At 69.4% G+C, this 230,686-nt stretch carries 220 protein-coding genes and 1 riboswitch (2 of these 221 running past the window's edge); of the genes, 158 read left to right on the forward strand and 62 right to left on the reverse strand.

All coding sequences use genetic code 11. The features are described from left to right. Nucleotides 1-154, forward strand: partial view of a TrmH family RNA methyltransferase gene (locus tag WBG06_RS13970; protein ID WP_336737419.1) — the 3' end only. It extends 650 nt beyond the left edge of the window; the window shows 154 of its 804 coding nt (coding positions 651-804); its start codon lies off the left edge, out of view; it ends in the stop codon at nt 152-154. Between the two features lie 102 nt (nt 155-256). On the opposite strand, the gene WBG06_RS13975 is transcribed toward WBG06_RS13970, so the two are convergent. Genes WBG06_RS13975 through WBG06_RS13990 form a run of 4 tightly spaced genes read right to left on the reverse strand, consistent with a single transcriptional unit; the run spans nt 257 to nt 5,073 of the window. Beyond that, nucleotides 257-1,879, reverse strand: coding sequence for a glycoside hydrolase family 13 protein (locus WBG06_RS13975; RefSeq protein ID WP_336737421.1), 1,623 nt, complete (start codon nt 1,877-1,879; stop codon nt 257-259). Between the two features lie 12 nt (nt 1,880-1,891). Then, the gene (locus WBG06_RS13980; RefSeq protein ID WP_336737422.1) at nt 1,892-2,782 is read right to left on the reverse strand and encodes a sugar ABC transporter permease; all 891 of its coding nucleotides are present in this window, start codon (nt 2,780-2,782) and stop codon (nt 1,892-1,894) included. Further along, nucleotides 2,766-3,764, reverse strand: a complete 999-nt coding sequence (locus WBG06_RS13985; RefSeq protein WP_336737423.1) for a carbohydrate ABC transporter permease — start codon at nt 3,762-3,764, stop codon at nt 2,766-2,768. The genes WBG06_RS13980 and WBG06_RS13985 overlap by 17 nt, the downstream gene beginning before the upstream one ends. Before the next feature lie 40 nt (nt 3,765-3,804). Further along, entirely contained in the window at nt 3,805-5,073 is a 1,269-nt protein-coding gene (locus tag WBG06_RS13990) for an extracellular solute-binding protein (protein ID WP_336737425.1), read from the reverse strand. Between the two features lie 205 nt (nt 5,074-5,278). Between WBG06_RS13990 and WBG06_RS13995 the strand changes: the two genes are divergently transcribed. Next, on the forward strand, nt 5,279-6,268 hold the full coding sequence (locus tag WBG06_RS13995; RefSeq protein ID WP_442945462.1) for a LacI family DNA-binding transcriptional regulator: 990 nt from the start codon (nt 5,279-5,281) through the stop codon (nt 6,266-6,268). A 41-nt stretch (nt 6,269-6,309) separates the two neighbouring features. Beyond that, complete coding sequence (locus WBG06_RS14000) at nt 6,310-7,287, forward strand: GNAT family N-acetyltransferase (protein ID WP_336737429.1); 978 nt, start codon at nt 6,310-6,312, stop codon at nt 7,285-7,287. Here WBG06_RS14000 and WBG06_RS14005 read toward each other — a convergent pair. The 3 genes from WBG06_RS14005 to WBG06_RS14015 form a co-directional block, all read right to left on the reverse strand. Continuing rightward, nucleotides 7,274-7,969 (reverse strand): Pr6Pr family membrane protein, encoded by a 696-nt coding sequence (locus tag WBG06_RS14005; protein ID WP_336737430.1) that lies wholly within the window; start codon nt 7,967-7,969, stop codon nt 7,274-7,276. The genes WBG06_RS14000 and WBG06_RS14005 overlap by 14 nt on opposite strands. A gap of 4 nt (nt 7,970-7,973) precedes the next feature. Beyond that, on the reverse strand, nt 7,974-9,578 hold the full coding sequence (locus tag WBG06_RS14010) for an ABC-F family ATP-binding cassette domain-containing protein (protein ID WP_336737431.1): 1,605 nt from the start codon (nt 9,576-9,578) through the stop codon (nt 7,974-7,976). Nucleotides 9,579-9,776: 198 nt separating this feature from the next. Continuing rightward, nucleotides 9,777-10,679 (reverse strand): patatin-like phospholipase family protein, encoded by a 903-nt coding sequence (locus WBG06_RS14015; protein WP_336737432.1) that lies wholly within the window; start codon nt 10,677-10,679, stop codon nt 9,777-9,779. A 264-nt stretch (nt 10,680-10,943) separates the two neighbouring features. Between WBG06_RS14015 and lhgO the strand changes: the two genes are divergently transcribed. After that, complete coding sequence (gene lhgO, locus WBG06_RS14020; protein ID WP_336737433.1) at nt 10,944-12,134, forward strand: L-2-hydroxyglutarate oxidase; 1,191 nt, start codon at nt 10,944-10,946, stop codon at nt 12,132-12,134. A 42-nt stretch (nt 12,135-12,176) separates the two neighbouring features. Here lhgO and def (WBG06_RS14025) read toward each other — a convergent pair whose 3' ends face one another. Then, complete coding sequence (gene def, locus WBG06_RS14025; RefSeq protein ID WP_336737434.1) at nt 12,177-12,788, reverse strand: peptide deformylase; 612 nt, start codon at nt 12,786-12,788, stop codon at nt 12,177-12,179. Between the two features lie 95 nt (nt 12,789-12,883). Between def (WBG06_RS14025) and WBG06_RS14030 the strand changes: the two genes are divergently transcribed. From WBG06_RS14030 to WBG06_RS14045, 4 genes are all read left to right on the forward strand, one after another. After that, on the forward strand, nt 12,884-14,248 hold the full coding sequence (locus WBG06_RS14030) for an acyl-CoA dehydrogenase family protein (RefSeq protein ID WP_336737436.1): 1,365 nt from the start codon (nt 12,884-12,886) through the stop codon (nt 14,246-14,248). Next, complete coding sequence (locus tag WBG06_RS14035) at nt 14,248-15,462, forward strand: acyl-CoA dehydrogenase family protein (protein ID WP_336737438.1); 1,215 nt, start codon at nt 14,248-14,250, stop codon at nt 15,460-15,462. The genes WBG06_RS14030 and WBG06_RS14035 overlap by 1 nt, the downstream gene beginning before the upstream one ends. A 123-nt stretch (nt 15,463-15,585) precedes the next feature. After that, entirely contained in the window at nt 15,586-16,107 is a 522-nt protein-coding gene (locus WBG06_RS14040) for a nucleosidase (RefSeq protein ID WP_336737439.1), read from the forward strand. A gap of 74 nt (nt 16,108-16,181) precedes the next feature. Further along, complete coding sequence (locus tag WBG06_RS14045; protein ID WP_336737440.1) at nt 16,182-17,111, forward strand: patatin-like phospholipase family protein; 930 nt, start codon at nt 16,182-16,184, stop codon at nt 17,109-17,111. Nucleotides 17,112-17,451: 340 nt separating this feature from the next. Here WBG06_RS14045 and galK read toward each other — a convergent pair whose 3' ends face one another. Then, nucleotides 17,452-18,612: a galactokinase gene (gene galK, locus WBG06_RS14050; protein WP_336737441.1), complete on the reverse strand. Its 1,161-nt coding sequence runs from the start codon at nt 18,610-18,612 to the stop codon at nt 17,452-17,454. 146 nt (nt 18,613-18,758) lie between these two features. Then, nucleotides 18,759-19,334 carry a LysR family substrate-binding domain-containing protein gene (locus WBG06_RS14055; protein WP_336737443.1) on the reverse strand — a complete coding sequence of 192 codons (576 nt, stop codon included), beginning with the start codon at nt 19,332-19,334 and terminating at the stop codon, nt 18,759-18,761. 104 nt (nt 19,335-19,438) lie between these two features. After that, a riboswitch (guanidine-III (ykkC-III) riboswitch) is annotated at nt 19,439-19,502 on the forward strand. A 10-nt stretch (nt 19,503-19,512) separates the two neighbouring features. Between WBG06_RS14055 and WBG06_RS14060 the strand changes: the two genes are divergently transcribed. Continuing rightward, nucleotides 19,513-19,827 carry a DMT family transporter gene (locus WBG06_RS14060; RefSeq protein ID WP_336737444.1) on the forward strand — a complete coding sequence of 105 codons (315 nt, stop codon included), beginning with the start codon at nt 19,513-19,515 and terminating at the stop codon, nt 19,825-19,827. 119 nt (nt 19,828-19,946) lie between these two features. Continuing rightward, the gene (locus WBG06_RS14065; RefSeq protein WP_336737445.1) at nt 19,947-20,630 is read left to right on the forward strand and encodes a TetR/AcrR family transcriptional regulator; all 684 of its coding nucleotides are present in this window, start codon (nt 19,947-19,949) and stop codon (nt 20,628-20,630) included. Nucleotides 20,631-20,681: 51 nt separating this feature from the next. Here the strand turns inward: WBG06_RS14065 and WBG06_RS14070 are convergent, their stop codons facing one another. Beyond that, on the reverse strand, nt 20,682-21,587 hold the full coding sequence (locus WBG06_RS14070) for a cation diffusion facilitator family transporter (protein WP_336737446.1): 906 nt from the start codon (nt 21,585-21,587) through the stop codon (nt 20,682-20,684). 64 nt (nt 21,588-21,651) lie between these two features. Here WBG06_RS14070 and WBG06_RS14075 point away from each other — a divergent pair, with 64 nt between their 5' ends. The 3 genes from WBG06_RS14075 to WBG06_RS14085 all read left to right on the forward strand — a co-directional run bounded on the left by WBG06_RS14075 (nt 21,652) and on the right by WBG06_RS14085 (nt 24,260). Further along, nucleotides 21,652-22,443: an isocitrate lyase/PEP mutase family protein gene (locus WBG06_RS14075; RefSeq protein ID WP_336737447.1), complete on the forward strand. Its 792-nt coding sequence runs from the start codon at nt 21,652-21,654 to the stop codon at nt 22,441-22,443. Between the two features lie 8 nt (nt 22,444-22,451). Continuing rightward, nucleotides 22,452-23,210: an MOSC domain-containing protein gene (locus WBG06_RS14080; protein ID WP_336737449.1), complete on the forward strand. Its 759-nt coding sequence runs from the start codon at nt 22,452-22,454 to the stop codon at nt 23,208-23,210. 75 nt (nt 23,211-23,285) lie between these two features. Next, nucleotides 23,286-24,260, forward strand: a complete 975-nt coding sequence (locus tag WBG06_RS14085) for a lipid kinase (protein WP_336738065.1) — start codon at nt 23,286-23,288, stop codon at nt 24,258-24,260. Between the two features lie 8 nt (nt 24,261-24,268). Here the strand turns inward: WBG06_RS14085 and WBG06_RS14090 are convergent, their stop codons facing one another. The 10 genes from WBG06_RS14090 to WBG06_RS14135 form a co-directional block, all read right to left on the reverse strand. Further along, on the reverse strand, nt 24,269-25,162 hold the full coding sequence (locus tag WBG06_RS14090; RefSeq protein WP_336737451.1) for an SMP-30/gluconolactonase/LRE family protein: 894 nt from the start codon (nt 25,160-25,162) through the stop codon (nt 24,269-24,271). Nucleotides 25,163-25,267: 105 nt separating this feature from the next. Continuing rightward, nucleotides 25,268-26,455 carry an ABC transporter permease gene (locus WBG06_RS14095; RefSeq protein WP_336737453.1) on the reverse strand — a complete coding sequence of 396 codons (1,188 nt, stop codon included), beginning with the start codon at nt 26,453-26,455 and terminating at the stop codon, nt 25,268-25,270. Further along, nucleotides 26,452-27,333 (reverse strand): ABC transporter ATP-binding protein, encoded by an 882-nt coding sequence (locus WBG06_RS14100; RefSeq protein WP_336737455.1) that lies wholly within the window; start codon nt 27,331-27,333, stop codon nt 26,452-26,454. Before WBG06_RS14100 ends, WBG06_RS14095 begins: the two co-directional genes overlap by 4 nt. An 86-nt stretch (nt 27,334-27,419) precedes the next feature. Beyond that, on the reverse strand, nt 27,420-28,091 hold the full coding sequence (locus WBG06_RS14105) for a response regulator transcription factor (RefSeq protein WP_336737457.1): 672 nt from the start codon (nt 28,089-28,091) through the stop codon (nt 27,420-27,422). Beyond that, nucleotides 28,088-29,461 carry a sensor histidine kinase gene (locus tag WBG06_RS14110; protein ID WP_336737458.1) on the reverse strand — a complete coding sequence of 458 codons (1,374 nt, stop codon included), beginning with the start codon at nt 29,459-29,461 and terminating at the stop codon, nt 28,088-28,090. The genes WBG06_RS14105 and WBG06_RS14110 overlap by 4 nt, the downstream gene beginning before the upstream one ends. 140 nt (nt 29,462-29,601) lie before the next feature. Continuing rightward, complete coding sequence (locus WBG06_RS14115; protein WP_336737459.1) at nt 29,602-30,900, reverse strand: DEAD/DEAH box helicase; 1,299 nt, start codon at nt 30,898-30,900, stop codon at nt 29,602-29,604. Between the two features lie 159 nt (nt 30,901-31,059). Continuing rightward, nucleotides 31,060-32,214, reverse strand: a complete 1,155-nt coding sequence (locus tag WBG06_RS14120) for a zinc-binding dehydrogenase (protein ID WP_336737460.1) — start codon at nt 32,212-32,214, stop codon at nt 31,060-31,062. A gap of 16 nt (nt 32,215-32,230) precedes the next feature. After that, nucleotides 32,231-33,226 (reverse strand): hypothetical protein, encoded by a 996-nt coding sequence (locus tag WBG06_RS14125; protein WP_336737461.1) that lies wholly within the window; start codon nt 33,224-33,226, stop codon nt 32,231-32,233. Nucleotides 33,227-33,288: 62 nt separating this feature from the next. Further along, nucleotides 33,289-34,950, reverse strand: a complete 1,662-nt coding sequence (locus WBG06_RS14130) for a penicillin-binding transpeptidase domain-containing protein (RefSeq protein ID WP_336737462.1) — start codon at nt 34,948-34,950, stop codon at nt 33,289-33,291. 52 nt (nt 34,951-35,002) lie between these two features. Then, the gene (locus WBG06_RS14135) at nt 35,003-36,253 is read right to left on the reverse strand and encodes an MFS transporter (protein WP_336737463.1); all 1,251 of its coding nucleotides are present in this window, start codon (nt 36,251-36,253) and stop codon (nt 35,003-35,005) included. Between the two features lie 104 nt (nt 36,254-36,357). Here WBG06_RS14135 and WBG06_RS14140 point away from each other — a divergent pair, with 104 nt between their 5' ends. From WBG06_RS14140 to WBG06_RS14175, 8 genes are all read left to right on the forward strand, one after another. Continuing rightward, nucleotides 36,358-37,230, forward strand: a complete 873-nt coding sequence (locus WBG06_RS14140) for a winged helix-turn-helix transcriptional regulator (protein ID WP_336737464.1) — start codon at nt 36,358-36,360, stop codon at nt 37,228-37,230. A gap of 182 nt (nt 37,231-37,412) precedes the next feature. Next, nucleotides 37,413-37,934 (forward strand): endonuclease V, encoded by a 522-nt coding sequence (locus WBG06_RS14145; protein WP_336737465.1) that lies wholly within the window; start codon nt 37,413-37,415, stop codon nt 37,932-37,934. Between the two features lie 73 nt (nt 37,935-38,007). Continuing rightward, nucleotides 38,008-39,996 (forward strand): threonine--tRNA ligase, encoded by a 1,989-nt coding sequence (thrS, locus tag WBG06_RS14150; RefSeq protein ID WP_336737466.1) that lies wholly within the window; start codon nt 38,008-38,010, stop codon nt 39,994-39,996. A gap of 131 nt (nt 39,997-40,127) precedes the next feature. Beyond that, a complete protein-coding gene (locus WBG06_RS14155) occupies nt 40,128-40,847 on the forward strand; it encodes a hypothetical protein (RefSeq protein ID WP_336737467.1) in 720 nt (239 codons plus the stop codon). 348 nt (nt 40,848-41,195) lie between these two features. After that, nucleotides 41,196-42,191 carry an AurF N-oxygenase family protein gene (locus tag WBG06_RS14160; protein ID WP_336737469.1) on the forward strand — a complete coding sequence of 332 codons (996 nt, stop codon included), beginning with the start codon at nt 41,196-41,198 and terminating at the stop codon, nt 42,189-42,191. A 32-nt stretch (nt 42,192-42,223) separates the two neighbouring features. After that, a complete protein-coding gene (locus tag WBG06_RS14165; protein WP_336737470.1) occupies nt 42,224-43,906 on the forward strand; it encodes an FAD-dependent oxidoreductase in 1,683 nt (560 codons plus the stop codon). 45 nt (nt 43,907-43,951) lie between these two features. Further along, nucleotides 43,952-44,659, forward strand: coding sequence for a TetR/AcrR family transcriptional regulator (locus tag WBG06_RS14170; protein ID WP_336737471.1), 708 nt, complete (start codon nt 43,952-43,954; stop codon nt 44,657-44,659). A gap of 57 nt (nt 44,660-44,716) precedes the next feature. Then, nucleotides 44,717-45,769, forward strand: a complete 1,053-nt coding sequence (locus WBG06_RS14175; protein ID WP_336737472.1) for a M36 family metallopeptidase — start codon at nt 44,717-44,719, stop codon at nt 45,767-45,769. A gap of 9 nt (nt 45,770-45,778) precedes the next feature. Here the strand turns inward: WBG06_RS14175 and WBG06_RS14180 are convergent, their stop codons facing one another. After that, nucleotides 45,779-46,423: a response regulator transcription factor gene (locus tag WBG06_RS14180; protein WP_336737473.1), complete on the reverse strand. Its 645-nt coding sequence runs from the start codon at nt 46,421-46,423 to the stop codon at nt 45,779-45,781. A gap of 8 nt (nt 46,424-46,431) precedes the next feature. Then, nucleotides 46,432-47,697 carry a sensor histidine kinase gene (locus WBG06_RS14185; protein WP_336737475.1) on the reverse strand — a complete coding sequence of 422 codons (1,266 nt, stop codon included), beginning with the start codon at nt 47,695-47,697 and terminating at the stop codon, nt 46,432-46,434. A gap of 43 nt (nt 47,698-47,740) precedes the next feature. Here WBG06_RS14185 and WBG06_RS14190 point away from each other — a divergent pair, with 43 nt between their 5' ends. Then, nucleotides 47,741-48,598: an ABC transporter ATP-binding protein gene (locus WBG06_RS14190; RefSeq protein WP_442945463.1), complete on the forward strand. Its 858-nt coding sequence runs from the start codon at nt 47,741-47,743 to the stop codon at nt 48,596-48,598. Continuing rightward, on the forward strand, nt 48,595-50,478 hold the full coding sequence (locus tag WBG06_RS14195) for an FtsX-like permease family protein (protein ID WP_336737476.1): 1,884 nt from the start codon (nt 48,595-48,597) through the stop codon (nt 50,476-50,478). The genes WBG06_RS14190 and WBG06_RS14195 overlap by 4 nt, the downstream gene beginning before the upstream one ends. Nucleotides 50,479-50,483: 5 nt before the next feature. Here the strand turns inward: WBG06_RS14195 and WBG06_RS14200 are convergent, their stop codons facing one another. After that, the gene (locus tag WBG06_RS14200; RefSeq protein WP_336737477.1) at nt 50,484-51,845 is read right to left on the reverse strand and encodes an APC family permease; all 1,362 of its coding nucleotides are present in this window, start codon (nt 51,843-51,845) and stop codon (nt 50,484-50,486) included. A 100-nt stretch (nt 51,846-51,945) separates the two neighbouring features. Here WBG06_RS14200 and WBG06_RS14205 point away from each other — a divergent pair, with 100 nt between their 5' ends. After that, a complete protein-coding gene (locus tag WBG06_RS14205) occupies nt 51,946-52,482 on the forward strand; it encodes an HIT family protein (protein ID WP_336738067.1) in 537 nt (178 codons plus the stop codon). A 173-nt stretch (nt 52,483-52,655) separates the two neighbouring features. Here WBG06_RS14205 and WBG06_RS14210 read toward each other — a convergent pair whose 3' ends face one another. After that, nucleotides 52,656-53,492, reverse strand: a complete 837-nt coding sequence (locus WBG06_RS14210; protein WP_336737478.1) for a S41 family peptidase — start codon at nt 53,490-53,492, stop codon at nt 52,656-52,658. Nucleotides 53,493-53,549: 57 nt separating this feature from the next. Here WBG06_RS14210 and WBG06_RS14215 point away from each other — a divergent pair, with 57 nt between their 5' ends. Further along, nucleotides 53,550-54,059, forward strand: coding sequence for an ArsR/SmtB family transcription factor (locus WBG06_RS14215; RefSeq protein WP_336737479.1), 510 nt, complete (start codon nt 53,550-53,552; stop codon nt 54,057-54,059). 135 nt (nt 54,060-54,194) lie between these two features. On the opposite strand, the gene WBG06_RS14220 is transcribed toward WBG06_RS14215, so the two are convergent. Genes WBG06_RS14220 through WBG06_RS14235 form a run of 4 tightly spaced genes read right to left on the reverse strand, consistent with a single transcriptional unit; the run spans nt 54,195 to nt 59,201 of the window. After that, entirely contained in the window at nt 54,195-55,583 is a 1,389-nt protein-coding gene (locus WBG06_RS14220) for a GntP family permease (protein ID WP_336737480.1), read from the reverse strand. Nucleotides 55,584-55,612: 29 nt separating this feature from the next. Next, nucleotides 55,613-56,251, reverse strand: a complete 639-nt coding sequence (locus WBG06_RS14225) for a bifunctional 4-hydroxy-2-oxoglutarate aldolase/2-dehydro-3-deoxy-phosphogluconate aldolase (RefSeq protein WP_336737481.1) — start codon at nt 56,249-56,251, stop codon at nt 55,613-55,615. Further along, a complete protein-coding gene (locus tag WBG06_RS14230) occupies nt 56,248-57,858 on the reverse strand; it encodes an N-acyl-D-amino-acid deacylase family protein (protein ID WP_336737482.1) in 1,611 nt (536 codons plus the stop codon). Before WBG06_RS14230 ends, WBG06_RS14225 begins: the two co-directional genes overlap by 4 nt. A gap of 11 nt (nt 57,859-57,869) precedes the next feature. Continuing rightward, the gene (locus WBG06_RS14235; RefSeq protein WP_336737483.1) at nt 57,870-59,201 is read right to left on the reverse strand and encodes an amino acid deaminase; all 1,332 of its coding nucleotides are present in this window, start codon (nt 59,199-59,201) and stop codon (nt 57,870-57,872) included. Between the two features lie 124 nt (nt 59,202-59,325). Between WBG06_RS14235 and WBG06_RS14240 the strand changes: the two genes are divergently transcribed. Genes WBG06_RS14240 through WBG06_RS14250 form a run of 3 tightly spaced genes read left to right on the forward strand, consistent with a single transcriptional unit; the run spans nt 59,326 to nt 61,531 of the window. Further along, nucleotides 59,326-60,354, forward strand: a complete 1,029-nt coding sequence (locus tag WBG06_RS14240) for a sugar kinase (RefSeq protein ID WP_336737484.1) — start codon at nt 59,326-59,328, stop codon at nt 60,352-60,354. After that, on the forward strand, nt 60,351-61,100 hold the full coding sequence (locus tag WBG06_RS14245) for an IclR family transcriptional regulator (RefSeq protein WP_336737485.1): 750 nt from the start codon (nt 60,351-60,353) through the stop codon (nt 61,098-61,100). Before WBG06_RS14240 ends, WBG06_RS14245 begins: the two co-directional genes overlap by 4 nt. Before the next feature lie 26 nt (nt 61,101-61,126). Then, a complete protein-coding gene (locus tag WBG06_RS14250) occupies nt 61,127-61,531 on the forward strand; it encodes a RidA family protein (RefSeq protein ID WP_336737486.1) in 405 nt (134 codons plus the stop codon). 177 nt (nt 61,532-61,708) lie between these two features. Here the strand turns inward: WBG06_RS14250 and WBG06_RS14255 are convergent, their stop codons facing one another. Then, on the reverse strand, nt 61,709-63,847 hold the full coding sequence (locus WBG06_RS14255; RefSeq protein ID WP_336737487.1) for an acyltransferase family protein: 2,139 nt from the start codon (nt 63,845-63,847) through the stop codon (nt 61,709-61,711). Nucleotides 63,848-64,041: 194 nt separating this feature from the next. Between WBG06_RS14255 and WBG06_RS14260 the strand changes: the two genes are divergently transcribed. The 3 genes from WBG06_RS14260 to WBG06_RS14270 all read left to right on the forward strand — a co-directional run bounded on the left by WBG06_RS14260 (nt 64,042) and on the right by WBG06_RS14270 (nt 67,254). Further along, complete coding sequence (locus WBG06_RS14260) at nt 64,042-65,163, forward strand: sugar ABC transporter substrate-binding protein (protein ID WP_336737488.1); 1,122 nt, start codon at nt 64,042-64,044, stop codon at nt 65,161-65,163. Beyond that, nucleotides 65,160-65,909 (forward strand): ATP-binding cassette domain-containing protein, encoded by a 750-nt coding sequence (locus tag WBG06_RS14265; RefSeq protein ID WP_336737489.1) that lies wholly within the window; start codon nt 65,160-65,162, stop codon nt 65,907-65,909. Before WBG06_RS14260 ends, WBG06_RS14265 begins: the two co-directional genes overlap by 4 nt. A gap of 76 nt (nt 65,910-65,985) precedes the next feature. Further along, nucleotides 65,986-67,254, forward strand: a complete 1,269-nt coding sequence (locus WBG06_RS14270) for a sugar ABC transporter permease (protein WP_336737490.1) — start codon at nt 65,986-65,988, stop codon at nt 67,252-67,254. A gap of 94 nt (nt 67,255-67,348) precedes the next feature. Here WBG06_RS14270 and WBG06_RS14275 read toward each other — a convergent pair whose 3' ends face one another. Beyond that, complete coding sequence (locus WBG06_RS14275) at nt 67,349-68,830, reverse strand: serine hydrolase domain-containing protein (protein ID WP_336737491.1); 1,482 nt, start codon at nt 68,828-68,830, stop codon at nt 67,349-67,351. A gap of 105 nt (nt 68,831-68,935) precedes the next feature. After that, nucleotides 68,936-69,967 (reverse strand): LacI family DNA-binding transcriptional regulator, encoded by a 1,032-nt coding sequence (locus tag WBG06_RS14280; protein WP_336737492.1) that lies wholly within the window; start codon nt 69,965-69,967, stop codon nt 68,936-68,938. Nucleotides 69,968-70,206: 239 nt separating this feature from the next. Here WBG06_RS14280 and WBG06_RS14285 point away from each other — a divergent pair, with 239 nt between their 5' ends. Genes WBG06_RS14285 through WBG06_RS14300 form a run of 4 tightly spaced genes read left to right on the forward strand, consistent with a single transcriptional unit; the run spans nt 70,207 to nt 75,767 of the window. Then, nucleotides 70,207-71,487, forward strand: coding sequence for an ABC transporter substrate-binding protein (locus tag WBG06_RS14285; protein WP_336737493.1), 1,281 nt, complete (start codon nt 70,207-70,209; stop codon nt 71,485-71,487). A gap of 43 nt (nt 71,488-71,530) precedes the next feature. Continuing rightward, complete coding sequence (locus WBG06_RS14290; protein ID WP_336737494.1) at nt 71,531-72,475, forward strand: carbohydrate ABC transporter permease; 945 nt, start codon at nt 71,531-71,533, stop codon at nt 72,473-72,475. Further along, the gene (locus WBG06_RS14295) at nt 72,472-73,323 is read left to right on the forward strand and encodes a carbohydrate ABC transporter permease (protein WP_336737495.1); all 852 of its coding nucleotides are present in this window, start codon (nt 72,472-72,474) and stop codon (nt 73,321-73,323) included. The genes WBG06_RS14290 and WBG06_RS14295 overlap by 4 nt, the downstream gene beginning before the upstream one ends. A 14-nt stretch (nt 73,324-73,337) precedes the next feature. Beyond that, on the forward strand, nt 73,338-75,767 hold the full coding sequence (locus WBG06_RS14300; RefSeq protein ID WP_336737496.1) for a beta-glucosidase family protein: 2,430 nt from the start codon (nt 73,338-73,340) through the stop codon (nt 75,765-75,767). 65 nt (nt 75,768-75,832) lie between these two features. Here WBG06_RS14300 and WBG06_RS14305 read toward each other — a convergent pair whose 3' ends face one another. After that, a complete protein-coding gene (locus WBG06_RS14305) occupies nt 75,833-77,020 on the reverse strand; it encodes an ROK family transcriptional regulator (protein ID WP_336737497.1) in 1,188 nt (395 codons plus the stop codon). 132 nt (nt 77,021-77,152) lie between these two features. Here WBG06_RS14305 and xylA point away from each other — a divergent pair, with 132 nt between their 5' ends. The 17 genes from xylA (at nt 77,153) to WBG06_RS14390 (ending at nt 92,913) form a co-directional block, all read left to right on the forward strand. Further along, the gene (xylA, locus tag WBG06_RS14310; protein WP_336737498.1) at nt 77,153-78,310 is read left to right on the forward strand and encodes a xylose isomerase; all 1,158 of its coding nucleotides are present in this window, start codon (nt 77,153-77,155) and stop codon (nt 78,308-78,310) included. Nucleotides 78,311-78,333: 23 nt separating this feature from the next. After that, complete coding sequence (gene xylB / locus WBG06_RS14315) at nt 78,334-79,728, forward strand: xylulokinase (RefSeq protein ID WP_336737499.1); 1,395 nt, start codon at nt 78,334-78,336, stop codon at nt 79,726-79,728. Between the two features lie 179 nt (nt 79,729-79,907). Then, nucleotides 79,908-80,528, forward strand: a complete 621-nt coding sequence (gene pgsA, locus WBG06_RS14320) for a phosphatidylinositol phosphate synthase (protein ID WP_336737500.1) — start codon at nt 79,908-79,910, stop codon at nt 80,526-80,528. After that, the gene (locus tag WBG06_RS14325) at nt 80,525-81,313 is read left to right on the forward strand and encodes an inositol monophosphatase family protein (RefSeq protein WP_336737501.1); all 789 of its coding nucleotides are present in this window, start codon (nt 80,525-80,527) and stop codon (nt 81,311-81,313) included. The genes pgsA and WBG06_RS14325 overlap by 4 nt, the downstream gene beginning before the upstream one ends. Before the next feature lie 78 nt (nt 81,314-81,391). After that, nucleotides 81,392-82,288, forward strand: a complete 897-nt coding sequence (gene pdxS / locus WBG06_RS14330) for a pyridoxal 5'-phosphate synthase lyase subunit PdxS (RefSeq protein WP_336737502.1) — start codon at nt 81,392-81,394, stop codon at nt 82,286-82,288. Further along, the gene (gene pdxT / locus WBG06_RS14335) at nt 82,285-82,857 is read left to right on the forward strand and encodes a pyridoxal 5'-phosphate synthase glutaminase subunit PdxT (protein ID WP_336737503.1); all 573 of its coding nucleotides are present in this window, start codon (nt 82,285-82,287) and stop codon (nt 82,855-82,857) included. Before pdxS ends, pdxT begins: the two co-directional genes overlap by 4 nt. Nucleotides 82,858-82,973: 116 nt before the next feature. Next, entirely contained in the window at nt 82,974-83,741 is a 768-nt protein-coding gene (locus WBG06_RS14340) for a YebC/PmpR family DNA-binding transcriptional regulator (RefSeq protein ID WP_336737504.1), read from the forward strand. A 177-nt stretch (nt 83,742-83,918) separates the two neighbouring features. Beyond that, a complete protein-coding gene (gene ruvC / locus WBG06_RS14345) occupies nt 83,919-84,443 on the forward strand; it encodes a crossover junction endodeoxyribonuclease RuvC (RefSeq protein ID WP_336737505.1) in 525 nt (174 codons plus the stop codon). Next, complete coding sequence (ruvA, locus tag WBG06_RS14350) at nt 84,440-85,039, forward strand: Holliday junction branch migration protein RuvA (protein ID WP_336737506.1); 600 nt, start codon at nt 84,440-84,442, stop codon at nt 85,037-85,039. Before ruvC ends, ruvA begins: the two co-directional genes overlap by 4 nt. A gap of 6 nt (nt 85,040-85,045) precedes the next feature. Next, complete coding sequence (gene ruvB, locus WBG06_RS14355) at nt 85,046-86,143, forward strand: Holliday junction branch migration DNA helicase RuvB (protein ID WP_336737507.1); 1,098 nt, start codon at nt 85,046-85,048, stop codon at nt 86,141-86,143. An 87-nt stretch (nt 86,144-86,230) separates the two neighbouring features. Next, complete coding sequence (gene yajC, locus WBG06_RS14360) at nt 86,231-86,593, forward strand: preprotein translocase subunit YajC (protein ID WP_336737508.1); 363 nt, start codon at nt 86,231-86,233, stop codon at nt 86,591-86,593. Nucleotides 86,594-86,601: 8 nt separating this feature from the next. Next, the gene (gene secD, locus WBG06_RS14365) at nt 86,602-88,296 is read left to right on the forward strand and encodes a protein translocase subunit SecD (RefSeq protein WP_336737509.1); all 1,695 of its coding nucleotides are present in this window, start codon (nt 86,602-86,604) and stop codon (nt 88,294-88,296) included. Next, the gene (gene secF / locus WBG06_RS14370) at nt 88,296-89,537 is read left to right on the forward strand and encodes a protein translocase subunit SecF (protein WP_336737510.1); all 1,242 of its coding nucleotides are present in this window, start codon (nt 88,296-88,298) and stop codon (nt 89,535-89,537) included. Before secD ends, secF begins: the two co-directional genes overlap by 1 nt. Next, the gene (locus tag WBG06_RS14375) at nt 89,534-90,100 is read left to right on the forward strand and encodes an adenine phosphoribosyltransferase (RefSeq protein WP_336737511.1); all 567 of its coding nucleotides are present in this window, start codon (nt 89,534-89,536) and stop codon (nt 90,098-90,100) included. Before secF ends, WBG06_RS14375 begins: the two co-directional genes overlap by 4 nt. 62 nt (nt 90,101-90,162) lie before the next feature. Continuing rightward, the gene (locus WBG06_RS14380) at nt 90,163-92,478 is read left to right on the forward strand and encodes a RelA/SpoT family protein (protein ID WP_336737512.1); all 2,316 of its coding nucleotides are present in this window, start codon (nt 90,163-90,165) and stop codon (nt 92,476-92,478) included. Nucleotides 92,479-92,491: 13 nt separating this feature from the next. Beyond that, entirely contained in the window at nt 92,492-92,692 is a 201-nt protein-coding gene (locus WBG06_RS14385) for a hypothetical protein (RefSeq protein ID WP_336737514.1), read from the forward strand. A 59-nt stretch (nt 92,693-92,751) separates the two neighbouring features. After that, nucleotides 92,752-92,913, forward strand: a complete 162-nt coding sequence (locus WBG06_RS14390) for a hypothetical protein (protein ID WP_336737515.1) — start codon at nt 92,752-92,754, stop codon at nt 92,911-92,913. Between the two features lie 106 nt (nt 92,914-93,019). Here WBG06_RS14390 and WBG06_RS14395 read toward each other — a convergent pair whose 3' ends face one another. After that, a complete protein-coding gene (locus WBG06_RS14395; RefSeq protein WP_336737516.1) occupies nt 93,020-94,258 on the reverse strand; it encodes a DUF349 domain-containing protein in 1,239 nt (412 codons plus the stop codon). Between the two features lie 188 nt (nt 94,259-94,446). On the opposite strand from WBG06_RS14395, the gene WBG06_RS14400 reads away from it, so the two are divergent. From WBG06_RS14400 to WBG06_RS14520, 25 genes are all read left to right on the forward strand, one after another. Next, nucleotides 94,447-95,142 carry an MBL fold metallo-hydrolase gene (locus tag WBG06_RS14400; protein WP_336737517.1) on the forward strand — a complete coding sequence of 232 codons (696 nt, stop codon included), beginning with the start codon at nt 94,447-94,449 and terminating at the stop codon, nt 95,140-95,142. Between the two features lie 76 nt (nt 95,143-95,218). Further along, nucleotides 95,219-96,583 carry a histidine--tRNA ligase gene (gene hisS, locus WBG06_RS14405; RefSeq protein ID WP_336737518.1) on the forward strand — a complete coding sequence of 455 codons (1,365 nt, stop codon included), beginning with the start codon at nt 95,219-95,221 and terminating at the stop codon, nt 96,581-96,583. Further along, nucleotides 96,580-98,364, forward strand: a complete 1,785-nt coding sequence (gene aspS / locus WBG06_RS14410; RefSeq protein ID WP_336737519.1) for an aspartate--tRNA ligase — start codon at nt 96,580-96,582, stop codon at nt 98,362-98,364. The genes hisS and aspS overlap by 4 nt, the downstream gene beginning before the upstream one ends. Before the next feature lie 245 nt (nt 98,365-98,609). Further along, the gene (locus WBG06_RS14415; RefSeq protein WP_336737520.1) at nt 98,610-99,623 is read left to right on the forward strand and encodes an ABC transporter permease; all 1,014 of its coding nucleotides are present in this window, start codon (nt 98,610-98,612) and stop codon (nt 99,621-99,623) included. Nucleotides 99,624-99,719: 96 nt separating this feature from the next. Continuing rightward, entirely contained in the window at nt 99,720-101,426 is a 1,707-nt protein-coding gene (locus tag WBG06_RS14420) for an ABC transporter substrate-binding protein (protein WP_336737521.1), read from the forward strand. Nucleotides 101,427-101,589: 163 nt separating this feature from the next. Beyond that, the gene (locus WBG06_RS14425; protein WP_336737522.1) at nt 101,590-102,606 is read left to right on the forward strand and encodes an ABC transporter permease; all 1,017 of its coding nucleotides are present in this window, start codon (nt 101,590-101,592) and stop codon (nt 102,604-102,606) included. A gap of 14 nt (nt 102,607-102,620) precedes the next feature. Next, the gene (locus WBG06_RS14430) at nt 102,621-103,706 is read left to right on the forward strand and encodes an ABC transporter ATP-binding protein (protein ID WP_336737524.1); all 1,086 of its coding nucleotides are present in this window, start codon (nt 102,621-102,623) and stop codon (nt 103,704-103,706) included. Next, nucleotides 103,706-104,893, forward strand: a complete 1,188-nt coding sequence (locus WBG06_RS14435; protein ID WP_336737526.1) for an ABC transporter ATP-binding protein — start codon at nt 103,706-103,708, stop codon at nt 104,891-104,893. The genes WBG06_RS14430 and WBG06_RS14435 overlap by 1 nt, the downstream gene beginning before the upstream one ends. 255 nt (nt 104,894-105,148) lie before the next feature. Then, on the forward strand, nt 105,149-106,138 hold the full coding sequence (locus WBG06_RS14440; protein WP_336737528.1) for an ABC transporter permease: 990 nt from the start codon (nt 105,149-105,151) through the stop codon (nt 106,136-106,138). A 58-nt stretch (nt 106,139-106,196) separates the two neighbouring features. After that, nucleotides 106,197-107,978 (forward strand): ABC transporter substrate-binding protein, encoded by a 1,782-nt coding sequence (locus tag WBG06_RS14445; protein ID WP_336737530.1) that lies wholly within the window; start codon nt 106,197-106,199, stop codon nt 107,976-107,978. Nucleotides 107,979-108,097: 119 nt separating this feature from the next. Then, entirely contained in the window at nt 108,098-109,096 is a 999-nt protein-coding gene (locus tag WBG06_RS14450; protein ID WP_336737531.1) for an ABC transporter permease, read from the forward strand. Next, nucleotides 109,093-110,190, forward strand: a complete 1,098-nt coding sequence (locus WBG06_RS14455; RefSeq protein WP_336737532.1) for an ABC transporter ATP-binding protein — start codon at nt 109,093-109,095, stop codon at nt 110,188-110,190. Before WBG06_RS14450 ends, WBG06_RS14455 begins: the two co-directional genes overlap by 4 nt. Before the next feature lie 5 nt (nt 110,191-110,195). Then, nucleotides 110,196-111,401, forward strand: coding sequence for an ABC transporter ATP-binding protein (locus WBG06_RS14460; RefSeq protein ID WP_336737533.1), 1,206 nt, complete (start codon nt 110,196-110,198; stop codon nt 111,399-111,401). A 62-nt stretch (nt 111,402-111,463) separates the two neighbouring features. Beyond that, complete coding sequence (locus WBG06_RS14465; protein ID WP_336738068.1) at nt 111,464-112,789, forward strand: replication-associated recombination protein A; 1,326 nt, start codon at nt 111,464-111,466, stop codon at nt 112,787-112,789. Between the two features lie 12 nt (nt 112,790-112,801). Beyond that, entirely contained in the window at nt 112,802-113,347 is a 546-nt protein-coding gene (locus tag WBG06_RS14470; protein ID WP_336737534.1) for a hypothetical protein, read from the forward strand. Next, the gene (locus tag WBG06_RS14475; RefSeq protein ID WP_336737535.1) at nt 113,344-113,736 is read left to right on the forward strand and encodes a DUF6167 family protein; all 393 of its coding nucleotides are present in this window, start codon (nt 113,344-113,346) and stop codon (nt 113,734-113,736) included. The genes WBG06_RS14470 and WBG06_RS14475 overlap by 4 nt, the downstream gene beginning before the upstream one ends. A gap of 8 nt (nt 113,737-113,744) precedes the next feature. Next, nucleotides 113,745-116,432, forward strand: a complete 2,688-nt coding sequence (gene alaS / locus WBG06_RS14480; protein ID WP_442945472.1) for an alanine--tRNA ligase — start codon at nt 113,745-113,747, stop codon at nt 116,430-116,432. Then, nucleotides 116,432-116,905: a Holliday junction resolvase RuvX gene (gene ruvX / locus WBG06_RS14485; RefSeq protein ID WP_336737537.1), complete on the forward strand. Its 474-nt coding sequence runs from the start codon at nt 116,432-116,434 to the stop codon at nt 116,903-116,905. The genes alaS and ruvX overlap by 1 nt, the downstream gene beginning before the upstream one ends. 268 nt (nt 116,906-117,173) lie before the next feature. Continuing rightward, entirely contained in the window at nt 117,174-118,424 is a 1,251-nt protein-coding gene (mltG, locus tag WBG06_RS14490) for an endolytic transglycosylase MltG (RefSeq protein WP_336737539.1), read from the forward strand. A 39-nt stretch (nt 118,425-118,463) separates the two neighbouring features. Then, a complete protein-coding gene (locus WBG06_RS14495) occupies nt 118,464-119,312 on the forward strand; it encodes a shikimate dehydrogenase (protein WP_336737540.1) in 849 nt (282 codons plus the stop codon). Next, on the forward strand, nt 119,309-119,986 hold the full coding sequence (locus tag WBG06_RS14500; protein WP_336737541.1) for a prepilin peptidase: 678 nt from the start codon (nt 119,309-119,311) through the stop codon (nt 119,984-119,986). Before WBG06_RS14495 ends, WBG06_RS14500 begins: the two co-directional genes overlap by 4 nt. 45 nt (nt 119,987-120,031) lie before the next feature. Next, nucleotides 120,032-121,210: a chorismate synthase gene (aroC, locus tag WBG06_RS14505; protein WP_336737542.1), complete on the forward strand. Its 1,179-nt coding sequence runs from the start codon at nt 120,032-120,034 to the stop codon at nt 121,208-121,210. Further along, nucleotides 121,210-121,725 (forward strand): shikimate kinase, encoded by a 516-nt coding sequence (locus tag WBG06_RS14510; RefSeq protein WP_336737543.1) that lies wholly within the window; start codon nt 121,210-121,212, stop codon nt 121,723-121,725. The genes aroC and WBG06_RS14510 overlap by 1 nt, the downstream gene beginning before the upstream one ends. A gap of 2 nt (nt 121,726-121,727) precedes the next feature. Beyond that, entirely contained in the window at nt 121,728-122,822 is a 1,095-nt protein-coding gene (gene aroB / locus WBG06_RS14515) for a 3-dehydroquinate synthase (protein WP_336737544.1), read from the forward strand. Between the two features lie 129 nt (nt 122,823-122,951). Then, nucleotides 122,952-124,172 carry an IS30 family transposase gene (locus tag WBG06_RS14520; RefSeq protein WP_336737545.1) on the forward strand — a complete coding sequence of 407 codons (1,221 nt, stop codon included), beginning with the start codon at nt 122,952-122,954 and terminating at the stop codon, nt 124,170-124,172. Nucleotides 124,173-124,453: 281 nt separating this feature from the next. On the opposite strand, the gene WBG06_RS14525 is transcribed toward WBG06_RS14520, so the two are convergent. From WBG06_RS14525 to WBG06_RS14540, 4 genes are all read right to left on the reverse strand, one after another. Next, on the reverse strand, nt 124,454-124,915 hold the full coding sequence (locus tag WBG06_RS14525) for a VOC family protein (protein WP_336737546.1): 462 nt from the start codon (nt 124,913-124,915) through the stop codon (nt 124,454-124,456). A gap of 47 nt (nt 124,916-124,962) precedes the next feature. Beyond that, nucleotides 124,963-125,352 (reverse strand): AraC family transcriptional regulator, encoded by a 390-nt coding sequence (locus WBG06_RS14530; RefSeq protein ID WP_336737547.1) that lies wholly within the window; start codon nt 125,350-125,352, stop codon nt 124,963-124,965. Between the two features lie 62 nt (nt 125,353-125,414). Continuing rightward, nucleotides 125,415-126,572, reverse strand: coding sequence for an acyl-CoA dehydrogenase family protein (locus tag WBG06_RS14535; protein WP_336737548.1), 1,158 nt, complete (start codon nt 126,570-126,572; stop codon nt 125,415-125,417). A gap of 48 nt (nt 126,573-126,620) precedes the next feature. Further along, nucleotides 126,621-127,226 carry a TetR/AcrR family transcriptional regulator gene (locus WBG06_RS14540; protein ID WP_336737549.1) on the reverse strand — a complete coding sequence of 202 codons (606 nt, stop codon included), beginning with the start codon at nt 127,224-127,226 and terminating at the stop codon, nt 126,621-126,623. A gap of 84 nt (nt 127,227-127,310) precedes the next feature. Between WBG06_RS14540 and WBG06_RS14545 the strand changes: the two genes are divergently transcribed. The 13 genes from WBG06_RS14545 to WBG06_RS14605 all read left to right on the forward strand — a co-directional run bounded on the left by WBG06_RS14545 (nt 127,311) and on the right by WBG06_RS14605 (nt 138,412). Continuing rightward, complete coding sequence (locus tag WBG06_RS14545) at nt 127,311-127,766, forward strand: type II 3-dehydroquinate dehydratase (protein WP_336737550.1); 456 nt, start codon at nt 127,311-127,313, stop codon at nt 127,764-127,766. 119 nt (nt 127,767-127,885) lie between these two features. Next, nucleotides 127,886-128,452: an elongation factor P gene (gene efp / locus WBG06_RS14550; protein ID WP_008356794.1), complete on the forward strand. Its 567-nt coding sequence runs from the start codon at nt 127,886-127,888 to the stop codon at nt 128,450-128,452. A gap of 2 nt (nt 128,453-128,454) precedes the next feature. Then, a complete protein-coding gene (gene nusB, locus WBG06_RS14555; RefSeq protein ID WP_336737551.1) occupies nt 128,455-128,868 on the forward strand; it encodes a transcription antitermination factor NusB in 414 nt (137 codons plus the stop codon). Between the two features lie 171 nt (nt 128,869-129,039). Next, on the forward strand, nt 129,040-130,251 hold the full coding sequence (locus tag WBG06_RS14560; RefSeq protein ID WP_336737552.1) for a MinD/ParA family ATP-binding protein: 1,212 nt from the start codon (nt 129,040-129,042) through the stop codon (nt 130,249-130,251). Between the two features lie 14 nt (nt 130,252-130,265). After that, nucleotides 130,266-131,276: an NADPH:quinone reductase gene (locus WBG06_RS14565; RefSeq protein ID WP_336737553.1), complete on the forward strand. Its 1,011-nt coding sequence runs from the start codon at nt 130,266-130,268 to the stop codon at nt 131,274-131,276. A 61-nt stretch (nt 131,277-131,337) separates the two neighbouring features. After that, a complete protein-coding gene (pyrR, locus tag WBG06_RS14570) occupies nt 131,338-131,925 on the forward strand; it encodes a bifunctional pyr operon transcriptional regulator/uracil phosphoribosyltransferase PyrR (protein ID WP_336737554.1) in 588 nt (195 codons plus the stop codon). Next, on the forward strand, nt 131,922-132,863 hold the full coding sequence (locus WBG06_RS14575) for an aspartate carbamoyltransferase catalytic subunit (protein ID WP_336737555.1): 942 nt from the start codon (nt 131,922-131,924) through the stop codon (nt 132,861-132,863). The genes pyrR and WBG06_RS14575 overlap by 4 nt, the downstream gene beginning before the upstream one ends. Next, nucleotides 132,860-134,152, forward strand: coding sequence for a dihydroorotase (locus tag WBG06_RS14580; protein ID WP_336737556.1), 1,293 nt, complete (start codon nt 132,860-132,862; stop codon nt 134,150-134,152). Before WBG06_RS14575 ends, WBG06_RS14580 begins: the two co-directional genes overlap by 4 nt. A 164-nt stretch (nt 134,153-134,316) precedes the next feature. Further along, complete coding sequence (locus WBG06_RS14585; protein WP_336737557.1) at nt 134,317-135,078, forward strand: methyltransferase domain-containing protein; 762 nt, start codon at nt 134,317-134,319, stop codon at nt 135,076-135,078. Between the two features lie 146 nt (nt 135,079-135,224). Then, complete coding sequence (locus WBG06_RS14590; RefSeq protein ID WP_336737558.1) at nt 135,225-135,743, forward strand: TrmH family RNA methyltransferase; 519 nt, start codon at nt 135,225-135,227, stop codon at nt 135,741-135,743. A gap of 31 nt (nt 135,744-135,774) precedes the next feature. Further along, nucleotides 135,775-136,131 (forward strand): DUF2200 domain-containing protein, encoded by a 357-nt coding sequence (locus tag WBG06_RS14595; protein ID WP_336737559.1) that lies wholly within the window; start codon nt 135,775-135,777, stop codon nt 136,129-136,131. Between the two features lie 125 nt (nt 136,132-136,256). Then, entirely contained in the window at nt 136,257-137,879 is a 1,623-nt protein-coding gene (locus tag WBG06_RS14600) for an ABC-F family ATP-binding cassette domain-containing protein (RefSeq protein ID WP_336737560.1), read from the forward strand. A gap of 98 nt (nt 137,880-137,977) precedes the next feature. After that, nucleotides 137,978-138,412, forward strand: a complete 435-nt coding sequence (locus WBG06_RS14605) for a hypothetical protein (RefSeq protein WP_336737561.1) — start codon at nt 137,978-137,980, stop codon at nt 138,410-138,412. On the opposite strand, the gene WBG06_RS14610 is transcribed toward WBG06_RS14605, so the two are convergent. Beyond that, on the reverse strand, nt 138,396-138,587 hold the full coding sequence (locus WBG06_RS14610) for a type II toxin-antitoxin system VapB family antitoxin (RefSeq protein ID WP_336737562.1): 192 nt from the start codon (nt 138,585-138,587) through the stop codon (nt 138,396-138,398). The two genes, WBG06_RS14605 and WBG06_RS14610, sit on opposite strands and share 17 nt — an antisense overlap. A gap of 156 nt (nt 138,588-138,743) precedes the next feature. Between WBG06_RS14610 and WBG06_RS14615 the strand changes: the two genes are divergently transcribed. From WBG06_RS14615 to WBG06_RS14690, 16 genes are all read left to right on the forward strand, one after another. Further along, a complete protein-coding gene (locus WBG06_RS14615; RefSeq protein ID WP_336737563.1) occupies nt 138,744-139,331 on the forward strand; it encodes an NUDIX hydrolase in 588 nt (195 codons plus the stop codon). 85 nt (nt 139,332-139,416) lie between these two features. Next, nucleotides 139,417-140,388, forward strand: coding sequence for an AIM24 family protein (locus WBG06_RS14620; RefSeq protein ID WP_336737564.1), 972 nt, complete (start codon nt 139,417-139,419; stop codon nt 140,386-140,388). A gap of 154 nt (nt 140,389-140,542) precedes the next feature. After that, entirely contained in the window at nt 140,543-141,679 is a 1,137-nt protein-coding gene (gene carA, locus WBG06_RS14625; RefSeq protein ID WP_336737565.1) for a glutamine-hydrolyzing carbamoyl-phosphate synthase small subunit, read from the forward strand. A 3-nt stretch (nt 141,680-141,682) separates the two neighbouring features. Beyond that, entirely contained in the window at nt 141,683-145,018 is a 3,336-nt protein-coding gene (carB, locus tag WBG06_RS14630; RefSeq protein WP_336737566.1) for a carbamoyl-phosphate synthase large subunit, read from the forward strand. Further along, nucleotides 145,015-146,055: a quinone-dependent dihydroorotate dehydrogenase gene (locus WBG06_RS14635; RefSeq protein WP_336737567.1), complete on the forward strand. Its 1,041-nt coding sequence runs from the start codon at nt 145,015-145,017 to the stop codon at nt 146,053-146,055. The genes carB and WBG06_RS14635 overlap by 4 nt, the downstream gene beginning before the upstream one ends. Further along, nucleotides 146,052-146,879 (forward strand): orotidine-5'-phosphate decarboxylase, encoded by an 828-nt coding sequence (gene pyrF / locus WBG06_RS14640; protein WP_336737568.1) that lies wholly within the window; start codon nt 146,052-146,054, stop codon nt 146,877-146,879. Before WBG06_RS14635 ends, pyrF begins: the two co-directional genes overlap by 4 nt. A 126-nt stretch (nt 146,880-147,005) precedes the next feature. After that, the gene (locus WBG06_RS14645; protein WP_336737569.1) at nt 147,006-147,455 is read left to right on the forward strand and encodes a hypothetical protein; all 450 of its coding nucleotides are present in this window, start codon (nt 147,006-147,008) and stop codon (nt 147,453-147,455) included. A 183-nt stretch (nt 147,456-147,638) separates the two neighbouring features. Then, the gene (mihF, locus tag WBG06_RS14650; RefSeq protein WP_336737570.1) at nt 147,639-147,959 is read left to right on the forward strand and encodes an integration host factor, actinobacterial type; all 321 of its coding nucleotides are present in this window, start codon (nt 147,639-147,641) and stop codon (nt 147,957-147,959) included. Beyond that, entirely contained in the window at nt 147,956-148,591 is a 636-nt protein-coding gene (gene gmk, locus WBG06_RS14655; protein WP_336737571.1) for a guanylate kinase, read from the forward strand. Before mihF ends, gmk begins: the two co-directional genes overlap by 4 nt. Before the next feature lie 7 nt (nt 148,592-148,598). After that, nucleotides 148,599-148,928 (forward strand): DNA-directed RNA polymerase subunit omega, encoded by a 330-nt coding sequence (gene rpoZ / locus WBG06_RS14660; RefSeq protein ID WP_336737572.1) that lies wholly within the window; start codon nt 148,599-148,601, stop codon nt 148,926-148,928. Nucleotides 148,929-148,996: 68 nt separating this feature from the next. Continuing rightward, entirely contained in the window at nt 148,997-150,208 is a 1,212-nt protein-coding gene (gene coaBC, locus WBG06_RS14665; protein ID WP_336737573.1) for a bifunctional phosphopantothenoylcysteine decarboxylase/phosphopantothenate--cysteine ligase CoaBC, read from the forward strand. 123 nt (nt 150,209-150,331) lie between these two features. Next, nucleotides 150,332-151,531 carry a methionine adenosyltransferase gene (gene metK / locus WBG06_RS14670; protein WP_336737574.1) on the forward strand — a complete coding sequence of 400 codons (1,200 nt, stop codon included), beginning with the start codon at nt 150,332-150,334 and terminating at the stop codon, nt 151,529-151,531. Between the two features lie 117 nt (nt 151,532-151,648). Further along, nucleotides 151,649-153,718 (forward strand): primosomal protein N', encoded by a 2,070-nt coding sequence (locus tag WBG06_RS14675; RefSeq protein WP_336737575.1) that lies wholly within the window; start codon nt 151,649-151,651, stop codon nt 153,716-153,718. A 55-nt stretch (nt 153,719-153,773) separates the two neighbouring features. Further along, on the forward strand, nt 153,774-154,319 hold the full coding sequence (def, locus tag WBG06_RS14680; protein ID WP_336737576.1) for a peptide deformylase: 546 nt from the start codon (nt 153,774-153,776) through the stop codon (nt 154,317-154,319). Continuing rightward, complete coding sequence (gene fmt, locus WBG06_RS14685; RefSeq protein WP_336737577.1) at nt 154,319-155,239, forward strand: methionyl-tRNA formyltransferase; 921 nt, start codon at nt 154,319-154,321, stop codon at nt 155,237-155,239. Before def (WBG06_RS14680) ends, fmt begins: the two co-directional genes overlap by 1 nt. Further along, complete coding sequence (locus WBG06_RS14690) at nt 155,223-156,674, forward strand: RsmB/NOP family class I SAM-dependent RNA methyltransferase (RefSeq protein WP_336737578.1); 1,452 nt, start codon at nt 155,223-155,225, stop codon at nt 156,672-156,674. The genes fmt and WBG06_RS14690 overlap by 17 nt, the downstream gene beginning before the upstream one ends. Nucleotide 156,675: 1 nt before the next feature. Here the strand turns inward: WBG06_RS14690 and WBG06_RS14695 are convergent, their stop codons facing one another. The 3 genes from WBG06_RS14695 to WBG06_RS14705 are packed head-to-tail and all read right to left on the reverse strand — an operon-like array spanning nt 156,676 to nt 158,796. Continuing rightward, a complete protein-coding gene (locus tag WBG06_RS14695; protein WP_336737579.1) occupies nt 156,676-157,485 on the reverse strand; it encodes a hypothetical protein in 810 nt (269 codons plus the stop codon). After that, nucleotides 157,482-157,997 carry a SigE family RNA polymerase sigma factor gene (locus WBG06_RS14700; protein ID WP_336737580.1) on the reverse strand — a complete coding sequence of 172 codons (516 nt, stop codon included), beginning with the start codon at nt 157,995-157,997 and terminating at the stop codon, nt 157,482-157,484. Before WBG06_RS14700 ends, WBG06_RS14695 begins: the two co-directional genes overlap by 4 nt. A 55-nt stretch (nt 157,998-158,052) precedes the next feature. Then, nucleotides 158,053-158,796, reverse strand: coding sequence for an AAA family ATPase (locus WBG06_RS14705; protein WP_336737581.1), 744 nt, complete (start codon nt 158,794-158,796; stop codon nt 158,053-158,055). A 69-nt stretch (nt 158,797-158,865) separates the two neighbouring features. On the opposite strand from WBG06_RS14705, the gene ligD reads away from it, so the two are divergent. Beyond that, nucleotides 158,866-159,840, forward strand: coding sequence for a non-homologous end-joining DNA ligase (gene ligD, locus WBG06_RS14710; protein WP_336737582.1), 975 nt, complete (start codon nt 158,866-158,868; stop codon nt 159,838-159,840). Between the two features lie 3 nt (nt 159,841-159,843). Here ligD and WBG06_RS14715 read toward each other — a convergent pair whose 3' ends face one another. Together WBG06_RS14715 and WBG06_RS14720 are read right to left on the reverse strand one after the other, a co-directional pair. After that, on the reverse strand, nt 159,844-162,108 hold the full coding sequence (locus tag WBG06_RS14715) for an acyltransferase family protein (protein WP_336737583.1): 2,265 nt from the start codon (nt 162,106-162,108) through the stop codon (nt 159,844-159,846). An 89-nt stretch (nt 162,109-162,197) separates the two neighbouring features. Further along, nucleotides 162,198-163,079 (reverse strand): RecB family exonuclease, encoded by an 882-nt coding sequence (locus tag WBG06_RS14720; RefSeq protein ID WP_336737584.1) that lies wholly within the window; start codon nt 163,077-163,079, stop codon nt 162,198-162,200. Nucleotides 163,080-163,251: 172 nt separating this feature from the next. On the opposite strand from WBG06_RS14720, the gene WBG06_RS14725 reads away from it, so the two are divergent. From WBG06_RS14725 to arc, 3 genes are all read left to right on the forward strand, one after another. Continuing rightward, nucleotides 163,252-164,421: a site-2 protease family protein gene (locus WBG06_RS14725; RefSeq protein ID WP_336737585.1), complete on the forward strand. Its 1,170-nt coding sequence runs from the start codon at nt 163,252-163,254 to the stop codon at nt 164,419-164,421. A gap of 56 nt (nt 164,422-164,477) precedes the next feature. Next, entirely contained in the window at nt 164,478-165,467 is a 990-nt protein-coding gene (locus WBG06_RS14730) for a tRNA (adenine-N1)-methyltransferase (RefSeq protein WP_336737586.1), read from the forward strand. Nucleotides 165,468-165,615: 148 nt separating this feature from the next. Beyond that, entirely contained in the window at nt 165,616-167,379 is a 1,764-nt protein-coding gene (gene arc, locus WBG06_RS14735; RefSeq protein ID WP_336737587.1) for a proteasome ATPase, read from the forward strand. A 59-nt stretch (nt 167,380-167,438) separates the two neighbouring features. Here arc and WBG06_RS14740 read toward each other — a convergent pair whose 3' ends face one another. Continuing rightward, the gene (locus tag WBG06_RS14740) at nt 167,439-169,169 is read right to left on the reverse strand and encodes a tannase/feruloyl esterase family alpha/beta hydrolase (RefSeq protein ID WP_336737588.1); all 1,731 of its coding nucleotides are present in this window, start codon (nt 169,167-169,169) and stop codon (nt 167,439-167,441) included. Between the two features lie 191 nt (nt 169,170-169,360). Between WBG06_RS14740 and WBG06_RS14745 the strand changes: the two genes are divergently transcribed. The 3 genes from WBG06_RS14745 to WBG06_RS14755 all read left to right on the forward strand — a co-directional run bounded on the left by WBG06_RS14745 (nt 169,361) and on the right by WBG06_RS14755 (nt 172,625). Then, entirely contained in the window at nt 169,361-170,137 is a 777-nt protein-coding gene (locus tag WBG06_RS14745) for an IclR family transcriptional regulator (RefSeq protein ID WP_336737589.1), read from the forward strand. A 108-nt stretch (nt 170,138-170,245) separates the two neighbouring features. Next, nucleotides 170,246-171,382 (forward strand): acyl-CoA dehydrogenase family protein, encoded by a 1,137-nt coding sequence (locus tag WBG06_RS14750; protein ID WP_336737590.1) that lies wholly within the window; start codon nt 170,246-170,248, stop codon nt 171,380-171,382. 61 nt (nt 171,383-171,443) lie between these two features. Continuing rightward, on the forward strand, nt 171,444-172,625 hold the full coding sequence (locus WBG06_RS14755; protein ID WP_336737591.1) for a flavin reductase: 1,182 nt from the start codon (nt 171,444-171,446) through the stop codon (nt 172,623-172,625). A 5-nt stretch (nt 172,626-172,630) separates the two neighbouring features. Here the strand turns inward: WBG06_RS14755 and WBG06_RS14760 are convergent, their stop codons facing one another. After that, nucleotides 172,631-173,431, reverse strand: a complete 801-nt coding sequence (locus WBG06_RS14760) for an IclR family transcriptional regulator (protein WP_336737592.1) — start codon at nt 173,429-173,431, stop codon at nt 172,631-172,633. 208 nt (nt 173,432-173,639) lie between these two features. On the opposite strand from WBG06_RS14760, the gene WBG06_RS14765 reads away from it, so the two are divergent. The 7 genes from WBG06_RS14765 to WBG06_RS14795 all read left to right on the forward strand — a co-directional run bounded on the left by WBG06_RS14765 (nt 173,640) and on the right by WBG06_RS14795 (nt 180,692). Continuing rightward, nucleotides 173,640-174,632: a quinone oxidoreductase family protein gene (locus WBG06_RS14765; protein ID WP_336737593.1), complete on the forward strand. Its 993-nt coding sequence runs from the start codon at nt 173,640-173,642 to the stop codon at nt 174,630-174,632. Further along, nucleotides 174,629-175,450, forward strand: a complete 822-nt coding sequence (locus WBG06_RS14770) for an alpha/beta fold hydrolase (protein ID WP_336737594.1) — start codon at nt 174,629-174,631, stop codon at nt 175,448-175,450. Before WBG06_RS14765 ends, WBG06_RS14770 begins: the two co-directional genes overlap by 4 nt. Before the next feature lie 163 nt (nt 175,451-175,613). Further along, nucleotides 175,614-176,543, forward strand: coding sequence for an ABC transporter substrate-binding protein (locus tag WBG06_RS14775; protein ID WP_336737595.1), 930 nt, complete (start codon nt 175,614-175,616; stop codon nt 176,541-176,543). Nucleotides 176,544-176,560: 17 nt separating this feature from the next. Then, the gene (locus WBG06_RS14780; protein WP_336737596.1) at nt 176,561-177,373 is read left to right on the forward strand and encodes an ABC transporter ATP-binding protein; all 813 of its coding nucleotides are present in this window, start codon (nt 176,561-176,563) and stop codon (nt 177,371-177,373) included. Next, nucleotides 177,373-178,194, forward strand: coding sequence for an ABC transporter permease (locus WBG06_RS14785; RefSeq protein ID WP_336737597.1), 822 nt, complete (start codon nt 177,373-177,375; stop codon nt 178,192-178,194). The genes WBG06_RS14780 and WBG06_RS14785 overlap by 1 nt, the downstream gene beginning before the upstream one ends. Nucleotides 178,195-178,335: 141 nt before the next feature. Next, nucleotides 178,336-179,997, forward strand: coding sequence for a tannase/feruloyl esterase family alpha/beta hydrolase (locus WBG06_RS14790; protein ID WP_336737598.1), 1,662 nt, complete (start codon nt 178,336-178,338; stop codon nt 179,995-179,997). A 131-nt stretch (nt 179,998-180,128) separates the two neighbouring features. Continuing rightward, nucleotides 180,129-180,692: a nuclear transport factor 2 family protein gene (locus WBG06_RS14795; protein WP_336737599.1), complete on the forward strand. Its 564-nt coding sequence runs from the start codon at nt 180,129-180,131 to the stop codon at nt 180,690-180,692. Nucleotides 180,693-180,713: 21 nt separating this feature from the next. On the opposite strand, the gene WBG06_RS14800 is transcribed toward WBG06_RS14795, so the two are convergent. From WBG06_RS14800 to WBG06_RS14820, 5 genes are all read right to left on the reverse strand, one after another. Beyond that, a complete protein-coding gene (locus tag WBG06_RS14800; protein ID WP_336737600.1) occupies nt 180,714-181,367 on the reverse strand; it encodes a response regulator transcription factor in 654 nt (217 codons plus the stop codon). 116 nt (nt 181,368-181,483) lie between these two features. Next, nucleotides 181,484-182,746, reverse strand: coding sequence for an amidase (locus tag WBG06_RS14805; RefSeq protein ID WP_336737601.1), 1,263 nt, complete (start codon nt 182,744-182,746; stop codon nt 181,484-181,486). Continuing rightward, the gene (locus WBG06_RS14810) at nt 182,743-183,036 is read right to left on the reverse strand and encodes a hypothetical protein (RefSeq protein ID WP_336737602.1); all 294 of its coding nucleotides are present in this window, start codon (nt 183,034-183,036) and stop codon (nt 182,743-182,745) included. The genes WBG06_RS14805 and WBG06_RS14810 overlap by 4 nt, the downstream gene beginning before the upstream one ends. Next, nucleotides 183,033-183,560: a flavin reductase gene (locus tag WBG06_RS14815; protein ID WP_336737603.1), complete on the reverse strand. Its 528-nt coding sequence runs from the start codon at nt 183,558-183,560 to the stop codon at nt 183,033-183,035. Before WBG06_RS14815 ends, WBG06_RS14810 begins: the two co-directional genes overlap by 4 nt. 107 nt (nt 183,561-183,667) lie before the next feature. Beyond that, nucleotides 183,668-185,185, reverse strand: coding sequence for a PAS domain-containing sensor histidine kinase (locus tag WBG06_RS14820; RefSeq protein ID WP_336737604.1), 1,518 nt, complete (start codon nt 185,183-185,185; stop codon nt 183,668-183,670). Between the two features lie 182 nt (nt 185,186-185,367). On the opposite strand from WBG06_RS14820, the gene WBG06_RS14825 reads away from it, so the two are divergent. From WBG06_RS14825 to WBG06_RS14870, 10 genes are all read left to right on the forward strand, one after another. Next, complete coding sequence (locus WBG06_RS14825) at nt 185,368-186,522, forward strand: acyl-CoA dehydrogenase family protein (protein ID WP_336737605.1); 1,155 nt, start codon at nt 185,368-185,370, stop codon at nt 186,520-186,522. 37 nt (nt 186,523-186,559) lie between these two features. Further along, nucleotides 186,560-186,946, forward strand: a complete 387-nt coding sequence (locus WBG06_RS14830; protein ID WP_336737606.1) for a hypothetical protein — start codon at nt 186,560-186,562, stop codon at nt 186,944-186,946. A gap of 1 nt (nt 186,947) precedes the next feature. Then, a complete protein-coding gene (locus tag WBG06_RS14835; RefSeq protein WP_336737607.1) occupies nt 186,948-188,246 on the forward strand; it encodes an aromatic ring-hydroxylating oxygenase subunit alpha in 1,299 nt (432 codons plus the stop codon). Then, nucleotides 188,239-188,757, forward strand: a complete 519-nt coding sequence (locus WBG06_RS14840) for an aromatic-ring-hydroxylating dioxygenase subunit beta (protein ID WP_336737608.1) — start codon at nt 188,239-188,241, stop codon at nt 188,755-188,757. The genes WBG06_RS14835 and WBG06_RS14840 overlap by 8 nt, the downstream gene beginning before the upstream one ends. Further along, nucleotides 188,754-189,512 (forward strand): SDR family NAD(P)-dependent oxidoreductase, encoded by a 759-nt coding sequence (locus WBG06_RS14845; RefSeq protein ID WP_336737609.1) that lies wholly within the window; start codon nt 188,754-188,756, stop codon nt 189,510-189,512. The genes WBG06_RS14840 and WBG06_RS14845 overlap by 4 nt, the downstream gene beginning before the upstream one ends. A 23-nt stretch (nt 189,513-189,535) precedes the next feature. Then, a complete protein-coding gene (locus WBG06_RS14850) occupies nt 189,536-190,489 on the forward strand; it encodes a PDR/VanB family oxidoreductase (protein WP_336737610.1) in 954 nt (317 codons plus the stop codon). Nucleotides 190,490-190,664: 175 nt separating this feature from the next. Next, on the forward strand, nt 190,665-192,029 hold the full coding sequence (locus tag WBG06_RS14855; RefSeq protein WP_336737611.1) for an MFS transporter: 1,365 nt from the start codon (nt 190,665-190,667) through the stop codon (nt 192,027-192,029). Nucleotides 192,030-192,255: 226 nt separating this feature from the next. Further along, nucleotides 192,256-193,242, forward strand: a complete 987-nt coding sequence (locus tag WBG06_RS14860) for a quinone oxidoreductase family protein (protein ID WP_336737612.1) — start codon at nt 192,256-192,258, stop codon at nt 193,240-193,242. 88 nt (nt 193,243-193,330) lie between these two features. Then, complete coding sequence (locus WBG06_RS14865; RefSeq protein ID WP_336737613.1) at nt 193,331-195,577, forward strand: hypothetical protein; 2,247 nt, start codon at nt 193,331-193,333, stop codon at nt 195,575-195,577. A 62-nt stretch (nt 195,578-195,639) separates the two neighbouring features. Continuing rightward, nucleotides 195,640-195,981 carry a hypothetical protein gene (locus WBG06_RS14870; protein WP_336737614.1) on the forward strand — a complete coding sequence of 114 codons (342 nt, stop codon included), beginning with the start codon at nt 195,640-195,642 and terminating at the stop codon, nt 195,979-195,981. A gap of 119 nt (nt 195,982-196,100) precedes the next feature. Here the strand turns inward: WBG06_RS14870 and WBG06_RS14875 are convergent, their stop codons facing one another. From WBG06_RS14875 to WBG06_RS14890, 4 genes are all read right to left on the reverse strand, one after another. Next, entirely contained in the window at nt 196,101-196,352 is a 252-nt protein-coding gene (locus tag WBG06_RS14875) for a hypothetical protein (RefSeq protein ID WP_336737615.1), read from the reverse strand. A gap of 136 nt (nt 196,353-196,488) precedes the next feature. Next, nucleotides 196,489-197,088 (reverse strand): class I SAM-dependent methyltransferase, encoded by a 600-nt coding sequence (locus WBG06_RS14880; protein ID WP_336737616.1) that lies wholly within the window; start codon nt 197,086-197,088, stop codon nt 196,489-196,491. A gap of 27 nt (nt 197,089-197,115) precedes the next feature. Beyond that, complete coding sequence (locus WBG06_RS14885; protein ID WP_336737617.1) at nt 197,116-197,742, reverse strand: GNAT family N-acetyltransferase; 627 nt, start codon at nt 197,740-197,742, stop codon at nt 197,116-197,118. A 9-nt stretch (nt 197,743-197,751) separates the two neighbouring features. Then, on the reverse strand, nt 197,752-199,698 hold the full coding sequence (locus WBG06_RS14890; protein ID WP_336737619.1) for a DUF2207 domain-containing protein: 1,947 nt from the start codon (nt 199,696-199,698) through the stop codon (nt 197,752-197,754). 186 nt (nt 199,699-199,884) lie between these two features. Between WBG06_RS14890 and dop the strand changes: the two genes are divergently transcribed. The 4 genes from dop (at nt 199,885) to prcA (ending at nt 203,396) form a co-directional block, all read left to right on the forward strand. Continuing rightward, a complete protein-coding gene (dop, locus tag WBG06_RS14895; protein ID WP_336737620.1) occupies nt 199,885-201,396 on the forward strand; it encodes a depupylase/deamidase Dop in 1,512 nt (503 codons plus the stop codon). A gap of 117 nt (nt 201,397-201,513) precedes the next feature. Beyond that, nucleotides 201,514-201,711 (forward strand): ubiquitin-like protein Pup, encoded by a 198-nt coding sequence (locus tag WBG06_RS14900; RefSeq protein WP_008356645.1) that lies wholly within the window; start codon nt 201,514-201,516, stop codon nt 201,709-201,711. A 3-nt stretch (nt 201,712-201,714) separates the two neighbouring features. Further along, the gene (gene prcB, locus WBG06_RS14905) at nt 201,715-202,545 is read left to right on the forward strand and encodes a proteasome subunit beta (protein WP_336737621.1); all 831 of its coding nucleotides are present in this window, start codon (nt 201,715-201,717) and stop codon (nt 202,543-202,545) included. 2 nt (nt 202,546-202,547) lie between these two features. Next, nucleotides 202,548-203,396 (forward strand): proteasome subunit alpha, encoded by an 849-nt coding sequence (prcA, locus tag WBG06_RS14910; RefSeq protein ID WP_336737622.1) that lies wholly within the window; start codon nt 202,548-202,550, stop codon nt 203,394-203,396. 70 nt (nt 203,397-203,466) lie between these two features. Here prcA and WBG06_RS14915 read toward each other — a convergent pair whose 3' ends face one another. The 3 genes from WBG06_RS14915 to WBG06_RS14925 form a co-directional block, all read right to left on the reverse strand. Beyond that, entirely contained in the window at nt 203,467-204,336 is an 870-nt protein-coding gene (locus WBG06_RS14915) for a DMT family transporter (RefSeq protein ID WP_336737623.1), read from the reverse strand. A gap of 212 nt (nt 204,337-204,548) precedes the next feature. Continuing rightward, nucleotides 204,549-204,989, reverse strand: coding sequence for a VOC family protein (locus WBG06_RS14920; protein ID WP_336737624.1), 441 nt, complete (start codon nt 204,987-204,989; stop codon nt 204,549-204,551). A 104-nt stretch (nt 204,990-205,093) separates the two neighbouring features. Next, on the reverse strand, nt 205,094-206,605 hold the full coding sequence (locus tag WBG06_RS14925; protein WP_336737625.1) for a SulP family inorganic anion transporter: 1,512 nt from the start codon (nt 206,603-206,605) through the stop codon (nt 205,094-205,096). A gap of 168 nt (nt 206,606-206,773) precedes the next feature. On the opposite strand from WBG06_RS14925, the gene pafA reads away from it, so the two are divergent. The 12 genes from pafA (at nt 206,774) to WBG06_RS14985 (ending at nt 219,458) form a co-directional block, all read left to right on the forward strand. Next, nucleotides 206,774-208,135, forward strand: a complete 1,362-nt coding sequence (pafA, locus tag WBG06_RS14930) for a Pup--protein ligase (protein ID WP_336737626.1) — start codon at nt 206,774-206,776, stop codon at nt 208,133-208,135. A gap of 97 nt (nt 208,136-208,232) precedes the next feature. Further along, on the forward strand, nt 208,233-209,213 hold the full coding sequence (locus WBG06_RS14935) for an FKBP-type peptidyl-prolyl cis-trans isomerase (RefSeq protein WP_336737627.1): 981 nt from the start codon (nt 208,233-208,235) through the stop codon (nt 209,211-209,213). A 27-nt stretch (nt 209,214-209,240) separates the two neighbouring features. Then, nucleotides 209,241-210,224 carry a helix-turn-helix transcriptional regulator gene (locus WBG06_RS14940; protein ID WP_336737628.1) on the forward strand — a complete coding sequence of 328 codons (984 nt, stop codon included), beginning with the start codon at nt 209,241-209,243 and terminating at the stop codon, nt 210,222-210,224. Then, nucleotides 210,221-211,312, forward strand: a complete 1,092-nt coding sequence (locus tag WBG06_RS14945; RefSeq protein ID WP_336737629.1) for a helix-turn-helix transcriptional regulator — start codon at nt 210,221-210,223, stop codon at nt 211,310-211,312. The genes WBG06_RS14940 and WBG06_RS14945 overlap by 4 nt, the downstream gene beginning before the upstream one ends. Nucleotides 211,313-211,372: 60 nt before the next feature. Next, nucleotides 211,373-211,642 carry a twin-arginine translocase TatA/TatE family subunit gene (gene tatA, locus WBG06_RS14950; RefSeq protein ID WP_336737630.1) on the forward strand — a complete coding sequence of 90 codons (270 nt, stop codon included), beginning with the start codon at nt 211,373-211,375 and terminating at the stop codon, nt 211,640-211,642. A gap of 8 nt (nt 211,643-211,650) precedes the next feature. Beyond that, the gene (tatC, locus tag WBG06_RS14955) at nt 211,651-212,496 is read left to right on the forward strand and encodes a twin-arginine translocase subunit TatC (RefSeq protein WP_336737631.1); all 846 of its coding nucleotides are present in this window, start codon (nt 211,651-211,653) and stop codon (nt 212,494-212,496) included. A 17-nt stretch (nt 212,497-212,513) separates the two neighbouring features. Beyond that, on the forward strand, nt 212,514-213,398 hold the full coding sequence (locus WBG06_RS14960; RefSeq protein ID WP_336737632.1) for a diacylglycerol/lipid kinase family protein: 885 nt from the start codon (nt 212,514-212,516) through the stop codon (nt 213,396-213,398). 30 nt (nt 213,399-213,428) lie between these two features. Continuing rightward, entirely contained in the window at nt 213,429-216,209 is a 2,781-nt protein-coding gene (locus WBG06_RS14965) for a DEAD/DEAH box helicase (RefSeq protein ID WP_336737633.1), read from the forward strand. 157 nt (nt 216,210-216,366) lie between these two features. Next, nucleotides 216,367-216,828 (forward strand): PH domain-containing protein, encoded by a 462-nt coding sequence (locus WBG06_RS14970; RefSeq protein WP_336737634.1) that lies wholly within the window; start codon nt 216,367-216,369, stop codon nt 216,826-216,828. Between the two features lie 81 nt (nt 216,829-216,909). Further along, a complete protein-coding gene (locus WBG06_RS14975; RefSeq protein WP_336737635.1) occupies nt 216,910-218,016 on the forward strand; it encodes a ferrochelatase in 1,107 nt (368 codons plus the stop codon). Between the two features lie 27 nt (nt 218,017-218,043). Then, entirely contained in the window at nt 218,044-218,901 is an 858-nt protein-coding gene (locus tag WBG06_RS14980) for an inositol monophosphatase family protein (protein ID WP_336737636.1), read from the forward strand. Between the two features lie 266 nt (nt 218,902-219,167). Beyond that, complete coding sequence (locus WBG06_RS14985; RefSeq protein WP_040755057.1) at nt 219,168-219,458, forward strand: DUF4193 domain-containing protein; 291 nt, start codon at nt 219,168-219,170, stop codon at nt 219,456-219,458. Nucleotides 219,459-219,548: 90 nt separating this feature from the next. On the opposite strand, the gene WBG06_RS14990 is transcribed toward WBG06_RS14985, so the two are convergent. Together WBG06_RS14990 and WBG06_RS14995 are read right to left on the reverse strand one after the other, a co-directional pair. Then, complete coding sequence (locus tag WBG06_RS14990; RefSeq protein WP_336737639.1) at nt 219,549-219,869, reverse strand: DUF4235 domain-containing protein; 321 nt, start codon at nt 219,867-219,869, stop codon at nt 219,549-219,551. Nucleotides 219,870-219,905: 36 nt separating this feature from the next. Continuing rightward, a complete protein-coding gene (locus tag WBG06_RS14995) occupies nt 219,906-220,364 on the reverse strand; it encodes a DUF3093 domain-containing protein (protein ID WP_336737640.1) in 459 nt (152 codons plus the stop codon). A gap of 72 nt (nt 220,365-220,436) precedes the next feature. Here WBG06_RS14995 and dut point away from each other — a divergent pair, with 72 nt between their 5' ends. The 7 genes from dut (at nt 220,437) to WBG06_RS15030 (ending at nt 225,894) form a co-directional block, all read left to right on the forward strand. After that, the gene (gene dut / locus WBG06_RS15000; protein WP_336737642.1) at nt 220,437-220,889 is read left to right on the forward strand and encodes a dUTP diphosphatase; all 453 of its coding nucleotides are present in this window, start codon (nt 220,437-220,439) and stop codon (nt 220,887-220,889) included. A 52-nt stretch (nt 220,890-220,941) separates the two neighbouring features. Then, entirely contained in the window at nt 220,942-221,604 is a 663-nt protein-coding gene (locus WBG06_RS15005) for a DUF3710 domain-containing protein (RefSeq protein ID WP_336737644.1), read from the forward strand. Between the two features lie 10 nt (nt 221,605-221,614). Next, nucleotides 221,615-221,986 (forward strand): OB-fold nucleic acid binding domain-containing protein, encoded by a 372-nt coding sequence (locus WBG06_RS15010; RefSeq protein ID WP_336737646.1) that lies wholly within the window; start codon nt 221,615-221,617, stop codon nt 221,984-221,986. 11 nt (nt 221,987-221,997) lie between these two features. Then, nucleotides 221,998-222,744 carry a DUF3159 domain-containing protein gene (locus WBG06_RS15015; RefSeq protein ID WP_336737647.1) on the forward strand — a complete coding sequence of 249 codons (747 nt, stop codon included), beginning with the start codon at nt 221,998-222,000 and terminating at the stop codon, nt 222,742-222,744. Beyond that, nucleotides 222,741-223,787, forward strand: coding sequence for a hypothetical protein (locus tag WBG06_RS15020; protein ID WP_336737648.1), 1,047 nt, complete (start codon nt 222,741-222,743; stop codon nt 223,785-223,787). Before WBG06_RS15015 ends, WBG06_RS15020 begins: the two co-directional genes overlap by 4 nt. Nucleotides 223,788-223,846: 59 nt before the next feature. After that, nucleotides 223,847-224,377 carry a cell division protein FtsQ gene (locus tag WBG06_RS15025; RefSeq protein ID WP_336737649.1) on the forward strand — a complete coding sequence of 177 codons (531 nt, stop codon included), beginning with the start codon at nt 223,847-223,849 and terminating at the stop codon, nt 224,375-224,377. A 77-nt stretch (nt 224,378-224,454) separates the two neighbouring features. Then, nucleotides 224,455-225,894 (forward strand): PepSY-associated TM helix domain-containing protein, encoded by a 1,440-nt coding sequence (locus WBG06_RS15030; protein WP_336737650.1) that lies wholly within the window; start codon nt 224,455-224,457, stop codon nt 225,892-225,894. A 12-nt stretch (nt 225,895-225,906) separates the two neighbouring features. Here the strand turns inward: WBG06_RS15030 and WBG06_RS15035 are convergent, their stop codons facing one another. Beyond that, nucleotides 225,907-226,317, reverse strand: coding sequence for a Fur family transcriptional regulator (locus WBG06_RS15035; RefSeq protein ID WP_336737651.1), 411 nt, complete (start codon nt 226,315-226,317; stop codon nt 225,907-225,909). Between the two features lie 114 nt (nt 226,318-226,431). Between WBG06_RS15035 and rpmB the strand changes: the two genes are divergently transcribed. The 5 genes from rpmB (at nt 226,432) to WBG06_RS15060 (ending at nt 229,547) form a co-directional block, all read left to right on the forward strand. After that, nucleotides 226,432-226,668, forward strand: coding sequence for a 50S ribosomal protein L28 (gene rpmB / locus WBG06_RS15040; protein WP_336737652.1), 237 nt, complete (start codon nt 226,432-226,434; stop codon nt 226,666-226,668). Further along, on the forward strand, nt 226,668-226,973 hold the full coding sequence (gene rpsN, locus WBG06_RS15045) for a 30S ribosomal protein S14 (RefSeq protein ID WP_336737653.1): 306 nt from the start codon (nt 226,668-226,670) through the stop codon (nt 226,971-226,973). Before rpmB ends, rpsN begins: the two co-directional genes overlap by 1 nt. A gap of 171 nt (nt 226,974-227,144) precedes the next feature. Next, a complete protein-coding gene (locus WBG06_RS15050) occupies nt 227,145-228,131 on the forward strand; it encodes a permease (protein WP_336737654.1) in 987 nt (328 codons plus the stop codon). A 162-nt stretch (nt 228,132-228,293) separates the two neighbouring features. Beyond that, nucleotides 228,294-229,013 (forward strand): TIGR03943 family putative permease subunit, encoded by a 720-nt coding sequence (locus WBG06_RS15055; RefSeq protein ID WP_336737655.1) that lies wholly within the window; start codon nt 228,294-228,296, stop codon nt 229,011-229,013. Nucleotides 229,014-229,019: 6 nt separating this feature from the next. After that, complete coding sequence (locus WBG06_RS15060; RefSeq protein WP_336737656.1) at nt 229,020-229,547, forward strand: hypothetical protein; 528 nt, start codon at nt 229,020-229,022, stop codon at nt 229,545-229,547. Nucleotides 229,548-229,668: 121 nt separating this feature from the next. Here the strand turns inward: WBG06_RS15060 and WBG06_RS15065 are convergent, their stop codons facing one another. Next, nucleotides 229,669-230,686, reverse strand: partial view of a bifunctional NAD(P)/FAD-dependent oxidoreductase/class I SAM-dependent methyltransferase gene (locus WBG06_RS15065; RefSeq protein ID WP_336737657.1) — the 3' portion only. The gene runs 551 nt beyond the window's last position; the window shows 1,018 of its 1,569 coding nt (coding positions 552-1,569); the start codon falls outside the window, past its right edge; the stop codon is at nt 229,669-229,671.

Here is a 230,686-nt window from a genome sequence, read left to right on the forward strand (position 1 = left end):
CGCCCTCGTCCTCGGCTCCGAGGGCCACGGTCTCTCCCCGCGCTGGCAGCAGGCCGCCGACCGCCGCGCCATCATCCCGATGTCCGCCGGCATCGACTCCCTCAACGTCGCCGCCGCCACCGCCGTCGCCTGCTACGTCACCGCGCGTCGCTAACCGGCCGAGCCGTCACCCGCGTCGGCCGAGCCGTCACGTACGTCGGCCGAGTCGGCACTGATGTGCCAACTCGGCCGACGGGAGCGACGCCTCGGCGGTGGGCTAGAGCTGCCACCAGATGGTGGTGTCGCCGGGGAGATCGATGGAGCCGTCGGTGACGGGGACGGGGTCCGAGGAGGAGAGGAGCACGTCGCCGGGGGCGGCGATGCGTACCGGCTCTCGGGTGGTGTTGACCGTGCAGGCGAAGCCGTCGCGCTCGAACCAGAGGACCCCGGCGGGGGCCTCGTCGTGCCAGGTCACCGCGTTGCCGGAGCCGAGGCCGGGGATGTCGCGCCGGGTGCGGATGGCGGAGCGGTAGAGCTCCAGGGTCGAGCCCTCGACGCCGCTCTGGGCCTCGACGCTCAGCTCGCCCCACTCCGAGGGCTGCGGCAGCCAGGAGCCGCCGTCGCCGAAGCCGTAGGACGGGCCCGACCGGGTCCACGGCAGCGGAACGCGGCAACCGTCGCGGAAGCCGTCCTGACCGCTGGCGCGGTGGAAGGACGGGTCCTGGCGTACCTCGTCGGGCAGGTCGGTGACGTCGGGGAGGCCGAGCTCCTCGCCCTGGTAGATGTATGCCGATCCCGGAAGCGCGAGCATCAGCAGCGTCGCCGCGCGAGCTCGCCGGAGCCCGAGCGCGCGATCACCAGGCGTACGGATCTGCGTGCCCGATCCCGGCGGGTTGGCGAACCGGGTGGCGTGCCGGGTGACGTCGTGGTTGGACAGCACCCAGGTCGCCGGGGCCCCGACCGGGCGCATCGCGTCCAGGGAACTGTCGATGACCTTGCGCAGCGCGCCCGCGTCCCAGGCGGTGTCGAGATACTCGAAGTTGAAGGCCTGGTGCAGCTCGTCGGGGCGTACGTAGAGAGCCGACCGCGCCACGGTCGGCGTCCATGCCTCGGCGACGAAGATGCGGTCCGGGAAGTCCGCCAGAGCCCGCCGCCAGGTGCGGTAGATCTCGTGGACCCCGTCCTGGTCGAAGAACGGCATCACGTCGTTGCCGAGCAGGTGGAGCTGGTCGGCGTGACCGATCGACGGCAGGCCTTCGGCCTTGACCAGGCCGTGGGCCACGTCGATCCGGAACCCGTCGATGCCGAGGTCCAGCCAGAACCGCAGGATGTCCAGGAACTCGGCAGCGACCTCGGGGGAGTTCCAGTTGAAGTCGGGCTGCTCGGGGGCGAAGAGGTGGAGGTACCACTCGCCGTCGGCCACCCGGGTCCACGCCGGGCCGCCGAAGATCGAGTCCCAGTCGTTGGGCGGCTCCTCGCCGTTCGGCCCACGCCCCGGAAGGAAGTGGTAGCGCGAGCGCATCGGCGACCCCGGCCCCTCGGCCAGCGCCTGCTGGAACCATTCGTGCTGGTCGGAGGAGTGGTTGGGGACGATGTCGGCGATGATCTTCAGCCCGAGCTCGTGCGCCGAGGCGATCAGCGCACGGGCGTCGTCCAAGGTGCCGTAGCGCGGGTCGACCGCCCGGTAGTCGGAGACGTCGTAGCCACCGTCCGCCTGCGGTGAGGCGTAGAACGGGCTCAGCCAGACGGCGTCGACCCCCAGCGAGCGGAGGTAGGGGAGCCGGGACCGGATCCCGGGGAGGTCACCGGTGCCGTCGCCGTCGCTGTCGGCGAAGCTGCGCGGGTAGACCTGGTAGATGACGGCGTCACGCCACCATTCGGTGCTCAGTGAGCTGTTCATTCGCGGGGCCTTTCAGCCTTTGACGCCGCCGGCGGTCAGGCCGGTGACGACGTGTCGTTGGACGAGGTAGAAGAAGATGGTCACGGGGATGGCGATGAGGACGGCGGTGGCGGCCATCAGGTTCCACTGCGCGTCGTGCTCGCTGACGAAGCTCTGCAGTCCGACCGCGAAGGTGTACTTCGAGTCGTCGAGCAGGAACGTCGAGGCAAAGGCGACCTCGGCGAAGGCGGTGATGAAGGCGTAGAACGCGGCGACCGCGAGGCCGGGACGAGCCAGCGGCAGGATGAGCCGCCAGAACGTACCGAACGGGGTGAGTCCGTCCATCATGCCGGCCTCGTCGAGCTCGACCGGGATGGTGTCGAAGTATCCCTTCAGCAGCCACGAGCAGTAGGGCACGATCGTGGTGCAGTTGACCAGGATCAGGCCGAAGTGCGAGTCGACCAGACGCAGCTGGGAGAAGATCTCGTACATCGGCACGATCAGCACCGCGATCGGGAACGCCTGCGTCAGGAGCAGCAGCCACATCAGCGGCCGGTTCCCCGGGAACCGCATCCGGGACACCGCGTAGCCGGTCGTCGCCGCCGACATGACGCCGAACAGGGTCGTGCCGCCGGCGACCACCAGGGTCGACCACAGCCAGTTGAAGAAGGCCGTGTTGGTCAGCACGAACGAGTAGTTGTCCAGCGTCGCCTTCGCGAGGATCCCGCCGGGGTGGAGGTAGTCGTCCTTGTCCGGTCCCAGGGACAGGTAGACGAGCCAGACGATCGGGAACAGCGCGATCAGCGACGCCACCGCGAGCGTGACGTGCGTGCCCACCCGGCCGGCCGGGCCGAGGTCGCCGCGTCGGCGCTGCGCCTTCTGGGGCGCGCTGCTGGGCGCGTGAGTGCTAGGCGAGCTGGTCATTGCGTTTCAACCACCGGTAGTAGAAGGACGTGAAGACGATCAGGATCGCGAGCAGCAGGACGCCGTACGCCGCAGACATCGCGAAGTCACGCGGCTGCTGCCCGAACCCGAGCCGGTAGGCCCAGGTGACCAGGATCTGCGCGTCCGGCGCCGTGTTGCCGAAGAGCAGGAAGATGATCGCGAACTGGTTGAAGGTCCAGATCACGCCGAGCAGGACGACGGTCGAGCTCACCGAGGAGAGCCCCGGCAGGGTGACGTGGCGGAACCGCTGCCAGGCGTTGGCGCCGTCGATCTCGGCCGCCTCGTAGAGGTTCTCGTCGATGGACTGCAGCCCACCGAGCAGGGAGAGCATCATGAACGGCACCCCGCACCAGGTGTTGACCATGATCGCGGCCGTACGCTGCCAGGTCGGGTCCTCGAGCCAGCTCGGTTCGAACAGACCGACCGTGCCCAGCATCGTGTTGATGACGCCCGCGTCGGCCAGCATGATCCGCCAGGCGAAGACGGTGACGAACGTCGGCACCGCCCAGGGCAGGATCAGCAGCAGCCGGTACGCCACCCGCCCACGGAGCCGCTGGTTGAGCAGCATCGCCAGGCCGAGACCGATCGCGTAGTGCAGGAGGACACAGGTGACGGTCCAGACGATGGTCCACACGAAGTGCGACCAGAAGCGGTCGTACGCAGACGGTCCCCACAGGATCTCGGCGTAGTTGGCCAGGCCGATGAACTCGTACGTCGCGTCGATCGTGTTGGCGCCGATGGTGCGGGCCGAGTTGAGGCTGTTGGCGTCGGTCAGGGTCAGGTAGAAGCCGCGCAGCAGCGGGTAGCCGACGAGCACGCCGAGCACGATCACGACGGGCGCGACCATGGCGTAGGCGTACCAGTAGCGGCGGTAGGTGTCGCGCACGCGCTGGAAGGGGCGGGGCGCCCGCCGCCGAGACCGCGGGGTCTCGGCGGCGGGCGCTGGTGCAGTCAGTGTCATCGGACGACGTGGTCTTCCTGCTGGTTCACTTCGAACTGATTCACTTGGAGAAGTCGGGCAGCAGGTCCGCGAAGGCCGTCTCGAGCGTGGCCAGGCCCTCGTCGAGGGTCTCCTCGCCGGAGGCGATCTTCGGGAGCTCCTGGTCCATCGGACCCCACAGCGAGGAGTACTCGGGCAGCTCGGGTCGCGGCTGGGCGGCGGGGAGCACCGTCTGGAAGCCGGCGATGCCCGGGTCGGCCTTGACCTTGTCGGTGTAGGCGTCGTCGCGGGTCGGGAGCGTGGAGTTCTTCAGCGCGATCTGCTCCTGGCTCTCTGCGGAGGTCATGAACTTCACGAACTTCGCCGAGGCCTCCTGGTGCGCCTCGTCGGAGCCGGCGTAGATCGACAGGTTGTGGCCGCCGGTCGGGGCGCCGGCCTCGCCGGTCGAGCCGGCCGGGACGGTCGCGATGCCGAGGTTGTTCTTGTCCGAGAACGCCGAGCCCTTGTAGAAGTTCGTGATCTCCCACGGACCCTGGATGATCGCAGCGACCTTCCCGTTCACGAACGCGTCCTGGATGTGTGCGTACGCGTCGGCGGTGGTGTCGGCCTTGTGCAGGCCCTTGCCGTCGAAGAGGCCCTGCCAGGTGGTCATGGCCTTCTTCGTCTCGGGGGTCGTGATCGTGATCTTCTTCCCCTCGGTGTCGACCATGTTGGTGCCCTCGCCGTAGAGGAACGGGGTGGCGTAGTAGCCCGAGGTCGAACCCCAGTAGCCGTCGACGCCGGTCTTGTCCTTGATCGTCGCGGCGTCGGCCTTCAGGTCGTCCCAGCTCGCCGGCGGCTCGGTGATGCCGGCCTTCTCGAAGAGCGCCTTGTTGTAGACCAGCGCAAGCGTGTCCGTGACGAACGGGACGCCGTAGGTCTTGCCGTCGTACTCGGCCTGCTGGATCAGGTTGGGCTGGAAGGAGTCCTTCTCCTCGAGCGCCTCGGTGTCGTCGAGAGGAGCGAGGTAGCCCTTCTGCGCGAACGCCGGGGTCCACCCGACCTCAGCGCGCAGGACGTCCGGGGCACCGCTGGCGCCGGCCGCGGTGTCGAACTTGTTCTGTGCCTGGTCGAAGGGCACGTTGACGTACTTGACCTTGATGTCCGGGTTGGCCTTCTCGAAGTCCTTGACGAGAGCCTGGTACGTCGGCGCCTCGTTGGTCGCGTTCGAGGTGTCCCACCAGGTGATGGTGACCGGGCCGTCGCTGCTGTCGCCGCTGCTACCGCCACATGCCGATGCCGCGAGGGCGAGCGATGCCGCCACTGCGGTGGCCACGATGCCACGTCGCATGAGTTCTCCTTCGAATATGGGGCCGGGCGATCCGCCCGGGGGTGTGACGAAGGTAACCCCGCGTCGAGGAGAATGTAAGAGCCTTTCAGCAAAAGTTGCAAACTTGCTGAAACTTCTTGCAGAGGGTGTGGGGAGAGGGCATGATGTGACCGTGCCCATAACACCAGCCTCTGCCCGTCTTGCTGACATCGCGGCCCATGCGGGTGTGAGCGAGGCAACGGTCAGCCGGGTCCTCAACGGTAAGCCCGGCGTCGCCGCGGCGACGCGCGAGGCGGTGCTGGCGGCGATCGACGTCCACGGCTACGAGCGTCCCGTCAAGCTGCGCCAGCGCAGCGAGGGCCTGGTCGGACTGATCACGCCCGAGCTCGACAACCCGATCTTCCCCGCGTTGGCCCAGGTCATCGCTCAGGGGCTGACCCGCCAGGGCTACACCCCGGTGCTCGCGACGCAGACCCCCGGCGGCTCGACCGAGGACGAGCTCACCGAGATGCTCGTCGACCGCGGAGTCACCGGGATCATCTACGTCTCCGGCCTGCACGCGGACACCACCGCGGACATGACGCGCTACGACAAGCTGCGTGCCCAGGGTGTCCCGTTCGTCCTCCTCGACGGTTTCACTCCCGACGTCAAGGCGCCGTTCATCTCGCCCGACGATCGCGAGGCGATGCAGCTGGCCGTCACCCACCTCGCCACGCTCGGCCACACCAAGATCGGGCTGGCGGTCGGCCCCCGCCGTTTCGTCCCGGTCCAGCGCAAGATCGACGGCTTCGTCGCGACCATCGCCGACCGGTTCGGGCTGGACCCCGACGTGATCGAGAAGGGCCACATCCGACACTCGCTGTTCACGCTCGAAGGCGGCCAGGCCGCGGCCTCCGAGCTCCTCGACGAGGGCTGCACCGCGATCGTCTGCGCCAGCGACATGATGGCCCTGGGGGCCATCCGCGCCACCCGCTCGCGCGGCCTGCGAGTCCCCGAGGACATCTCCGTGGTCGGTTACGACGACTCCCAGCTCATCGCCTTCACCGACCCGCCGCTCACCACGGTCCGCAAGCCCGTCCAGGCGATGGGTCAGGCCGCCGTCCGCGCCATCCTCGACGAGATCGCCGGCACCGGTGCTCCGCACTCCGAGTTCGTCTTCCATCCCGAGCTCGTGGTGAGAGGCTCCACAGCCTCCGGCCCCCGCGTCACCCCCTGACCGCCCGGAGAGGCCCGGCCGGCGGCTGGCAGGATGGGCGCGTGACGATTGTGGCTGCTGCTGATGGGTCGGCGCTCGGGAACCCGGGGCCTGCGGGGTGGGGTTGGTATGTGGACGAGTCCACCTGGGCGTGCGGCGGGTGGCCGCACGGGACCAACAACCAGGGTGAGCTGACCGCGGTCCTCGACCTGCTGCGGCAGACGGCGCACACCGACGAGCCGCTGCTGATCTACTGCGACTCCAAGTACGTGATCAACTCGGTCACCAAGTGGATGGCCGGCTGGAAGCGGAAGGGCTGGAAGAAGGCCGACGGCAAACCCGTCCTCAACGTCGAGATCATGAAGGAGCTCGACGCGGCGATGCAGGGCCGCGACGTCCGGTTCGAGTGGATCAAGGGCCACTCCGGGCACCCGCTCAACGAGGCCGCCGACAGACTGGCGAACGGTGCGGCGCTGGCCTACCAGGCCGGGCGTACGCCGGATCCCGGCCCGGGGTTCGCCGGGGCCGTCGAGGCGCCGGCGGTCGCCCCGCAGACCACGCAGCCCCAGCCAGAGTCAGAGCCCGAGCCGGACGACCTGCTGGGTCTGCTGAGCGCGGAGCCGACCGATGCGCCCGCGGCGTACTCCTTCTCCGCGGACCAGGCCCGGATCGACCCCGACTGGGTCCATCGGATGCTCGCGCAGTCCTACTGGGCCGGCGACCGGACGCGGGAGATGCAGGACGCGGCCAACAAGGCCTCACGCTGCTACGGCGTCTACGACGCTGCGGGCCATCAGGTCGCCTTCGGGCGCGTGATCAGCGATTTCGTCGCCTTCGCCTGGCTGTGCGACGTCATCGTCGAGCCCGGTGTGCGCGGCGAAGGTGTCGGCAAGCTGCTGATGTCGGGCATCGTCGCCGATCTCGAGCGCTTCCGGATCAAGCGCACCCTGCTCGCCACCGAAGACGCCCACGAGCTCTATGCGATGTACGGCTGGAAGCCGCTGCCCGCGCCCGAGCGCTGGATGATCAAGCAGGGCTGAGTCCGGCCATGTCCCCGTCGTCGGTGGCCACGGGCGAGCGTCTCCGCCCGACGGCGACGACGCCCCAGGCCACCAGGGTGAAGGCGGCAGCGATACCGATGACGTAGGCGGTCACTACCGCGTAGCCACCCTGCAGATGGTGGTTGAGGAACGGGTAGGGGTACCACCATGGGTCCCCGGTGACGGGACTGACGACATGGTCGCCGCGGACCAGCGTGTAGGCGGCCCAGGCGACAGGGAACGCGATGATGGTGCCGACCGTGCGCCAGGGCAGGCGCCGCCGCGGGGGAGCGATGAAAAGGTCGATCACGAGGAACAGTGGGCCGATGAGGTGCAGGACCTCATTGGCCCACGGGTATGCCGCCGGTACGAGGCCGCGCAGCAGCAGGTTGTAGACCAGGCCGGTGATGGCGATGTACGTCGTCGCCGCCGCCATCAGCACGGCGATCCAGATGGGCTCCTCGGTGCGCCGGGTCAGAGCCCAGATCCCCGCACAGATGAGGGCCGTCGCCGCGAAGAGGTTCGACTCGATCGTGAAGTAGCTGAAGTAGTTCACCACCACCGTCGCCATGCTGGAACCTTCGGCGGGTGTGGTGCTCAGTGCTCCGCGGAACTCCGCCGCCATCGCGGCGAGGATCAGCGCGGCCATGGCGAGTCGAAGGAACGACCAGGTCCTTGTCACGAGATCACCGTAGCCGCCGAGACGCGGCGAGTCGGCCGTTCTCGAGGTGAACGTAGGTGTCGATGCGCAACCGGCCGAGAAACGTGTCGTCGTGGCTGATCACGAGGAGTGCGCCACGGTACGCGTCGAGCGCGGCGACAACCTGCTCGACGGTGGCGATGTCGAGGTTGTTCGTCGGCTCGTCGAGCACGAGCAGCTCGTTGGGCGGATCCGCGAGGAGCACGGTGGCCAGCGCGACCCGGAAGCGCTCCCCGCCGGAGACGTCACCGACCTGCCGGTGCACGACGTCACCACGGAAACCGAACCCCGCCAGCGTCGCGCGGACCTCCTCGGGATCGGCGTCCGGCCGCGCGATGCGTACCGTCTCCAGGAGAGTGGTGGCGTCATCGAGATGGTCCAGCCGCTGCGGGAGGTAGCCGATCCGGGTGCTGAGCGGGGTCGCGTAGGGCTCCTGGCCGTGGGGCCGAGGACGGACCAGCGTCTCGACGAGCCGGGTCTTCCCGGCGCCGTTGCGACCGGTGAGCGCGAGCCGTTCGGGGCCTTGGACGACGATGGTGCCGCCGCTGACGTCGTGCAGCTCCGCGACCCGACGGCCCGCGGGCAGCCCGGGAGGGGGCAGCTCGATCGTGACCCGAGGATCGCGACGTACCCGCTCGGCCGACCAGTCACGGAGCTCGCGCGCCCGGTCGATCTTCTCGTCGAGCTCTCCTCTGAGCTTGCCCGCTGAGACCTCCGCCTCGCCGGCACGCGCCTTCATGATCGACTTCGGTCGGCGCTTGTTCTCGTAGTCGGTGCGGGCATAGCGCTGCCTCCGGGCCAGCTTCGTCTGCGCCTCGACCCGCTGGCGCTTCTCGACACGCAGCTTCTGCTCTGCCGTCGCCAGCGCCTGCTCCGCTGCCGCCTGCTCGCGCTCGACGTGCTCGCGGAAGGCGGAGTAGGGACCGCCGTAGACCGTCACCGAGTCGCCGCGCAGCTCGGCGGTCTCGTCCATCAGGTCGAGCAGCTCCAGGTCGTGGCTGGCCACCACCAGCGTCCCGCGCCAGCCCGCGATGAGGTCGTAGAGACGGCGTCGGGCCTCCCGGTCGAGGTTGTTGGTCGGCTCGTCGAGCAGTGCGATCTCGGCGCCCGAGAGGCCGACCCCGGTCAGGGCGGTCGCGACCGTCTCGCCGCCGGACAGTGTCGCCACCCGACGATCGAGACCGAGGTCGTCCAGCCCGGCGGCTCCGAGTGCGGCGCGCGCCCGTTCCTCGATGCCCCAATCGTCGGCGAGCGCCTCGAAGTGGCGCGGATCGGGGTCGCCGGACTCGATCGCCTGGAGGGCGTCCAGACGATCACGGACGCCGAGCAGGTCGGCCACCGTGGCCTCGGCCTGCAAGGTGATGTGCTGGGGCAGATAGCGCACCTGACCCCTGACCGAGACGGACCCCGAGGTGGGGGTCAGGTCGCCGGCGACGATCCTGAGCAGGGTCGACTTCCCGGCGCCGTTGGTGCCGACCAGACCGGTGCGCCCGGGGTTGAAGGTGGCGTCGAGGCCGCTCAGCGCGATGGCGCCGTCGGGCCAGAGAAGGGAGATGCCGTCGAGAACGACGGCCGGGTGCTGCGTACTCATAGAGCTCCTGGAGGTGTCAGCGGGACGCTGACGTCGGAGCCCGGAGGATCGACGAGGTCAGCGCACGAGGGCGGTGAACAGCTCGCGGATGAGCACGATGAGTCCTTCTGGTCGGTGACGTCGGAGCCACAAGTCTCCGGTACGCCCAGGGGCGGCCGCAACGGGTTATCCGGCCCGTTGCGGCCGCGACGCCTCGCGTCAGTCCCAGAGGTCGGCGAGCAGCCCGGCGAGTCGACGCCCCTGGTCGTGACCGGCTCTCGCAGCCGGTGCGCGCGTTGCCGGGCTCATCATGTTGTCGCCGAACGCGGTGAGCGAGTCGGCGTCCGGCAGGATCGTCTCGACCCGGCTGCCGCCGCGACGCAGCTCGTCGACCTGCGTCGCGAGGTCGCTGCGCCAGGACGCCGGGTGCCGGGTGCGACCACCGAGCGGGGAGAGCACGAGCACCCGTCCATAACCACCTGCCAGGTCGGCGTTCTCGCTCGAACGACGGTAGCCGCCGTCGATATAGCTGCGCGACCCGATCCGGTACGCAGGTCCGCCGGCGCAGCTGGCCGCGACCGCGTCGATCAGGTCGACGCCGCTGTCGCGGTCGAACACGACCGGGTCTCCGGTCTCCGCGTCGACGGCGGTGAGGTGCACCGCGTGCGCCGGCCACCGAGGACTGGGCAGCCTGGAGGCGACCGTCTCGCGCCACCGGGCGCGTGCGGACTCACCCGCCTCGGTCGCCAGCTCGAGGGCGTTCGCACCGGACCGGCGACGCATGTCCGCCAGGTCGGCGGAGGCGGCGATGATGGCGTTGGTCCGTTCCAGATGGTCCGTCCACGACGCCTTTCCGGCACCAGGAGGCGGGCCCGGGTCGTTTCGACGCGGCGATGGTGGTGTGTCCAGGGTGGCGGCGAGCAGGTCGCCGGGACTCGCGCCGGCGATCTGGGCAGCGGCGGTCGCTCCGGCGGAGGTGCCGATGACCAGGTCTGCCTCGGTAGCCGCCAGCCCGCCGTCGCTCAGCCCGGCGATCACGCCGATCAGCCAGGCGTTGCCGGTCGATCCGCCGCCGCCGAGGACCAGCGCGCGCAGCCGCCGTGGGTCAGGTGTTGTGCTCATGGGAGTGCCTTTCGGGGTTCGGGTCGGCGCTCCCGTCGGCGATCAGCGCAGTCGCCGGACCGTGGACTGCAGGGGAGCACCCGCTGTGGACGCTGTGTGCACGGGACTCACCTCCTGCCGATAGATCACGATCGACGTGAAGCTAGCACGGCGGCGGGACGGTGCGCACACGGATATCTCCCGCGTTCCGGATCGCTCACCGCGTCGGCGCCGAACGTCTAACGTGTCGCATGCAGCAGGTCCGTGAGCATCCAGGAGCGCACCATGACAACAAGCCGTGTCGGCCTGATCGGCGGCGGGATCGTCGGACTCGCGGTCGCCCGCGAGATCCTGCTGCGACGCCCCGAAGACACCGTGGTGGTGTTCGAGAAGGAGGGCAGGCTCGGAGCCCATCAGACCGGGCACAACTCCGGCGTCGTCCACGCGGGGATCTACTACAAGCCCGGCAGCCTCAAGGCCCGGCTCTGCACGCGTGGGCGGGACCTGCTCAAGGAGTTCGCCGCCGAGCACCGGGTCCCGTTCGAGGAGTGCGGAAAGCTCGTCGTCGCGGTCGATGATTCCGAGATGGCGCGCTTCGGTGCGCTGGAGAGGACGGCCACCGACAACGGTGTTCCCGGTCTGCGGCGCGTCGGCCCCGAGGAGATCGAGGAGATCGAGCCGTACGCGGTGGGGTTGGCCGCCCTGCACTCGCCGAGGACCGCGATCATCGACTACGTCGCCGTCGCCGAGGCGCTCGGCCGCACGATCATCGAAGCCGGGGGAGAGGTACGCCTGGGGCAGGAGGTCACCGGCGTCCACCGCACCGACGGAGGGATCGACGTCGAGACGCCCACCGGGCGGACCCAGGTCGACCATCTGGTCGTCTGCGGTGGTCTGGAGTCGGATCGGCTCGGCGAGCTGACCGGTGGCCCCAAGGCGCCCCGGATCGTCCCGTTCCGCGGTGAGTACATGCAGGTCAGCAAAGCGAAGCAGGATCTCGTCAAGGGCATGGTCTATCCGGTCCCCGATCCTCGTTACCCGTTCCTGGGGGTGCACTTCACGCGCCGGGTGGGCGGCGGGCTCGAGGTCGGTCCGAACGCCTTCGTGGCCCTGAGCCGGCGCCGCTACGGCCGCGCCTCCCTGACGCCGCGCGACCTCGCCGACACGTTGGCCTGGCCGGGCTTCTGGCGGTTCAGCGCGCGGCACTGGCGCACCGGTCTGACCGAGCTCCGCGGCGTACTCTCGGCGCACGCCTACATGCGCGACGCTCAGCGCTACGTACCGGAGATCGGTGCCAGCGACGTCGTCCGGGCCGGGCTGGGTCTCCGCGCCCAGGCCGTCGAGCGTGACGGGTCGTTGGTCGACGACTTCGTCATCCACCACGCCGACGGCATCACCTCGGTGCGCAACGCGCCGAGCCCGGCCGCGACGTCCAGCCTCGCCATCGCCGAGTACGTCGTCGACCGGATCTTCTGACTTCTCGACGCCAGCGTTCGACTACTCGGCGTCAGAAACCGACTACTCGGCGGGGGTGGCGGGCCAGTCGAGCGGGAAGTCCTTCGCCAGGCGGTCGTGCTCCTTGGTGAGCTTCTTGCGGGCCTTGGCCGAGATGCGGTCGCCGAAGACGGTGCCGTTGGTGTGGTCGGTCTCGTGCTGAAGGCACCTGGCCAGCAGGCCGTTGCCCTCGAAGTGGACGGGCTCGCCGTCCAGGCCGACACCGTCGACGGCGGCCCAGTCGGGGCGGGCGCAGTCCACGAAGGCGCCGGGGAAGGAGAGGCAGCCCTCCAGGTCGACGTCCAGGTGGCGGTCCTCGCCCTCGGGGAGCGTCAGGACGGGGTTGCAGACGACGCCCACGGTGCGCTGGCCGGTGGCGTCGGGGCAGTCGAAGACGAAGATGGCGACGTCCTCGCCGATCTGGTCAGCGGCCAGTCCGACACCCTCGGCGGCGTACATCGTGGCGACCATGTCGGCGGCCAGGGCGGTCAGGGCGTCGTCGAAGACCTCGACCTGCTTCTTGGGCCGGTGCATGACGGGGGTGCCCCAGCGGGTCATCGGCCGCACCTTCCCGCCCTCGGGCAGGGCGCCGTGGGGCGCGAGCGGAGCACGGGATTCGAGTGAGGAGTCGGCCATGTGCCAAGCCTATAAACAAGACGTACGTCGTTTGTTACCCCCATCACCACCCTGAACTGTAGACCGCGTTGTAACTCCCAGTTACAGTTCTACCCATGAGTATCCTCCAAGGCCTACGTGGCGGGATCGCGAACGGCGTCCCGTCCGGTGAGTCGCGTGATCCGATCGGGTTCGCCGTGGCTGGTCTGCGCAAGCTCTCGCAGAGTCCTGTGCTCGACCGGCTCGGTGTCCGCAAGCAGGCCGAGCAGGCTGTCTTCACGGTGACCCGCAGCGGGTTCAAGACGATGGCCGCGACCAGTCGCGCGTTCAAGAAGAAGGGCAAGCAGGGCGCTCCGGGCGTGCGCGTTCCCAACGCCATCCCGCGGGGTGTCTTCGACCTGACCCCGACCGAGGACGAGCAGATGCTCGTCGACGTGGTCACCGAGTTCGCCGCGGAGGTCGTGCGTCCCGCTGCGGCCGAGGCCGACGAGGCCTGCGCCGCTCCCGACGAGCTGCTCAAGTCCAGTCTGGAGATCGGGCTGCCGATCCTGGGCGTCCCCGAGGAGCTCGGCGGCATCTCCGAGACCCGCTCGGCGGTCGCCGGCACGCTGGTCGCCGAGGCGCTCGCCAAGGGCGACCTCGGACTGGCCGTTGCCGCTCTCGCACCCGGCTCGGTCGCGACCGCGCTCGGTCTCTGGGGCACCGACGAGCAGCAGCAGACCTACCTGCCGGCCTTCACGGAAGGCTCGGTTCCGGCCGCCGCGTTCGCGCTCAACGAGGACCGGGTTCTCTTCGACGTACTGTCTCCGGCCACCACCGCCACGATGACCGCCGACGGGTTCACCCTCAACGGCACCAAGTCGCTGGTCGCTCGTGGCGCCGAGGCCGAGCTGTTCGTCGTCGGCGCCAGTCTCGACGGCAAGCCGGCCCTCTTCCTGGTCGAGTCCTCGACCCCCGGGATCACCATCGAGTCCGAGCCCGCGATGGGCGTACGCGCCGCCTCGCTGACCAAGCTGACCCTGGCCGAGGTGAAGGTCCCCGCCACGGCGGTCCTCGGCGAGACCGACGGCTCGACCTACACCGAGGCCGTGCGACTCTCCCGCCTTGCCTGGTGCGCGCTGTCCATCGGCGTCGGGCAGGCCGTGCTCGACTACGTGACGCCCTACGTCAAGGAGCGTGAGGCCTTCGGTGAGCCGATCGCCCATCGCCAGTCGGTGGCGTTCATGGTCGCCAACATCGCGATCGAGCTGCAGGCGATGCGCCTGGTCACCTACAAGGCCGCGTCCCGCGTCGCCCAGGGGATCGACGCGACCCGCGAGATCGCGCTGGCCCGCAAGCTGTGCGCCGACAAGGGCATGCAGATCGGCCTCGACGGCGTCCAGCTGCTCGGTGGTCACGGCTTCGTCAAGGAGCACCCGGTGGAGCGGTGGTACCGCGACCTGCGTGCGATCGGGATCATGGAAGGCACGGTGCTGGTCTGATGGCCATCAATCTGGAAGACCCCAAGAAGCTCAAGCCGCTGCGCGAGCAGGTCCACCAGGTCGCGATGAACATGCTGCGGCCGATCTCACGCAAGTACGACAAGGCCGAGCACGAATATCCGACCGAGCTCGACATGCTCGCCGCCATGGCCGACGGCCTGGCCGAGTCGGGACAGAGCGAGGGCGCGGGCGCCACCGGCGTACGCCGCTCGGACAAGCCCGACGACGGCTCGGTCAAGAACGGCGCCAACATGTCCTCGGTCCTCTCCGTCTCGGAGATGTGCTGGGGCGACGTGGGCCTGACGCTCGCGATGCCGCGCCAGGGTCTCGGCAACTCGGCGATCGCCTCGGTCGCCAACGACGAGCAGCACGAGCGCTTCGACGGCATCTGGGCCTCGATGGCGATCACCGAGCCGGGCACCGGCTCGGACTCGGCCAACATCAAGACCACCGCCACGCTCGACGGCGACCACTACGTGCTCAACGGCGAGAAGATCTTCGTCACCTCCGGCGCCCGCTCGGACGCGGTCGTGGTGTGGGCGACCCTCGACAAGGAGCTCGGCAAGGCCGCGATCAAGTCGTTCGTGGTCGAGAAGGGCACGCCGGGCATGAAGGTCGAGCGTCTCGAGCACAAGCTCGGGATCAAGGCCTCCGACACCGCCACGATCACCTTCACCGACTGCCGGGTGCCTGCCGAGAACCTGCTCGGGAGCCCCGAGATCAACGTCAAGGAAGGCTTCGCAGGCGCGATGGCCACCTTCGACAACACCCGTCCGCTGGTCGCCTCGATGGCCGTCGGCTGCGCTCGGGCGGCGCTCGACTACACCCGGGACCTGCTCGAGAAGGCCGGGGTGGAGATCGACTACGACCGGCCGGCTCACCTGCAGTCCGCCGCCGCGGCGAAGTTCATCCAGCTGGAGTCGGACTACGAGGGGGCCTACCTCCTCATGCTCCAGGCAGCCTGGATGGCCGACAACCGCCAGCCCAACTCCAAGGAAGCCTCGATGGCGAAGGCCAAGGCCGGCCGGATGGGTTCGGACGTGACCCTGTCCTGCGTCGAGCTGGCCGGCACCATCGGCTACTCCGAGGGCGAGCTGCTGGAGAAGTGGGCCCGCGACTCGAAGATCCTCGACATCTTCGAGGGCACCCAGCAGATCCAGCAGCTGATCGTGGCTCGCCGGGTCCTGGGGCTCTCCTCTGCCGAGCTCAAATAGAGCACCGGGCCGAGCCGGCTCATCCTGACCGGAGCTCATGCCGAGTCGGCGCGTCAGAACGCGCCGACTCGGCATCTGGTTCTCGGGGTGACGGTAGGGTCACCGGCCGTGAGCGTTCTTGTGGTGTCAGCGACCAGGGCCGAGGCAGCCCACGTTCCCTCCGGGCTCGAGGTGGTGATCACGGGGATGGGGAAGGTGGCCTCCGCCTCGGCCGTCTCGCGGGTGCTGGCGGCGAACAAGACGATCCGGCAGGTCGTCAACATCGGCTCCTGCGGGGCGCTGCGCGACGGCCACGCCGGGGTCTATGAGGTCGGGACCGTGCTCAACCACGACTTCTCGACCGCAGCCATCCGGGCGCTGGGTCACCAGGTCGAGGACGCGCTGGAGGTCGGGGAGTCGGACATCGTGTGCGCCACCGGCGACCTCTTCGTCACCGACACGGCCGTCCGTGCCGAGCTCGCCAGGCGCGCTCACCTGGTCGACATGGAGGCCTTCGCCGTCGCCTGGGCCGCCCGGGAGGCCGGCGTCCCGGTGCGGATCGTCAAGCACGTCTCCGACAACGCCGACGAGAGCGCCCTCGAGTGGGCCGCCGTCGTCGACCGCTCGGCGCGCGACCTGGGCGCGTGGCTCGCCGCGAACGTGTGACGTGGGCCCCTGTCCGGGCGTGTCGGAGCGACCCGATGCCGCGTCCTACTCGTCGGTAGCCTCACAATTCGGGTGTGGACGCATCGCAATCGGGAGTGGCTGAGCTGCTCCGGTCCCGTCTCGGCGGGAACAGTGGGAACAGAGACGACGGGGCGACCCTGGCCCTCGTGATCGAGGGTGGCGGGATGCGCGGGATGCTGTCGGCGACGATGGCCGCGGTGCTCGCCGACCAGGGCCTGGTGGATGCCGTCGACCTGGTCGTCGGCACCTCTGCCGGCGCCGCCAACGCGACCGCAGTGGCGGCCGGGACGATCGGCGCCTTCAGCGAGTCGTACGCCTCGGTGTTCGCCTCACCCGAATACATCGGCGCCGGGCGGATGCTGCGACGTAAGTCGATGGTGGACACGCGCGGGATCACCGCACGCTCGGCGGAGCTGTTCGAATGGTCGCTCGCGCTGCGCGAGGGGGCACCGAAGTTGGCGGCGGTCGCCACCGACGTGGTCACCGCCAAGGCTGTCCCGCTCACCGACTTCACCGACGCCACCGATCTCGCCGACTCGGTGATCGCCTCGAGCCAGCTGCCTCTGGCCGGCGGCCTTCCGGTGACCGTACGCGGTCGCCGCTGGCTCGACGGCGGGCTGGTCGAAGCCGTTCCGGTCGCCTCGGCGGCGGTGCTCGGAGCTACGCACGCGATCGTGCTGGTGACCCGGCCGTTCGGCACCGCGCCCAGCTACGGCCCGGCGGACCGGGTCATCGAGCGCTACCTGCGCCGGGTCAACCCCGAGCTCGGCGATCTCTACCGGGGCCGTCCGGACCGCTACCGCAGGACGGTCGCGGAGATGAGGGCCGGGAGGTTCGCGGGCGTACACACGCTCACCGTCGCGCCCGACGCCGGCGACCCGATCCCCGGCCGTACGGAGACCGACATCGATCTGCTGCGGGCGGCACGTCAGGCCGCGGCGGACACCGCGACGCGGGTGTTGGGGGAGGCGGGGCTGGTCTGACTCGGTGCGCGGTCGGGATGTTGACCGAGGTACCTCGGTGGGTGGTCGCTGACTTCGTGGAGCTCCACGAAGTGAGTGCGACCTCGCCGAGGTACCTCGGTGGGCGTCGCGTCGGGCTTGCGGTCGGGTGATCGGTGCGCCGTCGGGATGTTGACCGAGGTAGCTCGGTCGGCGGTCACTGACCTCGTGGAACTCGACGAAGTGAGTGCGACCTCGCCGAGGTACCTCGGTGGGCGTCGCGCCGGGCTTGGGCCGGGTGGCCGGGCGCGTCGGGATGTTGACCGAGGTAACTCGGTGGGTAGTCGCTGACTTCGTGGAGCTCCACGAAGTCAGTGCGACCTCACCGAGTTACCTCGGTGAACATCGCGCCCGCCGACGGGCTCGCGATCAGGTGCGCCGGGGCGCCATAGCCGGCCGCCGCGAAGGCCTTGTCGATCGCGCCGCTGACCGCTTCGACGGCGTCGGTGGGGAGGATCGAGACGATCGAGCCGCCGAAACCGCCGCCGGTCATCCGGGCGCCGTCGGCACCGGCGTCGACCGCGGTCGCGACGGCCAGGTCGAGCTCGGGCACGGAGATCTCGAAGTCGTCGCACATCGAGGCGTGCGAGGCGGCGAAGAGGTCACCGATCGCCGCCCAGTCACCGGCACCGAGCGCGGTCACGGTCGGCTCGACGCGGGCGATCTCGGTGACGATGTGGCGGGCCCGGCGGCGGACGACGTCGTCGCCGAGGGTCTCGACCTGGTCCAGGGTGGCCTCGCGGAGCGAGCGCAGCCCGAGGTCGGCGGCGGCCTTCTCGCACTGGGCACGCCGGGACGCGTAGCCGCCGTCGGTGAGCTGGTGCTTGACCCGGGTGTCGGTGACCAGGATGGTGCGCTCGCCCAGGGCCAGCGGGACGTTGCGGTGCTCGCCGGAGCCGAAGTCGATCAGCAGGGCGCCGCCGGCCTCGGCGAAGACCGCGACCGACTGGTCCATCCCGCCGGTCGGGGCGTTGGCGACCTCGGTCTCGGCCCGGATCCCGGCCGCGACGACGGCGCGGCGCAGGTCCTCGTCGAGCGCCCGGCCGGCGACGCCGAGGGCCGCCATCGCGGTGGCGCACTCGACCGAGGCCGACGAGGACAGGCCGGCGCCGAGCGGGACCGACGACTCCAGGTACATGTCCAGGCCGCCGGTCACGAGACCTGCTTCGCGCAGGGTCCACAGCACCCCCGCGACGTACGCCGCCCAGCCCTCGATCTGCGGACCGAGATCGTCGACGTGGCCGGTGAACGGCTCCGGCTCCTGGGCCGAGGCGATCCGGATCACGCCGTCGGTGCGGGCAGCGGCCGCGGCGTAGGTGGCGTGGGGGAGTGCCACCGGGAGCACCAGGCCGGCGTTGTAGTCGGTGTGCTCGCCGATCAGGTTGACCCGACCCGGGGCCCTCCCGACCACGGTGGCCTCGGTGCCGAAGGTGGTGCGCAGCGCCTCGGACGCGCGGGTGGTGAGGTCGGTCGGTTCGAGCATGGTGCAAAGTCTGCCGGGTGCGAGAGGCCCGCGCGGACCCGGGGCTCAGTAGACCGCGATGACGCGCACTGCGGCCGTACGCGCGGTGGCGTCGAAGCCGCGGAGGACGCCGAACACGGCCACTTTGGGAAGCCTCTGCCGACGGCTCAGCTCCGGGAGGAGTTGCGCGAGCGGCCGCGGACGATGCCGATGAAGGTCTGCACGCGCTCGTCGTCGTTCTCGATGAGCCAGGCCAGACCGACGGTGGTGGGCTCGAGTCCGGCCACCGGCCGGGAGACGGCGTCCTTGCGGTGGTGGAGCCGGGCGATCGACATCGGCACGATGGCCACCCCGGTGCCGGCGGCGACCGTCTCGATGGCGTCCTTCTCGTTCATCGGCGGCCACGCCAGCTGGTCGACGCTCGGTGTCCAGCCGCCGCGCTCGGGGATGACCAGCTGCTCCTCGTCGAGGTCGTCGAGGGTCACCTCCTCGAGGAGGGAGAGCACGTGCTCGTGACCCATCACCGCGACCGGCCGCTCATCGTAGAGCGGGATGCAGTGGAGGCCGTCGCGGTCGACCGGGAGGCGTACGAGGCACATGTCGAGCTCGCCCTCGCGCAGCAGCCGCTCCTGTTCCTCCTCGGTGACCGGGATCAGCTCGAGCCGCTCGCGGCTGCGTTCGCGCCAGATCCGGGCCCACTTGTCGGGGGTGGCTCCGGTGACGAAGCCGACGGTGAAGGTCACCCACTCATCCTCCCACCGATGCGGCCAGAATCCCGTGTTGAAGAACACCACGTTCCACTGCGTCGGAAAGTTTCTATCGTGTGACAGTTTTGCTACTGTCGGAGACGTCAGCCGAGACCGGCTGCCGGACGAGGGAGCCGTACCCGGAAGCGCGACAAGACGGCCGTCTGGAGTGGTCATGTCCTGGCTTTTTCTTGTTGTTTCCGGCGTCCTCGAGGCCGTGTGGGCACTCGCCCTGGGACGCACCGAGGGCTTCACGCGAGTGGTCCCGTCGATCGTGTTCGGCGTCGCCCTGATCGGCAGCCTGGTGGGCCTCGCGATGGCCATGCGCACCCTGCCGATCGGCACTGCCTACGCGGTCTGGGTCGGAATCGGCGCCGCCCTCACGGTCGGCTACTCGATGATGGCCGGCGAGGAGTCGATCAGCCCCGTACGCGTCCTGCTGATCGTCGCGCTCGTCGGCTGCGTCGTCGGCCTCAAGCTCACGCACTGACATCACGTGCCGGGTCGAGCCGGGGGACACGTCGTCTGGCGCTTGACTCTTTCGATATGAGTGCGAAACTTTCCCCCTCCAGTGTTATCTATCGTACGACAGAAAAAGGCGATGCCACGGTGTCACAGATCTCGCCGCGTCCGGGTCGCGGCCGTCCACGGTTGCTCCCCGGCAAGATTGCGGCGAACCCCCGAGATCAGATCCTCGCGGCCGCCGCTGAGCTCTTCGTGAGCCGCGGCTACGCCGGCACCACCACGCGCGAGATCGCGGAGGGTGCCGGGCTGAGGCAGGCATCGATCTACTACCACTTCGGCAGCAAGGAGGAGATCCTCGCGGTGCTCCTCGAACGCTCGGTCCAGGACCGGGTCGAGCAGGCCGGGAAGATCGAGGCCGGGATGGGCGCCGTCACCCCCGACGCCGGCCTCTACGCTCTCGCCGTCAGCGACATGAGCGCTCTGGTCGCGATGCCGCACAACATCGGCATGCTCTACCGGCTCCCCGACGTCATCGCCTCACCGGTCTACGACCGCTACAGCCATCTCCGAGGCGACCTGGTCGCCGGCTACGGGCGGGTCGCGCGGCGAGCCGCGGGGGAGCGGGTCTCGCAGAGCAGCACCGAGCCCGGGCTCGGTGAGCTGATCGTCCAGATGGTCGAGAGCGTCGTGAGCCTCCGCCGCGAGGGCCGGGTCGGCAGCACGACGGTCGCCACGATCGCCTCGGCCTGCCTGCGGCTGTGCGGGATCGCCGAGGACGCGATCGACCACGCGCGCGAGACGGCGCTCGACGCGCTCGCGCGCGCCTGACCGGAGCCGAGCCGACCGAGGCCGACCGAGGCCGACCGAGGCCGGCTGGTCTCAGTGCATCCCGGGCTCGTGGGCCAGGTGGGTCTCGGGCTCGAGCTGGAAGGTGGAGTGCTCGACGTCGAAGTGGCCGGCCAGACAGGCCTGCACCCGGTCGAGGACCTGCGGTGCGCTGCCATCGAGGAAACATTCCGGGCGCAAGGTCAGGTGGGCCGAGACCGCCGGCAGGCCGGAGGTCACGGTCCAGGCGTGCAGGTCGTGCACCTCGACCACGTCGTCGACCTCGAGCAGATGCCGGCGCAGGTCCTCGACGTCGACCTCGGCCGGCGCGCCCTCGAGCAGGATCCGGCCGCTGTCGCGGAGCAGGCAGACACCGGCGTACGTCATCAGGGCGACGACCACGAGGGAGGCCACCGGGTCGGCGCGGGTCCAGCCGGTGAGCAGGATGACGACCGCGGCGACGAGGGTGCCGATGAAGCCGTAGAGGTCGGAGAGCACGTGCTGGTAGGCGCCCTCGACGTTGAGGGAGGTGCGGTTGGCGCGTGCCATCAGGGCGGCCGCGACGACGTTGACGGCACAGCCGATGAGGGCGACGACGAGCATCGGCCATCCCTCGACGTCCGGCGGGTCGATCAGCCGCCGGACCGCCTCCACCGCCACGACCGCGGCGAAGACGAGCAGGGTGATCCCGTTGACCGCGGCGGAGAGGATCTCCGCGCGCTTCCAGCCGTAGGTCCACTGCCCGTGCGCCGGCCGCGCGGCCAGCCGCATCGCCCACAGCGCCGCCGCGATCGCACCGACGTCGGTGAGCATGTGGCCGGCGTCGGCGAGCAGGGCGAGCGAGTCGGCGAGGATCGCGACCGCCACCTCGCCGAGCAGGAACACGCCCAAGAGCGTCATCGCGGCGATCAGGTAGCGCCGGTCCGCCGCGGGTGAGATGGGGTCGTGATCGTGGCCCATGTCAATCGATCCTAGGCCGGAAATCCGGTTCTCGGCTGCGCCGTCCCATGGCAGGGTGAACGGCATGTCGCTCGCCGAGAACTTCCTGTCGCTGCACATGCCCGGCCGTCCGCTGCTGATGCCCAACGCCTGGGACGCGGGCTCGGCCAGGCTCCTGGCCTCGCTGGGCTTCTCGGCGCTGGCCACGACGAGCAGCGGGTACGCAGCGACCCTGGGCCGCCTCGACGGCCACGTCACCCGGGACGAGGTCATCGCGCACGCCGCCGCGCTCGTCGAGGCGGTCGAGGTGCCTGTCTCGGCCGACCTGGAAGCCGGCTTCGCGGCCACCACCGCCGAGGTCGAGGAGACCTTCCGGCTCGCTGTCGGCACCGGGCTGGCGGGTGGCTCGATCGAGGACTACGCCGGGATCGAGAAGGACACGATCTACTCCGTCGAGGAGGCCGCCGAGCGGGTCGCGGCCGCGGCCGGAGCCGCCGGCGACGGGTTCGTCCTCACCGCCCGCGCCGAGAACCACATCCGCGGCCGCGACGATCTCGACGACACGATCGCACGCCTCCAGGCCTATCAGGAGGCCGGCGCCGATGTGCTCTTCGCGCCGGGCGTCGTCGCCATGGAGGACGTACGCCGCCTGGTCGGCTCCGTCGACCGCCCGGTCAACGTCCTGCTGCTCCCGGGTGGTCCCTCGGTCCCGGAGCTGGCCGAGGCCGGTGCGGCGCGCATCTCGGTCGGGGGTGCCTTCGCCTTCGCGGCTCTCGGTGCGGTCAAGCGTGCCGCAGAGGAGCTGCTGGGCGCCGGGACGACCGGCTACACCGAGCTGGCCGCCGAGGGTGCTGCGGCGTTTCGCAACGCTGGTTGACTGGGACAGTGACCGATGAGCTGAAGGTCGTGCGCGCGGGGTTCGCGCCGATCAAGGGGACCAGGCACCTGGCCTACGAACGGGTGGAGCTCGACGCCCGGGGCGCCGTCGGCGACCGCGGGCTCGCCCTGGTGTCGGTGGACCCCGAGGAGCCGGCCCGCGGGAGGGTGCTGCGGACCGTCCAGAACCCGTCGCTGGTGGCCGTGCGGGCCGAGCTCGCGGGCGACCGGCTCGACGTGGAGCTGCCCGACGGCGAGACCGCCTCGGCGGAGCCCGTGTCGACGGGCGAGAGGATCACCTGCGACTACTGGGGCCGCGAGGTCGAGCTGGAGCTGGTCGAGGGGCCTCACTCCGACCTGTTCTCGAGGTGGCTCGGCCGACCGGTGCGGCTGGCACGTGCCGGCCGCGGAGACGTCGTCTTCGCCGGGTCGGTCTCGGTGGTGACCACGGGCTCGCTGCGCGACCTCGCCGCGCGGTCCGGCGTCGAGGTCCTGGACGCGGCTCGGTTCCGGCCGACCCTGGTGGTCGACACCGACGAGCCCTACGCCGAGGACACCTGGCTCGGCCGGGAGGTCCGGGTCGGTCGGGCGACGCTCCGGATCGGCGCACCCATCCCGCGCTGCGCCGTCATCGACCTCCATCCGGAGACGGGGGAGCGCGACGTACGCCTGCTGAAGGGGCTCGCCGCCCATCGCCCGCTCAACCGTGCCGGCGAGCCGGCGTTCGGGGTCTTCGCCGAGGTCGTCCGGCAGGGGATCGTCGGCTGAGCGGGATAATGACCGGTTGAAGGCAGGCATCCGCCGGTGCGGCCTGGGTGCGGTGCGTACGCTCCAGATGTGGATATGCAATCGCTGCTGTCGCGCGACTCCGTGAAGGTCGCCCTCGTCGTCAACGCGGGCTCCCGCCGGGGAGAGGACGCGCTGGAATCCTTGGAGGAGAAGTTTCGGTCCGTCGGGATCGAGGATGTCCGCTCCTACGCAGTCCACTCGGGGGAGGAGCTCGAGGCCGCGCTGGACGAGGTGGCCGCCGGGAAGCCGGACCTGTTGGTCATCGGCGGCGGTGACGGATCGGTGAGTGCCGCCGCCGGCCGCGTCGCCCACACCGATGTCGTACTCGCCGTCATCCCGCTCGGCACCGCCAACGACTTCGCCCGCACGCTCGAGATGGAACTCGAGCCGGAGGCTGCGATCGAGCAGCTGCTCGAGGGCAAGGTCATCAACGTCGATGTCGGCAGGGCAAACGGCCACGCCTATCTCAACGTGGCTTCCTTCGGTCTCTCCGTCGCGGTGACCGAGGCGCTGAGCCCGGGGATGAAGAAGTTGATCGGGCCTGCGGCCTACCCGGTCGCAACGCTGAAGGCCTACCGCGATCACACCCCCTTCACCGCACGCCTGGAGTTCCCGGAGGGCGACCACGAGACGGTCGAGTTCGAGGATCTGCTCCAGGTCGCCGTCGGCAACGGCCGCCACTACGGCGGCGGCAACACCGTCTCGCCCAACGCCTCGGTCGACGACGACCTCCTCGACGTCTACGCGATCGTGCGAGGAAAGCTGAGCGACCACGTCTCCATCGCCCGCCTGCTGAAGAGCGGCCACTTCGTCGAGCACGAGCAGGTGCACCACGCCACCACCCGCGCGGTGCGGATCACGACCGAGGAGCCGATGCCCATCAACCTCGACGGAGAGATCCTCACCGAGACGCCGGCCGACTTCACGCTCGAGAGCAACGCCATCCACGTCGCCGTGCCGATGCGCAGTCGCGCCGGCCGTCTCGACGGCCCGCCGCCGGACGCCAGCGACGAGCGGACCGAGGCGTAGACCGGACCCTAGGGTCGCCCGGCCCTCGGCACGTCGACCCGAATGGCCAGCAACCGGGCCTCGGTGTTGGCCTTGCGCGGCTCCTCGAAGAAGTCGGGCGCGGCACAGGCGTACAACGTCCTCCCGTCGCTGCCGCCCAGCATGCACGCGAAGACGCCGCCGCCCACCTCGATCTGCTCGAGGATCTCGCCGCCCTCGGCGACCCTGACCAGCCGCCCGAAGATCGCGTCAGCGGTCCACACCGCCCCCTCGGCGTCCAGGCAGCAGCCGTCGGGGGCCAGGACGGCGTCACCCATCGCCTCCGCGAACACGGTGTGCGTGGTGAGCTCGCCGAACTTCGCCCAGATGCGCCGGTTGGTCAGCGACCCGTCCGCGGCGATGTCGAACGCGCTGATCCGGTTGCCGCAGGTCTCGTCGACGATGAGCGTGCCATCGTCGGTGATCACGCTGCCGTTGGGGAACCACAGGTCGTCGGCGACCTCGGCCACCGTCCCGTTCGGGTCGACCCGCAGCAGCACGGTCGGCGCCACGTCGGCGCCGGCCATGATGTCGAAGCCGAAGTTCCCCACGTACGCCCGGCCCTGCTCGTCCACCACCATGTCGTTGAGGTGGTGGACGACATGGCCGCTGAGGTCGGCATGGGTGACCAGCGATCCGTCGGACTCGCGGCGCAGGATCCGCCGGTCGTTCATCGAGACGACCAGGAGGTGGCCGTCGGGGAGCCAGCCCAGCCCGGAGGGCTGACCCGGCACCTCGGCCTCCACGGTGAGGTCCGACCCGTCCTCGCGGGCCGAGTAGACCTTGTAGGAGTAGAAGTCCACGAACCAGATCCGGTCCTGGTGCCACCGCGGGCACTCCAGGTAGTGCAGGTCCGTCACGATGGTGTTGATCTCTCGGGCCATGCTGGGCTCCTCCGGTCGACGGTGACAGGTCTCCCGAACACCCTGGCCTTTCCGGCCCGGTTTTGTCTCGGCGAACGAAAATTCGTTTCGGCCTGAGCCGGAGACTCACTCCTCCAGCCGCCAGGCCGCCTTCAGGGAGAGCTGGCCGCCGGTCTGGAGCAGGGCCCGGCTGTAGAGCCGCTCGGCGAGGCGTACGAGCGCGACCCCGAAGGCGAGCAGCAGGACCACGGCGATGATCGGCTCCCACCACGCGGCAGTGCCGTCGACCAGGCGCATCGGCATCAGGACCGCCGACAGGGGCGGGATGTAGGAACCGATCACCTCGCCCGTGCCGTCGAGGTAGAGGGCGCCGAAGAACATCACCATGAGCAGCATCGTGATCGGGGTGGAGGAGGACTGCAGGTCCTCGGTGCGTGAGGCGAGCGCGCCGGCGACCGCCCACAGCGTGGAGAGCACCACGAACCCGATCAGGAAGAAGACCACGAACCAGCCGATCGCGCCCGAGAGCGCCGGTAGCGCGAAGCTGAAGTCGGTCAGGCTCAGCCCGATCAGTCCGACGGCCACGTAGATGAGCATCTGCCCGACGGCGATGACGGCGTTGCCGATGATCTTGCCGGCGAGCAGCTCGCGCAGCGGCACGGCAGCGGCGATCATCTCCACGATCCGCGACTGCTTCTCCTCCACGACGCTGTTGGCCAGCGTCATGCCGAACATGATCGAGGCGAAGTAGAAGACGATCGCGAGGGCATAGCCGACGATCCACCGAATGGCGCTCAGCTCGCTGTCACCCTCGATCTGGTCGAACGTGACCTGCGATCCCGCGGTGAGCTCGTCCGCCGAGCTGCCGGCCGCCTGAGCGTTGCCGGCGAGGACGATCTCCTGGATCGCCTGGTCGACCACGTCGCGCAGGTCGGAGTCGGCCTCGTCGAGGCTGACCAGGGTCCACCCGTCCGAGGTCTCCCGCAGGTACGCGTCGACCTGCTCCTCCTCCAGCGCCTGCCGGGCGGCGTCATCGTCGGCGACCTCGACCGGCTCGACGCTCACCTTCTCGTCGATGTCACCGGCCCGCCCGGCGATGCCCTCGATCATCGCCTGCGAGGCCGAGGAGGAGTAGGCGAGATCGTAGGTCTTCTCCCGGCTCTCGCTCCAGGCGGTGAAGCCGAGCACGCCCACGATCACCGCGAGCATGACGGCGGTGCCGATCAGGGTGGACTTGTCGGTGGCGCGGACCGTGATCTCGCGGCGGGCCACGATCTGCCACACGGGCTGGCTCTGGGGCTTGCGAGTCGTCACGCGGTGACCTCCCGGTAGATCTCGGACAGGCGGGGTACGACGCGGTGGAAGTCGAGCACGCTGCCGCGGGAGGTGGCCTCGACGAGCAGCTTCTGCTCGGCGCCGGGGGAGACGACCTCGATCTCGGCCTCGGGGCCGGCGACGTCGCGGACGTGGAGGCCCGGCAGGTCGCGTACCCAGCCGGCGTCGCCGTCGAGCACGAGCCGATAGCGGAGCGCGGCGTCGGCGCGCAGCTCCTCACCCGTCCCCTGGGTGACCACACGGCCACGGGCCATCACGACGAGCCGGTCGCACAGCCGGTCGACGAGGTCGAGCTGGTGAGACGAGAACACAACGGGTACGCCGTCGCGGGCGTGCTCGCGCAGCAGGTCGGCCATCGCGTCGATGGCGTCGGGATCGAGACCGGAGAAGGGCTCGTCGAGAATCAGCGCCATCGGCGCGGGGACGAGGGCGGCGATGATCTGGACGCGCTGCTGGTTGCCGAGGGAGAGCTTCTCCAGCGGGTCCTTCGTGCGCGCGCCGAGGCCGAAGCGCTCGAGCAGGGCCGTGATCTCCTGGCGTGCGTCGGCGGTGGACATGCCGCGGAGCCGAGCCAGGTAGACCAACTGGTCCAGGATCGGCTGCTTCGGGTAGAGACCGCGCTCCTCCGGCATGTAGCCGAACCGGCGCCGGTCCTCACGGGTGACCTGGTGGCCCTGCCAGGAGACCGTGCCGGCGTGCGCGGCCAGCACCCCCATGATCATCCTCATGGTGGTGGTCTTGCCGGCACCGTTGCCGCCCACGAACCCGGTGAGACCACCGGAGGGGACCGGGAAGGACACGTCGTCGACGGCGACCATGTCGCCGAAGCGGCGGGTCAACCCGCTGACCTCGAGCATCGAAACTCCTCTACGTCGGAAACGAACAGGGCCCACGCTATTTCAGTGCAGCGCCCCTCGGATCCGTCGCGAGGATGAACCCGTCCTCACCCGTTGGGCGGGCCCGCGGGCAGCAGCCCGTGACGGTGGATGAAGACGACGGTCTGCACCCGGTCGCGCAGCTGCAGCTTGGCCAGGCACGCCGAGACATGGGTCTTCACGGTCGCCTCGGTCAGGAAGAGCCGGCGGGCGATCTCGTTGTTGCTCAGTCCCTCGCCGATGAGCAGCAGCACCTCGTGCTCACGGGCGGTGAGCAGGTCGAGCTCCTTGGGCGGCTTCGGCTGCGGCGCCGAGGGCGCGTTGTCCCTGGTCACCCGCCCGATCACGCGCATCGTGACCTCCGGCGCGAGCAGCGCGTGGCCGTCGGCCGCGGCCCGCACCGCCTCGGCCAGCGAGTCGGGGTCGGCGTTCTTGAGCAGGAACCCGCTCGCCCCGGCGGCGAGCGCATCGAAGAGGTAGTCGTCGCGGTCGAAGGTGGTCAGGATGATCACCTTGGCGTGCCCCTCGGCCACCACCGTACGCGTCGCCTCGATCCCGTCGGTGCCGGGCATCTGCACGTCCATCAGCACCACGTCGGGCCGCAGGTCGCGGGCTTTGGCGATCGCATCGGCGCCGTCGGAGGCCTCGCCGACCACCTCGATGTCGTCCTCCATCGAGAGGATGAGCCGGAAGCCTGAGCGGACCAGCTGTTGGTCGTCGGCGATCAGCACGCGGATCATCGGCTCGCTCCCGTCGTCACCCGGACGGGAGAGTCGAGCGGGAACCGCACCCGCACCCGGAACCCCTGCACGGCCCTCGGCCCGATGTCGACCTCCGCCTTCCGCACGGCCGCTCGTTCGCGTACGCCGAGCAGGCCCAGCCCGCTGCCCGAGGTGCCGTGCCGCGGGCGGCCGTTGTCGGTGATCTCCACCTCGGCGTACGGCGCGGCCGCGGTCCGGTCGACCCGGAGGACGACCTGGGCGCGGTCGGCGGTGGAGTGGCGGCGTACGTTGGCCAGCGCCTCCTGGACGATCCGGTAGACCGAGTGCGCCAGCGGGGCCGGCAGCTCCTCGACGGGCCCGACCGCCTCGTAGTCGACCCGCAACCCACTCTCGCGCACCTCGTCCAGAAGCGCGGGCAGGTCCGTCAGGCGCGGCTCCGGATGGCGTACGTCGGTCCCAGCCGTGTCTGCGTCACCGGCCGGGTCGCGCAGGGTGCCGAGCAGAGAGCGCATCTGGGTGACGGCTTCTCGCGCGGAGTCCTCGACGTTGCCGAGCGCCTCGGCGGCGCCGGTGATGTCCTCGGGGCGGCCGCGTTCGAGCAGCTTGCGGCCGGCGGCGGCCTGGACGCCGACGACCGCCACATGGTGGGCGACGACGTCGTGCAGCTCGCGGGCGATGCGCAGGCGCTCGTCGATGACGGCGCGGCGCTGGAGCTGCTCGGACTGAGCCGCGATGGTCGCGGCCTGCTCGGCGAGCTCGGCCTTCTGCCGTGCCCCGCGCCAGGCGACCTGGCCGCCGACGATCGCGCCGGCGAAGTAGAGCAGGTTCATCAAGGTGGTGAGCAGCACGTAGGCGGTCACCGGGCCGACGAGCTCGGAGCCTTCCGCATCGGCGGTCGCCTCGCGGATCTCGTCGATGCCGCTGCCGACCGCGAACTGCCAGGAGAGCCAGGCGAACATGAACAGGGTGATCAGCCCCATCACGACGACCATGTCCCGCCGCCGTCGTGCCCAGGCCGCACCCGCGAAGAAGGCGACGAAGTAGATGATCTGCATGGGCAGCAGGCCCATCACGGTCGGCAGCCACACCCCGGTCACGAACATGTGGAGCCCGGCCAGGAGCGCGATCGTGAGCGGGAAGCGCCGTCGGAAGACGAGCAGCGCCGCACCGATGAACACTGCCGTCCACTCGACCCAGGTCGGCGCGTCACTGGAGTCGAGCGTGCCGACCCCGCGGATCAGCTCCAGCGTGACCAGGCTCGCGACCAGCACCACCGCGCCGACCAGCCAGTCGCCCAGCGTGATCGAGCCCTCGCGCTCCCAGTCGTCGTCGGTCGCGAAGAAGGTCGCCAGCCGGCCGGGGGAGCCGGCGCTGTCATGCACAGTCACCCGGTCACCCTAGTTGCCGGACCGGGCGCGGTCCTCAGCCTGGAGTCGGAGATCGGGCAGATGGCTGGCGGGGTAGTCCGGGAGCGAACTGCCTGAATACCGGCCGGTAATAGGCAGGTGGCTACCGGACTACCCGTTTGTCAGCGGGAGCCGGCGGAGCGCTGGCGCTTGCGGGCGCGCGAGCCGGGACGGCTCTTCCGGTTGCCGGTGCCCTCGCCGGCGGGGCGGCGGGGAGGCTGGGTGACGACCGGGACGAACGGGCCGGGGTGGTTGCGCTCGCCCGGAGCCAGCTCGACGAGGATCGGGTGGCTGGGGCCGTCGAGCCGCGTGGTGGTCGGCTTGATGCCGGCTGCGCGGGTCAGGGTGCGTACGTCCTTGACCTGGTCGGGCAGCATCAGGGTCACGACGGTGCCGGAGGCACCCGCACGGGCCGTGCGGCCGGAGCGGTGCAGGTAGGCCTTGTGCTCGGCGGGCGGGTCGGCGTGGACGACGAGGGTGACGTCGTCGACGTGGATGCCGCGGGCAGCGATGTCGGTGGCCACGAGGGTGGTCGCCCGACCGGAGTGGAAGGCCTCCAGGTTGCGTACGCGGGCGTTCTGGGAGAGGTCGCCGTGGAGCTCGACGGCCGGGATGCCGGCGCGGCCGAGCTGACGGGCAACGCCCTTGGCGCCGTGCTTGGTGCGGGTGAACACGACGGTGCGGCCCGGGGCGGCGGCCAGGTCGGCGAGCACCGGGATGCGGTGCTCGCGGGCGGAGAGGTGGAGCACGTGGTGCTCCATCTCGGCCACCGGCGACTGCGCGGAGTCGGCCTCGTGGACGACCGGCTGCTGGAGGAACTGCTTGACCAGCACGTTGACACCCTTGTCGAGCGTCGCGCTGAACAGGAGGCGCTGGCTGCCCTTCGGCGTCATCGTCAGGAGCCTGCGCACGGCGGGCAGGAAGCCGAGGTCGGCCATGTGGTCGGCCTCGTCCAGGACGGTGACCTCGATCGAGGACAGGTCGGCGTGCCGCTGCGCGATCAGGTCCTCGAGCCGGCCGGGGCAGGCGAGGACGACGTCGGCACCCTTGCGCAGGCCGATGACCTGCGGGTTCTGGCCGACACCACCGAAGACGGTCTGCACGCTCAGGCCGGCTTCCGCGGCGAGCGGACGCAGCGACTCCTCGATCTGGCGGACCAGCTCACGGGTCGGCGCGAGCACGAGCGCACGCGGCTTGCCCGACTTCGCCGTGGGACCGCCCGAGAGGCGGGCGACCAGCGGGATCAGGAAGGCGTACGTCTTGCCCGACCCGGTCCGCCCACGGCCGAGCACATCGCGGCCGGCGAGCGAGTCCGGCAGCGTCGCGGCCTGGATCGGAGTGGGAGTGGTGATGCCGTGGTGGTCGAGGACGGCGGTGAGGTCTGCGGGCACGCCGAGCGCGCGGAAGCTCTGCTGAGACAAGGGGAAGTCAACTTTTCAAGCGAGGTGTCTCGCCATAATGAGTGACCGAGTCCGAGATTCGGCGAGAGCGGCCGGGGGCAAGACCGGAACGGGCCGCTGTTGCGATAGATACTACGGGTAGGTGACCTGTGGACCACCATCCTGGGAGCGTGGGGTCGGTCACGCCCAGGGATCGACGAGGATCTTCGCGTGCGTCTCCGGGTCGGCCAGGTCCGAGAACGCCTGGGCGACACCGTCGAGACCGACGGTTCCGGTGTGCAGCGGCGACGGGTCGACCTTCCCGCCGGCGATCAGCTCCAGCGTGCGCGCGAACTCCGCGGGGTCGTAGCCGAACACGAACCTCAGGTCGATCTCCTTGTGGATCGCGATCGCCGGCCGGATCGTGTCCGGCTCCATGCACACCCCGACCACGACCACCCGGGTGTGCAGCGGCGCGGCCGTCATGATCTGCTCGAGCATCCCGGGCACCCCGACGCACTCGAAGACCACGGGGCCGGCCGGCGACTGCCCAAGACGGTCGGCGTTGAGCAGCACCGTCTCCCAGGGCAGCAGCGGGATCCGGCGCACGACCTGCATCGCGTCGATCCCGAACCCGAGGTAGTCGGTCAGCGACTTCACCGGGCCGCGCTGCTTGTAGGCGTCCCACGGCGAGGACTCGCGCGGGTCGACGACCACGTCGGCGCCGCACTGCACCGCCAGCGCGCGGCGTGCGGGGGAGAGGTCGGAGGCGACCACCGTCTTCACGCCCTGCGCCTTGAGCATGAGGATGACGGCCAGTCCGATCGGGCCGCAGCCGATGACCACGGCCGGGCGACGTGCGGAGACCGCTCCGCGGCGTACGGCATGGAAGGCGACGGCCAGCGGCTCGGTGAAGACCGCGCGGTCGGGCTCGACGTCGTCGGGCACCGGGAAGGTGAACGCCTCCTGGACGACCGTGTACTCCGCGAAGCCGCCGGGGGAGTCGACGTCGAAGCCGACCATGTGGATCGCCCCGTCCGTACGCAGCACCGGCAGCGCCGTCACCGCGGTCCCCGGCGCCCAGCGGCCCCGGGTCTCCGGGCCGTAGGACACCACCGAACCCAGGATCTCGTGACCCAGCACGATCTCCTGGTCCGAGGTCATCGCGGTGGTGTAGCCGATCTCGGTGACGACCTCGTTGAGCTCCTCGCAGTGCTCGCGCACGTGCAGGTCGGAGCCGCAGATCCCGGCGCGCAGCACCTTGATCAGCACTTGCCCCGGCCCGGGCTCCGGACGCGGCACCGACCGCACCGAGAACTCGCCGTCATGGACCACGGTTGCGCGCATCTGAGTCATCGGGGCCGACGCTACCTCACCCCGTCGGCCTCGATCCGGAGCCGATCCGGTGCAGGTGAGCGGTGAACGAGTGCTGGTGGTCGACACGCGGCAGGCGCAACGTCGTGCCGGTGACCAGGTGCAGGGTGACGTCGATGCGCGGGTTGGCCTTGCGCTCGTCGATCACACCGGTGTCGATGCTGGTCACGTCCTCCCAGAGGACGACGTCGGTGTGGCGGGCGTACTCCAGGACGATTCCGCCGTCGTAGAGCCCGAGGTCCACCGCGACCGGGCGCTGCAGCCCGAGCCAGGTCAGCCGGAACCCGGTGATGAGCCCGGTCAGCGCGACCAGGCAGCCGCCGATCATGATCACGGTCGGCAGGTGTGGCCGGGTGGCGATCCAGGCGCCGAACCCGATGAGCGCCGGCCCGACGACGAGCCCGACGGGCACCAGCCACGCCCGGCCGTGCGCCGGATGGGTGCTCAGCCGGATGCCGAGATCCTCGGTGAGCGCCTCCTCGCCCGGCGTACGCAGCCACGCCCGCCGCGTCGGCAGCACCACCAGCCCGAGCACGGTGAGCGCGATCCCGCCCCAGAGCACCGGGTCGAGCCCCATCCCGATGATGCGGGCCGGCCACGGGTTGATCGCATGCTCCCCATAGGCGTCGGAGCCGACGACCCACATCCGGAAGGTCGCCTTCGACGGGTCGGGGTCGCGGCCGATGTCGCGCAGGGTGCCGTGGATGCTCCCGGTGACCTGCTCGCCCTCGACCCGCCACCGGCCCTGGCAGGAGAGGATCTCGCCGGTGCCGCCGTCGAACTCGCACCGCTCCACCACGCTCACCTCCGCCCACTGCCCACTGTTCCAACGGTCGGCGGCCCGCTGCGCCACGACGGTGGCGGGGAGGAACATCGCCAGCGCGCCGAGGCCGAGGGTGATGAGCGCGACGGCGACCGACGTACGCCGTTTCAGCCGGACGATCCGGCGGGAGGGATCGATGAGACGGGACTTGGGGCCGGTGGTGGGGGTCACGAGCTCTTTCGGAGGCGGTGGACGATCGAGTGCAAAGCCTATCGGGGTATGCCAGATCCGCCTCACCGGGCGGTCAGCAGGCTACGCACGATGACTCCGGCCGTGTCCGCCCCGGAAGCGCCGCCGGTGACCAGCGCGGCCACCGCGACCCGATCGTCGTACGCCGTGAGCCAGCCGTTGGCGTGGTCGGCCTCCTCCGCGGTGCCGGTCTTGGCACCGACACCGGGAAGGTCGCCCAGGCGCTCCGCGGCGGTGCCGCTGGTGGCGGCGGTCCGCATCAGGTCGCGGAGCCAGCCGGCGGTCTGCGGGGTGATCGGCCGCGGCGCCGGCACCTGCCGGGTGCCGGGCAGGATGATCGGCTGATGGAACTCGCCGGCGCGTACGGTCGCGGCCACCGACGCCAGGAAGAGCGGCGTGGCGGTGACCTTGCCCTGCCCGATGAACTGGGCCGCCTGGTCGCCGCCGGTCACCTCGGGCGGGATGCTCGGGTCGCGGGTGCCGATGCCTCCGCCGATCGACCACGAGCCCATCCCGAAGACCTCGGTCGCCTCGCGGTGCAACGCGGAGGCGTCCCCGTCGTTGACGAGGTGGTTGAACCCGTCCTTGATGAAGGCGGTGTTGCACGAGACCCGGAACGCCTCGGCGAGGGTCATCGACTCGTCAGGCCGCACGCCGTCGTCGTTCCCGAACGTCTGCCCGCGCGCCAGCACCGAGGCCGGGCAGGGTGCTGAGCTAGCCGGGGTGAGCCCCGCGAGGTCGAAGAGCGCGGCGGCGCTGATGATCTTCATCGTCGACCCCGGCGCCTTGACCGCGTTGATCGCGATGTTGCCCTCCGACCCGGAGTAGGCGATGGCCAGGATGTGGCCGGTCTCCGGGTCGAGAGCCACCACGCCGGCGCTGTCGCCGCCGCGCGCGGGGTTGCGGACAGCCTGCTCGGCCGCCTGCTGGAGGCGCGGGTCGATGGTGGTCCGGACGGTCGGGCTGCGTTCCTCCGTGAACACGTGCAGCGTCTTCAACGGCCCTTCGACACCGTCGACCCGGATCCCGCGGGCCGGGCGGCCGTTGTCGGCGTCCGAGTGGTCCCGGATCGTGGCCGCGATGTCGTTCATCGAGGCGTACGTCCTCAGGTCGGTCTTCCCGTCCGCCGCGGTGACCTTGACGGCACTCTCCTCGCCCGGCAGGTCTCCGGCGACCAGGCCCTCTGCGGCAGGGTCGGCGAGGGCCGGGTGGAGGACGGCGTGGGACCAGCGTACGGCCGCATCGCCCTCGCGATCCTGGACGACGTCGAGAGACCCGTCGTAGCTCCAGGGGCCCTCCTCGAGCTTCGTCGTCACGTGGAAGGTGACCTCGGTGGCGGACTCAGTGGTGGAGCCGACCGCGACCTCGTCGAACGCGATCGTGACCACGCCGATCCCATCGGCGTGTGCTCGAAGGGCGTCGGCCGCCGAGGCCGGTGCGTCGGTGAGTGCGCCCGCCTCCTGATAGTGCCCGGCAGTCCAGGAGTCGAGGAACTCCCGCGCGGTCGCGTTCGCGACCTCCCGCGAGGGGGCGGTCTCCGCGGCGTCGTCGGCGTCGTAGACCCCGTCGGGGCTGCCCGGTCGTAGGACGAGGTAGAACCCGATCCCGATCAGAACCAGGAGCACGAGACCGCCGAGGACGAAGCCGAGCGACGCCCGCCGCTTCGGCTCGGCGGGATCGTAGGCATCCATCGACTCGAAGAACATGGGCGAAACCTAGTGATGGAGCCGCTTCGGGCAGGCGTGAACGGGAAGACTGTTACTCGTGGTCCTCGAGATCGCGGAGGTGGCGGATCGGGCTGAACCAGACGATGACAGGACCGGCCAGGCACACGACGGCGACGGCGAACAGAACCTCCCGGGTCCCGAACGCCTCGGCGGCGGCACCGGCCAGCAGGCCACCGACCGGGATGGCGCCCCAGGAGACGAACCGCACGGTCGCCATCACCCGGGAGAGCATCTCGGGTGGGCTGGCGACCTGACGATAGGTGCGTGTCACCACGCTGCCGGGCACGACGGAGGCGGCGAAGAGCAGGTTGCCGATGGCGAAGCACGCCCAGCCCCAGTGGCCGCTGCCGATCGGGATCAGGAGGGAGGTGAGGAAGCCGACGACGCCGTCGGCCAGCACGATCCGGGCGGACCCGAACCGTCTGACCAGCCACGGGGTCGCCGCGGCGGCCATGAGCGCACCGACGCCCTCGAAGGCGAGCAGCAGGCCGACGACCGCCGGCGGGGCATCCAGCTCACGCACCAGATAGACCGTGAACAGGGCGAGCTGGGCGCCGCAGACCAGATTGATCGAGGTCGCCCACCACATCGCCGGACCCATCACCGGATGCCGGGTCACGAACCGCCAGCCCTCGGCGATCTGGGCCCGGATCGTCCCGGTCGTGGCGGCGGGCTGGCGCCGCTCGGGCAGCTGCCGGAGGAGGATCGCGGAGACCAGATAGCTCACGGCGTCGGTCAGCAGGGCGGTCGCGGGCCCGAACAGCTGCACCAGCGCGCCGCCCAGAGACGGTCCCCCGAGATCGGTGACCGCGTGCGTGCCCGACATCAGCGAGTTGCGCGAGGTGAGCTGCTCGCGCGGAACCACCGACGGCAGGAAGGTGGTGTTCGCGGCGAAGAAGAGCACCTCGGCGGCGTTGAGCAGCAGCGCCACCACGACGAGATGGGTGAAGCCGAGATGGCCGGTCCACCATGCCAGCGGCACCGTGACGAGCGCGCCCGCCCGGATCAGGTCGCACCAGATCTGCAGCCCGCGCAGCGGCAGCCGCCCGACGATCGGCCCTGCCGGCAGGCCCAGCACGATCCAGGCGGTGTACGTGGCGGCCGCGAGCACCCCGGTCTGCAGCGGCCCGGCGTCAAGGGCGGTGACGGCGACCAGCGGCAGCGCGATCTTGGTGACCGCGCTGCCCATCCCGCTGGTCGCGCTGGCGCCCCAGAACAGCCAGAACTGGCGTACGCCCGACGCGGCGGTCGCGTCCGGGCTGCTCGTCCGGGTGTCGGTCACAGTCGCTCCTTCGAGTGAGTTCCAAAATGAAACTGACCAGCGTAGTGTGGCAGGTCCCGGAGTCGCGAGGCAACGGGATACCGACGAGACGACAAGATGGCCACATGCGACGTGAGGATCTGAGCGACGCGGACTGCGGGATCGCGCAGGCGCTCGGCGTGATCGGTGACTGGCAGAGCCTGCTGGTCGTCCGTGAGGCTGCCGCGGGTGTCACCCGTTTCGAGGGTTTCCACCGCGCGCTCGGCCTCAGCAGGCGTGCCCTGGCTGAGCGGCTGGCGGCTCTGGTCGCAGACGGTGTGCTGGCGAAGATCGCCTACTCCGAGCGTCCGCCCCGGCACGACTACCGGCTCACCGCACGCGGCGAGGCGCTGCTGCCGGTGCTGGTCGCGCTCCAGGAGTGGGGCACCCAGCACCTGCTCGGCGACGGTGAGCTCACCGGCGACCCGCTGGGCGCCGAGCTCCAGAGGGTCCACGCCCTGGTGGGCACCCGAGTCCCCGAGCTCGCCCTCACCGCCCACGACGGATCCGAGGTGTCGTTGTGGGTGCCGGGGGAGTGGACGGTCGTGTTCGCGTTCCCCGGCGCGTACGCGCCCGAGTCGCACGGATATCCGCCGGGCTGGAGCGACATCCCCGGCACCCGGGGGTGCACGCTGGAGTGCCGGACGTACGCGGCCCGTCACGATGATCTCGGAGGTGGACGAGTCCTCGGCGTGAGCACCCAGCGCCCCGACCAGCTCGCCGCGTTCCACGAATGGGCGGACCTGCCGTACCCGCTGCTCTCCGACGCCGACGGCCGCGCCGCTTCGGCGCTGCGGCTGCCCGTGTTCCGCGCGGGCGGCAGCGACCGGCTCAAACGTACGACCCTGCTCGTCGACCCCGAAGGGATCGTCGCTCACGTGCAGGCGCCGGTCACCGACCCTGCTGGTTCCGTGGACGAGATGGTCGAGGTCGTCGCCCGGGCGCGACGAGGTGGATGACCGTCGAACCGTGCACCGATGGCGACCGGACGTTGACACCGGTCGGGTGCCCCGGCCTGGCAAGGATGACGAGGGATCCTGCTGTGTCGGTAGATGCCCGATCTCCTCGTTGCTGCCGTCCGGATGGCATGCGTGTTCGGGCTCGTGCTGCCGGACGAAGGGGCCGCACTATCCTGCGGTCCGTGGGCACCCGATTCGGCGCGACTGACGTCGACTACCCAGCTGTCGGCGGAGCGCACGCGGCACTCCTGGTGAGCGCGAGCGCTGACTTCGCGACGATCGATGAGCAGCACACCAGCCGTCTCGACGACGTGGCCGACTACGTACCGGGCCGCTTCTATGAGCGCGAGCTCCCGGCGATCCAAGCCGTCCTCGCGATTGCCAACCCGCTCGACGTACTCATCGTCGACGGGTATGTCGACCTCGACCCGGCCGGGCGCGCCGGCCTCGGTCGACATGTCTGGGAGGCAGGTCTCGCGGCGGCTGTGATCGGGGTCGCCAAGACGCGGTTCCGTGCGGCCACGCATGCGACTCCGGTTCTCCGGGGTATCTCGGCCAAGCCCCTCTATGTCACCGCTGCGGGAATGACCCAGGAGGAGGCCGCAGATCTTGTTGGCGTCATGGCCGGCGACGCCCGGATCCCGGATGCGCTGAGGCTTGTCGACCGGCTGGCGCGCGGCAGGGCGCCTGCCGATTGGAACTAGGTGTCAGTGCGACGGATACGATCAGGTGTCTGCCGAACACGGCCGAAAAGCCAATCTGACCACAGGAGAGATCGTGTCCGAGATCAAGATCGCCGTACTCACCCCCGACGGGCGCGAGGAGCGGACGGTCACTACGGGCACGAAGGCGTGGGAGCTCTTCGCGGACAACCCCGACGTGATCGCCGCACGGGTGGGCGAGGAGCTGAAGGACCTCGCCTACGAGCTGGTCGACGGTGACGAGATCGAGGGCGTTCTGATCGACTCCGCCGACGGGCACAACATCCTGCGCCACTCGACCGCGCACGTCATGGCTCAGGCCGTGCAGGAGCTCTTCCCGGAGGCCAAGCTCGGCATCGGCCCGCCGGTGACCGACGGGTTCTACTACGACTTCGACGTCGAGACCCCGTTCGTGCCTGAGGACCTAGTCAAGATCGAGTCCCGGATGAAGAAGATCATCAAGGCCAACCAGAAGTTCTCCCGCCGGGTCACCACCGACGAGGACGCCCGCGTCGAGCTGGCCGACGAGCCCTACAAGCTCGAGCTGATCGGTCTCAAGGGCTCCGCGGCCGACGCGGCCGAGGGCGCCAGCGCCGAGGTCGGCGGCGGCGAGCTGACCATCTACGACAACCTCGACCGCAACGGCGAGGTCGCGTGGAAGGACCTCTGCCGAGGCCCGCACCTGCCCACCACCAAGCGGATCCCGGCCTTCAAGCTGATGCGCAGCGCGGCTGCGTACTGGCGAGGCGACGAGAAGAACAAGCAGCTCCAGCGCATCTACGGCACCGCCTGGGAGTCCAAGGAGGCGCTCGAGGCCCACCTGACCCGCATCGAGGAGGCCGAGCGCCGCGACCACCGCAAGCTCGGCCGCGAGCTCGACCTGTTCTCCTTCCCGGACGAGATCGGCTCGGGCCTCCCGGTCTTCCACCCCAAGGGCGGGATCATCAAGCGGGAGATGGAGGACTACGTACGCGCCAAGCACATCGAGCACGGCTTCGAGTACGTCGGCACCCCGCACATCGCGCGCGAGCAGCTCTTCCACACCTCGGGCCACCTGCCCTACTACGGCGACGGCATGTTCCCGGCGCTGGACGTGGACGGCCAGGACTACCGCCTCAAGGCGATGAACTGCCCGATGCACAACCTGATCTACCGCTCCCGCGGGCGCTCCTACCGCGAGCTGCCGCTGCGCCTGTTCGAGTTCGGCTCCGTCTACCGCAACGAGAAGTCGGGCGTCATCCACGGGCTCACCCGGGTGCGCGGCTTCGCCCAGGACGACTCCCACTCCTACTGCACCAAGGAGCAGGCGCCGGCCGAGGTCAAGCACCTGCTGGACTTCATGCTGACCGTGCTCAAGGACTTCGGGCTCGACGACTTCTACCTCGAGCTGTCCACCCGCGACGACTCCAACAAGGAGAAGTTCGTGGGCAGTGACGAGGACTGGGCCGAGGCGACCAAGATCCTCGAGGAGGTCGCCACCGAGACCGGCCTCGACCTCGTCCCCGACCCGGGCGGCGCGGCCTTCTACGGCCCGAAGATCTCCGTCCAGGCCAAGGACGCGATCGGCCGCACCTGGCAGATGGGCACGGTGCAGTACGACTTCAACCAGCCCTCCGCCGACCGGTTCAACCTGGAGTACCAGGCCGCCGACGGCACCCGGCAGCAGCCGGTGATGATCCACTCGGCGAAGTTCGGGTCCATCGAGCGGTTCCTCGGTGTGCTCGTCGAGCACTACGCCGGCGCGATGCCGCCGTGGCTCGCCCCGGTCCAGGTGGAGATGATCCCGGTCGCGGATGCGTTCAACGACTACGTCTACGACATCGCCGGCAAGCTGAAGAAGGCCGGCGTACGTGTCGAGGTGGACGAGTCGAGCGACCGCTTCCAGAAGAAGATCCGCAACGCCCAGCTCCAGAAGATCCCGTTCATGCTGATCGCCGGCGGCGAGGACGTCGACAAGGGCGCGGTCAGCTTCCGCTACCGTGACGGCCGCCAGGAGAACGGCATCCCTGTGGACGAGGCCATCGAGCGGATCGTGGCTGCCGTGGAGTCGCACGAGCAGGTCTGAGCCTGTGACCCTGCGACGAAGGAGCAGGGTCACAACGCGAAGAGATCGAGCGAGCCCCGCTTCCGCGAGCTTGCGAGCGGGAGCGACGGGCGGGTCGAGATCCAGCATCCGTGACCGATTCCGGAGGTAGCGTGACCCCAGAGCTCCAGGCTGCTCTGGCTGACGTCGATCGGGTGTTCCGTGGGCGGACTTGCGCTGCCGACAACGTCTGTCTCCACTGCTACCCCGAGATCTGGGCGGTCGACCTTTCTCGGCCGGGTGCGTTGCTGCATCCAGAGTTTCTGGCGTCGGTGACCTATGAGGCGCCCGGCATGGTGGACGACCATGACGGTCTGGTTCGCAGAATCCTGCCGCAGATGGCCAAGGCGATGGTTGATGGCAGCCTGAGCCTCTTCGATGTGGAGCATCACGCGTTGGCTCGTGGTTCGTGGCGCACCTGGAGCAAGCGCGAGTCCGTCGCGATCAGACGTTTCATCGAGGCGTGGTGGCTCGACCTCGTGACGACCCGTGAGCCGCATCATGGGGTGCGTGAAGCTTTTGAGGCGTACGCCACGATGACAGCCGATCTTGCCGCCGCGCTCGGCTCCTGGCCCCGCGGCGAGGTTGCCACCGAGCACTTCGTCGCGGTCAGCAAGAGCTGGCTTTGGGAACTGACGCACGGCTACGAGGTTCTCCACATCCTCGAAGCTGTCGACGAGGCGAACGAGTGGCTCCGGCAGTGGTATGCCGCGGCCGGTGCCGAGCGGCTTCGCGACGCGGGCGAGCCGGAGCTCGCCGTGGACGCCGAGCGGCTCGCGCTGGACATCCACGAGAGGATGAACCTCCTGTACGGAGCGAGCCCAGAGGCGTAGCCGTACGAGCTCGGAACGGCGGCCACATGGACGCCTCGCGCCAGCCACGACACGCCGATCTTCCGGCGTGTCGCGCCGCATTCACATGCCGAAGTGGTCGCCCGCTACTCGGGCAGTACTCGGGCAGTACTCCGTGAACCGGGCGCCGGGTGAGATCCCGGCGACGACGTCCATCCGGCGGTCGGGGCCGCCCTGACGTACCGCGAGCCGACGATCTCTGAGGGCCTCACCTTTAAATGTGACGGCATGTCGCGCGTACTCTTGTTATCGAGACACGTGTCCGGGTAACGTGGGTCACGTAGCCAGCAGTTCGACGCTGAACCCACTTGGTGCAAAGGAGCGATCGTCATGACCGCCGTTCAGGATGAGAAGTCCACCGGATATGTCCGTCAGGGCAAGCAGGCCTACCTCGACACGCTCCAGACGCTGTCCGAGGCCTCGGTGGAGGTGCACTTCGACCCGTTCAAGGACATCGACTGGGACTCTGCCGAGCTGGAGGTGCGCCCGGACGACGAGCGCTGGATCCTCAACGACGCCGACGAGATCGGCGCCCACCCGTGGTACAAGTCGCTGTCGAAGCAGCGCCAGATCGAGATCGGGATGTACCGCTGGGCGCAGGTCGCCAAGGTCGGTCTGCAGTTCGAGCAGCTGCTCATCGGCGGGGTCATGAACCACCTGGTCTGGGCGGAGAACAACAACCCGGAGTTCCGCTACGCGACCCACGAGGTGACCGAGGAGACCCACCACACCCAGATGTTCCAGGAGTTCGTCAACCGGGTGAACCCGGACGTGGCGGGCGCGCCGACCCACTTCAAGGTGCTGGTGCCGTTCATGGCCGCGGCGGGCGCGTTCTTCCCAGAGGCGTTCTTCACCGGCATCCTCGCCGGCGAGGAGCCGATCGATCACCTGCAGAAGGGTGCGATGCGCGCCGGCGGCAGCCACCCCGCGGCCAACCGGATCATGCAGATCCACATCGCCGAAGAGGCCCGCCACATCGGCTTCGCCCACCAGTACCTCGAGCAGCACGTGCCCGAGCTCGGCCCGGTCAAGAAGACCCTGCTGGCCTACCTGTTCCCGCTCATCATGCGCCGTCTCTGCGACGTGATCATGGTCCCGAGCAAGCAGGCCCGCCACGACATGGGGATCCCGGACGAGGTCGCGAAGGAGATCTGGTGGAAGTCGGAGGAGTCGGAGAAGCTGCTGCGTGACCTCTTCGGTGACGTACGCCTCCTGGCCGACAACCTCGGGATCCGCAAGGGTCCGGCCAAGCTGCTGTGGAAGATGGCCGGCATCGACGGGCGCGCCTCGCGCTTCCGTGCCGAGCCTCGCGCAGCCTCCTACTGATCACCTCCAGCGGCCCAGAACGGTAGTAACCCGTGCCTCACGTCGTCACCCAGTCGTGCTGTGCGGACGCCTCGTGCGTCGTCGCCTGCCCGGTCAACTGCATCCACCCCGCCCCGGGCGAGCCCGGCTTCGGTGAGGCCGAGATGCTCTACGTCGATGCCAAGAGCTGCGTCGACTGCGGAGCCTGCGTCACGGCCTGCCCGGCCGACGCGATCGTGCCGCACACGACGCTGACCGACGCTCAGAAGCCGTTCCTGGCGATCAACGCGGAGTACTTCGACGTCTTCCCGCACCAGGACCGCACCCCGCTGGCCCTGGTGCACGCCCAGCGCCGGCTGGCGCGGTCCGGACCGTTCCGGGTCGCGGTGGTCGGCGCCGGGCCGGCGGGGATGTACGCCGCCGACGAGCTGCTCAAGCACCCCGAGATCACCGTCGACGTCTTCGACCGGCTGCCGACGCCCTACGGCCTGGTCCGGGCCGGCGTCGCGCCCGACCATCAGAACACCAAGCAGGTCGAGAAGCTCTTCGCGCAGATCGAGTCGCAGCCGGGGTTCCGCTACTTCCTGGGTGTCGAGGTCGGCAAGGACGTCTCCCACGCCGAGCTGACCGCCCGCTACCACGCGGTCGTCTACACCGTGGGTGCGGCGAGCGACCGCGCGCTCGGCATCGACGGCGACGACCTGCCCGGATCGCTGAGCGCGACCGACTTCGTCGGCTGGTACAACGGCCACCCCGACAAGCAGGACCTGCCCGTCCACCTCGACGCCGAGTCCATCCCGTCGGGGCGGGTCGTTCTCGTCGGCAACGGCAACGTCGCGCTCGACTGTGCCCGGATCCTCGCCGAGGACCCGGAGCGGCTGGCCGGCACGGACGTCGCCGACGGACCGCTCGCGGTCCTGCGTGACAGCGCGGTGAAGGAGGTCGTCGTTCTCGGGCGCAGGGGGCCCGAGGAGGCGGCCTTCACCGTGCCCGAGCTGGTCGGGCTGATGGGCCACACCGGCGTCAACGTCGCCGTCGACACGGGGGACCTTCCGCTCGAGGAGGCGCTGGCCGGGGGCGACACCACCGTCCGGTTGCTGCGCGAGCTCGCCGGGCGCGAGCTGCGTCCGGAGCTGCGTACGATCGTGCTCCGCTTCCTCAGCTCGCCGGTGCGGGTGCTGGGTGAGGACCGGGTCACCGGGGTCGAGGTCGGCCGCAACCGTCTCGAGCGCGACGAGAACGGCGTCGTCCGGGCCGTGCCCACGGGCGAGACCGAGGTCCTCGAGACCGGGATGCTGCTGCGCGCGGTCGGCTACAAGGGCCTGCCCGTGGCCGACCTTCCGTACGACGCCTCGACCGGCACCGTCCCCAACGAGCTCGGCCGGGTGCGTCCGGGCGTCTATGTGGCGGGTTGGGTCAAGCGCGGCCCGAACGGCTTCATCGGCACCAACAAGTCCGACGCCACCGAGACCGTCGAGCAGCTGCTCGACGACCTCGACGCGGACCGGATCCCCGCGCCGGTCGGTGACGCCCGCGAGATCACCGCGATCGTACGCAGCCGCCAGCCCGGCATGGTCGACCTCGCCGGCTGGCAGGCCATCGACCGTGAGGAGAAGCGGCGCGGCGCCGAGTCCGGCCGTCCACGGGTGAAGATCACCGACGTCGAGGAGATGCGAGGCATCGCCGCGAAGTCGCGGAAACCCCGATACGCTCTTGGTCGTCGCAGGAAGCGCTGAGGCGCTCGCGGCAGCGGGGTGAGTCACGGGAGCAGGGGGAGACGAGTGGCCGCGGAGAAGCGGGATGGCCGGCAGATGCGGTGGAGCAAGCACAACGAGCAGCGCCGCCAGCAGATCATCGATGCCGCCATCGCGGTGATCGAGTCCGGTGAGCCCGGCGCCGACGTGCAGGTGCAGCAGATCGCGGTCCACGCCGGCCTGTCCCGCACCGTCATCTACCGCCACTTCGAGGACCGTGCCGACCTCGACCGCGCCGTGCAGCAGGCCATCCTCGACGGGCTGTGGTCCGACCTGATGCCGGAGATCACCCTCGACGGCACCGTGCCGGAGATCATCGAGCGGGTCATCGGCACCTACGTACGCTGGGCCCAGGAGCATCCGGCGCTCCACCTCGCCGCCGACCACGACATCGACGCCGGTGAGGTCGGCCCCTTCCAGCAGGGGATGGAGCAGCTGGCCGGCCGGATCTCGACGATCGTCGGCACCGCCGTGATCGCCCTCGGCGGCAACCCCACCGAGGAGGAGGCCGAGGCTCTCGACCCGCTGATCTACGGCCTGGTCGGCGCGGTCTTCGGCGCCGTGCGCCGCTGGCTGACACGGACCGGCGAGCGGCTGCCCGCCGAGACGCTGGAGCGGCTGACCGCCCAGTCGATCTGGTTCGTCATCGACGGGCATGCCCGCGGTTTCGGGATCGAGCTCGACCCCGCACTGCCTCTCGACGAACTCCTCGCCAAGGACTCTCTCCCGGTATAGCCTCACCGGTATCACCGGCCGCGTGGCCGTGCAGCCCAGGAGAAGACCATGCCCCAGATGCGCAGACTCCCGATCGCTCTCACTGCCGGCCTGGCGGCCACCGCCGGGCTCGTCGCTCCATTGAGCCCGGTGACGGCGGCCCCCGGCAGCGGCTCGTCGGAGGGCACTGCCCGCATCTTCATGGTCAACCCGATCCAGTCCAGCAACGACCAGACGCTGACCGACCAGAAGGACGCCGCGAGCGCGGTCCCGGACAGTGCCTACGCACAGGTGCCGCTCACCCACCTGGACGGCTCGGGCTATCTCCGCGGCGACTACGCCGTCATCGAGTCGAGCACCGGCACGCCGGCCTACTCCACCACCAACAGCTACTCCTACAACCGCCACCAGGACCAGTTCGAGCAGGTCATGGGCTACTTCTGGGTGACTCGTGCGCAGACCTACCTGCACACCCTCGGCTTCGGCGAGACGCTCCCGGGCGTCCTGAACGAGCCGTTCTCGGTCAAGATCAACCAATACGGTGGCGACAACTCCTACCAGACCGACAAGCCCTACCGGATCCGTCTGGGCAAGGGCGGGGTCGACGACGCCGAGGACGCCGAGGTGATCGTCCACGAATACGGGCACGCCGTCCACGCCAGCCAGGTTCCCGGCTACGGCACCAGCCTCGACGCCGGCGCGATCGGGGAGTCGTTCGGCGACTACCTCGCGGTGACGGTCGGACTCGACGCCGCCGAGGAGTTCGGCTGGCCGGTCGCCGCGGACCCGTCCTGCCCGATGGACTGGGACTCGGCGTCCTACACCGACGCCCCGCACTGCATCCGCAGCTTCCACCTCGACCTGACCCTCGAGGAGCGCCGCAACCAGGTGCACTACGACGGCCAGATCTGGAGCCAGGCGCTGTGGGAGATCCGCGAGGGCTATCAGGACCTCGGGCTCACCACCCGTGACTGGGACACCACCCTGATCTACTCCCAGTTCTCCTACGCGCCGGACACCAGCTTCCAGGCCGCGGCCGCCGAGACGTACGCCGCAGCGGCTGCCCGCGACGGCCAGGCCGCCGCCGACCTGGTCCGCGACCGGTTCGCGGCCCGGGGGATCACCTTCTGAGCCGGGCCCTCAGGCCTCGCGCAGGTAGGCGAGGACGGCGGAGACCCGTCGGTCGGTGCTGGGGTCGAGCCTGAGCTTGGCGAAGATGTTGCCGACGTGCTTGCGCACGGCGGCCTCGGAGACGAACAGGGCGGTGGCGATGCTGCCGTTGGTGCGTCCCTCCGCCATCAGACCCAGCACCTCTCGCTCGCGCTCGGTGAGCACGTCGAGCGGGCCGTCGGGCTGGTGCCGGTTGAGGAGGCCGCGTACGACCTGGGGGTCGACGACGGTCTCTCCACCGGCAACCCGGTCCAGGCTGTCGAGGAAGTCCTGCACGTGGCCGACGCGGTCCTTGAGCAGGTAGCCGATGCCGCCGCCACCGGTGGTGTCGAGGAGCTCGGCGAGGTAGGCGTCGGCGACGTAGGCCGACAGCACCACGACGGCCAGATCCCGGTGCCGCCGGCGGAGCTCGGCGGCGGCACGCAGGCCCTCGTCGGTGTGGGTCGGTGGCATCCGGATGTCGGTGATGACCACGTCGGGGCGGGTGTGGTCGGTGAAGGCGAGCAGGGCGTCGGCGTCACCGACTGCGGCGATGACCTCGTGCCCGGCTCGCTCGAGGATGGCCAGGAGGCCCTCGCGCAGCAGCGCCGCGTCCTCGGCCAGGACGATCCTCAACGGAGTCCTCAGGGAAGCACGGTCGGGCACGTCATCCTCACTTCCGTCGGTCCGCCGGGTGGACTGGTGACCTCGAGGTGGCCGTCCAGAGCGGCCAGACGCGTGGCCAGACCGGCGAGCCCGCCGCCGGGACGCACGGTGGCGCCGCCGTCCCCATCATCGCGTACGCCGACCTCGAGCACGCCACCGGTCACCCGCCCGTCGACGCGGGCCGAGCGGGCATCGGCGTGGCGAACGGCGTTCGTGAGGGCCTCGGCGACCACGAAGTACGCCGCGGCCTCGACCGGTGCCGGCAGCCGGCCGTCGACACGCAGGTCCACCGAGACGGGCAGCCCGGCGGCGTCGGCGAGCTCGTGGACGGCTGCGCCGAGCCCGTGGTCGACCAGCACCCGCGGGTGGATCCCGCGGACGGTGGCGCGGAGCTCGGCCAGGGCCGTCTCCGCCTGGGCGTGCGCCTGCCGGACCAGGTCGAGCCCGGCGCCCTCGGGCACCTCCAGCTCGGCCAGGCCGAGCGTCATGGTCAGCGCGACCAGACGCTGCTGCGCACCGTCGTGGAGGTCGCGCTCGATCCGGCTGCGCTCGGTCTCGAAGGCGTCGACGAGGTCGACACGGGATCGGCGCAGGTCGGCCACGGCCGCGGCCATCCGGGAATGGGCCGGTTCGAGCAGGAGCCGCGCCAGGCTGGCCTGGGCGGCGGCGAGGAGGGTCGCGGCGTACAGGCCGACGACCAGCAGCACCAGCCCGGGGGCCACCGCGATCCACGCCTCCGTGGGCGTGCTGAGCTGCCAGGGGCCGAAGGCGACCGGAGCGTCCAGCCGGACCAGGACCGGAGCGAGCACCAGCACGCCCGGGAGGGTGATGATCAGGTTGAGCGCGACTGCGTCGACCAGCCAGAGCACCGCGGCGAGCAGGACGGTGTAGCCGACCTCGGGCCCGGAGACGCGCAGCCGGCGCAGCGCCCGGATCCGGTCGCTCCAGGCGATCGGATCGGACCGCGTCGGACGGGCCTCGGGGAGGAGCAGCCGGAGGCGTTTCCGCTCGACGTCGGCGACGAGGGCCGCCAGCAGCGGGATCCCGGCCAGGACCAGCACGCCGACCAGGACGACGAGGGTGAGGAGCCCGATGCCGACCAGCACGAACAGCAGCGCGGCGACGACGAGACCGATCACGGCGCCGGAGGCCAGGTAGGCCAGGGCACGCCACGGCCAGCTGGAGCCGAGCAGCCGCCAGGGGGAGGAGCGCAGCGCCGCCCAGACGTCGGGTGGAGGTCTCATGCTCTGGAGCCTAGGCACTGGGCACCCCATCTCGAGGTAGCGCATGCGCTACCTCACCGTCGCGTCCGGGCCCGTGCGCGGGCCGCGTACGACGCGTTTGCTGGTGGACATGACCGCCACCATCCCGGCCGCCGTCCACGTGCCCCGGCCGCCAGGCCCGCCCGCCGTCGTGCTCGACGACGTCACCCGCACCTACCGGTCCCGCTCCGGGACGGTCCACGCCCTACGCGGCGTGAGCCACGCCTTCGCCGCCGGGACGTTCACCGCGATCATGGGTCCGTCGGGGTCGGGCAAGTCCACGCTGATGCAGATCTCCGCCGGCCTCGACCAGCCGACCCGGGGCAGCGTCCGGGTCGCCGGCACCGTCCTGGCAGGTCTGAACCGGACGACGCTGACGAAGCTGCGCCGGGAGTCGATGGGGTTCGTGTTCCAGCAGTACAACCTGCTCGACGCCCTCACCGCCTACGACAACGTCGCCCTGCCCGCCCGTCTCGCCGGACGACGGCCGGATCGGGCCGCGGTGATCGGGGCGCTCGAGCAGGTCGGACTGCACGGGCTCGCCCGGAGGCGGCCGCCGGAGCTCTCCGGCGGCCAGCAGCAGCGCGTCGCGATCGCGCGGGCGCTGCACGCTCGACCCGCGGTGCTCTTCGCCGACGAGCCCACCGGTGCACTGGATCGTCACGCCGGGCGCGACGTGCTGGAGCTGCTGCGGAACCTCGTCGACGCGCCGGTCCCTCAGGGGCCGGTCCAGACGGTCGTGATGGTCACCCACGACCCGCTCGCCGCCTCGTACGCCGACAGCGTGCTGTTCCTCGCCGACGGCCAGGTCGTGGGTCAGATGGAGCGCAGCGACCCAGCCCGGATCAGCGCCCGCATGGCCGAGCTGGAGCCCGTGGGATGAACGTCGTCGCGATGGTCGCGCACAGCCTGAAGAGCCTGCGCCAGTCCTGGCCTCCGTACGCCGGGGCCGCCGTCGCCCTCGCCGGCGGCATCGCCCTGATCACGCTCGCCACGAACATGCTCGGAGCGCTCGGCACCGCCACCGAGGGGCTGGACCCGCAGACGCGGACGCAGATCGACGACCTCGGGTCGCTGTTCGGGATCATGGCCGGCATCTCGCTCTTCCTGGCGCTCTTCGTGGTCTCCTCGACCTTCGGCTTCGTGGTGGCCACGAGGCGCCGCGAACTCGGCCTGCTCCGCCTGCTCGGCGCCACCCCGCGCCAGGTGCGGACCCTGCTGCTCGGCGAGGCGCTCGCGGTCGCGGCCGTCGGCACGGTCGCGGGCTGCCTGCTCGGCACCGCCGTCACGGTGCCGGTGCTGCACGTCCTGCACCAGGCCGGCGTCACGCCGGTCCTGCTCGTGATGCCGAGCCAGGGCGCCGGGTGGGCGATCGCCGCCTCCTGCGGTGTCGGCGTGGCCCTGGTCGGGGCGTGGCGCGCGGGCGCCAGGGCGGGACGTACGCAGCCGGTCGAGGCGCTCCGCGACGCGGTCCTCGAGCGTCGGCGGCCCACCGTGGTCCAGGCGCTGGTCGCGTTCACCGCGGCAGGCGCACTGGTCGCCACCGCCGTGTTCGCCTCCGGGATGCCGCTGCTGTTCGCGCTGCTCGTGGGCATGTTCCTGCCGATCGTCGCAGTGATCGGGGCCAACGCGGTGGGCGGCCTGCTCTACACCGAGCTCGCGGCCCTCGCCGGTGCCACGGTGGCGGGTCGGGACCCGTCGGCGCACCTGGCTCGCGACCTCGCCCGCACCAGCAGCCGGATGACCGCCGCGGTGGCGGCCCCGGTGGTGGCCATCATGGCGGTGGCCGGCTCGATGGTGCTCGCGGTCGGTGCGACCGCCGACTGGAGCGAGGGCGCCGACCGGGCCGCGCTCAGGTCGGAGCTGGTCGTCGAGCAGGCCGAGCGCCCCGAGCGGATCCAGGACATGGCCGGGGTGAGCGTGAGCGACGTACGCCGCACGGCCCGGGTCCGGTTCGGCGGCGGTCCCGAGGACGTCGAGGTCGTCGATGTCACCGGCGCTGCCGCTACGCGCAGCCTGCAGGCGACGCAGGGGAGTCTTGCCGACCTGCACGGCCGCGCGATGGCGGTCACCGCCTCCTACGTCACCGACCTCGGCGTCCGGGTCGGCCAGACCCGCCGGATGCGCATCGACGGGCGGGTCGTCATGGTGCGGCTCGTCGCGGTCGTGCCCGACGCGCCGAACCTGTGGAACGACATCATCGTGCCCGATGATCTGCGGCGGATCGACCGGGTCGCCCGCGACACCGGCACGGTCTTCGTCCGCACGGACGCCGACGCGGACGTCGCCGGGACCGCACGGTCGATCCGGGAGACCGGGGCCGAGGTGAGCACCGGCGAGGAGTGGGTCGGTGAGGTCTCGGCCGACGCGCGCGAGATGAACACCGTCGTGCTGTGGGTGATGCTCGGCCCGGCCGGGGTCTACGCCGCGATCGCGGCCGTCAACGCGGTCCTGATCGGGGCGAGCCAGCGCCGCCGCCAGACCGCGACCGCCCGGCTCCTCGGTGCCACCCCGGCCCAGGTCCGCCGGACTGCGCTCTGGGAGACGGTGTTCACCGGCGCCGGCGCTCTGCTGGTCGGAGGCGCGATCACCGCCTTCACCGGCTGGCTGATGCGGCAGGCAGTCGTACGCGACGTGCCCGAGGCTCCGCTGACGTTCCCCTGGCCGGCCCTCGCCGGGATCACGGGGGCATGCCTGGTCGTGCTGATCGCTGCCGCCGTCGCTGGGGCGTACACGCTGCAGGGCAGGGGAGCGGCGGAATGAGCTGATCAGTCCAGATCGCGGGTCACGGGTTCGGGACTCTCCTCAGCCACCTCTCCCTTTCGAGCCATCCTGGCGATGAAGAACAGGATCGATCCCAGGATCACGTAACCGCCGCTGATCATCCACGTCAGTGCGCTCTGCTGGGTGAGCAGCGCGACGCTGGCGACGAGAGCGAGGATCGAGACGATCCGCGGTGCCTTGAAGTAGTCGTGGGCGACGACGTCCTTCTTGAGCACCAGAGCCGAGATGTTCGCCGAGATGAACACCAGCACGAGCAGCAGCACCGTGGTGTCTGCCAGGGTGCCGACGTCCCCGATGAAGCTCATGCCCATCGTCGCGGCGCCGACCACCAGGATCGCCACCCACGGAGTGCGCCGTGTCGGTGCCACCTGGCCGAAGACCGACGGCAGCAGGTTGGCCTCGGCCAGTCCGTAGGTCGCGCGGCTGGCCATCACCATGAACAGCAGCGCGCCGTTGCCGATCGCGACCAACGCGATGAGCGAGAACAGCCAGGTCGGGAAAGCGAAGCCGGACGCGGTGATCACCTCGAGAAGGGGTGCCTCGGAGCTGGCCAGCGTGTCGGTGTCCACCACGACGGAGGCACCGATCGCGATGGCGAGATAGACGACGCCCGCGGTGAGGATGGCGCCGAACAGCGCACGGGGATAGGCCCGGCTCGGATGCTTCACCTCCTCGGCCATGTTGGCCGCGGCTTCGAAGCCGAGGAACGAGAAGAACGCGGTGACGGTCGCGGCGAAGGCGCCCTGCATCGGAGAGATCCCGTGGGCGAACGTGGTCAGGCGCGACACGTCGCCGTCGCCGTTGCCGAAGACGAGCGCGGCCACCACGATGATGATGATCAGTCCGGTCATCTCGATCAGCGTCGCACCGACGTTGGCGATCATCGACTCCTTCACGCCCCGGAGGTTGATCGCCACCAGCAGGCCGATGAAGACCAGCGTGACCGGCACCGGCGGGAGGTCGATCAAGGCCCCGAGATAGTCACCGGCGAAGGCGTTGGCGAGCGCAGCGGAGGTGGTGATCCCCGAGGACAGCATCAGGAAGCCGATCAGGAACGTGACGTAGTCCTTGTGGAATGCTCGTTCCGCAAATCTGGCCGCGCCGCCGGCGTGCGGGTACTTCGTGATCAGCTCGGCGTACGTGCCGGCCGTCAGGAGCGCCAGCACCAGGGCCAGGATCAGCGGCATCCAGATGGCACCGCCGACATCCTGGGCCATGCTGCCGACCAGGGTGTAGATCCCCGCTCCGAGCGTGTCGCCCACGATGAAGAAGAACAGCAGCCACGTGGTGATGCCGCGCGCCAGCTTGGTTTTCGGCTCGTCGGACTCCGTCGATGTCTCCCCCATCTCTGCACTGTGCCACACGAACCGCCTCGAAGAGCGCCAACGGCGCGCACCCCGGCCCGTCGGTCGATCGACCTTAAGTAGGCTTCTGTGCGTGACGGAGATGGACGGCGTACTCACCCAGGACGGCATCGGCGAGGGCGACGGGCTGGAGCGGTTGTGGACGCCTTACCGGATGGCCTACATCCGTGGAGAGAACAAGCCCAGCGACCCCTCGGAGACGAAGTGCCCGTTCTGCCGGGTGCCGACGCTGGAGGATGCCGAGGGCCTGGTCGTCCACCGCGGCGAGACCTGCTTCGTGGTCCTCAACCTCTACCCGTACGCACCGGGCCACATGATGGTGTGCCCCTACCGTCACGTCGCCGGCTATGTCGAGACCACCGACGAGGAGGCCGCCGAGATGGCGGTGCTGACCAAGCAGGCCGTACGCACCCTCGCCGGCGTCTCGCGGGCCGAGGGCTTCAACATCGGCATGAACCAGGGCACCGCCGGTGGTGCCGGGATCGCCGCCCACCTGCACCAGCACATCGTGCCCCGCTGGGTCGGTGACCAGAACTTCATGCCGATCATCGGCCGCACCAAGACCCTCCCGCAGTTGCTGACCGACACCCGGCAGCTCCTCGCGGACGCCTGGAGCTAGGGCATGTCTGGTAAAGACACGGCGGCCGCGAGCGGCGTTTCGGGCCGATCTGGCAAGGCGTCCGCCGCGAACACATCCTGACGGCTTTCGAGTGGCGGCAACGCAGCCAGATCGGATGCGAAACGTCGCGTAGCGGGCGTGGATTTGCCAGACATGCCCTAGTCACCGCGTCGTCACAGCACGAGCGCGGTCTCGAGGGCATCCTCGGACGGGCAGGGGTGGTCCGGGACGACTCCGACACCTTCCCAGTTGGTGCCGGTGACGGCGTTGACGGACCGCGCCACGGGGACATGCAGCTGGAGGTGCTCGGTGAGGTCGAACGCCTCACGCGGATGCGCCCCGCCGCCGGTGGTCTCCCCGACGACCACGGCGCGACCGAGCGACTGGAGGTCGTAGGCCAGCTCCTCTCCGCCGCTGAAGGTGCGCGCACTGGTGAGGACGACGACCGGCACGTCCGGTAGCCGTGGGGAGACCTCAGGGGTCGTGAACGAGGACACGATGGTGCCGTCGCGGTGCACCAGGTCCTGCAGGTGCACCGGATCCGTACCCATCAGGTGGCTGACCAGGAGTGCGACCGACTCGGGCACACCGCCGAGACAGCCACGGAGGTCGAGGAGGAGCCGGTCGACGCCCTCGAGAAGCAGGTACGCGGCGGCCGCCGCCGGTCCGGCGTACTCCGGGGGCGGAATGACGGGCCCGATGGTCATCAGACCGATGTTGCCCTCGAGACGCCGCGCCTCGGTGATCCCGGGACCGTCGACGCGGCACACGGCGGCGAAGTGGGTGCGGATCGCTTCCTCGTCCGCCTCCGGAGGTACGCCCTCGGGGTAGTGCCTCACCCGGAGATGGAGATCACCGTTGACCGACTGCAGCGCCGCGGTGAGAGCTGCGGCCGCCTGCGGTCCGTCGCCGTCGAGGGTGACGTCCTCCAGCGCGACGGCGATCCGGTCGGCGACGTCGGGAAAGACGTAGTGGGAGCGGACGAGGTCTTGGATGCGTGTGCTGAGCATGGCTCGAGTCGACCGCACCTCTTGACGAAGCGTCAAAGGTTCTTGACGCTTGATTTCATGGAGCCACCGATCACCCGGGCGACGCCCGCGCAGATACAGGCGCTCGCCCACCCGACACGCCACCGGATATGGCGGGCCAGCGGCAGCGAGGGGGCCACCGTCAGCCAGCTCAGCCATCGGCTGAAGGTGAACAAGGGCAACGTCGCCCATCACGTCAAGGTGCTGGTCGGCGTGGGGCTGCTGCGCCCGGACCGGACCAGGACCGTACGCGGCGGAACCGAGCAGTACTACGTCATCACGGCACGCCGGGTCAGCGTTGACGATGACCAGGATGCCGTCCGGGCGATGTTCGCATCCATCGCCGAGGACCTTGTCGGCGCGGAGGCCCCGCTGATCAACCACCGCACCATCCGGCTCACCCGACGCCAGGCCCAGGCACTGGCGGAGCACCTCGACCGCGTGGTCAACGAGCTCCACCCGGCCTCGCCCGACGAGCCGGCCCATGGAGTCCTGGTGAGCGTCTATCAACATCAGCCGAGGATGCGGGCCGGCTCCTCGACGAGGTAGGGGCCGTGCTGCGGATGACCGCGTCGCGATGCGGTCCTGGGAGTACGTCCGAGCGCCGCCGACGGTCAGCTGCTCGCCGAGATCCGCGACCCGCCCGCGGGGTCTGGACCCAGAAGGCCCAGACCCCAGGCCTGCTCAGACGATCGCCCAGGCCACGGCCGCGGCCGCGAACCCGACGATCGAGAGCACGGTCTCCAGCACGGTCCAGGTGGCGAGGGTCTGCTTCACGGTGAGGTTGAAGTAGCGCGACACGATCCAGAAGCCGCCGTCGTTGACGTGGCTGAGGATGATCGAGCCGGCGGCGATCGCGACGGCGATCACGGCGAGCTCGGGCTGCGAGTATCCGGAGCCGAGGGTCGGCGCGATGATGCCGCCGGTGGTCACGATCGCCACGGTCGCCGAACCCTGGGCGATCCGGAGCGCGCAGGAGATGACGTAGGCCAGCAGCAGGACCGGGAGACCCGCGTCCGAGAGCACCTCGGCGAGCGCGGCGCCCACCCCGGTCGCCGAGATCACCGCGCCGAAGAACGCGCCGGCACCGACGACGAGCAGGATCATGCCGACCGGGCGCAGCGAGGCACCGGTGAACTCGGAGATCTCCTCCAGGCTCATCCCGCGCCGGATGCCGAGCAGCCAGAAGGCGAGGAGCACGGCGATGGTGAGCGCCACCGCCGGGTTGCCGAGGAAGGTCAGCAGGCTGAGCAGGCGGCCCGGCTCGAGCAGCATGGTGCCGAAGGTCGCGCCCAGGATCAGGAGCAGCGGGACGGAGATGACTGCCAGGACCAGCGCGAGCGAGACCGGGGCCGCGGTGGTGGCATCCTGCTCGGCCTCGGTCTCGGCGGCCAGGAACTCCTCGGGCACCGAGACCTGCACGCGCGGGGCGATCCACATCGGGAAGAGGATTCCCGCGGCGGCGAACGCGGGCAGACCACACAGCAGCCCCATGATGATCAGCCAGCCGAGGTCGACCCCGAGGAGGCCGCCCAAGGCCGTGGGGCCGGGGTGAGGGGGCAGGAAGGCATGCGTCATCGAGAGGCCGGCCAGCACCGGCAGGGCGTAGAGGACGAGCGACTTGCCGCCGCGATGAGCTGCGACGTACACCAGCGGTGCGAGCACGAAGATGCCGATGTCGAAGAAGACCGGGATGCCGAAGATCAGCCCGACCAGGCCCATCGCGACCGGGGTGCCGCGCTCGCCGAAGAGGCCGATCAGCTTCGAGGCGAGCACGTCGGCGCCACCGGAGCGCTCGAGCAGCGAGCCGAGCACGGTGCCGAGGCCGATGATGAGCGCGATGTGACCGAGTACGCCGCCAAAGCCGGTCTCGATCAGCGACTCCTTCGAGGAGAGCGCCGTGCCCACCATCTGGTCGACGGAGAGGCCGGCGACGACGGCCAGGCCGATGCCGCTGATGAAGAGGGCGATGAAGGGTTCGAGCTTGACCTTGATGATCAGGAAGAGGAGCACGGCGATCGCTGCCGCGCAGAGCAGCAGCAGGCCGGTGGTGCTTGTCTGGAGCCAATGCATGGCTGGTTCTCCTGGGGTGTCGAGGGGGATCAGCGCAGAGCTGCGCGGAACCGGGTGGCGTTGGTGGTGATGCGGTCCCACCGCGCCTCGTCGACGTCGGTGGGTGCGACCACCGACGTCCCGGCGGTGACGGCGATCGCGCCGGCCCGCAGGAACTCCGCGGCGTTGTCGTCGTCGACTCCGCCGGAAGGGATCAGGGCGACCTCGGGGAACGGGCCCCTCAGGTCGGAGAGGTAGCGCGGGCCGACGGTGCGGGCCGGGAAGATCTTCACCGCGTCGGCGCCCAGCGTGGTCGCGGCGAGAACCTCGGTCGGGGTGAGCGCGCCGAGGATGACGGCGGCGCCTGCCTCGTGTGCGGCCGCGACGATCTCCGCCGCCTCCGGCGGAAGCCCCGGCGTCACCAGGAACCGGGCGCCGGCCGCCAGCGCGGCACGTGCCTGGTCGGCGGTCAGCACCGTCCCGGCGCCGATGACGATGTCGTCACCGGCGCGCGCGGTGACGTCGGCGAGCAGGTCGGTGAGGCCTGGCGTCGTATAGGTCAGCTCGACGGTCCGGATGCCGCCGGCGGCCAGCGCGTCGCACAGCGCGACGGGATCGTCGATCCGGGAGGCGCGTACGACGACCAGTGCCTGGTCGGCGCGGAGCGTGTCGATCACTGCGTTGCTCATCGGGGTCGGGTTCCTTCGTCGGTGCGGCGCAGCGCCCGTCCGGGCAGCGCGTCGGTGCGGTGGCCGTCCTCGATGACGGCGGTGCCGTTGACCAGCACCCAGTCGATGCCGCGGGCCTGCTGGCGGGGCTCCTCGAAGGTGGCGGTGTCCTGGACGGTGTCGGGATCGAGGAGGACGAGGTCGGCGGCGTACCCCTCCCGGACAAGGCCTCGCTCGTGGAGCCGCAGCCGGGCGGCCGGGCGGCCGGTCAGGTGGTGGACGCAGTCGACGAGGTCGAGCACGCCGAGCTCGCGTACGTAGCGGGCCAGGTAGCGCGGGAAGGTGCCCCATGCGCGCGGGTGCGGGCGCTCGCCGACGAGGATCGCGTCGCTGCCGCCGCAGTGGGTGCGGTGTCGCATGATCGTCTGCACGTTCTCCTCGTGGCCGACGTGCTGGAGGATCGTGGTGGCCATCCGGTCACGGACGAGCAGGTCGAAGAAGACGTCGGTGGCGACCTGGCCGGACTCCTCGGCGATCTCGGCGACGGTGCGCCCGACGTGTCGCGACAGCTCGGGGTTGCGTACGCCGCTGATCTGGATCGTGCGCCAGTCGGTCACGCAGCCGTGGCAGCCGTCGGTGCCGACGTGGTCGAGCTCGTGGGCGATCCGGGCCCGGTCGGTCGGGTCGGCGATCCGCGCCAGCAGTGCGTCGGGGCCGCCGGAGGTCGACCAGCTGGGCAGCACCGCGCTGAGCGTGGTGGCGCCGGGCAGGTAGGGATAGGTGTCGAGGGTGATGTCGACGCCGTCGGCCAGGCCGGTCTCGATCAGGTCGATGAGCTCACCGGCCCGCCCGCGGTTCGGCTCGAAGTTCATGGTCGCGTGGGTGAGATGGAGAGCGCACCCGGAGGTCCGGGCGACGGCGATCATCTCGGCGTAGGCCTCCAGCGCGCCGGCGCCGTAGGAGCGGTGGTGGGGGCTGTAGTAGCCGTCCGCCTCGGCGACGACCCGGCACAGCGTGATGAGCTCCTCGTCGTCGGCGAACATGCTCGGCGGGTAGGTCAGGCCGCTGCTCATCCCGACCGCGCCCTCGTCGAGCCCGACCCGGAGCAACCGGGCCATCTCGGCGATCTCGGCGGAGGTCGCGGGACGGTTGTCGGCGCCGACGACCATGAGCCGCAGCGTCCCCTGCGGAACGAGGTAGGCCGCGTTGCACGCGATCCCGCGGTCGAGCCGGTCCAGGTAGCCGGCGACGGTGTCCCAGTCGAACTCGAAGTCGTCCGGCTCGCCGTTCCAGCCTGCGATCTGCCGGCGCAGGTGCGCGCGGGTGTCGGGGTCGGCGGGCGCGAAGGACAGCCCGTCCTGCCCGACGACCTCGAGCGTGACGCCCTGGCTCACCTTGGCGGTGTGGTCGGGATCGACCAGGATCTGCAGGTCCGAGTGGGCGTGCATGTCGATGAAGCCCGGGGTCAGCGCCCGCCCGGCGGCGTCGACGGTGCGCCGCGCGGCCGGTGCCTGACCGTCGGTGTGGATGCCGGTGATCCGGCCCGCGTCGATGCTGACGTGGGCGGGGAAGGCCGGGGCGCCCGTGCCGTCGATGACGGTCGCGTCGCTGATGAGCAGGTCGGTCATGGTGGCTCCTCTCAGAACCAGGTCCGCACGAGGTCGACGACGACCGGGTCGTCTGCGTCGGCGTCGTCGAGGACCGGGATCAGGCTCCACTTGTCGAAGGCGGTGCACGGGTGGGAGAGCCCGAGGCGGAGCTCGTCGCCGATCACGACGGGCGCCGCCGTGGTGGGGTCCCAGCGGAGGAACCCGTGCTGGTCGTTGAGCGCGGTGACCTCGACTCCGGTGAGGGGAGTGGCGGGTGCGCCCGTGGTCCGGGCGCGCAGGAGCTGAGCCTCGGGGAGGCCCTCGTCGAAGGGCAGGTCGCGCTTGCCGGCGTCGAACAGCGCGAGGCCAGGCTCGGGCTGGGAGCTGATCCGCACCCAGCCGTGCAGTGCGCTGCGCAGGCCGGGACCGGTGGTGCGGGGCGCGCTCCCCAGCGGCGAGATGCCGCGGTAGAAGCCGTCGTCGTGGGTGATGTAGGCGCCGCTGCGCAGCACCACCCGAGCCCCGTCGTCCGTCACGAGCGGGGCGAGCGCGTCGGCCACCTGCTCGAAGTAGGCGCTGCCGCCGGCGCTGACCACCGGGGTCCGGCCGGCGGGCAGCAGACCCGAGATCCGCCGGTGCAGCGAGACCAGGCTGTCGACGTACGCATGGACGATCGCGAGCGCTGCGTCGTCCGTCGTGTGCGCCAGTGCGCCCTCGTAGCCGGTGACACCGGCCAGCTCGAGATGAGGTGAGGCTGCGACGGCCTCGGCGACGGCGACGGCGGTCTCCCCGTCGCGAGCACCTGTGCGACCGCCCGCCGCGCCTCGCTCGACCAGCACCGCGAGCGGGCGGCGCGGCCCGGCTTCGGCGGCGTGGGCCGCGAGCGCGTTGTGCATCAGCGCCACCGTCCGCGGCGAGTCGGCCCACACCATGATATCCAGACCCGGGTCCTCGGTGAGCTGATCGGCGATCCAGCGCAGGGTGAGCGGGGAGACGATCGCATTGGCCACGATCACCCGGGAGACCCCGAAGGCGCGGGCGACCGCGAGCTGCGGGAGGTTGGCCACGGTGATGGCCCACGCGCCGGCGGAGAGCTGCTCGGCCCACAGCTGCGGAGCCATCGTGGTCTTGCCGTGCGGAGCGAGAGCCATGCCGCGTTCGGCGCACCACGCCGCCAGCACGTCGCGGTTGTGTGTCATCGCGACGCGGGAGAGGGAGAGCACGGGCGTGGGGAGCTGGGAGAGCCGGGGCGCCGCGTCGAGGACCTCGGCGACGGTGAGTCCCCAGAACGCGGGCGGGATCGCCTTGTGACGCCAGTCGACCCGCTCCGCGCGCAGTGCCGCGACCGCTGCGGTGTCGATGTGGGCTGCTGGGTGATCCATGCCCGTTTCCTTCCTGCGTTGCACATTGTGCAATGATGATTGCGTAATCTGTTTCGTTAGTTGTAGCATCGGTCACACCAGCCGTCAACGGTCGGCAGAGGACCAACAGGGAGGAGCCCGGTTCGTGGACAGCAGCGGAGACGTGCGAGTGGTCTGTCTCGGGGAGGCGATGGTCGTCCTGCGTCCGGAGGGCGGCCATCCGCTGGCGGAGGCGACGACCCTGCGGCGCTCGGTCGGTGGCGCCGAGGCCAACGTCGCCGGAGCGCTGGCCGCCCTCGGCGTGGGGGCCGCCTGGGTGTCCCGGCTCGGCCAGGACCCGTTCGGTGACGTCGTGGCCGACGACCTGGCCGGCCGTGGTGTGGACGTCGAGGTCGACCGCGACCCCGAGCGGCCCACGGGGCTCTACGTCAAGGAACCCGCTCCCGGCGGCAGTCGCATGCACTACTACCGGGCCGGCTCCGCCGCCGCCGCGATGGATGCCGACCTGCTCGACCGGCCCGAGGTGGCAGCCGCGCTGGCCTCGGCCCAGGTCGTGCACACCTCCGGCATCACCGCCGGCATCCTCGAGGAGGGATCGAGGCTGGTCACCCGCCTGCTGGCGTTGCGTGACGCGCTCGGTTTCCGGCTCAGCGTCGACCTCAACTGGCGACCGGCTCTGTGGGCAGGGCGCAGCATCGCGCCACTGCTCGATCTGCTCCGCGCGGCCGACATCGTGCTGCTCGGTGCCGACGAGGCTCGGGCGGCGCTCGGTGCGGACACCCCGCAGGGTCTGCGCGAGCTCCTGGGCGAGCGTCCTCGGCTCGTGATCAAGGCCGACTCCCACGCGGCCGGTGAGCACGACCCGGACGGCAGCGCCACCGAGGTCCCCGCCCTCCGGGTCGACGTCGTGGAGCCGGTCGGCGCGGGTGACGGCTTCGCGGCGGGCTATCTCGCCGCACTCGTCGACGGCACCGGTCCGGTCGGCCGGCTGCGCCAGGGCCACCTGGTCGCGGCGAGCGTGCTCGCCGCGACCGGCGACCACGCTGACCCGCCGACCGCCGACGTACGTGCCCGTCTGCTGGCCTGCTCCGAGGAGGACTGGGCCGCGACCCGAGTGAGCGCCGCCGGCATCGACTCCCCGGCACTGCCGACATCTGCGAAGGTGTCCCGATGAGCCAGAGTCTCTCCCGCGCGCTGCAGATCCTGATCGAGCTCGGCGAGGGCGAGCGGTCCCTCGACCAGGTGGCCGCCAGCCTCGACGTCCACAAGACCACCGCGATGCGGTTGCTGCACACCTTGGAGGCCGACCGGTTCGTACGCCGCGACGACCGCCAGCGCTACCACCTCGGCTCCCGGTTGTTCGCGCTGGGCGGTGCGGCGCTCGCCCAGCACGCGATCCGCGACGTGGCGCAACCCCATCTGACCCGGCTCGCGGCCGAGACGGGCGGTCAGGCCGTCCACCTCGCTGCCTACGAGAACGGGACGGCGATCTATCTCGCCAAGGTGGAGAGCACCCACGCGGTGCGGATGTACTCCCGGGTGGGCCTACCGGCCGCGCTGCACGCGACCGCCGTCGGCAAGGTGCTGGTCGCTGATCTACCGCCGGGGGAGCGCGACGCCGTGATCGACGGCATCGACTTCCGGCCCTTCACCAGCCGCACCATCGCCGACGCGGCGGGTTACCGCGAGGTGCTCGCCCGCACGCGCGAGCAGGGTTGGGCCGAGGACGCGGCCGAGCACGAGGACTTCATCAACTGCGTCGGGGCGCCCGTGCGTGACGAGACCGGGCGCGTCATAGCCGCGGTCTCCGTCTCCGTGCCCGACGTCATCCTGCCCCGCGAGGGGGTGCGTGCCCTGGTGCCGCAGCTCCTCGCTGCCACCGAAGCGATCTCCGCCGACTGGGCCGGCCGGAGCTCATGAGAACAACCCGAGAGGAAACCCATCACATGTCCGACATCCGCATCTCCACCGACCAGGCCCCGGCCCCCGCGCACACCTTCTCCCAGGGCGTCGTCCGTGGCGGCCTGATCCAGGTCTCCGGCCAGGGCCCGGTCGACCCCGCCACCAACGAATACCTCTTCCCCGGTGACGTGAAGGCCCAGACCGTACGCACCCTGCAGAACGTCGAGGCGATCCTGGCCGCCGCTGGCGCGGGCTTCGAGGATGTGCTGATGCTCCGGGTCTACCTCACCACCCGCGACGACTTCGCCGCGATGAACGAGGCCTACGGCGAGTTCATCGGCTCGCGGGTCGCCGAGGGCGGCATCCTCCCGTGCCGTACGACCGTGATGACCGGTCTGCCGCGTGAGGAGATGCTCGTCGAGATCGACGCGCTCGCGGTTGCTCGCTAGGGTCTGTTTGAGAACTCGGCGCCGAGCCAGACGTCGTCCAGCGTCTGTCCTGGCAAAGGCCACTCCGTTCAGACCTCGCCTCGAAGGCATACTGGGCGTCCGTCGAGAGGCGGCAACGCCGCCAGGGCGGGCGCTGGGCGGCGTCTGGCCGGCGCTTTTCGGGTTCTCAAACAGACCCTAGTCGACGATCCGGGCCAGCTCCTGGCTCAGGTAGGGCGCCAGCGTGCGGGCGTAGCGCGAGGTGATGTGGTTGCCGTCGCGGTAGACGATGACGTTGCCGATCACCGCTGGGCAGAGCCTCTCCTCGCAGAACAGGTGGGTGAGGTCGACCAGGTGCGCGTTGGGGTCGCGGGCGACCGCGTCGCGGTGCGGATCCTGGACGAGTACGTCCGTGCGCGGCCTCCCGCACGCCTCGCCGGCGGTCTCGGGGGAGTGCCGTTGGATGCAGCCCAGGGTGGTGCGCAGGTAGGCGGCACCGTCGGGCTCGAACATCGGGTTGTCGACCAGCGCGATCACCGGGACCTTCGTCGAAGGCCGGTGGCCCCAGGCCTCGACCAGGCCGTTGACCGTGGACGCGTACGGCGTCTCGTCCCCGAGCGGCTGGGTCTTCTTCCGGGCCGAGTGGGTGACGATGATCGCGTCGATGTCCTGCTGCTCGGGTGCACGCAGGTAGTCCTCGAGTTGCCGGTTCCACTCCGCGCAGGCGGGACGGTTGTCGGCGATGTTGCGACCGAGAGGCCGGGCGTTCCAGTGGCACGCGGCACGGGCGGCGACGTCGATGCGCCAGTTGCGCTGGTCGCCGATCAGGTCGAGCGCGCCGACCGGTGCGACGGCGTGGGAGTCGCCGACCATCAGCAGCCGTTTCTCATACCCCTCGACCGCACCGTTGGGGCACGCGTTGAACCGGACCGGACGCTCCTCGAAGGACCAGCACGGGCCCCGGTTGTCGTCGTCCGCGCCGATGACGGACACCGCTGGGATCAACGCACCGCGGAGGTCCGGGTTGCGGCACGACTCTCCTGCCGAGGTGGCCGCCATCGCCGCCGCGCCGAGGCACTCGGTCGTGAACGGGTCAGCGGTGGCGAGCCGGGCTGCCGCCGCGATCGCGCGGTCCTCGGACCAGCTGATCGCTGACAGTCCGCTCCAGCCGGCGCCGACCGCGACCACGAGGGCAGCCAGGGTCGCGACCAGGGCCCGCGGTCCGCCGGGCCTGATGACGTACGTCTGGACCGGCCGGGTCACCAGCCGGTTGGTCGACCAGGCGAGCACGGTCGAGACGACCAGGACCCCTGCGGCCGAGGCGATCGTGAGCCGCTCGCTGCCGGCGTAATAGAGCCATGCGATCAGCAGGGGCCAGTGCCACAGGTAGAGCTCGTAGGAGATGTCGGCGACGAACCGCAGGGGCCGGGTCTGCAGCAGGCGCCGCGGACCGTGCGGGGCCGGTGTCGAGCCGGCCATGACCAGCAGTGCGCCGATGACCGGCCACAGAGCCGCGGGCCCCGGGAACAGGTCGGCGCCGTCCATCACGAAACCGCAGGTCACGACCAGGATGAGGCCTGTCCAGGCGGCGTACGGCTTGATCGTCTCGGGCAGGCTCAGACGACGCAGGGCCAGCGCTGTCAGGGCACCGGCGGCGATCTCCCAGAAGCGGGTGAGCGAGTTGAAGTAGGCCGCCGCCTGGTCGGCCCCGGAGACCCTGATCGCGTAGACGAAGGAGACCGCGAACCCCGCGGCCGTCAGTGCGAGCAGTGCCCGGTCGAGGCGGATCCGGCCACGGACCACGACGGCGAGCCCGACGACCACCAGCGGCCAGAGCAGGAAGAACTGTCCCTGCACGGCGAGCGACCAGAAGTGCTGCACGGGCGTCGAGGACGGCCCCGCCGCACCGTAGGAGAGCTGGTTGGCGATCAGCTCCCAGTTGAGCGTGTACGTCGCGGCGGCGACGATCTCGCGGGTGGTCTGCGTCCACAGCGTCTGCGGCATGACGGCCACCATCAGCGCGGCCGTCGCAGCCAGCACGACCAGGGCCGGCGCGGCGAGCCGCGCGAACGTACGTCCGTAGTGCTCGCCCAGCCGCACCCGGCCGCGCTCGGCCCTGCCGACCAGGGAACGGGTGGCGAGGAAGCCGGAGATCACCAGGAAGACGTCGATCCCACCCGAGACCCGGCCGTTGCCGAAGAGGTGGAAGGCGACCACGAGCGCCAGCGCGATGCCGCGCAGGCCGTGGATCTCGCTGATGTGCCCAGATTTGGGGCTCTTGGGTTGCTCGTCGCCGCGAATGGGGGAAGGCGTGGGCAAATCCGAGATGGCGGTCACGTGATCGCTGTTCTAGTGAGTGTCGGTGGTCGAGGAAGCCGTCGCACTCTAACGAGCAGTGGTGACCGGGAGGCATACGGCCGTTGTCGATCCACCATCGAGATCTCCTCGAAAACGTTTCACATCGCCGCCGAAGAAGATAGGTTGCACCCCGACGTGACATAGATCACACCCAAGGACTGAGGAGTTCGACGATGAACACGCACAAGATCGGCCGCCTCATGGCGGTCGCGGCGGTCGCCACCCTGTCGACCGCATCGCTCGCGGCATGTGGCGGCTCGGATGACGGTGGCGGTGACGCGGGCGGTTCGGGCGGCACCGACGTCGGCGTGATCCTGCCTGACGCGACCACCTCTCCCCGATGGGAGTCGCAGGACCGCCCCAACCTGGAGAAGGCGTTCACCGACGCAGGTCTCGAGGCCACGATCCAGAACGCCCAGGGCGACACCGCCAAGTTCGGTCAGCTCTGCGACAGCATGATCAACGAGGGGGTCAAGGTCATCATCATCACCAACCTCGACTCCGAGTCGGGTGCCGCCTGTCTGAAGAAGGCCGCGGACGCCGGGGTGACGAGCATCGACTACGACCGGCTGACGCTCAACGGGGGTGCGTCCTACTACGTCTCCTTCGACAACGTGCTGGTCGGTGAGCTGATGGGCACCGGGCTGGACGAGTGCATCACCGCCGCAGGCAAGAAGGGCGGCAACATCGTCTACGTCAACGGCGCCGCCACCGACAACAACGCCGCGCTGTTCAAGTCGGGCTACGAGAAGGCGCTCGAGCCGAAGATCGCCGACGGCACCTACAAGCTCGTCGGCGACCAGTCGGGGGAGTGGGATGCCACCAAGGCCGGCGAGGTCTTCGACCAGATGTACACCGCCAACGACGGCAAGATCGACGGCGTCGTCTCGGCCAACGACACCATGGCCGGCGGCATCATCGCCCGGCTGAGGGCGAACAAGGCGGCGGGGAAGATCCCGGTGACCGGCCAGGACGCCTCGGTGGAGGGCCTGCAGAACATCCTGCAGGGCTTCCAGTGCGGCACCGTCTACAAGAACACCGAGCTCGAGGCAAAGGCCGCCGCCGACCTCGCGATCGCGCTGATCGAGGGTGATGAGGACGCCGCCTCGGCGCTCGCGACCGGGACGGTGGAGGACACCGAGGCCGGCAAGGACGTGCCGTCGGTGCTCGCCGAGCCCGTCTGGATCACCAAGGAGACCGTCGCGACCGTCATCGAGGACGGTCAGGCCGATGCTGCCGAGGTGTGCTCCGGGGCGATCGCGGTCCTGTGCACCGAGAACGGCGTGCCTCAGTGAGTCCGCTGCTGGAGCTGCGCGGCGTCGAGAAGTCTTTCGGCGCCGTGCAGGTCCTGCGCGGAGTGGACCTCTCCGTACGCGCCGGCCGCGTCACCGCGCTCGTCGGTGACAACGGCGCCGGCAAGAGCACCCTGGTCAAGGGCATGGCCGGGATCCACCTCTTCGACGCCGGTGACTACCTCTTCGAGGGCGAGCCGGTGAAGGTGACCAGCCCGAAGGACGCCGCCGCGCTCGGCATCGAGGTCGTCTACCAGGACCTCGCCCTGTGCGACAACCTCGACGTCGTCCACAACATGTTCCTCGGCCGGGAGATGAAGCGCCTCCGGCTGGTCGACGAGGACACCATGGAGCAGCGAGCTCGAGAGACGCTCGACGGTCTCTCGGTGCGTACGCTCAAATCGGTGCGTACGCCGGTGGCCTCCCTCTCCGGGGGCCAGCGCCAGACCGTGGCGATCGCCCGGGCCGTGCTGTGGAACTCCAAGCTGGTCATCCTCGACGAGCCGACCGCCGCCCTCGGCGTCGCGCAGACCGAGCAGGTCCTCCGGCTGGTGCGCCGGCTGGCCGACCGGGGCCTGGGCGTGGTGCTGATCAGCCACAACCTCAACGACGTCTTCGAGGTCGCCGACGACATCGCGGTCCTGCATCTGGGCCGCATGGTCGGCCAGATCGAGGCCGCCTCCACGACGCGCGAGCGGGTCGTGCAGGCGATCACCACCGGGGCCGTTCCTGAAGGAGGGGTTGCATGAGCGAGCGCCAGCGAGCGGCAACAGGTCTCAGGCCGCCAGTTCCGTATTCTTCGCCCTTCGCTACGGAGGTGGCGGCATGAGCATCGATACCGACGACCCGACTGTCGCTGCGGCACCGGACCCGGAGCCCGACAACTCGCTGGGTGGGATCTTCCGCGCGTACGTGGCCAAGCTCAGGGGTGGTGAGGTCGGCTCGCTTCCGGCGGTGCTGGGTCTGATCGCGCTGGTCGTGGTCTTCTCGGCGCTGCGCCCCGAGCAGTTCACCAACTCGTTCAACTTCGCCAACCTGATCGGCCAGTCGGCAGGGGTGACCGTGCTCGCGATGGGCCTGGTCTTCGTGCTGCTGCTGGGTGAGATCGACCTGTCGGCGGGGTTCGCGGGCGGCACCTGTGCCGGCGTCCTGGGTGTGTGCCTGACCCGGCAGGAGTGGCCGTTGGTGCCGGCGTTGCTGGCTGCCCTGCTCACCGGCGCGATGATCGGTCTGGTCATCGGGCTGCTGGTGGCCAGGCTGGGCATCCCGTCGTTCGTGGTCACCCTGGCCGCGTTCCTCGGGCTGCAGGGCGTACTCCTGACGATGATCGGCGAGGGCGGGACGATTCCCTACCGCAACGACTTCATCAACGGGCTCAACAACGCCAACCTGCCGGTCTGGCTCGGCTGGGCGCTCGGCATCGTCTGCATCGTGGGCTATGCGGCCTCGACGTACGTCACCGACGCGCGCCGCCGCGCCAAGAACCTCACGGTGCAGCCGATCCTGCTGTGGGCGTTGAAGGCCGGGCTGGTGACGGTCGTGGTGCTCGCCGTGGTCGGCTATCTCTCCGTCGAGCGAAGCCGCAACCCGGCGCTGACCTCGCTCAAGGGGGTGCCGGTCTCGCTCGTGGTGATCGTCGGGCTGCTGATCCTGCTCACGTTCGTCCTGACCCGCACCGCCTGGGGGCGGCACGTCTACGCGGTGGGCGGCAACGCCGAGGCGGCACGGCGGGCCGGGATCAACGTGTTCCGGGTGCGTCTGTCGTGCTTCATCCTCTGCTCGACCATGGCAGCGGTCGCCGGCATCATGATCGCCAGCCGGACCAACTCGGTGAACCCGAACACCGGCGGCGAGACGACGCTGCTGTACGCCGTCGGAGCCGCCGTCATCGGCGGCACCTCGCTCTTCGGCGGCAAGGGGCGGGTCATCGACGCGGTCATCGGTGGCACCGTGGTGGCGGTCATCGACAACGGGATGGGCCTGCTCGACCAGCCTCAGGGCACGGTCTGGATGGTCACCGGTCTGGTCCTCCTGGTCGCGGCGAGCGTCGACGCGCTGTCTCGGCGCAGGGCCTCGGCGACAGGGCACGTGTAGCTGTCTGTTCGTCTAGGTATGCAGACGAAGCTGCGCTTCCCTGGCGGAACTCCGCTAGGGAAGCGCAGCTTTCGCTGCATACCTAGCCCAGCATTCAGGCCGCAACCTCAGCGCGCCGTACGCCGTGGCGACGCAGCCCGAGGACACGTACGACGATGGTGGCGAGGTTCGCGACGGCCGCGATGAACACCCAGGCCATCAGTGCCGGGGAGTAGTAGGCGAGCTGGAGCAGGCTGACGTCGCGACCACCGCCGACGGCCAGGCCGATCAGGTAGGGGAGGCTGAACAGCAGGACGGTGGGTGCCAGCCGAGGCAGGAGCCGCGCGGCGAGCCGCCACCACGGCTTGTCGCCGTGCCGTCGCACCCAGGAACCCGTACGGGCGAGACGTCGAGCGCCGAGCACGACCGTCAGCAGCGTGAACCCTGCCAGCACCAGGTCGGTCCACAGCCGGATCGATGGCATCGGATCGGCCGGCTCGCCGTCGGCGATGTCGGCGATCCGGGTGGCGAGCTGGCCGGTTCCCTCGTTGGCCAGCCCGAGGCCGCTGTTGCCGATGACCGCGATGCCGTGCCCGCTGTCGGTGAGGAGGATGTCGGCCGTGTAGGTGAACCAGATCCCGCCGTGGCCCACCTCCGGGCCGTCCTTGCCGCGGTCGACCTCCCAGCCGAGCGCGTAGGGAGCATCGCCCCGAGGCGTCTGCATCTGCCGGACGACCCCCGCGGGCAGGATCCGGGTGCCGTCCGCTGCGACGCCGTCGTTCTGCTGGACGAGGAGCCATCGGGCGAGGTCCTCGGGTGTGGTGATGACACCATCGGAGCCGTTGACGAAACGATGGGGTTCGGGGACCGAGGGTGTCAGGCCGTATGCATAGACATGCCCGTCGGCGACATCGGCGGGGAGGTCCTCGGGGGTGACGTCGATGGTCGTCGTGCGGTTCATCCCGGCGGGCCGGAAGATCTCACGCTCGAGGTAGTCACCGAACGGCACTCCGGAGACCTTCTCCACGATGCGGGCGGCGAGATGGAAGTTGGTGTTGGTGTAGGCGTACTTCTCGCCGGGGTCGGCGGCCAGCTCGGCGCGGCTCGCCCGCCGCTCGGCCTCGGCGAGGGTCGCCGGCTGCGGAAGGCTCTTCTCCCGCAGCGTGAGGTCGGTGATCCCGGAGGTCTGGGTGAGGAGATGCCGCACCGTGATGTCGGCGCCGCGTCGGTCCTCGATCCGGAAGCCGGGCAGGTAGTCATAGGCAGGTGCGTCCAGGTCGACACGACCGGCAGAGACGAGCTGCATCACCGCCGCCGCTGTGATCGTCTTGCTGACCGAGGCCACCGGCATCCGGGTGTCGGAGGCGATCGGGGCGCCCTCCGCGTCGACGCCGTACGCCGCTGAATGCCGGGTCCCGTCCGGATCCGTCACGATTACCGCGATGCCGGGATACCCGCTCGCGGTGGCGAAGTCCTCCACCGCCTCCGTGATCGCATCCCCGTGGTCCGCGGTGGCGACGTCTGCGGTGGCGGGCCGAGCGAGAGGCACGGTCAGCAGGACCGCGATGGCGAGAAGGGCTCCACGTCGTCTGTTCACGCGCCCCATCGTCATGCCGGAGCGGGTGAGAAGTCGTCCGTCCGCGGGTGGTTCCGGCGTACGACCTGGGGATGATCTCGCCCGTGGTGGCGTGCCGGGATGACCCTAGCGTCCCGGTGGTGCCGTGCTGCTGCGTACGACCAGCTCGGCGGGCAGCCGCAGGTGCCGCTCGGTCTGCTTGCCCTCGAGCAGCTCGAGCAGGAGCTCGAGGGCGGCCCGGCCCATCTCGTGGAGCGGCTGGGCGACGGTGGTGAGCGGGGGAGTGGCGTCACGGGCCTCGGGTACGTTGTCGAAGCCGATCACCGAGAGGTCCTCGGGCACGCGCAGGCCGAGCGAGTCGGCGACCTCGATGACCTTGATGGCGGAGATGTCGTTGGCGGCGAAGACGGCGGTGGGACGTTCTCCGGCGGGGAGCGAGAGCATCTCGCGGGCCGGTGCCTCGGCGAGCTCGGGGTGGTAGCCGCCCACCCGGATCAGGTCGGGGGAGACGCTCAGACCGGCGTCACGGAGGGCCTCGCGGTAGCCCTGCTCGCGCAGGCCGGCGGAGCGGAGGTCGGGGCGGCCGCCGAGAAAGCCGATGCGCCGGTGTCCGAGGCCGACGAGATGGTCGACGGCGAGCCGGGCGCCGGTGATGTTGTCGGCGTCGACGGTCATCGGACCGTCCGGTCCGGTGTGGGGGTCGATCGCGACGACCGGGATCGTCGTCTCGTCGGTGATGATCATCGACGGGGTGACCACGATCGCGCCGTCGATCAGGGTGTGGCCGAGGCGGGAGAGCGAGCGGCGCTCCCAGCCCGTGTGGTTGTGGGCGCCGGTGCGTCCGGCATGCGCCAGCAGCTCGTAGCCCGTGCCGCCCAGGGCGGCCGAGATGCCCTTGAGCAGCTCGGCGGAATAGGGCTCGAACTCGGCGACGAGCACGCCGATGACGCCGGTGGACTTGCGGCGCAGGCTGGAGGCGATCAGCGATGACTGATAGCCGAGCTGGTCGATGACCGCGAGGACCTTCTCGCTGGTCGCCTCGCTGACGCCGTAGCGCTCGTTGATCACCTTCGAGACCGTGGCCACGGAGACCCCTGCCTCTCGGGCCACGTCGTTGATCGTCACCCGGCGCGGGCGGGGTTGGTCCAGCGTGCTCATGCGGCCTCCTTCATAGCGCGAGCGCGATCGTACGGACGCGGCGGCCTGAGGCATGGGGTCACTCGCTGGCGCTCGTTCATGCCCCTGACAGTAGCCCACCTGGAGGGGTTCGATAACCATCTACGAAAACGTTATCGACAACGATTGACACGACCCACCGGCAAGCGCCATGCTCGTCCCCACGTTGTGGCGGCAGTCACATCACCCATCCATCCAGAGCTTTGACGAAGAGGTCCACGATGCCGAGGAAGACACAAGCGCTCGCCGCGCTGTGCGCCGGACTGATGATTGCCGCCACCGGTTGCGGCAGCTCGGGCGACTCCGGTGGCGACGACAACACCATCGTTTGGTGGCACAACTCCAACAACGACCCCGGCAAGGGGTTCTACGAGCAGGTCGCGAAGGACTTCGAGGAGGCCAACCCTGGCGTCGACGTCAAGGTCCAGGCCTTCGCCCACGAGGACATGCTGACCAAGCTCGACGCCGCGTTCCAGAGCGGCGACGTCCCGGACGTCTACATGGAGCGTGGCGGCGGCGAGCTCGCCGACCACGTCGAGGCCGGGCTCACCCGCGACCTCTCCGAGGACTCCAAGGACATCATCGACCAGATCGGCGGCAGCGCAGCCGGCTGGCAGGTCGACGGGAAGACATACGCCCTGCCGTTCTCCATGGGCGTGGTCGGGTTCTGGTACAACACCGAGCTCTTCGAGAAGGCCGGTGTCACCGCGCCGCCGACGACCATGGACGAGCTGTACGCCGCGTTCGACAAGCTCGAGAAGGCCGGCATCACCCCGGTCTCGCTCGGTGCCGGTGACGGCTGGCCGGCGGCGCACTACTGGTACTACACCGCGCTGCGCGCCTGCTCCCAGGATGTGCTCGAGAGCGCGGTCGCCGACCTGGACTTCTCCGACCCGTGCTTCGTCGAGGCCGGTGAGACGGTCGACGAGATCGTCGCCCAGAAGCCGTTCAACAAGGGCTTCCTCTCCACGCCGTCGCAGACCGGACCCACCTCCGCCAGCGGCCTGCTGGCCACCGGCAAGGTCGCCATGGAGCTCGCCGGCCACTGGGAGCCGGGCGTGATGCAGGGCATCACCGAGGACAAGAAGGGGCTCGGGGACAAGACCGGCTGGTTCCCGTTCCCGGCCGTCGACGGCGGCGCCGGCGACCCGGCGGCACAGCTCGGCGGCGGCGACGCCTGGGCGGTCTCCGAAGGGGCACCCGACAAGGCTGTCGACCTGGTGAACTACCTGCTCTCCGACGAGGTCCAGAAGGGCTTCGCCGAGAACGACATGGGACTGCCGACCATCCCGGCAGCCGGCTCCTCGGTCAAGGACCCGGCACTGGCCGAGCTGCTGAAGGTGCGTGACGAGTCGCCGTTCGTGCAGCTCTACTTCGACACCGCGTTCGGCGAGTCGATCGGCGGGGCGATGAACGACGAGATCGCGCTGCAGTTCGCCGGCAAGGCCACCCCTGAGGACGTCGTGGCGGCGACCCAGGAAGCCGCGGACAAGGAGAAGTGAGCATGGTGTCCGGACGTACGCCCTCGGGAGGCACGGTCACCTCGTGAGCTCTCAAGCAGCGACCGGTGCGGTCACCTCGGGGCGACCGCACCGGTCTCGAGACGGCTGGCGCCGGTGGGCGGAGATCGCCTTCTTCGTCACCCCGGCCCTGGCCCTGATGGCCCTGTTCGTCGCCTGGCCGATCCTCACCGCCGCGCGGTTCTCGCTCTACGACTGGAAGGGCCTCGGCCCGCTCGACGACTTCGTCGGGTTCGAGAACTACGCCGAGGTCCTCGCCGACGACGTGTTCCGGGACGCGGTCGTCCACAACATGATCATCGTGGTCGGCTCGATCATCGTGCAGCTGCCCCTGGGCGTGGCCATCGCCCTGCTGCTCAACCGCAAGATGGCGGGGCAGGGGCTGCTGCGTACGCTGATCTTCGTCCCCTACGTCCTGGCCGAGGTCATCGCCGGTGTCATCTGGTTCCAGCTGCTGCAGCCGGAGTACGGGATGGTCGACGCGATCATGAACGGGATCGGCCTCGCGCCACCCGAGGAGGGCTGGCTCGGCACTCCCGAGGTCGCCCTGTGGGTGGTGCTCGCGGTCCTGACCTGGAAGTACCTCGGCCTGGCCGTCCTGCTCTTCCTCGCGGGTCTGCAGGGCGTCTCCGAGGAGCTCTACGAGGCGGCGCAGCTCGACGGCGCCAGCTGGTGGCAGACGCAGTGGCGGATCAGCATCCCGCTGCTGGGCCCGACGATCCGCACCTGGTGCTTCCTGTCGATGATCGGCTCGATCCAGTGCTTCGACATGATCTGGGTCCTCACCGGCGGCGGTCCCGCCGACGCGACGACCACGATGGCCACGTACCTGATCGACGAGGGCACCAACCGGCACAACTACGGCATCGCCGGCGCCGCCTCGGTGGTCCTGTTCGCGATCGCGTTCGTGATGGCGCTGGTCTACCAGCTGGTCGTGCTGCGCCATGACACGAAGGAGGCCACCGGATGAGCTCGACGGCGAACCTGGCGCCGCGCGGCAAGCGCGGCGGGAACAACGTACTCGTCTATCTGATCGCACTGATCGTCGTCGCGATCACCGTCGGGCCGGTGCTCTACGGCGCGATGGGCGGCTTCCGGACCAACGCCCAGCTGGCGGAGAAGCCGACCGGGCTGCCCGACCCGTGGGTCACGTCCAACTACTCCGGCGTGCTGAGCGGCGGGTCGTTCTGGACGTACGCGTTCAACTCGACCGTCATCGCGGTCATCACGACCGCGGTCGCCGTGGTCTTCGGGGTGATGGCGGCCTACCCGCTGGCTCGCTACCGGTTCAAGGGCCGCGAAGCGCTGTTCATGGTCTTCGTGCTCGGCCTGCTCTTCCCGGCGGCGGTCGCGGTGATCCCGCTGTTCATCCTGGTCACGCGCGACCTGGGGATGGGCAACACGTGGTGGGGCGTGGCGCTGCCGCAGGCGGCGTTCGCACTCCCGCTGACGGTGGTGATCCTGCGGCCGTTCCTGATGGCGCTGCCGCGCGAGCTCGAGGAGGCGGCCCTGATCGACGGGGCCTCGCGGATCGGCGTCTTCTGGCGGATCATGCTGCCGCTGTCGATGCCGGGCGTGATCACGGTGGCGGTGCTCGCCTTCGTGACCTCCTGGAACGCCTACATCCTTCCGCTCCTGCTGCTGCAGGACGACATGCGCACGCTGCCGCTCGGGGTGGCCGACTTCTCCACCGAGCACTCCGCCGACACCGCCGGTGTCCTGGCGTTCACGACGCTCGCGATGATCCCCGCCCTCGTGCTGTTCCTCGCCTTCCAGCGCCGCCTCGTCAGCGGGCTGCAGGGTGCGGTCAAGGGCTAGAACGGAAACCTGCTGTGACTGAATCTGTTGAATCCGCCGAATCCGCCGAACGGGCCCTGCTCCCGGCCTGGCCCCGGGTCTCGGACCGTGTGCGCGAACTGCACGCCCGGATGAGCCTCGAGGAGAAGCTCGCCCAGATCGTGGGCTACTGGCTCGACCGTGGCGGCGACGTCGTCGCGCCGATGGCCAACGAGATGAGCCGCGAGACGGAGGCTGGCGGCAGGCGGCTCTCCGAGATCACCGCTCACGGGCTGGGCCACTACACCCGCGTGTACGGCACCCGGCCGGTCGACCCCGCCGAGCGGGCCGCGTGGCTGTGGGCCGAGCAGAAGCGCCTGATCTCGCAGACGCGGCTGGGGATCCCGGCGCTGGTCCACGAGGAGTGCCTCACCGGACTCGCGACCTGGCAGGCGGCGACCTTCCCCACGCCGTTGGCCTGGGGGGCCTCGTTCGACCCCGAGGCGGTCGAGGAGATGGCCCGGATGATCGGTGCGGACATGCGTACGCTCGGCGTGCACCAGGGTCTTGCCCCGGTCCTCGACGTGGTCCGGGACGCACGCTGGGGCCGGTGCGAGGAGGCCATCGGTGAGGACCCGTACCTCGTCGGGACGGTCGCCACGGCGTATGTTCGCGGGCTGCAGTCGGCCGGCGTGCACGCCACGCTGAAGCACTTCGTCGGTTACTCCGGCTCGCGGGCCGGGCGCAACCACGCCCCGGTCTCGGCCGGCCCGCGCGAGATCGCCGACATCTACCTGCCGCCCTTCGAGATGGCGGTGCTCGACGGCGGTGCGCGGTCGGTGATGGCGTCCTACAACGACATCGACGGCGTGCCGCAGCACGCCTCGGTCGAGTATCTCACCTCGCTGCTGCGCGAGTCGTGGGGCTTCGACGGGGTCGTGGTCGCCGACTATTTCGGGGTCGCGTTCCTGGCGGTGATGCATGCCATCGCCGCCGACCGCGGACGGGCTGCCGCGATCGCCCTCGAGGCGGGCGTCGACATCGAGCTCCCGACCGGCGATGCGTACCTCGACCCGCTCGCGGCGCTGATCCGCTCCGGCGAGGTCTCCGAGTCGGTCGTCGACCGGGCGGTGCTCAGGGCGCTGGCGCAGAAGGAGTCGCTGGGCCTGTTGGACGAGTCCTTCGGGGCTGCACTGAAGGACGGTGCGCCGGCGTCGGTCGACCTGGACTCGCCTGCCCACCGGTCGCTGGCTCGGCGACTCGCCGAGGAGTCGGTCGTGCTGCTCAGCAACGACGGTCTGCTCCCGCTCACGGGTGACCTCGGCAGGGTGGCGGTCATCGGCCCGAACGCCGACCGCTCCGAGGCGCTGATGGGCTGCTACTCCTTCGTCAACCACGTGATGGCCAGCTACCCCGACGAGCCGCTGGGCATCGAGCTCCCGACCATTGCCGAGGCGCTCCGGGAAGAGCTCGGCGCGTCCACGTACGAGGTCGTGGCCGGGTGCGACGTCGAGGGCGATGACCGCTCCGGCTTCGCCGCGGCCGTGGCGGCGGCCGAGGCTGCCGACGTGGCCGTGGTCGTCGTCGGCGACCAGGCCGGGCTCTTCGGCCGAGGCACGGTGGGGGAGGGCAACGACTCCGAGTCGCTCGAGCTCCCGGGGGTCCAGCGCGAGCTGGTCTCCGCGGTCGTTGCCACGGGAACGCCGGTCGTGCTCGTGGTCGTCACCGGCCGTCCGTACGCCATCGGCTGGGCGCTCGACGACGAGGCCCGTCCGGCCGCGGTGCTGCAGGCGTTCTTCCCCGGCGAGGAGGGCGGACCGGCGCTGGCACGTGTCATCTCCGGTGCCGTCAACCCGTCCGGACGGCTGCCGGTCTCGCTGCCGCGGGTCTCCGGCACCCAGCCCTACAGCTATCTGCAGCCGCTGCTGGGTGGGCCCTCCGAGGTCACCAGCACCGACCCGACGCCGGCGCGCCCGTTCGGGTTCGGGCTGTCCTACACCACCTTCGGCTACAGCGGGCTCTCGGCCGACCGTTCCGTCGAGGCCGGTGGCACGTTCGGGGTGGAGGTGACTGTCACCAACCTCGGCGATGTCGCCGGCGTGGACGTGGTCCAGCTCTACGGTCGCGACCTGCTGGCCTCCGTGGTCCGGCCGGTCTCACAGCTGCTCGGCTACCAGCGGGTCGAACTGCGGCCGGGGGAGTCGGCGACGGTGCGCTTCGAGGTGCCCACGACCCGGCTGGCTTTCACCGACCGCAGCCTCACTCGCATCGTCGAGCCCGGCGATGTCGAGGTCTGGGTCGCCGCCTCGGCCGGGGAGAAGGTCGCCACCGCCGTCGCCGAAGGCATCGCCGAGCTCTCCGACGTCGCGACCGCCTCGGCCGCAGGTGAGTCCGGTGGCGACAAGGCGCTGGTCACGATCACCGGCGAGGTCCACCGGGTCGGCCCCACTGACACCCGGATCACCACCGCGACGGTCTCTCGCTAGATCACGCCGAGTCGGCCCGTCATGACGGGCCGACTCGGCATGGGCTTAGGTCAAGACGGGCCGACTCAGCGGGGTGTGTGTCGGGTGAGGTACGCCGCGGGGTCGGCGATCACGCGGCGTACGACGGTCCCGGCGGCTCCCCGCACGGCAGCGTCGCTGCCGAGGCCGGAGACCAGCAGTGCCGGCGGATCGGCGGCGCCGGTGTGGTGGCTGACCGACGCCGAGGTAGCCGCAGCGAGCCAGGGTGCGAGGGTGGCGAACGCGCCGCCGAGCACGATCGCGGCGGGGTCGAGGAGGGTGAGGACCGAGGCGAGCGCGACCCCTAGGTGGCGGCCCGCGTCGGTGACCGCATCGAGAGCGGCCCGGTCGCCCGCCTCGCAGGCCCGGGTGAGGTCGGACATCGTCGCCACGCCCGCTCGGGCGAGGATCTCCTGCTGGCCGGCCATCCGTTCCAGGCAGCCGTGGCCGCCGCAGCCGCACCGTGGGCCGTCGGGGGCGACGACGACGTGGCCGAGCTCGCCGGCGCCGGCGTGAGCCCCACGGAAGACCTCGCCACCGATGACGATGCCGCCACCGATGCCGATCTCGCCGGAGACGTGCACGAAGTCCCGCAGCGGCTCGCCCTCGTGCTGATGGGCGCCGAACCACATCTCGCCGAGAGCCGCGAGGTTGGCCTCGTTCTGCACGTCGATCTCGAGCCCGGTCGCCTCGCCCACCGCGTCCGCGAGATCGACCTCCGGCCAGCCGAGGTTGGGTGCGCGTACGAGGGTGCCGTCGACGGCCAGCCCGGGAACGGCGACACAGCCTCCGGCTAGCGGCAGGCCCTGGGAGGCCGCGCTGGCGGTGGCCGTGCGGGCCACCTCGATGAGGTCGGCGACGACCTCGTCGGCTGCACGGTCGCGGTTGTCGCGGCGTACGACATGGTGGTAGCGCGGCGCGCCGGTCAGGTCGGTCACCACGGCGGCGAGGTAGTCGACGTTGATCTCCAGGCCGAGCCCGGCGGCGCCACCGGGAGCGAGGCCGAGCCCGGTGGCGGGCCGGCCGCGTTCGGCGGCGGCAGGGGCGCTCTCGACGATCAGCCCGGCGGAGATCAGGTCGGTCACCAGCCCGGACACCGACGACTTCGTCAGTCCGGTCCGGGCCGCGACCTGCGCCCGGGAGACCGGGCTGGTGCGGGCGACCTCGCCGAGCACGAGAGCGAGGTTGCTCGCCCGCATCCCGGCGTGCTGGGCAGGCTCGGCTCTGACCGTCATGATCGGGATTAGACCAAGTTCTGAACTTGTGGTCAACCAGGGGACAGATTCACCGCCACCGGTTGACAATGTGACGTACGTCGCGTTTCATCTGTCTAGATAGTCCGAGTCATGAACTAAAGCGAGGATGCGATGACGGAATACACCCCCACCCCGGCCGACAAATTCACCTTCGGCGTGTGGACCGTCGGCTGGGAAGGCGTCGACGTGTTCGGTCCCGGCACCCGCCCGCCGATGGACCCCGCCCATGCTGTCCACAAGCTCGCCGAGCTCGGCGCGTGGGGCGTGACGTTCCACGACAACGACGTCTTCGCCTTCGACGCCACCGACGCGGAGCGTGACGCCGCACTGACCAGCTTCCGCAAGGCGCTGGCGGAGACCGGGCTGGTCACGCCGATGGTCACCACCAACCTGTTCAGCCACCCGGTCTTCAAGGACGGCGCCTTCACCTCCAACGACCGCTCTGTGCGTCGTTTCGCGCTCGCGAAGGCCGCTCGCAACATCGACCTGGCCGCCGAGCTGGGTGCGGAGACGTTCGTGATGTGGGGCGGGCGCGAGGGCGCCGAGTCGGCGTTCGCGAAGGACATCGGCTCCGCGCTGGACCGCTACCGCGAGGGCGTCGACCTGCTGTGCGACTACGTCATCTCCCAGGGCTACGACCTGCGCTTCGCCATCGAGCCCAAGCCCAACGAGCCACGCGGCGACATCCTGCTGCCGACGATCGGCCACGCGCTGGCCTTCATCGAGAGCCTCGAGCACCCCGAGATGGTCGGCGTGAACCCGGAGGTCGGTCACGAGGAGATGGCCGGGATGAACTTCGCCGCCGGCATCGCGCAGGCGCTGTGGGCGGGCAAGCTCTTCCACATCGACCTCAACGGCCAGCACGGCCCCCGTTTCGACCAGGACCTGCGCTTCGGTGCCGGCAACCTGCGGGGCGCGTTCGCGCTCGTCGACCTGCTGGAGACCCACGGCTACGAAGGTCCGCGTCACTTCGACTTCAAGCCGCCGCGCACCGAGGACGAGGACGGCGTCTGGGCCTCCGCCGCGGGCTGCATGCGCAACTACCTCGCGCTGAAGGCCAAGGCGGCCGCATTCCGATCCGACCCCGAGGTCACCGCTGCACTCTCCGCCTCGGGCCTGACGGACCTGGCCACGCCCACGCTGGCCGAGGGCGAGTCGCTGGAGACGCTCCGTAAGGAGACCTACGACATCGAGGCGATGGCCACGCGCGGCTACGGGTTCGAGCACCTCGACCAGCTCGCCATGGACCACCTGCTCGGGCTGCGCTAGAGAGACGGTCTAGGTTCGTCGACATGCCGCTCGTAGCCGGGGTCGATTCCTCGACCCAGTCCTGCAAGGTCGTCGTCCGTGACGCGGAGTCCGGGGCGCTGGTGCGCTCCGGCTCCGCGCCGCATCCCTCCGGGACGGAGGTGGACCCGGCCGCGTGGTGGTCGGCGCTGTCCTCCGCTGTCGAGGCCGCCGGCGGCCTCGACGATGTCGCCGCGGTCTCCGTCGGGGGACAGCAGCACGGGATGGTGTGCCTGGATGAGGCCGGAGAGGTCGTACGTCCCGCCCTGCTGTGGAACGACACCCGCTCCGCCGCCGCGGCCGCCGCGCTCAACACCGAGCTGGGAGCCGCGGCCTGGGCCGAGGCCGTCGGCTCGGTGCAGGTGGCCAGCTTCACCGCCACCAAGCTGCGCTGGCTGGCCGAGCACGAGCCCGACGCCGCGGCCCGGGTCGCGGCGGTCTGTCTGCCTCATGACTGGCTGACGTGGAAGCTCGCCGGGGCGCCGGGGCTGGCGGCGCTGCGCACCGACCGGAGCGACGCCAGCGGCACCGGCTACTACTCGGCGGTGACCGGTGAATACCGTCGCGACCTGCTCAAACGTGCTCTGGGGCGCGACGACGTCGTGCTGCCTGAGGTGCTCGCGCCGACGGCGTCGGCGGGACGTACGAGTGGTGGGGCGCTCCTCGGGTCCGGCTGCGGCGACAACGCCGGGGCCGCTCTGGGTGTGGGTGCCCAGCCCGGAGACGTGGTCGTCTCCATCGGCACCTCCGGGGTCGCGTGCGCGGTCTCGGAGACACCGACGGCGGACGCGTCCGGCGCGGTGGCGGGTTTTGCCGACGCGACCGGTCGCTACCTCCCGCTGGTCGCGACCCTCAACGCCGCGCGCGTGCTCGACGCCACCACGCGTCTGCTCGGGGTGAGCCACGAGCAGCTCTCCCGGCTGGCTCTGGAGGCCCCCGCGGGCTCCGGGGGACTGGTCCTCGTCCCCTACCTGGAGGGCGAGCGCACGCCCGACCGTCCTGCGGCGCGTGGCGTGATCCACGGTCTGACGTTGTCGACCGCCGAGCCCGCCTATCTCGCGCGCGCCGCCGTCGAGGGCCTCCTCTGCGGCCTCGCCGACGGCATCGACGCGCTGAAGGCGCAGGGCGTCGCGGTCAACCGTGTCCTCCTCGTCGGCGGCGGGGCCCGCTCCGAGGCCGTACGCCGTCTCGCCCCCGTCGTCCTCGGCCACCCCGTCCTGGTTCCCGAGCCGGGTGAGTACGTCGCCGACGGCGCGGCCCGCCAAGCCGCCTGGGCCCTCGTCGGCGGCGAGGAGCCGCCGACCTGGGAGCTCGCCGGCACCCAGACGTACGAAGCCGATCCCGACCCCGCCGTCCGCTCCCGCTACGCCGAGGTCCGTGATCTCACCGAAGGCATCTAGCCGAGGCGTCAGGTACGTCGGCCGAGACGTCAGCGCGGTCGGGCGAGAGGTCACCCGCTGACCTCTCGCCCGACGGGAGCGACGCCTCGGCCGGCGCGGGTGACGCCTCGGCAGATTGTGCGTGACGTTTCGGCGCGCGAGAGTGACGGCTCGGCGTGATCCGATAGCGTGGCCGCGCCATGTTGGATCACATCAAAGGCTTCGTTCAGGGAGTCGTCCTCGCGCCCATCGTCCGGTTGTTCGTGGCGCTGAAGATCAGCCCCGACGTCGTGACGCTCGTCGGCACCATCGGAGTAGCGGTCGGAGCGTTGGCCTTCTACCCGCGCGGCGAGCTGCTGGCCGGCACGATCTTCATCACCTGCTTCGTCTTCAGCGACCTGATCGACGGGGCCATGGCCCGCGCGGTCGGACGCAGCTCGAAGTTCGGTGCCTTCTGGGACTCCACCCTCGACCGGTTCGGCGACGGAGCGGTCTTCGGCGGGCTGGCGCTCTACTTCGCCGGACCGGGTGACTCCGACCTCTACCTCGCGCTGACCCTGTGGTGCCTCGTGACGGGCGCGGTCACCTCCTACGCCCGCGCCCGCGCAGAGTCGCTGGGCTTCACCGCCAACGTCGGCATCGCCGAGCGCGCCGACCGTCTCGTGCTGGTCCTCGTGATGACCGGCTTCGCCGGCATCTTCTCCCTCGACCTGCTCATCTACATCGCCCTGTGGATCCTTGCCGTCGCCTCGACGATCACCGTCGTGCAGCGGGTCTGGACCGTCCGCCGCCAGGCCCTTGCCGAGGAGGCGGCCTCGTGACCGCGCCGAGCGAGGCAGACGTACGCCTGGCCGCGGAGCTCGTCCGCGACGCGGGTTCGCTCGCCGCGACGATGCGTCAGTCGGGGATCGACGACTCGGTCGAGACCAAGACCTCCGTCTCCGACCTGGTCACCGCTGCCGACAAGGCCGCCGAGAAGGCGATCGTCGACCGTCTCGCGACCGAGCACCCTGGCGACGGCATCCTGGGGGAGGAGGGCTCCGCCCGCGAGTCGGCCACCGGCCGGGTGTGGACCATCGACCCGGTCGACGGCACCTACAACTTCGTACGCGGCCTCGACTGGTGGTGCTCGGCGCTGGCGCTGACCGACGGCGCCCCGGGAGACGTGAACAGTATCGTGCTGGGGGCGGTCTACTCACCGGCCGAGGACGCCGTCTACGTCGGTGGTCCCGACCTCCCGACCACCCGAAACGGAGTCCCTCTCGACGCGATCCCGGACACGCCGCTCTCGCACGCGTGCCTCACCACCTACCTCCACCCGCGCAAGCTGGGCCACCCGTCCGGCGAGGCGTACGTGCGGGTCGCTGCCGAAGCCGCCTCCATCCGGATCCTCGGCTCCGGCTCGATGGACCTCGCCGCCATCGCCCAGGGCAAGCTCCACCTCTTCTGCCAGCACTCCGTCCCCGACTGGGACCGCCTGCCGGGCACCGCTCTCGTCCTCGGTGTCGGCGGCACCACGGCCCAGGTCGAGGCGGGCGGGGTCCTCTGGTCCCTGGCCGGCGCCCCGGCCGCGGTGGCTGATGCGGTGGAAGCACTGGCCTCCTAGCAGTCCACTTCGGGAACAGTGGCCTGACCAGGCCTTTCCGAGGGTGGCGTACGTCCCTTCCCGACTTACGATCGCCGCATGGCAACAAGCACGAATATGACGGGGACCTCGCGCGTCAAGCGAGGCATGGCGGAGATGCTCAAGGGCGGCGTGATCATGGACGTGGTCACCCCGGAGCAGGCGAAGATCGCCGAGGACGCCGGGGCGGTGGCGGTGATGGCGCTCGAGCGCGTACCCGCCGACATCCGTGCCCAGGGTGGCGTGAGCCGCATGTCGGACCCCGACATGATCGACGGCATCATCGAGGCCGTCTCCATCCCGGTCATGGCCAAGGCCCGGATCGGCCACTTCGCCGAGGCGCAGGTGCTGCAGTCCCTGGGCGTCGACTACATCGACGAGTCCGAGGTGCTGACCCCGGCCGACTACGAGAACCACATCGACAAGTGGGCCTACACCGTGCCGTTCGTGTGCGGTGCGACCAACCTCGGCGAGGCCCTGCGCCGCATCACCGAGGGTGCGGCGATGATCCGCTCCAAGGGCGAGGCCGGCACCGGTGACGTGTCCAACGCGGTCACCCACATGCGTACGATCCGCAAGGAGATCCGCCGCCTCGGCGCGCTCGCCGAGGACGAGCTCTACGTGGCGGCCAAGGAGCTCCAGGCGCCCTACGAGCTGGTCAAGGAGGTCGCCGAGAACGGCAAGCTCCCGGTCGTCCTCTTCACCGCCGGCGGCATCGCGACCCCGGCCGACGCCGCGATGATGATGCAGCTCGGCGCCGAGGGCGTCTTCGTCGGCTCCGGCATCTTCAAGTCCGGCAACCCGGCCCAGCGTGCCGAGGCGATCGTCAAGGCGACGACCTTCCACGACGACCCCGACGTGATCGCCAAGGTCTCCCGCGGTCTCGGCGAGGCGATGGTCGGCATCAACGTCGACGAGCCGGCCCGTTCGATCCAGTTCGCGGAGCGCGGCTGGTGACCACCGTCGGCGTACTCGCCCTCCAAGGCGACGTCCGCGAGCACCTCGCCGCCCTCGACCGCCTGGGGGTGAAGGGAACGTCCGTACGCCGCCGCGAGGAGCTCGACGCGTGCGACGCGCTCGTCATCCCCGGCGGTGAGTCGACCACGATGTGGCGCCTGGCGCGTACGTTCGAGCTGCTCGATCCGCTCCGCGAGCGGGTCCAGGGCGGGATGCCGGCGCTCGGCACCTGTGCCGGCATGGTCCTCCTGGCCGACCGCCTCCTCGACGGGGCGGAAGGCCAGGAGACCATCGGCGGGCTCGACATGACGGTACGCCGCAACGCCTTCGGGCGGCAGACGGAGTCGTTCGAGACCGACCTGGAGGTCACCGGGCTGGACGGAACCGTCCATGGCGTCTTCATCCGCGCCCCCTGGGTCGAGGAGGTCGGCCCCGGGGTCGAGGTGCTGGCGAGCGTGGACGGCCACCCCGTCGGCGTACGTCAGGAGCGGCTGATGGCCACCAGCTTCCACCCCGAGGTCAACGCCGAGGACCGGTTGCACCGGTTGTTCCTGGACACCTGCTGCTGACGGTGCCGAACGTCACGTAGTTAGAATGGGGCCTTGCTGCCCTGTGACGACTCCGGTGGCGGCTCGACAGGCTTGACAAAGCACAGCGACGACGCGGGGCAAAGGACGGTTTTCAGATGAGCGGCCACTCCAAGTGGGCAACGACCAAGCACAAGAAGGCGGCGATCGACGCCAAGCGCGGCAAGCTCTTCGCCAAGCTCATCAAGACGATCGAGATCGCGGCCAAGACCGGCGGTCCCGACCCGGCCGGAAACCCGACCCTCTACGACGCGATCCAGAAGGCCAAGAAGCAGTCGGTCCCCAACGACAACATCGACCGCGCGGTCAAGCGTGGCGGTGGGCTCGACGGCGGCGGGGTCAGCTACGACACGATCATGTACGAGGTCTACGGCCCTCAGGGTGTCGCGCTCCTCATCGAGTGTCTGACCGACAACCGCAACCGGGCGGCCATGGAGGTGCGCACCGCGGTCACCCGCAACGGCGGCACCATGGCCGACCCCGGCTCGGTGAGCCGGCTCTTCGACCGCAAGGGCGTCGTCGTCGTGGCGAAGGCGCAGGAGGGCAAGACGGTCTCCGAGGACGACCTGCTCGAGGCCACGCTCGACGCCGGTGCCGAGGACGTCAACGACCTCGGCGAGTCCTTCGAGATCGTCTCCGACCCCTCCGACGTGGTCGCGGTCCGCACCGCGCTGCAGGAGGCCGGGATCGACTACGACTCCGCCGAGGTCCAGTTCGTCGCGAGCATGGACATCCCGGTCGCCGACGCCTCGGCCGCCGAGAAGGTCTTCAAGCTCATCGACGCCGTCGACGACCTCGACGACGTCCAGAACGTCTTCTCCAACGCCGACGTCCCCGACGAGGTCATGGAGACCGTCGACGCCTGACCCGGGCCGAGGCGTCACCCCCGTCGGCCGAGAGGTCGCTGACGTCGGCCGAGACGGCACCGAGGTGCCATCTCGGCCGACGTACCCGACTTCTCGGCGGGGCGTGTCAGGGGCTCGGGAGGCGAGTCCTAGTCTGTACGCTACGAACAGGCGTTCGATCAGACGAAGGAGTGCGGCGTGCGGGTGCTTGGGATCGACCCCGGCCTGACCCGGTGCGGGATGGGCGTGGTCGACGGCTCGCTGGGCCGGCCGCTGTCGATGGTGGACGTCGGGGTGATCCGTACGTCCTCGGACCTGCCCGTCTGGGAGCGGCTGGTGAGCATCGAGAAGGGGATCGACGCCTGGATCGAGGAGCACCGGCCCGACGCGGTCGCGATCGAGCGGATCTTCGCGCGCTCGAACGTCTCCACGATCATGGGCACGGCCCAGGCCAGCGGCCTCGCGATGGTCTGCGCGGCCAGACGCGGTCTCCCGGTGGCGCTGCACACGCCCTCGGAGGTCAAGGCCGCCGTCTCCGGCAACGGCCGCGCCGACAAGGCGCAGGTGACCGCGATGGTGACCCGGATCCTGCGGCTCTCCACCCCGCCGAAGCCCGCCGACGCGGCCGACGCGCTCGCGCTGGCCATCACCCACCAGTGGCGCGGAGGCGCCCAGAACCGCATCGAAGCCGCGGTCGCCGCGGCCGGAAGGGTCCGTAGATGATCGCGTCCGTACGCGGCAAGGTCGCCGCCGTCAGTCTCTCCACCGCCGTCGTCGAGGTCGGCGGCATCGGCATCGAGCTGCTCTGCACGCCCAACACGCTGGCCACGCTCCGCACCGGCGAGGAGGCCCACCTGCCGACCAGCCTGGTCGTGCGCGAGGACTCGTTGACCCTCTTCGGCTTCACCGACACCGACGAGCGCACCCTCTTCGAGCTCCTCCAGACCGCCTCCGGTGTCGGCCCGAAGCTCGCCCAGGCGATGCTCGCCGTCCTCAGCCCCGACGGCATCCGCCTGGCCATCGCGGGCGAGGACACCAAGACCCTGACCAAGGTCCCCGGGATCGGCCAGAAGGGGGCCCAGCGGATCATCCTGGAGCTCAAGGACCGGGTCGGCGCACCCACCGGCACCGCCTCGGCGCCGGCGCCGACCAGCGCGGCCGCGCCCTGGCGCGACCAGGTCACCGAGGCCCTCATCGGTCTGGGCTACAACGCCCGCGACGCGGACAAGGCAGTCACCGCGATCGAGCCCGAAGCGGGCGACCAGGCCAACATCTCGCTGCTGCTGCGAGCAGCCCTGCGCACGCTGTCGAAGGCATAAGGACCCATGCACGAGGACGACCTGGACCGGGCAGAGGACGAGTCCCGCTTTGATGGGTACAGCTCCTCGCTCACCATCGCGGAGGCCGACGGCGACGACCGCGCCGTCGAGGCGGCGCTGCGCCCCAAGAGCCTCGACGAGCTGATCGGCCAGCAACGCGTCCGCGAGCAGCTCAGCCTCGTCCTGGAGGCGGCGCGGCAGCGTGAGCGGGCCCCTGACCACGTACTCCTCTCCGGGCCTCCAGGGCTCGGCAAGACCACCCTGGCGATGATCATCGCCGCCGAGATGTCGGCGCCGCTGCGGATCACCTCCGGGCCGGCGATCACGCACGCCGGCGACCTGGCCGCGATCCTGAGCGGGCTCAACGAGGGCGAGGTGCTCTTCGTCGACGAGATCCACCGGATGAGCCGTCCGGCCGAGGAGATGCTCTACCTGGCGATGGAGGACTTCCGGGTCGACGTCGTGATCGGCAAGGGGCCGGGCGCGACCGCGATCCCGATCGACCTCCCGCCGTTCACGCTGGTCGGCGCGACCACCCGCGCGGGGCTCCTCCCGGGCCCGCTCCGGGACAGGTTCGGCTTCACCGGCCACCTCGAGCTCTACGACCCCGCCGATCTCGAGTTGATCGTGCGCCGCTCGGCAGGGCTGCTCGACGTCCGTCTCGAGGACGACGGCGCCGCCGAGATCGCCGGCCGTTCCCGCGGCACCCCGCGGATCGCGAACCGGCTGCTGCGTCGCGTACGTGACTATGCCCAGGTCAAGGCCGACGGCACGGTCACCCAGCAGGTCGCGGAGAAGGCGTTGGACCTCTACGAGGTGGATCCGCTCGGTCTGGACCGCCTCGACCTGGCCGTTCTCGACGCGCTGTGCCGCCGTTTCGGGGGAGGCCCGGTGGGCATCTCCACCCTCGCCGTCGCGGTGGCGGAGGAGCGCGAGACGGTCGAGGAGGTGGCCGAGCCGTTCCTGGTCCGCTCCGGCTTCCTGGCCCGTACGCCGCGGGGCCGTGTCGCCACCCCGGCCGCCTGGACCCACCTCGGACTGCCGGTGCCCGCCAACACCGAGGCCGCGGCCTGGTCGGTGGAGACGCTCTGGGATGAGCCCTGAATCACACTCCCAACCAGGTGCCTGGTTAGACTTGCACGTCGCCGTGCGACTGCCGGTGACCCCTGAGACTGTCGGAGCCGAACCCCCGTGGAATTCCTGCCATTTATCGTCATCATCGTCCTGTTCTACTTCTTGCTGATCAGGCCGCAGCAGAAGCGTGCCAAGCAGGCTCGTGAGCTCCAGCTCAACCTCCAGCCGGGCGACAGGGTGATGCTGACCTCCGGCCTCTTCGGCACCGTCGCCGAGGTCGAGGAGACGACGACGAACATCAAGGTGGAGATCGCCGACGGCGTCGTCATCCAGGTCGTGCGCCAGGCCGTGGCCCAGAAGGTCACCGAGGCACCCGCGGATGAGTCCGACGAGGGGGAGGCGAACGAGGTCGAGGCCTCGGCCGAGGAGACCTCGGCAGACGCCGACAGCGTCATCGTGGATCTCGACAAGAAGGACTGACCAAACTCATGGCACGCAAGACAGCGCGCCCCGGCCGGACACTCGCGCTGCTCTTCTTGGCGATCGCGATCATGTTCGGGGGCATCGCGCTCGCCGGCACCTGGAAGCCCGAGCTGGGCCTCGACCTGCGCGGCGGCACCGAGATCTCGATGACCGCGAAGAACTCCGAGGGCGGCTCGGTCCCCAAGGAGAGCCTCGACGAGGCCAAGGCGATCATCGACCAGCGCGTCAACGGCTCCGGCATCACCGGCGGCCGGGTGACCACCGAGGGCAACGACGTCATCAAGGTCTCCATCCCCGGCACCGGCAAGGTGCAGCAGGAGACCGCCGAGCGCGTCCGTCAGACCGCCAAGCTCCGCTTCCGGCTGGTCGCCTGCAGCCCGCAGAAGCCCTGTGGCGACAGCACCGGAGCCGACCCCGGGTCGATGATCCAGGACCCCTCGGCCGGCACCGCGCCCGGCACCTCGCCTCGGGCGCCGTTCGGTGGCGAGACCGTCAAGCCCGCAGAGGGCGAGAAGGCCTCCGGCACCCCGAGCCCCTCGGCCAGCGCCAAGCCGGAGTCGAAGGACGCCGAGAAGCACGACCCCAACTCCACGGTCCCGGTCGACGAGGCTGTCGAGTTCATGCGCAACCCGCCGGCGGAGTGGGCGGCTCGCTACAACAGCTTCACCTGCCCGGCGCCGGGCTCCGACCCGGTCGAGGACCTGCCGGGCGAGCCGCTGCTGACCTGTGACGAGGACGGGATCCCCTACCTGCTCAGCCCGGCGGTCATCGAGGGCACCGAGATCAAGGAAGCCGACTACGGCATCCCGCAGCAGCAGGCCAACTACGTGGTGACCCTGGACTTCAAGTCCGACGGCAACAAGGCCTTCGCCGAGACCACCGGCGCGATCGCCGGCACCGGCGAGCAGTTCGCCATCACCCTGGACGGCAAGGTCATCTCCGCGCCGACCGCCGACTCGCGGATCAGCGGTGGTGCGCAGATCAGCGGTGACTTCACGCAGGAGTCCGCCGCCGCGCTGGCCAACAACCTGAAGTACGGCTCGCTGCCGCTCGACTTCCCCGAGGACGGCATCCAGACCAAGGTGATCGGCCCGAGCCTGGCCGGCAACCAGCTCACCGCGGGCCTCTGGGCCGGCCTGGTGGGCCTCATCCTCGTGGTGATCTTCTCGATCCTCTACTACCGCGCGATGAGCATCGTGGTGATCGGCTCGCTGATCGTCGCCGGTGCGATGACGTACGGCATGATCCTGCTGCTCAGCGAGACCGCCGGCGTCACCCTGGACCTTCCGGGTGTGGCCGGTCTGATCGTCGGTATCGGCATCACCGCCGACTCCTTCATCATCCTCTACGAGCGGATGCGTGACGACATGCGTGAGGGCCGCTCGATGCGGGTGGCCGTCGACACGGCGTGGCCGCGTGCCCGTAACACCTGCCTCGCCTCGGACGGTGTCTCGTTCCTGGCCGCGTTCGTGCTCTACGTCTTCGCGACCAACGAGGTCAAGGGCTTCGCCTTCATGCTCGGTCTGACGACGATCATCGACGTGCTGGTGTTCTTCTGGTTCACCCACCCGATGACCAAGCTCATGGCCACCTGGGGCTTCTTCAACAAGGGTCATGTGCTCTCCGGCATGGACAAGCGCGCTATCGGCACCGTCGACGCCCCCAAGGGCGCCACCACTCTGGTCGGAGGCAAGGCCTGATGAGCAAGTTCTCCATCTCGCGGCTCGGCAAGGAGCTCTACACCGGCGAGAAGTCGTTCGACTTCGTCGGTCGCCGGATGCTCTGGTACGCCGTCTCCGCGGTCGTGCTCGTCGCGGTCATCCTCGGCGTCTGGCTGCAGGGGATCAACCTCGGCATCGACTTCACCGGCGGCACGCGCTACACCGTCACGGTCGCGCAGGCCGACCAGGAGCTGGCCGACGACCTGCGCACGGCCGTCGGTGACACCGACGTCGAGGCCGCCGACGGCGCCTCGGTGCGCACCTCCGGTGGCAAGTCGATCGTGATCGAGACCAAGTCGATCCCTGACGGCTCCGAGGCCGACGAGGCGATCATCGGAGCGATCACCGAGACGGCCGACGTGGCCGAGGACGACATCAGCCGCACCGGGATCGGGCCCAGCTGGGGCGAGCGGGTCGCCACCAAGGCGGGCCTCGCGCTGGGCATCTTCCTCGTCGGCGTGATCCTGTTCATCTGGGTCTACTTCAAGGAGTGGAAGATGTCGGTCGCGGCCGTCGTCGCCCTGCTCCACGACGTGGTGATCACGGTGGGCGTCTACGCGATCGTCGGTTTCGAGGTGACACCGGCGACGGTCACCGGCTTCCTGACCATCCTCGGTTACTCGCTCTACGACACCGTGGTCGTCTTCGACAAGGTCAAGGAGAACACCCGCAACCTGGCGCAGAAGAAGCAGACGTACGCCGCGGCGGCCAACCTTGCGGTCAACCAGACTCTGGTCCGCTCGATCAACACCTCCATCATCGGTCTGCTGCCGGTCGTCGCGATCCTCTACGTCAGCGCCGTGCAGCTCGGCACGTCCTCGCTGAAGGACATCTCGCTGGTCCTCTTCGTCGGTATGGCCGTCGGCACCTACTCCTCGATCTTCATCGCCACCCCGCTGCTGGTGCACCTGAAGTCGAAGGAGAAGGACGTCGTCGACGCCGAGAAGCGTGCCGCGGCGCGGATGAAGGAAGCCGACAAGTACGCCGCGGTGCCCGTCTTCGACGAGGGCATGCCGGTCGCTGCCGACGAGGAGCCGGACGAGCTGCGCGAGTCCGGATCCGACGATCTCCACGAGGCCGGGGTCGGCCGGGGCACCAGCCCCAACACGTCCCCGACAGGTCGAGGTCGCAACGTACCCAGCCAGCAGCGCTCGGTCTCCGACAGCGCGGCTGCCGGACGTCCGCAGCCCAAGCGCGAGTCGCGGTCGAAGCGCAAGTGACTGTCTCGGAGACAGCTGCAGGCGGCCGGTCGCTCGAGGAGACCCTCGAGCGGCTGGTCGCCGACGTGCCCGACTTCCCCGAGCCGGGCGTCGGATTCAAGGACATCACCCCGCTGCTGGCGGACCACGCCGGTTTCGCCCAGGTGGTCGATGCACTGGGCGCCCCGGCCCGCGATGCCGACGGCAACGTGACCGTGACCAAGGTGCTCGGTATGGAGTCGCGAGGGTTCATCCTCGGTGCTCCCGCGGCCCTGCATCTCGGGGTCGGCTTCGTCCCCGTACGGAAGGCCGGCAAGCTGCCACGTGAGACCCATGCGGTCTCCTACTCGCTGGAATACGGCGAGGCGACCCTGGAGATCCACACCGATGCGGTCGCGCCGGGGGAGCGGGTGCTGGTCATCGACGACGTGCTCGCCACCGGCGGCACCGCCGCGGCCACGATCGAGCTGGTCGAGCGCTGTGGCGGCATCGTCGTCGGTGTCTCGGTGCTGCTCGAGCTCGGTTTCCTCGACCCACGCAGCAAGCTGCCGGGCACGAAGGTCCACTCGCTGTTGGTCAGTTGACAGGTCCAGCATGCAGGTGCCGTCCTAGCCAACGCTCCGGGTAGGGCCGGTAGACTCTGGCTATGGCAGAGGATCGCATCGTCGCGCAACCTCGTGCGCACAACATCGAGGCGCGGGAGAGCAGCGGCCCCGCGCCGTCGGGCCGCAGCGTACGCGCGCGTCTGGCCCGGATGGGCGGTCGTGGCAACCCCGGCAATCCTGTGCTGGAGCCGCTGTTCCGGGCAGTGCGGTCCAACCACCCCAAGGCCGATCTTGCGCTCCTGGAGCGGGCCTATGTCACCGCCGAGCGCCTCCACGGCACCCAGATGCGCAAGAGCGGCGACCCCTACATCACCCACCCGCTCGCGGTGACCACGATCCTCGCCGAGCTCGGTATGACCGAGCCGACCCTGGTGGCGGCGCTTCTCCACGACACCGTCGAGGACACGCCCTACACGCTCAAGGAGCTCACCCGCGACTTCGGCGAAGAGGTCGCCCACCTCGTCGACGGTGTCACGAAGCTCGACAAGGTCACCTACGGCGACTCGGCCCAGGCCGAGACGATCCGCAAGATGGTCGTGGCGATGTCACGCGACATCCGGGTGCTGGTGATCAAGCTCGCCGACCGCCTGCACAACATGCGTACGCTCCGCTACGTCCCGCAGAAGAGCCAGGAGCGCAGCGCCCGCGAGACCCTCGACATCTACGCGCCGCTGGCCCACCGGCTCGGCATGAACACGATCAAGTTCGAGCTCGAGGACCTCGCCTTCGCGACGCTCTACCCGAAGATGTACGACGAGCTGGTCCGCCTCGTCGCCGACCGCAACCCGTCGCGCGAGAAGTTCCTGGCCCAGGTCATCGACCAGGTCGAGCGCGACCTGCACGAGGCTCGGATCAAGGCGACGGTCACCGGCCGACCGAAGCACTACTACTCGATCTACCAGAAGATGATCGTCGGCGGGAAGGACTTCTCCGACATCAACGACCTGGTCGGCATCCGGATCCTGGTCGAGGACGAGCGCGACTGCTACTCCGTCCTCGGCATCCTGCACTCGCGGTGGAACCCCGTCCTGGGGCGGTTCAAGGACTACATCGCGATGCCGAAGTTCAACATGTACCAGTCGCTGCACACCACCGTGATCGGCCCGCACGGCAAGCCGGTCGAGCTGCAGATCCGCACCTTCGCGATGCACCGGCGCGCGGAGTTCGGCGTGGCGGCGCACTGGAAATACAAGGAGGACGGCCGCAACGGTGTCGACACCGACCGGCCGATGGACAACGACATGAGCTGGGTCAAGCAGCTCATGGACTGGCAGTCGGAGGTCAACGACCCCGGCGAGTTCCTGGAGTCGCTGCGTTTCGAGATGAAGCGCACCGAGGTCTACGTCTTCACGCCCAAGGGTGACGTGATCGCGCTGCCCGCCGACGCGACGCCGGTCGACTTCGCCTATGCCGTCCACACCGAGGTCGGCAACAAGACCATCGGCGCCAGGGTCAACGGGCGCCTGGTCCCGCTCGAGTCGACCTTGGAGAGCGGCGACGTCGTCGAGGTCTTCACCTCCAAGTCGCCCAACGCGGGTCCCTCGCGGGACTGGACATCCTTCGTCAAGTCCAACCGCGCCAAGGCCAAGATCCGGCAGTGGCACACCCGCGAGCGTCGCGACGAGGCCATCGAGAAGGGCCAGGACGCGATCGCCCGGCTCATGCGCAAGGAGGGTCTGCCCCTCAAGCGGCTGATGTCGCGCGAGTCGCTCATGCTCGCCGCCGACCACTTCGACCTCGCCGACGTCGAGGCGCTCTACGCCGCGGTCGGCGAGAGCCATCTCTCCGCCCAAGCGGTCGTACGCCGGGTCATCGAGGACCATGGCGGCGACGAGGGCGCCGCGGAGGATCTGGCCGAGGCCATCAACGTCGGCCGTCGACGGCACGGCAAGGTCTCCAGCGCCGGCTCCGACGCAGGCGTGATCGTCAAGGGATCCCCGGATGTGTGGGTCAAGCTCGCCAAGTGCTGCACCCCGGTGCCCGGCGACGACATCCTCGGCTTCGTCACCAAGGGCGGGGGAGTCTCCGTCCACCGCACCGACTGCACCAACGCCGCCGAGCTCCGCTCCCACCCCGAGCGCCTGCTCGAGGTCGAGTGGGGCTCGACCTCCAACTCCGTCTTCCTGGTCAACATCCAGGTGGAGGCCCTCGACCGGGCCCGGCTTCTCTCCGACATCACCATGGCGCTCTCGGATGCCCACGTGAACATCCTCTCGGCCCAGCTGACCACTACCCGAGATCGCGTCGCCAAGTCCCGCTTCTCCTTCGAGATGGCAGACTCCAAGCATCTCGACACCGTCTTGAAGCAGGTACGCACCGTCCCCGGCGTCTTCGACGCCTACCGCGTCACCCAATGAAAGTGAGCATCTCGTGGACCCGTTCACCTGGTTTTTGATTGCCCTGGGAGTTCTGATCGTCGGAGTCGTCGTCTGGCAGGCCGTGAGAAAGCCGTCGCAGGGCGTCGACGAGGCCGTGGCGGACCGAAACCGGAGCGAGGCCCTGATCAAGGGCGAGTACAACGGCGGCGCGCAGCATCGTGGTCCGAACATCGGGCCCACCAGCGGCACGTGATCCCCTCAGGGGCGGCCCACCGCGTCGCCCATTCTGATCACTCGTGAAGGAGCTCGGCAATGTTCACCTGGATCCTCATCATCGGCGGCGCACTCCTCCTCGCAGGCATCGTCTGGACCGCGATGGGCAAGGGCGGGAAGCCCGTTGACCACAATGACGTTCGTCAAGCGAAGATCCGCAACGCCGCGAAGGGCGAGTACAACGGCGGCGCCGGCCTGTAACTATCGACCCGGCTCTACGTGCTCCATGAACCGTGTCGAGTCGGCTCGTCATGCCGAGCCGACTCGGCGCGATCTTCAGTCGAGATGCGCCGAGTCGGGGTGCTGATCAGGAGAAGTCGGCGCTGGCGCGCTTGGCCATCTCCAGGAACTGGCGGCGGGACTCGAGGTTCTCCTCGAGGCTCTTGATCTTCCGGGCGTCACCCGAGGCCTGGGCCTTGGCGAGGTCCTTCTCGACCTGGGCGATGGCGTCCTCGAGCTTGGCGATCATGTCATCGGCACGCGCGGACTTCTCGGGGTCGGACTTGCGCCACTGGTCGTCCTCGGCGGACTTGATCGCCTGCTCGATCTTGCGCATCGCGCCCTCGAGCTCCTTGATCCGGTCGCGCGGGACCTTGCCTGCCTCGTCCCAGCGGTCGGCGATGTCGCGGAAGGAACGCTTGACGGCGTCCAGGTCGTCGCCCTTCTCGAGCAGCGGAAGGAGCTCCTGCGCCTCGGCGAGCAGTCCCTCCTTGACCACGGCGTTCTGCGCGAACTCGGCGTCGAGCGCCGCGTTGGCGGCGTCACGGGCACCGAAGAAGACGTCCTGTGCGGCCCGGAACTGCTTCCAGAGCTTGTCGTCGATGTCCTTCGGAGCCGGTCCGGCGGCCTTCCAGTCGCGCATCAGGTCGCGGTAGCGCCCGGCGGTGGGGCCCCAGTCGGTGGACGAGGAGAGCTCCTCGGCCTCGACGATGATCCGCTCCTTGATCACCTTGGCGTCCTCGCGCCGGGCGTTGAGCTCGGCGAAGTGAGCCTTGCGCCGACGCGTGTAGGCCGTACGCGCGGTCGAGAAGCGCCGCCACAGCGCGTCGTCGGACCCGCGGTCGATGCGGGGGAGCGCCTTCCACTGGTCGAGCAGCTCCCGCAGCCGGTTGGCGCCGTTGCGCCAGTCGTTGCTCTGGGCCAGCTTCTCGGCCTCGGCGACGAGAGCCTCCTTGGCGACCTTCGCCTCGGCCGCCTTCGCGGCCCGCTCGGCCTTGCGGGCCTCGCGCTGGGTGGCGATGACCGGGGCCAGCGCCTCCAGTCGCGCCACCAGCGAGGCCAGGTCACCGACCGCGTTGGCGTCGGTCACCTTCTCGACGACGGTCTTGACCGCCGCGGTCGCCTCGTCGGGCGACGTCTTCCCCGCATGCACCCGCCGCTCGAGCTGCTCCACCTCGAAGGCGAGCTGGTCGAACCGGTTGGTGAAGAAGGCAAGCGCCTCCTCCGGCGTGCCTTCTGGGTACTGCCCCACGGAACGCTCACCCTCAGCGGTCTTCACGTAGACCGTTCCGTCTTCCTCGACCCGACCCCACTGCTCGCTGGTCACAATGTCCCTACTCTTCGCATGAGGCGCTAACCTCTTATGAAATCTCCCCCGCCGGACACCGTGCTCGTCACAGTCCCGGTCGGCTCAACTTGCAGGTCCCCGTGGTGTCCCGACACACCTCGGGGTGCCCATCGTAGTCAGACGCCACGATGCGGCGCTGCACTGTACCGCTGGATAGGGTGTTTCTCGTGTTGATCGCAGGCTTTCCCGCCGGTCCGTGGGGCACCAACTGCTACGTCGCCGCCACCGGCCCAGGCACCGAGTGTGTCGTGATCGACCCCGGGAAGGACGCCGCGAAGGGGATCGAGGAGCTCGTCCGCGAGCAGCGCCTCAAGCCGGTCGCCGTGCTCCTCACCCACGGCCACGTGGATCACATGTGGTCCGTGACCCCGGTGAGCAAGACGTACGACGCCACCGCCTGGATCCACCCGGCCGACCGTCACCTGCTGGCCGATCCGCTCCAGGGCATCTCGCCGGAGTCGGCGCAGATGCTGCTCGGCATGCCGCAGGGGAGCTACGACTTCGTCGAGCCCGACGACGTCCGCGAGCTGACCGACGGGCAGACCATCGACCTGGCCGGCATGCGCTTCCTGATCGACCATACGCCCGGGCATACCGAGGGGTCGGTCACCTTCCGGACTCCCTACCCCGACCACGCCGAGGTCAGTGACGTGATGTTCTCCGGCGACCTGCTCTTCGCGGGCAGCATCGGGCGTACGGACCTCCCCGGCGGTGACCACGCCACGATGCTGCAGTCCCTGACCACCAAGGTGCTGCCCCTCGCCGACGACATCGTGGTGCTCCCCGGCCATGGCGAACAGACCTCGATCGGGCGCGAGCGCGCCACCAACCCGTTTCTTCAGGACCTGATCACCACATCATGAGAGAGCGCCAGCGAACGACAATGAGCTTCAGGCCGTCACCTCCGTATTCTTCGCACTTCTCGACGGAGGTGGCGGCATGAACAAGCCAACACCTCTCTCCGGGTTCCCGGAGTTCCTGCCAAGCCAGCGCACCGTCGAGCGTCAGGTCATCGAGACCCTGAGCCGCACCTTCGAGCTGCACGGCTTCGGCAACATCGAGACCCGCGCCGTCGAGCCGATGGACCAGCTGCTGCGCAAGGGTGACACCTCCAAGGAGGTCTACGTCCTCAAGCGGCTCCAGGAGCAGGACGACTCCCGGGACAAAGGCATGGGGCTCCACTTCGACCTCACCGTCCCGTTCGCCCGCTACGTGCTCGAGAACGCCGGCAAGCTGGAGTTCCCGTTCCGCCGCTACCAGATCCAGAAGGTCTGGCGAGGCGAGCGGCCCCAGGAAGGCCGTTTCCGCGAGTTCGCGCAAGCCGACATCGACATCGTCGGACGCGACACGCTGCCGTTCCACCACGACGTCGAGGTCGCCCGGGTGATGCTCGAGGCGCTCGGCAAGCTGACCTTCCTGCCCGGCTTCACGCTCCAGGTCAACAACCGCAAGCTGATCCAGGGCTTCTACGCCGGTCTCGGCGCCCCGGACGTCGAGGAGACCATGCGGCTCATCGACAAGCTCGACAAGATGTCGGCCGACGAGGTCGGCAAGCTGTTGGTCTCCGAGGCAGGGCTGAGCGACGAGCAGGCTGCCAAGTGCCTCGAGCTCGCCACGATCACCGCCACCGACGACTCCTTCGTGGAGAAGGTCCGTGCGCTCGGCGTCGAGAGCGAGCTGCTCGACGAGGGCCTGTCCGAGCTCGCCACGCTGATCACGGCCACCGCGCCGCTCAACACGGATTCCGTACGCGTCGTGGCCGACCTGAGCATCGCCCGCGGCCTGGACTACTACACCGGCACCGTCTTCGAGACCCGCCTGGACGGCTACGAGTCCCTGGGCAGCATCTGCTCCGGCGGTCGTTACGACGCGCTGGCCAGCGACGGGAAGACGACCTACCCGGGCGTGGGGATCTCGCTCGGCGTCAGCCGCGTGCTGGTGCCGCTCGTGCAGAAGGGCGTGCTCGACGGCGACCGCAAGGTCCCGAGCACCGTGCTGGTCGCGGTCAACGACGAGGAGAGCCGGGCCGACGCCGATGCGGCGGCGCAGCTCCTGCGCGCCCACAATGTTGCCTGCGAGGTCTCGCCCAACGCCGCGAAGTTCGGCAAGCAGATCCGCTTCGCGGAGCGCCGCGGCATCCCCTACGTCCTCTTCGCCACGCCCCGAGAAGATGGTGGAGTCGGCTACGAGATCAAGGACATCCGCACCGGCGACCAGGTCCCGGCCGACCCGGCGACCTGGACGCCACAGAACGAGAGCGACCTGAAGCCCCAGGTCGTCGCGAACAACGAGGAGAAGAAGTGATCCGCACCCACGACGCCGGCACCCTGCGTGCCGAGCACGTCGGCCAGACCGTGACCCTCGCCGGCTGGGTAGGCCGCCGACGCGATCACGGCGGGGTCGCGTTCCTCGATCTGCGGGAGGCCAGCGGTGTGGTCCAGGTCGTCGTCCGCGACGAGGAGATCGCCCACGCGCTCCGCAACGAATACTGCATCAAGGTCACCGGCGAGGTCGTCGCGCGCACCGAGGAGAACCGCAACCCCAACCTCGCCACCGGCGAGATCGAGGTCGTCGCCAAGGACCTCGAAGTCCTCAGCGCCTCCGCGGCCCTCCCGTTCCCGATCGACGACCACGTAGAGGTCGGCGAGGACGTCCGCTACAAGCACCGCTACCTCGACCTGCGCCGCACCGCTCCCGGCAACGCGATCCGCCTGCGCTCGAAGGCCAACAAGGCCGCCCGCGACGTGCTCGCGGCTCACGACTTCGTCGAGATCGAGACCCCGACGCTGACCCGCTCGACCCCTGAGGGCGCGCGTGACTTCCTGGTCCCGGCCCGTCTCCAGCCCGGCTCGTGGTACGCCCTGCCGCAGTCCCCGCAGCTGTTCAAGCAGTTGCTCATGGTCGCCGGCATGGAGCGCTACTACCAGCTCGCCCGCGCCTACCGCGACGAGGACTTCCGCGCCGACCGGCAGCCGGAGTTCACCCAGCTCGACATCGAGATGAGCTTCGTCGAGCAGGACGACGTGATCGCGCTCGGCGAGGAGATCGTCGCCGCGCTGTGGAAGCTGATCGGCTACGACGTACCCCTTCCGCTGCCGCGGATGACCTACGCCGACGCGATGGCGAAGTACGGCTCGGACAAGCCCGACCTGCGCTTCGGCATCGAGATCACCGAGTGCACCGACTACTTCTCCGAGACCACGTTCCGCGTCTTCCAGGCGCCCTACGTCGGTGCCGTGGTGATGCCGGGTGGCGCCAGCCAACCGCGGCGTCAGCTCGACGGCTGGCAGGACTGGGCCAAGCAGCGCGGTGCCAAGGGCCTGGCCTACGTCCTGGTCCAGGAGGACGGCTCGCTGACGGGTCCGGTCGCCAAGAACCTTTCCGAGACCGAGGCCGCCGGCCTGGCCACCCACGTCGGCGCCAACCCGGGCGACTGCATCTTCTTCGCCGCCGGTGCGCCCAAGTCGAGCCGCTCGCTGCTCGGCGCCGCGCGCCTGGAGATCGGCAACCGCCTCGACCTGCGCAAGGACGGCGAGTGGAGCTTCCTGTGGGTCGTCGACGCGCCGCTGCTCGAGCCCGCCTCCGAGGCGGTCGAGTCCGGTGACGTCGCGGTCGGCGCGGGGGAGTGGACCGCGGTCCACCACGCCTTCACCAGCCCGCAGGACGTCGAGGGCTTCGACAAGGACCCCGGCAACGCGCTCGCCTGGGCCTACGACATCGTCTGCAACGGCAACGAGATCGGCGGCGGTTCGATCCGTATCCACCGCGAGGACGTCCAGAAGCGGGTCTTCGACCTGATGGGGATCGGCGAGGAGGCGGCCGAGGAGAAGTTCGGCTTCCTGCTCGACGCGTTCAAGTTCGGGGCCCCGCCGCACGGCGGCATCGCCTTCGGCTGGGACCGCGTCGTGGCCCTCCTCGCCGGCACGGACTCGATCCGCGACGTCATCGCCTTCCCGAAGACCGGTGCCGGCTACGACCCGCTCACCGCCGCCCCGGCTCCGATCACCCCGGAGCAGCGCAAGGAGGCGGGTGTCGACGCGAAGCCTGCGGCTCCGGCGTCCGCCGAGGGCGAATCGGCGAACTGAGCCTACTTCGCACGAATCCAGCAGAGTCTCCGGGACCGATCCGTCGGTCCCGGAGACTCTCGGCATTCCATGGGCAATGACAACAAGGCATCCCGAACTGCCGTATCACTGGATGAAATCGGATCGTTACCGGTCCGGGGTCCATCGGGGCAAAGAGATCACATAGAGTTCCCTCCGTCGACCTCGTGGGTCGGACGCTGCCATGCGACGGCGGCACCCACAAATGACGACTAGACAGAGGAACCATGAGCGAATCGGCCACCGTGTTCGAAGGTGAAGAACTCTCGGGTGGATCGACACCTTCCGCCTCACCCGAGGAGGCTAAGAAGATCGCCGGCAAGTCGCCGATGAAGCTGGCGATGATGCGGCTCCGCAAGGACAAGCTGACGATGGTGTCGCTGACTATCGTTGTCGTCGTGATCGTTGCCGCCGTGCTGGCACCGCTCCTGGTCAAGATGGGCGTGCTGGACCCGTTCGGCTACAACCAGGACCTGCTTGACGCCAACACCATCCCCGAGGGTGGCTGGAGCGGTGCGAGCCCGTCCCACCCGCTCGGCGTGGAGCCCGGCACCGGCCGCGACGCGCTGTCGCGGTTCTGGTACGGGATCACCTTCTCGCTCGCGATCGCCCTGACCGCGGCGATCCTCTCGGTGGTCATCGGTGCGGTGATCGGGATCGTCGCCGGCTTCAGCGGCGGCTGGGTGGACGCGGTCCTGAGCCGCTTCACCGACCTGACCCTCTCCTTCCCCTCGACGCTGATGCTGCTGGCGCTCTCCGCGCTCGGTCTCGAGCTCGTGCAGCTGGTGACCGGATTGCCGAACGGTCCACTCGCCCAAGGGATCTACTGCACCGTGGTGCTCGCGATCTTCGGCTGGACCAGCACCGCGCGCGTGGTCAGAGGACAGGTCCTCTCGATCAAGCAACGCGAGTTCGTCGAGGCGGCGATTGTGCTGGGTGCCTCCAAGCCGCGGATCTACTTCAAGGAGATCCTGCCGAACCTGTGGGCCCCGCTCCTGGTTCTGGTGACCTTGATGATGCCGGCCTACATCTCGGCCGAGGCGGCGCTGAGCTACCTCCAGGTCAGCGTGAAGCCGCCGACGCCGACCCTCGGCAACGTGCTCGCGGACTCGTTGAAGTACGCGCAGGTGGACCCCTTCTACTTCTTCATGCCCGCGATCATCATCGCGACGATCGTGATCTCGTTCAACCTTCTCGGCGATGGGTTGCGAGACGCCCTTGACCCCAAGGGTGACCGGTGAGCCTCGGGGCTCCGAACACACACAGGTGACCCGCCCGGGACACCGATACGGCGTCAGCGGTCAAAAACTGACGGCGACCACACCAAGGAGAAACGAATGCTCAACAAGCGAGCTAAGTACGTAGCGGTCAGCGCCGCTGGCGTGCTCGGGCTTTCGCTGGGCCTGGCTGCCTGCGGCGGCGGGGACGGCGGCGGTGACTCGAGCGCCAAGGGCCTGACCATCGTCACCCAGGACCCGTGGGACCACCTGGACCCGCAGCGCATCTACGTGGGTGAGACCATCTCGCACACCACGCGTCTGGTCTACCGCAAGCTGCTCTCGAACCCGGCGTCGACCGACCCCGCGGTCTCGAGCAAGCCGATCCCGGACCTGGCGACCGACGAGGGCACCTCGACCGAGGGTGCGAAGACCTGGTCGTTCACCATCAAGGACGGCGTGAAGTGGGAGGACGGCTCCGAGATCACGTGTGAGGACTTCGCCTACGGCGCCTCGCGCAACTTCGCCGCCGACGAGCTCACCGGTGGCCCGGGCTTCTACCTGACCGCGAAGCTGGCCCTCAAGGGCGAGTACCCGGGTCCGTACACCGCGACCCCGGAGCAGCAGGCCGACTTCGACCAGGCGGTGTCTTGCGACGGCAAGACCATCACCTACAAGTTCAAGTCCCCGTGGCCGGACTTCCCGCTGGCGATCTCGTCGCTGCACATGATGGACCCCTACAAGAAGTCCTTCGACAAGGGTGCCAAGAACGACGACAAGATCTTCTCCAACGGCCCCTACAAGGTCGACACCTGGAACGCCCAGAAGGGCGGCACCCTGGTGCGCAACGACGAGTACGACCCGGAGACCGACGACAAGTCGCTGCGCGAGGCGCTGCCGGAGACCGTCACCGTCAAGTTCGGTGAGAAGCCCGAGACGACCTACGAGAAGCTGTTCTCCGACAGCCCCGACTCGCAGACCACCATCGTCAGCGGCTCGCGCGTCCCGCCGGAGTTCTACCCGCGTCTCACCGAGGCCGGCGTGAAGGACCGTTACGTCCAGGTCCAGTCGCCCTACGTCGACTACCTGGTGCCGAACCAGAACCAGATGAAGGACCCGAAGGTCCGTAAGGCGCTGGCTCTCGCGACCGACGTCGAGTCCTGGATCGCCGCCGGCGGTGGCGAGAAGGCCTACACCCCGGCCGACTCCATCGTGAACCCGGCCGTTCCGGGCTACGTCCCGAACCCGGCCTACAAGGACCGCAACCTCAAGGGCGACCCGGCCGCGGCCAAGGCGCTCCTCGCCGAGGCCGGTGCCAAGACCCCCTACCCGATCACCTTCTCCTACCCGCAGAGCGACACGGCTGACAAGCAGGCCTCCGCTCTGGTCGAGGGCTGGGAGGCCGCGGGCTTCAAGGTCACGCTGGACCCGCTGGGTGACGTCTACTACTCGAACATCCAGAAGCCGTCCAACAAGGCCGACGTGATGTGGGGCGGTTGGGGTGCCGACTGGGGCTCCGCGATGACCGTCACCGCGGCGCTGTTCGACAGCCGTCAGATCGAGAAGACCACCAACGGTCAGAACTACGGCAACTACAAGAGCCCGGTCGTCGACAAGCTGTTCGACCAGGCTGCCAACTCGGCCACCATCGAGGAGCAGAACAAGTTCCTCCAGCAGGCCGACGCTCAGCTGGGCGAGGACGTTGCCTACATCCCGCTGGAGATCGCGACCTTCAACTGGGTCCACGGCTCCAAGGTGAAGAACTTCATCACGACCGATGCCTCCTCGTCCTACCCGGACCTGGCGCCCATCGACGTCGAGGACTGATTCTTCAGCTCCGCAACACCGTTGGGGCGGCGTAAGCCGCCCCAACCCTGGAGGCGGGGCTCGACAGAGCCCCGCCTCTCTCCCATGTACCTGGACACGATTCCCCCCGGAGGACACCCCACCACGGTGCTCCGGCCGATCCCAATGAAGGTGAGACCCACCGATGGTCGCCTACATCATCCGGCGCGTGATCGTCGGTTTGCTCATGCTGGTGGCGATGAGCTTCATCGTCTTCGCCCTGTTCATGAAGAACCCGGTCGACCCGGCTCAGTTCTCCTGCGGCAAGAACTGCCCTCCCGAGCGCATCGAGGAGACCCGTGTGGCCCTCGGCTACGACCAGCCGCTGCTCGTCCAGTGGGGCGCCTTCGCGAAGGGCGTCGTCGTCGGCCGCGAGTACCCTGCCAACGAGAAGATGCGTGAGGCCAACCCCGAGCTGGTGACCGAGTGCGCGGCGCCGTGCCTGGGTTACTCGCAGCAGCTGCAGATGACCGTCAACGACGAGATCAAGGAGGCCGCGCCGATCTCGATCTCGATCGCGATGGTTGCGGTCTTGATCTGGGTGATCTTCGGTGTCCTCTTCGGTGTGCTGGCCGCAGTCTTCAAGGGCACGCTGGTGGACCGCGGGGTCGTCGGAGCCACGCTGTTCCTCTATGCGTTCCCGACGTTCTTCGTGGGTGCGCTGCTCATCAACTTCGTCGCCATCAAGTGGGGACTCTTCCCCTCACCGGGATACGTGCCGATCGCCGAAGGCGGCATCGGCCAGTGGTTCGTCCAGCTCCTGCTTCCCGGATTCACGCTCGCGGTGGTCTACATGGCCGGCTATGTACGCATGACCCGGGCGTTCGTGCTCGAGTCGATGAGCGAGGACTACATCCGCACCGCGAAGTCCAAGGGCGTCAAGAGCCCGAAGGTCCTGTTCAAGCACGGTCTGCGCGCTGCGCTGACCCCGCTGGTGACCATGTTCGGCCTCGACTTCGCTGCCGTGCTGGGTGGCGCGATCATCACCGAGCAGGTCTTCAACTACTACGGTCTCGGCAAGCTCGCCGTCACCGCCAACAACAACTACGACCTGCCGACCATCGTCGGCCTGGTGCTGTTGCTCGGTGGCCTGGTGATCCTCGCCAACATCATCGTCGACATCCTGTACGCCTTCATCGACCCGCGCGTGCGCGTCGCCTGACCGGGAGCTGATTCATGACTGACCTCTCCAAGACGCCCGCAGCGGCGCCGGCCAAGGATGGCGCGTTCCTCTCGGTCCGGGACCTGAAGGTCCACTTCTCCACCTCCGACGGCATCGTCAAGGCGACCGACGGCCTCTCCTTCGATCTCGAGCGCGGCAAGACCCTCGGCATCGTCGGTGAGTCCGGCTCCGGCAAGTCGGTGTCCAGCTCGGCGATCATGGGGCTGCACCGCGGCACCAACGCCATCCTGAGCGGCGAGATCATGCTCGACGGGGTCGACCTGCTCAAGGTGAGCAACGAGGAGATGCGCAAGCGTCGCGGTCGCGACGTGGCGATGATCTTCCAGGACCCGCTCTCCGCGATGCACCCCTACTACACCGTGGGCAACCAGATCATGGAGGCCTACCAGGTCCACAACAACGTGACCAAGCGGGAGGCGCGCAAGCGCGCCATCGAGATGCTCGACCGTGTCGGCATCCCGCAGCCCGACCGTCGCGTCGACGACTACCCGCACCAGTTCTCCGGCGGTATGCGGCAGCGCGCGATGATCGCGATGGGGCTGATCAACAACCCGAGCCTGCTGATCGCCGACGAGCCGACCACCGCGCTGGACGTGACCGTCCAGGCCCAGATCCTCGACCTGCTCCAGGACCTGCAGCGCGACTTCGACGCGGCCATCATCATCATCACCCACGACCTCGGTGTCGTGGCCGAGATGGCTGACGACGTCCTCGTGATGTACGCCGGCCGCGCGGTCGAGTACGGCCCGGGCAAGGAGATCCTCACCAACCCGGAGATGCCCTACACCTGGGGTCTGCTCTCCAGCGTGCCGGACCTGACCGCGTCGACCGAGGCGAAGCTGATCCCGATCCGGGGCAACCCGCCCTCGCTGCTCAACCCCCCGCCGGGATGCGCCTTCGAGCCGCGCTGCGACCATGTGGCGAAGGTGGGCGGCGACCTGTGCCGGACCACCCTGCCGGCGCTCACCCCGGCCAACAGTGGCGGCTACCACACCAAGCGCTGCCACATCAAGAACGCCGACGAGGTCTACGAGGCAGAGATCCTGCCCGAGATCGCCCCTGATCTGGTGGAGGACTGATGAGCGACACCACGACTGCCGCTGCGGCCGCGGTCGCACCGGCGAGCACGGAGACGGTGCTCTCGGTCGAGAACTTGAAGATGCACTTCCCGGTCAAGGGCAGCGGCGTGATCCGGCGTACGGTCGGCCACGTCAAGGCCGTCGACGGGGTCTCCTTCGAGGTGGCCAAGGGCACTGCCCTGGGCCTCGTCGGTGAGTCGGGCTGCGGCAAGTCCACCACCGGGCGGATGGTGACGCGGCTCTACAAGCCCACCGAGGGCAAGATCAACTTCGAGGGCACCGACATCGCCAACTACTCGGGCAGGCAGCTGCACCCGATGCGCCGGGAGATCCAGATGATCTTCCAGGACCCGTCGACCTCGCTGAACCCTCGGCACACGGTCGGCTCGATCATCGCCGCGCCGCTCCGGATCCACAACATGGTGCCGAAGAACAAGGTGCTCAGCCGGGTCCAGGAGCTGCTCGAGATCGTCGGCCTCAACCCGGAGCACTACAACCGCTACCCGCACGAGTTCTCCGGCGGCCAGCGCCAGCGCATCGGCATCGCCCGCGCGCTGACCCTGCAGCCGAAGCTGCTCGTCGCCGACGAGCCGGTCTCCGCGCTGGACGTCTCGATCCAGGCCCAGGTGATCAACCTTCTGCAGGACCTGCAGAAGGAGTTCGACATCTCCTTCCTGTTCATCGCCCACGATCTCGCGATCGTCCGCCACTTCTGCCCCGAGGTCGCGGTGATGTACCTCGGCAAGATCGTGGAGATCGGTGACCGCGAGTCGATCTACGAGCACGCCCACCACCCCTACACCCAGGCGCTGCTCTCCGCCGTGCCCGACGTGAAGCAGGCGGCCATCGGCGGGCGTCGTGAGCGGATCCGGCTGGAGGGTGACGTACCGTCGCCGATCAACCCGCCCTCGGGCTGCCACTTCCGCACCCGGTGCGCCATCGCCAAGGACATCTGCTCCGTGGTCGAGCCGCCGCTGCTGCAGATCGGCAAGAGGCACAAGGTCGCCTGCCACTTCCCGGGGGAGATCCACCAGCACCCCGAGAAGCCGGTGACCGCGCCGCTCCTGGGCGTCGACGAGTTCGGCGCGCCGGACCCGGGCGCCAGCCCGGCCGAGGTCCCGGGCGACGGTCCGGGCTACGCCGACACCTGGTACGACCTGGCGAACAACACCCGCGGTCGCGCCTGAGAAAATTCTCTGCGTTTCAGCAGGATCACGAAAGACGGTCCGCAGCCATCGGCTGCGGGCCGTCTTTGTTACGTGTGTGTCACAGATCACAGTCGGTATCGAACCGTTATCTGTAGGCCCGTCCAATCCATTCGTTTCTGACTTAACTTGGGGCAGCGCTGGTTCGGGACTGCGCCTGGCGGTCAGATCTGAGCGAGGTCAACCCCGACACCGAATGGAGAACATCGGCGGATGAGTGTTTCTGAGGCGCGAGTAGTGGCGGAGACGCCCGATGCTGGCGAGGTTCCGGTCGCTTCGTCGGCGATCGTGGGCAAGTCGCCGACCCAGATCTCCCTCAGCCGGCTGCGCAAGGACCGGTTGGCGATGGTCTGCCTGGGGGTGCTCGGGGTCATCTTCCTGCTCGCGATCCTGGCTCCGGTGATCACCTCGGTGATGGACATCCACGAGCGCCGCGAGCCGGGTTCCCTGAACGCGGCGGAGTGGACGGACCAGTTCGGCTACCCGACGGTCGGCCCGCCCTACTACGGCTTCGACCCGTCCCACCCGCTCGGCCTCTCGCCGAAGGAGGCCAACGACAACCTGGCGCGGCTCCTCTACGGGATCCGCAACTCGCTCTTCATCGGGTTCGTCGTCGCGGTGAGCGCGATGGCCATCGGCGGGACGATCGGCCTCGCTGCCGGCTTCTCCCGTGGCTGGCTGGACCGGGTGCTGAACTTCGTGATCGACCTGTTCCTCGCCTTCCCGTTCTTCTTCTTCGCGATGGCGCTCAGCCCGATCATCGGGATGGCCTTCTCCCAGAACGACCGCGGTCTCGCGGTCGCCTCGTTCACCGGACTGATCATCCTGCTGATCATCTTCAGCTGGATGAACCTCGCCCGTCTCGTACGCGGTCAGGTGATCTCGCTGCGAGAGCGGGAGTTCATCCTCGCCGCCGAGGTCATCGGAGTGCCGATGCGGCGAGTGCTGTTCAAGGAGCTGCTGCCCAACCTGGTCGCCCCGCTGGTCGTGTGGTTCTCCATCGCGGTCCCGACGGCGATCGCCCTCGAGGTGGCGCTCACCCTGCTCGGTCTCGGCGTCAGCGGCACCCCGACGCTGGGGCTGCTGGTCCAGGAAGCGCGCAGCTACTGGGAGACGTACCCCCTCTATCTGTGGACTCCCGTCGCGGCGGTCACGGTCATCACCCTGGCGCTCAACCTGCTGGGTGACTCGGTCCGGGACGCCTTCGACCCCAAGACTCGCCGATAGCCCATCTCGGTCAGGCTCCGTCGGAGAGAAAACAAACCCCAAGGAAAGGCGCGACACCATGCGTTTGAAGACACCGCTGGTGGGCATCACGAGTGCCGCACTGGCTCTGACGCTGGCCGCATGCGGAGGCAGCGGCGGGCCGGAAGACGAGACCGTAATCGACAACGAGGCCGCCGGCTCGGCAGGCAGCGGCCGTGACCCCGACGCCAAGGGCCCGGTTGAGATCAAGGGAGCGAAGGAGGGCGGCTCGATCAACGTGATCAGCGCCACCGAGCTTCAGACGATGGACCCGCGCAACGCCTACTACGCCGCTACCATCGCGATCCACGGCGCGTTCCTGTCGCGCACCCTGACCCAGTACAAGTACGACGAGAAGACCGACTCGATGGTGCTGGTGCCCGACCTGGCCACCGACCTCGGTCAGGCCAACGAGGACTTCACGGAGTGGACCTTCAAGCTCCGTGAGGGCATCAAGGACGAGAACGGCGACGAGGTGACCGCGGGCGCCATCGAGCGCACGGTCGAGGCCTCGATGGACGTCGACACCTACGGCGACTTCCCGGGCAACTACCTGGTCGACTTCCTGGTCGGTGGCGACCAGCTCAAGGACGGCAAGGCCGAGCCCCAGGGCGTCGACATCGACGGCGTCGAGGCGACCGACGACCACACCTTGGTGTTCAAGACCACCAAGCCGTTCGCCGACCTCCCGGCCTACGCCTACTTCCCGCTCTTCTCGGCGACCCCGGAGGGCGCGGACCCGGCCAACTACGAGGACAAGCTCGTCTCCACCGGCCCCTACAAGGTCAAGGAGTACGTCCGGTCCAAGAAGCTGGTCCTCGAGCGCAACCCCAACTGGGACCCGGCGACCGACCCGGCTCGCACGGCCTACCCGGACGAGTACGTCTTCGAGTTCATGCTCGACACCAACAAGGTCGACGCGCGCCTGCTGGCCGACAAGGGCTCGGACCAGACGACGATGACGATGGACGACATCAACGCGTCGAACTACCCGCAGTTCAAGTCGTCCGCGGGCGACCGCATCGTCACCGGCTCCTCGCCGCTGACGGCCTACCTCGCCCCGGACTACACGAAGATCACCGACATCAAGGTGCGCAAGGCGATCGGTCTGGCCTTCCCCTACAAGGAGTTCTACCGGACAGCCGGCATGATCGAGGGCCTCACCGCGAACCCGGGGAACACGGTCATGCCTCCGGGCACCCCCGGCTACAAGAAGTACGACAACCCGCTGGGTGTCGAGGCCGGGACGACTGACGCGGCTGCCGCCAAGAAGCTTCTCGAGGAGGCCGGCGCCGTCGGCTTCGAGCTGAAGTTCCCGTGGTCGAAGGACGACCCCGACGGCATCTCGCCGAAGCTGAAGGACCTCTACGTCGAGAAGTTCACCGAGGCCGGCTTCAAGGTCACGCCGGTCCAGGTCCCGGACGCCAAGTTCTCCGACTACGTGCGTGACCCGGAGGCCGACATCAACGTGCGGACGTACGCGAACCTCGGCTGGTTCTCCGACTGGCCCTCGGGTGGCTCGTGGTTCCCGCCGCTGCTGACGACCGTCGACTGGAAGAGCACCGGATCCTACGGGTCGAACCGGGCGAAGTTCTCCGAGCCGGCCGTCGACAAGAAGGTCGAGGAGATCCTGGCGATGCCGATCGAGGACCAGCCCAAGGCCTGGGGCGAGCTCGACCAGGAGATCATGGAGACCTACTACCCGTGGGTCGTCACCTACCAGGGTGGCTCCGTGCAGGCGCACGGCTCGAAGATCGGTGGCCACAAGATCGACAACACGATGGGTGGCCCGACCTACAAGCAGCTGCACGTCCTGCAGTGAGCTGAGCGAGCGGTGGGCCGAGGTCAGGCCTCGGCCCACCCCGTCGCGCCTCGTACTTCCCGCGTCCGTGCCCGCCACGTCCATGCCCGCCACGGGTGTGCCCGTTCAGGAGATTGTTGATGTTCGGCTATATCGTCCGGCGCCTGTTGGCGGCGTGCTTAGTCCTGTTCCTGGTCTCGATCGTCACCTTCACGCTCTTCTTCAAGGGCCCCAGCGATCCGGCCTCCGTGCTGTGCGAGGACACCGGTGGCCGGTGCACCGCGGCCGAGCTGAACTCGATCCGGGAGCAGATGGGGCTCAACGACGGGCTGGTGGTCAACTACGGCCGCTTCCTCAAGGGCCTGGTGGTGGACCGCGAGATGTTCTACCAGGGGGAGCAGCTGTGCGAGGCCCCGTGCTTCGGGATCTCCTACGCCACCCGACAGCCGGTGACGCCGATGTTCATCGAGAAATGGCCGGCCACGGTCTCGCTCGTCATCGGGGCCTTCGTGCTCTACGTCATCGTCGGCCTGGTGCTGGGGGCGCTGGCGGCCAGGTTCCGGGGATCCTTGTTCGATCGGATGGTGGTCGGCGTGGCCACCTTCATCCCGGCGATTCCCTACTACGTGCTCGCCCTGGTGGCCTGGATCGTCCTGGTCCTCCAGCTGTCCGTCTTCCCGGAGACGGGCTACACCCCGCTCGTCGAGAACCCGGTGGCCTGGGCATCCGGGCTGCTGCTTCCCTGGCTCATCCTGGCGCTCGCCTACGCCCCGGTCACGATCCGCTACATGCGTGGCTACATGATCGAGGCGCTGGGGGAGGACTACATCCGTACGGCGACCGCGAAGGGAGTGAGCCGGCGTGACGTGGTCTTCGTCCACGGCCTGCGCGCCGCGATCGTGCCGATGACGACGATCCTCGGTCTCGACATCGCGATCCTGCTCTCCGGCACCGTCTTCACGGAGTTCCTCTTCGAGATCGACGGCATCGGCTGGTGGTCGATCAACTCCCTCGGCAACCCGATCGACTTCCCGGTCCTCAACATCACCGGGACCGCCGCTGCGGTCCTGATCGTCGTCGGGAACCTGCTCGTCGATCTTCTCTACGCTGCTCTCGACCCCCGAGTGAGGCTCGCATGACCGCCACCTCCCAGCAGTTCCTCGAGCCTGCACCACAGCAGAAGGGGCCGGTCCTGGTCGTCGACGACCTGACCGTGCGGTTCCCGACCCACGACGGTCTGGTCGAGGCGGTCACCGGGCTCAGCTACTCCGTCGAGCCCGGTCGTACGCTCGGCATCGTCGGCGAGTCGGGCTCCGGCAAGAGCGTCTCGAGCATGGCCGTGCTCGGCCTGCACGACCCGCGTTCGACCCGGATCTCCGGCTCGATCAAGGTCAACGGCGCCGAGGTGATCGGTGCCAAGGAGTCCACGCTGCGACGGATCCGAGGCAACGAGGTCGCGATGGTCTTCCAGGACCCGTTGACGGCCCTGCACCCCTACTTCACCATCGGCCGGCAGATCATGGAGGCCTACCGGCTCCACCACGACGTCTCCAAGAAGGCGGCCAAGGCCCGGGCCGTGGAGATGCTCGAGCTGGTCGGGATCCCGCAGCCCGACCGCCGGGTCGACGACTTCCCCCACCAGTTCTCCGGCGGGATGCGGCAACGCGCCGTCATCGCGATGTCGCTGGTGAACAACCCGCAGCTGATCATCGCCGACGAGCCGACCACCGCGCTCGACGTGACCGTGCAGGCACAGATCCTCGATCTGATGCAGCGGCTGCAGAAGGAGTTCAACTCGGCGATCATCGTGGTCACCCACGACCTCGGCGTGGTGGCGGAGATGGCCGACGAGGTGCTCGTCATGTACGGCGGTCGCGCGGTCGAGTTCGGACCGACCAAGGACGTGCTGACCAGGCCGTCGATGCCCTACACCTGGGGTCTGATCTCCAGCGTGCCGGACGTGCACGAGCACAGCGACCAGAAGCTGATCCCGATCCCGGGCTCGCCGCCGAGCCTGCTCAACCCGTCACCGGGCTGCGCGTTCGCCCCGAGGTGCGCGCACAAGGCCAAGGTCGGTGGGGACATGTGTGACACCGAGCTGCCCGAGTTCCTCCCCCTGGCCAGCAACCCCCGACACCTCAAGCGCTGCCACCTGGTCGACCCGGAGCAGATCTACGTCGACGAGGTGGCCCCCGAGATCTTTGCCGAAGACTCCGAGAAGCTGGAGAGCTGACAACGATGGATACCCCTGCTTCGCCGGACGCGGTCGTCACCGGCCTCGACGCCGCCGAGCTCGATCTGAGCCGGCCGCCGATCCTGACCGTCAAGGACCTGCGCATGCACTTCCCGATCACCTCGTCGGGTGTCATCCGACGCACGATCGGGCACGTCAAGGCGGTCGACGGCGTCTCCTTCCAGCTCAACGCCGGCAACTCGCTCGGACTGGTCGGCGAGTCCGGCTGCGGCAAGTCGACCACCGGCCGGCTGATCACCCGGCTCTACGAGCCGACGACCGGGACGATCGACTTCGACGGCACCGACCTGACCAGGTTGTCGAAGAAGGAGCTGGTCCCGCACCGGCGCCACGTGCAGATGATCTTCCAGGACCCCTACAGCTCGCTGAACCCCCGTCACACGGTCGGCTCCATCGTCGGGACGCCGCTCGAGGTGCACAAGATGGTGCCCAAGGACAAGGTGCTCTCCCGGGTCCAGGAGCTGTTGGAGATCGTCGGCCTGAACCCGGAGCACTACAACCGCTATCCCAACGAGTTCTCCGGTGGTCAGCGTCAGCGCATCGGGATCGCCCGGGCGCTGGCGATGCAGCCGAAGCTGATGGTCGCCGACGAGCCGGTCTCCGCCCTGGACGTGTCGATCCAGGCGCAGGTGATCAACCTTCTGCAGGACCTGCAGAAGGAGTTCGACATCGCGTTCCTCTTCATCGCTCACGACCTGGCGATCGTGCGGCACTTCTGCCCCGAGATCGCGGTGATGTACCTCGGCAAGATCGTCGAGATCGGTGACCGGGACTCGATCTACAACTCGTCCCACCATCCCTACACCCAGGCGCTGCTCTCCGCCGCGCCCGATCTCCGTCAGGCCTCCACCGGGCGGCGGGTGGAGCGGATCCGGCTCGAGGGTGACGTACCGTCGCCGATCAACCCGCCGTCGGGCTGCCACTTCCGCACCCGATGCCCCATCGCGAAGGACATCTGCAGCACCGTCGAGCCGCCGCTGCTGCAGATCGGGGAGCGCCACAAGGTGGCGTGCCACTTCGCCGGCGAGATCGGGAACGTACCGGAGATGCCGGTGACCTCGCGCCTGCTCGGTGTCGACGAGTTCGGCGCCCCCGACCCCGGGGCGAGCCCTGCGGACGTGCCGGGTGACGGGCCTGGGTACGCCGACACCTGGGTCGATCTCAAGAACAACGGCCTGGGCCGGGCCTGAAGCCTGGGCCTGAGCCTGTCGGTGCCGCCCACTAGGGTTGGCGTGTGGACGGGTTGTTCGAGATGGGGGCGGGTGCCGCGCGCGGTGGGTCGCTGAGCCACAGTGACCACGCGGCGGCGCCGCTGGCGGTGCGGATGCGGCCACGTACGCTCGAGGAGCTCGTCGGCCAGAGCTCGCTCAAGGCGGCCGGGTCGCCGCTCCACCAGGTGGTCGAGGGCGGCCAGTCGCTCTCGCTGCTGCTGTGGGGGCCGCCGGGGACGGGGAAGACGACGATCGCCTCGATCGTGTCGCGCTCCACGGACCGGCGCTTCGTCGAGGTCTCCGCGGTCTCGGCAGGGGTCAAGGAGGTCCGGGCGGCGATCGACTCCGCGCGCGCCGAGCTGGTCGCGACCGGCAAGGAGACAGTGCTCTTCGTCGACGAGGTGCACCGGTTCAGCAAGGCCCAGCAGGACGCGCTGCTCCCGGGCGTCGAGAACCGCTGGGTCACCCTCGTCGCCGCCACCACGGAGAACCCGTTCTTCTCGGTGATCTCGCCGCTGCTGTCGCGCTCGCTGCTGCTGCGGCTGGAGTCGCTGACCGACGACGACATCCGTGGCGTGCTCCTGCGGGCTCTGGAGGACGAGCGGGGGCTCGGCGGATCGGTGACGATCGCCGAGGACGCGCTCGACCACCTCGTGCGCCTCGCCGGTGGCGACGCGCGCCGGTCGCTGACCTACCTGGAGGCGGCCGCGGGCGCTGCGTCCGGGGGCGAGATCACCCTCGAGGCGGCGGAGCGGGCCGTGGACCAGGCGGCGGTGCGCTACGACCGGCAGGGCGACCAGCACTACGACGTGGTCAGCGCCTTCATCAAGTCGGTGCGTGGTTCGGACGCGGACGCGGCGCTGCACTACCTGGCGCGGATGATCGAGGCGGGGGAGGACCCCCGGTTCATCGCCCGCCGGCTGATGATCCTCGCCTCCGAGGACATCGGCCTCGCCGACTCGACCGCGCTGCAGACCGCCGTCGCGGCCGCGCAGACGGTGCAGCTGATCGGGATGCCCGAGGCCCAGCTCACCCTGGCGCACGCGACGATCGCGCTCGCGGTCGCCCCGAAGTCCAACGCGGTGACCACCGCCATCTTCGCCGCGCGGGCCGATGTCACCGCCGGGAAGATCGGCAACGTCCCGCCCCACCTGCGCGACGCCCACTACGAGGGCGCGAAGAAGATCGGGCACGGGGACGCCTACAAGTACGCCCACGACGAGCCGTTCGGCATCGCGACCCAGCAGTATGCCCCCGACGCGGTCGCCGATGCGGAGTACTACCGGCCGACGACGCATGGCGCGGAAGCCGGTGTGAAGGAACGGTGGGAGCGTGTCCGGAAAATCGTGCGCGGACAAGATGGATAGGGTAGGCGCACGATGACGAACTCGAGCATGCCCATGTGGGCGCTGGTGGCCGCACTGACCGCGTTGGGGGTTCTCGTTCTCCTCCTGCTGCTGGTCGTGCTGCTGGCGCTCGGGTCCCGTCGCCGCGCCCAGCGCCGGCTCGAGGAGGCCGAGGCCGGCGAGGCCGAGCTGCGCGAGCGGCTCGAGTCGCTGGAGAAGCGCCTGGCCCGGCCCGAGGTCAAGCGGCGGCGCCGGGACGAGAAGGAATACGTGATCACCTCGCTCGGCGAGGACGGCGAGCCTGTCGAGGTGGAGCAGGTGGTGCAGCGTACGTTGACCGCACCGGCCTTCGCGGACGCGGTGTTCCGGGAGACCGTGGTGCACGGCGCTGCGCTGGTCCACGGGGTCCGTCGGGCGCTCTCGCCCGAGGTGCGGTTCAAGATCCGCTACGAGATGCACCGCGAGGTCAAGCGGGCACGCAAGGACCGGAAGAGCGAGATGCGCGAGGCGCTGCGGGAATACCGCGCGCGACAGCGCGCGGAAGTGGACGAGGACGTACGTATGGAGGACACCCGATGAGGGGCGCGATCTGGTTCGTGGTCGGTGCGGGCGCAGGTGTGTACGCGATGGTCAAGGGACGGCGGGCCGCCGAGGCGTTCACCGCCGACGGGCTGCGCGACCGGGCCCAGGCGCTCGGAGTCGGCGCGCGGATCTTCCGCGAGGAGCTGGCCACCGGGAAGGCCGAGAAGGAGCTCGAGCTGCGCGAGTGGATCGAGACGACCGGAGCGAGGCCGGGCGGCGAGCTTGCTCGTCCGCCCGCGCCGAGCGAGGGAGTGACCGCGCGCAGCGCGGAAACGAGGACTGCAGGACCGAAACAGATTGGCGCCGCAGGCGCCGCGCAGCAGAGACTTGGACTGAACGGGCCGACCGAGGACCCGAGGAAGAACACGGAAGGTAGTACCCCCTGATGGAGTGGTTGAGCACGGCGGAGATCCGCCGCCGTTTCACGGCGCATTTCGCCGAGAACACGAGTGTCGGCGAGCACACGGTGGTGCCCTCGGCATCGCTCCTGCTCGATGACCCCAACCTGCTCTTCGTCAACGCAGGCATGGTGCCCTTCAAGCCCTACTTCCTGGGCCAGGCGACGCCGCCCTACGACCGGGCCACCTCGGTGCAGAAGTGCATCCGTACGCCTGACATCGAGGAGGTCGGTAAGACCACCCGTCACGGCACCTTCTTCGAGATGTGCGGCAACTTCTCCTTCGGCGACTACTTCAAGGAGGGCGCCATCACGCTCGCCTGGGAGCTGGTCACCAAGTCGGTCGCCGACGGCGGCTTCGGCTTCGACGAGTCGGTCCTCTACCCCTCCGTGCTCAACGGTGACGAGGAGGCGGTCGCGCTCTGGAAGAAGATCTCCGGCCTTCCCGACGACCGCATCGTGCGGCTCCCCCCGAGCGAGAACTACTGGTCGATGGGCGTGCCCGGGCCCGGTGGCCCGTGCTCGGAGATCCTGATCGACCGCGGCCCGGAGTTCGGCGCCGACCGCGACTGGGACGCCGGGGACCGCTACCTCGAGTTCTGGAACCTCGTCTTCATGCAGGACAACGTCGTCGAGGCGCGCTCCAAGTACGACGTCGACATCGACGGTCCGCTCGCCCAGACCGGCATCGACACCGGTCTCGGCCTCGAGCGCGTCGCCTACCTGATGCAGGGCAAGGCGAACATGTACGAGACCGACGTCGTCTTCCCGGTCATCGAGAAGGCGATGGAGCTGACCGGGAAGAAGTACGGCGCGTCCTACGAGGACGACGTGCGCTTCCGCGTGGTCGCCGACCACGTGCGCTCCTCGCTGATGCTGATCAGCGACGGTGTGACCCCCGGCAACGAGGGCCGCGGCTACGTCCTGCGCCGGCTGATGCGGCGGGCGATCCGCAACATGCGTCTGCTCGGCTACGAGGACCCGGCGATGCCCGAACTGCTGCCGGTCTCCCGCGACAAGATGGGGGAGACCTACACCGAGCTGCACACCGGGTGGGACCGGATCAAGCGGGTCGCCGACTCCGAGGAGGAGGCCTTCCGCAAGACCCTCGCGGCCGGCACCCAGATCTTCGACCTGGCCGCGACCGAGGTGAAGTCGAGCGGATCGACCACCTTCACCGGTGACAAGGCGTTCCAGCTCCACGACACCTACGGGTTCCCGATCGACCTGACCCTCGAGATGGCCGCCGAGGCGGGCCTCGAGGTCGACGAGGCGGGCTTCCGCGGTCTGATGACCGAGCAGCGCGAGCGGGCCAAGGCCGACGCGCGCGCCAAGAAGGGTCAGCACGCCGACCTGACCGTCTACCGCGGCATCCTGGACAGCAACGGGCCGACCGACTGGCAGGCCTACACGACCCTCGACACCGAGTCGAAGCCGGTGGCGCTCCTGCGGGAGGGCAAGCCGGTCGACGTGCTCGGTCCCGACCAGATCGGCGAGATCGTCCTCGACCGCACCCCGTTCTACGCGGAGTCCGGCGGCCAGTCCGCCGACGCGGGCATCATCGAGTTCGACGGTGGTCGGCTCGAGGTCGTCGACGTGCAGCGGCCGGTCAAGGGCCTCGTGGTGCACCAGGTCCGCGTCGTCGACGGCGAGTTCCACGGCGGAGAGTCGCTCGTGCACGCGAAGGTCGACCCCGAGTGGCGCCTCGGCGCCCGCCAGGCCCACTCCGGCACGCACGTGGTCCACGCGGCGCTGCGCGAGGTGCTCGGCCCGACCGCGCTGCAGTCGGGTTCCTACAACCGCCCGGGCTACCTGCGGCTCGACTACGGCTGGACCAAGGGCTTGACGCCGGAGCAGATGCACGAGATCGAAGAGGTCTCCAACAACGCGCTGCGCGCCGACCTGCCGGTCTCCTGGGACTACATGACGCTTCCGCAGGCCAAGGAGTGGGGCGCGATCGCGCTCTTCGGCGAGACCTACGACGACTCCAAGGTGCGTGTCGTCGAGATCGGCGGCCCTTGGTCGCGTGAGCTGTGCGGTGGCACCCACGTCGACCACTCTGCGCAGATCGGCACCATCGTGGTCACCTCTGAGGCGTCGGTCGGCTCCGGCAACCGCCGGATCGAGGCCTTCACGGGCGTGGAGGGCTTCAACTACCTCGCCCGTGAGCGCGACGTGGTCTCCGAGCTCAACCTGCTGCTCAAGACCAAGTCCGACGACGTCGTCGGCCGGGTCTCCGACCTGATGGAGCGGCTCAAGGCCGCCGAGAAGGAGATCGCCCGGGCGCGTACGGCCCAGCTGCTCGCCTCCGGCGGCTCGATCGCGGCCTCCGCCGTCGACGTCAACGGCGTGCAGGTGGTCGCGGAACGGGTCCCCGGTGTGGGCGGCGGCGACGCGCGTACGCTCGCCCAGGACGTACGCGCCCGCCTCGGTGAGTCGCCGGCGGCCGTCGTCCTGGTCGGCGACGCGGACGGCAAGGTGGCGGTCGTGGCCGCGGTCAACCCTGCGGGCATCGCTGCCGGTGTGAAGGCGGGCGACCTGATCAAGGAGCTGGCTCCGGTCGTCGGCGGTCGCGGTGGCGGCAAGCCGGACTTCGCCCAGGGCGGGGGCACCGAGGTCGGCAAGATCGACGAGGCCGTCGCCCAGGTCGCCTCGTTGGTGACCAATGCAGTGACTGGAGCCTGATGCGGCACGGCGTACGCCTCGGTCTCGATCCTGGCGACGCCCGGATCGGCGTCGCCAGGAGCGACCCCACGGGGTTCCTGGCGACGCCGCTGGAGACGGTCAAGAAAGGCCGCGGGGACCTCGCGCGGCTGAAGGCGATCGTCGCCGAGATCGCCGAGGAGTCGACGATGCTCGAGGTGGTCGTCGGGCTGCCTCGGTCCCTCAAGGGAGGGGAGAACCCGGCGACTGCTAAGGTCCGGGACTTCGCCGCGTCGTTGGCGCGGCGGGTGGCTCCGGTCCCGGTTCGACTCATCGACGAACGGCTCACGACCGTCTCTGCGGAGGCTATGCTCCGAGACCGAGGCCGCAAAGGTCAGGACCGCCGCGCAGTGGTGGACATGGCCGCGGCTGTTGTGATCCTGCAACACGCCTTGGACAGTGAGCGCGCTACGGGGACCGCGCCAGGAGAGATCGTTGAGGTCGTCATTGAGTGAGCGCTACTACCCCTCGGACCCGCGCGACCCCCGTCGCTCTGGTCAGGGGTCCTATCGTCGCGACCCGCGTGGTGGCTATCCGCCGCGACAGCAGCCTCCGCAGGACCCCCGGGACCCGCGCCGGATGCCTCCGCAGGCGCCGGGACAGCAGACGCCGCGACAGATGCCCGGTTCCATGCCCGGTCCCATGCAGGGGCAGCGGCCTCCACACCACCAGGGCCAGCCGGGTCAACCGGGTCAACCGGGGCGACGGCCAGGGCCTCGCCCGATGCCTGGTGCCGGCACACCGCCGCCCGGCTACGGCCGCCAGGAGCCGCCGCAGCCCGGATATGGTGGGCCTGCCTATCCGCAACAGCAGCCCGGCTTCTTCGACGGCGGTCCCATGGAGCATCACGACGACTACTTCGACGACGAGCCCCCCAAGCGCAAGCGACGCTTCGGCGGCTGCCTGGCGGTGCTCGTCGCCATGGCCGTCGTGGTCGGCGGGTTCTACTTCGTGGGTGACCGCGCCGTCGACTACGTCAAGGACATGGTCGCGCCGCCGGCCGACTATCCCGGGCCGGGCACCGACCCGGTCTCGTTCGAGGTGCACGAGGGCGACACCGTCTCTGCGGTCGGCCGCAACCTCAAAGAGGCCGGTGTGGTGGAGTCAGTCGACGCCTTCATCGACGCGGCCAACGCCGAGGGGCTGACGGTCCAGGTCGGCTTCTACCCGCTGAAGAAGGAGATGAAGGCCGCTGACGCTGTCGAGATCCTCGCCAACCCGGAGAACATCGACACCGTCAACGTCACCATCACCGAAGGCTCCCGCGCCAAGGCGATCTACAAGGTGCTCGCCGAGAAGACCGGGAAGAAGCCGGCCGACTTCAAGAAGGCCGCCGAGGACACCGAGGCGATCGGGCTGCCCGACTACGCCAAGGGCAACGTCGAGGGCTACCTCTTCCCGGCGACGTACGCCTTCCCGCCCGACGCTACGCCGACCGAGATGCTGGCGATGATGGTCGACCGGTGGGAGCAGGCGCTCGGCGACAACGACATCGAGGCGCGTGCCAAGCAGCTCAAGTGCGGCGACGGCAAGGCGTGTACGCCCGAGCAGATCATGACCGTGGCCTCGCTCGTGGAGGCTGAAGGACGCGGCGACGACATGGCCAAGATCGCGCGAGTGATCTACAACCGGCTCGACCCCAAGGTCGACGACGGGGCGACGAACGGCACGCTCGGCATCGACGCGTCCAACGCCTACGGCATCGGCAAGTCCGGCACCACCGCGCTCACCTCGGCCGAGCTGGCCAAGGACACGCCGTACGACACCCGTCGGCGCGCCGGCCTGCCGCCGACGCCGATCGGGTCACCCGGTGACGCGGCGATCCAGGCCGCGCTCAACCCGGCCAAGGGCAGCTGGCTCTTCTATGTCACGGTGAACATGAAGACCGGCGAGACCAAGTTCACCCGCGACTACGACCAGTTCCAGGAGTGGAAGGGCGAGATGGACGCCTACTGCGCGAAGAACAAGTGCTGACGTGGTGGTGGACCTCAGAACGTTGCAAGGAGATGCTGAGTGAAGTGCGCTGTCCTGGGTGACCCGATCGAGCATTCGCTCTCACCGGCGCTGCACCGTGCCGCGTACGCCGAGCTTGAGATGTCCGACTGGTCCTACACGTCCGCGCGGGTGACCGGCGGCGGCCTGGCCTCCTATGTCTCCAGTCTCGGCGGCGACTGGCCGCCGAGCCGGTGGCGGGGGCTGTCGGTGACGATGCCGCTCAAGCGGGAGGCGTACGAGCTGGCGCGGTCGGTCTCACCGCGGGCGCGGCTCGTGGGGGCGGTCAACACGCTGGTGCGCTCCTCGCACGGTTGGGTGGGGGACAACACCGACCTGCCCGGTGCGGTCGCGGCGATCCGGGAGCGGGCCGGAGACGGCTTCTCCTGCTCCCACGGGGCGGTCCTGGGGGCTGGTGCCACCGCAGCCTCGACCGGCCTGGCCCTCGCTGAGCTGGGCGCCTCCCGGATCACGCTGCTGGCTCGCAACCCGGGTGCGGCGGGGGAGACGATCGAGATGATCTCGCGTCACCGGAGCAGGCCCGTGGTCTCGGTGCTGCCGCTGGACTCGGCGATCGACGGAGTCGACGCGGTCGCCTCCACGGTCCCGGCGAAGGCACTGACCCCTGAGCTCATCGACCGCTGGGCAGCGACGCCGGTCGTCTTCGACGTCGTCTACGACCCGTGGCCCTCGCCGCTGCTCTCCGTCGCACCCGGTGTGGCTGTCAGCGGTCTGGACCTGCTCGTGCACCAAGCGGTGCTGCAGTTCGAGATCTTCACCGGGCGCGCGGCCCCGCTCGACGCCATGCGGGCGGCGGGGGAGAAGGCGCTGGGCATCAGGGAGTCCAGCCTGGAGCCGACACCGGCATGAGTCCGGTGGCGGTCGTGCTGGTGAGTGCGGCCGCCGCCGCACTGCTCTCTCTCGGGGTGCCGCCACTGCTTCGCCGGCTTCCCGAACCTGCCGACGACCCGCCCGCGGTGTCCTATGCCGATCTGGCCGGGTCGGCGCTGCTCCTGCCGCTCGCGACGAGCGTCTCCGCGGTCGTCGCCGCGCTGCTGGCGTGGCAGGTGGAGCCGTCACGGCTGATGGTCTTCCTGGTTCCGCTCGTGCCGCTCCTGGTGCTGCTGGCGTACGTCGACTGGACGGTGCAGCGGCTGCCGAAGCAGCCGATCCTGACTGCCACCGCAGCTGGCCTGCTCGCGGTCGGTGTCGAGTGGCTGTGGGTGCGCGACACGGGGATCGTCATCGGTGCGGTCGTCGGGCTCGTCCTGGCCCGCTCGGCGTTCTGGCTGCTGTGGCGGCTGGTGCCGCACGCGATGGGCTTCGGCGACGTACGCCTCGCTGCGCTCGTCGGTCTGGTCCTCGGTCGGCTCGGCTGGGAGGAGCTCGCGGTCGGACTGTGGTCCGGTCTGGCGATCTTCGGTATCTGGGGCATCGGACGCGCGGTCGCGCAGCGGTCGCGGGCGGCGATGCGCGAGCCCTTGGCGTACGGACCCTTCATGGTCCTGGGGATGCTGGTCGGGGTGCTCGGCGTCTCGCTTTGAGGCCGGGTTCGCGGGGTTGCGAGCCAGGGATGAAAGGATGACGTCATGTTGCGTTGGCTCACTGCGGGCGAGTCCCACGGTCCGTCTCTGACGGCCGTGATGGAGGGTCTGCCCGCCCATGTCCGGATCACCTCTGACGACATCGCTGATGCCCTGGCTCGGCGCCGGCTCGGCTATGGCCGCGGCGCCCGGATGAAGTTCGAGAAGGACCAGGTGCGGATCACCGGCGGCGTACGCCACGGGGAGACCCAGGGCGGTCCGATCGCGATCGAGGTCGGCAACACCGAGTGGCCCAAGTGGGAGACCGTGATGGCCTCCGACCCGGTCGACGCCGATGTGCTCGCCGGTCAGGCCCGCAACGCGCCGCTGACCCGGCCGCGGCCCGGGCACGCCGACCTGGTCGGGATGCAGAAGTACGACTTCGACGACGCCCGTCCGATCCTGGAGCGGGCCTCGGCCCGCGAGACCGCAGCCCGGGTCGCGCTCGGTGCGGTCGCCTCGGCCTTCCTCGAGCAGGCCCTCGGGGTGCGCCTGGTGTCCCACGTCCTCGAGATCGGCGGCGTCCGCACACCGAGCCACCAGGTCCCTGCGCCGGAGGACGTCGCCCGGCTCGACGAGGACCCGGTGCGGGTCCTCGACCCCGACGGTTCCAAGCAGATGGTCGCCCGGATCGACGAGGCCCACAAGGACGGCGACACCCTCGGCGGCGTCGTCGAGGTCGTCGTCCACGGACTACCGCCGGGCCTCGGCTCCCACGTGCACTGGGACCGGCGGCTCGACGCGCGCCTGGCCGGCGCGCTGATGGGCATCCAAGCGATCAAGGGCGTCGAGGTCGGCGACGGCTTCGAGCTCGCCGCGACTCCGGGTTCCAAGGCCCACGACGAGATCGTCTCCTCCACCGACGGGATCCGCCGCACGTCTGGGCGCTCCGGCGGCACCGAGGGCGGCATGTCGACCGGCGAGGTGCTGCGGGTCCGTGCGGCGATGAAGCCGATCGCGACCGTGCCCCGGGCGCTGCGCACCGTCGACGTCGCGACCGGCGAGGCCGCTGTGGCCCATCACCAGCGCTCCGACGTCTGTGCTGTGCCTGCGGCCGGTGTCGTCGCGGAGGCGATGGTCGCGCTCGTGCTGGCCGAGGCGGCGCTGGAGAAGTTCGGCGGTGACTCTGTCGCCGAGACCAAGCGCAACGCCGAGTCCTACCTCGCGAACCTGAGGTACTCCTGATGCCGGCAGTCGTGCTCGTCGGCCCGATGGGCGCGGGCAAGTCGACGGTCGGAGCGCTGCTCGCCTCACGGCTCGGGGTCGCGCTGCGCGACACCGACGAGGACATCGCGGCGGCCGCCGGCAAGAGCGTGCAGGACATCTTCGTCGACGAGGGTGAGGCCCACTTCCGTGCGATCGAGGCCGAGGCCGTCGCCGCCGCGCTCGCCGAGCACGACGGCGTGGTCTCCCTCGGTGGTGGCGCCGTGCTGGCCGAGCAGACCCAGATCCTGCTCAAGGAGCACACCGTCGTCTACCTGCGGGTCGGGGTCGCCGATGCGGTCAAGCGGGTCGGGCTCGGTTCGGGCCGCCCGCTGCTGCTCGGCAACGTACGCGGCCGCATCAAGACGCTCCTGGAGGAGCGCGCGCCCGTCTACGAGTCGGTCGCGACCCTGGTCGTCGACACCGACGGCCGCTCGGCCGACGACGTGGCCGCCGAGCTGGTCGCCGCCCTGACCGCACTGAACGCAACGGAGTAGAAGTGACTGAGACCGTCATCAGGGTCGAGAGCGCCGCGGCGTACGACGTCGTCATCGGATCCGGACTCGCCGGCCGGCTCCAGGGACTCCTGGGCGAGGGCGTCGAGCGGGTGGCGTTCCTCTACGCCGCCGAGCTGGCCGAGTACGCCGAGCCCGTGCTCGAGGAGCTCCTGAAGCACTACGACGTGCTCGGCCTCGGCCTGCCCAGCGGCGAGGACCAGAAGACCGTCGCCGTCGCCAACGACTGCTGGGAGGCGCTGGGGGAGAAGGGGTTCACGCGCTCCGACGCCGTCGTCACCTTCGGTGGCGGCGCCACCACCGACCTCGGCGGGTTCGTCGCGGCCGGCTGGCTGCGCGGCGTACGCGTCGTGCACGTCCCCACCACCGTGCTCGCCATGGTCGATGCCGCGGTCGGTGGCAAGACCGGGGTCAACACCGGTGCCGGGAAGAACCTCGTCGGCGCGTTCCACGAGCCCGCCGGTGTGCTGTGCGACCTGGCGTTGCTCCAGACCCTTCCGCGGGAGGACCTGGTCGCCGGGCTCGGCGAGGTCGTCAAGTGCGGCTTCATCGCCGACCCGGAGATCCTGCGGCTGGTCGACGAGACCGACGAGATCACCGCCTCCTCGCCGGTCCTGCCTGAGCTGATCGAGCGCGCGATCCGGGTCAAGGCCGAGGTGGTCGCTGCTGACCTGAAGGAGACCGGTGGCGCCGACGGCCACCCCGGCCGCGAGACGCTCAACTACGGCCACACCCTCGCGCACGCGATCGAGAAGCACTCCGGTTTCTCGATCCGCCACGGCGACGCGGTCGCCGTCGGCTGTGTCTACGCCGCCGAGCTCGCCCGTCTCGCCGGGGTCCTCTCCGACGACGTCGCCGCCCGGCACGCGCCTGCGTTCGCCAAGGTCGGCCTACCGACCACCGTCAAGGAGCTCGGCATCGAGGCCTCCTTCGACGACCTGATCGGAGCCATGCGCGTCGACAAGAAGGCCCGTGGCTCCGTCCTCCGCTTCCTCGTCCTCCACGACCTCGCCGACCCGCGCATCCTCACCGGGCCGACCGAGGAGCAGCTGCGCGAGGCGTACGCGGTCGTCGGCTAGGCCGACGCGGGGCGGCAGGGCTGACCTCGCCGCTATGACAGAGGGTCCGACCTTGTGAACGATTCACAAGGTCGGACCCTCCTTGGGCTCAAGCGGTGAACGCAACACCTGATTAAGAGAGGTGTTGCGATGGATGCGCGTGTTGGTCGGCCGGCGCCGCCGCGAGAGCGGATGTCGGGGTTCTGGGCGGGGATCCGCTCGGGGTTGTCGCAGGAACGTGCGGCGAGCGGTGCTGGTGTGTCGGTGGCGAGTGGGAGGCGGTCGTTCATCGATCGTGGTGGGGTGATGCCACCAACCGGTGCCGGGCAGCTGAGGCGGAGTCTCAGGTTCGCTGAGCGTGAGGAGATCGCGCTGCTGCGTGCTGCTGGGGTGGGGGTCCGTGAGATCGCACGGACGCTGGGTCGTCATCCGTCCACGATCAGCCGCGAGCTGCGTCGTGTCTGCCACCACCGCGGTCCCGGCGATCGTCACAAGATGAAGTACCGAGCCTCTACCGCGCAGGCCGATGCGGACCAACAGGCCCGACGGGCGAAACCGGCCCGGCTGGCGACCAGCCAGCGACTGCGTATGGAGGTGCAGTCCAGACTGGTCGATGACCATAGTCCCGAGCAGATCGCCCGGCGGCTACGCGAGGATTTTCCCGACGATCCGGAGATGTGGGTGTCGCACGAGACGATCTACCAGGCGCTCTACGTTCAATCTCGTGGCGGGCTCAAGCAAGAACTCACCAAGCACCTGCGCACCGGACGTGCCGTTCGCAAGCCGCGCCGTTCCGGCGGGCAACGCCGCGAACGGTTCGCCGGGATGGTGCTGATCAGCCAGCGTCCGCCCGAGGTCGAAGACCGTGCCGTTCCTGGGCACTGGGAGGGTGACCTGATCCTCGGGTCCCTCGAGTCCGGGTCCGCTGTCGGCACACTCGTTGAACGGACTACGCGGTTCGTGATGCTGCTCCACCTGCCCGGTGGACACACCGCAGACATCGTCCAAGAAGCCATGGTCACCAAGATGGCCACACTGCCTGAGCAGCTCCGGTTGTCCCTGACCTGGGACCAGGGAGCCGAGATGGCCAACCACATCCAGATCGCTGAAGCGACCGGTATGTCGATCTACTTCTGCGATCCGCACTCACCCTGGCAGCGCGGCAGCAACGAGAACACCAACGGACTGCTACGCCAGTACCTGCCCAAAGGCACCGACCTCTCGTTCTACGGACCCGGCATGCTCGACAACATCGCAAGCCAGCTCAACAGCCGACCACGCAAGACCCTCAACTGGCGCACACCCGCCGAAACCCTCGACGCACTACTCTCAGGAACATCAGGTCCACCTGGTGTTGCGACCACCGATTGAATCCGCCCTCTGTCATAGCGGACGCTGACGACCTGATCGGCGATCTGGCGCCATGACAAGCCATGCCGATAGTTGCGGGGATGCGGACGTATGACGAGCTGAGATGGGCCTGGCTCAGCACCTACGTCCGTCCGTTCTACATGTGGGCCGAGTGGCTCCCGCACGATTGGGCGATGCCCCGTCGCGTCGCGCGAGCAGGCAAGCGAGTCACGATCAGCGATGTGCGACGAATGCTCCATGGAGAGACCTTCAGGTGGCGTACCGGGGCTCCTAGGCCCGGCTCACTTTCCCGACCAGCGCGCGACGTCCTCGTCGGTGACCTCGACGGGACCCTCGACCCGCTCGGTGACGCGAATGTGGTTGCCGAACGGGTCGCGGAGCGCGCAGTCGACGCCGTAGGGCTGCCGGATCGGCTCTTGGGTGAACTCGACGCCCTTGGCGGAAAGCTCCTCGTAGAGCTTCTGGCAGTCGTCGGTGTTGAAGATGACCGCGGCGCCCATCGCGCCCTTGGTCACCAGGTCGCGCAGCTGGGCGGCGGTCTCGGCGCTGTGGGCGGGTGAGCCGCCTGGCACCTCGAGCAGCAGCTGGTGGTCGGGATCGCCGGGGAGGTGGACGGTGAGCCAGCGCATGAAGCCCATGTTGACGTCGCTGCCGACCTCGAGGCCGAGCTTGCCGACGTAGAAGTCGAGCGCCTCGTCCTGGTCGAGGACGTAGATTCCGGTGATGTTGATGTTGGTCAGCATGCGACCAGTCTGCGGCCCGCCGGAGCCGTACGCTTCTCCGAAACTGCTCAGCTCGCCGGCCGCATCCAGGCGCGGGCCACGCACCCAGGCACCGCGGGGCTGTCGGCCTTGGCGCGGTAGTCGCTGGGGGAGGTGCCGACGATGTCGCGGAACGTACGGCTGAAGGTGCCGAGGCTGGTGAAGCCGACCGTGAGCGCGACCTCGGTGACCGGCATCGAGGTGTCTCGCAGCAGTGCCATGGACCTCTCGATCCGGCGGCGCTGCAGATAGCGGTGGGGCGTCTCCCCGAAGACCGCCTTGAACCGGCGTATGAAGTGCGCGGAAGACACATGGGCGACCCGCGCGATCGCCGGCACGTCGAGCGGCTCGGCGTAGTGCCGGTCCATCGCGTCGCGCGCCCGCAGCAGGCGGCGGTTCTCGTCCTCGCGCGGCGTCACAGACCCGAGCGTATGCTGGGTCGGCTCGTCACGGCGAGCCGACCCAGCAGGCTGCTAGCAGGTCACAGACCCATGTCCTTGGCGATGATCAGCTTCATGACCTCGGAGGTGCCGCCGTAGATGCGGTTGACGCGGTTGTCGGCGTAGAGGCGGGCGATGGGGTATTCGTTCATGTAGCCGTAGCCGCCGTGGAGCTGGAGGCAGCGGTCGATGACGCGGTGGGCGACCTCGGTGCAGAACAGCTTGGCGGAGGCGGCCTCGGCGGCGGTCAGGGTGCCGGCGTCCTCGGCCTCGATGGCGCGGTCGACCACGGCCTCGGCGGCGTCGACCTCGGCCTTGCAGGCGGCCAGCTCGAACTTGGTGTTCTGGAAGGAGGCGACCGGGGTGCCGAAGACCTTGCGCTCGGCGACGTACTTCTTGGCGAACTCGACGGCTGCCGCGGCCTGGGCGTAGGCGCCGACGGCGATGCCGAGACGCTCGACGGGGAGGTTCTGGCCGAGGTAGGAGAAGCCCTTGCCGACCTCGCCGAGGACGTCCTCGACCGGGACCTGCACGTCGGTGAAGGACAGCTCGGCGGTGTCGGAGACCTTGAGGCCGAGCTTGTCGAGCTTGCGACCGACCTCGTAGCCGGGGAGCTTGGTGTCGACGGCGAGGAGCGTGATCCCGCCGCGGCGGTCCTCGGGGGTGGCCGGGGAGGTGCGGGCGCAGACGATCACCCGGTCGGCGTTGACGCCGCCGGTGATGAAGGTCTTGGCGCCGTTGAGGACGTAGTGCTTGCCGTCCTCGGTGAGCTTGGCGTTGGTCGTCATGCCGGCGAGGTCCGAGCCGGTGCCGGGCTCGGTCATCGCGATCGCCCACATCTCCGCACCGGAGACGAAGCCGGGCATCCAGCGCTCCATCTGCTCCTTGGTGCCGAGGTTGAGGAGATAGGGCAGGCACAGCCCGACGTGGACGGACGAACCACCGAAGGAGACACCGGCGCGGGCGAGCTCCTCGGTCATCACGGCGGAGTACTTGAACGACTCGATCCCGGCGCCGCCGTACTCCTCGGGCACCTGGATGCCCCATACGCCGAGCTCGCCGAGCTTCAGGTAGAAGTCGTGGGGGACGATCCCGGCCTCGTACCACTCGTCGTAGACGGGGGTGACCTCCTTCTCGATGAACGAGCGGATGGTCTCGCGGAAGGACTGGTGGTCCTCGGTGTAGATCGTGCGGCGCATGCGGTGCTTACTCCTCGGGTGCTTTTCTTCTCGGGGTCGAAACGGATGTCAAGGGCGGGCGCCGACGGCGCGGAGGGCGAGATCGGCATAGAAGTCGGCGAGGGCCTCGGGGGTCCAGGTGCCGTCGTCGCGGTACCACCGCGCCAGGTCGATGCCGAGCGAGAGCAGGGCGGTCGCGGCCATGGCGGGGTCCGGGGTGTCGAAGTCGCCGCTGCGTACGCCTTCCTCGACGACCTCGCGCATGACGCTGTCGATGGCCCGGCGCAGGCCAGCGATCTCTCGGAAGTGCTCCTCGGTCAGCGCCGCGAGCTCGTAGTTGATCACCCGAGCGGTCGTGTGGGAGCGGGCGTGGAAGAGGACATAGGTGCGTACGGCGGCAGCGACCCGCTCCGCAGGCGTGCTGTCGGAGCGCAGCGCCTCGGTGACCGCCTCGAGGATCACCTCGTGGCCGCGCACCGCGATCGCGTGCAGGAGCTCTTCCTTGGAGCGGTGGTGGACGTAGACCGCCGCCGGGCTCAAGCCGGCCGCCGTGGCGATGTCGCGGGTGCTGGTGCCGTGGAACCCCTTGGCGGAGAATGCCTGGACAGCCGCGTCGAGCAGCCGAGCACGGCTTCGGTCGCCGCGCGCCTGGGTGCTGGTGCGTACGTCGCTCATGCGATCAGTCTGACATAGAGGTAAGTGAGCGCTTAGATTCGGCTCGCATCAGGCCTCGTCGAAGTGGCGTGCGAGGATGCGGGCGTGAGCAATGCGTTGAAGAAGGTCCTGGTCCTGAACGGGCCGAATCTCGGACGTCTCGGGAAGCGTCAGCCCGAGATCTACGGGCACACCACCCTCAAGGAGCTCGGCGCGATGTGTGTCGGCTGGGGCCACGAACTCGGCTTCGCTGTCGACGTACGCCAGACCAACCACGAAGGTGACATGGTCGACTGGCTCAACGACGCGGCCGACAAGGAGATCCCGGTGGTGCTCAACGCAGCCGCCTGGACCCACTACTCCTACGCCATCTACGACGCCTGTGCGCAGCTGACCGCGCCGTTGATCGAGGTGCACATCTCCGAGCCGCTCGAGCGGCCCGAGGTCTTCCGGCACACCAGCGTCGTCACCCCCCACGCGGCCGCGGTCGTGGCGGGCAAGGGCATCGACGGCTACCGCGAGGCCCTCGAGGTCATCGCCACGAAGCTCGACAAGGTCTGATGGATTGGGTTGGCGTACGTCTCGTTGACTAGGATTCTCTGTGGCCCTAGGGCCCTGCGAACATTGACAACGATGCCTGCGATGCTGCAGGACGACAGAACGAAGGCTGACGGACGGTTATGGCGACGACGAACGACCTCAAGAACGGCATGGTGCTGAAGATCGAGGGCCAGCTCTGGCAGGTGGTCGAGTTCCAGCACGTGAAGCCCGGCAAGGGTCCGGCCTTCGTCCGCACCAAGCTGAAGAACGTCGAGTCGGGCAAGAACGTCGACAAGACCTTCAACGCCGGCACCAAGGTCGAGACCGCGACGGTCGACCGCCGCACGTTCCAGTACCTCTACAACGACGGCTCCAACTTCGTCTTCATGGACGTCGCCGACTTCGACCAGGTCGAGGTCGGCCCGGAGATCGTCGGTGACGGCGCAGGCTTCCTCCTGGAGAACCAGGAGGTCATCCTGGCCACCAACGAGGGTCGCGTCCTCTTCGTCGAGCTCCCGCCGTCGGTCGAGCTCGTCATCTCCTACACCGAGCCCGGCGTCATGGGCGACTCGGCCACCGGCCGCACCAAGCCGGCCACCCTCGAGACCGGCGCCGAGATCCAGGTGCCGCTCTTCATCGAGCAGGGCGAGAAGATCAAGGTCGACACCCGCGAGGGCGGCTCCTACCTCTCCCGCGTCAAGGGCTGACGGTGGCTCACGTCGCGACTGCACGGTCCAAGGCCCGCAAGCGGGCCCTGGACCTGCTCTTCGCCGCCGAGGCGCGCGGTCTCTCCGCCGGTGACCTGCTCGACCAGCAGATCGGCGAGGGGCAGGTGCCCAACAACCCGTTCACGGTCAAGCTCGTCCGTGGCGTGGTCGCCGAGGCGGAGCGGATCGACGCACTGATCAGCGAGTTCGCCAAGGACTGGACGTTGGCCCGGATGCCCGCGGTCGACCGCAACGTGCTCCGCATCGGCGTCTGGGAGCTGATCGACGGCGACGTCGCCTCCGAGGTGGCGATCAGCGAGGCGACGGCACTGGTCACCGAGCTGTCCACCGACGACTCGCCCTCCTTCGTCAACGGCGTGCTCGCCGCGGTCGCGAAGGATCTCGCCAAGCGCTGACCAGCACGCGACGTACGCCTGTCCGGACCGTTCCGGGCAGGCGACGCGTCATTTCGGGTGCGGCGCGACGCGTGTGTTTTCCGGTTATCGACGATTGCTTCGGTCGGGACCGTATGTTTGGACTCAAGGCTGAGATGGTGGCCGTCAACCAGACCCGTATTCGGAGAGCGCATGACGCAGGAGAACAACCCCTACGACGAGCCGGACTCGCGCACCCGGCCGGCCGGCGCACCCTCGCACTGGGTGACGCCGCCTCCGCCGGGATCCACGGGGCCGCGCACCAACCCCAACGCCCAGCCCTATCCGCATGCCGACCCGAGTCAGGAGGCGACTCGCATCACCAACCCACAGGTCACCCCGACCTCCCCGACTTCCCCGCCCGCACCGCCGGCCCCGGTGGTTCCGTCGGGCGCGGTGCCACCGCCGCCGACTGCCCACGGCCAAGAGGTGCCCAGCGCGACCGACTTCCTCGACCGGCGCGCCGAGTCGGCCGGGTTCGGTCCAGCGACCTGGGGCTGGCGGGGCGCGATCCGCAAGATGTCCGGCGGGCTGATCAGCCCGAAGATGGGCGCGGCGGAGGTTGCCTACGAGCAGGACCGGGCGATGATCCAGCGGGACTTCGACGGTCCTCGCACCATCGTCTTCATCAACCCCAAGGGCGGCGCCGCCAAGACCACCGGCGTGCTCGCCGCGGGCTACACCTTCGGCACCGTCCGCGGTGGCGGGGTCGTGGCCTGGGACAACAACGAGACCCGCGGAACCCTCGGCATCCGGGGCATGCGGAGCACCCACCGCAACACCACCCGCGAGCTGCTCGACAACCTGGCCGCGTTCAACAACGTCTACCAGTCCCGCATCGGTGACCTGGGTGCCTTCGTACGCTCCCAGGGCGACGCGCACTTCGACGTGCTCGCCTCCGATGAGCGCCCCGACGTCACCGGCCAGATCCATGCCGACGACTTCGGGCAGGTGCACCACCTGCTGGAGCGCTTCTACAAGGTGATCCTCGTCGACACCGGCAACAACATGCGCGCCGAGAACTGGCTGGCCGCCGCCGACACCGCCGACCTTCTGGTGGTGACCTCGACGGTGCGCGAGGACACCGGCTACAGCGGTCTGTGGATGCTGGACGCGCTCCAGGAGTCCGGCTACGCCGACCTCAAGCTGAAGACGATCACGGTGCTCTCCGACCCGTCCCCGAAGGTCGACACCAACCTGGCTCGTGACCTCACCGAGGTCTACCAGCAGCGCACCCGCGGGGTCTACCGGGTCCCGTTCGACCCGGTGCTCGTCGCCGGGTCCACGGTGCAGTACTCCCAGCTCTCGGAGGACACCAAGATGTCGTGGCTGAAGGCCTGCGCCGGGATGGCCCACGCGCTGTAGGTAGGTTCAGGCACATGCGCGCAGTCGTCTACTCCGAGAACGGTCCCTCCTCCGTCATGCGTCTGACCGAGCGTCCGGTGCCGAAGCCGGGCCCCGGTGAGGTCCTGGTCAGGCTGGTGCGGGCGGGGGTCAACCCGACCGACTGGAAGGTACGTGCCGGCCTGAGCGCGACCCTGTCCACGCCCGAGGTGACCCCGGGCCAGGACGGAGCCGGCGTCGTCGAGGAGATCGGGGACGGCGTCAGCAGCCACGCCGTCGGCCAACGGGTCTGGCTCTTCATGGCCCAGCACGGGCAGGCCTGGGGGACCGCGGCGGAGTACGTCACGGTGCCGGCCGAGAAGGCCGTCGAGCTGCCGGCAGGCGCCTCTTTCGATCTCGGTGCCTCGCTCGGGGTCCCGGCGATGACCGCCCACCGGGCGCTCACCTCCGGAGCGGTGGATCGAGTGGCTCCGGGATCGTTCAGCGGTCTCACCGTCCTGGTCCACGGCGGTGCCGGTGCGGTCGGCAATGCCGCGATCCAGCTGGCCGTGTGGGCTGGCGCACGAGTGATCACCACGGTCAGCTCCCCGGAGAAGGCGGCGCTGGCGACGGCGGCAGGTGCCCACCACATCGTGAACTATCGTGAAGGTGCTGCCGCCACGGAGATCCGGGAGATCGCGCCCGAGGGCGTCGATCAGATCGTCGAGGTGGCGCCGGCGGTGAACAACGACGTGGACCGCGAGGTGATCGTGAATCGCGGCACCATCGCCATCTACGCCAACAACGGCGGCGACGAGCTCACCCTGCCGCTGCGCGCTACCTTCTCGCTCAACCTGCGCTACCAGTTCATCCAGCTCTACGGTGTCGAGGAGGCGCACCTCCGGGCCGCGGCCGACGACGTCACCGCCGCGGTGGCGGCGGGGGCGCTGCGGGTGGGCCAGGAGGGCGGCGTACCTCTTCATCACTACCCGCTCGAGGAGACCGCCGCCGCCCACGACGCGGTCGAGGCGGGTGCTGTCGGGAAGGTGCTGATCGACCTCGAATGAGGTTAGGGTTGGCCCGATCCTTTAACGAGCCGTCCCGTGAGGCGGAGAAGGAGACCTGACCTTGTCTGAGCCTGCCCCTGAGCGTGTGTCCGAGCCGTCTGCCGATGGCCGCGTCGTGCTCGACTCCCGTGACATCTCCCGGGCGCTGACCCGGATCTCCCACGAGATCCTGGAGCGCAACCGCGACGCCGAGGACCTGGTGCTCCTCGGCCTGCACACCCGCGGCGTGCCGCTGGCCAAGCGGATCGCTGCGCGGATCGAGGCGGCCGAGGGCCATCCGGTGGCCCACGGTGCGCTCGACGTGACGATGTACCGCGACGACCTGCGCACCCACCCGACCCGGGCGCCGCACCACACCGAGATCCCGCCTGGCGGCATCGACGGCAAGACCGTGGTGCTGGTCGACGACGTGCTCTTCTCGGGCCGCACCGTCCGTGCCGCGCTCGACGCGCTGGCCGACTACGGCCGACCTGCCGTCGTACGTCTGGCCGTCCTCGTCGACCGCGGCCACCGTCAGCTGCCGATCCGCGCCGACCATGTCGGCAAGAACCTCCCGACGGCGCGCTCCGAGCGGGTCGGGCTGCGGCTGGAGGAGACCGACGGCATCGATGAGGTACGCATCGTGGAACTGGAAGGGGTGCCGGCATGACGAGGCATCTGCTGTCGATCGACGACGTGAGTGCCGAGGAGATCCAGCAGCTCTTCGCGACCGCCGCCGAGATGCACGACGTCCAGAAGCGTGAGGTCAAGAAGCTCCCGGCGCTGCGCGGGCGCACCGTGATCAACCTCTTCTTCGAGGACTCGACCCGCACCCGCTCTTCCTTCGAGATCGCCGGGAAGTGGCTCTCGGCCGACGTGATCAACCTGTCGGCCAAGGGCTCCTCGGCCTCGAAGGGTGAGTCGCTGCGCGACACCGTCCTGACCGTGACCGCGATGGGCGTCGACGGCCTGGTGATGCGTCACTCGGCCTCTGGGGCCGCTCACCAGGTCGCAGGCTGGCTCGACATCCCTGTGATCAACGCCGGTGACGGGATGCACGAGCACCCGACCCAGGCTCTGCTGGACGGCTACACGCTGCAGCGTCAGCTCGGTGGCCCCGGTTCGCTCGAGGGCAAGCGGATCGCCATCGTCGGCGACCTGACCCACTCGCGGGTGTTCCGGTCCAACGTGAAGTCCCTGACCAAGCTCGGGGCGTCGGTCGTCGCGGTCGCGCCGCCGACGCTGATGCCGTCAGGCGTCGCGGAGTGGGCCAAGGCCGAGGGCTTCGCCACGTCCTACACGCTGGACGACGTGCTGCCCGAGGTCGACGCGGTGATGATGCTGCGCGTCCAGCGGGAGCGGATGAGCGGCGGCTACTTCCCGACCTCGCGCGAATACACCGTCGGCTACGGGCTCACCCGCCAGCGACTCGGGCTGCTGCGCGACGGCGTCCCGATCCTGCACCCAGGCCCGATGAACCGCGGCCTGGAGATCTCTCCCGAGGCCGCCGACGCCGCCTCCTCCCGGATCCTCGACCAGGTCTCGGCCGGTGTCGCGATCCGGATGTCCGTTCTCTACCACCTGCTTGCCGGCGAGGAGTCCGCATGAGTCTGTTGATCAAGGGTGCCGCCGTCCTCGGGGCCGAGCCGACTGATGTGTACGTCGACGGGGGAGTGATCCGGGAGATCGGCTCTGTCGCCGCCGACTCCGCGGACGAGGTCGTCGACGCCTCGGGTCTGGTCCTCCTTCCGGGACTGGTCGACCTGCACACCCACCTGCGCCAGCCCGGCCGCGAGGATGCCGAGACGGTCGCCTCCGGTGCCGCTGCGGCCGCCGCGGGTGGCTACACCGCCGTGCTCGCGATGGCCAACACCTCGCCGGTCACCGACACCGCCGAGGCCGCGGTCTCGGTGTGGGAGCTCGGTCGCGAGGCGGGGCTGGCCGACGTGTTCCCCGTCGGCGCGGTGACCAAGGGGCTCGCCGGTGAGGAGCTCGCCGAGCTGGCCCTGATGAACCGCTCCCGGGCGGGCGTCACGGTCTTCTCCGACGACGGCAAGTGCGTCTCCGACCCCCGGGTGATGCGGCGCGCGCTGGAATACGTCAAGGCCTTCGGTGGCGTGATCTCCCAGCACTCCCAGGACCCGTCGCTCGCGCCCTACGGTTCGGCCTGCTGCCACGAGGGCGAGCTCTCCGGCCGGCTCGGTCTACCGGGCTGGCCCGGCGTCGCCGAGGAGGTCATCGTCGCCCGCGACGTGATGCTCGCCCGCCACACCGGCTCGCGCGTCCACGTCGCCCACGCCTCGACCGCGGGCACCGTCGAGGTGCTGCGCTGGGCGAAGGCCCAGGCCGAGAAGGACGGTGGCTGGGCGGTCACCGCGGAGGTCACCCCGCACCACCTGCTGCTGACCACAGACCTGCTCTCCGGCTACGACCCCACCTTCAAGGTCAACCCGCCGCTGCGCCCCGCCGAGGACGTCGAGGCCCTGCGCGAGGCACTCGCCGACGGCACCATCGACGCCGTCGCCACCGACCATGCCCCGCACGCGCGCCAGGACAAGGAGCATGCCTTCGTCGACGCGGCCTTCGGGATGCTCGGCCTCGAGGAGGCGCTCTCGGTGGTCTCGACCGTCATGGTCTCCTCCGGGCTCCTGGACTGGGCCGGCGTCGCCCGGGTCATGTCCACGACCCCGGCCCGCATCGCCGGTCTGGACGGCCACGGCCGCCCGATCGCGGTCGGTGAGCCGGCCAACCTGACTCTGGTCGACCCGGCCGCGACCTACGTCGTCGACCGGGACCGCTCGCTCTCGCTCTCCCGCAACAATCCCTGGCACGACCGCAAGCTCACTGGCCGCGTCGTGTCCACCTTCTTGCGGGGGACGCAGACGTACGGCGGGTAGCCCCTGGATGCTCACCGAGGTAACTCGGTGAGCGCCTACTTCCTTCGTGGGACTCCACGCAGGAAGTGGCTGCCGACCGAGATACCTCGGTGAGCAGCCGCGGGGGCAACGCCCGGCGCAGGACTCGAGTCGACTCGGCCAGAGGGCGGCTAGGCTCCACCGCCATGACCGACGTCTTCTCCGAGAAGCTCGCGCAGTGGCGCGCCTACACCGAGACCCCGTGGGCTCGGATCCGCTACACGGTGGTCGAGGAGGTCCTGCGGCGCCAGTGCGCCGAGCTGGGGGAGAGTCTGCGGGTCCTGGACGTCGGAGGCGGCGACGGGATGGACGCGTTGCCGCTGGCGCTGGCCGGGCACGAGGTCACGATCGTCGATCCGTCGGAGTCCTGGCTGGCCGAGGCGAAGCGTCGGGCAGCGGAGGCGGGTGCTGTGCTGACCACGCTCGTCGGTGGAGTCGAGGACCTGCCCGAGGGTGAGTGGGACCTGGTGCTGTGCCACTTCGTGCTCCATTACCGCCCCGCCGACGCCTCAGACGTACGCCGCTTGGCGGCCGCCGTCCGCCCCGGCGGCCGGCTCTCGGTGATGGTTCCCAACCCGGCGAGCATGGTGCTGCGGCAGCTGGTCACCGGCGGTCCCGAGGCTGCGCTCATCGAGCTGCACGCGGACACGAAGCATGCGGTGACCTTCGCCCACGACGTACGCAAGGTCCCGATGCCCGACCTCGAGGCAGAGCTCGCCGACGCGGGACTCCGCCTGACCGGCCGGTTCGGCACCAGGATCGCCAACGACCTCCTCACCGACGACGCCGCCAAGCAGGACCCGGCCCACTTCGACCGGCTCCTCGAGCTCGAGCGCGAGCTGTGCGACCAGGAGCCGTTCGTGCGTGTGGGCGGGATGTATCAGCTCGTCGCGGAGCGCCCAGCCTGACCTACGAGCGGCGCAGCCGGAAACTGCCTTCTGGCGAAGGCCGGAGAGGGCTATGCTCGCCGTGCAACAGTCGTACGTCGATGGCTCGGCACCGCCGCTGAAAGGTGCCTGGTGATGATCGTGTCAGGAGCCCCCGTGCCGCGCCGATGAGCGGCGCCAAGACCAAGCCTCGCGAGCTGCGGGCCAGGCGCCGACCTGGTCGCCACTCCTGCTGGGACCATCTCGTCGTGGCGCCGCTGTGGGTCGCCTACGACGCGAACCTCGGCACGCTGCTTCGCACCTGCGACGCGGTGGGCGCATGCCTGGCGGTACCGCGCACCAGGCACTATCTCGACGCGCTCCAGGTCGGCGACACGCTGCGCGGACGACGGCCGTGCGTTCACTGGGTGACGCCCGGCAAGGACGCATGGATCGCGGCGCAGCGCGATTCCGGCAAGCGCATCGTCGCCGTCGAGCTCGCGGACGGCGCGACACCGCTGCCCCGGCTGATGCCGGCGCGAGAGCCAACGGTGCTGCTGCTCGGCCACGAGCACCACGGGGTGCCCGACGAGGTGCTGGCCGAGGTCGACGAGTGCATCGAGATCCCGATGGTCGGTTGGGGCGCGAGCCTCAACGTCGCGGTCGCCGGGAGCCTGGTCGCCTACCGGCTGGCGGGGCTGTCGTGACGCTTCGACGGACCGGGTTAGGCTCCACAGCGTGGATAACCTCGAGCGCGTCTACAAGATGCCCTTCGGCTCCGTCTACCCGCACTACGTGACGAAGGTGGAGAAGAAGGGCCGGACCACGGCGGAGCTGCACCAGGTGATCACCTGGCTGACCGGGTTCGACGACGAGGCGATCGCCCAGCACATCGAGGCGAAGACGAGCTTCGAGGAGTTCTTCGCCGCCGCCGAGCTCAACCCGGCCTCCGACCTGATCACCGGCGTGGTCTGTGGCGTGAAGGTCCAGGAGATCGAGGACCCGGTCATGCGCCAGGTGCGCTACCTCGACAAGCTCGTCGACGAGCTGGCCAAGGGCAAGGCCATGGACAAGATCCTGCGCGCACCCGCGTAATCGGTTGGACTGGGCAGCCGTCCACCGCGTATTCTCCTCTCATCATGAAGATCCTGAGCTGACCTCCGACCCGCGGCCGCGGCACCTGCCCGGCGGGTCGTCCTCGAACCCGAAGGCCAGCGCTCATGTCTCTCTCCACCGTCTCCGGACCAGTCGTCGTCCGCGACCTCTCCGTCTCCTTCCGCAGCGGCTCGGTCCTGTCCGGGATCGACCTCACCGTCTCCCCGGGCGAGCGGATCGCCCTCGTGGGGGAGAACGGGGCCGGCAAGTCCACACTGCTCCGCGCTATCGCACGCAATCTTCCGCGCAGCGCCCAGTGCACAGGCACCATCGAGACCCCCGACGACCTCGTCTGGCTGCCTCAGGAGCCGCCGTTCCGTGATGCGGCGACCATCGAGGACGTCCTCGCCACCACTCTCCGCCCGCTCCGCGACGCCGTCGCGACGGTCGAGGCGCTCGCCGACCGTCTCGACGATCCCGAGTCCGCCGAGACGTACGCGAGCGCGCTCGACTTCGCGGTCGCCCACGATGCGTGGGACGCCGACCGGAGGGCCGTGCTCGCCGCGGAGCGCCTCGGCCTGAGCGGACTGGACCGGGAGCGGCCCATCAGCACGCTCTCCGGCGGGCAACGGACCAGGCTGGCGCTGGCGACCGCGATCACCCGGCGCCCCGACGCCCTGCTGCTCGACGAGCCGACCAACCACCTCGATGACGAGGCAGTCGGTGTGCTGGGCGAGTTCCTGCGCGATCTCCCGGGCACCGTCCTGATGGCCTCCCACGACCGTGTCTTCCTCGACGAGGTCGCCACCGGACTCTTCGACCTCGACCCGACCGCCTTCGGCACGGACGGTGCCGGCGGCCGGCTCTTCGGTGGTGGCTGGAGCGACTACGAGGAGGCCCGGAAGGCGGCCCGCGAACGGTGGGAGCAGACGTACGCCGAACAGCAGGACGAGCTCAAACGACTCCGTGCCGCGACCAGGATCGGCAACGACGCGATCGCCCACAACCGTGGTCCGACCGACAACGACAAGTTCATCTACAAGTTCAAGGGCAGCAACGTCGAACGCACCCTCGCCCGCCGCAAGAAGGATGCCAACCGGCGTCTGGAGGAGGCCGAGGAGACCCAGGTCCGCAAGCCGCCTCCGCCCCTGCGGCTCAATGCGGCGCTGTCGGCTGCCGGCGGCACCGGCCGGATGGTCGTGGTCCGTGACCTGGTCGTCGGAGACCGGGTCCGCCTGCCGATCCTCGACGTCACGGCGGGGGAGCACCTGCTGATCACCGGACCCAACGGCAGCGGCAAGTCGACGCTGCTCGGGGTGATCTCCGGTCGCGTGAAGCCGACCTCCGGCGAGGTCCAGGTCGGCGCCCGGCATGTCGAGGAGCTCACCCAGGACCCGCAGTTCGGGGACCTGCGCCGCAAGGTCGCGGACGTCTACCGGGAGTCGGTCGGAGAGGTGCTGGCGAGCCAGGCGCCTCTACGTGACCTGGGCCTGGTCCATCCGCGTGACCTCAACCGGCCGGTCGGAGCGCTGAGCGTCGGCCAGCGACGCCGGCTCGACCTCGCGATCGCCATCGCGACCGGCCCGGACCTGCTGCTTCTCGACGAACCCACCAACCACATCTCGCTCACTTTGGCGGGAGAGCTGGAGGAGGCGATCGGGTTCACGCCGGGGACCGTCATCGTCGCCTCCCACGACCGCTGGTTGCGCCGGCGCTGGTCGGGTCCGGAGCACCGGATCGTGCCGTGACGGGCCAGTTGCAGGCGAACGCCTGTGGATGAGCAGCGTTATCCACAGGCGGGGTGAACGCCGTTGTTCGCCTCGGTCGGCCGTGATGCGGTGGACCCATGACCAAGAACACTCCGTACGCCCCGGTTCTCCGCACCCAGACCGACCTCGAGGCCGCCTGGCGACATCTGATCAACCCGCTCGGCTGGCCCGAGCCCCGGTTGTGGTTCATGTTCGTCGGGGCCGACGGGGTGCCGCTGCCGCAGCTGTGCCAGATCGAGGAGGTGCCGAGGGAGATCGGTGACGACGGCGCTGCTGACGTCGCCGCGATGCTGCACGGTCTGATCGACGAGCTGGGCTTCCAGCGGGTCGAGTTCCTGCTGTGCCGTCCGGGAGGCGGCCCACCCAACCGCTCGGACCGGAAGAACGCCGCCGAGCTCTACGGAGCCTGCGCCGTCGCATCCGTGCCGCTCACCGTCGTCCACCTGGCGACCGACGACGACTTCTGGCCGATCCCGCTGGACGCGCTCGGCGAGCTCAGAACTCCAGCGTGACCTTCGACTCGCCCAGCTCACGCTCGACGATCCGGTCGAACGCCACCGAGGCGGCCTCGCGCTCGACCATGTCACGCAGCGCGTGGTCGATCGCAGCCTGGTTGGTCGTCGTACCGGCGATCTTCCTCGCCTCGGCCAACAGCTCCTCATCGATGCTGATCGACGTCTCGGTCATGGCGTACCCCCGCACGGAAATCCGGATGAAACAGCGAAACGCTAGCGGTGCACAACCATGCAACGCAATGACCTGGGACAACCGTCACATCGTGTCGCACTCACCTGGTCCGAGGTCGACCGACGGTGTCGGGGCTCGCCTCTATGCTGCCGGACCATGAGCCCGGAGGACCGACTGCTGACCGACATCACCGTCATGGTGGACTCGATCGAGCCGATGGACGCGGTCGAGAGCGGCCACATCGCCGACGCGTCGGCATGGCTGTGTGTGACCGACGACGTGTTCCGGCGCAGCAGCGCGCCCACAGAGCCGGCCAAGCACCTGGTCTCCTATTTCCTGCTCGTCGACCCGGTGAGCGGCCACATCCTGCTCGGCGACCACCGCAAGTCGGGCCTGTGGCTGCCGTCGGGAGGTCACGTCGAGCCGGGTGAGAACCCGGCCGACACCGTGCGCCGGGAGTGCGTCGAGGAGCTGGGTGTGGAGGCGCAGTTCCACCCGGGCCTCGGGCCACGCCCGTTGTTCCTCACCGTGACCACGACCCGGCTCGATCGCCCGGATCCGCACACCGACGTCAGCCTCTGGTTCGTCCTGGCGCACGACCGTCACGACCCGCTGAGGGCGGACGAGCGGGAGTACGCCGGAGTCCGCTGGTGGACGCCCGCCGAGCTCCGCGCCGCCGACCCGGGCCGGTTCGATCCGCACCTGGGCCGGATGCTCGACAAGCTGAAGACCCTCGGAGCCTGAGTCCTGCTCGGGACCTCGACATCATCCGCATGCCAGGATGGAGTCGAGAAGGACCGATGTGGGTCCGTGAACGCAGGGGTAAGAGATGACGGACGCGAACTGGTACCCGGACCCGACCGGACAGGCCGAGCTTCGCTACTACGACGGGAGCCAGTGGACCGAGCACGTGTCCACCGGCGGACAGCAGTCGACGGCGCCCCTGACGCCACCACAGGCCACCGTGGAGCAGGAGGCACCGACGCAGGTCGGATCGGTGCAGGCTGCGCAGTCCGCGCACGCCGGATACGGCGACAACGCCCAGGCCCAGCAGGCCCAGCAGGCCCAGCAGGCCCAGTACGGGCAGCAGCCCGCTCAGGCTCAGCAGCCCGCTGGAGACCCGTTCGCGGGAATCTCGGGCGACCTGATCGACGGTCGTTTCGCCGAGATCGACGGCGATGGCGCGGTGCTGCAGAACAAGAGGATGCTGCGCGTACGCGTGGGCGAGCCCTTCCAGGCCCGCCAGGGCTCGATGGTGGCCTACCAGGGCAATGTGCAGTTCAAGTACCAGAGCGGGGGCATGGGGAAGTTCCTCAAGAAGGCCGTCACCGGTGAGGGCCTCAGCCTGATGGGGGTCGAGGGTCAGGGCGACGTCTTCCTCGCGGACGCGGCCAAGGAGGTGCACATCCTCCGGCTGAACAACTCCGGCATCTCGATCAACGGTGACCACGTGCTCGCCTTCTCCGGCGGCCTGCAGTGGAACATCGAGCGCGTCCAGGGCGCCGGCATGCTCACCGGCGGCCTCTTCAACACCACCCTGCGCGGCACCGGGTGGGTTGCGGTCACCACGCAGGGCGACCCGGTGGTGCTCAATGCGGCGGAGGCGCCGACCTTCACCGACACCAACGCGGTCGTCGGGTGGTCGCTCGGCCTGCAGACCAGCCTGCAGAAGTCGTTCACCGCCGGTGCGCTCGTCGGCCGCGGCAGCGGCGAGGCGTTCCAGGTGGCCTTCCAGGGCGCCGGCTTCGTCATCGTGCAGCCGGCCGAGGGCGGCGTCGTCCCGCCGCACTCGCACAGCTGAGCCTGACTCGAGGGGCAGACTGCCGCGTACGTCACATGGTGGCGTACGCGGCGGACGCCAACTGCCATCAACCGGCATCTGCTTGATACTGTCACCAGCAAGTTGACCGACATCCTTTAAGCACCGTCCCGTGAGGCGGAGAAGGAGGTACGGCGTGCCGCTGCATGCCCACAAAGAAGCACTCCTCGTACTCGAGGATGGTCGATCGTTCCGGGGGGAGTCGTTCGGTGCCGAGGGTGAGACCTTCGGCGAGGCGGTCTTCTCCACCGGTATGACGGGCTACCAGGAGACGCTGACCGACCCGAGCTACCACCAGCAGGTGGTCGTGATGACCGCGCCCCACGTCGGCAACACCGGCGTGAACGACGAGGACCCGGAGTCGCGTCGGATCTGGGTCGCCGGCTACGTCGTCCGAGACCCCGCCCGGGTCTCCTCCAACTGGCGCGCGCAGCGCAGCCTCGACGACGACCTGCGCGACCAGTCCGTGGTCGGCATCAGCGGGATCGACACCCGCGCCCTGACCCGCCACCTGCGTGAGCGCGGCGCGATGCGCGTCGGGATCTCCACGGTCGAGACCGACCCCGAGGCCCTGCTGAAGAAGGTGCTCGCCTCCGCCGAGATGAGCGGCGCGAACCTCTCCGACGCGGTCAGCACCGCCGAGGCGTACGTCGTCCCGGCCCAGGGCGAGAAGCGCTTCACCGTCGCGGCCCTCGACCTGGGCATCAAGGAGATGACCCCGGAGCGGATGGCCGAGCGCGGCATCGAGGTGCACGTGCTCCCGGCGACCGCGACCCTCGAGGACGTCCTGGCGACCAAGCCCGACGGGCTCTTCTACTCCAACGGTCCCGGTGACCCGGCCGCGACCACCGGTCAGGTGGAGCTGCTCAAGCAGGCGCTGGCGGAGAACATCCCCTACTTCGGCATCTGCTTCGGCAACCAGCTCTTCGGCCGTGCGCTGGGGTTCGGGACGTACAAGCTCAAGTACGGCCACCGCGGGATCAACCAGCCGGTCATGGACCTCACCACTCGCAAGGTCGAGGTGACCGCCCACAACCACGGCTTCGCCGTCGACGCCCCGATCGGCGAGGAGACGAAGACCGACTACGGCATCGCGACCGTCTCCCACGTCAACCTCAACGACGACTGCGTCGAGGGCCTCGAGCTCAAGGACGCCGAGACCGGGAAGCTCAAGGGCTTCTCCGTCCAATACCACCCGGAGGCAGCGGCCGGCCCGCACGATGCCGCCTACCTCTTCGACCGGTTCATCTCTCTCATGGCGAAGGAGGTCTGAGCGATGCCCAAGCGCGAGGACATCAAGTCCGTGCTCGTGATCGGCTCCGGCCCGATCGTCATCGGCCAGGCCTGCGAGTTCGACTACTCCGGCACCCAGGCCTGTCGCGTGCTGCGCGAGGAGGGGATCCGGGTCGTCCTGGTCAACTCCAACCCGGCCACGATCATGACCGACCCGGAGTTCGCCGACGCGACCTACGTCGAGCCGATCACCCCGGAGTTCGTCGAGAAGGTCATCGCCAAGGAGCGCCCCGACGCGCTGCTGGCGACCCTCGGTGGCCAGACCGCGCTCAACTGCGCGGTGGCGCTGGACGAGCGCGGGATCCTGGAGAAGTACGACGTCGAGCTGATCGGCGCGAGCATCGACGCGATCCAGCGCGGTGAGAACCGCGAGCAGTTCAAGCAGATCGTCGCCGAGCTCGGCGGCGAGAGCGCGAAGTCCGTCATCTGCCACTCGATGGACGATCTGCTCGCCGGTGCCGAGGTGCTCGGCTACCCGCTGGTCATCCGGCCGTCCTTCACCATGGGTGGTTCGGGCTCGGGCTTCGCCTACGACGAGGCCGACCTGCGGCGCCTCGGTGGCGCCGGTCTCGCGGCCAGCCCGACCACCGAGGTGCTCCTGGAGGAGTCGATCCTCGGCTGGAAGGAATACGAGCTCGAGGTCATGCGTGACCGCAAGGACAACTCGGTCATCGTCTGCTCCATCGAGAACCTCGACCCGATGGGCGTGCACACCGGCGACTCGATCACCGTCGCTCCGGCGATGACGCTGACCGACCGCGAATACCAGAAGCTCCGTGACCTCGCGATCGGCATCATCCGCGCCGTCGGCGTGGACACCGGTGGCTGCAACATCCAGTACGCCGTCAACCCGGCCGACGGCCGGATCATCGTCATCGAGATGAACCCGCGCGTATCCCGCTCGAGTGCGCTGGCCTCGAAGGCGACCGGCTACCCGATCGCCAAGATCGCCGCCAAGGTCGCGATCGGCTACACCCTCGACGAGATCGAGAACGACATCACGGCCGGGCCGAACGGCTCGACCGCCGCGTCCTTCGAGCCGACCCTCGACTACGTCGTGGTCAAGGTCCCGCGGTTCGCGTTCGAGAAGTTCCCGGGCGCCGACACCACCCTGACCACCCACATGAAGAGCGTGGGTGAGGCGATGGCGATCGGCCGCAACTTCACCGAGGCGCTCCAGAAGGCGCTGCGGAGCCTGGAGAAGCCCGAGGCGGTCTTCGACTGGACCCAGGAGATCGTCGAGCTCGACAAGCCTGCGCTGCTCGAGGAGATCAAGACCCCCACCGACGGCCGGCTCAAGCGGGTCATGGACGCGATCCGCTCCGGCGCGACGCCGGAGGAGATCTTCGAGTCGACCAAGATCGACCCCTGGTTCATCGACCAGCTCTTCCTGATCAACGAGATCGCCCAGGAGATCATCGCGGCGCCCGAGCTGACCGCCGACGTGCTCCGCTACGCCAAGCGCCACGGCTTCTCCGACTACCAGCTCGGCAAGATGCGCGGCATGACCGCCGACGTGGTCCGAGGCGTGCGCCATGCGCTCAACATCCGCCCGGTCTACAAGACGGTCGACACCTGTGCGGCCGAGTTCGAGGCGCGTACGCCCTACCACTACTCCTCCTACGACGAGGAGACCGAGGTCGCGCCGCGCGAGAAGGAAGCGGTCATCATCCTCGGCTCCGGGCCGAACCGGATCGGGCAGGGGATCGAGTTCGACTACTCCTGCGTCCACGCCTCTCTCGCGCTGAGCGAGGCCGGCTACGAGACCGTGATGGTCAACTGCAACCCGGAGACGGTCTCGACCGACTACGACACCTCCGACCGGCTCTACTTCGAGCCGCTCACCCTGGAGGACGTCCTCGAGATCGTCCACGCCGAGCAGCAGGCCGGTCCCGTGGTCGGCGTGATCTGCCAGCTCGGCGGTCAGACGCCGCTCGGCCTCGCGCAGGCGCTCAAGGACAACGGCGTGCCGATCGTCGGCACCAGCCCCGAGGCGATCCACCTCGCCGAGGAGCGCGGTGCCTTCGGCCGGGTGCTGGCCAAGGCCGGCCTGGTCGCGCCGAAGCACGGGATGGCCACCACGTTCAACGAGGCTCGCGAGATCGCGGCCGAGATCGGCTACCCGGTCCTGGTGCGCCCCTCCTACGTCCTCGGTGGCCGCGGCATGCAGATCGTCTATGACGACGAGGCCCTGCGCTCCTACATCGAGGCGGCGACCGAGGTCACCCCGGACAAGCCGGTGATGGTCGACAAGTTCGTCGACGACGCGGTCGAGATCGACGTCGACGCCCTCTACGACGGCACCGAGCTGTTCCTGGGCGGCGTGATGGAGCACATCGAGGAGGCCGGGATCCACTCCGGTGACTCCTCCTGCGCGCTGCCGCCGATCACCCTCGGCGCGGCGGAGGTCGAGCGGATCCGCGCGGCCACCCTGGCGATCGCCGAAGGCGTGGGCGTACGCGGCCTGCTCAACATCCAGTACGCCCTCGGCTCCGACGTGCTCTACGTCATCGAGGCCAACCCGCGCGCCTCCCGCACCGTCCCGTTCGTCTCCAAGGCGACCGCGACGCCGCTGGCCAAGGCCGCGGCCCGGGTGATGCTCGGCGAGTCGATCGCCCAGCTGCGTACGGCCGGGGTGCTGCCGACCACCGGCGACGGGGGAGCGCTGCCGCCGAACCAGCCGATCGCGGTCAAGGAAGCGGTCATGCCGTTCAACCGGTTCCGCACCCCGGAGGGCCAGCAGGTCGACACCGTGCTCGGGCCGGAGATGAAGTCCACCGGCGAGGTGATGGGGCTCGACTCCGACTTCGGGCGCGCCTTCGCCAAAAGCCAGGCCGGCGCGTTCGGACCGTTGCCGACGCAGGGCCGGATCTTCGTGTCGATGGCCAACCGCGACAAGCGCACCATGATCTTCCCGATCAAGGTGCTCGCCGACCACGGCTTCGAGATCTTCGCGACCGAGGGCACCGCCGAGGTGCTGCGCCGCAACGGCGTCGCCTCCAGGGTGATGCGCAAGCACTCCGCCGGCACCGGTCCCGACGGCGAGAAGACCACGGTCGAGCGGATCCTCGACGGCGAGGTCGACCTGGTCATCAACACGCCCAACGGCACCTCCAACGCCAAGTCGGCACGCATGGACGGCTACGAGATCCGCACCGCGGCGATCGTCTCCAACATCGCGTGCATCACGACGGTCCAGGGCCTGGGGGCCGCGGTGCAGGGCATCGAGGCGCTGCGGCGTGGTGAGATCGACGTTCGCAGCCTGCAGGAGTGGCGTGACGTGGTCGGCCACCACGACGGTGGGGTGTCCGCGAAGTGAGGGCCTATCGGACGCTGTTCGACAAGGTCCTGACGAAGACGGATCCGGAGCGGGCCCACCAGCAGGCCTTCGCCGCGATCCGGGCTGCCGGCCCGGCGCTGTCCAAGGCACGTACGCCGGGGACCCCGGTCCACACGATGGGGCTCACCTTCCCGAACGTGATCGGGCTGGCCGCGGGCTTCGACAAGAACGCCGTCGGGATCGACGCCCTGGGTGGGCTCGGCTTCGGCCACGTCGAGATCGGCACCGTCACCGGCGAGAGCCAGCCGGGCAACCCGGCGCCGCGGCTCTTCCGGCTGACCGCCGACCGTGCCGTGATCAACCGGATGGGGTTCAACAACGACGGCGCCGAGGCGGTCGCCGCTCGGCTGGCGAGCCGCCTCGAGCGGCGCGGCACCGCCACCGGTGGCCCGATCCTCGGCATCAACATCGGCAAGACGAAGCTCGTGCCCGAGGACGACCAGGCCGCCGTCGAGGCCGACTACGCCAAGTCGGCACGGCTGCTGGCGCCCTACGCCGACTATCTGGTCGTCAACGTCTCCTCGCCCAACACGCCCGGTCTGCGCAGCCTGCAGTCGGTCGAGAAGCTGCAGCCGCTGCTGGAGCACGTCCGCTCCATCGCCGACCAGGTCACCAAGCACCGGGTCCCGCTGCTGGTCAAGATCGCCCCCGACCTGGCCGACTCCGACGTCGTCGAGGTCGCCGACCTGGCCAGTGCGATCGGCCTGGACGGGATCATCGCGACCAACACCACCATCGGCCGCGAGCACCTGGCCTCGGCCCCGGCCGAGATCACCGCGGCCGGTGCCGGTGGTCTGTCGGGCGCACCGCTCAAGTCGCGGGCGCTCGACGTCCTGCGGCTGCTTCGTAGCCGGGTCAGCCCCGAGATGACCCTCGTCGGGGTGGGTGGCATCGCCACCGTCGAGGACGCCCGCGAGCGCCTCGCGGCCGGTGCCGACCTGCTCCAGGGCTACACCGGGTTCATCTACGAGGGCCCGCTCTACGCCCGCCGGATCGCGAACGGGGTGGCTCGATGACATTCGGTGCTCGTTACGCCGCCGCCCTCGAGGCGCGCGGGAGGCTCTGCGCCGGGATCGACCCGCACGCCTCGCTGCTCCTCGACTGGGGGCTCAACGACGACCTCGCCGGCCTGGAGAGGTTCGCGCTGACCGCGGTCGAGGGTCTGGCCCCCCACGTCCCGGTCGTGAAGCCGCAGAGCGCGTTCTACGAGCGCTTCGGCTCGCGTGGCATCGCGGTCTTGGAGCGGGTCATCGCCGAGTCGAAGGCCGCTGGTGCGCTGGTGCTGCTCGACATCAAGCGTGGTGACATCGGCTCGACCAGCCAGGCCTACGCCGACGCCTATCTCGATCCCGCCAGCCCCCTGGGCTCCGACGCGGTGACGGTGAGCCCCTACCTGGGGTTCGGCTCGCTGACGCCGTTCGTGGAGACGGCGACGAAGTTCGATGCCGGGCTGTTCGTGCTCGCCCTGACCTCCAACAAGGAGGGCCCCGAGGTGCAGCACGCGACCGTGGAGGACGGCCGCAGCGTCGGCCGGGTCATGCTCGACCACCTGCGCCGGCTGAACGAGTCCGAGACGCCGCTGGGCTCCTTCGGTGCGGTCGTCGGCGCGACGATCGACGGCGCGGACGGTGCGGGTGTGGCGTACGACTTCGGGTTCAACGGCCCGATCCTGGCCCCGGGCTTCGGTGAGCAGGGCGGCACCCCGGGCGACCTCGCGCGCATCTTCGGCGCCGCCAACGCGAACGTGGTGGCCAGCACCAGCCGCGGGCTTCTCCGCAAGGGCCCGGACGTGGGGGCCCTGCGCGACGAGGCGCTGCGGCTGCGCGACGAGCTCGGCTGACGGCTGCCGGTTCATCTAGGTATGCAGACGAACCGTCGCTTCCCGTGCGGAGTTCCGCTTGGGGAGCGACGGTTTCGCTGCATACCTAGACCAACCGCCCACCCCGGTACCTGACAAACTAGCCCGATGACCAGTCTCCGGATGGCCGCGCAGCTCCTCGTCGTACCAATCCTCGCCACGTCGCTGAGCTCGTGCGGTGACCCGATCGACGACTACTGCGAGACGCTGAAGGGTCACCAGCAGGAGCTGACGGACACGCTGGGGGAGGGCGGCACGAGCGGCCTGATCGCCGCTCTGCCGGCCTTCGAGGACCTCGAGCGCAACGCCCCCGACGACATCAAGAAGGACTGGAAGACGCTCACGGACGCGATCTCCGGGCTCAGCGACGCCTTGGCGGACGCGGGTGTCAGTGCCGACGACTTCGAGAACGGTGAGCCGCCGGAGGGTGTCTCCGACGCCGAGGCGAAGAAGATCGCCGACGCGGCCACGAAGGTGAGCAGCACGAAGACACAGGAGGCGTCCGTACGCGTCCAGCAGCAAGCCCGGGACGTGTGTCACACCTCGCTGACCCTGTGAGCCGGATGCGAACCCGATGTGAACCAGTTGGACACCAGATAGGCGACCCCGATTGCCGCGCTGGCAACGTAATGGCTAGATTGGCGCGAGCGCTTACTTCAGCGCTCAGCCGGGGGGCACGATCCCTGTACCGCGCGACCCGGTTGCCCTGTTGACTACACATGATCGTGAAAGGGAGTCTTCGTGGCTCTGCCTCCGGACATCACCCCTGAACAGCGCGCTGCCGCGCTCGCGAAAGCCGCGGCTTCGCGCCAGGAGAGGGCTGCTGTCAAGAACAAGGTCCGCACGGGCGGCATGACCGTCGCCGAGGTCATCGAGGAGGGGAAGAAGAACGAGGTCGTCGGCAAGATGAAGGTCATCGACCTGCTGACCTCCCACCCCGGCCTCGGCGAGGTGCGGGCGACCCAGATGATGGAGCGTCTCGGCATCGCGATGAGCCGCCGTGTGCAGGGCCTCGGCCCCAAGCAGGTGGCCGCGTTGGTCGAGGAGTTCGCTCGGCGATGAGTCTGATGACGGACGAGAAGACCACGACGGGCGCCGGCGACGGCCAGGAGAAACGACTGGTCGTCCTCGCCGGGCCGACCGCGGTCGGCAAGGGGACCGTCTCCGCGGCGGTCCGCGACGACCATCCCGAGGTCTTCTTGTCCGTCTCGGCGACGACCCGTAAGCCTCGCGAAGGCGAGATCCACGGGGTGCACTACCTGTTCGTCTCCGACGAGGAGTTCGACGCGATGATCGCCGGTGGCGAGCTGCTGGAGTGGGCCACGGTCCACAACATGGCCCGCTACGGCACCCCCCGAGGCCCCGTCGACAAGGCGCTGGCCGAGGGCCGCCCGGCGATGCTCGAGATCGACCTCCAGGGTGCGAGGCTCGTGCGCGAGACCATGCCCGAGGCGATCTTCGTCTTCCTGGCCCCGCCGAGCTGGGACGAGCTCGTGCGCCGTCTGGTCGGTCGTGGCACCGAGACGGAGGCGGAGCGCGAGCGCCGCCTGCAGACGGCGCGGGTCGAGCTGGCGGCGGAGAAGGAGTTCGACGTCACCATCGTGAACCATGAAGTTCATCAGGCAGCCGATGAGTTGGTAGCCTTGATGACGCTCGGGCTCCCGAGCAAGAAATCCGACCAAGCCGACAAGTGAGGCTCACGTGGCTGCCCCTCAGATCGACGCCCAGGGCGTGACCAACCCCTCGATCGACGACCTGCTGACGAAGACCGACAGCAAGTACAAGCTGGTTCTCTACAGCGCCCAGCGGGCTCGCCAGATCAACGCCTACTACTCGCAGCTCGGTGAAGGCCTGCTGGAGTACGTCGGCCCCCTCGTCGACACCCACGTCCAGGAGAAGCCCCTCTCGATCGCGCTGCGCGAGATCAACGAGGACCTGCTCACCTGCGAGGACATCGACCCCGCCGAGCTGGCCGCCCAGGCTGCCGCTGCTCAGGCCGCCAGCGCTGACGCGCCGGCCGCGGACGCCTGATCTCAGGTCCTCCGCTGTCCACCAACAGCACCACCCCGGCCGCCGCTCTCGACGAGCGGCGGCCGAAAGTGGTCTTAGGGGTCGCCGGCGGTATCGCCGCCTACAAGGCGGCCGAGCTGCTGCGCCGGTTCACCGAGTCCGGCCATGACGTGACCGTGGTTCCCACGGCCGCTGCCCTCGAGTTCGTCGGCGCCCCCACCTGGGCGGCGCTGTCGGGCAAGGAGATCGCCACCGGCGTCTTCGAGAACATCACCGAGGTCCCGCACGTGCGCATCGGGCAGCAGGCCGACCTCGTCGTGGTCGCACCGGCGACCGCCAACACGCTCGCCCGCGCGGCCCACGGGCTCGCGGACGACCTGCTCAGCAACGTACTGCTCACCGCGCGCTGCCCGGTCGTGTTCGCCCCGGCGATGCACACCGAGATGTGGGAGCACCCGGCGACCCAGGCCAACGTCGCCACCCTGCGCGAGCGCGGCAACATCGTGATCGAGCCCGCCGAGGGCCGGTTGACCGGCAAGGACACCGGCAAGGGCCGGCTGCCCGAGCCCGCCGAGATCTTCGAGCTCTCCCGTGCCGTCCTCGCTCACGGCGGCCGGGCGGACCTCGTCGGTCGGCACGTCGTGGTCTCGGCCGGCGGCACCCGGGAGTACCTGGACCCGGTCCGCTATCTCGGGAACCGTTCCTCGGGCCTCCAGGGCTACGCGATCGCTCGAGCCGCCGCGGCTCGGGGCGCCGAGGTGACCCTGGTCGCCGCCAACGTGACCCTGCCCGACCCGGCCGGCCTGAAGGTCGTACGTGTCGGCACGACCGCCGAGCTGCGCGACGCCGTGGTCTCCGCGGCCGCTGGTGCCGACGCGGTGGTGATGGCCGCCGCTCCGGCGGACTTCCGGCCGACCGGGGTGAGCGAGGCCAAGATCAAGAAGGCCGCCGACGGGTCGGCGCCGACGATCGAGCTGATGCAGAACCCCGACATCCTGGCCGAGATCTCGCACCACCGGACCAAGCCCGGTCAGATCGTGGTCGGCTTCGCCGCCGAGACGGGTGACGAGACCGGCTCGGTGCTCGACCTGGCCACGGCCAAGCTCAAGCGGAAGGGCTGCGACCTGCTCGTCGTCAACGACGTCAGCGGTGGAGCCGTCTTCGGCAGCGAGGTCAACAAGGCGGTCATCCTGGGCGCCGACGGAGGTCGTGTCGACGTGCAGGAGGGGGCGAAGTCCGCTCTCGCCGAGGTGATCTGGGACCAGATCGCCTTACGCCTGGATGAACAACATACAAACTGACGACACGCCGCGCGCCACGATGAGGACCAGCCCTGCGGTCCTGGGGTTCGGGGTCTATGTTTGTCGACCAGATTGACGTTACTTTCCTGAACATCCACATGAACCTGTGAAACGGAGCTACACGTGACCGGACGTCTCTTCACGTCGGAGTCGGTGACCGAGGGGCACCCGGACAAGATCGCCGACCAGATCAGCGACACCGTGCTCGACTATCTGCTCGAGCACGACCCCAAGAGCCGGGTGGCCGTCGAGACCCTGCTCACCACCGGCCTGGTCGTCGTCGCGGGCGAGGTGACCACCGACGCCTACGCGCCGGTCGCCCAGCTCGTGCGACAGAAGATCCTCGACATCGGCTACGACTCCTCCCTCAAGGGCTTCGACGGACACTCCTGCGGCGTGCAGGTCGCCATCGGTGCCCAGAGCCAGGACATCGCCCAGGGGGTCGACACCGCCGAGGAGCACCGCCTCAACACCTCGGTCGACGAGCTCGACCTGCAGGGCGCCGGTGACCAGGGCCTGATGTTCGGCTACGCCTGCGACGACACTCCCGAGCTCTTCCCGCTGCCCATCAAGATGGCGCAGACGCTGGCCGAGAAGCTCACCGCGGTCCGCAAGGACGGCACGCTGGACTACCTGCGGCCCGACGGCAAGACCCAGGTCACCATCGAGTACGACGACGAGGGCCGCGCCGTCCGCGTCGACACCGTCGTCCTCTCGACCCAGCACTCCGAGGAGACCACTCAGGAGCAGCTGCACGCCGACATCAAGAAGTACGTCATCGAGCCGGTCCTCGAGCAGTTCAAGTCGTCGGTTCCCTTCGACGGCTACAAGCTCCACATCAACCCCACCGGCCGCTTCGTCGTCGGTGGCCCGATGGGTGACGCCGGTCTGACCGGTCGCAAGATCATCGTCGACACCTACGGCGGCATGGCCCGCCACGGTGGCGGCGCCTTCTCGGGCAAGGACCCGTCGAAGGTCGACCGGTCGGCTGCGTACGCCATGCGCTGGGTGGCCAAGAACATCGTCGCCGCGGGCCTGGCCCGTCGCGCCGAGGTCCAGGTCGCCTACGCCATCGGCAAGGCCCAGCCCGTCGGCGTCTTCGTGGAGACCTTCGGCACCCACACCGTGCCCGAGGCCAACATCCAGAAGGCCGTCCTGGAGGTCTTCGACCTCCGCCCCGCCGCGATCCTGCGCGACCTCGACCTGCTCCGCCCGATCTACGCCAAGACCGCTGCGTACGGTCACTTCGGCCGCGAGCTGCCCGAGTTCACCTGGGAGCGCACCGACCGCGCCGAGGCGCTGAAGGCTGCTGCCGGCGCCTGATCCACAGCACCACCTGCTGCCGAGTCGGCCCGTCTTGACGGGCCGACTCGGCATAGCTTGTGGTCAAGACGGGCCGACTCGGCATTTCGTCGGTGGCCCCTGGTAGGAATGACCTCTGTGATCCGGGGAGCGCAAGAGGCAGCCGGGGCAGCCGAGCTGGAGCTGCCCGGGCTGGTTCGCGACCGGGTCAAGGAGGGGCGGGCAAAGGCCGCGGCGACGCGTGCGCGCAAGGCGGCTGAGGCACAGATCGCCGAGGTCGACCCCGTCGCCAAGGTTCTGGTCGACCTGCCGATGGCCCACCTGGACCGTCCCTTCGACTATGCGGTCCCCGCCTCGATGGCCGAGGAGACGCGGCCGGGTGTGCGAGTGAAGGTCCGGTTCGGGGGCAAGGACGTCGACGGGTTCGTCGTGGCGAGGGCGGAGGCGTCCGAGCACGCGAACCTGCAGCCGCTCAAGCGCGTGGTCAGCCCCGAGGTGGTGCTCACTCCACAGGTGGCCGCGCTGAGCGAGGCGGTCGCGCGGCGCTACGCGGGACCCCGGGCCGACGTGCTCCGGCTCGCGGTGCCGCCTCGGCACGCGTCGACCGAGAAGGAGCCCTCACCGGCCGCCCCGGCACCCCGCACGTTCGACCCTGCCGCCGCGACCGCGGCCTGGGCCGGCCACGAGCCGGCGGCGGCGTTCCTACGACACCTGGCGACCGGTGGCTCCCCACGCGCGGTCTGGCACGCTGCGGCCGGCACCGATCACGCCGACCTGATCGCCCAGGCCACCGCCGCGACGCTGGCCTCCGGACGCGGCGCGCTGGTCGTCGTGCCTGACTGGAAGGACCTCGCCCGCCTCGACACCGCGATGACGAAGGTGCTGGGCGAGGGCCAGCATGCCGTGCTGGCCGCCGACGCCGGCCCGGCCCCGCGCTATCGGGAGTTCCTGCGGGTCGCCCGGGGTGCGGTGAAGGTGGCGATCGGCACCCGCGCGGCAGCCTTCGCGCCCGTGCGCGACCTCGGGCTCGTCGTCGTCTGGGACGACGGGGACGACCTGCTCGCCGAGCAGCGCTCGCCCTACCCGCACGCGCGCGACGTACTCCTGCTGCGGGCCGAGCAGGAGCAGGCCGCCGCGCTGATCGGTGGCTTCGCGCGGACCGTCGAAGCCGGCTTCCTCACCGAGACCGGCTGGGCGCAGGAGATCCGCCCGACCCGCGCTCTGGCCAGGCAGCGGGTGAGCATCGAGATCACCGGCGACACCGACTTCGACCTCGAGAAGGACCCGCTCACCCGGGCCTCCCGGGTGCCCCGCGAGGCTCACGAGGCGATCCGGGCCGCGCTCGCCACCGGGCCCGTCCTGCTGCAGACCCCGCGGCGCGGTTATGCGGCCTCGCTGGCCTGCGACCGGTGTCGTACGCCGGCCAGGTGCTCGGCCTGCCAGGGCCCGCTGCAGCTCGGCGGACCGGCCGCGCCGCCGACGTGTGCCTGGTGTGGCCACGTCGAGGCGGCGTGGGCGTGCGGAGCCTGCGGAGGCTTCGGACTGCGGGCGCCGATCATCGGTGAGGCCCGCACGGCCGAGGAGATGGGGCGTTCCTTCGCCGGCGTGCGGGTGGTCACCTCCTCGGCCGGTGCGGTCAAGCAGACGGTGCCGGGCACACCGGCGATCGTGGTCGCGACGATCGGTGCCGAGCCCGTCGCCGACGGCGGCTATGCCGCCGTGCTGCTGCTCGACACCTGGCTGCTCCTCGGGAGGCCGGATCTGCGCACGGATGAGGAGGCGCTGCGCCGCTGGAGCAACGCCTCCGGACTGGTCAGACCTGGTGGACGGGTCCTGCTCGTCGGCGACCCGGCGCTGCCGGTGCTGCAGGCGCTGGTGCGGTGGGACCAGCCCGGGTTCGCGCAGCGGGAGGCGTCCGCACGGCAGGAGGCGCACCTTCCGCCGGCGTCGCGGATGGCTACGATCACCGGCACGCCCGGTGCGCTCGACGACGCGCTCACGCTGCTGGCGCTGCCGGCGGGCGCGGAGGTGCTGGGGCCGGTCCCCGCCGATCCGACCTCGACCGGCGAGCCACGGCTGCGCGCGGTCGTACGCGTCCCCAGATCTCTCGGCGGCAAGCTCACCGAGGCGCTCGGAGAGCTGCAGCGGGTGCGGTCGGCGCGCAAGCTCGACCCGGTGCGGGTCCAGGTGGATCCGCCGACGCTCTGACCACGGCTCAGCCCACGTATTGTGGACCCGACACGCTCGACCACCAAGGAGAACAGTGGCAGTCCAGCCCATCCGACTCTTCGGCGACCCCGTGCTGCGCAAGCCAGCGATCGAGGTCGTCGACTTCGACAAGGAGCTGCGCAAGCTCGTCGCCGACCTGACCGACACCATGCTGGAGGCGCCCGGTGCGGGTCTGGCCGCGCCGCAGATCGGGGTGAGCCTGCGGGTCTTCACCTGGTACGTCGACGGTCAGGTGGGTCACCTGGTCAACCCCGACCTCACGCTGTCGGAGGAGATCCAGGACGGGGCAGAGGGGTGCCTGTCGCTGCCTGACCTCACCTTCGACTGCCGGCGCGCCCTGTCGGTGGTGGCGCGAGGCTTCGACATGCACGGCGAGCCGGTCACCATCGAGGGCTCCGAGCTGCTCGCTCGCGCCATCCAGCACGAGACCGACCACCTCGACGGGATCCTGTTCATCGACCGCCTCGACGAGGCGGCGCGCAAGGCCGCGATGAAGGAGATCCGGGAGTCGGAGTGGTTCGGCCTGGAGAAGCCGAAGGTGAAGATCTCCCCGCACGCGACGAACGGGTTCGGGTTCTGATGAGGGTCGTGTTCGCAGGTACGCCCGAGGTGGCTGTTCCGTCCCTGGACGCGATCGCGGCCTCCCGCCACGAGCTGGTCGGCGTCGTCACCCGGCCCGACGCCGCCCAGGGCCGCAGCAAGCGCCTGGTGCCCTCGCCGGTGGCACAGCGGGCCGAGGAGCTGGGTGTGCCGGTGCTCAAGCCGGAGCACCCCCGAGAGCCTGATTTCCAGGCCGCTCTGAGGGCGCTGCAGCCCGACTGCTGCCCGGTGGTCGCCTACGGCGCGATGCTGCCGCAGTCGGCGCTGGACATCCCGCCGCACGGCTGGGTCAACCTCCACTTCTCGCTCCTGCCCGCCTACCGCGGCGCCGCTCCGGTGCAGCGTGCGGTCTGGGCCGGCGAGGAGATCTCCGGCGCCACCACGTTCCGGATCGTGAAGGCGATGGACGCGGGTCCGGTCTTCGGCACCATGACCCAGGCGCTGGCACCCGACGAGACGTCGGGGTCTCTCTTCGAGAAGCTCACCGCGGGTGGTGCCGGGCTGCTGGTGTCCACCCTCGACGGGATCGAGGACGGTTCGCTGGAGGCGCGCGAGCAACCAGCCGAGGGAGTCTCCTACGCCGAGAAGATCACCGTCGAGGACGCTCGGATCGACTGGACGAAGAACGCAGTTGCCATCGACCGACAGGTCCGTGCCTGCACCCCGGCGCCGGGCGCGTGGACGTTGCTCGACGGCGAGCGGTTCAAGGTCGGACCCGTCACGGTGACCGAGGAGACGGCGTCCCCCGGGGAGATGGTCGTTCGCAAGAACGAAGTGCTCGTCGGCACCGGCTCCACCGCGGTCAGACTCGGTCGGGTGAAGGCCTTCGGCAAGAAGGAGATGCCGGCCGCGGACTGGGCTCGTGGCGTACGTCTGGAGTCCGGTGTCCGCTTCGAATAGGGCACAGCGGGGGAGGCGCTCGGGCCCCGGTAAGAGACCGCAGGGACGACCTCGGGGCAGCACGAAGCCGGTCGACCCGGCTCGGCTGGCTGCTTTCGAGGTGCTGAAGGCGGTGCGGGTCGACGAGGCCTACGCCAACCTGGTGCTGCCCCACATCCTCGGCCGCCTCGGGCTGGAGGGACGCGATGCGGCCTTCGCCACCGAGCTGGCCTCGGGCACGCTGCGGCAGCAGGGCACCTACGACGCGGTGCTGGCCACCTGCATCGACCGTCCGCTGGCGAAGGTCGAGGCGAAGGTGCTCGACGTGCTGCGGCTCGGAGCCCACCAAGTGCTCTCGATGCGGGTGCCCGACCACGCCGCGATCTCGACGAGCGTCGACCTGACCCGCGCGAAGGTCGGGCAGGGGCCGGCGGGGTTCGTGAACGCCGTCCTGCGCAAGGTCACCCGCAAGTCCCTGGACGAGTGGGTCGCCGAGGTCGCGCCCGCGCGGGAGCAGGACCACGACGGGTGGGCAGCCGTCGCCTTCAGCCATCCGCGCTGGGTGGTCGAGCGGCTCGCCGAGGCCGTCGGTCACGACCAGGTCGACGCGTTGCTCGAGGCCGACAACGTGCCGCCGTCGGTCACGCTGGTCGCTCGACCCGGGCGGGCGACGGTCGATGAGGTCGGCGGCGCACCGACCGACTACTCGCCCTACGGCGTCACCCTCGAATCCGGCTCTCCGGCGGGGATCGCCGCTGTCGCCGAGGGACGCGCGGGCGTGCAGGACGAAGGCTCGCAGCTCGTGGCGATCGCCCTGGCCGACGCGGAGGTCGAGCGCGACAGCGGCGCGCCGGAGTCCTGGCTCGACCTGTGTGCCGGCCCGGGAGGGAAGTCGGCGCTGCTGGCTGCCCTGGCCGCGCAGCAGGGCGCCGCGCTGGTCGCCAACGAGCGCCAGCCGCACCGAGCGGGACTGGTCCTCGCCAACCTGACCGACCGCGCGGCCGGATCGCAGGTCGAGGGCGTCGCCGGCGTCGTGGCAGGCGACGGGACCAAGCCGCCGTTCAAGGACGCCACCTTCGACCGGGTCCTCGTCGACGCCCCCTGCACCGGCCTGGGTGCGCTGCGGCGCCGGCCGGAGGCACGGTGGCGGCGAGCCACGGCCGACCTCGACGTACTCGTCGGCCTCCAGCGCTCCCTTCTCGACCGCGCGCTCGACCTGACCCGGCCCGGCGGCGTCGTGCTCTACGCGACCTGCTCGCCGGTTCTGGCCGAGACCGAGGGCGTCGTGCAGAGCGTGCTCGAGGACCGCTCCGACGTGGTCCTCGAGCCGATCCGCGCGACCGCCGGCACGGTGCCCGACAGCGCCGGGCCGATGGCGGGGACCGTCCAGCTGTGGCCGCACCGGCACGGCACCGACGCGATGTTCCTGGCCCTGCTGCGCCGCTCGCCGGAGTAGATCAGTCGACCCAGGCGAGCGACGTGGCGAGCTTCTCCAGCTCGGCGTCGGTCGTGCCCCGTCCGCTCTGCACCGAGATGAAGATGTCGCCGTGGAGGTCGGTGACGTAGGCGCCGGAGCCCGGGCCCCCCTTGTCCGGGCTCGTGCTCCACGTCTCGTAGTCCGCTGCGGGGCGGATGTTGAGAGCGGCGACTCCACCGTCCCGGGACGTGCAGGACGCGTGGTCGTCGATGAGGGACCACTCGCAGGTCCATCCGTCTGGCACCTCGACCGGCACGGATTCCACGAGTCCTCGAGGAAGGCCTTCGGTGGCGAACCGGAGCCCGGGGTAGTCCTGACCGATCGGGAACCCGGCCGCCCAGTAGTCCTGCACAGCCTGCTCCGGACCGGACACGATCATCGTGAACCCGGTCCCAGGGCCGGTGATCATGGAGGCGCTTTGGATCGTGATCTCCATCGTGCCGGCCTCGGCGTTGGTGACCACGAGTCCGGTGAGACCGCTCCCGAGGTTCACCGTCTGTCCTGCGACGAGCGCCCCGGCCGAGGCTGAGGGCGAAGCGGTCGGGGCACTGGCTGCGGCGAGCGGGGCCTCGTCCACGGCGGTCGTGGACAGCAGCTGGGAGAGTCCGAGTCCACCGGTGGCGATCGCACCGACCGCCGCGGCGGCACCGGCGGTCACGAAGACGCGCCGGCGGCGCCGGATGCGTGTGCCGCCACGGATCGCACCGGCTGAGAGCTTGGCGTAGTCGGGATGCTGGTCGCCGACACGCTCGTGCAGCGCCGTACGAAGGCTGGTCTCTGGGTCGTTCATCGCATGGTCCTCTCCGGGAAGATGTCCGCAACCAGCGGGCGCAGCCGTTCCAGGGCACGCTTCGAGCGGGTGCGGACCGCCGTCTCGGTCAGGCCGAGATCGGCAGCTGTCTGGGACACGGATCGGTCCTCCCAGTAGCGCGCGACGAGCACAGCCCGGTCGGTCGGCGACAGCCGCTGCAGAGCGGCAAGCAGGTCGATCCGGGCGCTGGGGTCGGCATCGCTGCCCGGCGCATCCGGCAGCGTCTGGGTCGGCGTCTCGGCGTTGCGCCGCAGCCGTCGGTGGGAGATGAATCCGTTGAGGAGCACACGTCGTGCGTAGGCCGCCGGGTTGTCCGCCCTGCTGACCTTGCGCCAGGAGGCGAAGACCCGGGCGTACGTGGTCTGGGTCAGGTCCTCAGCAAGGTGATGATCGCCCGTCAGCAGCAGCGCGGTGCGGTAGAGCGCCCCCGCCGTCGCATGGACGAAGTCGGCGAACTCCTCGGTCGGAGCCTTCGCGGTCGATGTACTCACACCCTCTCGACGCCTCGGCCCGTGGGTCGCGTGACACCCGGTCCGTCGACGATGATCAGTCGAGGATATGGCGCAGGTAGCGGCGCGGGTCGTCGAGGTAGCTGCGCCAGTGGCGTACGAGCTCGAGGTCCTCCCAGGTCGTCTCGCGCAGCCCCCAGTCGCCGACCTCGAGGATGGTGGCACCGGGCATCGCGGCGAGCACGGGCGAGTGGGTGGCGCAGAGCACCTGCCCCCCGTCGCGCACCACCTCGTCGAGGGTGGCGATCAGCCCCATCGTGGACATGAACGACAGCGCCGCCTCGGGCTCGTCGAGACAGTAGAAGCCAGGGGAGTCGAAGCGCTGGCGCAGGACTGCGAGAAACGACTCGCCGTGGCTCAGCTCGTGGAACCTGGGCTCGTCTCGCGGTGGCGTGGGGAGGTCTCTCGAGTTCTCCTCCATGTAGGTGTACCAGCCGTGCATCGTCTCCGCGCGGAGGAAGAACCCCCAGCGCGCGGAGCCCAGGCCACGTTGCAGGTGCAGAACGCTGCCCAGCAGCGACTCCGACGCCCGCGTGGAGTGTCGGGAGTTGCGCGAGCCGCCCTCGGGATTGAGCCCGTACGCCATCGCGACCGCCTCGACGATCGTCGACTTCCCCGAGCCGTTCTCGCCGACCAGGAACGTCACGCCGTCGGAGAGTTCCAGCCCCTGCTCGATGACCTGGGCGACGGCCGGGATCGTCATCGGCCACTCGCCCGGCACCAGCTGCTCCCGTTCGGGGCCTGCCTCGACGCGTACGACGGGAGGCTGGTCGAAGTCCATGCCCCGAATATAAAGAGGGGCAGGCTGAACGCCGAGTCATCCCGGGATCCGTGGCCTACGCTGGCGACCATGGCCAAGTCATCGCCGTCGGTGGAGATCGAGGTGGACAACCGTGTCGTGAGGATCTCCAACCCGGACCGGGTCTACTTCCCACCCCAAGAAAACGGCAGAGCCGGTGCGACGAAGCTCGACGTGGCGCAGTACTACCTCGCCGTCGGACCGGGGATCGTCAACGCGCTGTGGGAGCGCCCGTGCATGCTGCACCGGTTCCCCAAGGGACTCTCCGGACCGAAGGTGCACCAGAAGCGTCTGCCGCAGGGAGCGCCCGACTGGGTGGAGACCGTACGCCTCTACTTCCCGCGCTGGGGGCGGACCGCCGACGAGCTCTGCGTGACCGAGCTGGGCGCGGTGATCTGGGCGGTCCAGATGTCGACCGTCGAGTTCCACCCGTGGAACAGCCGCCGTGAGGACACCGAGAAGCCCGACGAGTGGCGCATCGACCTCGATCCGGGCCCCGAGTGCCCGTTCTCGACGGTGCAGACCGTCGCCGGCGTCGTCCGCGAGGTCCTCGACGAGCTCGGCGCGGTCGGCTACCCCAAGACCAGCGGCGGCTCCGGGATCCACGTCTACGTGCGGATCCCCGCGGAGCACGGCTTCCAGGACGTACGCCGCGCAGCGCACGCCTTCGCTCGCGAGGTCGAGCGCCGGGTGCCGAAGCTGGTCACCACGGCCTGGTGGCGCAAGGACCGGGACCCTGCGCAGCTGTTCATCGACTACAACCAGAACACCCGCGACCACACGATCGCGTGCGCCTACTCGATCCGTGGCGTCGCCGACGGCCGGGTCTCCACCCCGATCACCTGGGAGGAGACCAAGGACGTCGACCCGCGCGACTTCACGATGCGTACGGTGCCGGCGCGGTTCGCGGAGATCGGGGACCTGCACGCCGACATCGACGACCATCCGTTCTCGATCGAGCCGCTGCTGGAGTGGGCCGACCGCGACGAGCGCGACGGCGCGGAGACGCCTCCCGACGACGAGTGACCGTCACCAGATCTTGAGCCGTTCGCCCAGCGTGCGGGCGAGCTCCTTGGAGTAGGTCGCGGTGAGGTGATGGCCGTCGCGGTGGGTGATGGTGTCGCCGACGACGGTGGTGCAGATGCCGACGCTGTCACAGAACAGGTCGTCGAGGTCAAGGGTCTCCACGCGCGCCGACTTGGCCGCCTGCATCTGCAGGTCGGCGCCGTCCTGCTGGCTCGCGAGGGGCTTGTAGGTGCACGGCGAGAGCGTCTTGTTGCTGCTCAGGCAGGTGGCCGGGTCGAACTCGAGGGCAGGTACGTCGCGCAGCCACACGGTGCGCTTCGCCGCGGGCTTCACGTGGGCGAGCAGACGCTGGTAGCCGCGGTAGACGGCGCGGCGGACGTCCTCGCGGTCGGTGTGCCGTCCCGACGAGTCGTGGTAGGCGGCACTGATCGGGCGCGACGAGATCAGCAGCAGATCAGGCTTGAGCTTCTTGACCGAGGAGAGCATGAAGTCGTGGAAGTCGTCGCACGAGGTCATCGGCTCCGTGCTGTCGAGCTTGTCGGGCGTCACCAGCGACACCGTGCACTGCGGCATGGCCAGGATGTAGGCGCGGTAGCCCGAGCGCTCGGCGATCTCCTCGACCGCCGGTGTCCAGTGGCGGGCGTGCGAGTCGCCGATGATGACGATCGTCTTCTCGGCGTCCGTGTCGCCGCGGGGGCACAGCGTGCGTACGTTGGTCGAGTAGTAGTTGCACTCACCGACCGCCTCCACGTCGTCGGAGAGGTTGGTGAGGCCGGGCTTGAGGTTGGTCGGGATCGCTTGGTTCTTGCGCGCCGCGAGCACCGAGGCCTTCAGCAGATCGGGCAGCGGGTCGGGCGGCACCTTGGCGGCGGGCGGCGCCGCGCTCGACGCGGGCCGTTCGGGCTGCTTCGGCTCGGAAGAGCCGGACGGGTCGGCCTCGGCCAGGGTGATGGCGGGCTGGTAGCCATCGCGAGCGGTGCCGGTGGCGTAGCTGTTGGCTGCGAAGCAGGTCACCGCGACCAGCGTGAGGCTCAGCGGGTAGAGCGCGACCGGGCCGAGCGTGCCGGCGCGTCCGAGCGCCGGTCGCCGCCACAGGATCCCGCGTCGGAACGGCTCCTCGACGAAGCGGTAGGAGAGCCCAGCCAGGACGAACGCCAGGGCCACGAGGAGCACCTGCTCCCACCAGCGCAGCTCGCGGCCGAGCTGTAGCTCGGCGAGGACCAGCACCGGGAAGTGCCACAGGTAGAGCGAGTAGGACCAGTTGCCGATCACCTGCAGCGGCCGCACCGACAGCAGCCGGCCGACCACGGTCGGGCCGTGCCACAGGGTGCCGGCCACGATGATGAAGACGCTGCCGAGCACCGGCACGAGCGCCGGCGTGCCCGGGAACGGGGTGGCGTCGTTGAACTGCAGGCAGGCACAGATGATGAAGAACATCCCGAACGCGGAGAGCACCTGTGCCCGCCAGCGTGCGGTGGCGTCCTGCGGCCCGTCGTCCCGGAACGCGATCGCCGCGATCGCGCCCAGGCCGAGCTCCCAGGCGCGGGTGAACGGCGAGAAGTACGCCGCCTCCGGGCTGGTCCGCGTCAGCACGGCCGAGGCGAGCAGCGAGGCCACGATGCCGATGCCGAGCGCGATCACCAGCACCCGACGCCGCCCGCGATGGTCGGTCGTGTCCGAACCTTCGGCCGTCGCGTTCCGGCTGCGCCGCCGCAGCACCCACAGGCACCCCAGGATCACCAGCGGCCAGACCAGGTAGAACTGCTCCTCGACCGCGAGCGACCAGAAGTGCTGCAGCGGGGACGGCGGCAGCGCGGCGGAGAAGTAGTCGGTCTCCAGGGACGCGAACCGGAAGTTGGCGGCGAACGCGGCCGACCAGAGCGCGTCGAGGGCGATCTCCCGGGTGCGTACGAAGCCGAGGAAGAGCGCGGCGTAGACGACCGTGGCCAGCAGCACCAAGGTCGCAGCAGGCAGGATCCGGCGGGCCCGGCGCGCGTAGAAGCCGAGCAGGCTGACCCGGCCCTCGGTGCGTACCTGCCGCATCAACTGCTGGGTGATCAGGAAGCCGGAGATCGCGAAGAAGACGTCGACGCCGACGAATCCGCCGGTCAGCGATCCGAACCCGACGTGCAGCGCGACGACCGCGAGCACCGCGATCGCGCGGAGGCCCTGGATGTCGGGACGATGCCGAGAGCGGGTCGATACGGTCGTCGATGCGGTCGGGGAGCCGGTGGTCGGGCCGGTGGAGATGACCACGAGCAGCTGCACCTCCCTCAGCCAATCGCATCCGTCACATTCGTCGCGACGATAACTCTCGTAACCGGCCGATCCGGGTAGACATGCCCGACGGCAGCGGCTCAGTCGAGATCCAGGTCGTCTCCCGCGGTGACAAGACGAGTCGTCTCGGGGAGCGGGGGAGGAGTGCCGCCGAACGCGGGGCAGAGCGACTTGTGGGCACACCAGCCGCACAGCTTGCCCGGGCTCGGCTGCCAGTCGCCGGTCTCCTGGGCGGTGCGGATCGCCCGCCAGATCGCCTCGGCCTTGCGCTCGGTCGCGAGCAGGTCGGCCTCGTCGGGCACGTAGCGCAGGATGTCGCCCGAGCCGAGGTAGATCAGCTGCAGCATCGCCGGCACGACGCCGCGGGTGCGCCAGATCACCAGGGCATAGAACCTGAGCTGGAACAGCGCCTTCGCCTCGTAGGCCTCGCTCGGGATCCTCGAGGTCTTGTAGTCGACCACGCGGATCCGGCCGTCGGCGGCGACGTCGACGCGGTCGATGAAACCCCGCAGCAGCAGCTTGGAGTCGAGCAGCGCCTCCACGTAGTGCTCGCGCTCGGCGGGCTCGAGACGGCGCGGGTCCTCGAGGTCGAAGTAGCGCCGCAGCACCTGGCGGCAGGACTCCAGCCAGTCGGCCTCCGCGTCGCCGGCGGCCCCGGTGAACAGGGTGGCCAGGGCCGGGTCGAGGCGGCGCACGTCCTCCCATGCCTGCTCCACCATCGACCTCGCCTGCCGGGGCGTGCGCTCCGGCGCGGGCAGGTCGAAGAGATCCTCGAGCACCTTGTGCACCACAGTCCCGCGCGCGGCCGCCTCCGACGGCGGCTCGGGGAGCTGGTCGAGAGTGCGGAACCGGTAGAGCAGCGGGCACGAGGTGAAGTCGCTGGCACGGCTCGGCGAGAGCGATCCCAGCACGTTGACACCGTCGACCGGGGTCGACTGCGCGTCGGCTGGTGAGGTGCTCATGGGAGCGACACTATGCGCAAGCACCGACATCCGACCCTGCGACGCCGCGAGGAACGAGCGGCGACGCAACGGGAGGAGGTCGAGCGGGTCGAGACCGGGTACGTACAGAAGAAGTCGTCGCCGGGGCCCGGGTGGCCGTCGTACCCAACCGCCGCTCAAGTACGCTCGGACCGTGGCAGACCCTGACCCACGCCCCGGCGGCGACAAGCCGGTCGAAGAGGCGCCCTCCGCTCGCGTCCCGGGCACGATCAAGGTCGGCTCGATCGCGGGCAGCGCCGTCTTGGTGACACCCTCCTGGTTCCTCATCGCGGCGCTGATCGCCTGGCTGATGGCGCCACAGATCGATGCCGTGGAACCGGGCCTGGGCTGGTTGACGTACGTCGCCGGCTTCGTCTTCGCGATCGTCCTCTACGGCGCGGTGCTGCTGCACGAGGCGGCCCATGCGATCGTCGCCAAGCGGCTGGGCTACCCCGTGGGCGTGATCATGCTCCACTTCCTCGGCGGCGCGACCGCCGTGGAGAAGGAGGCGAGACGCCCCCGCGACGAGTTCTGGATCGCCGTGGTGGGGCCGCTGGTCTCGCTGGCCGTCGCCGCGGTCGGCTTCGGCGTCTCCTACCTCGTTCCCGACGGGCTCATCGGGCTGATCGTCACCGGCCTGTGGGTCACCAACCTCTTCGTCGGCGTGCTCAACCTCGTCCCCGGCCTGCCGCTCGACGGGGGCCGCCTGCTCAAGGCCGGGGTCTGGAGCGTGACCGGCAACATCAACCGCGGCAGCATCGTCGCCGGCTGGGCCGGTCGGGTGCTCGCGATCATCGTGCTGCTGTGGCCGTTCATCCAGGGCCAGCTCATCGGCATCCAGCCCGACCTCACCCGCTACGTACTCGCGGTGATCATCGGCGTCTTCCTCTGGAGCGGCGCCTCCGCGGCGATCGCCTCGGCCAAGGTACGCCTCCGGCTACCGCTCCTCGTCGCCCGCGATCTCGCCCGGCGCACCCTCGCGGTGCCCGCCGATCTTCCCCTCGCCGAGGCCGTACGCCGCGCCCACGAGGCCGAGGCCGGCAGCATCGTCACCGTGACCAGCGGCGGCGAGCCGATCGGCCTGGTCCACGAGGGTGCGCTGCTGGCGACCCCGGAGGACCGGCGCCCGTGGATGGCCACCTCGACGGTCACCCGCCGGCTCGAGGAGGGCCTGACCCTTCCGGCCGACATCGACGGCGAGGAGCTGATCCAGGCGATCTCGAAGACGCCTGCGCCCGAGTACCTGCTCGTCGAACAGGACGGCTCGATCTACGGCGTCCTGGTGACCTCCGACGTCGACGCCGCCTTCCGCGCCGGAGCCTGACCCGGACCGGCGTCGCGGTTTGCCGGGTTGCCCAGGGAAACGGGTAACCTCGCCGGGTGTCAAGCGCTGATATTCCAGACATCCCGGCCGAGGCCCGAGCGGGCGTGCACCGCGGGCCGCTCCGTGAGGGCGAGTGGGTGCGGCTGACCGACACCAAGGGTCGCCGTCACAACTTCGAGCTCGTCGCCGGCAAGCGCTTCTTCTCCAACAAGGGCCACATCGACCACGACGAGCTGATCGGTCGCGAGGAGGGCTTCACGGTCACCGCCTCCACCGGCGGCGAATACCTGGTCTTCCGCCCGCTGTTGAGCGAGTTCGTCGTCTCCATGCCGCGTGGCGCTGCCGTAGTCTACCCCAAGGACGCCGCCCAGATCGTCGCCATGGCCGACATCTTCCCCGGTGCCTCCGTGGTGGAGGCAGGCGTCGGCTCCGGCGCTCTGACCTGCTCCCTGCTGCGGGCGGTCGGTCCCTACGGCACGGTGACCTCCTTCGAGCGCCGCGAGGAGTTCGCCGAGGTCGCCCGGAAGAACGTCGACCAGTTCTTCGGCACCCCGGCGGGGGAGTCCCACCCCAACTGGTCGCTCAACCTCGGCGACCTCCAAGAAGAGCTCCCGCGCCGGCAGATCCGCTGCGACCGGCTGATCCTCGACATGCTCGCTCCGTGGGAGTGCGTCGACGCGGCCGCCGACGCGCTCTACCCCGGCGGCATGGTCTGCGCCTACGTCGCGACCACCACCCAGCTGTCCCGCTTCGTCGAGACGGTCCGCGCCCACGGTGGGTTCACCGAGCCGCAGGCGTGGGAGTCGCTGGTGCGCGACTGGCACGTCGAGGGCCTCGCGGTCCGTCCGGGCCACAAGATGATCGGCCACACCGCCTTCCTGGTGACGGCGAGGAAGCTGGCCCCGGGCGAGCGCGCACCGCGCAAGACCCGGCGACCTGCTCCCGGGGCGTACGGAGTCGACTACACCGGTCCGCGGCCGGCCGACATGCCGGCTCCCGAGCCGGTTGCCGACGTTCTCCCTGGTGACGGTGCAGACGTGGACTGAGGCCGCACTGCGACCCTCCACGGTTCGTGTGTGCCACGGGTCGACACGAACCCGACCGATGTCGACGAATAGTGTCCAACACCGGTAAATCCTTCTCCTCTCCTACCCCTCTGCCTTGTAGGGTCGAGGGAGTAGAGGAGGTGTGCTGATGTCGACATCCGATGGATTCCATTCCGAGGGGCGCAGCCCCGAGGAGCTCGAGAGTCATGTCCGTTTCCTCGAAGCTGAGGTGACCGACCTGCGGCACAGACTGACCGAGATGCCCGGATCTTCGCGTGGCCTGGAGGCGCGGCTCGCAGACGCGCAGCGCTCCCTGGCCGCCGTGACGTCGCAGAACGAGCGACTCACCGTGACGCTTCGGGATGCCCGAGACCAGATCATCAAGCTCAAGGAGGAGGTCGACCGGCTGGCGCAGCCGCCAGCAGGCTTCGGCACCTTCATCGAGCGCAACGAGGACGACTCGATCGACGTCTTCACCGGCGGGCGCAAGCTCCGGGTGACCGCGTCGCCCAACGTCGACCTCGACGACCTGCGCTATGGCCAGGAGGTCATGCTCAACGAGGCGCTCAACGTCGTGGCCGCGATGGAGTTCGAGAAGGTCGGCGAGGTGGTGATGTTCAAGGAGCTGCTCGCCGACGGCGAGCGCGCCCTGGTGATCGCCAACGCCGACGAGGAACGGGTCGTACGTCTGGCCGAACCGCTCCTGCACGACGCCATCCGCGCCGGCGACTCGCTTCTCCTCGAACCCCGCTCGGGATATGTCTACGAGAAGGTGCCGAAGTCCGAGGTCGAGGAGCTCGTCCTGGAGGAGGTGCCCGACATCTCCTACGAGTCGATCGGTGGCCTCGGTGGCCAGATCGAGCAGATCCAGGACGCGGTCGAGCTTCCTTACCTCTACCCGGACCTCTTCATCGAGCACCAGCTCAAGCCGCCCAAGGGCGTGCTGCTCTACGGTCCTCCGGGCTGTGGCAAGACTCTGATCGCGAAGGCGGTCGCCAACTCCCTGGCGAAGAAGGTCGCTGCCAAGACGGGAGCGGACGGCAAGTCCTACTTCCTCAACATCAAGGGCCCCGAGCTCCTCAACAAGTACGTCGGTGAGACCGAGCGCCACATCCGCCTGGTCTTCCAGCGTGCTCGTGAGAAGGCCGCGGCCGGCACCCCGGTGATCGTCTTCTTCGACGAGATGGACTCGCTGTTCCGCACGCGTGGCACCGGTGTCTCCTCCGACGTGGAGAACACCATCGTCCCGCAGCTCCTCTCCGAGATCGACGGCGTCGAGGCGCTGGAGAACGTGCTGGTCATCGGCGCCTCCAACCGCGAGGACATGATCGACCCGGCGATCCTCCGCCCGGGCCGGCTCGACGTGAAGATCAAGATCGAGCGTCCCGACGCCGAGGGTGCTCGCGACATCTTCTCGAAGTACCTCGTCCCCGACCTCCCGCTGCACCCGACCGACGTGGCCGAGTTCAACGGCGACAAGCAGGCCACCGTCGATGAGCTCATCCGCACCACCGTGGAGCGGATGTACACCGAGTCCGAGGAGAACCGCTTCCTGGAGGTCACCTACGCCAACGGTGACAAGGAGATCCTCTACTTCAAGGACTTCAACTCCGGCGCGATGATCCAGAACATCGTCGACCGGGCGAAGAAGATGGCCATCAAGTCGTTCCTGGACTCCGGCGAGGACTCCGCCCAGAAGGGCCTGCGGGTGCAGCACCTGCTCCAGGCCTGCGTGGACGAGTTCAAGGAGAACGAGGACCTCCCCAACACCACCAACCCCGACGACTGGGCCCGCATCTCCGGCAAGAAGGGCGAGCGAATCGTCTTCATCCGCACGCTCATCACCGGCAAGCAGGGCACCGAGCCGGGCCGTTCGATCGAGCAGGTTTCCAACACAGGTCAGTACCTGTAGACAGAACATCCGATCATCCGCCCGTGACCAGTTCTCTGGTCACGGGCGGACTGATGGAGTCAGGGCTTGCTCTTGCGGCAGATCCACCTGCCGTCTACCCACTCGCAGGTCTGCTCGTAGCCGGAGCGGAAGCTTCCCAGCCAACTGGTGGTCTGGTCTGCTGACCCGCGTGGCTGTGCCGTGTAGCTCGACGCCTGATCGACGGGTCCGCCCGTGGTGTTCACGGCCATCAGCGGCCAGGGGTAGGCCGGCCGGGTCGCGGTGACCGTCCCTGAGGTGTCCACCTTGCTGGTCATCAGGCTCTCCGGTGCCTTGTCGTTCTCGACCCAGTCGACCACCGCGGTGAGCGCGTCGAACTTGTCGAGTCCCTGTCCACCGTTGCAGTGGGCGACCCCCGGAAGCATGAAGAGCCGGGCGAACTCTTGGGTATGGGCCAGTCCGCCCATCCGCTCGGTGACCGCCTGGTAGTACGCGATGGTGCCGGCCGGCGGTACCGCTGGATCGGCTTCACCGTGCCACATGATCAGCTTTCCGCCATGCCGCCGGAATGCGCTCAGGTCCGGGTTGGTGGAGTCGTAGATCCCCGAGACTCGACCCGTGATCTCCCGGAAGCTCTTCTCGGTGAACTGGATGTCGTCAAGCGTCAGGGAGGGCCGCGGTCCCGGGTAGGCGAGCCAGCGCACCGTGTTCACGGCGAAGCCCGCCTGGTTGGACAGCGTTCCCCGGCTGCGTGGAATGAGCCACCCCGCCCAGTCGAGCTCTGAACCGCGGGGCTGGGCGCCCGGATACATCAGCCGGTTCTTCTCGTCCCGCGCTCCACCGTAGATCTTCCGGACCGTCTCGACCTGGATCGGCGTGAGGCAGAAAGCCGTCGATACTTCACCGGCTGCCGGGCATGCGATGCTCTTCGGGTCGAAGGAGCAGCTTTGTGAATCGCTGATCAACCCGTCCTCGGTGCCGTCCAAGGTGTCGCAGGCGTCGATCACGGCCGCATGCAGGCCCTTGAGGTCGTCGACGGTGAGGGTCGGGTTGCCGGCTCGGTCCAGAATGGCTTTGGCATTCCACCCCTGGTCGAAGACCGCCAGTGCCGTCATGTTCGAAGCGGGAGCGCCCGCGACGATGCCGTCGAAGTCCTCGGGGTAGCGCTGGGCCTCCGTCAGGGCCTGGTCTCCACCCTCGGAGCAGCCTGCGAAGTATGACCACGACGCGGACCGCCCGTAGAACCGCTTGACGATCTCCTTGGCGACCAGGGACGTCAGGTGCTGGGAGCGGTAGCCGAAGTCGACCCGCAGCTGCGGGTCCGCGCCGAAGAGCCCGTCGGTGGAGCTCGCTCCGTAGTGCCCCTCGTTGTCGGCAGCCACCGCAAACGTCCCGTCGGTGAGAGGCGCGCAGCCGTAGGTCGCTGAGGTGTCGAACCTGACGTTGCCGCAGAATCCACCGCATCCGGTCTGCAGATATCGCCCGGCCCAGGTCTTCGTCGGCAGCATCAGCTCGAACTGGATCTGCGGGGCGATGAGCCCCTTCACCCGGCAGGCCTCCCACCTGCCGAGAGAGTTGTCTGCGGCAGCGACGACGGTCGCCGAGATCAAGCTCGCCGGTGCGTCAGGAACACCGGTGACGTCGAGCCTGGTGACGTCTGCGCAGCTGATCGCCGGGAGCGTCGCGGCGGCGGTGCGGGCGGGCATCGAACGTGGCGAAGCTTGAGCAGCACCGGCGGCGACGAGCGCCGCCACGAGCACGAGGACATGGATGGCCGCGGCGATGGTGCGCCGCCTGGAGGTACCTCGCATGGTTGGTGACATCTGGTCTCCCGACACGATGTGGAACTGGACTTTCGCGAATGATCGGGGAGGTGGCGGTGCCCGGACGGCGGGCGGGTCCGCTCACCGAACCGACGCGCTGGGTAGAGTGGCCGGGGTCCACATCAGAACGGCGCTCGCGATCGGGAGCGCGCCTTCCACGACGGGGAGGTCGGCCGACCATGGCGAGCCAAGCCCGTTCGTACGGCGAAGGACTCGGCCGAGGCGCCAACAGCGTCCTGGGCAAAGCGAGGCTCATCCTCGAAGCCTTCGAGATGGACGACATGGACCTCTCCCTATCTGAGCTCTCCCGCCGCACCGGCGTCTCCAAGGCCTCGGTGCACCGGCTCGCCCAAGAACTGCTCGAATGGGGGATGCTCGAGAGGTCAGGGCAGGAGTACCGGCTGGGCATGCGGGCCTTCGAGCTCGGCTCCCGTGTACCGCGTTTCCGCATCCTGCGCGACGCCGCGCGGCCGTTCATGGAGAGCCTCCACTTCGCTTCGAAAGAAGCCGTCCACCTTGCCGTCCGCGACGGTCGCGAGGTGCTCTACCTGGAGAAGATCGCGAGCGGTCCCGAGGCGGCGAAGCCGTCGCGGATCGCCGGACGGATGCCGCTTCACTGCACGTCGTCCGGCAAGGTGCTGCTGGCTTACGCACCCGCCTCCGTGGTGGAGGACATCCTCAGCGGCGAGCTGACCCGGCTCACCCCGTCGAGCACCGTGGCCCCCGGCCTCCTGCTCGAGCAGTTGAAGAAGGTCCGGGCCAACGGCTACGCGCTCGAGCAGGAGGAGGTCGTCCAAGGCTACTGCTCGGTCTCGGTTCCGATCCACAGCTCCGGCGGCATCCTTCTCGGCGCCCTGGGGATCGCGGCTCCGACCTTCCGGGCAGACGTGCCGAAGCTGGCCCAAGCGCTCATCGCGACGTCCAGCCGGCTCTCCCGGTCCACGCTCCTGAACTGATCGCCCGATGAGCAGCCCGTAGTCCGGTGAGCGGTCCAGGTCGTCGCTCGTGCGCCAGATCGTGGCCGACCATCTGGCGTCGTGGGCACGAACAGGACGGGGAGTGGAATGGACCGGATCGAGGAGCGCGATCGCGAAGCGGTGTGGGACGAGGTCCTGACCGAGCTCGCTGAGCGTCGGGCGGAGTTCCACGAACAGAGCTTCGTGCCCCGTGACTTCATCGAGAAGCTCTTTCCCCTCGGGATCTACCGGCACGCGACGCCGATGCAGTTCGGTGGCGAGCCGATCCCGCCGCGCGAGTTCCTGCAGATGGTCGAGAGGATCGGCCGGGTCGACGGATCGACCGCATGGGTGGTCGGATTTGCGTCGAGCAACACCTATTTGGGTGCCTTGCCGCTCGAGACCCAGGCGAAGGTGTACGCCGACGGCCCCGATCTCGTCCATGCCGGAGGGCTGTATCCGATGGCACCTGCGCGGCGGACCGAGCGCGGCTATCGCTTCTCCGGCCACTGGAAGTTCGCGTCCGGCTGCATGGCGGCCGACTACATCAGCGTCGGTCTGCTCGATGACTCCGCGGGCGGTAAACCCCGGGCCGCGATCGTCCCCAAGGAGCAGATCCGGATCATCCGCAACTGGGACGTCTCGGGAATGCGTGCCTCGGGCTCGTTCGACACCGCCGTCGACGATGTCGACGTGCCGGAGGAGTGGACCTTCGTGCGTGGCGGCGCCCCGCTGATCGACGAGCCGCTCTTCCGCTACCCGCTCATCGGCTACCAGGCGCAGTGCCATGCCGCCATCGCGCTCGGCGTCGCGCAGGGGGCACTCGACCACGCCCGGCACCACGGCGCCTACCGCGGGATCACCGGCGCCCCACCGGTTGGTGAGCGCGCGTACTACCGCACGGAGTTCGCCAAGGCGTACGTCGCGATGCAGTCCGCCCGGGCCTACTTCCTCGATGTCGCGGAGGAGGTCTGGGAGACCGTGAACTCGGGGGCGAGCGCTACCGACGATCAGAAGGCCAGGATCCGGCTGAGCGCAGTCAACGTTTCGGACGTCGCCAGTCAGGTGGTCCACGACGTCGCGAAGGTCTCGGGTGCGGCCATCATCGCCAACTCCCACCCGTTCAACCTGTTTCGTCTCGATGCCCAGGTCCCGCAACTGCATGCCTCCCTGAGCCAGCACATGTACGACGACGCCGGCGCGGCCCTGCTCGGCCTCACGCCGACCACCCCTGGCTTCCTGTGAGCCCGCGGCCCGCCACGTCCACGAAGAAGCACCTGACCGTCGAGATCACGCCGGAGAATCGATGACGAGCTCAACCGGAGACGCCCGAACCGACAGCAAGTCGCGCTGGCGGCGCGTGCTGGGCCACTATCCGACCGGGATCACCATCATCACCTCGGTGGATGAGACGGGGTCACCTGTCGGGATGATCGTCGGCACCTTCACATCGGTCTCCGAAGCCCCGCCGCTCGTGGGCTTCCTGCCGATGCGGAGCTCGTGGACATACGCCCGCATCGAGAAGGCCGGCCGATTCCGTGCATCGGTGCTGGGAGCCGGTCACGAACAGCTGTGCAGGGAGTTCTTCTCCTCCGCCCCTGCCGAGCGGTTCAACGGCGAGGGGTGGGTCTACGACGAGCACGGGCTGCCCCGGCTCGAGGACGCCGTGGCGTGGTTCGACTGCACCATCGTGGATGTCCTGCCGGCCGGCGATCACGCGATGGTGCTCGGTCGAGTCGACGACCTCGGTCTGGGGGCGCGCTCCGGTGGTATGCCGCTGCTGTTCCTCAACGGCGGCTACGGGTCGTTCACGATGCCGCGGATGGAGTTCGACATCGACGACCTGGGCGGTCGGCTCCGCGTCGCGACGAGTGTCGGTGACACCGTTCAGGAACTTGCCGAAGAGCTCGGCGTCGCGTGCGCCCTGTCCACGGTCGTGCGCGACGAGGTGGTGGTCCTGACCGCGGCCGACATCAGGTCGTCGTACGTCGGCACCTGCTTCCCGTTCGCCGCGCCCTTGGACCCCGGGTTCGGGACCTGGTGCGCGCCGGAGCTGCGCGAGCACTGGCTACGTCAGGCCGAGCGCTTCGGCCCGGTCGATCGGCCTCTGATCGAACGGCTCACCGCGCTCGTCAGACAGCAGGGCTACGCCATCTCGTTCGGTCACACCATGAACGGAAGGTTCGACTCCCTGGTCTCGTCCTCGACGACCGATCACAGCGCTATGCGTGAACTGTGGGTGGCCCAGGCGGCGGCGTACCGGCAGTTCTGCGCAGACCCCCGCCCCGCGGTGCATGCGGCCGCGATTCAGGTGCCGATCTTCGGCGCCGACGGCCGGATTGCGTTCAACCTGGTCGTCGGGGAATTCTCACCGTGCGAGCCCGAGCGATTCCGCCACATCGTCGCCACCGCGGTGTCGTACGCCGCCCGCATCACCGAGATGACGGGTGGCGTGGCGCCCGACGACTACGCCCCGCGGCTTCCCTGACTCGATCAAGCGGTCCGGAACACGACGACCGGCATGCCGCGCTGGTCCCGGGGTTGGCGGGGAGCCACCAGGCCGCGCGAGATGTCGGCCGCGGTTGCCCACAAGGCGTGGCGAAGCTGCTGATCGTCGCGTCGGTTGGCATCGACGGTGACCGAGATCGAGGCGATGACGTGGTCGGTGCCGGGATAGAAGACAGGCACAGAGATCGTCTTGAAACCGCGCACGATCGTCGACTCGTCGGAGAAGCGCCGCAGCCGGATCTCCTCGAGTAAGCGATGGAGCTGAGCCGGTGTCGGAAGAGAGAGGAAGTCCAGCGCCTCCTGCTCCACCTGGGCGACGGTCCGTTCATCGGCGTGGGCGAGAAAGAGCCGGCCGGAGGCCGTGCTGTAGTTCGGGACCCGGTCGGCGACCGCGGACACGACCGCCAGCTCGCGCCGGCCGGCGATCCGTTCGAGGTAGACGCACTCGCTGCCCTGCGGCACGGCGAGGTGGACGATCGCTCGGGTGACCATCCGCAGGTCCTGCAGCGAGGGCCGCGCGATCTCGCGAAGCCGGGCGGGGCCGGGCACCAGTCTGCCGAGATCGTAGATCCGCCAGCCGAGCTGATAGCCCTTCGGGGTGCGGGCGAGGTAGCCGAGCTCGACCATCTCGGTGCACAGCCGGTGCACACTCGCCTTCGGCACGCCGGAACGCCTGCTCAGCTCTGTCAGCCCCATGGTCGTGGTCTCATGGGTGAAGGCGCTCAGCAGAAGGTTCGCCTTCGCCAGCAGGGAGAGCGGAGCATTGGTGTCGTCGAGTTCGGACATGGTGCCTCCTGTAGCTGGCATCGTCTGGCTGCGGGTGTCGATCTTCCCGAGCCGGGCGCCGAGCGAGGCGCCCGGAGGACCTCACCATGGCACCGGCACGACGGTGTAGACGATCGGTTCGCTCAGCGGACTGCAGAGCATGTTGGTGAATCTGCCCGTGAGAACTTGATTCCCCGACGATGCGGCCGGGCCGCGGAGGGGAGATCCGATGCAGCCGACGCTGCCGACCACGATGCGAGCAGTCCGATTCCACGATTGGGGGACGACGCTGTCGGTCGACACGTTGCCTCTACCTGAGCCGAGCGGACAGGAGAGCCTGGTACGGATCGACGCCGCCGCCGTCGCACACCTCGACGTCACCGTCGCATCCGGAAGGTTCGACATCCGGCCGACGCTGCCGTATGTCGCGGGTGTGGAGGGTGCCGGAACGGTGCTGAGCTCGCCGACGATGAGCCCTGGGACCCGGGTGGTCGTGAGGGGCGCCGGTGTCGGTCTCACTCGCAGTGGTACGTGGGCGGAGTACGCGGCGGTGCCCGAGGACGCGCTGACCGTACTGCCCGAGGACCTGGCGCCCGAGGTGGCGGCGTCGTTCTTCGTGCCCGGAACGACGGCGCTGGCCGCGCTGGACGATGTCGGCCGACTGGGCCGGTGGTTCGAGGACGTGTCTGCGCACGACGAGGTGGTGGTCGTGACCGGTGCGACGGGCGCGGTCGGCGCGATGGTCACCCAGCTGGCGTTGGCTCGCGGGTGTGTCGTGCTCGCGGTGGTGTCACGGCCCGAGCGAGCGGCGCTCGTCCCGGTCGGGGCCGAGATCGTCGTGGCATCGCGTCCGGAGGAGGTCGCCGGGCTGGCAGCTGCCCGGCCCGGCACGCTGCTCGTCGACACCCTCGGAGGACCAGGCCTGGGCGACCGGGCAGGCTGGATACGCCCGGGCGGCCGGGCCGCGCTCGTGGGATACACTGCCGGTGAGGATGTCTCACTTCACCTGCCGAACTGGTTCAGCCGAGACGTCGCCTACCTGCCCGTCAACATGATTCAGCGTACGCAGCTGGCGCGCGCGGCCGTACCCGACCTCGTGAGCCTGCTGGCAGCGGGGACCCTCATGCTCCCGGTCGAGGTGTATGCCCTCGGCGACGCCCAGGACGCTGTCGACGCGCTGCGCGGTCGGCGTGCGTCGGGTCGGGTCGTGATCCAGTCGTGACGGCGTCGCCGCTGCGCCGTGCCTACGCGGACACCGTTCTCGGGCAGCTGCACTACGCCGAGATGGGCTCGGGAGACCCGCTGATCCTGCTCCATCAGACCCCGCGGTCCCATGAGGAGTTCTACGAGCTGCAGCCGCTCCTTGCCCAGCGACGCCGAGTCATCGCGATGGACATGTACGGGTTCGGGCTCTCGGCGAAGCCGCCGTCGCCTCAGTGCATCGAGGACTACGCCCGTGGAGTGCTCGCCCTTGCGGACGCGCTCGAGCTCACCTCGTACGCCGTGCTCGGGCACCACACCGGGATGTTCGTCGCGTCGGAGGTGGCCGCCTCCGATCCGGGGCGGGTGAGCGCTGTGGTGCTCTCCTCGGGGAAGTTCGTTGATGCGGAGTTCCGGGCGACGACCCAGCCACCCGGGCCGGATGACGTCGACGTCGCGCCGATCCGTGACGACGGAGGTCACCTGCAGACCCTCTGGGACAAGCGTCGGCAGCTCTATCCCGCTGGACGGCCCGAGCTGCTGGATGCGTTCGTGCGTGACGCCCTTGCGCCGGGTGTCGACCCGGCGGAGGGCCACCGGGCGGTCAAGCGATACCGGATGGAGAATCGCGTCGGCCTCGTGACGGCGCCGGTTCTGGTCATCGGCGCGACCGATGACCCGGTCGCCTACCCCCACACCGACCGGGTCGTCCAGGCCTATCGCAACGCCGCTCGTGTCGAGCGGCACGACGTCCTCGGTGGCGGGATCCCGCTCATGGAAGAGCGTCCGGGGGAGGTGGCCGATGTCGTCGGCGCCTTCCTCGACCGGCTCGGGCACTGACCGGAATGGCTGGTCCGCTCATTGGACCGGCGTGACCTACGAAACATTTCCCGCCCACAGGATGATCCGGTCGGTGTGGCGCCGACGATCTACTCCCCGAGGAGGGAACATGCAATCGACCCGTAGTGGTTTCGTTACGGCCGTCGCAGTCGGCGTTCTGGCCGTGAGCAGTCTTGCCGCGTGCGGTAGGGAGGCGAGTGACGAGGCCGGCCTGAAGCAGATCACCATCGCTGTAGGGATCGACTCGACGTACGCCTCCTTCTTCGTCGCCGACGCGAAGGGCTTCTTCAAGGAGCAGGGCCTCGACGTCGACGTCGTCCAGTTCGGCTCAGGCGGTGAGGCTGTCCAGGCGATCGCCGGAAATCAGGCGCAGTTCGCCGGCGCGAGCCCGATGACCGGTACCTCGCTGCAGGCGCAGAATCCTGATCTGAGGGGTCTGGCGACGTACATGTCCTCGGACAAGTACACCAAGATCGTTGCCAACACCGATGTCAACGGCCCCGCGGACGTCAAGAAGTTCGGCGTCGTGCCCGGACTGAGCCTCTACATGGCGCACAAGTATCTCGAGGCCAACGGGATCGACCCGGACTCGGTGAAGTATGTGGAGAGCTCTCCCGCCGAGCTGCCGGCGTTGACCAAGAAGGGCGATATCGATGCGTACGCGTTGTGGGAGCCCTGGCCGACCAACGGGGAGAAGATGGGGCTCAAGATCCTCACGGACACCGGTGGTTTCGGACAGCCGAGCTCACAGGTGCTGATGACCGACTCGACGTACCTCGCCGAGAACAACGCGGTGGCGGTCGATGTCGTCGAAGCACTCGACGAGGCGTCCGCGTACATCCAGGACGATCCCGACGATGCGGCAAGCATCGTCAGCGACGCGACCAAGCTCGACGAGGGCGACGTCAGCGACGCGCTCGGGCTGATCGAGTTCGGCTCGGCCGGGTTCACCGACACCGACTACGTCGCCTACGAGCAGCAGGCCCAGTTCTTCGTCGACACCGGCGTCCTGAAGAGCGTCCCCGAGATGAGGAGCTACTACCTGCCCGACTGGTACGCCCAGAACATCAAGACCGCGCAGAGCGCCGGGTGAACCGCATGGCTGGCACGATGACGCGCTCTCGCGAGGCTGGGGCGCGCCTGACCTTGGATGACGTGCAGATCCGGTTCGGCGACTTCGTGGCCGTGGACGGGATCGACCTTGCCGTGGATCCCGGCGAGTTCGTCTGCCTGCTCGGTCCGAGTGGGTGTGGCAAGTCGACGCTGATCAGCGCGGTTGCCGGGTTCGAGTCTACGAGCAAGGGAACCCTGCACGTCGGAGACTCCGTCGTTCGGGGGCCGAGCCTGGACACCGGGATGGTGTTCCAGAGCAGCGAGGCGCTCTTCGACTGGCTGACCATCCGGAAGAACATCGAGTACGGCCCCAAGATGCGTGGAGTCACCGCGGCTGAGCGACGCAAGATCTCCGACCGGTTCCTGGCGCTGGTCGGGCTCACCCACGCGGCTGACAAGCTGCCTGCGCAGCTCTCCGGCGGCATGCGGCAGCGCGCCCAGATCGCTCGCGTGCTCGCCAACGAACCGCGGGTTGTGCTCATGGACGAGCCATTCGGCGCGCTCGACGCCCAGACGCGTCACGTCATGCAGGTCGAGCTCGACCGGATCTGGCGAGAGAGTGGCTGCACCGTCATCTTCGTGACCCACGACATCGACGAGGCGATCCTGCTTGCCGACCGAGTGCTCGTGATGAGCGCCGGACCTGCGGCCCGGATCAAGAGCAGCTACTCCATCGACCTGCCACGTCCCCGGGACGAAGCCAGCCCAGAGGCACTCGAGATACACCGCAGGCTCCGCGCCGACATCGGGGAGGAGGTTCAGAAGGCGTTGGCCGGACAGGGCCTCGTCACCGAGGAGGAGGTCCACTGATGAGCACGATCGACGTACGACCGAAACCGGTCGAGATGAAGCTCCCCGGACCCGGAGCAGCCAGGTCGGGCCGGGTGGCGCGAAAGGTCGGTGTCCCGGCCCTCGCGGTCATGGTCGGACTGCTGATCTGGCAGATGCTGGCCTCGCACTTCGGGCCGAGCCTCGTGGCCTCTCCGAAGGAGACCTGGACCGCTGCGGTCGATCTCGCCGAGGACGGCACGCTGTGGGATTCGGTGCGTGCCTCCAGTCTCCGCATCCTGTCCGGATGGGCTCTGGGACTCGTCGTCGGTGTGCCTCTGGGGCTGCTGATGGGTCGGATCAAGCTCGTCAGAGAGTTCTGCGAGCCCTACATCGAGTTCCTCCGGTTCATCCCGCCGATCGCCTTCGTGACATTGGCGGTCATCTGGTTCGGCCTTGGTGAGACATCCAAGATCGTGCTGATCTTCTACACCGCTGTCTTCATCGTCACGATCAACACCATCGCGGGCGCCGTGGCCACCGACGAGAACAAGCTACGCGCCGCCGCGAGCCTTGGCGCCAACCGCTTCCAGATTCTGCATTCCGTCGTCCTTCCCTCCACCATCCCGCACATCGTCACCGGTGCGAGGCTCGCGATGGGCAACAGCTTCCTCACCATCGTGTCGGCGGAGATCGTCGCCGCCCAGGCCGGACTCGGCGCGCTCATCTGGACCTCGCGCAACTACGGTCGAATCGACTGGACGTTCGTCGGCATCATCACGCTCGGACTGCTGGGCTATCTGTTCGACAGGGTGCTACGACAAGCCGTCCGTCCCCTTGCGCGCTTCAAGGTCACGGTCTAGCGAACCCGCTTACCCGGGTAAGGATTTCTCCCGTATGACCGCGGTGATCGCCTTCCTATTCTGAGGCGACATCAGTTGGTCAGCGTCGACCGCTCAGCCGACAACGGGACTGGTGAACTCGCAAACTTCGAAGGTGGAACCATGACTGTTCAACGGCGCGGGAAGCAGGCGCGCACGCTGCGCGTGCTCGTCGGGATAGCATCGCTTTTCGCACTCGGACTCCAAGTCGTCGGGGCCGCGCCCAGTGCTGCCGGCGCCGACACAGCCGCTGGAGGAGCTCGCTGCGAAGAGCTGACCGAGCTCGCGGTGCCCGAGACCGAGATCACGGTGAGCGAGCTCGTTCCCGCCGGTGACTACGTCGACGCGGAGGGCACCGTCCATCGTGACCTGCCCGAGTTCTGTCGGGTGGCCGCGAGAGTCGATCCGAGCCTGAAGTTCGAGGTCTGGATCCCGTCGACCACCTGGAACGAGAGGTTCCTGGGAGTGGGTAACGGTGGCTTTGCCGGAAACATCAGCTACAGCGCGATGGCTCCGGCTCTCTCGGCCGGCTATGCGACGGCGTCCACGGATACGGGCCACTCCAGGTCCGACTCCTCCAACTCCTGGATCAGCGATCCGACCCAGCTCGAGATGTGGGGGCGTACCTCCATTCACCTGATGACGGTGCGTGCCAAGCAGATCCTGACCGCCTACCACGAGCAGGCGCCGAAGTTCTCCTACTTCGAAGGTGGCTCGACCGGCGGCCGCCAGGCGATGGACCAGGCAGAGTTCTTTCCGGACGACTACGACGGCATCGTCTCGCACAGTCCGGGAATGGACTACAGCCACGTGATGATGGCGGTGCTGTGGACCGCGCAGCGCCTCGCGAACAGTCCGAGCGGTGCGCTCGACAGCGATGACCGCAAGCTCCTCAACGACGCCGTGCTGGCCGCCTGCGGTGGCCGGGACGGGGTCGCGAGCGACCCGTTCCTCAACGATCCACGGGATTGTCACTACAACGTCAAGCGGCTGGAGTGCCGTCCTGGGACGAGCGTGGGGTGTCTCACGGCGGAGCAGGTCAGGACGGCGGAACACGTCTACACCGCGGTGACCAACCAGGGGACCGGTGAGCACCTCTACCCGGGCTTTGCCTACGGCAGCGAGGCGGCATGGAACTTCGCAGCGGAGCGACAGGCACTCATCTCCTATCCGCAGGCGCTCCTCGGCCGGGCCGTGTTCGACGATCCCGAGTGGGACTGGCGCAGCTTCGACTGGGATGAGGACGTGAAGCTGGTGGAGGAGAAGCTGAGCCCCAAGATCGACCCCACGCGTACCGATCTCTCGAAGTTCGAAGCGCGTGGCGGCAAGCTGATCATGACCCAGGGATGGAGCGACCCGTTCCAGTCGGGCAGCCTCCCGATCGAGTACTACACGCGGGTCCTCCTCGAACGGGACGGCACCACGCCACGCTCGGCTCTGCGAGACGTTCAGGAGTTCTACCGCCTTTTCATGATCCCCGGCGGTGGACACGTCACCGGAGGCGTGGGACCCAACTCGTTCGACGCCCTGTCCGCGGTGCGGGCCTGGGTCGAGCAGGGCACCGCCCCTAGCCAGATGATCGCGACCAAGTACGAGAACGACCAGCCAGAGAACCGGGTTGTGATGACACGGCCGCTGTGTGCCTACCCGCAGGTTGCGGGTTATGACGGAATCGGGCCGACCACGGAGGCGAGCAGCTTCCGGTGCGAGGACGACTGGGGCGACTTCGCCGAAGACGTGGCCAGCGAGCGGCAGCGCATGCGGGTCCGGGCACGGAGCAACTGACGGGCTGCATCTGGGGATGCAGGGGTAGGGGATTCCCCCAACGAACTGCGGTCATTGCCACTGGAGCCGCGCACTCGTGCGACTTAGCGTGAACATGCCCTGCCGTACGCATCATTCCGAGGAGAAACATGATGAGCACCCCCGACACCGGCACGATTGCCGCCCTGCTGCACCGGGTGGACGCCCTCGAGTCGGAGGCCGAGATCCGCCGGCTGGAGGCGCGCTACATGTTCCTCTGCGACACGCCCTGCCCCGAGTTCGGCGTCAGCGAGGACGCACGACGGATCGATCTGATCATGGACCTCTATGCCGAGGACGCGGTCTGGGAGGGCGTCGGGGAGTACTACGACGGTCAGTTCGGCAAGGCCGAGGGCAAGGCTGCGATCCGTGCGCACTTCGAGAGGTTCTGGGGAGAGAAGAAGGACCCGGCCCTGCTGCTCAACGCCCACTATCTGACCTCCGAGCAGATCCACGTCAATGGTGACGAGGCGGAGGGCCAGTGGATCCACATGCAGCCCTGGCTCTTCTCCGACGGCAAGGCGATGCTGCGCTCCAGCCGGCTGAACAACGCCTTCCGCCGCGTCGACGGGACCTGGCTGATCACCCGGACGCGCACCGAGAACGTCTTCATCGCACCGCTCTCGCCGGGCTGGGCCGAGTCCTACCCGTCGACATCGGTGCTGATGAAGTCCTGACGCGGCGCCCAGAGGGTCAGCTCAGACGTTCACCTGGTGCAGAAGCACGTCGCGTACGAGCGTGCCGAGGCTGTCCGAGCCGGTCTTCGCCTTGATCCGCGCCCGGTGGACGTCGACCGTCTTGACGCTGGTGCCCAGCTCCCGGGCGATGTGCTGGCTCGGCAGACCGTCGATGACCAGGCGCAGGACCTCGAGCTCGCGGGGCGTGAGCTGGTCGACCCGGGCCTGCACATCGCGGCGTACGGCGTCGGCGGCGAACCGCTTGCTCGCCTCGAGCAGCTGCTCCTGGACGACATCCAGCATCTGCTGGGAGTCGTACGGCTTTTCGAGGAAATCGACGGCGCCATGCTGCATCGCCCGCACCGACATCGGTACGTCGCCGTGTGCCGAGCAGAAGATGACCGGCGCCGGATAGTGCCGCTGGCCGAGCTTCTCCTGCAGCTGGAAGCCGCTGACGCCGGGCATCCTGACGTCGACGATGAGGACCGCCGGCTCTGTCGGGTCGTACTCGTCGAGGAACGTGGTCGCGTCGGGATACGTCAGGGCCTCAATGCCTACGGTCTCCAGCAGGAAGACCAGCGACTGGCGGAGGTCGTGGTCGTCGTCGACGATGTGGACGACCGGGGTGCGCGCGACGGCAACCGTGTCGGGTCGGGGTAGTTCACTGATGCTCATCGGTGCCGCCTTGCTGGTAGGGATGGTCGTCGACGGTACGTCGTCGGTGTTTCCCGTCGGTTTCGTCATTGCGCTTCACTCATCCCTCGTGGTGTGACCTGGGCCATGCCCAAGGATCAGGACACCAGGCTTTGCTCGAGAGTGCACGCCGCCGACAGAAGTGCCGTCTCGCTGCGGTGGTGGCCGATCACCTGGATACCCAGCGGCATTCCCTCACCGTCGCGAAGCCCGGGCACGGTCACGACGGGCAGGCCGAGCGCCTGCCACGCCCGGCTCAGCACCGGGTCGCCGGTCGCTCCGAGCCCTCGAGGAGCGGCACCGGGAGCCGCGGCGCCGACGATGACGCTGTAAGACCCGAGGAGCTCGGCGACCCGTTCGCGTCCCTGAGCGACCAGGGCGAGGGCAGCGTCGTAGTCGCGCCGGCTGGTCTCCGCGCCCGCACGCAGCAACCCGGCCAAGGGATCGGACAGTTGGTCCGCGCGGGCCAGCTCCGCCGCTCGCTCGCGGGCGGCTTCGTACGCCATCACGACCGGGTGCGCGACGGTGAGGTCGGCGACGAGCTGCTCCTCGGGGAAGTCGTCGATGCGGGCGCCGCTCGCCTCCAGCGCGGCCCGGGTCGTGTCCAGCGCGTCCCGCATCGCCGGGTCGAGGACGCCGAGCGGCGCCGCGGACCAGAGCAGCACCTGGAGCGGCTCGACCCGATCGGGCACTCCCTCGCCGGCGACATCGGGCTCACCGCTCAACGCGGACCAGGCCAGCGCGAGATCGCTCGCGGTGGCGGCGTACACGCCGTGGCTGTCGAGGCTCTCGCTCAGCCCGGTGACGCCGTCGACAGGAAAGCGACCGTGGCTCATCACCAACGCCGCGACCCCACAGTACGCCGCCGGGCGGGTGACCGAGCCGGCCGTCTGCGATCCCAGGGCGAGCGGAACCTGACCGGCGCCGACGGCCGCGGCCGAGCCGCTGGAGGAACCGCCCGGGGTGTGGTCGGTCGCGGCCGGGTTCGCGGTGGGGCCGGGGGAGAAGAAGGCGAACTCGGTGGTCACGGTCTTGCCGACCGGCACCGCGCCTGCCCGGCGCCAGGCGGAGACGATCGCGGCATCCTCGTCGGCAGGCGTCGCGTCCGCGCGGAGCGATGAGCCGCACCTGGTGGGCAGGCCCGCCACGTCGATGATGTCCTTGACGCCCAGCGGCACGCCGCCCAGTCGCCCGACTTCCGTTCCTGGCTCCTGGCGCACGACCCACGCCTTCAGGTCGGGTTCGGTCGCCTCGATCCGCGCGGCGGAGCGGGCCATCGCCTGCGCCGGCGTGGTCGCGCCCCGGTCGAGGTCGGAGACGAGCTCACGCAGCGACCACGGCTGCCACAGCGACGTGCTCATGCCTCGCCCCAGCTCGCGTCGGCGGTCCAGTAGTCCATCCCGCTCGCGGAGACGGCATGACGCCATTCGGAGGTGCGCCGCAGGGTCGGCTCGACCTCGGCGGTGATCTTGTCGGCGACCTCGGGGCCGTCGCCCGGGGCCTGCCAGTGCACCCAGTTGAGCTCGTGCCCGTCGGGGTCGTGGACGAAGAGGTCCACGTGCTGCCAGCCGTACCCGTGTGTGTCGGTGTAGCACATCAGCGTCATGCGCGCGCCCGGCACGGACATCGTCGCTCTCGAGGTCCTGCTCATGCGGAAAGCTCGGTGGGGTGGAGCATGTGGAAGCGGCGCTGGAAGTAGACCAGGCCACCGGTGTCATCACGGCTCTCGACGGTGTCGACCTCGACGAAGAGCACGGTGTGGGAGCCGTGGGAACGGTGGTCGGCGACCCGGCCGATCACAGTGGCGACGGCATCGCGCAGCACGGGGACGCCATGGTCGTCGTGCTCCCATTCCGGTGCCGCGAGCCGGTCGCTCATCGAGATGTCGCTGGCGCCGGCGAACTGCATCGCGATCGGCTCGTGCTCGGCGGCGAGCACGTTGATGGCGACGCGCTTGTTCTCCACGAAGAAGTCGTGGGTGTAGCTGGACCGGTTGACGCAGATCAGCATCGTCGGTGGGCTGTCGGTGACCGAGCAGGCGGCGCTGACGGTGATGCCGGCCGGGCCGCGCGGGCCGTCGGTGGTGACGATGTTGACCGCTGCCGAAAGGTTCGACATCGCGGCTCGGAAGGCGCGCTGCGTCGGGGTCAGCTCGGGACGGGTCGGGGTGGACAACCTGGGCCTCCTACCGGGTCGGTTACCTCGACCGTAGGCAGTCTCGCGCCGCCGGGGAATCGAGAGTTCCTCGACGCCGGATGAGGATTTCCCCTACGCCGGTGCGGCTACGCACGGGGCAGCGTGAACGCGAACCGGGTGCCGCCACCTTCACGCGGCTCCGCCCAGATCATGCCGTGCTGGCGGGTGATGATCCGGTAGCTCAACGCCAGCCCGATCCCGCTCCCGCGCTCCTTGGACGTGAACGACTCCGCGAACGGGTCCTGCGTCAGACCGCGCCCACGGTCCTCGACCGTCACCATCCCCGAGGTCTTCCCGTCGTACGTCGCGGTGCTGGTGCCGATCCGGAGCACTCGCTCCCCGGGGGCGCACTGGCTCAGCTCGTCGACGGCGTTGAAGCACAGGTTGAGCACCACCTGTCCCGTCAGGACTCGTTCGCAGCGTACGGGCACGGGGTCGGGGGAGAGGTCGAGCTCGACCTCGATCCCTGCCGGTTCCGCGCGCAGCGCGACGAAGTAGAGGCACTCCTCGATCACGTCGTTGAGGTCCACGCGGCCCGAGACCTGCTCCAGATGCCCGACGTAGGAGCGTACGGAGCTGACAATGGTCGCGGCCCGCTCGATCTGACGCTCGGCGCCGTCCAGCCCGAAGGCGAGCATCTCGGCGTTCCTGGCGACCTCGGCGCAGCCCGCGAGTGTCCGGGCGCGGGCGCGGACGCCGGCCAGGAAGTTGTTCGCTGCGGCCAGAGGCTGACCCAGCTCGTGGGCTATCGCCATCGCCATGTCGCCCATCGCGTTGTAGCGGGCCAGGTAGTTCTCCTGGTCATAGGCCTGTTCGGCCTGCACCCGCTCGGAGATGTCGTAGACGGTCAGGACGAACTCCTCGACGCCGGGCTGGTGCATGTGCTCCAGGGTTCCGCCCAGCCAGGCGGACCGGGCCGGACCGGCTCCAGCGCGACGGCGTAGTCGCAGCCGCACGGTGGCGATCGGGTCGGCGGCCCCGACCGCCGCCGACCAGCCGCTACGTTCGCGGTCGCCACGCCGGTCGATCTGCACCGTGGCGATGTCGTCGAGCCGGTGTCCGGCCATGTCGGTGCGCGACACCCCGAACTGGGCGAGCGCCTGGTCGGTCACGTGCTGGACGACGCCGTCCGGGCTCAGCACGACGACGCCAGCGGCCGTGTGTCGGCTCAGGGTCTCGACGTACGCGGTGGTCTGCCGTAGCTCCCGCTCGACCGCCTGCTCGCGCTCGATGTCGCGGAACTGCACCATCACCGCCGGACCCTGGGCGAGCTCGACGCGGGTCGCGACAGCCTCGGACGGGATCACCCGACCGGTGCTCGAGCGGTAGTGCCATTCGATCTTGCTCCGGCCCTTCTCGACCGCCTCCTGCAACCACGCCCGGCCGATCACCCGGTCGTATTCCTGGGCGGAGCTGCTCATCTGGTCGGCCTTGAGCGGTCGCAGCTCGGTCACGCTCCATCCCAGCAGCTCGCACGCGGCTGGGTTGGCCCAGATGATGTCCTTCGTTCCCGCGTCGTGGACCAGCACGCACAACGACGTCGCGTCCATCATCGCGAGGAAGTCGGAATGGACCAGCTCCTGGACCTGCGGATCGACGTGCATCTGGTCAGGATAGGTCGCGGGCGAGGCGAGGGCGCTGAAGAAATCCCTTACGCGAGGCGGTGACGCCCCCTCATCCGGGCCGGGCATTCCCAATTCCCGCGACGCGGGCGGCCTCATAGCGTCGACTCCGGCGGCCGGAGCACGGCCGATCCCCACCACCGACCCGACGCAGAGGAGCCGAGATGGCCCAGACCCAGGAGATCCAGCCCGAGACGGCCGTCGTGCCGCTCACCCTGGAGGACGTCCTGTCGGAGCTGGCTGCCCGACGGGGTGAGTTCCACGAGCAGAGCTACGTCCCGCGCGACTTCGTCGATCGGCTCAAGCAGGTCGGGGTCTACCGGAGCTCGACCCCGCGGATGTTCGGGGGCGAGCCGATGGCCCCGGGCGACTTCCTCGAGGTCGTCGAGCGGATCTCGGCCGTCGATGGCTCGACCGGATGGGTCGCGGCCTTCGGTTCCGCGCTGACCTACCTGGCGGCTCTTCCGCTCGAGACCCAGGCCGAGCTGTACGCCGACGGCCCCGACGTCGTCTTCGCCGGCGGGCTCTTCCCGGTCCAGCCCGTCACCCCCACCCAGCGCGGCTTCGTCGTCGACGGGCGCTGGAAGTTCGCCAGCGGCTGCATGGGCGCCGACGTACTCGGTGTCGGCATCCCCGGCGACGACACGTCCGGCGGCAAGCCCAGAAGCGCCCTGCTGCGACCCGACCAGGTCGAGATCGTGCAGGACTGGGACGTCGCCGGGATGCGCGCGTCGGGCTCGTTCGACCTGGTGGTCAAGGAGGTCGAGGTCGCTCGCGAGTGGACCTTCATCCGTGGCGGCGAGCCGACCGTCGACGAGCCGCTCTACCGCTACCCGACCATCGGCTACCAGGCCCAGGTCCACGCCGCGGTCGGCCTGGGGGTCGCGCGGGCCGCGCTCGAGTTCGCCCAGGAGGCGGGATCGCGCACCGGCGTGACCGGAGCACCACCGCTGGCCGCCCGCGCCTACTACCGCACGTCGTACGCCGAGAGCTATGCCGCGCTGCGCTCGGCGCGCGCCTTCTACTACGAGGTGGCCGAGGAGGTATGGAGCACCGTCCTCGCCGGTGACGAGGTCCGGCCCGACCAGCACGCTCGGATCCGCCTCTCCGCCACCCACGCTGCCTCCACGGCCGCCCGCATCGTCGGCGACCTCTGCACCATCTCCGGCACTGGCACCATCGCCAACCGGCATCCTCTGCAACGGTTGCGTCGCGACGCCGAGGTGCCCCAGGTGCACGCCTTCCTCGGCCCCTCGATGTATGACGCCGCCGGCGCGGTGCTGCTCGGCCAGGAGCCGACCGTCCCCGGATTCATGTGACCGGATCCATGCCATTCCACGAGCCCAAGGAGATCCGATGAGTGATCCGACACCACTCCGCGTCCTGTTCTGCATCGGCATCAACCAGAACTTCTTCGACCTGCCCCGCGACGGCGTCACCGCCGGCGATGTGTGGAGCGCATTCGTCGAGATGATGGACGGCATCAAGGCGCTGCCCGGCGTCGACTTCATCGGCGACATCGACGACGACTCGCACCTGGTCGGCCCCTCCGACTCCTGGCCGTGGACCTGCTACCTGCTGGCCGACGTCGACACCCAGGAGACCGTCAAGGCCGCCTGCAACCTGTTCCGCACCACCGCGGTGGGCGCGAGCGACTTCAAGCTGTGGAAATACGCCAAGGTCGAGGCGCGGATGGGCAGAGCCCTGACCCCTCGCTCGTACGAGCCTGCGGAGGCGAACTGAGATGACCATCGAGATCACCGCATCGAACGTGTACGACCTCGCCCCGGCCGACCTGGTCCAGGGTGACCGGGTTGCCGGGCGGATGTACACCGACCCCGAGATCTTCGAGCAGGAGATGACCCGGATCTTCGAGCACACCTGGATCTGGGTCGCCCACGAGAGTGAGCTACCCAAGCCCGGAAGCTTCAAGTCGACGTACGTCGGCCGGCAACCGGTCATCGTCTCGCGCGACCGCAAGGGCGCGATCCACACCCTCGTCAACCGCTGCCGGCACCGCGGGGCGAGCCTGTGCGAGAAGCGGACCGGCGAGGCCAACGGCTTCACCTGCCCCTACCACGCCTGGTCCTACAGCCTCGACGGCAAGCTGCGCGGCATCCCCTATCCCGAGGGCTACGAGGGTGTCATCGACAAGAGCGAGCTCTCCCTCAAGAGGCTGCGCACCGAGTCCTACGGAGGAATGGTCTTCGCCACCCTCGACGAGGACATCGAGCCGCTCGAGGAGTTCCTCGGTGATGTGAAGCTGTGGATCGACCGCTTCATGAAGCAGGGTGGCGGCTACCCGATCAAGGTGCTCGGCACTCACCAGTTCACCTTCGGCGGCAACTGGAAGATCCAGCTGGAGAACACCACCGACGGCTACCACTTCCCGATCGTGCACCGCTCTTGGATGGCGTCGGTCGACGCCGAGACCGCCGACATGATGTCGTTCATGACCGACCCCGAGGCGACCACCCACGACCTCGGCAACGGCCACAGCGTCGCCCAGATGGTGCCCGAGCACTCCGACCTGGATGCCGACGACGGCACCGAGAAGCTCCAGGACCGGTTCGACGACCTGATCGACGACCTGCGTGCGGCCAACCTGTCCGACTCGGCGATCCGCAAGGTGATCCTGGCGATGCACGGCACCGGGTTCAACCTCAACCTCTTCCCGAACGTCTCCATGTCCGCGGCGTTCTTCCGGGTCCTGCGGCCGATCTCGGTCGACAAGACGGTCATCGAGCACGTCGCGATCGGCCCCGACGGCCCCGACGAGGTCGTCGGCCCGGTGAACCGTGCCCGCCTGCGGGTGCACGAGCACTTCCAGGGACCGTTCGGCTTCGGCACCCCCGATGACGCCGAGGGCTGGGACCGCGTCCAGCGGGGCGCGCAGGGTGCGCCCGAGATGCCGATCCTGGTCAACCGTGGCACGGCCCGGGAGAAGCCGAGCCCCGAGGGCTGGCCGACCTCACATGTCACCGACGAGACCGGGATGCGCGCTGCGTACGCCCAGTGGAAGCAGATGATGAGCGATGACTGAGACCCTCACCGAAACCGCCACCCCGTCCCTGACGGACCCCCGCGTGCTGCGCGGGATCGAGCTGACTTGGCGCGAAGCCGACCTGCTCGACCGCAAGGAGTACGAGGCGTGGAACGCGCTCTATGCCGAGGACGGGCTCTACGTCATTCCGATCGATCCGACGACGACCGACTTCGACAACACGCTCAACATGGTCTACGACGATGCTCGGATGCGCGGGATGCGCGTGACCCGGATGACCGAAGGGCACGCCATCGCCGCTGTCGACTCGGCGACGACCGCCCGCACGGTCTCCCGGTTCGTACCCGTCGAGGTCTCCGACGCCGAGGTCGTGCTGCGTGCCTCGCAGGTGCTGGTGGCGTACAAGCGCGGACGGCACGACCTGTGGGCCGGTGACGTGGAGTATCGGATCCGGCTGGGCGCGACCCCGGCCGAGGATCTGATCGCGCTCAAGGTCGTGCGCCTGGTCGACAGCGAGGCGGCCGTCCCGGCTGCCGGGTTCCTGCTGTGACACCGAGACCCGAGGAACGGCCGGTAGCGGTCGTGACCGGTGCCGGCAACGGCCTCGGTGCGGTGATCGCCGCCCACCTGCACGGGATCGGGCATCGCGTCGCGGTCGTGGACATCGACGGGGCCGCCGCTGCGGCGCTCGCCATCGAGCTGGATGCCAGCGGCGTGACCGCTCGTGCGTACGAGCTCGATGTCACAGACCGGGGCGCGATCGAGAACCTGATGGCCGCATTGCTGGAGACCTGGGACGGCGTGCAGGTCCTGGTGAACAACGCCGCCCGCACGCAGGCGACCCCGCTGCTGGAGATCTCGTCCGAGGAGCTCGCATCGGTGCTGGCGGTCAACATCGGTGGCACGTTCGTCACCTGCCAGGTCTTCGGGCGGCACATGGCTGCGGCCGGCTACGGCCGGATCGTGAACCTTGCCTCCCTCGCGGGGCAGAACGGCGGCACCGCGACCGGCGGGCACTACGCCTCCTCCAAGGGCGCAGTGCTCGCGGCGACGAAGGTGTTCGCACGGGAGCTCGCTAGCGCCGGGGTGACGGTCAACGCGGTCTCGCCGGGGCCGCTCGACCTCCCCGTCGTACGCCGCATCGTCGGCGAGGACAACGTCGACCGGTTCGTGGAGAGCATCCCCGTGGGCAGTCTCGGCAGCCCCGAGTTCATCGCCGAGATCGTCGCGCTGCTGGCCTCGCCGGGCGCGGCCTCGGTGACCGGAGCGTGCTGGGACGCCAACGGTGGCCTCTACGTGCGCTGATCACCACCCAGAGGAGCAGATCGATGACCGACATCAAGGTCCGTGTCACCCAGATCGGGGTCGAGACCCCGAACATCCGTACGCTGCGGCTCGTCCGTGAGGACGGTCGGCCGTTCGAGCCCTACCGAGCCGGAGCGCACGTCGACGTCCTCGGGCCGACCGGCGTGCTGCGGCAGTACTCGCTGTGCAGCCCGCCGTCCGAGAGCGAGTCGCAGCTGATCGCGGTCAAGCTCGAGCCCGACTCCCGCGGCGGCAGCGCGGCGCTGCATCAGGTCGGCGAGGGTGATGTCCTCGCCGTCGGTCAACCGCGCAACCTGGTCTCCGTCGTCGACGGTGCCGACCGTCACCTGCTCGTCGCCGGTGGCATCGGGATCACCCCGATGCTGAGCCTTGCCTACGAGCTGCACGAGCATGGCCAGGAGTTCCAGCTCATCTACTTCGTTCGCACGCGGGAGTATGCCGCTTTCCTGGACCTGCTCGAGGGTGCCGACTTCGCTGACCGCGTCACGATCCACATGGGCGTGCCCCGCGCCGACCAGGGCCCGCTGGTGCGCGACGCACTCGAGACGGCGACCACGAGCAGCCACGTCTACACGTGCGGACCGGCCGGGTTCATGGAGCAGGTGACCGCGGTCGCGGCACCCGTGATCGGTGAGCGCAACGTACACGTCGAGCACTTCGAGGCTGCCGAGATCGACACCTCCGAGGACGGCTCGTTCACCGTCGAGCTCGACACCGGGGAGTCCTTCGAGATCCCCGCCGACCGCTCGATCCTGTCGGTGCTGACCGACAACGGGGTCGACGTCTTCAAATCGTGCGAGGAGGGCATCTGCGGTTCGTGCGTCTCCGGGGTCCTCGACGGTGTTCCCGACCACCGGGACAACTGCCTCTCCGCGGCCGACAAGGACGCCGGCGACCAGATGGCGCTGTGCGTCTCGCGGGCGAAGAGCCCGAAGCTCGTCATCGAGCTCTATTGACGCCGGCGCCGGTAGGGGAAACCCTCAATGGGCTGCGGTCAATGCCAATGGAGCCCCGGCGCCATCGTTCCTAGCGTGGAACCACCCCTTGCGAGGGTCGGAGACGGTCCGCCGACGCACGATGTGGTGCGGTCGGGGAAGGATCTGCCCCTCGCGCCCTAACGACAGGACAGTCATGACCACGACATCCCGCGTCGACACCGACACATCGGATCTGACCTCCACCCGCAGCGGCGTCGCCCGGCTCGCCTTCGCCAGCGGCGTCGGGACCTCCCTCGAGTTCTACGACTTCGCCATCTACGGGACGGCGACCGCGCTCGTCTTCACCGACACCTTCTTCCGGACCAACGACCCCTGGTTCAGCACCTTCATGGGCTTGGCGACGTTCGCCATCGGCTTTCTGATGGCACCGGTCGGTGCGGTGCTCTTCGGTTGGGTCGGTGACCGGTACGGCCGCAAGACCGCACTACTGATGACGTTCGTCGGCATGGGCGTCGCCACGATGCTGATGGGCATGCTCCCGACCTACGCCCAGATCGGAGTCGCCGCGCCGATCATGCTGGTGCTGCTCCGCATGGTGCACGGCCTGTGTCGGGGCGGGGAGACCGGCGGTGCGGCCGTGCTCGCGATCGAGCATGCCCCCGATGACAAGCGGGCCCGGTATGGCGTCTTCGTGGCGCTCGGGTCCCCGATCGGATCCATCCTGGCCAACCTCGCCTTCGCGGCGGTGTTGCTCCTCCCTGCTGCCAGCGTCGAGAGCTGGGGCTGGAGGATCCCCTTCCTCATCGGTGGTGTGGTGCTGTTCCTCGGCATCTGGATCCGCCACGGAGTCTCGGAGAGCCCGGTCTTCCAGCAGATGATGCGTGAGGAGGGCGAGACGCTGAAACAGAAACAGCTCCCGGTCTTCGCCGTTCTCAAGACCAACTGGCGCCGCGTCGTACTCGCCGCCGGCGTCAACATCGGCTTGAACGCGAGCACGTTCGCCCTGGCTACCTTCATGCTGTCCTACGCCACCGCCGCCGCCCCCGAGGGCCTTGGCCTGCCGCGGCAGCCTGTCGTGAATGCCAGCATCGCCGCGCTGGTGATGCACGCGGTCGCAAACGTCTTCTCCGCTTGGGCCGCTGACCGGCTCGGTCGTCGACCGGTGATGATGGCCGGTGCGATCTGCTCGATCGCATCCGCCTTGGTGATCTTCCACCTCGCCGAGACGGGCAGCGTCGCCGGCGTGGCCACCGCGATGCTGATCGGGTTCACGACGACCGGAATCCTGTTCGGGCCTATGTACACCTTCTTCACCGAGCTCTTCCCGCGTGACCAGCGCCAGTCGGGGATGGGTGTCTCCTTCCACGTCGGCGCGGTGCTGGGTGGCGGCATCTCACCGCTGATCGCCAACCGGATCATCGCGAGCACCGGCGAGCCGACGTACGTCGGCTACTACCTGGCCGCCATGTGCGGACTCTCGCTGCTCTGCCTCTGGCTGCTCCCGGAGACCGCGCCTCGAGCATTGGCCCGAGCCAAGCTCCGGACCCGGTTCAGTTGAGTCTGGTCGACAATCGGCCTGACGCACACGTGTTGCGTACGTATACACGCTCAGGCGGCTGGGGCTCGTCGAGCAAGGCGGTTTCCTGAGCCTGTCGAAGGGTCAGAACCGGTGACCAGAGCACCCGATCATCCGTCCGTGACCTTGTCTGGTCACGGACGGATCGGCGGACCGCCCCAAGGTCGATGGCGCCGAGCGCGGTGCCGGATTGCGCCATCATGGGTGCATGCGAGCGGCGGTCCGAACGACGTACGGCGGTCCTGACGTGGTCCGGTTCGAGGAGGTTCCCGACCCGGTCGCGGGGCCGGGCGAGATCGTGGTGCGGGTGCGGGCGACCACCGTGAACCGCACCGACTGCGCCTATCGTTCGGGGCGTCCGTGGATCAACCGGGTCTATTGCGGGCTGCCGCGGCCGCGCGTGCAGATCCTGGGTTCGGAGTTCGCCGGCGTGGTCACCGACGTGGGGGAGGGGGCCTCGTCCTACGCGATCGGCGACCGGGTCTTCGGGTTCGTCGACGGGCGGCCGGGCGCACATGCCGAGCAGGTCGTCGTCGGTGTGGACGGCTTGGTGGCCCGGGTGCCCGAGAGGTGGGATCTGGCCGAGGCCGCACCGGGGATGGAGAAAGCGCACTATGCGCAGGCCTGTGCGCGGGTGAGCGGGGCGCGCGCAGGTGATCGGGTGCTCGTCCACGGCGCCACGGGTGCTATCGGGTCGGCGCTGGTGCAGCTGCTCCACTCCGCAGGGGTGGGGGTGACAGCGGTCGCCGACCGGCTCCCGTCCCAGCACGCCGGACTGCTGGGCGAGCTCGGCGCCGACCGGGTCGTGGACCTGTCGGCAGGTGGGAGTCTGGATGAGCTGGGCGGTGGCTTCGATGCGGTGGTTGCAGCCACGGGTCATCTCTCCTTCGGCGCGGCACGAGGGCTGCTCCGGCCCGGCGGCACCTTCATCTCCTCCGAGCTGGGCCGGGCGGGGCAGCATCTGGCCCTGGCCGCGGCCGCCCCGGTGGCCGGCATGCTGGGCCGGCGCCGCGTACGTTTCCCGTTCCCGCATGCCGACGCGGCCGTGGCCGCACACCTTGCCCGCCTCATGGCCGAGGGTGGCTTCCGACCGGTGATCGATCGCACCTTCGCCTTCGCCGAGCTCCAGGCGGCGTACGCCTATGTGGAGACCGGCCGGAAGGTGGGCAACGTCGTGGTGGTCATGCCGGAATGAAGGAGCAGCGTGGACGCAGGCCGTAGAACGTCGCCACGTCGACGAACAGAGCCCTGCAGCGCACCTGGGCGCCACTAGAGTCTGCGTCGTGACTGATGAGACCGCACGGGCGGTAGGACGTCAGCAGATCGCGGAGCGGATGATCGAGCGTGAGCTCGAGGCTGCCGTCGACGAGGCCGTGCGAAGCGCCTCGATCGCGCAGGACCTTCGTGCCTGGATCATCGACAGGATGAACGATGACGCGGCGCGGATGATCACCGCGACGGCCCCGGAGATCGACGCCTACGTCCCCGTTCACTTCGATTTCGTGACGACGTATGGAGAGGATCCGCTGGCAGGGAAGCGTGAGCCTGGGCTGGATCTGCCCGTGGACCTCAGAATCGAAGCAGCGGCCGATATCAGGAAGCTCAACCAGCGATACTCGGCCTGGGTGCGCCGACTTCTCCTGCGGGTCGAGGACGAGATCTACGAGCTGATCGGTGAGTGGTACGACGATGACGGCGACAGGCTGGAGCTCTCGTCGGCCTCCGCTCACGACGTGATCTCGATGACGGAACCCGAGGGCGTCGCCCGGTTGGGCTCCGTCCGTGCATTCCGTGAGTTCTGCGATGACCACCCGTACGCCACGATCGGCCTGGCCGGACCGCGAGGATGCGGGAAGTCCACGATCCTTGAGAACCGTCCGGACCCGTCGCTCCCGCCGAGGTCCGATCGGGTCCGGGTGAACGTCAGCGCGCCCGTCAAGTACGAGACCCAGGCGTTCCTCCTCCACCTGTTCGCGGAGGTCTGCCGGGCGGTGGTCGGCTACAGGTACCCAGCGTTCAGTAACGACTTCCCCCGGATCCGGATCGCGTTCCCGTTCGGACGTGTCGTGCCGTACGCCGTCCTGGGAGTCTTCGCGTACGCCGTCGCGTACGCGCTCGCCCGGGGGTGGAAAACCGGACCCGGTGCACCGATCCGGGAGATGTCCGGTGACCTCGCGGCATGGTGGCACTGGATGTGGCAGCCCAAGGGCGACCCTCTGCTCGAGGCACCGGGTCTGGACCCGGTGTCGTTGCTGGTCGTCGTGGCGGCGTTCTGTCTTGCCGTCGCCGTGAGGCGGTCGCTGCGCTGGGTTCTGGTCACGCGTCGGGATGTGCCCGTGCTGGTCAAGACCGCCCGTCGGCACATTGAGACGATTCGTACGATCCAGACGGCAACAGCCGGGATGAACGGCGAGGTCGGCGTCGCCGGCGTCAAGCTCGTCGCCAACCGGTCGGTCGAACGGGCGACCAGGGAATGGACGCCGCCTGAGCTGGTGGGTGAGCTGAGGAGATTCCTCTGGGAAGTCCACGAGGAAGATCTACGCATGAGCGGGAGCGTCGTCCACTCCGAACCGAGCCTGAGGATGATCGCATCGGGTGTGTTGTGGAGACTCGCCGACCTGATCGGCGGGATCGAGGACGAGCCCTCGACAGCCGGCCAGACCTACCGGGTCCCGCCACTCGATCCGGGTGTGGTGATCACGATCGACGAGCTCGACAAGATCGAGACGGTCGTGGATGCGCAGCAGTTCGTCAACGAGATCAAGAGCATCTTCGGCGCCCCGGGCACGCAGGTGATCGTGTCGGTGTCCGAGGACGCCCTGAACAGCTTCGAGCTGCGAGGGTTGCCGATGCGCGATGCCTTCGACAGTGCGTTCAAGCATGTCTTCCGGATCGACTACCTCTCGATCTCCGACACCCGCAGGATCCTCGAACGCATGGACATGGTGTGGCTCAGCAAGCCGTTCGTGTGGCTCGTCTATCTGCTGTCCGGAGGCCTGCCGCGCGACGTCGCCAGGGTCGGCGCCCACCTCAACGCCGTGGCACGGGAGAACCCCGGGGCGCGTCTCCACACCGTTGCTCAGCGGCTGGTAGCCCAAGACCTGGCACAGCGCCTCACCGCCTTCGAGCGCACCTGCGGCGGAAAGCTGCAAGCGTACGACGCCACCGCCGCACCCGCCGAGGCCATGCCCGAGCCGGCGATCCTGCACGTCATCCGAGAGATCCGGCGAGTGGCACGAGACGGGAGGCTCCTGTCGGCGACGGAGCTGGTCGACCGTGCGGCGGCGATACGCGGGATCGAGGGTGGCGGCACCTTCGCGAGCCAGGTCGCGAGCTACCTGTGCTACTGCGAGAGCGTTCTGGAGATCCTCGATGTCGAGGCGCTGGAGAAGGAGACGGAGGAGTACGAGAAGCTGTTGCCCACCCTTGCGCGGGCCCGGCAGTCGATGGCGGTTCATCCCGATCTGGCGATGGAGCTGATCGACGAGTTCCGTGCGGCGTGGGGGCTCGAGGCCCTGGACACCCGGTGAGTGTCGTATCGCGATCGCGATAACCCCGGACGGCCGACCGCCACGGCGCTATCGTCAGATGCGTGGCAGAGGACATGGGGCGCAAGGACATCGAGGCGGGGTTGGAGACCCGTCATGAGCTGGGGGACGCGTTCGACGCCGAGCTCGTGGCCGGCTTCGCCGACCGCATCGAGAAGACCGTCCAGGACCGGGTCGGCGCCACCGCCGCGGCCCGTACGCTCGCCGAGCGCAACGAGTCACGCACCTCGGTCTTCCAGTTCGTCCTCGGCGCCGGATCGGCCGTCGCCGGGATCCCGATCAGCATCACGCTGGGGGTCACCGACAACCTCGGTGCGCTGGTGGTCTCCTGGGTGGGGCTCGTCGGCGTCAACGTCGCCCACGCGCTGCGTACACGCAAGCGCTGAGGCGAGGGTCTGTTCGTCGAGGTATGCAGGAAACATGGCACTTCCCGTGCGGAACTCCGCTAGGGAAGTGCCAGTCCGTCTGCATACCTTGACGAACAGACAGCCCGACCGAGCGGCCCTCAGGGCGCCGTGGTGGGAGCCGGGGCGCGCTGAGGTCGCTGCTGCTGCCACTCACGTGCGCTGGTCACGTAGATGGCGGAGTTGAGGACCACGCCGAGCAGGAAGCCGAACTGCCCTGTGACGAGGGCGAAGGCGGTCCAGGGGATCTGGGTGATGAGCAGGAAGTGCTGCGCCCACCAGACCTTCCTGCCGACGAGCGCCGTTCCGGCGACTCCGAGAAGGGTCAAGGCATAGGACCAGAGATCGGTCACGAGGGTGCGAAGGCTTTCTCAAACGTGCATGCGGTGGCCCGGGTTCGCTGGTCCCGAGTTGCGGCGAAGATTCGCTTGGTAGAAATCTTGACGGCTGCGGCTGGGTATCGTCAAAGTGACGCGAATGTGCGCCGTGTCACGCCGAAGCGCGCCCCGCGGACACGTATCCCCACGGCTTGGAGGGGGCCGGGCCGGGAAGGTAGCCCTGCTGGAGGAGCTCGACCTGAAATCCCTGTTCGGCCAGGAGTTCCGGGATGTCGCGGGTGAGGTGGCAGCCGCCGAAGAGGCGCTGCTGGAGGCCGTCGAGGCGGTGCTGCCAGCGGGCGACGGAGGGGTCGGGGGAGAGGCCGTGCTCGGCGAACCCGACCGCACCGCCTGGGCGCAGGACGCGGCGCAGCTCGGCCAACGCGCCGGTGACGTCGGGGATCGTGCACAGCGAGAAGGTGACCAGGGCGCTGTCGACCGAGGCGTCGGCGAGGGGGAGCCGGGCGCCGTCGAGGCCGACGCGGCTCACCGGGACCGAGGAGCGCGACCGGCGCGAGGCGGAGAGCTCCCAGGCGACGTCGGAGGGTTCGACGGCGACGATCTCGGTGACGTCGGCCGGGTACAGGCCGATGTTGCTCCCGCTGCCGAAGCCGATCTCGACGACCCGGCCGCGTAGGCCGTCACAGGCATTCGCGCGGAGCGGCTCGAGCTCAGCGATCCCGCAGGTGCGGTCCACGATGCGAGGCACCACGCGTGCTTCCCACCAGCCCATGGCGGATCAGTCCTCCATCTCGCCGGTCCACTGGACCCCGAGGAGCAGCGTGTCCTCGGTCTCGGTGATCGTCTGGAACCCCAGGCGCCGGTAGAACCCGATCGCGCGGGTGTTGGCCGTGCTCACGCCGAGGTGGGCGCCGCGTACGCCCGCGACGTGGAACGCCCCGAGCATCATGCCGATCAGCTCCTTGCCGACGCCTTGACCCTGCGCGCGGGGGAGGAGGTTGATGTGCAGGTGGGCGGGGAAGTCGCTCAACAGCTCGCCCGGCGTGCGCACCGGCCGATGGATCAAGGAACGCAGGCGTGCGTTCCAGTCGTTGCGGTCGTGGTCGGGACCCGGGTCGGGGTTGACCACGCGCAACGCCGGCCACCAGTCCTCCTCACACTCCTTCTCGAAGGAGCGGGTGAACGGGGTGCCGACGACGTAGCCGATCACACCCTCGTCGTCGACCGCGACGAAACCGAGGCCGAGCCGCAGCACGACGTAGGGAGCGGCGTAGACGTCGCCGGGCAGCCGGGGGTCGTCGTAGAACTCGGTGGCGTCCTCGCCCGATGCCCCGGTCAGCAGGCAGATCGAGTAGATGTCGTCGAGGTCGTCGGCGGTGGCCCGCCGGATCTCAGGAGTGCCCATGACCCAACCTCACCATGACCCGCCTCCGCCGTCTCCTCCGCCTCCACCGCCACCGAAGTCGCCGCCGCCTCCGCCACCTCCGCCGGAGGACGAGAACCCGCCCCCGGAGGACGTACCGCCGCTGGTCGAGACCGAGTAGGAGCGGATCGCGGAGTCGACCGACCGCTCGAAGTCGCCGGTGATCTCGGCGACGAGGCCGGCGGTGCCGGTCGCCGTCACGGCGCGGTAGCGGGAGTGCTGGTCGTGAGGCAGATAGCTGGGGGCAGCAGGTGGCGAGCCGGCGACCCGGAGGCGGCGCGCCCACTCGTCCGCACAGCCGAGCGCCACCGCCCAGGGCAGGTAGGAGTCGTACGTCGCTTGATCGCCGGCGAAGTCGCCCTTGCGCGAGCTGAGCGTCGATCGGAACCCGGCGGCCTCGGTCGCCAGGTCACGCCCGGCGGGGGTGCGCACCAGGTCGGACCCGGCCGCCAGGAGCGGACCGACGAGCACCGCGAACACCCCGGGGACGAGCGCCCACAGGGTGGTGCCGCCGGGACGTACGATCGCGAGGACCACGGCGGCGAGTGCGCAGAGGCCGAAGGCGACGATCCACCCGACCCGGTTCGTACGCTGCTCCAGGAGTCCCTCGTCGATGGCCCATGCCCGGACCTTCTTCGCATAGGTCACCCGGGTGCGGTGGAGCCGCCGCGCGGACCTCTTGGCCGCGGAAGAGCTCTTCTTCGCCCCGATCGCGACGCCACCGAGATCGCGGGCGATCGCGCTCACGTCGTCGAGCTCGTCCCAGGGAGTCCTGGGGCCGTCGAGCGAGACCCGCCAGCCGTTCTGCGTCGACCGGATGCCGAGGGCGCCACGAGAGGCCGCATAGAGGATCGTCGCCGCGAGCTGCCTCGACCGGACCGCCTTCGAGACGACGTACGCCGCCTGCGCCGGCCCGACCCCGGCCGGCGGTGTCGCCCGGGGCTCGGCGCGTGGCAGCGGGTCCCAGGTCCGCGCCAGGGCGTACCCGGCCGGGATCATGCCGGCGATCACCAGTCCGATGAGCACGCCCAGGTGTCCGGTGTCGGTGCCCATGACCGGGTCCCACGACTGGGACCACGGCAGCTCGGCCCACTCGGACGAGGGCGCGGCGACGTCCATCGCGGTGTGGAGGGTCACCGGCGTGCCCGGAGCCAGGTCGCGGGCGGTGACGCGGACGGTGGTGGTGCCCTCGCCCTCGGCGCTCGCGCATCCGGAGGAGGCTCCGCGGCCGACGGCGCAGCGTACGTCCTCGGCCGCCGCCGGCAGGGTGACCGTCAGATCGGCCCGCTCGATGGGCTGGCGCCAGCCGGAGGGGACCAGGTTCCAGTAGAACCGCGAACCGTCGCCGTCGGGCAGGAGCACCGAGCTCATCGTGTAGGTGATCACGTAGACGTGCTCACCGACGGGGACCTCCTTCGACTCGCTGCCGATCCGGACGTTGGTGAACCGGTCTGCCCATCCCTCCTTCGTGGTCGTGGTGTCGCCGTAGGGGTCGCCGTAGTAGTCCAACGCCCGGCGCCGGCCCTCGGCCTCGCCGTGCTCCTCGACGAGGCGGGGGAGGATCTCCTCGTCGAAGTAGCCCTCGGAGAAGGAGCTCCGGGCCAGCTCGAACCGCTCCGCGTCGGTGAGGTCCGGGTCGACGGTGACGTCCTCGAGGATCGGCACCCGACGCAGCTTCGGCGCGTTGGGGTCGGCGGAGTCGAAGAATCGGAAGATCCCGTGGCTACCCTCGGCCGGGAAGTCGACGGTGATCGTCTCGGTGACCTCCATCGAGCCGTCCTCACCGACATCGAACTCCGCGCGGTAGTCGGTGATCGTGGTCGGCTCGGCGACGGTCTCCTCGGTGCGGGCCCAGATCTGGGCCGCCGCGAGCGGCCACAGCACCAGCAATGCGAGCACGAGCGTTCCGGCGCCGTACCACCAGGCATAGCGTCTCACCTGCGAGGATCCTCCTGGTTCCGTCCAGTCGAACAGATTCGCCGACCTCAGCGTGGCGAATGGATGCTCACGTGCCTTCGTGCACGTGGCCGGTAGCCTTGCAGACATGAGCGAGCGTCAGCGAGCGACAATCAACCTCATGCCGCCGCTTCCGTACAATTTGCGGGTTCAGACGGAGGCGGCGGTATGAGCGTACGACGGGTGATGGGGACCGAGGTCGAATACGGAATCTCCGTGGCCGGACAGCCTCAGGCCAACCCGATGGTGGCCTCGAGCCAGGTCGTCAATGCGTACGCATCCTCGACCCTGAAGGCGAGAAGGGCGCGCTGGGACTTCGAGGAGGAGTCGCCGCTGCGCGACGCGCGCGGCTTCGACATGTCGCGCCAGGTGGCCGACCCGAGCCAGCTGACCGACGAGGACCTGGGCCTGGCCAACGTCATCCTCACCAACGGCGCCAGGCTCTACGTCGACCACGCTCACCCGGAGTTCTCCTGCCCGGAGGTCACCAACCCGCTCGACGCGGTGCGCTGGGACAAGGCCGGTGAGCAGGTGATGCTCGATGCCTCCCGGGCGGCCGCGCGGCTGCCGGGCAACCCGCAGATCCACCTCTACAAGAACAACACCGACAACAAGGGCGTCTCCTACGGCGCGCACGAGAACTACCTCATGCGCCGGAGCACCGCCTTCGCCGACATCGTCAAGCACCTGACCCCGTTCTTCGTCTCCCGGCAGGTCTTCGCCGGCGCCGGGCGCGTCGGGATCGGCCAGGAGCGCCCCAAGCACGGCTTCCAGATCTCCCAGCGCGCCGACTTCTTCGAGGTCGAGGTCGGTCTGGAGACCACGCTCAAGCGGCCGATCATCAACACCCGTGACGAGCCGCACGCGGACCCGGAGAAATACCGCCGTCTCCACGTGATCCTCGGTGACGCCAACCTTGCCGAGGTCTCGACCTACCTCAAGGTCGGGAGTACGTCGCTGGTGCTCGCCATGATCGAGGACGGCTACATCACCCGCGACCTCAGCGTCGACGGCCCGGTCTCGGCCCTGCGGGCGGTCTCCCACGACCCGACCCTGAAGACCCTGATCACGCTCAAGGACGGTCGCAAGCTGACCGGCGTCCAACTGCAGATGGAATACCTGGACCTGGCCAAGAAGTTCGTCGAGGAGCGCTACGGATCCGACGCGGACTACCAGACCAAGGACGTGCTGGAGCGCTGGGAGTCGGTGCTCGACCGCCTCGAGCGCGACCCGATGGAGTGCGCGTCCGAGCTCGACTGGGTGGCGAAATACAAGCTCCTGCTCGGCTACCGCGACCGCGACGGCCTGGAGTGGGACGACCCCAAGCTCCACCTGATCGACCTGCAGTACGCCGACATCCGCCCGGAGAAGGGCCTCTACCAGCGCCTGGTCCGTTCCGGCCGGATCGAGCGCCTGCTCACCGACGACCTGGTGGAGAAGGCGATGCACGAGCCGCCGACCGACACCCGGGCCTACTTCCGCGGCCGCTGCCTGGAGAAATACTCCGAGAGCGTCGCCGCGGCCAGCTGGGACTCGGTCATCTTCGACCTGCCCGGTCGCGAGTCGCTGCAGCGGGTGCCGACCATCGACCCGTTGCGCGGCACCAAGAAGCACGTCGGTGGCCTGCTCGACTCCTCCGAGACCGCCGTCGATCTGTTCAACCGGCTGACCGGCTCCTGAACCATCGGACGCGACTCGTGCCACATCGCGGCCCAACGTACGACTTCTGCTTCCTCCCGTAGCGAAATCGGGCATTGTTTCCTCAGGTTTGTCGGTGCGAGTGGATAGGTTGATGACATGGCACAGGAGCAGAAGCAGCCGAAGAAGTCCTCCGAGACGGAGGAGTCCGTCGAGACCGCGCCCGAGACCGATGTGAACGAGCGCAAGGAAGCGCTTGACTCCGACGTCGACGACATCCTGGACGAGATCGACGACGTCCTGGAGACCAACGCCGAGGACTTCGTGAAGTCCTTCATCCAGAAGGGCGGGCAGTAGTAGATGTCGGAGTCCCGTATCCCGGCCGCCTACATGACGCCGGGCACCTCGTCCTTTGCCGATTTCCTGACGGCCCAGTCCCCGGAGCTGCTCCCGCGACGCGACGCCGTCGCGGGCAATCTGAGCGACATCGCCCCGCACGGCACCACGATCGTCGCGGCCACCTTCCCCGGTGGCGTGATCATCGCCGGTGACCGGCGGGCGACCCAGGGCAACCTGATCGCCGAGCGTGACATGCGCAAGGTCTTCCCCTCCGACGAATACTCCGCGGTCGGCATCGCCGGCTCCGCGGGGCTCGCGGTCGAGCTGGTCAAGCTCTTCCAGACCGAGCTCGAGCACTACGAGAAGATCGAGGGCACCACGCTCTCGATCGAGGGCAAGGCCAGCCGGCTCTCCGCGCTCGTCCGGGGCAACCTGCCGATGGCCATGCAGGGCCTGGTGGTCGTGCCCCTCTTCGTCGGCTTCGACCCAGAGGCCGGGGAAGGGAAGATCTATGGCTACGACCCGACCGGCGGCCGCTACGAGCAGACCGGATACACCGGGGTCGGCTCCGGGTCGCTGTTCGCCAAGGGCTCGCTGAAGAAGCTCTACCGACCCGACCTCGACGAGGCCAGCCTGGTCGCGGTCCTGATCCAGGCCCTCTACGACGCGGCCGACGACGACTCGGCCACCGGCGGCCCGGATCTGTCCCGCAGGCTGTTCCCGCTGGTCCACGTGATCACCGCCGACGGCGGCCGCACGCTGCCCGACGCCGAGGTCGCGACGGTGGCCGAGAACGTCATCGCCGGGAGGCTCCAGCGGCCCGACGGCCCCATCGCCGAGCTGGAGGCCTGAGCATGAGCACTCCCTTCTATGTGAGCCCTGAGCAGCTGATGCGTGACCGCGCGGACTTCGCGCGCAAGGGCATCTCCCGGGGTCGCGCCCTGGTCTCGCTGCAATACGCGGACGGCATCGTGTTCGCCTCCGAGAACCCTTCGGCGGCGCTGCACAAGGTCAGCGAGATCTACGACCGGATCGCCTTCGCGGCGGTCGGTCGCTACAACGAGTTCGAGAACCTCCGCATCGCCGGGGTGCGGCTGGCCGACATGCGCGGCTATGCCTACGACCGGCGCGACGTCACCGGGCGCGGACTCGCCAACGCCTACGCCCAGACCCTCGGCACGATCTTCTCCTCCGGGGGCGAGAAGCCCTACGAGGTCGAGCTGTTCGTCGGCGAGATCGGTGACTCCGCCGAGGACGACCAGCTCTACCGGCTGACCTACGACGGGCAGGTCGTCGACGAGCACGGTTTCGCGGCCATCGGCGGCGCGGCCGAGTCGGTCGGGGGCTACCTCAAGGAGCGTTACACGAAGGGTGCCTCGCTCGAGGACGCCATCCGGCTAGCTGTCGCGGCGCTGGGACACACCGACACCGATGACCGCGAGATCGCCGCGAAGGACCTCGAGGTCGCGGTCCTCGACCGCAACCGCACCCAGCCGCGCAAGTTCCGCAGGATCCGGCCGGCGACGCTCGTGGAGATCCTCGGATCGGCCACGGCAGCCGCGCCGGCCTCGATCGAGGCGCCTGCTGAGACGCCCGCTGAGAAGCCTGCCGACAAGCCCGCCGACAAGCCCGCCGACGAGGCCCCTCTGGCCCCGCCTGCGGACGACGACGGTGAGCCGCCGATCGCCCCGCCGCTCGACTGAGCCCAGAAACCGGGGAGTCTCGGGCGCACGTGGTGCGCCCGAGACTCCCCGGTTTCGCGCACTGCGCGATCTAGGTGAGACCGGCGATGGCGACCAGGATCAGCACCACCCCGGCGACCGCGGGCCCGGCGAGGCGCTCACCGAGGATCGCCGCGGCGGCGATCGCGGCGGCGACCGGCTCCATCAGGCTGGCCACCGTGGCCGCGCTGCTGCGCGTCGTGCGTAGCCCGGCATAGAGCAATCCGTAGGCCAGCGCCATCGTCGCCACGCCCAGATAGACCAGCAACGCCCACACCGCCGGCGAGGACGAGACGAACGGCCCACCGCCGAGCAGCGCCAACGGACTGAGGACGAAGGCACCGACGCCGGTGGCCCCGGCGGTCACCAGCAGCGGGCTGCGCCGCTGAGCGAGCGGGCGCCCGACCGCGGTGGTGAGTGCGTACGCGGATCCGGACGCGATCGCGAGCAGCACACCGGCCACCGGGCGGTCGCCGCCGGCCCCGCTGCCGGCGTACACGGAGGCGAGGACCAGCCCGGTCAGCGCCGTCGCGAGCACGATGAGCTGCCGGCGGGTCGGCCGCTGTCGTGCCGCGACGGCCTCGCCCGCCAGCAGGATCGCCGGCGCGATCCCGAGGCTGACGACAGTGGACACGGTCACGCCGACGGCGACCACCGAGGCGAAGTAGAGCGCCTGGTAGAGGCCGGTCGCGACACCGACGACCACCGTGCGCAGGTCCAGGTGCAGGTCGCGCAGGCGACCGATGGCGGCGAGGACGGCGAGCAGCACGACCGCAGCGATCAGCATGCGGTAGGCGCTCACCGTCAGCACCGACATCGGCGTGATCGCACGGACGATCTGGAGGACGAGGCCGCCGGTGCCCCACAGGACCCCGGCGAGGCAGATCTGAACGAGCCCGAGACGGGCGGAGAACGAGGACATCGAAGAGTGCTCCAGGTTGGACAAGACGGAAGGTGGCAGCGTCTGGAGCACGCCAAGGAGTGCCGATCCGCGCTGTCAGCGTCAGATCGGCGAGGCCGCTCCGGTCAGGCGACCGGCGGCGGAAGCAGGCCGAGGTGCTTCGAGGTCATGACCCGAAGTGTGCCACGGCTCCGAAGCCGTGACAGCCCGATTTCAGGGGAGCGCCGTCCGGCTCAGCCGATCCGGTCCGTGAGTGAGACGACGATGCCCTCGGGCCCGCGGACGTACGCCATCCGCACGACGTTCTCGTACACCCCGACACCACCGACGAGCCCGTAGCCGTCGGCCGCCAGCCGCTCCAGCTCCGCGTCGAGGTCGTCGACCTCGAAGCACACGTTGCGCAGACCCAGGACGTTGGCCATCGCCTCGGGGGAGCCGGGCACATGGTCGGGGCGGACGAACCGGGCGAGCTCGAGGGCGGTGCCGCCGCCGGGCGGGCGCAGCATCACGACCTCACAGCGGGCTCCGGGAAGGCCGCAGACGGTGTCGAGGAACTCGCCCTCGACGAACGTACGTCCCTCGATCTCCAGGCCCAGGCCGACGAAGAACTCCGTGGCCCTCTCGATGTCGGCGACGGTGACGCCGATGTGGTCGAACCTCAGCTGCTGTGTCATGACTGCCATCCTCGTACGCTGCTCGTCGGGTGGTGGGTGTCTTCGACGAGGGAACGAGGCCGGCGAGCCGTTCTCTACATGCCTGGGCGACTGGAGCTCGCCGGTCAGTGGCCGGTGAGCTGACCGCTCAGCCGCTCGTGCCGGTCGGCGCTCGCCTGGTTCAGGCCGACGATGCGTACGGACTTGTTCTTGGTTGCGTACTTGTGGGTGATCGCATCGAGTGCCGCCACCGTCGAGGCGTCCCAGATGTGGGAGTCGGAGAGATCGATGACGATCTCGTCGGGGTCCTCGGCGTACTCGAACTGCGTGTAGAGGTCGTTGCTGGAGGCGAAGAAGAGCTCGCCGGTGACCCGGTAGACCGCGGTCACCCGACCGGAGGCGTCTTCGACGAGCTCACGGTGGGTGTCGGTGAGGTGAGCGACCCGCCGTGCGAACAGCGTCATCGCGACGAGGACTCCGACGATGACGCCGATCGCGAGGTTGTGGGTCGCGACGGTGACCGCGACGGTCGTGAGCATGACCGTCGTCTCCGAGAGAGGCATCCGCCGCAGCGTGGCGGGCCGGACCGAATGCCAGTCGAACGCACTCACCGAGACCATGATCATCACCGCGACCAGGGCCGCCATCGGGATCAGCCCCACGACATCGCCGAAACCGACGACCAGGACGAGCAGGAAGACGCCGGCGAGAAAGGTGGACAGCCGGGTGCGGGCGCCGGAGACCTTCACGTTGATCATCGTCTGACCGACCACTGCGCATCCACCCATACCGCCGAAGAAGCCGGTGATCAGGTTCGCCAGACCCTGGGCGCGGGCCTCGCGCGTCTTGTCGGAGTGGGTGTCGGTGATGTCGTCGACGAGCTTTGCCGTCAGGAGCGACTCCAGCAGGCCGACCAGCGCCATGCCCAGGGCGTAGGGGCCGATGACCCGCAGCGTGTCGAGGCTGAGCGGTACGTCGGGGACGAACCAGCTCGGCAGGCTGTCGGGCAGCTTGCCCTGGTCGGCGACGTTCGGTACGTCGATCGCACCGATGACGGTGAAGGCGGTGAGCGCGACGACCGCCACGAGCGGGGCCGGGACGACCTTGCTGAGACGCGGGAAGCCGACGATGACGGCGATGCCGACCGCGATCATCGGGTAGACCGCCCAGGGCACGTCGACCATGTGGACGAACTGTGCCTCGAGGACCAGGATCGCGAGCGCGTTGACGAAGCCGACCATCACCGAGCGGGGGAGGAAGCGCATCAACCGGGCCACCCCGGCTGCCGCCAGCACGATCTGGATCAGCCCACCGAGGAGCACGGTCGCGATCAGGTAGTCGTAGCCGTGGTCCCGCATCACCGGGGCGATCACCAGCGCCACGGCGCCGGTGGCGGCCGAGATCATCGCCGGCCGTCCGCCCAGGAACGAGATCGAGACGGCCATCGTGAACGACGCGAACAGCCCGACCCGCGGGTCGACCCCGGCGATGATCGAGAACGAGATCGCCTCCGGGATCAGCGCGAGGGCGACGACGAGACCGGCCAGCACCTCCGTACGCAGCAGCCGGGGCGATCGCAGCGCGGCGAGGACGCCCAGCTGGTTGCTGGTGGAGGGCGAAGGCAGCGGTGAGGGCACGACCCGCAATTCTAGGACTGGCCGGTCTCATCACCGGCTTCGCGAGCGATGTGAGGTTCGACCCTTCCTGCGTCGCCTCGCGGTCGGCGTGCCGGTGGACGGCGCGCCTCGCCGTGTCGTAGCTCTGAACGCCTCCGGAGTGACCGCCGACGGTCTAGGGTTTCAGGTATGGACAGGCGCATCTTCGGCATCGAGAACGAGTACGGCGTGACCTGCACGTTCCGCGGCCAGCGGCGGCTGAGCCCGGACGAGGTGGCCCGCTACCTCTTCCGCAAGGTGGTGAGCTGGGGGCGCAGCTCGAACGTGTTCCTCCGCAACGGCGCGAGGCTCTACCTCGACGTCGGCTCCCACCCCGAGTACGCCACGCCCGAGTGTGACGACGTCATCTCGACCGTCACGCACGACAAGGCGGGGGAGCGGATCCTGGAGGGGCTGCTGCTCGACGCCGAGCAGCGGCTCCACGACGAGGGCATCGCGGGCGACATCTACCTGTTCAAGAACAACACCGACTCGGCCGGCAACTCCTACGGCTGCCACGAGAACTACATGGTCAGCCGCGCGGGGGAGTTCAGCAAGCTCGCCGACGTGCTCATCCCGTTCCTGGTGACCCGTCAGCTGATCGTCGGGGCGGGGAAGGTCACCCACACGCCACGAGGCGCCGGGTTCGCGGTGAGCCAGCGCGCCGAGCACATCTGGGAGGGCGTCTCGTCCGCGACGACGAGGTCCCGGCCGATCATCAACACCCGCGACGAGCCGCACGCGGACGCCGAGAAATACCGGCGCCTCCACGTCATCGTCGGTGACTCGAACATGTCCGAGACCACCACCATGCTCAAGATCGCGAGCTGCCACCTGGTGCTGCGGATGATCGAGGAGGGCGTCGTCATGCGCGACATGACGATGGAGAACCCGATCCGCGCCATCCGCGAGATCGCCCACGACCTCACCGGCCGGCGCAAGGTCCGGCTGGCCAACGGCCGCGAGGCGAGCGCTCTCGACATCCAGAACGAATACCTGACCAAGGCACGCGAGTTCGTCGACCGCCGCGAGATCACCGACCCGACCATGCTCGCCGCGCTCGATCTGTGGGAGCGCGGGCTGAAGGCGATCGAGTCCGACGACCTCTCCCTGGTCGACCGCGAGATCGACTGGGTGATCAAGTGGAAGCTGATCGAGCGCTACCGCGCCAAGCACGGCCTCCCGCTGGGTCACGCCAGGGTCGCGCAGCTCGATCTCGCCTACCACGACATCCACCGCAACCGGGGCCTCTACTACCTGCTGGAGAAGAAGGGCGCGGTCAAGCGGGCCACCACCGACCTGAAGATCTTCGAGGCCAAGTCGGTGCCGCCGCAGACCACCCGTGCCCGGCTCCGGGGCGAGTTCATCAAGAAGGCCCAGGAGCGCCGCCGTGACTTCACCGTCGACTGGGTCCACCTCAAGCTCAACGACCAGGCTCAGCGCACCGTGCTCTGCAAGGACCCGTTGAAGGCCTACGACGAGCGCGTCCAGCGGCTGATCGACGGCATGTGACGGCCGTCCACGGGGTGGCTTGCCCACGCGGCAACCACCAGCCGGATATGGTGTGCTCCGCTGTCGTCTCACTCTTTACGTCACGAAGGTTTGCACTGTGCCCACTCCTCCTCGGCCTCGTCTGCGCCACGCGCTGAGCGCGCTGGCCGTCACCCTGCTCATCCCGGCTCTGGTCGCCTGCGGCGGAGAGGAGAAGACGGGGTACGGCGAAGAGACCGTCTCCGGCTTCGACGGTGTCACGGTCTCGGCCGCGGTCGACAAGGAACCCACCCTGAAGTGGGAGTCCGCGATCGCCTACCCCAAGAAGCCCAAGGTCAAGACGCTGACCGAGGGCAAGGGTGAGGAGATCCCCGAGGACCGTGGCGTCTTCGCCAAGATCTACATCGGCAACGCGACCACCCTGGACAAGGAGTGGGCCTACAAGAGCCCGGCCCCGGAGGGCGAGGAGCTCCCGGCGGAGAAGCCGTGGAGCACGATCCTCGAGGGCGCCAAGGTCGGCGACCGGATCGAGGCGATCGTGGGCTCGGCCGACCTGCTCGGCGAGGGCGGCAACCCGCAGATGGGCATCGGCAACCACGACACGCTGCTCGTCGTCCTCGACGTGGTCAAGCCGGCCGCCGACAAGACCCCGCACGACGTCGACGCCACCGAGCTCCCCAAGGTCGTCGAGAAGGGCGGCAAGCCGACCGGGTTCGACTTCACCGGGATCGCCAAGCCGAAGGCCGACGGTGAGCTCAAGCGGGTCGTCGTCACCGAGGGTGACGGCGAGGAGATCACCACCGACCAGACGGTCACGGCCAACTACCTCGGGATGACCTACGGCGCCAAGAAGCCGTTCGACGAGAGCTTCAGCAAGGAGCCTGTGCCGTTCGCTCTCAACCAGGTGGTCGCGGGCTGGACCAACGGGCTCGAGGGCGTCAAGGTCGGCAGTCGTGTTCTCCTGCAGATCCCGCCGGAGCTGGGCTACGGTGCTGAGGAGAAGCCGGGCCAGGGCGGCACGCCGGGGATCCCGGCCAACAGCACGCTCTACTTCGTCATCGACGTCGTCAAGGCCGAAGACACCCCGGCGCAGCAGTAGTTGAGTCTCTAGGGGGAGAACCACACCGTGGCGGCGGGTAAGACCGAGCGGTTGATGAACCTGCTCATCATGCTGCTGGTGCAGCGTGACAACGTGTCGAAGGAGCGGATCCGCGAGGTCCTCTACCCGTCGTCGCACGGTGAGGCGTTCGAGAAGATGTTCGAGCGCGACAAGGAGGAGCTGCGCAGCCTCGGTGTGCCGATCGAGACCGGGGTGATCGACTCCTTCTTCGAGGACGAGATCGGCTACCGGGTGAGCCCGGAGCAGTTCGCGCTGCCGCCGATCACCCTCGAGGCCGACGAGCTCGCCGTGGTCGCGCTCGCCACCAAGGTCTGGGAGAACGCCTCGATGGCGGAGGCGACCACGGAGGCCGTACGCAAGCTCAACGCTGCCGGGCTCGAGACCGACGTGTCGGCGCTGGAGATCGTGCAGCCGCGGCTGGCCGCGGAGGAGGGCTCCTTCGACGTCTTCGTGGCCGCGACCCAGGACCGACAGGTCGTCGAGTTCGACTACCGCGGCTCACGCGCGGCCGAGCCGTCCCACCGGCGGCTCCAGCCGTGGGGCGTGGTGCGCTACTCCGGCCGTTGGTACGCAGTCGGTCATGACGTCGACCGCGACGACACCCGCATCTTCCGGCTCTCCCGCGTCGTGGGCGAGGCCCGCGCGGTCGGCGAGTTCGATGCCTTCGAGGTGCCGGCCGAGGTGGACGTACGCGATATCGCACGGACCCTGGCGCCCGCCCCGCCCACGGGGAAGGCTGTCCTGCTGCTGCGCCAGGGCAGCGGCTACACGCTGCGCCGCGCGGCTGACTCCACCGAGCCCGGGGTGACCGGTCCCGACGGCAGCGACGACTGGGACCGGGTGGTGCTGACCCGGGTGCCGGCCGACCTGGTCGGCGCGGTCCTGGGGCACGGCCCCGACGCCTACGTCGAGGAGCCCGAAGAACTGCGCCGCGAGGTCGCGGCCCGGCTGGAGCGGTTGGTCGCGCGCCTGGACGGAGTCGTGCGATGAGCCAGCGTCAGCGAGCGACAACCGGCAGCGCGAGCACGGGGGCCAAGGGGCAGGTCGGGCGCCTGCTGACGCTGGTGCCCTACCTCTACTCCCAGGACGACGACGTACGCCTCGACAAGGCTGCCGCCGATCTCGGTGTGGAGGAGAAGCAGCTGGTCAAGGACCTCCAGGTGCTGTTCATGTGCGGCCTGCCGGGTGGTTATCCCGACGACCTGATCGATGTGGACATCGATGCGCTGACCGAGCCCGACGGCGACCGGGTCATCAGGATCTCCAACGCCGACTACCTCGACCGTCAGCTGCGGCTCACCCCGATCGAGGCCACCGCCGTGATCGTCGCGCTGCGCGCGCTCCGCGGCGGCGCGGTGAGTGCGGAGACCAAGGAGGTCGTCGACCGCACCCTGGCCAAGCTCGAGCAGGCTGCTGCCGAAGGCGCCGCGGGGAGCGTTGACCCAGGCAGGGTCGACCCCGGCGAGGAGCCGGTCGACACCTCGCTCGTCCAGATCCATGCCGCGATCGCGACCGCGATCGACCAGGGCCGCCAGATCCGCATCGACTACTGGGTGCCGGCGCGCGACGAGGAGTCGTCGCGCGTCGTCGATCCGAGAGCGCTCGTCTCGATCCGTGAGATCGAGTATCTCGACGCCTGGTGTCACCGGGCCGACGCGCCGCGCAGCTTCCGTCTCGACCGGATCCGGGCTGCCGAGGTGCTGGACACGCCCGTCGTGGTGGCACCCGAGTCGGGAGAGGGCGCAGACCCTTCGACAGGCTCAGGACAGCGCCTCGACGGCGAGGGCGAGACGTTGCTGCGTACAGATGCCGGGATCGTCGTCCGGGTGCGGCTCGCGCCCGAAGCCCGCTGGGTCGCGGAATACTACTCGGTGATCGACCCGGAGGAGCTGCCGGGCGGCGGGCTCGTCGTGGGGTTGCGGGTCTACGACCAGCGCTGGCTGACCCGGCTGCTGCTGCGGCTGGCTCCGTATGCTGAGATCCTCGACGAGGCTGAGTTCGTCGATAGCGAAAGGTTCACCGAATCGTTTGCTGCGACTGCGCGGCAGGCCCTCGGCCTGTACCGTTCCGACGCGTAGACTTCTGACGTTCCCCCCTAGACGTAGATGAGGTAGTTCATGTTCACTCCATTGATCGGTATGCCACAGGGAGCCGAGTGGCTCATCATCCTGGCGATCGTGATCCTCGTCTTCGGTGCCGCCAAGCTGCCCGAGCTCGCCCGCGGCACCGGCCAGGCGCTGCGGATCTTCAAGACCGAGACCAAGGGTCTTCGCGACGAGGACGAGAAGAAGGGCGAGAAGGTCGAGAAGCCCGCGGAGCTGACCGCCTCCGAGCAGGAGCGCATCGCCGAGCTCGAGCGTCGTGAGGCCGAGATCAAGGCCGAGCGCGAGCGCCTCTCCGGCAACTGAGGCCGACATTGTCCATCGCCGGTGTTGTCGCGGTCATCCGCGGCACCCCCAAGCATGCCATCGGCGACGACGGCCGGATGGCGCTCTCCGACCACCTGCGTGAGCTCCGCGCGCGGGTGATCAAGGCCGCCCTGGCTCTGGTCGTCGGTTTCGTCGTCTCGCTGTTCTTCTTCGAGCAGCTCTTCGCTCTCGTCATGGACCCCTATCTCAAGGCGGTCGAGATGATGGACACGGAGAGCGGCGCCGAGTCGCTGAGCTCCGTGAACGGAGCGGCGGGCGGCTTCATGCTCTACTTGAAGCTGTGCGGGTTGGCCGCCTTCATCGGCACCAGCCCGATCTGGCTCTACCAGATCTGGGCGTTCCTGATGCCGGGTCTGCACGCGCATGAGAAGAAGATGTCGCGGATCTTCGTGGCGGTTGCCAGTCCGCTCTTCCTGGCCGGCGTCGTGCTCGGCTACGTCACCTTGCCCAAGGGCCTGGAGATCCTGTTCGGGTTCATCCCCGACGGCCTGACGAACATCGTCGAGTTCAGCGACTATCTGAGCTTCCTGAGCCGTACGCTGCTGGTCTTCGGCATCGCCTTCGAGATCCCGGTCTTCGTGATCATGCTCAACCGCATCGGGGTGCTGCCAGGTGCGGCCCTGGCGAAGTATCGGGCGTGGATCATCGTCGGCTCCTTCGTCTTCGCCGCCATCGCGACCCCGTCCGGCGACCCGTTCACGATGACGATCATGGCCGGTCCGATGGTCGTCCTCTTCGGCATCTCCGAGGTCATCGCCCGGGCTCACGACAGACGGAAGGCCAGCAAGCGCAAGGACATCATCGGGGATCCTGACGTACCGTCGGTGATCTGAGCACTAGTGTTCACCCGGTGACGCGCCAGATCGCCCTGCTCGCCAACCCCACCGCCGGCCGTGGCCATGCCGACCAGACCCTCGAGGCAGTCACCGAACGACTCTCGGCCTCGGGGGCACGGGTCGAGCACCTGATCGGTGACGACGCCGAGCACGCTCTCGAGCTGGCCCGGAAGGCAGTTGCCGAGGGTGTCGACACCGTCGTGACCCTCGGGGGTGACGGCATGGTCCATGTCGCCGTCCAGGCTCTGGCCCAGACCGAGGTCAGCCTCGGGGTCATCCCGCTCGGCACCGGCAACGACTTCGCACGGGCGCTCGGGATTCCCACCAGCGACCCGCTGGCCGCCGTCGACGTCATCGTCGGCAACCAGCCCCGCCGCATCGACCTGGGCCGCAGCGGCGACACCTGGTTCGCCACGGTCCTGGCTGCCGGGTTCGACGCGGCGGTCAACGAGCGGGCCAACGCGATGAGGTGGCCGCACGGCGACCTCCGCTACACGCTCGCCGCGCTGTCGGTGATCCGCAGCTGGACGCCGGTGCCCTACCGGCTCGAGATCGATGGTGTGGTGCGGGAGCAGCAGGCGATGCTGCTGGCTGTCGCCAACACCGAGTCCTACGGCGGTGGCCTGCGGATCGCGGCCGACTGCGACCCGTCCGACGGGCTGCTGGACGCGATCCTCATCAAGCCGGTCTCCCGGCTGGAGTTCCTGCGTGTCTTCCCGGGCGTACGCCGGGCCAAGCACCTCACCCACCCGGCCTTCGAACGCATCCGCGCCCGCCGGATCACGGTCTCCGCGCCCGGCGTGGTCGCCTACAGCGACGGCGAGCGCCTCGGATCGCTGCCGCTCGAGGTCGAGTGCGTGCCGTCGGCCATCAGCGTCCTGGTGCCGCCGACGGTCTGAGTGTCGGCACCGCTCGATAGGCTCGGGACCATGGACGCCTCGCCAGCGGAGAAGTACGCCGCTTTCCAGCGTGACAAGGGCTACCCCGTCTTCCGGGACTTTGCCGCGCTCTACGACTTCGGGCTCGACGACTTCCAGGTCGAGGCGTGCAGGGAGATCGAGGACGGTAAGGGCGTCCTGGTCGCCGCTCCGACCGGTTCGGGCAAGACGATCGTCGGCGAGTTCGCCATCCACCTGGCGCTCGCCACGGGACGCAAGGCGTTCTACACCACGCCGATCAAGGCCCTCTCCAACCAGAAGTACAACGACCTGGTCAAGCGCTACGGCTCGGACAAGGTCGGCCTGCTGACCGGCGACAACGTCGTCAACGGCGAGGCGCCGGTCGTGGTGATGACCACCGAGGTGCTGCGCAACATGCTCTACGCGGGCTCACAGACCCTGATGGGGCTGGGGTTCGTGGTCATGGACGAGGTCCACTACCTCGCTGACCGTTCCCGCGGCGCGGTCTGGGAGGAGGTCATCATCCACCTGCCCGAGTCGGTCTCTGTGGTGTCGCTGTCGGCGACCGTGTCCAACGCCGAGGAGTTCGGCGAGTGGCTCACCACCGTGCGCGGCGAGACCACCACGATCATCGAGGAGAAGCGGCCGGTGCCGCTCTACCAGCACGTGATGGCCGGGCGCCGGATCATGGACCTGTTCGCCTCCTCCGACGTCGACGCCGCGGCCGGGTTCGTCAAGGAAGGCGCCCCGGTCAACGGTGAGCTGATGAAGCTGGCGCGCGACGACTGGGCTGCCGGACGGATGACGGACCGGCGTACGCCCAAGGACAGGCGCAAGGGGAACGGCAACCGGCGCGTGGGCAACGGCCGACGCGTCTGGATCCCGTCGCGCGTGGAGGTCATCACCGCCCTGCAGCGCGACAACCTGCTCCCCGCGATCAACTTCGTCTTCTCCCGGGTCGGCTGCGACGCCGCCGTGCAGCAGTGCATCCAGGCCAACCTGCGGCTGACCACCCCCGACGAGCGCGACGAGATCTTCGCCTATGTCGAGGAGGCCTGCGCCGACCTGCCCGATGAGGACCGGCACGTGCTCGGTTACCACGACTGGGTCGACGGGCTCACCCGTGGCGTCGCGGCCCACCACGCCGGCCTGCTGCCGGCGTTCAAGCAGGTCGTCGAGGAGCTGTTCCTCCGCGGCTTGGTCAAGGCCGTCTTCGCCACCGAGACGCTGGCGCTGGGCATCAACATGCCCGCCCGCACGGTGGTCATCGAGAAGCTCTCGAAGTGGAACGGTGAAGCCCACGTCAACCTCTCGCCGGGCGAATACACCCAGCTCGTCGGCCGCGCCGGCCGGCGTGGCCTCGACGTCGAGGGCCATGGCGTCGTGCTGTGGCAGCAGGGCCTCAACCCGCGCGAGCTCGCCGGCCTCGCCTCGACGCGTACGTATCCGCTGAGGTCGAGCTTCAAGCCGTCCTACAACATGGCGGTCAACCTGGTGCACCAGTTCGGCCGGGCGCGCTCGCGCGAGCTGCTGGAGCAGTCGTTCGCGCAGTTCCAGGCCGACAAGGCGGTCGTCGGGCTGGCCCGCCAGGTGCGCAAGGCGGAGGACGCCCTCGACGGCTATCGCGAGGCCGCGACCTGCGACCGCGGCGACTTCATGGAGTACGCCGCGATCCGCCGCAAGATCTCCGACATCGAGAAGTCCTCGTCCCGTGAGCGGCGCGCCGACCGCCGCGAGGAGATCATCGAGTCGCTCTCGAAGCTGAAGGTCGGCGATGTCATCGACGTGCCGACCGGCAAGTTCGCCGGCTACGCCGTGATCGTCGACCCGGGCTTCGACCCCGACGGCCCGCGCCCCTACGTCGTCACCCAGGACCGGCAGGCCCGGCGGCTGGCGATGATGGACTTCAACGTGCCGATCGCCGCCCAGACCCGGCTGCGGGTGCCGAAGTCGTTCAACGGCCGCAACCCGCAGATGCGCCGCGACATGGCCTCCCGGCTGCGGGAGAAGACCCGCGACCTGCGTCCGGTGCCCTACGAGGGCACGCCGACGGCTCGCAAGGAGCGCAAGAGCTCGGCGGAGACCCAGATCTCCGAGCTGCGCCGCGAGCTGAAGATGCATCCCTGCCACGACTGCCCCGACCGCGAGGACCACGCCCGCTGGGCCGAGCGCTGGTTCAAGCTGTCGCGCGACACCGACACGCTGCGGCGCCGGGTGGAGGCGCGGACGAACACCGTCGCGCGCACCTTCGACCGGGTCTGCGACGTCCTGGTCGCGCTCGACTACCTCGAGGGCGAGACGGTCACCGAGCGCGGCACCCACCTGATGCGGCTCTACTCCGAGATGGACCTGGTCGCCGCCGAGGCGCTCCGCGAGGGCCTGTGGGACGACCTGACCCCCTCCGAGCTCGCCGCCGCGCTCTCGGTGCTCGTCTACGAGGCTCGCCGCGCCGACGATGCCAGCCCGCCCCGCCTTCCCGGCGGCCGGGTCAAGGACGTCATCGCCGAGACCGTGCGCCTGTGGGGCCAGCTCGATGCCCTCGAGCGCGACCACAAGCTCGACTTCCTCCGCCAGCCCGACCTCGGGTTCGCCTGGGCCGCCTATCGCTGGGCCGAGGGCGACGAGCTCGACGACGTCCTCAGCGAGGTCGAGCTCGCCGCCGGTGACTTCGTCCGCTGGGTCAAGCAGCTCATCGACCTCTGCGGCCAGGTCGCCGACGCCGCCGGCGACATCCCCCTGCGCCGTACGGCAAGGCAGACGATGGACCTCCTCAAGCGAGGCGTAGTGGCCTACTCCTCCGTCGTCGAATAACCCCGAGAGGTCGATTCTCGGCGCCGAGGAGTCAGTTCTTGACGCCGAGGAGTCGATTCTCTGGACCGAGAATCGACTCCTCGCGCCCGATTTCTGACCTCTCGACGGGGTCTTGCGTTCTGAGGACACCGATCAGGGGGATCGCTAGGGTCGGCTGGTGCTGAAGCAGGAGAAGGTGGTCGCGTTCGTCGGTCGGTCGTGGGCGGTCTATCTCGGCGCCGGGCTCGGGTGGGGAGTTGCGACCTGGATCGTGATGTTCCTCGCCCCCCGCGGCGCCGTCGCATTCCCAGTGGGCCCTGTGATGGGGATCCTCATCGTCCTCGGTCCTGTCATCTTCACGCTGTGGTACCTGGCCTCACGGTCCCGGTTGGAGATCGACGACGAGGGGCTGCGGCTGTCGGGTCCGTTGGGTTCGCGGCTGGTTCCGTGGTCGGATCTCACCGTCGTCGAGCCGTCCTGGGCCTGGCAGTGGGTGCGCTGTCGCGACGCCGCTGGTCGGGCCACGCTCCGGCTGACGTCCTCGAGGCTCTACCCTCGCCTGCAGCACCACGTCCGGCGAGACAACCAAGAGCTGGCGACACGGCTCTGGTACGCCGGCCCGGCGAGCAAGGTCGGATGACCCACGACCGGGCGTTCGCCCCGGGGCCGGGTCGGTCGTGGCCGTTTCGCCCGTGACGTACCTGGTGAATACGATGGCGGGGTGGATGTCTCTCCCTACGATGCTCTGCTGTTCGTCTCTTTCGGGGGGCCGGAGAAGACCGAGGACGTGGTGCCGTTCCTGGAGAACGTGACCCGGGGGCGCGGGATCCCGCGGGAGCGGCTGGTCGAGGTCGGGCAGCACTACTTCGACCGCGGCGGGAAGTCGCCGATCAACGACCAGAACCGGGCCTTCCTGGCGGCGCTGCGCAGTGACCTGGCCGAGCACGGCATCGACCTGCCGGTCTACTGGGGCAACCGCAACTGGGACCCCTACCTGAGCGACACGGTCGCGCAGATGCGGGCCGACGGGATCAAGCGGGCGGCGGTCTTCGCGACCAGCGCCTACTCGTCCTACTCCTCGTGCCGGCAATACCGCGAGAACCTCTTCGCCGCGTGTGACGCCACCGGAGGTGTCGAGGGCGCGCCGGTGCTGGACAAGCTGCGGCACTACTACAACCACCCGGGCTTCGTGGCACCGGTCGTCGACGGCGTGCTGGCCTCGATCGACGACCTTCCCGAGGACGTACGCGACAGCGCGCGGATCCTGTTCGTGACCCACTCGATCCCGACCGCGATGAACGACAGCTCCGGCCCCGAGGGCAACGCGTACGTCGCCCAGCACCTCGACGTCGCCGCGGTGGTCGCCGAGCAGGTCGCGCAGCGTCGCGGCGTCACCCACGAGTGGGACCTCGTCTACTGCAGCCGCTCCGGGGCTCCGCACATCCCCTGGCTCGAGCCGGACGTGAACGACCGCCTCGAGGAGCTGGCCGACAAGGACGTGAGCGCCGTGGTGATGTGTCCGGTCGGTTTCGTCTCCGACCACATGGAGGTCGTCTACGACCTCGACACCGAGGCGCTGGCGACCGCCGAGAAGCTCGGCATCCACGCCCGCCGCAGCCCGACGGCGGGGGAGGACCCGCGTTTCGTCGCAGCGGTACGCGAGCTGCTCCTCGAGCGCGCCGCCGCCGAGCGCGGCGAGGCCACCGAGCGTCCCGCCGTCGGCGACCTGGGTCCCGTCCCCGACCGCTGCCCTGCGGGCTGCTGCTTCAACCAGCGCTCCCAGCTGCCGACGCTGACCGGAGAGGACTCGCCCCAGTACTCCGCGTGATCAGGCGCGCGGAATAGGGTCGGCCCCATGACAGAGCAACCGCCGGCCCCGTCCGCACCCAAGCCCGGAGACCTGCTCGCGCTCGCTGTGGCGACCGCCCGCGCAGCGGCCGATCTGGTCCGTGAGCGGGCCGCCGGCGTGGTCGAGGTGGCGGCGACGAAGTCGACCGCGACCGATGTCGTCACCCAGGCCGACCGGGACACCGAGGCGCTGATCCGTCGGCTGATCTCCCAACAGCGTCCAGAGGACGCTTTTTTCGGTGAGGAGGGTGAGGAGACCACCGGCACCAGCGGTGTGCGCTGGATCGTCGACCCGATCGACGGCACGGTGAACTTCCTCTACGGTCTGCCGCGCTACGCCGTCTCGATCGCGGCCGAGTACGCCGGTGAGGTCGTCGCCGGAGCGGTCGTCGACGTGGCTGCGGGGACGCTCTACGCGGCCTTCCGGCAGCCTGACGGGTCGGCGGCCGCGGTGAGGGACGGCGAGCCGGTCACAGTGCGCCCACCGGCCGAGCTCGGGCAGCGACTGATCGCCACCGGCTTCTCCTACGACGCCGGGCTCCGCCGGATCCAGGCCGAGGCGCTGGTGAGGTTCCTCCCGGTCGTACGTGACGTTCGTCGCATCGGCTCGGCCGCGCTGGACATCTGTGGTGTGGCCGAGGGCACCCTCGACGGTTACCTCGAGGAGGGGCTGCATCTGTGGGACCATGCCGCGGCCTGCCTGGTGGCCGAGGCGGCCGGCGCGCGGTGGGAGGCGACAACAGGTGTCGGCGGGCGCCGATTCGTGGTCGTCGCCCCCGCGCACGGCTTCGACGACCTGCGGAAAGCGGCTGTTCAGGCCGGTTTTCTGCCAGTTGAGTCGCTCCCGGGTGTCGTACCCGACTGAATGCGCTCGGTTGATGTAGATCTATGACCGGCTGGCGGCCGGGACGGTCCCGGAGCCCCGTCGGTCACGACCGCGTTCACCTACCCGAAACTCACTGATCATCTGTCCCCGTGATAGGGAATACCGCCAGATGACAGAACGTTCCGGCGACGCGGATCCGGTTGAGTGTGCGAAATGCACGTGAATGGTGCACAATCACGGGCCGTGCCGCTGCCCTCGGGGGCGCGCGGGGGGACTGAAGATGAGTGAGAAGGGGAGTGGCGCAAATGGCGACGGACTACGACGCACCGCGTAAGAATGAAGAGGACCAGTCCGAGGAGAGCATCGAAGAGCTCAAGGCTCGTCGTCATGACAAGAACTCGGGCAAGGTCGATGAGGACGAGGCCGAGGCGGCAGAGTCGTTCGAGCTCCCCGGAGCCGACCTCAGCCACGAGGAGCTCGCGGTCGAGGTCAAGCCGAAGCAGGAGGACGAGTTCACCTGTATGAGCTGCTTCCTGGTTCACCACCGCAGCCAGCTGGCTGACGAGAAGAAGATGATCTGCTTCGACTGCGCGTGAGCGCAGTGGAGAGCCCGGTGTCAGCCGGGCAGAGACACCGAAGGCCGCACGGAATCCGTGCGGCCTTCGTGCTATCTCAGGTCCGGTGCGTCAGGACCCGTCCTTCTCCAGCTGCTTCGGCAACCGTCCGACCGACTTCAAGTAGTAGTTGGCCGCGCGGCGTTGGACGAACATCCGCGTGATCGCGATGGCGGCTCCGGTCGCGGCTGACCACATCACGGCCTCTGCGAGGCTCACGTCGGGGTCGGCCGGGTTGGCCGGCGGCTTCCTCCCGGTGGACGCGGTCCAACCGGTGGAGAGGACCTTGCTGGCGACCTTGGCGGCAGCGACGCCGCTGACGAGGGCCATCATCGCCCAGATCTTGTCGCCCGTCTGTGCCTTGTTCTCAGGGGCGTTGGTGGACTTGGACATACGACCGAGCCTAGGCCATGCCCGCGAGGATGCGGCTCAGAGACTCGCGCGGAGAGCGTTGACCGTCTTGGCGAGCGCCACCGGGTGGCGGGTGAAGAGCAGCCAGTAGGGCGCGGGGTCGGCCGGGTCCTCGATGGCGACCCGGACTGCGCGCTTGAGGTAGGGGCGAAGGAGCAGGTAGGCCCGGGCGTCGGCGTCGCGGCCGGCGAGGTGACGGGCCTCGGTCTCGTCGAGGGCGACCGCTTCGCCGAGGAAGCGGGCCTCGATCCGTGCCTGGCCGGCGCGCAGCTCGCCCCCGGCGACCGTGATCTTGGCGTTGCCGTAGGCCACCATCGCCAGGACGAACAGCGCGCAGCCGGCAGCCGTGATGCCCGAGGCGAGCGTCGGTCCCACCCAGAAGACGGTGATGAACCAGATGAAGGCGAGCAGCATCACGCCTTGGACCCACCACCTCAGCGGCACGGTCAGTCGCTCGTCGTACGCCGGGGTGCTCACGATGCGGAGTTTTTCACGCCGCTCAAGCCAGCCACGAATCGGGTGACCGGGTGACCGTCTAAGGTGCGAGGTGTGTCTGATCTCGAAGTAGCCCTGGTGCGTCTGGATGCGGAGCTGCCGCCACCTGCCTACGCCCACCCGGGGGATGCCGGAGCCGACCTGCGCACGACCATGGACGTGACCCTGAAACCGGGGGAGCGCGCACTGGTGCCGACCGGCATCGCGATCGCCCTGCCGCAGGGCTACGTCGGCCTGGTCCATCCGCGGTCCGGCCTGGCCGCCAAGCACGGCCTCTCCATCGTCAACGCTCCTGGCACGGTCGACGCCGGCTACCGCGGCGAGGTGAAGGTGGCGCTGATCAACCTCGACCCCGTCGAGGCCATCGAGCTGCGTCGCGGTGACCGGGTCGCGCAGCTGGTGATCCAGCGTGTCGAGCAGGCCAGTTTCGTGGAGGTTTCGGAGTTGCCGGAGTCGGTTCGTGGTGATGGGGGATACGGTTCTACAGGGGGCTTCTCCAACCGCTGAGCGCTCAGTGTTAGATAAGTCTCCTCAGAGAGTCACCGCAACGTGAAAGCAGATGGTCGTGAAGTTCCGTCGCAAGTCCGCGCCCTCCCACCGGGGAGAGCCATCTGCATCGGTCCCGGAGGAGCTGAAGGGCCCCGAACGGCCGGTGCCTGCAGCCCCCGAGATCGGGCCTTACGACATCGACTCAGCCCCCGACGGGCTGATCACCGGCGACTGGGTCGACCTCGGCTCGATGATGCTCGCGCCGGCGCCGGGCAAGGAGCTGCGGCTGCAGGTGGATGAGAAGTCCGGCCAGATCGCTGCGGTGATGCTGACCGCCGAGGACGGCGCCATGGAGCTGCGCGCCTTCGCCGCACCCCGCAACGGCGACCTGTGGACCGAGTCGCTGCCGATGCTGCGCGAGGACGTCCAGCAGCGCGGCGGCGCGACCGCCGACCTGGAGGGCCCGTGGGGCACCGAGCTGATCACCCAGATGAAGGTCAAGCTGCCCGACGGCCAGCCGGCGGTCCAGCAGACCCGCATCATCGGCGTCAACGGCCCGCGCTGGATGCTCCGTGCCACCATGCTCGGCCGCCCGGCGATGGAGCCGACGGCCGGCAAGGAGTGGGAGAAGCTCCTCGAGCAGGTCGTCGTACGTCGTGGCGAGGGAGCCAAGCCCAAGGGTGAGGCGCTCGAGGTGAAGCTGCCGCCCAACGCGCGACGCGTCGAGAAGTGAACGGCTAGCGATGGCCAAGGGTCGGCTGCGCGCGAAGCTCAGCGAGTGGGCCAACACCGCCTCGATCGACGCGAGCGAGGTCCGCGCCGCCTACGTCACCAAGGACGTCGCCTCCATCGCCGACGCGCCCGACCGTGAGCCGGTGCGGCTGCGGGGCACGCTGCGTACGATCACGCTGCGCCCGCGCGGCGGCGTCCCGGCGCTGGAGGCAGAGCTCTTCGACGGCTCCGGCACCGTGACCATCATCTGGCTGGGGCGCCGGCGCATCGCCGGGATCAGCCCCGGCCGATCCCTGCAGGTGCAGGGCCGTATCGGCCGTACCGATGGCCAGCGCATCATGTTCAACCCCCGCTACGAGCTGATACCGGACCCCAACGAGTGAGCCAACCACACGTGAGCCACACCCCTGACACGCCCGCCGACGACGGCCGCCCGGACGAGCACGACCACAACCATCCGACGGTGGACACCGTCGAGGCAGTCGTACGCCGTCAGATGTCCGCCGGGCTCGGCGGAGTGCGCGGGATGCTCGAGGCCGGTGTGCCCGGGCTCGTCTTCACCATCGCCTGGCTGGTGGTCAAGGACCTCAAGGTCGCACTGATCGCCTCCGCGGCGACCGCGGCGATCTTCCTGGTGGTGCGGCTGGTGCAGCGTTCGAGCCTGCAGTACGTCGGCAACGCGATCTTCGGCATCCTCATCGGCTTCGCCGTGGTGCGGCTGGCCCAGTCCATGGGCGGCTCGGCGGAGGAGCAGGCGCTGGCCTACTTCCTGCCGGGCATCCTGATCAGCCTCGGCTACACCGTGGTGGTCGGCGGCCTGTGCCTGATCGGGTGGCCGATCTTCGGCTTCTTCATCGGCGTCGCCAGCGGCGACCCGCTCGAGTGGCACCAGGACAAGCAGATCGTGAAGCTGTGCACGCGGCTCACCTGGCTGTTCCTGGCGCCCGGTGCGATCGGAGCGGCCATCCAGGGACCGATCTGGTTCCTGGCCTGGAGCGGTGCCATCGACCGCGACTGGGCGATCCTCGCCCTCGGCATCCTGCGCACCGGCCTCGGCTGGGCGCTGCGGATCGCCTGCTACGGCACCATGATCTGGCTCCTCGCACGCAACCACACTCCGGTCCAGCCGGCGACGCGATGAGCCCACGCGGCGGCGTCCTCGCCGCTGCGCTGATGGCGCTCGTGCTGGCCGGGTGCGGGCGCCCGCTCGCGGAGATGGGCGGCACCGAGCCGTTCGCCCTGCCCGTCGGGCCGACCGAGTGGGACGCGACCGCGCCGGCCTGGTACGCCGACGGCACCCTGCACGTGGGGGATCGGAGCGTCGAGCTCGGCGACCGCGTGGACCAGTTCGTTCTCGGGGCGACCGGTGCCTACTGGATGCGCGGCGGGACGCTGATGTTCACCAGCGCGGAGGGCGAGACCGAGAAGGTCGAGGAGGTGGGCTGGGGAAACCTGGCGGTGTCCGCGGACCGGTCGGTGCTCGCCACCGTCGACCAGTCCCGCGGCCCGACCGACGAGTTCGGCACCCGGGTGATCCAGGTGGCGGTGTTCGACACCCACACCGGCGAGCAGCTCTATCGAACGCCCGACGAGGAGCCCGAGGACGGTGCCGACCTGGCCGATCTCTACGGCGAGATCATGCCGCTGCTGATCGGGGTGAGCAACGAGCGGGTCTTCTTCGACGGCGCCACCATCGACCTCGACGACGGCTCCGCGACACCGGCGAGCGACGGTCCCGACGGGGAGGTCTATGAGGGATATGCCGAGACCCTGTTCCGCGACGGCTTCCACGTCTATCTCCAGGGCGAGGGCCGACGCCGGCAGGTGAGCGACGTCTGGCTGTCCGGGATTGGGGTCCTCTCCCCGGACCGCACCACCATCTTCGACACCGGCCAGTGGCCGACGGAGGCGGTCGCGTACGACGCCTCGACCGGTCGTCAACGTCCGATCGACGCCCCCTGGGGCCAGTTCATGCTGGCAGGGTGGAGCGACGAGGACACCTTCTTCGGCGTCGCCCAGCGCATCGACGAGAACGCGCTCGACGTGGTGCGCGAACAGCAGGTCGTCACCTGTGAGGTGCGGACGCTCGCGTGCACGCCGGTGAGCCCCGTGATCCCGACCGATGACAGGGATCAAGGTCGGTACCCGACCTTCCTCGTCGAGGGCGACGCCCACCAGCTCTGAGCTGCGGCACGAGCCTCAGAAGCCCGTCCGCGGCACCGGCTCGGGATACGGTGCTGAGCGTGGAGCTGCGAGTGGTGAGACCGACGCGCGGAAGCGTGTGGCTCGCCCTGCTCGCCACGCTCGAGATCATGACCGGCGCGGTCCTGGCCCATCTGGCGGCCGGCGGTGCGCTGCCGGACGCCAGCTGGTTGGCCGCCGCTGCGCTGGCCGTCTTCGGTGCAGGCGTCGTGGTGCTGCAGCGACGAGTCGGGCTCCTCGGCGGTGCCCTGGCCGCCGGGCTGTCCCAGCTCGGTGTCCACGAGGTCTTCGCGGCCTTCGCCGCGGCCCCGGACGCTGGTCACCAGCACACGGTCGGCACGGCCGACGGCGGTGGATCGATGCTCGTCGCCCACGCCTGCGCGGCGGCGCTCGCCGTCGTCGCCTGGGCGCTGCACCGCAGGGCCCTCGCCGTGGTCGTACGCAGCCTCCCGGTGCCGCGGATCGCGGTCGCCGGTCGGCTGCTCGCCGAGGTGCAGCAGGTCCTACCGCGACCAGCCGTGTGGCTCCACGTCTCTCCGCGAAGGGGACCGCCGAGGCCCGCCGGCCTCTGAGATCTCCTGCGAGCACCACCGGGTGAGCCCCGGTGGCTGTCTTGCGTACCCGAACCTCGCGAGAAGAGAAACCTCGAATGTCCGTTCCGACCCAGTTCCAGACCGCTCCGCCCACCGGGCCCCAGACGGAGGTGGCGGCCGGCGTCCGACCCGGATGGTGGCCGACGATCCGCCCGCTCGTGCTGCGGATGCACTTCTACGCCGGGGTGCTCGTCGCCCCGTTCATCCTCGTCGCCTCGGTGACCGGGCTGCTCTACACGATCGCCCCGCAGGTCGAGCAGATCGCCTATCACAACCTGACCCATGTCGCCCCGGCCGGCGAGACGGTGCCGCTCGCCGATCAGGTCGCCGCCGCCCGGGCGAGCCATCCCGACGGCGAGATCCTCCGTGTCGACGTGCCACCCGCCGCCGACCGCAGCACCCGAGTGGTCTTCACAGACGAGACCGTTCCCGACGACTATGCGATGTCGGTCTTCGTCAATCCCTACACCGCCGGCGTGGAGGGGCAGGTCCGCAGCTACGGGCAGTGGCTCGGGTTCCGGGCCTGGCTCGACGAGCTGCACCGCAACCTCCATCTGGGAGCCTTCGGGCGTCACTACAGCGAGCTCGCCGCCAGCTGGCTGTGGGTCGTCGCCCTCGGCGGGCTGATGCTGTGGCTCGGGAAGCGGCGCCGCGACCGGCGGGTCCGCCGGCTGGTGACCCCCGACCTGGCCGCCACCGGACGCTCTCGGACGATGTCGTGGCACGCCGCCATGGGTGTCTGGGTCCTGCTCGGCGTACTCGCGCTGTCGGTCTCCGGGCTGACCTGGTCGCGCTATGCCGGCGCGAACATCGGCGAGGTGCGCACCGCCCTGTCCTGGATCGAGCCGACGCCGGCCACCTCGCTGCATGCCAGCGGTCCTGCGGCCGAGCATGCGGGTCACGGCTCCTCCGGGCCATCCGAGGGTGCCGCCGACCCGGACGGCATCATCACCGACGGAGTCGGTGTCGACGGCGTGCTGGCCGCAGCACGGGAGGCCGGGCTGGGTGATCCGCTCTACCTCGTGCCCCCGGCCGACGGGGCCAGCGCCTGGACGGCGGCGGAGAACAAGCGGGACTGGCCGACCGACTATGACGCGATCAGCGTCGACCCGGCCACCGGGAAGATGCTGGACCGGGTCGACTTCGCCGACTGGCCGGTGATGGCGAAGCTGACCGACTGGGTGATCGGCGCTCACATGGGCATCCTGTTCGGCGTCGTCAACCAGCTCGTGCTGGCGCTCCTGGCGATCGGCCTGATCGTGATGACCGTGCTCGGCTACCGGATGTGGTGGCTGCGGCGCCCGCGCGGCGGGAGCGCGCTCCGTCTCGGCAGACCGGCACGCCGGGGTGCTTGGCGACAGCTGCCCTGGCCGGTGCTCGTGTCCCTGGTCGCGGTCACCGCGGTGGTCGGCTGGTTGGTCCCGATGCTGGGGGTGACCCTCGTCGGCTTCCTGGTCGTCGACGCCGCGCTCGGTGCAGCGCGCCGGCGCGGCTGAACTCGGCCGGGCTCAGGCGGCGCAGGCGGTGCAGAGACCGAAGATCTCCACGGTGTGGTTGACGTCGGTGAAACCGTTCTGTGCCGCCACCTTGTCGGCCCAGGTCTCCACGGCAGGACCTTCGATCTCCACGGCCTTGCCGCACTGGCGGCACACCAGGTGGTGGTGATGGGTCGTGGAGGCGTCGCCGCACAGCCGGTAGGTGGACTCACCGTCGGGCTTGTGGATCACGTCGGCGAGCCCGTCGTCGACGAAGATCTGCAGGTGGCGGTAGACCGTGGAGAGGCCGATCTTCTCGCCGTTGGCTCGCAGCGTGGCGTAGACGTCCTGGGCGCTGCGGAAGGTGTCCTCGGCGGCGAGAGCCTCCTTCACCGCGGCGCCCTGGTTGGTTGCGCGCCGCTTGACCTGCTGGGTGGGTGCCATGCGCACATGTTAGTCGGTATCGGTATGAATCCCGTGCCCACCAGGGCCGTCACGAGGACAGCGGAGCAGGATGTGTCATAATGGGAACGATTCCCAATAAGACGAAAGGCTGCCATGTCACGCACGTGTCAGGTCACCGGCGCCCGCCCGGGCTTCGGCAACAACCGCCCCTGGTCCAAGAAGGCCACTCGACGCCGCTGGGAGGTCAACGTGCAGAAGAAGACCTACTACGTGCCCAGCCTGGGCCGGAAGGTCACCCTGCGGCTCAGCACGAACGCGATCAAGCAGATCGACGTACGCGGCATCGACGCCGTCATCGCCGAGATGAAGGCCCGAGGGGAACGCGTCTGATGGCGAAGAAGTCCAAGATCGCCGCCGAGGCCAGGCGTCGCGAGATCGTGGAGAGGTACGCAGCACGCCGCGCCGAGATCAAGGAGATCATCCGCACCGCAGAGCCGGGCTCGGCCGAGCAGGCCGTGGCCGTCCGGGCTCTCTCCCGCCTCCCGCGCGACTCTTCGCCCGTACGTCTGCGCAACCGCGACCAGGTCGACGGCCGGCCTCGGGGATATCTGCGCAAGGCCGGCGTCTCCCGGATCCGGTTCCGCGAGCTCGCGCACCAAGGACACCTGCCGGGGATCACCAAGTCCAGCTGGTGACGGATCTTCTCGGGAGGGCTAATCGGAACCATTCCGATTCGGCGAGGCGCAACCTCCCCGTCGCCGGGCTGTGCTAGAAACACCGGCCATGAGCGCCGAGCCCAAGCGAGCGACCACCAGTCTCAGGCCGTCGCCTCCGTATCCTTGCCTCTGTCCTACGGAGGCGACGGCATGAGCACGAGTGCCCCTGAGCGGGCGACGGAGAAGCCCGGGTTCCGGCTGGGGCAGACCGAGGTCGTCGCGATCGTCCTGCTCGTCGTCCTGCTCTCTCAGCGCTGGCTGCTGCCGTTGCTGGACCACGACCTGTTCAACACCTGGGGCACGATCTTCGTCGCCATCGTGGTGCAGTCGGCGCCGTTCCTGCTCGGCGGCGTACTGCTCAGCGCCGTCATCTCGACGTTCCTCTCCGAGAAGGCGCTGAGCAAGATCGTGCCCAAGAGCCCGGCGCTCGGGGTCCCGGTCGCCGGGCTGGCCGGGATCGGGCTCCCGGGCTGCGAGTGCGCCGCCGTGCCGGTGACCAACTCGCTGATCCGCCGTGGGGTCGCGCCGGCGGTCGCCCTGACCTTCCTGCTGGCCGCGCCCGCGGTCAACCCGGCGGTGCTCGTCTCGACAGCTGTCGCCTTCCCGGGCCAGCCGATGATGGTGCTGGCCCGGTTCTTGGCCTCGCTGATCACCGCGGTCGCGGTCGGCTGGATCATGCTCGCCCGCGGCAAGCTGCTGCTCGAGCGGCTCACCAACCTCGGCCGTGACGAGCACGCCCACGAGCGGTCGTTCCTCGGCAACGTCAGCCACGACTTCCTGCACGCCTCCGGCTTCCTGGTGCTGGGCGCGATGCTGGCCGCGGCGGTCAACACCTTCGTACCCCGCTCGGTGGTCAACACCGTTGCCGGCCAGGCCGTGCTGGGGATCGCGACGTTGGCGCTGTTCGCGTTCATCGTCGCGCTCTGTTCGGAATCGGACGCCTTCGTCGCCGCGAGCTTCACCGCCTTCTCCGACACCGCAAAGCTCGTCTTCCTCGTCGTCGGCCCGGCGATGGACATCAAGCTCGCCTCCATGGAGGCCGGCCAGTTCGGCATGGGCTTCGCCCTGCGCTTCGTGCCGTTGGTGATCATCACGGCGGTCGCCTCCGCCGTCGGCATCGGGTGGTGGCTGCTGTGAGCGAGCGCCAGCGAGTGAACCAGTCAATCAACGCGCGGCCGCGTCCGTACCATGGCGCTTGCGCTACGGAGGTGGCCGCGTGAGCGAGCGCGAGCGAGTGAACCAGTCAATCAACGCGCGGCCGCGTCCGTACTCTGGCGCTTGCGCTACGGAGGTGGCCGCGTGACTCGTACGACTCAGGCGCTGGTGGTCGGCTTCCTTGGGGCCGTCCTGCTGCGGCTCGCGCTCGGGGACGGTTATCTGAGGTACGTCACCAGCTGGATGAAGTGGCCGCTGGTCGCCACCGGCGTGGTGCTGCTCGGGCTGACCCTGTGGATGCTGCTGCGCCCCGCGGCGGAGGAGAACGGTGACGACCCGGACGGGCACGAGGGGCATGAAGGGCACGGTCACAAGGTTCCGGCGATGACCTGGCTGGCGATCCTGCCGGGTGTGATCGTCTTCGTCGCCAGCCCACCGTCGTTGGGTGCCTACCTGGCCGAACGTCGTGCCGACGACCCGGTCGCGGCCGCTCCTGACGCCGAGATCCTGCCGCTGCCCGCCTCGGACGGGCCGGTCGACGTCGAGGTCGCCGAGTTCATGTGGCGAGCCGGCGTCGAGGACGGCGCGACGATCAGGGACCGCGACGTACGCCTCACGGGCTTCGTCAGCACCGACGAGAACGGCAACTGGTACGTCACCCGCATCGCCATCGCCTGCTGCGCCGCCGACGCGAGCGCCTCCCGGGTGCGCGTCGAGGACTACGACGACGCGCCGGAGCGCGACTCCTGGGTCGCGGTCACCGGTCGTTGGGTCGAGGGCACCGCACCGGGCGGCAAGTCGGAGACGGCCATCGAGGCCTCCTCCGTCGAGCCGCGCGAGGCGCCGGCCAACACCTACCAGTGACTCCGCATGGGTGACCCGAGACGCTCCGGCAATCCGGCTCGGCGCGCCGAGGCACGGCGTGCGCCTTCGTGGCGCGACCGCCTCCCGGACCCGCCACGCGGGCTGGTCGTCGGCGTGCTGATCGCGGCCGCGATCGGTGTCGTGGTGCTGACCCGAGACCTGAACGGCCCGGAGGCGCCGTCCACGGCGGACGCGTCCGGGGCGGCCTCCTCGGCTGCGCCGGTCGCCGCGGGACCGGTCGCGTCCCTGGAGGAGTTCTGCGGCGCCGTCCAGACCATGGCGAACGCTCACGCGACCCAGATGACCACCCCGAACGACGAGAACGAGACCGCACTGGGCCTGGCGGCCACGAGCCTGCAGTCGATGGGTGTCCCGGAGGGCACCCCGGCGGCCGCTGTCGAGGGCGTTCGGATGATGATCGAGGACGCCCTGCGTACCGGCCGGAGACAGGACCCGCTCGAGCGCACCGAGGCCCAGAACCTCGCCTACGAGCGTCTCGGCGAGTTCCTCACCGAAAGCTGCGGCGCGGCGTGACGTCGCCGCGGCACGGCGCGCGGGTAACACGTCGTTCGTGGGACTATCCGGTCGTCATGACGGGCGAGCAGTCAGTCGAACGACGTGTTACACCTGTAGGTCGCCGACAGCGGGCGCTCGCTCACCCGCGGCGGCGGAGCAGGACGACCGCGTCCTCGAGGGTGGCGGGCTCGCCCGACGGGCTGGTGACAGGGCGGTTCCGATGCTCGAGCACGACCGTCTCCCAGGCGTCCTCGGGTAGGTCGAGCTCCTCGAGCTCCCCCTTGGCGTCGAGGAAGGTGTGCTCGTGGGCGGAGGCATCGGCCCACGGCGGCGCGGCGGCGTGCGAGGTGATCAGCAGGTGGCCGCCGACGTTCACCAGACCGGCCGCCCGACGCAGGATGTCGGTGCGAGGCAGCTCGACGGGAGAGTGGAAGAAACTCGCGGTGACCAGGTCGTAGCCGCGGTCCAGCACGGACGGGTCGGACAGGTCGGAGACCACGAAGCGAGCCTGCTCCTCGGTGACCCCCGCGTCCCGTGCCGCCTCGCGGCCCCGGATGACAGCGTTCTCGGAGATGTCGATGCCGGTGGCCTGCCAGCCGTGCTGCGCCAGCCAGAGGACGTCGGCACCCTCGCCGGAGCCCAGGTCGAGCGCAGTCCCGGGCTCGAGGCCGGCGGCGATGTCGCCGAGCACCGCGTTGACCTTGCCGGACCACATCCGGTCGCTGCCGGCGTACCTCTCCTGCCAGAAGGCGACCGGGTCGCCCTTCTCGGTGGGGCCGGCGACGGCGCGATCGAAGTCGTCGGTGACCAGGGTCGCGTTCACGAAGCTGCCTGCCATCGTGCCCGCGCTCATGCTGATCGGGACGTTGGCCATCGGGTTGGAGACGTTCCCGACCGCCCAGATCCGGTCGCTGCTGGTCTTGCCGGTGGCATCGACCGCGAGGAAGCTGCCGACCGGGGTGTCGGTGCGCTCGAGGTCGAGGTGGGTGAGGAATCCGTCGTGCGGGCGCAGGGTGCCGGCCGTGAAGATGGCGCCGACCTCGGTGGTCTGCCCGTCCTCGGTGCGCACCGCGGTGACCTGGTCACCTTCGCCGAGCACCTCGACCACGGGGGAGTGGACCAGCGTGACCCCGCGCGCTCGCAGACGCTGCTCGTCG

The organism is Nocardioides sp. CCNWLW239 (assembly GCF_037137035.1).
In the GTDB taxonomy this organism is placed as follows: Bacteria; Actinomycetota; Actinomycetes; order Propionibacteriales; family Nocardioidaceae; genus Nocardioides.

Coding starts and splice junctions, on each gene's coding strand:
- WBG06_RS14840 (WP_336737608.1), top strand. CDS start 188,239: ATGACTGAGACCCTCACCGAAACCGCCACCCCGTCCCTGACGGACCCC.
- WBG06_RS14205 (WP_336738067.1), top strand. CDS start 51,946: ATGGACGGCGTACTCACCCAGGACGGCATCGGCGAGGGCGACGGGCTG.
- WBG06_RS14190 (WP_442945463.1), top strand. CDS start 47,741: ATGCGCTACCTCACCGTCGCGTCCGGGCCCGTGCGCGGGCCGCGTACG.
- WBG06_RS14820 (WP_336737604.1), bottom strand. CDS start 185,185: ATGCACGTCGATCCGCAGGTCCAGGAGCTGGTCCATTCCGACTTCCTC.
- WBG06_RS14745 (WP_336737589.1), top strand. CDS start 169,361: ATGGCGAGCCAAGCCCGTTCGTACGGCGAAGGACTCGGCCGAGGCGCC.
- WBG06_RS14280 (WP_336737492.1), bottom strand. CDS start 69,967: ATGAGCACGCTGGACCAACCCCGCCCGCGCCGGGTGACGATCAACGAC.
- WBG06_RS14460 (WP_336737533.1), top strand. CDS start 110,196: ATGGATACCCCTGCTTCGCCGGACGCGGTCGTCACCGGCCTCGACGCC.
- WBG06_RS14620 (WP_336737564.1), top strand. CDS start 139,417: ATGACGGACGCGAACTGGTACCCGGACCCGACCGGACAGGCCGAGCTT.
- WBG06_RS14810 (WP_336737602.1), bottom strand. CDS start 183,036: ATGAGCAGGACCTCGAGAGCGACGATGTCCGTGCCGGGCGCGCGCATG.
- WBG06_RS14450 (WP_336737531.1), top strand. CDS start 108,098: ATGTTCGGCTATATCGTCCGGCGCCTGTTGGCGGCGTGCTTAGTCCTG.
- WBG06_RS14780 (WP_336737596.1), top strand. CDS start 176,561: ATGACGCGCTCTCGCGAGGCTGGGGCGCGCCTGACCTTGGATGACGTG.
- rpsN (WP_336737653.1), top strand. CDS start 226,668: ATGGCGAAGAAGTCCAAGATCGCCGCCGAGGCCAGGCGTCGCGAGATC.
- WBG06_RS14830 (WP_336737606.1), top strand. CDS start 186,560: ATGAGTGATCCGACACCACTCCGCGTCCTGTTCTGCATCGGCATCAAC.
- WBG06_RS14575 (WP_336737555.1), top strand. CDS start 131,922: ATGACGAGGCATCTGCTGTCGATCGACGACGTGAGTGCCGAGGAGATC.
- WBG06_RS13990 (WP_336737425.1), bottom strand. CDS start 5,073: ATGCGACGTGGCATCGTGGCCACCGCAGTGGCGGCATCGCTCGCCCTC.
- WBG06_RS14445 (WP_336737530.1), top strand. CDS start 106,197: ATGCGTTTGAAGACACCGCTGGTGGGCATCACGAGTGCCGCACTGGCT.
- WBG06_RS14580 (WP_336737556.1), top strand. CDS start 132,860: ATGAGTCTGTTGATCAAGGGTGCCGCCGTCCTCGGGGCCGAGCCGACT.
- secF (WP_336737510.1), top strand. CDS start 88,296: ATGAGCAAGTTCTCCATCTCGCGGCTCGGCAAGGAGCTCTACACCGGC.
- WBG06_RS14535 (WP_336737548.1), bottom strand. CDS start 126,572: ATGCGCCGCACGATCTACACCGAGGACCACCAGTCCTTCCGCGAGACC.
- WBG06_RS14645 (WP_336737569.1), top strand. CDS start 147,006: ATGACCAGTCTCCGGATGGCCGCGCAGCTCCTCGTCGTACCAATCCTC.
- WBG06_RS14175 (WP_336737472.1), top strand. CDS start 44,717: ATGCGCAGACTCCCGATCGCTCTCACTGCCGGCCTGGCGGCCACCGCC.
- WBG06_RS14160 (WP_336737469.1), top strand. CDS start 41,196: ATGACCGCCGTTCAGGATGAGAAGTCCACCGGATATGTCCGTCAGGGC.
- WBG06_RS14805 (WP_336737601.1), bottom strand. CDS start 182,746: ATGAGCACGTCGCTGTGGCAGCCGTGGTCGCTGCGTGAGCTCGTCTCC.
- mltG (WP_336737539.1), top strand. CDS start 117,174: ATGCCTGGTGCCGGCACACCGCCGCCCGGCTACGGCCGCCAGGAGCCG.
- WBG06_RS14230 (WP_336737482.1), bottom strand. CDS start 57,858: ATGACCGACCTGCTCATCAGCGACGCGACCGTCATCGACGGCACGGGC.
- lhgO (WP_336737433.1), top strand. CDS start 10,944: ATGACAACAAGCCGTGTCGGCCTGATCGGCGGCGGGATCGTCGGACTC.
- WBG06_RS14030 (WP_336737436.1), top strand. CDS start 12,884: ATGAGTATCCTCCAAGGCCTACGTGGCGGGATCGCGAACGGCGTCCCG.
- xylB (WP_336737499.1), top strand. CDS start 78,334: ATGCCGCTCGTAGCCGGGGTCGATTCCTCGACCCAGTCCTGCAAGGTC.
- prcA (WP_336737622.1), top strand. CDS start 202,548: ATGAGCACTCCCTTCTATGTGAGCCCTGAGCAGCTGATGCGTGACCGC.
- WBG06_RS14195 (WP_336737476.1), top strand. CDS start 48,595: ATGAACGTCGTCGCGATGGTCGCGCACAGCCTGAAGAGCCTGCGCCAG.
- WBG06_RS14720 (WP_336737584.1), bottom strand. CDS start 163,079: ATGAGCACCTCACCAGCCGACGCGCAGTCGACCCCGGTCGACGGTGTC.
- WBG06_RS14215 (WP_336737479.1), top strand. CDS start 53,550: ATGGAGCCACCGATCACCCGGGCGACGCCCGCGCAGATACAGGCGCTC.
- WBG06_RS14860 (WP_336737612.1), top strand. CDS start 192,256: ATGCGAGCGGCGGTCCGAACGACGTACGGCGGTCCTGACGTGGTCCGG.
- WBG06_RS14750 (WP_336737590.1), top strand. CDS start 170,246: ATGGACCGGATCGAGGAGCGCGATCGCGAAGCGGTGTGGGACGAGGTC.
- WBG06_RS13985 (WP_336737423.1), bottom strand. CDS start 3,764: ATGACACTGACTGCACCAGCGCCCGCCGCCGAGACCCCGCGGTCTCGG.
- WBG06_RS14260 (WP_336737488.1), top strand. CDS start 64,042: ATGAACACGCACAAGATCGGCCGCCTCATGGCGGTCGCGGCGGTCGCC.
- WBG06_RS14740 (WP_336737588.1), bottom strand. CDS start 169,169: ATGCGAGGTACCTCCAGGCGGCGCACCATCGCCGCGGCCATCCATGTC.
- gmk (WP_336737571.1), top strand. CDS start 147,956: ATGAGTCTGATGACGGACGAGAAGACCACGACGGGCGCCGGCGACGGC.
- WBG06_RS14430 (WP_336737524.1), top strand. CDS start 102,621: ATGACTGACCTCTCCAAGACGCCCGCAGCGGCGCCGGCCAAGGATGGC.
- WBG06_RS14435 (WP_336737526.1), top strand. CDS start 103,706: ATGAGCGACACCACGACTGCCGCTGCGGCCGCGGTCGCACCGGCGAGC.
- WBG06_RS14705 (WP_336737581.1), bottom strand. CDS start 158,796: ATGGACTTCGACCAGCCTCCCGTCGTACGCGTCGAGGCAGGCCCCGAA.
- WBG06_RS15010 (WP_336737646.1), top strand. CDS start 221,615: ATGGCCAAGGGTCGGCTGCGCGCGAAGCTCAGCGAGTGGGCCAACACC.
- WBG06_RS14305 (WP_336737497.1), bottom strand. CDS start 77,020: ATGACGGTCAGAGCCGAGCCTGCCCAGCACGCCGGGATGCGGGCGAGC.
- WBG06_RS14850 (WP_336737610.1), top strand. CDS start 189,536: ATGACCGACATCAAGGTCCGTGTCACCCAGATCGGGGTCGAGACCCCG.
- WBG06_RS14105 (WP_336737457.1), bottom strand. CDS start 28,091: ATGATCCGCGTGCTGATCGCCGACGACCAACAGCTGGTCCGCTCAGGC.
- pdxS (WP_336737502.1), top strand. CDS start 81,392: ATGGCAACAAGCACGAATATGACGGGGACCTCGCGCGTCAAGCGAGGC.
- WBG06_RS14475 (WP_336737535.1), top strand. CDS start 113,344: ATGAGGGGCGCGATCTGGTTCGTGGTCGGTGCGGGCGCAGGTGTGTAC.
- fmt (WP_336737577.1), top strand. CDS start 154,319: ATGAGGGTCGTGTTCGCAGGTACGCCCGAGGTGGCTGTTCCGTCCCTG.
- WBG06_RS14985 (WP_040755057.1), top strand. CDS start 219,168: ATGGCGACGGACTACGACGCACCGCGTAAGAATGAAGAGGACCAGTCC.
- WBG06_RS14220 (WP_336737480.1), bottom strand. CDS start 55,583: ATGCATTGGCTCCAGACAAGCACCACCGGCCTGCTGCTGCTCTGCGCG.
- WBG06_RS15060 (WP_336737656.1), top strand. CDS start 229,020: ATGGGTGACCCGAGACGCTCCGGCAATCCGGCTCGGCGCGCCGAGGCA.
- WBG06_RS15005 (WP_336737644.1), top strand. CDS start 220,942: ATGGTCGTGAAGTTCCGTCGCAAGTCCGCGCCCTCCCACCGGGGAGAG.
- WBG06_RS14600 (WP_336737560.1), top strand. CDS start 136,257: ATGTCTCTCTCCACCGTCTCCGGACCAGTCGTCGTCCGCGACCTCTCC.
- WBG06_RS14120 (WP_336737460.1), bottom strand. CDS start 32,214: ATGACTCAGATGCGCGCAACCGTGGTCCATGACGGCGAGTTCTCGGTG.
- WBG06_RS14425 (WP_336737522.1), top strand. CDS start 101,590: ATGGTCGCCTACATCATCCGGCGCGTGATCGTCGGTTTGCTCATGCTG.
- pyrF (WP_336737568.1), top strand. CDS start 146,052: ATGACATTCGGTGCTCGTTACGCCGCCGCCCTCGAGGCGCGCGGGAGG.
- WBG06_RS14070 (WP_336737446.1), bottom strand. CDS start 21,587: ATGGGCCACGATCACGACCCCATCTCACCCGCGGCGGACCGGCGCTAC.
- WBG06_RS13975 (WP_336737421.1), bottom strand. CDS start 1,879: ATGAACAGCTCACTGAGCACCGAATGGTGGCGTGACGCCGTCATCTAC.
- WBG06_RS14500 (WP_336737541.1), top strand. CDS start 119,309: ATGAGTCCGGTGGCGGTCGTGCTGGTGAGTGCGGCCGCCGCCGCACTG.
- WBG06_RS14455 (WP_336737532.1), top strand. CDS start 109,093: ATGACCGCCACCTCCCAGCAGTTCCTCGAGCCTGCACCACAGCAGAAG.
- WBG06_RS14795 (WP_336737599.1), top strand. CDS start 180,129: ATGAGCACCCCCGACACCGGCACGATTGCCGCCCTGCTGCACCGGGTG.
- WBG06_RS13980 (WP_336737422.1), bottom strand. CDS start 2,782: ATGACCAGCTCGCCTAGCACTCACGCGCCCAGCAGCGCGCCCCAGAAG.
- prcB (WP_336737621.1), top strand. CDS start 201,715: ATGTCGGAGTCCCGTATCCCGGCCGCCTACATGACGCCGGGCACCTCG.
- WBG06_RS14800 (WP_336737600.1), bottom strand. CDS start 181,367: ATGAGCATCAGTGAACTACCCCGACCCGACACGGTTGCCGTCGCGCGC.
- WBG06_RS14380 (WP_336737512.1), top strand. CDS start 90,163: ATGGCAGAGGATCGCATCGTCGCGCAACCTCGTGCGCACAACATCGAG.
- WBG06_RS14470 (WP_336737534.1), top strand. CDS start 112,802: ATGACGAACTCGAGCATGCCCATGTGGGCGCTGGTGGCCGCACTGACC.
- WBG06_RS14885 (WP_336737617.1), bottom strand. CDS start 197,742: ATGGGCACTCCTGAGATCCGGCGGGCCACCGCCGACGACCTCGACGAC.
- WBG06_RS14035 (WP_336737438.1), top strand. CDS start 14,248: ATGGCCATCAATCTGGAAGACCCCAAGAAGCTCAAGCCGCTGCGCGAG.
- rpmB (WP_336737652.1), top strand. CDS start 226,432: ATGTCACGCACGTGTCAGGTCACCGGCGCCCGCCCGGGCTTCGGCAAC.
- WBG06_RS14200 (WP_336737477.1), bottom strand. CDS start 51,845: ATGGGGGAGACATCGACGGAGTCCGACGAGCCGAAAACCAAGCTGGCG.
- WBG06_RS14060 (WP_336737444.1), top strand. CDS start 19,513: ATGTCCTGGCTTTTTCTTGTTGTTTCCGGCGTCCTCGAGGCCGTGTGG.
- WBG06_RS14990 (WP_336737639.1), bottom strand. CDS start 219,869: ATGTCCAAGTCCACCAACGCCCCTGAGAACAAGGCACAGACGGGCGAC.
- WBG06_RS15030 (WP_336737650.1), top strand. CDS start 224,455: ATGTCCGTTCCGACCCAGTTCCAGACCGCTCCGCCCACCGGGCCCCAG.
- WBG06_RS14590 (WP_336737558.1), top strand. CDS start 135,225: ATGAGCGGCGCCAAGACCAAGCCTCGCGAGCTGCGGGCCAGGCGCCGA.
- WBG06_RS14140 (WP_336737464.1), top strand. CDS start 36,358: ATGCGACGTGAGGATCTGAGCGACGCGGACTGCGGGATCGCGCAGGCG.
- ruvX (WP_336737537.1), top strand. CDS start 116,432: ATGCGGCACGGCGTACGCCTCGGTCTCGATCCTGGCGACGCCCGGATC.
- dop (WP_336737620.1), top strand. CDS start 199,885: ATGAGCGTACGACGGGTGATGGGGACCGAGGTCGAATACGGAATCTCC.
- WBG06_RS14605 (WP_336737561.1), top strand. CDS start 137,978: ATGACCAAGAACACTCCGTACGCCCCGGTTCTCCGCACCCAGACCGAC.
- WBG06_RS14525 (WP_336737546.1), bottom strand. CDS start 124,915: ATGCTGACCAACATCAACATCACCGGAATCTACGTCCTCGACCAGGAC.
- WBG06_RS14210 (WP_336737478.1), bottom strand. CDS start 53,492: ATGCTCAGCACACGCATCCAAGACCTCGTCCGCTCCCACTACGTCTTT.
- WBG06_RS14130 (WP_336737462.1), bottom strand. CDS start 34,950: ATGTTCTTCGAGTCGATGGATGCCTACGATCCCGCCGAGCCGAAGCGG.
- galK (WP_336737441.1), bottom strand. CDS start 18,612: ATGCTCGAACCGACCGACCTCACCACCCGCGCGTCCGAGGCGCTGCGC.
- WBG06_RS14945 (WP_336737629.1), top strand. CDS start 210,221: ATGAGCCAGCGTCAGCGAGCGACAACCGGCAGCGCGAGCACGGGGGCC.
- WBG06_RS14465 (WP_336738068.1), top strand. CDS start 111,464: ATGGGGGCGGGTGCCGCGCGCGGTGGGTCGCTGAGCCACAGTGACCAC.
- arc (WP_336737587.1), top strand. CDS start 165,616: ATGTCGACATCCGATGGATTCCATTCCGAGGGGCGCAGCCCCGAGGAG.
- WBG06_RS14540 (WP_336737549.1), bottom strand. CDS start 127,226: ATGAGCGACGTACGCACCAGCACCCAGGCGCGCGGCGACCGAAGCCGT.
- WBG06_RS14295 (WP_336737495.1), top strand. CDS start 72,472: ATGAGCTCGACGGCGAACCTGGCGCCGCGCGGCAAGCGCGGCGGGAAC.
- ligD (WP_336737582.1), top strand. CDS start 158,866: ATGGCCAAGTCATCGCCGTCGGTGGAGATCGAGGTGGACAACCGTGTC.
- WBG06_RS14100 (WP_336737455.1), bottom strand. CDS start 27,333: ATGCTCGAGGTCAGCGGGTTGACCCGCCGCTTCGGCGACATGGTCGCC.
- ruvA (WP_336737506.1), top strand. CDS start 84,440: ATGATCGCGTCCGTACGCGGCAAGGTCGCCGCCGTCAGTCTCTCCACC.
- WBG06_RS14250 (WP_336737486.1), top strand. CDS start 61,127: ATGTCCGACATCCGCATCTCCACCGACCAGGCCCCGGCCCCCGCGCAC.
- WBG06_RS14565 (WP_336737553.1), top strand. CDS start 130,266: ATGCGCGCAGTCGTCTACTCCGAGAACGGTCCCTCCTCCGTCATGCGT.
- WBG06_RS14090 (WP_336737451.1), bottom strand. CDS start 25,162: ATGGCCCGAGAGATCAACACCATCGTGACGGACCTGCACTACCTGGAG.
- WBG06_RS14235 (WP_336737483.1), bottom strand. CDS start 59,201: ATGGATCACCCAGCAGCCCACATCGACACCGCAGCGGTCGCGGCACTG.
- WBG06_RS14980 (WP_336737636.1), top strand. CDS start 218,044: ATGACAGAGCAACCGCCGGCCCCGTCCGCACCCAAGCCCGGAGACCTG.
- aroC (WP_336737542.1), top strand. CDS start 120,032: ATGTTGCGTTGGCTCACTGCGGGCGAGTCCCACGGTCCGTCTCTGACG.
- WBG06_RS14270 (WP_336737490.1), top strand. CDS start 65,986: ATGAGCATCGATACCGACGACCCGACTGTCGCTGCGGCACCGGACCCG.
- WBG06_RS14900 (WP_008356645.1), top strand. CDS start 201,514: ATGGCACAGGAGCAGAAGCAGCCGAAGAAGTCCTCCGAGACGGAGGAG.
- pafA (WP_336737626.1), top strand. CDS start 206,774: ATGGACAGGCGCATCTTCGGCATCGAGAACGAGTACGGCGTGACCTGC.
- WBG06_RS14390 (WP_336737515.1), top strand. CDS start 92,752: ATGTTCACCTGGATCCTCATCATCGGCGGCGCACTCCTCCTCGCAGGC.
- WBG06_RS14695 (WP_336737579.1), bottom strand. CDS start 157,485: ATGAACGACCCAGAGACCAGCCTTCGTACGGCGCTGCACGAGCGTGTC.
- WBG06_RS14610 (WP_336737562.1), bottom strand. CDS start 138,587: ATGACCGAGACGTCGATCAGCATCGATGAGGAGCTGTTGGCCGAGGCG.
- def (WP_336737434.1), bottom strand. CDS start 12,788: ATGGCCGACTCCTCACTCGAATCCCGTGCTCCGCTCGCGCCCCACGGC.
- WBG06_RS14760 (WP_336737592.1), bottom strand. CDS start 173,431: ATGTCCGAACTCGACGACACCAATGCTCCGCTCTCCCTGCTGGCGAAG.
- WBG06_RS14825 (WP_336737605.1), top strand. CDS start 185,368: ATGGCCCAGACCCAGGAGATCCAGCCCGAGACGGCCGTCGTGCCGCTC.
- WBG06_RS14185 (WP_336737475.1), bottom strand. CDS start 47,697: ATGAGACCTCCACCCGACGTCTGGGCGGCGCTGCGCTCCTCCCCCTGG.
- carB (WP_336737566.1), top strand. CDS start 141,683: ATGCCCAAGCGCGAGGACATCAAGTCCGTGCTCGTGATCGGCTCCGGC.
- xylA (WP_336737498.1), top strand. CDS start 77,153: ATGACGGAATACACCCCCACCCCGGCCGACAAATTCACCTTCGGCGTG.
- tatA (WP_336737630.1), top strand. CDS start 211,373: ATGCCACAGGGAGCCGAGTGGCTCATCATCCTGGCGATCGTGATCCTC.
- hisS (WP_336737518.1), top strand. CDS start 95,219: ATGAACAAGCCAACACCTCTCTCCGGGTTCCCGGAGTTCCTGCCAAGC.
- WBG06_RS14790 (WP_336737598.1), top strand. CDS start 178,336: ATGACTGTTCAACGGCGCGGGAAGCAGGCGCGCACGCTGCGCGTGCTC.
- WBG06_RS14075 (WP_336737447.1), top strand. CDS start 21,652: ATGTCGCTCGCCGAGAACTTCCTGTCGCTGCACATGCCCGGCCGTCCG.
- ruvB (WP_336737507.1), top strand. CDS start 85,046: ATGCACGAGGACGACCTGGACCGGGCAGAGGACGAGTCCCGCTTTGAT.
- WBG06_RS14245 (WP_336737485.1), top strand. CDS start 60,351: ATGAGCCAGAGTCTCTCCCGCGCGCTGCAGATCCTGATCGAGCTCGGC.
- WBG06_RS15050 (WP_336737654.1), top strand. CDS start 227,145: ATGAGCACGAGTGCCCCTGAGCGGGCGACGGAGAAGCCCGGGTTCCGG.
- WBG06_RS15020 (WP_336737648.1), top strand. CDS start 222,741: ATGAGCCCACGCGGCGGCGTCCTCGCCGCTGCGCTGATGGCGCTCGTG.
- WBG06_RS14965 (WP_336737633.1), top strand. CDS start 213,429: ATGGACGCCTCGCCAGCGGAGAAGTACGCCGCTTTCCAGCGTGACAAG.
- WBG06_RS14340 (WP_336737504.1), top strand. CDS start 82,974: ATGAGCGGCCACTCCAAGTGGGCAACGACCAAGCACAAGAAGGCGGCG.
- efp (WP_008356794.1), top strand. CDS start 127,886: ATGGCGACGACGAACGACCTCAAGAACGGCATGGTGCTGAAGATCGAG.
- WBG06_RS14415 (WP_336737520.1), top strand. CDS start 98,610: ATGAGCGAATCGGCCACCGTGTTCGAAGGTGAAGAACTCTCGGGTGGA.
- WBG06_RS14615 (WP_336737563.1), top strand. CDS start 138,744: ATGAGCCCGGAGGACCGACTGCTGACCGACATCACCGTCATGGTGGAC.
- WBG06_RS14765 (WP_336737593.1), top strand. CDS start 173,640: ATGCAGCCGACGCTGCCGACCACGATGCGAGCAGTCCGATTCCACGAT.
- WBG06_RS14520 (WP_336737545.1), top strand. CDS start 122,952: ATGGATGCGCGTGTTGGTCGGCCGGCGCCGCCGCGAGAGCGGATGTCG.
- pgsA (WP_336737500.1), top strand. CDS start 79,908: ATGTTGGATCACATCAAAGGCTTCGTTCAGGGAGTCGTCCTCGCGCCC.
- WBG06_RS14010 (WP_336737431.1), bottom strand. CDS start 9,578: ATGAGTACGCAGCACCCGGCCGTCGTTCTCGACGGCATCTCCCTTCTC.
- WBG06_RS14585 (WP_336737557.1), top strand. CDS start 134,317: ATGACCGACGTCTTCTCCGAGAAGCTCGCGCAGTGGCGCGCCTACACC.
- WBG06_RS14015 (WP_336737432.1), bottom strand. CDS start 10,679: ATGAGCACAACACCTGACCCACGGCGGCTGCGCGCGCTGGTCCTCGGC.
- WBG06_RS14785 (WP_336737597.1), top strand. CDS start 177,373: ATGAGCACGATCGACGTACGACCGAAACCGGTCGAGATGAAGCTCCCC.
- WBG06_RS14285 (WP_336737493.1), top strand. CDS start 70,207: ATGCCGAGGAAGACACAAGCGCTCGCCGCGCTGTGCGCCGGACTGATG.
- WBG06_RS14920 (WP_336737624.1), bottom strand. CDS start 204,989: ATGACACAGCAGCTGAGGTTCGACCACATCGGCGTCACCGTCGCCGAC.
- WBG06_RS14085 (WP_336738065.1), top strand. CDS start 23,286: ATGCAATCGCTGCTGTCGCGCGACTCCGTGAAGGTCGCCCTCGTCGTC.
- WBG06_RS14510 (WP_336737543.1), top strand. CDS start 121,210: ATGCCGGCAGTCGTGCTCGTCGGCCCGATGGGCGCGGGCAAGTCGACG.
- WBG06_RS14420 (WP_336737521.1), top strand. CDS start 99,720: ATGCTCAACAAGCGAGCTAAGTACGTAGCGGTCAGCGCCGCTGGCGTG.
- WBG06_RS14225 (WP_336737481.1), bottom strand. CDS start 56,251: ATGAGCAACGCAGTGATCGACACGCTCCGCGCCGACCAGGCACTGGTC.
- WBG06_RS14560 (WP_336737552.1), top strand. CDS start 129,040: ATGACGCAGGAGAACAACCCCTACGACGAGCCGGACTCGCGCACCCGG.
- WBG06_RS14835 (WP_336737607.1), top strand. CDS start 186,948: ATGACCATCGAGATCACCGCATCGAACGTGTACGACCTCGCCCCGGCC.
- secD (WP_336737509.1), top strand. CDS start 86,602: ATGGCACGCAAGACAGCGCGCCCCGGCCGGACACTCGCGCTGCTCTTC.
- WBG06_RS15035 (WP_336737651.1), bottom strand. CDS start 226,317: ATGGCACCCACCCAGCAGGTCAAGCGGCGCGCAACCAACCAGGGCGCC.
- WBG06_RS14855 (WP_336737611.1), top strand. CDS start 190,665: ATGACCACGACATCCCGCGTCGACACCGACACATCGGATCTGACCTCC.
- WBG06_RS14915 (WP_336737623.1), bottom strand. CDS start 204,336: ATGTCCTCGTTCTCCGCCCGTCTCGGGCTCGTTCAGATCTGCCTCGCC.
- WBG06_RS14755 (WP_336737591.1), top strand. CDS start 171,444: ATGACGAGCTCAACCGGAGACGCCCGAACCGACAGCAAGTCGCGCTGG.